The sequence below is a fragment of the Sphingomonas gei genome, assembly GCF_004792685.1.
In the GTDB taxonomy this organism is placed as follows: Bacteria; Pseudomonadota; Alphaproteobacteria; order Sphingomonadales; family Sphingomonadaceae; genus Sphingomonas; species Sphingomonas gei.
Window position 1 is genome coordinate 54,301 of the sequence record NZ_SRXT01000006.1, and the last position, 219,914, is coordinate 274,214.

At 66.2% G+C, this 219,914-nt stretch carries 236 protein-coding genes, 4 tRNA genes, 2 other RNA genes and 1 pseudogene (2 of these 243 only partly in view); 151 read left to right on the forward strand and 92 right to left on the reverse strand.

The genetic code is table 11. The features are described 5' to 3' along the window. Positions 1-540 carry the 3' end of a 2-isopropylmalate synthase gene (gene leuA, locus E5A73_RS15175; RefSeq protein ID WP_135964692.1) on the forward strand. Its footprint begins 1,122 nt before the window's first position, so the window shows 540 of its 1,662 coding nt (coding positions 1,123-1,662); its start codon lies off the left edge, out of view; its stop codon occupies positions 538-540. A gap of 172 nt (positions 541-712) precedes the next feature. Here leuA and E5A73_RS15180 read toward each other — a convergent pair whose 3' ends face one another. The 5 genes from E5A73_RS15180 to folE form a co-directional block, all read right to left on the reverse strand. Further along, entirely contained in the window at positions 713-1,099 is a 387-nt protein-coding gene (locus E5A73_RS15180) for a PRC-barrel domain-containing protein (protein WP_135964693.1), read from the reverse strand. 77 nt (positions 1,100-1,176) lie between these two features. After that, on the reverse strand, positions 1,177-2,304 hold the full coding sequence (locus tag E5A73_RS15185) for a zinc-binding dehydrogenase (protein ID WP_135964694.1): 1,128 nt from the start codon (positions 2,302-2,304) through the stop codon (positions 1,177-1,179). A 12-nt stretch (positions 2,305-2,316) separates the two neighbouring features. Next, a complete protein-coding gene (locus E5A73_RS15190) occupies positions 2,317-2,667 on the reverse strand; it encodes a dihydroneopterin aldolase (RefSeq protein WP_135964695.1) in 351 nt (116 codons plus the stop codon). Next, positions 2,660-3,424 carry an SDR family oxidoreductase gene (locus E5A73_RS15195; protein ID WP_135964696.1) on the reverse strand — a complete coding sequence of 255 codons (765 nt, stop codon included), beginning with the start codon at positions 3,422-3,424 and terminating at the stop codon, positions 2,660-2,662. Before E5A73_RS15195 ends, E5A73_RS15190 begins: the two co-directional genes overlap by 8 nt. After that, positions 3,424-4,044, reverse strand: coding sequence for a GTP cyclohydrolase I FolE (folE, locus tag E5A73_RS15200; protein WP_135964697.1), 621 nt, complete (start codon positions 4,042-4,044; stop codon positions 3,424-3,426). Before folE ends, E5A73_RS15195 begins: the two co-directional genes overlap by 1 nt. 228 nt (positions 4,045-4,272) lie before the next feature. Here folE and E5A73_RS15205 point away from each other — a divergent pair, with 228 nt between their 5' ends. Continuing rightward, positions 4,273-6,948: a TonB-dependent receptor gene (locus tag E5A73_RS15205; RefSeq protein WP_135964698.1), complete on the forward strand. Its 2,676-nt coding sequence runs from the start codon at positions 4,273-4,275 to the stop codon at positions 6,946-6,948. A gap of 271 nt (positions 6,949-7,219) precedes the next feature. Here E5A73_RS15205 and E5A73_RS15210 read toward each other — a convergent pair whose 3' ends face one another. The 6 genes from E5A73_RS15210 to miaA all read right to left on the reverse strand — a co-directional run bounded on the left by E5A73_RS15210 (position 7,220) and on the right by miaA (position 13,116). Next, a complete protein-coding gene (locus tag E5A73_RS15210; protein WP_135964699.1) occupies positions 7,220-7,822 on the reverse strand; it encodes a TMEM175 family protein in 603 nt (200 codons plus the stop codon). Positions 7,823-7,930: 108 nt separating this feature from the next. After that, positions 7,931-8,572, reverse strand: coding sequence for a YceI family protein (locus E5A73_RS15215; RefSeq protein WP_135964700.1), 642 nt, complete (start codon positions 8,570-8,572; stop codon positions 7,931-7,933). A 130-nt stretch (positions 8,573-8,702) separates the two neighbouring features. Beyond that, positions 8,703-9,722: a ketol-acid reductoisomerase gene (ilvC, locus tag E5A73_RS15220; RefSeq protein ID WP_135964701.1), complete on the reverse strand. Its 1,020-nt coding sequence runs from the start codon at positions 9,720-9,722 to the stop codon at positions 8,703-8,705. A gap of 114 nt (positions 9,723-9,836) precedes the next feature. Next, positions 9,837-10,352: an acetolactate synthase small subunit gene (gene ilvN / locus E5A73_RS15225; protein ID WP_135964702.1), complete on the reverse strand. Its 516-nt coding sequence runs from the start codon at positions 10,350-10,352 to the stop codon at positions 9,837-9,839. Between the two features lie 4 nt (positions 10,353-10,356). Then, complete coding sequence (locus E5A73_RS15230) at positions 10,357-12,114, reverse strand: acetolactate synthase 3 large subunit (protein WP_135964703.1); 1,758 nt, start codon at positions 12,112-12,114, stop codon at positions 10,357-10,359. 78 nt (positions 12,115-12,192) lie between these two features. Beyond that, on the reverse strand, positions 12,193-13,116 hold the full coding sequence (gene miaA / locus E5A73_RS15235; protein WP_240700217.1) for a tRNA (adenosine(37)-N6)-dimethylallyltransferase MiaA: 924 nt from the start codon (positions 13,114-13,116) through the stop codon (positions 12,193-12,195). A 132-nt stretch (positions 13,117-13,248) separates the two neighbouring features. On the opposite strand from miaA, the gene serB reads away from it, so the two are divergent. Next, positions 13,249-14,145, forward strand: coding sequence for a phosphoserine phosphatase SerB (serB, locus tag E5A73_RS15240; RefSeq protein WP_240700232.1), 897 nt, complete (start codon positions 13,249-13,251; stop codon positions 14,143-14,145). Between the two features lie 171 nt (positions 14,146-14,316). Here serB and E5A73_RS15245 read toward each other — a convergent pair whose 3' ends face one another. The 3 genes from E5A73_RS15245 to E5A73_RS15255 are packed head-to-tail and all read right to left on the reverse strand — an operon-like array spanning position 14,317 to position 16,583. Further along, positions 14,317-14,721: a hypothetical protein gene (locus tag E5A73_RS15245; RefSeq protein ID WP_135964705.1), complete on the reverse strand. Its 405-nt coding sequence runs from the start codon at positions 14,719-14,721 to the stop codon at positions 14,317-14,319. 47 nt (positions 14,722-14,768) lie between these two features. After that, complete coding sequence (locus E5A73_RS15250) at positions 14,769-15,563, reverse strand: MipA/OmpV family protein (RefSeq protein ID WP_135964706.1); 795 nt, start codon at positions 15,561-15,563, stop codon at positions 14,769-14,771. Between the two features lie 57 nt (positions 15,564-15,620). After that, the gene (locus tag E5A73_RS15255) at positions 15,621-16,583 is read right to left on the reverse strand and encodes an SPOR domain-containing protein (protein WP_135964707.1); all 963 of its coding nucleotides are present in this window, start codon (positions 16,581-16,583) and stop codon (positions 15,621-15,623) included. Positions 16,584-16,760: 177 nt separating this feature from the next. Here E5A73_RS15255 and E5A73_RS15260 point away from each other — a divergent pair, with 177 nt between their 5' ends. From E5A73_RS15260 to E5A73_RS15270, 3 genes are read left to right on the forward strand one after another with little or no spacing between them, the layout of a single operon-like run. Beyond that, positions 16,761-17,474, forward strand: a complete 714-nt coding sequence (locus E5A73_RS15260) for a ParA family protein (protein ID WP_135964708.1) — start codon at positions 16,761-16,763, stop codon at positions 17,472-17,474. A gap of 10 nt (positions 17,475-17,484) precedes the next feature. Beyond that, positions 17,485-18,087 carry a hypothetical protein gene (locus tag E5A73_RS15265; RefSeq protein WP_135964709.1) on the forward strand — a complete coding sequence of 201 codons (603 nt, stop codon included), beginning with the start codon at positions 17,485-17,487 and terminating at the stop codon, positions 18,085-18,087. Between the two features lie 11 nt (positions 18,088-18,098). Further along, the gene (locus tag E5A73_RS15270) at positions 18,099-19,469 is read left to right on the forward strand and encodes an SPOR domain-containing protein (protein WP_135964710.1); all 1,371 of its coding nucleotides are present in this window, start codon (positions 18,099-18,101) and stop codon (positions 19,467-19,469) included. 350 nt (positions 19,470-19,819) lie between these two features. Here E5A73_RS15270 and E5A73_RS15275 read toward each other — a convergent pair whose 3' ends face one another. Together E5A73_RS15275 and E5A73_RS15280 are read right to left on the reverse strand one after the other, a co-directional pair. Beyond that, positions 19,820-21,040: a dihydroorotase gene (locus tag E5A73_RS15275; RefSeq protein ID WP_135964711.1), complete on the reverse strand. Its 1,221-nt coding sequence runs from the start codon at positions 21,038-21,040 to the stop codon at positions 19,820-19,822. Beyond that, a complete protein-coding gene (locus E5A73_RS15280; protein ID WP_135964712.1) occupies positions 21,037-22,026 on the reverse strand; it encodes an aspartate carbamoyltransferase catalytic subunit in 990 nt (329 codons plus the stop codon). The genes E5A73_RS15275 and E5A73_RS15280 overlap by 4 nt, the downstream gene beginning before the upstream one ends. 129 nt (positions 22,027-22,155) lie before the next feature. Between E5A73_RS15280 and E5A73_RS15285 the strand changes: the two genes are divergently transcribed. Beyond that, entirely contained in the window at positions 22,156-24,339 is a 2,184-nt protein-coding gene (locus tag E5A73_RS15285) for a M48 family metallopeptidase (RefSeq protein WP_135964713.1), read from the forward strand. A gap of 46 nt (positions 24,340-24,385) precedes the next feature. On the opposite strand, the gene ruvX is transcribed toward E5A73_RS15285, so the two are convergent. Together ruvX and E5A73_RS15295 are read right to left on the reverse strand one after the other, a co-directional pair. Then, on the reverse strand, positions 24,386-24,847 hold the full coding sequence (gene ruvX, locus E5A73_RS15290; RefSeq protein WP_135964714.1) for a Holliday junction resolvase RuvX: 462 nt from the start codon (positions 24,845-24,847) through the stop codon (positions 24,386-24,388). Beyond that, positions 24,844-25,947 carry a DUF3089 domain-containing protein gene (locus E5A73_RS15295; protein ID WP_135964715.1) on the reverse strand — a complete coding sequence of 368 codons (1,104 nt, stop codon included), beginning with the start codon at positions 25,945-25,947 and terminating at the stop codon, positions 24,844-24,846. Before E5A73_RS15295 ends, ruvX begins: the two co-directional genes overlap by 4 nt. Positions 25,948-26,109: 162 nt before the next feature. Here E5A73_RS15295 and gatC point away from each other — a divergent pair, with 162 nt between their 5' ends. After that, entirely contained in the window at positions 26,110-26,397 is a 288-nt protein-coding gene (gene gatC, locus E5A73_RS15300) for an Asp-tRNA(Asn)/Glu-tRNA(Gln) amidotransferase subunit GatC (RefSeq protein WP_135964716.1), read from the forward strand. Between the two features lie 112 nt (positions 26,398-26,509). Further along, complete coding sequence (gene gatA / locus E5A73_RS15305; RefSeq protein ID WP_135964717.1) at positions 26,510-27,991, forward strand: Asp-tRNA(Asn)/Glu-tRNA(Gln) amidotransferase subunit GatA; 1,482 nt, start codon at positions 26,510-26,512, stop codon at positions 27,989-27,991. Here the strand turns inward: gatA and E5A73_RS15310 are convergent. Next, positions 27,963-29,054, reverse strand: a complete 1,092-nt coding sequence (locus E5A73_RS15310) for an acyltransferase family protein (RefSeq protein WP_135964718.1) — start codon at positions 29,052-29,054, stop codon at positions 27,963-27,965. The two genes, gatA and E5A73_RS15310, sit on opposite strands and share 29 nt — an antisense overlap. Before the next feature lie 86 nt (positions 29,055-29,140). Between E5A73_RS15310 and gatB the strand changes: the two genes are divergently transcribed. Then, positions 29,141-30,646, forward strand: a complete 1,506-nt coding sequence (gatB, locus tag E5A73_RS15315) for an Asp-tRNA(Asn)/Glu-tRNA(Gln) amidotransferase subunit GatB (protein WP_135964719.1) — start codon at positions 29,141-29,143, stop codon at positions 30,644-30,646. 1,462 nt (positions 30,647-32,108) lie between these two features. After that, positions 32,109-32,714 carry a peptidylprolyl isomerase gene (locus E5A73_RS15320; protein ID WP_168355947.1) on the forward strand — a complete coding sequence of 202 codons (606 nt, stop codon included), beginning with the start codon at positions 32,109-32,111 and terminating at the stop codon, positions 32,712-32,714. Here the strand turns inward: E5A73_RS15320 and E5A73_RS15325 are convergent. The 3 genes from E5A73_RS15325 to E5A73_RS15335 are packed head-to-tail and all read right to left on the reverse strand — an operon-like array spanning position 32,711 to position 33,940. Next, positions 32,711-33,430, reverse strand: a complete 720-nt coding sequence (locus E5A73_RS15325; RefSeq protein WP_135964720.1) for a Crp/Fnr family transcriptional regulator — start codon at positions 33,428-33,430, stop codon at positions 32,711-32,713. The two genes, E5A73_RS15320 and E5A73_RS15325, sit on opposite strands and share 4 nt — an antisense overlap. Then, entirely contained in the window at positions 33,427-33,696 is a 270-nt protein-coding gene (locus E5A73_RS15330; protein ID WP_135964721.1) for a DUF6894 family protein, read from the reverse strand. Before E5A73_RS15330 ends, E5A73_RS15325 begins: the two co-directional genes overlap by 4 nt. A 58-nt stretch (positions 33,697-33,754) precedes the next feature. After that, entirely contained in the window at positions 33,755-33,940 is a 186-nt protein-coding gene (locus E5A73_RS15335; RefSeq protein ID WP_135964722.1) for a hypothetical protein, read from the reverse strand. 109 nt (positions 33,941-34,049) lie between these two features. On the opposite strand from E5A73_RS15335, the gene E5A73_RS15340 reads away from it, so the two are divergent. The 3 genes from E5A73_RS15340 to E5A73_RS15350 all read left to right on the forward strand — a co-directional run bounded on the left by E5A73_RS15340 (position 34,050) and on the right by E5A73_RS15350 (position 36,914). After that, positions 34,050-34,134 (forward strand) — tRNA-Leu (locus E5A73_RS15340). A gap of 62 nt (positions 34,135-34,196) precedes the next feature. Continuing rightward, a complete protein-coding gene (gene tig, locus E5A73_RS15345; RefSeq protein ID WP_135964723.1) occupies positions 34,197-35,867 on the forward strand; it encodes a trigger factor in 1,671 nt (556 codons plus the stop codon). 111 nt (positions 35,868-35,978) lie between these two features. After that, on the forward strand, positions 35,979-36,914 hold the full coding sequence (locus tag E5A73_RS15350; protein WP_135964724.1) for a glycosyltransferase family 2 protein: 936 nt from the start codon (positions 35,979-35,981) through the stop codon (positions 36,912-36,914). Here E5A73_RS15350 and E5A73_RS15355 read toward each other — a convergent pair. Both E5A73_RS15355 and E5A73_RS15360 read right to left on the reverse strand, forming a co-directional pair. Then, a complete protein-coding gene (locus tag E5A73_RS15355; protein ID WP_135964725.1) occupies positions 36,904-38,202 on the reverse strand; it encodes a hypothetical protein in 1,299 nt (432 codons plus the stop codon). The two genes, E5A73_RS15350 and E5A73_RS15355, sit on opposite strands and share 11 nt — an antisense overlap. Before the next feature lie 284 nt (positions 38,203-38,486). After that, positions 38,487-39,509 carry an SDR family oxidoreductase gene (locus E5A73_RS15360; protein WP_135964726.1) on the reverse strand — a complete coding sequence of 341 codons (1,023 nt, stop codon included), beginning with the start codon at positions 39,507-39,509 and terminating at the stop codon, positions 38,487-38,489. Positions 39,510-39,659: 150 nt separating this feature from the next. On the opposite strand from E5A73_RS15360, the gene E5A73_RS15365 reads away from it, so the two are divergent. From E5A73_RS15365 to E5A73_RS15375, 3 genes are all read left to right on the forward strand, one after another. Then, a complete protein-coding gene (locus E5A73_RS15365) occupies positions 39,660-40,313 on the forward strand; it encodes an ATP-dependent Clp protease proteolytic subunit (RefSeq protein ID WP_135964727.1) in 654 nt (217 codons plus the stop codon). 144 nt (positions 40,314-40,457) lie between these two features. Further along, positions 40,458-41,723, forward strand: a complete 1,266-nt coding sequence (gene clpX, locus E5A73_RS15370; RefSeq protein ID WP_135964728.1) for an ATP-dependent Clp protease ATP-binding subunit ClpX — start codon at positions 40,458-40,460, stop codon at positions 41,721-41,723. A gap of 122 nt (positions 41,724-41,845) precedes the next feature. Continuing rightward, positions 41,846-42,445, forward strand: coding sequence for a hypothetical protein (locus E5A73_RS15375; protein ID WP_135964729.1), 600 nt, complete (start codon positions 41,846-41,848; stop codon positions 42,443-42,445). A 141-nt stretch (positions 42,446-42,586) separates the two neighbouring features. Here the strand turns inward: E5A73_RS15375 and E5A73_RS15380 are convergent, their stop codons facing one another. Together E5A73_RS15380 and E5A73_RS15385 are read right to left on the reverse strand one after the other, a co-directional pair. After that, positions 42,587-43,663: a hypothetical protein gene (locus E5A73_RS15380; RefSeq protein WP_135964730.1), complete on the reverse strand. Its 1,077-nt coding sequence runs from the start codon at positions 43,661-43,663 to the stop codon at positions 42,587-42,589. Further along, entirely contained in the window at positions 43,660-45,387 is a 1,728-nt protein-coding gene (locus E5A73_RS15385) for a M1 family metallopeptidase (protein ID WP_135964731.1), read from the reverse strand. Before E5A73_RS15385 ends, E5A73_RS15380 begins: the two co-directional genes overlap by 4 nt. Before the next feature lie 135 nt (positions 45,388-45,522). On the opposite strand from E5A73_RS15385, the gene lon reads away from it, so the two are divergent. The 6 genes from lon to E5A73_RS15415 all read left to right on the forward strand — a co-directional run bounded on the left by lon (position 45,523) and on the right by E5A73_RS15415 (position 54,124). Continuing rightward, positions 45,523-47,979 carry an endopeptidase La gene (gene lon / locus E5A73_RS15390; protein WP_135964732.1) on the forward strand — a complete coding sequence of 819 codons (2,457 nt, stop codon included), beginning with the start codon at positions 45,523-45,525 and terminating at the stop codon, positions 47,977-47,979. A 130-nt stretch (positions 47,980-48,109) separates the two neighbouring features. Next, positions 48,110-48,382 (forward strand): HU family DNA-binding protein, encoded by a 273-nt coding sequence (locus tag E5A73_RS15395; protein ID WP_077511876.1) that lies wholly within the window; start codon positions 48,110-48,112, stop codon positions 48,380-48,382. Between the two features lie 85 nt (positions 48,383-48,467). Then, positions 48,468-48,542, forward strand: a tRNA-Val gene (locus tag E5A73_RS15400). 146 nt (positions 48,543-48,688) lie between these two features. Next, entirely contained in the window at positions 48,689-49,573 is an 885-nt protein-coding gene (locus E5A73_RS15405) for a DMT family transporter (protein ID WP_135964733.1), read from the forward strand. Between the two features lie 197 nt (positions 49,574-49,770). Then, entirely contained in the window at positions 49,771-51,354 is a 1,584-nt protein-coding gene (locus E5A73_RS15410; protein ID WP_135964734.1) for a hypothetical protein, read from the forward strand. A 79-nt stretch (positions 51,355-51,433) separates the two neighbouring features. After that, positions 51,434-54,124, forward strand: coding sequence for a TonB-dependent receptor domain-containing protein (locus E5A73_RS15415; protein ID WP_135964735.1), 2,691 nt, complete (start codon positions 51,434-51,436; stop codon positions 54,122-54,124). A gap of 57 nt (positions 54,125-54,181) precedes the next feature. Here E5A73_RS15415 and E5A73_RS15420 read toward each other — a convergent pair whose 3' ends face one another. Then, a complete protein-coding gene (locus tag E5A73_RS15420; RefSeq protein ID WP_135964736.1) occupies positions 54,182-54,862 on the reverse strand; it encodes a prolyl hydroxylase family protein in 681 nt (226 codons plus the stop codon). Between the two features lie 109 nt (positions 54,863-54,971). On the opposite strand from E5A73_RS15420, the gene E5A73_RS15425 reads away from it, so the two are divergent. The 5 genes from E5A73_RS15425 (at position 54,972) to E5A73_RS15445 (ending at position 58,288) form a co-directional block, all read left to right on the forward strand. Then, positions 54,972-55,682 carry an ATPase, T2SS/T4P/T4SS family gene (locus E5A73_RS15425; protein ID WP_135964737.1) on the forward strand — a complete coding sequence of 237 codons (711 nt, stop codon included), beginning with the start codon at positions 54,972-54,974 and terminating at the stop codon, positions 55,680-55,682. Positions 55,683-55,699: 17 nt separating this feature from the next. Then, a tRNA-His gene (locus E5A73_RS15430) sits at positions 55,700-55,776 on the forward strand. A 24-nt stretch (positions 55,777-55,800) separates the two neighbouring features. Next, positions 55,801-56,853 carry a Glu/Leu/Phe/Val family dehydrogenase gene (locus tag E5A73_RS15435; protein WP_135964738.1) on the forward strand — a complete coding sequence of 351 codons (1,053 nt, stop codon included), beginning with the start codon at positions 55,801-55,803 and terminating at the stop codon, positions 56,851-56,853. Positions 56,854-56,972: 119 nt separating this feature from the next. Next, complete coding sequence (locus tag E5A73_RS21800; RefSeq protein WP_135964739.1) at positions 56,973-57,437, forward strand: carboxymuconolactone decarboxylase family protein; 465 nt, start codon at positions 56,973-56,975, stop codon at positions 57,435-57,437. Then, positions 57,434-58,288, forward strand: a complete 855-nt coding sequence (locus tag E5A73_RS15445; RefSeq protein ID WP_240700218.1) for a sigma-70 family RNA polymerase sigma factor — start codon at positions 57,434-57,436, stop codon at positions 58,286-58,288. Before E5A73_RS21800 ends, E5A73_RS15445 begins: the two co-directional genes overlap by 4 nt. 31 nt (positions 58,289-58,319) lie before the next feature. On the opposite strand, the gene E5A73_RS21440 is transcribed toward E5A73_RS15445, so the two are convergent. Beyond that, positions 58,320-58,496: a hypothetical protein gene (locus tag E5A73_RS21440; protein ID WP_168355949.1), complete on the reverse strand. Its 177-nt coding sequence runs from the start codon at positions 58,494-58,496 to the stop codon at positions 58,320-58,322. 164 nt (positions 58,497-58,660) lie between these two features. Between E5A73_RS21440 and E5A73_RS15450 the strand changes: the two genes are divergently transcribed. From E5A73_RS15450 to E5A73_RS15470, 5 genes are read left to right on the forward strand one after another with little or no spacing between them, the layout of a single operon-like run. After that, complete coding sequence (locus tag E5A73_RS15450; protein WP_240700219.1) at positions 58,661-58,987, forward strand: ArsR/SmtB family transcription factor; 327 nt, start codon at positions 58,661-58,663, stop codon at positions 58,985-58,987. Then, positions 58,984-59,415 carry an SRPBCC family protein gene (locus E5A73_RS15455; RefSeq protein WP_135964742.1) on the forward strand — a complete coding sequence of 144 codons (432 nt, stop codon included), beginning with the start codon at positions 58,984-58,986 and terminating at the stop codon, positions 59,413-59,415. Before E5A73_RS15450 ends, E5A73_RS15455 begins: the two co-directional genes overlap by 4 nt. Before the next feature lie 31 nt (positions 59,416-59,446). Further along, positions 59,447-59,656, forward strand: coding sequence for a hypothetical protein (locus E5A73_RS15460; RefSeq protein ID WP_135964743.1), 210 nt, complete (start codon positions 59,447-59,449; stop codon positions 59,654-59,656). Next, the gene (locus E5A73_RS15465) at positions 59,656-60,063 is read left to right on the forward strand and encodes a DUF1801 domain-containing protein (protein ID WP_135964744.1); all 408 of its coding nucleotides are present in this window, start codon (positions 59,656-59,658) and stop codon (positions 60,061-60,063) included. Before E5A73_RS15460 ends, E5A73_RS15465 begins: the two co-directional genes overlap by 1 nt. A 17-nt stretch (positions 60,064-60,080) precedes the next feature. Next, positions 60,081-60,452 (forward strand): DUF1801 domain-containing protein, encoded by a 372-nt coding sequence (locus E5A73_RS15470; protein WP_135964745.1) that lies wholly within the window; start codon positions 60,081-60,083, stop codon positions 60,450-60,452. A gap of 152 nt (positions 60,453-60,604) precedes the next feature. Here E5A73_RS15470 and E5A73_RS15475 read toward each other — a convergent pair whose 3' ends face one another. Further along, entirely contained in the window at positions 60,605-61,435 is an 831-nt protein-coding gene (locus E5A73_RS15475; RefSeq protein WP_135964746.1) for an alpha/beta fold hydrolase, read from the reverse strand. Between the two features lie 217 nt (positions 61,436-61,652). On the opposite strand from E5A73_RS15475, the gene ccmC reads away from it, so the two are divergent. Genes ccmC through E5A73_RS15510 form a run of 7 tightly spaced genes read left to right on the forward strand, consistent with a single transcriptional unit; the run spans position 61,653 to position 66,522 of the window. Continuing rightward, positions 61,653-62,372, forward strand: a complete 720-nt coding sequence (gene ccmC / locus E5A73_RS15480; protein WP_240700220.1) for a heme ABC transporter permease CcmC — start codon at positions 61,653-61,655, stop codon at positions 62,370-62,372. Further along, on the forward strand, positions 62,369-62,500 hold the full coding sequence (locus tag E5A73_RS15485; RefSeq protein WP_135964748.1) for a heme exporter protein CcmD: 132 nt from the start codon (positions 62,369-62,371) through the stop codon (positions 62,498-62,500). Before ccmC ends, E5A73_RS15485 begins: the two co-directional genes overlap by 4 nt. Continuing rightward, positions 62,497-62,931, forward strand: a complete 435-nt coding sequence (gene ccmE, locus E5A73_RS15490; protein ID WP_135964749.1) for a cytochrome c maturation protein CcmE — start codon at positions 62,497-62,499, stop codon at positions 62,929-62,931. Before E5A73_RS15485 ends, ccmE begins: the two co-directional genes overlap by 4 nt. After that, positions 62,928-64,943, forward strand: a complete 2,016-nt coding sequence (locus tag E5A73_RS15495; RefSeq protein ID WP_135964750.1) for a heme lyase CcmF/NrfE family subunit — start codon at positions 62,928-62,930, stop codon at positions 64,941-64,943. The genes ccmE and E5A73_RS15495 overlap by 4 nt, the downstream gene beginning before the upstream one ends. Then, positions 64,940-65,464, forward strand: a complete 525-nt coding sequence (locus tag E5A73_RS15500; RefSeq protein WP_135964751.1) for a redoxin family protein — start codon at positions 64,940-64,942, stop codon at positions 65,462-65,464. Before E5A73_RS15495 ends, E5A73_RS15500 begins: the two co-directional genes overlap by 4 nt. A 6-nt stretch (positions 65,465-65,470) precedes the next feature. After that, positions 65,471-65,884 carry a cytochrome c-type biogenesis protein gene (locus tag E5A73_RS15505; RefSeq protein WP_168355950.1) on the forward strand — a complete coding sequence of 138 codons (414 nt, stop codon included), beginning with the start codon at positions 65,471-65,473 and terminating at the stop codon, positions 65,882-65,884. Beyond that, positions 65,881-66,522, forward strand: coding sequence for a tetratricopeptide repeat protein (locus E5A73_RS15510; protein ID WP_135964752.1), 642 nt, complete (start codon positions 65,881-65,883; stop codon positions 66,520-66,522). Before E5A73_RS15505 ends, E5A73_RS15510 begins: the two co-directional genes overlap by 4 nt. A 34-nt stretch (positions 66,523-66,556) precedes the next feature. Here the strand turns inward: E5A73_RS15510 and E5A73_RS15515 are convergent, their stop codons facing one another. Together E5A73_RS15515 and ald are read right to left on the reverse strand one after the other, a co-directional pair. Next, the gene (locus E5A73_RS15515) at positions 66,557-66,775 is read right to left on the reverse strand and encodes a DUF3072 domain-containing protein (protein ID WP_135964753.1); all 219 of its coding nucleotides are present in this window, start codon (positions 66,773-66,775) and stop codon (positions 66,557-66,559) included. A gap of 169 nt (positions 66,776-66,944) precedes the next feature. Continuing rightward, positions 66,945-68,051 (reverse strand): alanine dehydrogenase, encoded by a 1,107-nt coding sequence (ald, locus tag E5A73_RS15520; RefSeq protein ID WP_135964754.1) that lies wholly within the window; start codon positions 68,049-68,051, stop codon positions 66,945-66,947. A gap of 139 nt (positions 68,052-68,190) precedes the next feature. On the opposite strand from ald, the gene E5A73_RS15525 reads away from it, so the two are divergent. The 4 genes from E5A73_RS15525 to E5A73_RS15540 all read left to right on the forward strand — a co-directional run bounded on the left by E5A73_RS15525 (position 68,191) and on the right by E5A73_RS15540 (position 71,392). Next, positions 68,191-68,658 (forward strand): Lrp/AsnC family transcriptional regulator, encoded by a 468-nt coding sequence (locus E5A73_RS15525; protein WP_135964755.1) that lies wholly within the window; start codon positions 68,191-68,193, stop codon positions 68,656-68,658. A 194-nt stretch (positions 68,659-68,852) separates the two neighbouring features. Next, positions 68,853-70,754: a potassium transporter Kup gene (locus tag E5A73_RS15530; protein WP_135964756.1), complete on the forward strand. Its 1,902-nt coding sequence runs from the start codon at positions 68,853-68,855 to the stop codon at positions 70,752-70,754. Further along, positions 70,751-71,260 (forward strand): 2'-5' RNA ligase family protein, encoded by a 510-nt coding sequence (locus tag E5A73_RS15535; protein ID WP_135964757.1) that lies wholly within the window; start codon positions 70,751-70,753, stop codon positions 71,258-71,260. Before E5A73_RS15530 ends, E5A73_RS15535 begins: the two co-directional genes overlap by 4 nt. A 55-nt stretch (positions 71,261-71,315) precedes the next feature. Then, positions 71,316-71,392, forward strand: a tRNA-Met gene (locus E5A73_RS15540). Positions 71,393-71,494: 102 nt separating this feature from the next. Here E5A73_RS15540 and E5A73_RS15545 read toward each other — a convergent pair. The 4 genes from E5A73_RS15545 to E5A73_RS15555 all read right to left on the reverse strand — a co-directional run bounded on the left by E5A73_RS15545 (position 71,495) and on the right by E5A73_RS15555 (position 74,593). Then, complete coding sequence (locus E5A73_RS15545) at positions 71,495-72,994, reverse strand: PQQ-dependent sugar dehydrogenase (protein WP_135964758.1); 1,500 nt, start codon at positions 72,992-72,994, stop codon at positions 71,495-71,497. A 148-nt stretch (positions 72,995-73,142) separates the two neighbouring features. Next, positions 73,143-73,268, reverse strand: a complete 126-nt coding sequence (locus E5A73_RS21915) for a hypothetical protein (RefSeq protein ID WP_276605814.1) — start codon at positions 73,266-73,268, stop codon at positions 73,143-73,145. Between the two features lie 264 nt (positions 73,269-73,532). Next, positions 73,533-73,847 carry a DMT family transporter gene (locus E5A73_RS15550; protein WP_135964759.1) on the reverse strand — a complete coding sequence of 105 codons (315 nt, stop codon included), beginning with the start codon at positions 73,845-73,847 and terminating at the stop codon, positions 73,533-73,535. An 8-nt stretch (positions 73,848-73,855) separates the two neighbouring features. Continuing rightward, on the reverse strand, positions 73,856-74,593 hold the full coding sequence (locus E5A73_RS15555) for an FMN-dependent NADH-azoreductase (RefSeq protein ID WP_206366512.1): 738 nt from the start codon (positions 74,591-74,593) through the stop codon (positions 73,856-73,858). Here E5A73_RS15555 and E5A73_RS15560 point away from each other — a divergent pair. From E5A73_RS15560 to E5A73_RS15570, 3 genes are all read left to right on the forward strand, one after another. After that, positions 74,592-75,044: a MarR family winged helix-turn-helix transcriptional regulator gene (locus E5A73_RS15560; protein ID WP_135964760.1), complete on the forward strand. Its 453-nt coding sequence runs from the start codon at positions 74,592-74,594 to the stop codon at positions 75,042-75,044. The genes E5A73_RS15555 and E5A73_RS15560 overlap by 2 nt on opposite strands. A gap of 85 nt (positions 75,045-75,129) precedes the next feature. Beyond that, complete coding sequence (locus E5A73_RS15565) at positions 75,130-75,762, forward strand: hypothetical protein (RefSeq protein WP_135964761.1); 633 nt, start codon at positions 75,130-75,132, stop codon at positions 75,760-75,762. Positions 75,763-76,030: 268 nt separating this feature from the next. Further along, positions 76,031-76,378, forward strand: coding sequence for a hypothetical protein (locus E5A73_RS15570; protein ID WP_135964762.1), 348 nt, complete (start codon positions 76,031-76,033; stop codon positions 76,376-76,378). On the opposite strand, the gene E5A73_RS15575 is transcribed toward E5A73_RS15570, so the two are convergent. The 5 genes from E5A73_RS15575 to E5A73_RS15595 form a co-directional block, all read right to left on the reverse strand. Next, entirely contained in the window at positions 76,372-76,728 is a 357-nt protein-coding gene (locus tag E5A73_RS15575) for an SH3 domain-containing protein (protein ID WP_135964763.1), read from the reverse strand. The two genes, E5A73_RS15570 and E5A73_RS15575, sit on opposite strands and share 7 nt — an antisense overlap. A 38-nt stretch (positions 76,729-76,766) precedes the next feature. After that, positions 76,767-78,104, reverse strand: coding sequence for a phage tail tip lysozyme (locus E5A73_RS15580; RefSeq protein ID WP_135964764.1), 1,338 nt, complete (start codon positions 78,102-78,104; stop codon positions 76,767-76,769). Positions 78,105-78,180: 76 nt separating this feature from the next. Further along, positions 78,181-79,032 carry a hypothetical protein gene (locus E5A73_RS15585; protein WP_135964765.1) on the reverse strand — a complete coding sequence of 284 codons (852 nt, stop codon included), beginning with the start codon at positions 79,030-79,032 and terminating at the stop codon, positions 78,181-78,183. A gap of 65 nt (positions 79,033-79,097) precedes the next feature. Next, on the reverse strand, positions 79,098-79,610 hold the full coding sequence (locus E5A73_RS15590) for a hypothetical protein (RefSeq protein ID WP_135964766.1): 513 nt from the start codon (positions 79,608-79,610) through the stop codon (positions 79,098-79,100). Between the two features lie 124 nt (positions 79,611-79,734). Further along, positions 79,735-79,980 (reverse strand): hypothetical protein, encoded by a 246-nt coding sequence (locus E5A73_RS15595; RefSeq protein ID WP_135964767.1) that lies wholly within the window; start codon positions 79,978-79,980, stop codon positions 79,735-79,737. Positions 79,981-80,224: 244 nt separating this feature from the next. Between E5A73_RS15595 and E5A73_RS15600 the strand changes: the two genes are divergently transcribed. Together E5A73_RS15600 and E5A73_RS15605 are read left to right on the forward strand one after the other, a co-directional pair. Continuing rightward, the gene (locus E5A73_RS15600) at positions 80,225-80,857 is read left to right on the forward strand and encodes a hypothetical protein (RefSeq protein ID WP_135964768.1); all 633 of its coding nucleotides are present in this window, start codon (positions 80,225-80,227) and stop codon (positions 80,855-80,857) included. 98 nt (positions 80,858-80,955) lie between these two features. Continuing rightward, positions 80,956-81,681, forward strand: coding sequence for a DUF6683 family protein (locus tag E5A73_RS15605; protein WP_135964769.1), 726 nt, complete (start codon positions 80,956-80,958; stop codon positions 81,679-81,681). Positions 81,682-81,685: 4 nt separating this feature from the next. Here the strand turns inward: E5A73_RS15605 and E5A73_RS15610 are convergent, their stop codons facing one another. The 7 genes from E5A73_RS15610 to E5A73_RS15640 are packed head-to-tail and all read right to left on the reverse strand — an operon-like array spanning position 81,686 to position 86,245. Next, positions 81,686-82,024 carry a LuxR C-terminal-related transcriptional regulator gene (locus tag E5A73_RS15610; protein WP_135965018.1) on the reverse strand — a complete coding sequence of 113 codons (339 nt, stop codon included), beginning with the start codon at positions 82,022-82,024 and terminating at the stop codon, positions 81,686-81,688. 26 nt (positions 82,025-82,050) lie between these two features. After that, positions 82,051-82,806, reverse strand: coding sequence for a type III secretion system export apparatus subunit SctT (sctT, locus tag E5A73_RS15615; RefSeq protein WP_135964770.1), 756 nt, complete (start codon positions 82,804-82,806; stop codon positions 82,051-82,053). Between the two features lie 17 nt (positions 82,807-82,823). After that, the gene (gene sctS, locus E5A73_RS15620) at positions 82,824-83,093 is read right to left on the reverse strand and encodes a type III secretion system export apparatus subunit SctS (RefSeq protein ID WP_100281683.1); all 270 of its coding nucleotides are present in this window, start codon (positions 83,091-83,093) and stop codon (positions 82,824-82,826) included. A gap of 12 nt (positions 83,094-83,105) precedes the next feature. Beyond that, on the reverse strand, positions 83,106-83,768 hold the full coding sequence (sctR, locus tag E5A73_RS15625; RefSeq protein WP_135964771.1) for a type III secretion system export apparatus subunit SctR: 663 nt from the start codon (positions 83,766-83,768) through the stop codon (positions 83,106-83,108). Next, a complete protein-coding gene (locus E5A73_RS15630; RefSeq protein WP_135964772.1) occupies positions 83,768-84,757 on the reverse strand; it encodes a FliM/FliN family flagellar motor switch protein in 990 nt (329 codons plus the stop codon). The genes sctR and E5A73_RS15630 overlap by 1 nt, the downstream gene beginning before the upstream one ends. Further along, positions 84,754-85,086: a flagellar biosynthetic protein FliO gene (gene fliO / locus E5A73_RS15635; protein ID WP_135964773.1), complete on the reverse strand. Its 333-nt coding sequence runs from the start codon at positions 85,084-85,086 to the stop codon at positions 84,754-84,756. The genes E5A73_RS15630 and fliO overlap by 4 nt, the downstream gene beginning before the upstream one ends. Positions 85,087-85,099: 13 nt before the next feature. Further along, entirely contained in the window at positions 85,100-86,245 is a 1,146-nt protein-coding gene (locus E5A73_RS15640; protein WP_135964774.1) for an EscU/YscU/HrcU family type III secretion system export apparatus switch protein, read from the reverse strand. Between the two features lie 487 nt (positions 86,246-86,732). On the opposite strand from E5A73_RS15640, the gene E5A73_RS15645 reads away from it, so the two are divergent. The 12 genes from E5A73_RS15645 to E5A73_RS15700 are packed head-to-tail and all read left to right on the forward strand — an operon-like array spanning position 86,733 to position 97,454. After that, a complete protein-coding gene (locus E5A73_RS15645; protein ID WP_135964775.1) occupies positions 86,733-87,425 on the forward strand; it encodes a lytic transglycosylase domain-containing protein in 693 nt (230 codons plus the stop codon). A gap of 7 nt (positions 87,426-87,432) precedes the next feature. Further along, entirely contained in the window at positions 87,433-89,421 is a 1,989-nt protein-coding gene (locus E5A73_RS15650; protein WP_135964776.1) for a flagellar biosynthesis protein FlhA, read from the forward strand. Positions 89,422-89,455: 34 nt separating this feature from the next. Beyond that, a complete protein-coding gene (sctC, locus tag E5A73_RS15655) occupies positions 89,456-91,285 on the forward strand; it encodes a type III secretion system outer membrane ring subunit SctC (RefSeq protein WP_168355951.1) in 1,830 nt (609 codons plus the stop codon). Next, positions 91,282-92,400 carry a SctD/MshK family protein gene (locus E5A73_RS15660; RefSeq protein WP_135964778.1) on the forward strand — a complete coding sequence of 373 codons (1,119 nt, stop codon included), beginning with the start codon at positions 91,282-91,284 and terminating at the stop codon, positions 92,398-92,400. Before sctC ends, E5A73_RS15660 begins: the two co-directional genes overlap by 4 nt. A 27-nt stretch (positions 92,401-92,427) precedes the next feature. Then, positions 92,428-92,739, forward strand: coding sequence for a hypothetical protein (locus E5A73_RS15665; protein WP_135964779.1), 312 nt, complete (start codon positions 92,428-92,430; stop codon positions 92,737-92,739). A gap of 10 nt (positions 92,740-92,749) precedes the next feature. Then, positions 92,750-93,142 carry a hypothetical protein gene (locus tag E5A73_RS15670; protein ID WP_135964780.1) on the forward strand — a complete coding sequence of 131 codons (393 nt, stop codon included), beginning with the start codon at positions 92,750-92,752 and terminating at the stop codon, positions 93,140-93,142. A gap of 34 nt (positions 93,143-93,176) precedes the next feature. Beyond that, positions 93,177-93,926, forward strand: a complete 750-nt coding sequence (gene sctJ / locus E5A73_RS15675) for a type III secretion system inner membrane ring lipoprotein SctJ (RefSeq protein WP_135964781.1) — start codon at positions 93,177-93,179, stop codon at positions 93,924-93,926. Further along, complete coding sequence (locus E5A73_RS15680) at positions 93,923-94,444, forward strand: hypothetical protein (protein ID WP_135964782.1); 522 nt, start codon at positions 93,923-93,925, stop codon at positions 94,442-94,444. Before sctJ ends, E5A73_RS15680 begins: the two co-directional genes overlap by 4 nt. Further along, positions 94,441-95,049: a FliH/SctL family protein gene (locus E5A73_RS15685; RefSeq protein WP_135964783.1), complete on the forward strand. Its 609-nt coding sequence runs from the start codon at positions 94,441-94,443 to the stop codon at positions 95,047-95,049. Before E5A73_RS15680 ends, E5A73_RS15685 begins: the two co-directional genes overlap by 4 nt. Continuing rightward, entirely contained in the window at positions 95,042-96,367 is a 1,326-nt protein-coding gene (locus E5A73_RS15690; RefSeq protein WP_135964784.1) for a FliI/YscN family ATPase, read from the forward strand. The genes E5A73_RS15685 and E5A73_RS15690 overlap by 8 nt, the downstream gene beginning before the upstream one ends. Next, positions 96,367-96,825 carry a hypothetical protein gene (locus E5A73_RS15695; protein WP_135964785.1) on the forward strand — a complete coding sequence of 153 codons (459 nt, stop codon included), beginning with the start codon at positions 96,367-96,369 and terminating at the stop codon, positions 96,823-96,825. The genes E5A73_RS15690 and E5A73_RS15695 overlap by 1 nt, the downstream gene beginning before the upstream one ends. Further along, positions 96,822-97,454, forward strand: a complete 633-nt coding sequence (locus E5A73_RS15700; RefSeq protein WP_135964786.1) for a hypothetical protein — start codon at positions 96,822-96,824, stop codon at positions 97,452-97,454. The genes E5A73_RS15695 and E5A73_RS15700 overlap by 4 nt, the downstream gene beginning before the upstream one ends. Before the next feature lie 133 nt (positions 97,455-97,587). On the opposite strand, the gene E5A73_RS15705 is transcribed toward E5A73_RS15700, so the two are convergent. Next, positions 97,588-98,472 (reverse strand): ankyrin repeat domain-containing protein, encoded by an 885-nt coding sequence (locus tag E5A73_RS15705; RefSeq protein WP_135964787.1) that lies wholly within the window; start codon positions 98,470-98,472, stop codon positions 97,588-97,590. A gap of 41 nt (positions 98,473-98,513) precedes the next feature. Next, positions 98,514-99,614 (reverse strand): Tle-like phospholipase domain-containing protein, encoded by a 1,101-nt coding sequence (locus tag E5A73_RS15710; RefSeq protein ID WP_168355952.1) that lies wholly within the window; start codon positions 99,612-99,614, stop codon positions 98,514-98,516. A gap of 125 nt (positions 99,615-99,739) precedes the next feature. On the opposite strand from E5A73_RS15710, the gene E5A73_RS15715 reads away from it, so the two are divergent. Together E5A73_RS15715 and E5A73_RS15720 are read left to right on the forward strand one after the other, a co-directional pair. Continuing rightward, a complete protein-coding gene (locus E5A73_RS15715) occupies positions 99,740-100,675 on the forward strand; it encodes a C2 family cysteine protease (protein WP_135964789.1) in 936 nt (311 codons plus the stop codon). A 3-nt stretch (positions 100,676-100,678) separates the two neighbouring features. After that, positions 100,679-101,134 carry a hypothetical protein gene (locus E5A73_RS15720; protein WP_168355953.1) on the forward strand — a complete coding sequence of 152 codons (456 nt, stop codon included), beginning with the start codon at positions 100,679-100,681 and terminating at the stop codon, positions 101,132-101,134. 67 nt (positions 101,135-101,201) lie between these two features. Here the strand turns inward: E5A73_RS15720 and E5A73_RS15725 are convergent, their stop codons facing one another. The 3 genes from E5A73_RS15725 to E5A73_RS21620 form a co-directional block, all read right to left on the reverse strand. Continuing rightward, positions 101,202-101,870 carry a siderophore-interacting protein gene (locus E5A73_RS15725; protein ID WP_206366513.1) on the reverse strand — a complete coding sequence of 223 codons (669 nt, stop codon included), beginning with the start codon at positions 101,868-101,870 and terminating at the stop codon, positions 101,202-101,204. A 68-nt stretch (positions 101,871-101,938) separates the two neighbouring features. Next, a complete protein-coding gene (locus tag E5A73_RS15730) occupies positions 101,939-102,631 on the reverse strand; it encodes an O-methyltransferase (protein WP_135964792.1) in 693 nt (230 codons plus the stop codon). A gap of 8 nt (positions 102,632-102,639) precedes the next feature. Beyond that, complete coding sequence (locus E5A73_RS21620; RefSeq protein ID WP_206366526.1) at positions 102,640-102,897, reverse strand: hypothetical protein; 258 nt, start codon at positions 102,895-102,897, stop codon at positions 102,640-102,642. An 18-nt stretch (positions 102,898-102,915) separates the two neighbouring features. Between E5A73_RS21620 and E5A73_RS15735 the strand changes: the two genes are divergently transcribed. Both E5A73_RS15735 and E5A73_RS15740 read left to right on the forward strand, forming a co-directional pair. Continuing rightward, the gene (locus E5A73_RS15735; RefSeq protein WP_240700221.1) at positions 102,916-103,581 is read left to right on the forward strand and encodes an AraC family transcriptional regulator; all 666 of its coding nucleotides are present in this window, start codon (positions 102,916-102,918) and stop codon (positions 103,579-103,581) included. Between the two features lie 98 nt (positions 103,582-103,679). Beyond that, positions 103,680-104,030, forward strand: a complete 351-nt coding sequence (locus E5A73_RS15740; protein WP_135964794.1) for an ethanolamine utilization protein — start codon at positions 103,680-103,682, stop codon at positions 104,028-104,030. A 210-nt stretch (positions 104,031-104,240) separates the two neighbouring features. Here E5A73_RS15740 and E5A73_RS15745 read toward each other — a convergent pair whose 3' ends face one another. Next, on the reverse strand, positions 104,241-105,278 hold the full coding sequence (locus E5A73_RS15745; RefSeq protein ID WP_135964795.1) for a pyridoxal-phosphate dependent enzyme: 1,038 nt from the start codon (positions 105,276-105,278) through the stop codon (positions 104,241-104,243). Between the two features lie 101 nt (positions 105,279-105,379). Continuing rightward, a complete protein-coding gene (locus E5A73_RS15750; RefSeq protein WP_135964796.1) occupies positions 105,380-105,856 on the reverse strand; it encodes an Lrp/AsnC family transcriptional regulator in 477 nt (158 codons plus the stop codon). Positions 105,857-106,102: 246 nt separating this feature from the next. Here E5A73_RS15750 and E5A73_RS15755 point away from each other — a divergent pair, with 246 nt between their 5' ends. After that, the gene (locus E5A73_RS15755; RefSeq protein WP_206366514.1) at positions 106,103-106,780 is read left to right on the forward strand and encodes a glutathione S-transferase family protein; all 678 of its coding nucleotides are present in this window, start codon (positions 106,103-106,105) and stop codon (positions 106,778-106,780) included. A 39-nt stretch (positions 106,781-106,819) separates the two neighbouring features. On the opposite strand, the gene uxuA is transcribed toward E5A73_RS15755, so the two are convergent. Both uxuA and E5A73_RS15765 read right to left on the reverse strand, forming a co-directional pair. After that, positions 106,820-108,004, reverse strand: a complete 1,185-nt coding sequence (uxuA, locus tag E5A73_RS15760) for a mannonate dehydratase (RefSeq protein WP_206366515.1) — start codon at positions 108,002-108,004, stop codon at positions 106,820-106,822. Between the two features lie 20 nt (positions 108,005-108,024). After that, the gene (locus E5A73_RS15765; protein WP_135964798.1) at positions 108,025-111,039 is read right to left on the reverse strand and encodes a TonB-dependent receptor; all 3,015 of its coding nucleotides are present in this window, start codon (positions 111,037-111,039) and stop codon (positions 108,025-108,027) included. A 428-nt stretch (positions 111,040-111,467) separates the two neighbouring features. Here E5A73_RS15765 and E5A73_RS15770 point away from each other — a divergent pair, with 428 nt between their 5' ends. From E5A73_RS15770 to E5A73_RS15790, 5 genes are read left to right on the forward strand one after another with little or no spacing between them, the layout of a single operon-like run. Next, positions 111,468-112,793, forward strand: coding sequence for a 3-keto-disaccharide hydrolase (locus tag E5A73_RS15770; RefSeq protein WP_135965020.1), 1,326 nt, complete (start codon positions 111,468-111,470; stop codon positions 112,791-112,793). A gap of 10 nt (positions 112,794-112,803) precedes the next feature. After that, entirely contained in the window at positions 112,804-114,117 is a 1,314-nt protein-coding gene (locus tag E5A73_RS15775) for a Gfo/Idh/MocA family protein (protein ID WP_135964799.1), read from the forward strand. Positions 114,118-114,134: 17 nt separating this feature from the next. After that, positions 114,135-114,941: an FAD:protein FMN transferase gene (locus E5A73_RS15780; RefSeq protein WP_135964800.1), complete on the forward strand. Its 807-nt coding sequence runs from the start codon at positions 114,135-114,137 to the stop codon at positions 114,939-114,941. A gap of 46 nt (positions 114,942-114,987) precedes the next feature. Next, positions 114,988-116,196: a Gfo/Idh/MocA family protein gene (locus E5A73_RS15785; protein WP_240700222.1), complete on the forward strand. Its 1,209-nt coding sequence runs from the start codon at positions 114,988-114,990 to the stop codon at positions 116,194-116,196. Between the two features lie 13 nt (positions 116,197-116,209). Beyond that, on the forward strand, positions 116,210-117,379 hold the full coding sequence (locus E5A73_RS15790; RefSeq protein WP_135964802.1) for a Gfo/Idh/MocA family protein: 1,170 nt from the start codon (positions 116,210-116,212) through the stop codon (positions 117,377-117,379). Positions 117,380-117,399: 20 nt separating this feature from the next. Here E5A73_RS15790 and E5A73_RS15795 read toward each other — a convergent pair whose 3' ends face one another. Further along, on the reverse strand, positions 117,400-118,293 hold the full coding sequence (locus E5A73_RS15795) for a LysR family transcriptional regulator (protein ID WP_135964803.1): 894 nt from the start codon (positions 118,291-118,293) through the stop codon (positions 117,400-117,402). A 105-nt stretch (positions 118,294-118,398) separates the two neighbouring features. Here E5A73_RS15795 and E5A73_RS15800 point away from each other — a divergent pair, with 105 nt between their 5' ends. Further along, on the forward strand, positions 118,399-119,262 hold the full coding sequence (locus E5A73_RS15800) for an SDR family oxidoreductase (RefSeq protein WP_135964804.1): 864 nt from the start codon (positions 118,399-118,401) through the stop codon (positions 119,260-119,262). A 113-nt stretch (positions 119,263-119,375) separates the two neighbouring features. Here E5A73_RS15800 and E5A73_RS15805 read toward each other — a convergent pair whose 3' ends face one another. Next, positions 119,376-120,224, reverse strand: coding sequence for a DUF6454 family protein (locus E5A73_RS15805; protein ID WP_135964805.1), 849 nt, complete (start codon positions 120,222-120,224; stop codon positions 119,376-119,378). Between the two features lie 170 nt (positions 120,225-120,394). On the opposite strand from E5A73_RS15805, the gene E5A73_RS15810 reads away from it, so the two are divergent. Beyond that, on the forward strand, positions 120,395-121,738 hold the full coding sequence (locus E5A73_RS15810; RefSeq protein WP_135964806.1) for an MFS transporter: 1,344 nt from the start codon (positions 120,395-120,397) through the stop codon (positions 121,736-121,738). Here the strand turns inward: E5A73_RS15810 and E5A73_RS15815 are convergent. Together E5A73_RS15815 and E5A73_RS15820 are read right to left on the reverse strand one after the other, a co-directional pair. After that, positions 121,711-122,466, reverse strand: a complete 756-nt coding sequence (locus E5A73_RS15815) for a DeoR/GlpR family DNA-binding transcription regulator (protein WP_240700223.1) — start codon at positions 122,464-122,466, stop codon at positions 121,711-121,713. The two genes, E5A73_RS15810 and E5A73_RS15815, sit on opposite strands and share 28 nt — an antisense overlap. Before the next feature lie 134 nt (positions 122,467-122,600). Next, positions 122,601-125,624 (reverse strand): TonB-dependent receptor, encoded by a 3,024-nt coding sequence (locus E5A73_RS15820; RefSeq protein WP_135964808.1) that lies wholly within the window; start codon positions 125,622-125,624, stop codon positions 122,601-122,603. Between the two features lie 408 nt (positions 125,625-126,032). Between E5A73_RS15820 and E5A73_RS15825 the strand changes: the two genes are divergently transcribed. After that, the gene (locus tag E5A73_RS15825) at positions 126,033-128,039 is read left to right on the forward strand and encodes a calcineurin-like phosphoesterase C-terminal domain-containing protein (protein ID WP_135964809.1); all 2,007 of its coding nucleotides are present in this window, start codon (positions 126,033-126,035) and stop codon (positions 128,037-128,039) included. A gap of 135 nt (positions 128,040-128,174) precedes the next feature. Here the strand turns inward: E5A73_RS15825 and E5A73_RS15830 are convergent, their stop codons facing one another. Further along, positions 128,175-129,716, reverse strand: coding sequence for a glycosyl hydrolase family 28-related protein (locus tag E5A73_RS15830; protein ID WP_168355955.1), 1,542 nt, complete (start codon positions 129,714-129,716; stop codon positions 128,175-128,177). Between the two features lie 203 nt (positions 129,717-129,919). On the opposite strand from E5A73_RS15830, the gene trxB reads away from it, so the two are divergent. Continuing rightward, positions 129,920-130,891 (forward strand): thioredoxin-disulfide reductase, encoded by a 972-nt coding sequence (trxB, locus tag E5A73_RS15835; protein WP_135964811.1) that lies wholly within the window; start codon positions 129,920-129,922, stop codon positions 130,889-130,891. Between the two features lie 235 nt (positions 130,892-131,126). Here trxB and E5A73_RS15840 read toward each other — a convergent pair whose 3' ends face one another. The 3 genes from E5A73_RS15840 to E5A73_RS15850 are packed head-to-tail and all read right to left on the reverse strand — an operon-like array spanning position 131,127 to position 132,777. After that, a complete protein-coding gene (locus E5A73_RS15840) occupies positions 131,127-131,915 on the reverse strand; it encodes a hydrolase 1, exosortase A system-associated (RefSeq protein ID WP_135964812.1) in 789 nt (262 codons plus the stop codon). After that, the gene (locus tag E5A73_RS15845) at positions 131,903-132,544 is read right to left on the reverse strand and encodes a hypothetical protein (RefSeq protein WP_168355956.1); all 642 of its coding nucleotides are present in this window, start codon (positions 132,542-132,544) and stop codon (positions 131,903-131,905) included. Before E5A73_RS15845 ends, E5A73_RS15840 begins: the two co-directional genes overlap by 13 nt. After that, positions 132,541-132,777: a phosphopantetheine-binding protein gene (locus E5A73_RS15850; RefSeq protein ID WP_420822581.1), complete on the reverse strand. Its 237-nt coding sequence runs from the start codon at positions 132,775-132,777 to the stop codon at positions 132,541-132,543. The genes E5A73_RS15845 and E5A73_RS15850 overlap by 4 nt, the downstream gene beginning before the upstream one ends. Positions 132,778-132,887: 110 nt before the next feature. Here E5A73_RS15850 and E5A73_RS15855 point away from each other — a divergent pair, with 110 nt between their 5' ends. The 14 genes from E5A73_RS15855 to E5A73_RS21445 all read left to right on the forward strand — a co-directional run bounded on the left by E5A73_RS15855 (position 132,888) and on the right by E5A73_RS21445 (position 149,531). Continuing rightward, on the forward strand, positions 132,888-134,489 hold the full coding sequence (locus tag E5A73_RS15855) for an acyl-CoA ligase (AMP-forming), exosortase A system-associated (RefSeq protein WP_206366516.1): 1,602 nt from the start codon (positions 132,888-132,890) through the stop codon (positions 134,487-134,489). Beyond that, entirely contained in the window at positions 134,486-135,685 is a 1,200-nt protein-coding gene (locus tag E5A73_RS15860; protein WP_135964814.1) for a pyridoxal-dependent decarboxylase, exosortase A system-associated, read from the forward strand. The genes E5A73_RS15855 and E5A73_RS15860 overlap by 4 nt, the downstream gene beginning before the upstream one ends. A gap of 144 nt (positions 135,686-135,829) precedes the next feature. Continuing rightward, positions 135,830-136,426 (forward strand): XrtA/PEP-CTERM system exopolysaccharide export protein, encoded by a 597-nt coding sequence (locus tag E5A73_RS15865; RefSeq protein WP_240700224.1) that lies wholly within the window; start codon positions 135,830-135,832, stop codon positions 136,424-136,426. A 10-nt stretch (positions 136,427-136,436) separates the two neighbouring features. After that, a complete protein-coding gene (locus tag E5A73_RS15870) occupies positions 136,437-137,948 on the forward strand; it encodes an XrtA system polysaccharide chain length determinant (protein ID WP_135964816.1) in 1,512 nt (503 codons plus the stop codon). A 1-nt stretch (position 137,949) separates the two neighbouring features. Further along, a complete protein-coding gene (locus tag E5A73_RS15875) occupies positions 137,950-138,939 on the forward strand; it encodes an AAA family ATPase (RefSeq protein WP_135964817.1) in 990 nt (329 codons plus the stop codon). Next, complete coding sequence (locus E5A73_RS15880) at positions 138,936-140,534, forward strand: hypothetical protein (protein ID WP_135964818.1); 1,599 nt, start codon at positions 138,936-138,938, stop codon at positions 140,532-140,534. Before E5A73_RS15875 ends, E5A73_RS15880 begins: the two co-directional genes overlap by 4 nt. 13 nt (positions 140,535-140,547) lie before the next feature. Beyond that, positions 140,548-141,696: an ExeA family protein gene (locus E5A73_RS15885; protein WP_135964819.1), complete on the forward strand. Its 1,149-nt coding sequence runs from the start codon at positions 140,548-140,550 to the stop codon at positions 141,694-141,696. Positions 141,697-141,700: 4 nt separating this feature from the next. Further along, positions 141,701-142,543: an XrtA system polysaccharide deacetylase gene (locus E5A73_RS15890; RefSeq protein WP_135964820.1), complete on the forward strand. Its 843-nt coding sequence runs from the start codon at positions 141,701-141,703 to the stop codon at positions 142,541-142,543. Further along, complete coding sequence (locus tag E5A73_RS15895; RefSeq protein ID WP_135964821.1) at positions 142,540-143,607, forward strand: FemAB family XrtA/PEP-CTERM system-associated protein; 1,068 nt, start codon at positions 142,540-142,542, stop codon at positions 143,605-143,607. The genes E5A73_RS15890 and E5A73_RS15895 overlap by 4 nt, the downstream gene beginning before the upstream one ends. After that, entirely contained in the window at positions 143,607-144,803 is a 1,197-nt protein-coding gene (locus E5A73_RS15900) for a TIGR03087 family PEP-CTERM/XrtA system glycosyltransferase (protein ID WP_135964822.1), read from the forward strand. Before E5A73_RS15895 ends, E5A73_RS15900 begins: the two co-directional genes overlap by 1 nt. Beyond that, complete coding sequence (xrtA, locus tag E5A73_RS15905) at positions 144,800-146,332, forward strand: exosortase A (RefSeq protein ID WP_135964823.1); 1,533 nt, start codon at positions 144,800-144,802, stop codon at positions 146,330-146,332. Before E5A73_RS15900 ends, xrtA begins: the two co-directional genes overlap by 4 nt. Position 146,333: 1 nt before the next feature. Further along, entirely contained in the window at positions 146,334-148,226 is a 1,893-nt protein-coding gene (locus tag E5A73_RS15910; RefSeq protein WP_135964824.1) for an XrtA/PEP-CTERM system amidotransferase, read from the forward strand. A 56-nt stretch (positions 148,227-148,282) separates the two neighbouring features. Further along, a complete protein-coding gene (locus E5A73_RS15915; RefSeq protein ID WP_135964825.1) occupies positions 148,283-149,122 on the forward strand; it encodes a TIGR02587 family membrane protein in 840 nt (279 codons plus the stop codon). A 10-nt stretch (positions 149,123-149,132) separates the two neighbouring features. Beyond that, on the forward strand, positions 149,133-149,531 hold the full coding sequence (locus tag E5A73_RS21445; protein ID WP_168355957.1) for a hypothetical protein: 399 nt from the start codon (positions 149,133-149,135) through the stop codon (positions 149,529-149,531). A gap of 37 nt (positions 149,532-149,568) precedes the next feature. On the opposite strand, the gene E5A73_RS15925 is transcribed toward E5A73_RS21445, so the two are convergent. The 3 genes from E5A73_RS15925 to E5A73_RS15935 all read right to left on the reverse strand — a co-directional run bounded on the left by E5A73_RS15925 (position 149,569) and on the right by E5A73_RS15935 (position 151,510). Next, the gene (locus E5A73_RS15925; RefSeq protein ID WP_135964826.1) at positions 149,569-149,997 is read right to left on the reverse strand and encodes an MAPEG family protein; all 429 of its coding nucleotides are present in this window, start codon (positions 149,995-149,997) and stop codon (positions 149,569-149,571) included. A gap of 61 nt (positions 149,998-150,058) precedes the next feature. Next, entirely contained in the window at positions 150,059-151,042 is a 984-nt protein-coding gene (locus E5A73_RS15930; RefSeq protein ID WP_135964827.1) for an alpha/beta hydrolase, read from the reverse strand. A 57-nt stretch (positions 151,043-151,099) separates the two neighbouring features. Further along, positions 151,100-151,510 (reverse strand): winged helix-turn-helix transcriptional regulator, encoded by a 411-nt coding sequence (locus E5A73_RS15935; protein ID WP_240700225.1) that lies wholly within the window; start codon positions 151,508-151,510, stop codon positions 151,100-151,102. A 101-nt stretch (positions 151,511-151,611) separates the two neighbouring features. Here E5A73_RS15935 and E5A73_RS15940 point away from each other — a divergent pair, with 101 nt between their 5' ends. Both E5A73_RS15940 and E5A73_RS15945 read left to right on the forward strand, forming a co-directional pair. Beyond that, positions 151,612-152,379, forward strand: coding sequence for an SDR family oxidoreductase (locus tag E5A73_RS15940; protein WP_135964828.1), 768 nt, complete (start codon positions 151,612-151,614; stop codon positions 152,377-152,379). A gap of 10 nt (positions 152,380-152,389) precedes the next feature. Then, positions 152,390-152,602: a tautomerase family protein gene (locus E5A73_RS15945; RefSeq protein WP_135964829.1), complete on the forward strand. Its 213-nt coding sequence runs from the start codon at positions 152,390-152,392 to the stop codon at positions 152,600-152,602. A gap of 73 nt (positions 152,603-152,675) precedes the next feature. Here E5A73_RS15945 and E5A73_RS15950 read toward each other — a convergent pair whose 3' ends face one another. Beyond that, positions 152,676-153,755 (reverse strand): 1,9-bis(guanidino)-5-aza-nonane synthase, encoded by a 1,080-nt coding sequence (locus E5A73_RS15950; RefSeq protein ID WP_135964830.1) that lies wholly within the window; start codon positions 153,753-153,755, stop codon positions 152,676-152,678. A 154-nt stretch (positions 153,756-153,909) separates the two neighbouring features. Next, positions 153,910-155,133 (reverse strand): type III PLP-dependent enzyme, encoded by a 1,224-nt coding sequence (locus E5A73_RS15955; protein ID WP_135964831.1) that lies wholly within the window; start codon positions 155,131-155,133, stop codon positions 153,910-153,912. Positions 155,134-155,285: 152 nt separating this feature from the next. On the opposite strand from E5A73_RS15955, the gene E5A73_RS15960 reads away from it, so the two are divergent. From E5A73_RS15960 to E5A73_RS21450, 3 genes are read left to right on the forward strand one after another with little or no spacing between them, the layout of a single operon-like run. After that, entirely contained in the window at positions 155,286-156,254 is a 969-nt protein-coding gene (locus E5A73_RS15960; RefSeq protein ID WP_206366517.1) for a threonine ammonia-lyase, read from the forward strand. Next, complete coding sequence (locus E5A73_RS15965; protein WP_135964832.1) at positions 156,254-156,433, forward strand: hypothetical protein; 180 nt, start codon at positions 156,254-156,256, stop codon at positions 156,431-156,433. The genes E5A73_RS15960 and E5A73_RS15965 overlap by 1 nt, the downstream gene beginning before the upstream one ends. After that, positions 156,433-156,600 carry a hypothetical protein gene (locus tag E5A73_RS21450; protein ID WP_206366518.1) on the forward strand — a complete coding sequence of 56 codons (168 nt, stop codon included), beginning with the start codon at positions 156,433-156,435 and terminating at the stop codon, positions 156,598-156,600. The genes E5A73_RS15965 and E5A73_RS21450 overlap by 1 nt, the downstream gene beginning before the upstream one ends. 159 nt (positions 156,601-156,759) lie before the next feature. On the opposite strand, the gene E5A73_RS15970 is transcribed toward E5A73_RS21450, so the two are convergent. Next, complete coding sequence (locus E5A73_RS15970; protein ID WP_135964833.1) at positions 156,760-157,416, reverse strand: alpha/beta hydrolase; 657 nt, start codon at positions 157,414-157,416, stop codon at positions 156,760-156,762. 92 nt (positions 157,417-157,508) lie between these two features. Between E5A73_RS15970 and E5A73_RS15975 the strand changes: the two genes are divergently transcribed. The 9 genes from E5A73_RS15975 to E5A73_RS16015 all read left to right on the forward strand — a co-directional run bounded on the left by E5A73_RS15975 (position 157,509) and on the right by E5A73_RS16015 (position 163,561). Then, positions 157,509-158,585 carry a cysteine desulfurase family protein gene (locus E5A73_RS15975; RefSeq protein ID WP_135964834.1) on the forward strand — a complete coding sequence of 359 codons (1,077 nt, stop codon included), beginning with the start codon at positions 157,509-157,511 and terminating at the stop codon, positions 158,583-158,585. Then, positions 158,582-159,673: a cysteine desulfurase family protein gene (locus tag E5A73_RS15980; RefSeq protein ID WP_135964835.1), complete on the forward strand. Its 1,092-nt coding sequence runs from the start codon at positions 158,582-158,584 to the stop codon at positions 159,671-159,673. Before E5A73_RS15975 ends, E5A73_RS15980 begins: the two co-directional genes overlap by 4 nt. Further along, positions 159,670-160,005, forward strand: a complete 336-nt coding sequence (locus E5A73_RS15985; protein ID WP_135964836.1) for a 2Fe-2S iron-sulfur cluster-binding protein — start codon at positions 159,670-159,672, stop codon at positions 160,003-160,005. Before E5A73_RS15980 ends, E5A73_RS15985 begins: the two co-directional genes overlap by 4 nt. A 104-nt stretch (positions 160,006-160,109) precedes the next feature. Next, entirely contained in the window at positions 160,110-160,394 is a 285-nt protein-coding gene (locus tag E5A73_RS15990; RefSeq protein WP_135964837.1) for a hypothetical protein, read from the forward strand. 70 nt (positions 160,395-160,464) lie between these two features. Then, an RNA gene (gene ffs, locus E5A73_RS15995) (signal recognition particle sRNA small type) lies at positions 160,465-160,562 on the forward strand. Positions 160,563-160,611: 49 nt separating this feature from the next. Beyond that, positions 160,612-161,247 carry a hypothetical protein gene (locus E5A73_RS16000; RefSeq protein WP_135964838.1) on the forward strand — a complete coding sequence of 212 codons (636 nt, stop codon included), beginning with the start codon at positions 160,612-160,614 and terminating at the stop codon, positions 161,245-161,247. Positions 161,248-161,255: 8 nt separating this feature from the next. Next, positions 161,256-162,878 carry a DNA polymerase III subunit gamma/tau gene (locus tag E5A73_RS16005; RefSeq protein ID WP_135964839.1) on the forward strand — a complete coding sequence of 541 codons (1,623 nt, stop codon included), beginning with the start codon at positions 161,256-161,258 and terminating at the stop codon, positions 162,876-162,878. Then, positions 162,875-163,198, forward strand: a complete 324-nt coding sequence (locus tag E5A73_RS16010; protein ID WP_135964840.1) for a YbaB/EbfC family nucleoid-associated protein — start codon at positions 162,875-162,877, stop codon at positions 163,196-163,198. The genes E5A73_RS16005 and E5A73_RS16010 overlap by 4 nt, the downstream gene beginning before the upstream one ends. 75 nt (positions 163,199-163,273) lie before the next feature. Then, positions 163,274-163,561 carry a hypothetical protein gene (locus E5A73_RS16015; RefSeq protein WP_135964841.1) on the forward strand — a complete coding sequence of 96 codons (288 nt, stop codon included), beginning with the start codon at positions 163,274-163,276 and terminating at the stop codon, positions 163,559-163,561. On the opposite strand, the gene mtgA is transcribed toward E5A73_RS16015, so the two are convergent. From mtgA to E5A73_RS16030, 3 genes are read right to left on the reverse strand one after another with little or no spacing between them, the layout of a single operon-like run. After that, on the reverse strand, positions 163,562-164,323 hold the full coding sequence (gene mtgA / locus E5A73_RS16020; RefSeq protein WP_135964842.1) for a monofunctional biosynthetic peptidoglycan transglycosylase: 762 nt from the start codon (positions 164,321-164,323) through the stop codon (positions 163,562-163,564). 44 nt (positions 164,324-164,367) lie between these two features. Then, positions 164,368-165,273, reverse strand: coding sequence for an RNA polymerase sigma factor RpoH (rpoH, locus tag E5A73_RS16025; RefSeq protein WP_135964843.1), 906 nt, complete (start codon positions 165,271-165,273; stop codon positions 164,368-164,370). 51 nt (positions 165,274-165,324) lie between these two features. Beyond that, positions 165,325-166,278, reverse strand: a complete 954-nt coding sequence (locus E5A73_RS16030) for an RluA family pseudouridine synthase (protein WP_135964844.1) — start codon at positions 166,276-166,278, stop codon at positions 165,325-165,327. A gap of 12 nt (positions 166,279-166,290) precedes the next feature. Here E5A73_RS16030 and E5A73_RS16035 point away from each other — a divergent pair, with 12 nt between their 5' ends. Further along, a complete protein-coding gene (locus E5A73_RS16035; protein WP_338112873.1) occupies positions 166,291-166,725 on the forward strand; it encodes a M67 family metallopeptidase in 435 nt (144 codons plus the stop codon). Positions 166,726-166,744: 19 nt separating this feature from the next. Here E5A73_RS16035 and E5A73_RS16040 read toward each other — a convergent pair whose 3' ends face one another. After that, the gene (locus E5A73_RS16040; protein WP_135964846.1) at positions 166,745-167,251 is read right to left on the reverse strand and encodes a hypothetical protein; all 507 of its coding nucleotides are present in this window, start codon (positions 167,249-167,251) and stop codon (positions 166,745-166,747) included. Further along, entirely contained in the window at positions 167,251-167,508 is a 258-nt protein-coding gene (locus E5A73_RS16045; protein ID WP_135964847.1) for a helix-turn-helix transcriptional regulator, read from the reverse strand. Before E5A73_RS16045 ends, E5A73_RS16040 begins: the two co-directional genes overlap by 1 nt. 220 nt (positions 167,509-167,728) lie before the next feature. On the opposite strand from E5A73_RS16045, the pseudogene E5A73_RS16050 reads away from it, so the two are divergent. Both E5A73_RS16050 and E5A73_RS16055 read left to right on the forward strand, forming a co-directional pair. After that, positions 167,729-168,076, forward strand: a pseudogene (locus E5A73_RS16050) (YciI family protein); the annotation flags it as partial. A gap of 129 nt (positions 168,077-168,205) precedes the next feature. After that, the gene (locus E5A73_RS16055) at positions 168,206-169,465 is read left to right on the forward strand and encodes an RNA polymerase sigma factor (RefSeq protein WP_135964849.1); all 1,260 of its coding nucleotides are present in this window, start codon (positions 168,206-168,208) and stop codon (positions 169,463-169,465) included. A gap of 76 nt (positions 169,466-169,541) precedes the next feature. Here the strand turns inward: E5A73_RS16055 and E5A73_RS16060 are convergent, their stop codons facing one another. Next, on the reverse strand, positions 169,542-170,261 hold the full coding sequence (locus E5A73_RS16060; RefSeq protein ID WP_135964850.1) for a DUF6683 family protein: 720 nt from the start codon (positions 170,259-170,261) through the stop codon (positions 169,542-169,544). Positions 170,262-170,455: 194 nt separating this feature from the next. Here E5A73_RS16060 and E5A73_RS16065 point away from each other — a divergent pair, with 194 nt between their 5' ends. The 12 genes from E5A73_RS16065 (at position 170,456) to E5A73_RS16120 (ending at position 179,079) form a co-directional block, all read left to right on the forward strand. Next, complete coding sequence (locus tag E5A73_RS16065; protein ID WP_135964851.1) at positions 170,456-170,602, forward strand: lmo0937 family membrane protein; 147 nt, start codon at positions 170,456-170,458, stop codon at positions 170,600-170,602. 75 nt (positions 170,603-170,677) lie between these two features. Beyond that, positions 170,678-171,322 carry a histidine phosphotransferase family protein gene (locus tag E5A73_RS16070; RefSeq protein WP_135964852.1) on the forward strand — a complete coding sequence of 215 codons (645 nt, stop codon included), beginning with the start codon at positions 170,678-170,680 and terminating at the stop codon, positions 171,320-171,322. A 90-nt stretch (positions 171,323-171,412) separates the two neighbouring features. After that, on the forward strand, positions 171,413-173,728 hold the full coding sequence (locus E5A73_RS16075; protein ID WP_135964853.1) for a chemotaxis protein CheA: 2,316 nt from the start codon (positions 171,413-171,415) through the stop codon (positions 173,726-173,728). Further along, positions 173,728-174,156 (forward strand): chemotaxis protein CheW, encoded by a 429-nt coding sequence (locus E5A73_RS16080; protein ID WP_135964854.1) that lies wholly within the window; start codon positions 173,728-173,730, stop codon positions 174,154-174,156. The genes E5A73_RS16075 and E5A73_RS16080 overlap by 1 nt, the downstream gene beginning before the upstream one ends. A 79-nt stretch (positions 174,157-174,235) precedes the next feature. Next, positions 174,236-174,601: a response regulator gene (locus E5A73_RS16085; RefSeq protein WP_135964855.1), complete on the forward strand. Its 366-nt coding sequence runs from the start codon at positions 174,236-174,238 to the stop codon at positions 174,599-174,601. A 60-nt stretch (positions 174,602-174,661) separates the two neighbouring features. Beyond that, positions 174,662-175,687 carry a chemotaxis protein CheB gene (locus E5A73_RS16090; protein WP_135964856.1) on the forward strand — a complete coding sequence of 342 codons (1,026 nt, stop codon included), beginning with the start codon at positions 174,662-174,664 and terminating at the stop codon, positions 175,685-175,687. Beyond that, positions 175,687-176,550 (forward strand): CheR family methyltransferase, encoded by an 864-nt coding sequence (locus E5A73_RS16095; RefSeq protein WP_240700226.1) that lies wholly within the window; start codon positions 175,687-175,689, stop codon positions 176,548-176,550. The genes E5A73_RS16090 and E5A73_RS16095 overlap by 1 nt, the downstream gene beginning before the upstream one ends. Before the next feature lie 45 nt (positions 176,551-176,595). Continuing rightward, the gene (locus E5A73_RS16100) at positions 176,596-177,294 is read left to right on the forward strand and encodes an N-acetylmuramoyl-L-alanine amidase (RefSeq protein WP_135964857.1); all 699 of its coding nucleotides are present in this window, start codon (positions 176,596-176,598) and stop codon (positions 177,292-177,294) included. A 100-nt stretch (positions 177,295-177,394) separates the two neighbouring features. Next, on the forward strand, positions 177,395-177,727 hold the full coding sequence (locus E5A73_RS16105) for a hypothetical protein (RefSeq protein ID WP_135964858.1): 333 nt from the start codon (positions 177,395-177,397) through the stop codon (positions 177,725-177,727). Between the two features lie 38 nt (positions 177,728-177,765). Beyond that, positions 177,766-178,153: RNase P RNA component class A (rnpB, locus tag E5A73_RS16110), an RNA gene on the forward strand. Positions 178,154-178,243: 90 nt separating this feature from the next. Continuing rightward, positions 178,244-178,780 carry a J domain-containing protein gene (locus E5A73_RS16115; RefSeq protein WP_135964859.1) on the forward strand — a complete coding sequence of 179 codons (537 nt, stop codon included), beginning with the start codon at positions 178,244-178,246 and terminating at the stop codon, positions 178,778-178,780. After that, positions 178,777-179,079, forward strand: coding sequence for an NADH-quinone oxidoreductase subunit NuoE family protein (locus tag E5A73_RS16120; RefSeq protein WP_135964860.1), 303 nt, complete (start codon positions 178,777-178,779; stop codon positions 179,077-179,079). Before E5A73_RS16115 ends, E5A73_RS16120 begins: the two co-directional genes overlap by 4 nt. A 108-nt stretch (positions 179,080-179,187) precedes the next feature. Here the strand turns inward: E5A73_RS16120 and E5A73_RS16125 are convergent, their stop codons facing one another. From E5A73_RS16125 to pspA, 9 genes are read right to left on the reverse strand one after another with little or no spacing between them, the layout of a single operon-like run. Beyond that, positions 179,188-179,595: a SufE family protein gene (locus tag E5A73_RS16125; protein ID WP_135964861.1), complete on the reverse strand. Its 408-nt coding sequence runs from the start codon at positions 179,593-179,595 to the stop codon at positions 179,188-179,190. A 24-nt stretch (positions 179,596-179,619) separates the two neighbouring features. Continuing rightward, the gene (locus E5A73_RS16130; protein WP_135964862.1) at positions 179,620-179,871 is read right to left on the reverse strand and encodes a hypothetical protein; all 252 of its coding nucleotides are present in this window, start codon (positions 179,869-179,871) and stop codon (positions 179,620-179,622) included. Positions 179,872-179,905: 34 nt separating this feature from the next. Continuing rightward, the gene (locus E5A73_RS21920) at positions 179,906-180,031 is read right to left on the reverse strand and encodes a hypothetical protein (protein ID WP_276605815.1); all 126 of its coding nucleotides are present in this window, start codon (positions 180,029-180,031) and stop codon (positions 179,906-179,908) included. 43 nt (positions 180,032-180,074) lie between these two features. Beyond that, on the reverse strand, positions 180,075-180,347 hold the full coding sequence (locus E5A73_RS16135) for a hypothetical protein (RefSeq protein WP_135964863.1): 273 nt from the start codon (positions 180,345-180,347) through the stop codon (positions 180,075-180,077). 12 nt (positions 180,348-180,359) lie between these two features. Continuing rightward, positions 180,360-180,686 carry a hypothetical protein gene (locus E5A73_RS16140; protein WP_135964864.1) on the reverse strand — a complete coding sequence of 109 codons (327 nt, stop codon included), beginning with the start codon at positions 180,684-180,686 and terminating at the stop codon, positions 180,360-180,362. 23 nt (positions 180,687-180,709) lie between these two features. Then, entirely contained in the window at positions 180,710-180,997 is a 288-nt protein-coding gene (locus E5A73_RS16145; RefSeq protein ID WP_420822585.1) for a hypothetical protein, read from the reverse strand. Positions 180,998-181,035: 38 nt separating this feature from the next. Next, the gene (pspC, locus tag E5A73_RS16150) at positions 181,036-181,410 is read right to left on the reverse strand and encodes an envelope stress response membrane protein PspC (RefSeq protein ID WP_135964866.1); all 375 of its coding nucleotides are present in this window, start codon (positions 181,408-181,410) and stop codon (positions 181,036-181,038) included. Between the two features lies 1 nt (position 181,411). Beyond that, on the reverse strand, positions 181,412-181,684 hold the full coding sequence (pspB, locus tag E5A73_RS16155) for an envelope stress response membrane protein PspB (RefSeq protein ID WP_135964867.1): 273 nt from the start codon (positions 181,682-181,684) through the stop codon (positions 181,412-181,414). Positions 181,685-181,687: 3 nt separating this feature from the next. Next, positions 181,688-182,356: a phage shock protein PspA gene (pspA, locus tag E5A73_RS16160; RefSeq protein WP_135964868.1), complete on the reverse strand. Its 669-nt coding sequence runs from the start codon at positions 182,354-182,356 to the stop codon at positions 181,688-181,690. A gap of 393 nt (positions 182,357-182,749) precedes the next feature. Between pspA and pspF the strand changes: the two genes are divergently transcribed. Together pspF and E5A73_RS16170 are read left to right on the forward strand one after the other, a co-directional pair. Beyond that, the gene (gene pspF, locus E5A73_RS16165; protein WP_135964869.1) at positions 182,750-183,784 is read left to right on the forward strand and encodes a phage shock protein operon transcriptional activator; all 1,035 of its coding nucleotides are present in this window, start codon (positions 182,750-182,752) and stop codon (positions 183,782-183,784) included. A 159-nt stretch (positions 183,785-183,943) separates the two neighbouring features. Continuing rightward, positions 183,944-184,561 carry a superoxide dismutase gene (locus tag E5A73_RS16170; protein ID WP_135964870.1) on the forward strand — a complete coding sequence of 206 codons (618 nt, stop codon included), beginning with the start codon at positions 183,944-183,946 and terminating at the stop codon, positions 184,559-184,561. 127 nt (positions 184,562-184,688) lie between these two features. Here the strand turns inward: E5A73_RS16170 and ispZ are convergent, their stop codons facing one another. The 3 genes from ispZ to mtaB form a co-directional block, all read right to left on the reverse strand. Beyond that, a complete protein-coding gene (ispZ, locus tag E5A73_RS16175) occupies positions 184,689-185,306 on the reverse strand; it encodes a septation protein IspZ (protein WP_135964871.1) in 618 nt (205 codons plus the stop codon). 79 nt (positions 185,307-185,385) lie between these two features. Continuing rightward, entirely contained in the window at positions 185,386-186,333 is a 948-nt protein-coding gene (gene ftsY / locus E5A73_RS16180) for a signal recognition particle-docking protein FtsY (RefSeq protein ID WP_135964872.1), read from the reverse strand. Further along, positions 186,330-187,523 (reverse strand): tRNA (N(6)-L-threonylcarbamoyladenosine(37)-C(2))-methylthiotransferase MtaB, encoded by a 1,194-nt coding sequence (gene mtaB, locus E5A73_RS16185; protein ID WP_420822582.1) that lies wholly within the window; start codon positions 187,521-187,523, stop codon positions 186,330-186,332. Before mtaB ends, ftsY begins: the two co-directional genes overlap by 4 nt. Positions 187,524-187,552: 29 nt before the next feature. Between mtaB and E5A73_RS16190 the strand changes: the two genes are divergently transcribed. Then, positions 187,553-188,128: a DUF924 family protein gene (locus E5A73_RS16190; protein ID WP_135964874.1), complete on the forward strand. Its 576-nt coding sequence runs from the start codon at positions 187,553-187,555 to the stop codon at positions 188,126-188,128. A 117-nt stretch (positions 188,129-188,245) separates the two neighbouring features. Here the strand turns inward: E5A73_RS16190 and E5A73_RS16195 are convergent, their stop codons facing one another. Beyond that, positions 188,246-189,868: a putative bifunctional diguanylate cyclase/phosphodiesterase gene (locus E5A73_RS16195; protein WP_135964875.1), complete on the reverse strand. Its 1,623-nt coding sequence runs from the start codon at positions 189,866-189,868 to the stop codon at positions 188,246-188,248. Between the two features lie 268 nt (positions 189,869-190,136). On the opposite strand from E5A73_RS16195, the gene ffh reads away from it, so the two are divergent. The 7 genes from ffh to E5A73_RS16225 all read left to right on the forward strand — a co-directional run bounded on the left by ffh (position 190,137) and on the right by E5A73_RS16225 (position 195,272). Beyond that, the gene (gene ffh / locus E5A73_RS16200; protein ID WP_135964876.1) at positions 190,137-191,621 is read left to right on the forward strand and encodes a signal recognition particle protein; all 1,485 of its coding nucleotides are present in this window, start codon (positions 190,137-190,139) and stop codon (positions 191,619-191,621) included. Positions 191,622-191,720: 99 nt separating this feature from the next. Next, positions 191,721-192,296: a 30S ribosomal protein S16 gene (gene rpsP, locus E5A73_RS16205; RefSeq protein WP_135964877.1), complete on the forward strand. Its 576-nt coding sequence runs from the start codon at positions 191,721-191,723 to the stop codon at positions 192,294-192,296. Positions 192,297-192,353: 57 nt separating this feature from the next. Then, a complete protein-coding gene (locus E5A73_RS21455; protein WP_168355958.1) occupies positions 192,354-192,503 on the forward strand; it encodes a hypothetical protein in 150 nt (49 codons plus the stop codon). A 90-nt stretch (positions 192,504-192,593) separates the two neighbouring features. Then, positions 192,594-193,067, forward strand: coding sequence for a ribosome maturation factor RimM (gene rimM, locus E5A73_RS16210; RefSeq protein WP_135964878.1), 474 nt, complete (start codon positions 192,594-192,596; stop codon positions 193,065-193,067). Further along, positions 193,064-193,786 (forward strand): metallophosphoesterase family protein, encoded by a 723-nt coding sequence (locus tag E5A73_RS16215; RefSeq protein WP_135964879.1) that lies wholly within the window; start codon positions 193,064-193,066, stop codon positions 193,784-193,786. The genes rimM and E5A73_RS16215 overlap by 4 nt, the downstream gene beginning before the upstream one ends. A 76-nt stretch (positions 193,787-193,862) precedes the next feature. Beyond that, complete coding sequence (locus E5A73_RS16220) at positions 193,863-194,438, forward strand: glycine-rich domain-containing protein (RefSeq protein ID WP_135964880.1); 576 nt, start codon at positions 193,863-193,865, stop codon at positions 194,436-194,438. Between the two features lie 6 nt (positions 194,439-194,444). Further along, on the forward strand, positions 194,445-195,272 hold the full coding sequence (locus E5A73_RS16225) for a TIGR04222 domain-containing membrane protein (RefSeq protein WP_135964881.1): 828 nt from the start codon (positions 194,445-194,447) through the stop codon (positions 195,270-195,272). Here the strand turns inward: E5A73_RS16225 and E5A73_RS16230 are convergent. Continuing rightward, positions 195,269-196,171: an NAD(P)/FAD-dependent oxidoreductase gene (locus E5A73_RS16230; protein WP_135964882.1), complete on the reverse strand. Its 903-nt coding sequence runs from the start codon at positions 196,169-196,171 to the stop codon at positions 195,269-195,271. The genes E5A73_RS16225 and E5A73_RS16230 overlap by 4 nt on opposite strands. An 84-nt stretch (positions 196,172-196,255) precedes the next feature. Between E5A73_RS16230 and E5A73_RS16235 the strand changes: the two genes are divergently transcribed. The 4 genes from E5A73_RS16235 to rplS are packed head-to-tail and all read left to right on the forward strand — an operon-like array spanning position 196,256 to position 198,000. Then, on the forward strand, positions 196,256-196,510 hold the full coding sequence (locus E5A73_RS16235) for an AbrB/MazE/SpoVT family DNA-binding domain-containing protein (RefSeq protein WP_135964883.1): 255 nt from the start codon (positions 196,256-196,258) through the stop codon (positions 196,508-196,510). Further along, complete coding sequence (locus tag E5A73_RS16240) at positions 196,503-196,880, forward strand: type II toxin-antitoxin system VapC family toxin (protein WP_240700227.1); 378 nt, start codon at positions 196,503-196,505, stop codon at positions 196,878-196,880. The genes E5A73_RS16235 and E5A73_RS16240 overlap by 8 nt, the downstream gene beginning before the upstream one ends. Next, a complete protein-coding gene (trmD, locus tag E5A73_RS16245; RefSeq protein ID WP_135964885.1) occupies positions 196,877-197,614 on the forward strand; it encodes a tRNA (guanosine(37)-N1)-methyltransferase TrmD in 738 nt (245 codons plus the stop codon). The genes E5A73_RS16240 and trmD overlap by 4 nt, the downstream gene beginning before the upstream one ends. Beyond that, positions 197,611-198,000, forward strand: a complete 390-nt coding sequence (gene rplS, locus E5A73_RS16250) for a 50S ribosomal protein L19 (RefSeq protein WP_135964886.1) — start codon at positions 197,611-197,613, stop codon at positions 197,998-198,000. Before trmD ends, rplS begins: the two co-directional genes overlap by 4 nt. Before the next feature lie 75 nt (positions 198,001-198,075). Here the strand turns inward: rplS and E5A73_RS16255 are convergent, their stop codons facing one another. Next, the gene (locus E5A73_RS16255) at positions 198,076-198,528 is read right to left on the reverse strand and encodes a PA2169 family four-helix-bundle protein (protein ID WP_135964887.1); all 453 of its coding nucleotides are present in this window, start codon (positions 198,526-198,528) and stop codon (positions 198,076-198,078) included. Between the two features lie 83 nt (positions 198,529-198,611). Further along, a complete protein-coding gene (locus E5A73_RS16260; protein ID WP_135964888.1) occupies positions 198,612-198,989 on the reverse strand; it encodes a VOC family protein in 378 nt (125 codons plus the stop codon). 85 nt (positions 198,990-199,074) lie between these two features. On the opposite strand from E5A73_RS16260, the gene soxR reads away from it, so the two are divergent. The 19 genes from soxR to E5A73_RS16355 form a co-directional block, all read left to right on the forward strand. Next, positions 199,075-199,548, forward strand: a complete 474-nt coding sequence (gene soxR, locus E5A73_RS16265; RefSeq protein WP_135964889.1) for a redox-sensitive transcriptional activator SoxR — start codon at positions 199,075-199,077, stop codon at positions 199,546-199,548. A 76-nt stretch (positions 199,549-199,624) separates the two neighbouring features. Beyond that, entirely contained in the window at positions 199,625-201,856 is a 2,232-nt protein-coding gene (locus E5A73_RS16270) for a S9 family peptidase (RefSeq protein WP_135964890.1), read from the forward strand. Positions 201,857-202,531: 675 nt separating this feature from the next. Further along, positions 202,532-204,427 (forward strand): phage tail sheath family protein, encoded by a 1,896-nt coding sequence (locus tag E5A73_RS16275; protein WP_135964891.1) that lies wholly within the window; start codon positions 202,532-202,534, stop codon positions 204,425-204,427. 11 nt (positions 204,428-204,438) lie between these two features. After that, positions 204,439-204,951 carry a phage tail protein gene (locus E5A73_RS16280; RefSeq protein WP_135964892.1) on the forward strand — a complete coding sequence of 171 codons (513 nt, stop codon included), beginning with the start codon at positions 204,439-204,441 and terminating at the stop codon, positions 204,949-204,951. 22 nt (positions 204,952-204,973) lie between these two features. Beyond that, entirely contained in the window at positions 204,974-205,717 is a 744-nt protein-coding gene (locus tag E5A73_RS16285) for a hypothetical protein (RefSeq protein ID WP_135964893.1), read from the forward strand. Further along, on the forward strand, positions 205,714-206,748 hold the full coding sequence (locus E5A73_RS16290) for a hypothetical protein (protein WP_135964894.1): 1,035 nt from the start codon (positions 205,714-205,716) through the stop codon (positions 206,746-206,748). Before E5A73_RS16285 ends, E5A73_RS16290 begins: the two co-directional genes overlap by 4 nt. Beyond that, positions 206,745-208,010, forward strand: a complete 1,266-nt coding sequence (locus E5A73_RS16295; protein WP_135964895.1) for a Pvc16 family protein — start codon at positions 206,745-206,747, stop codon at positions 208,008-208,010. The genes E5A73_RS16290 and E5A73_RS16295 overlap by 4 nt, the downstream gene beginning before the upstream one ends. Further along, the gene (locus E5A73_RS16300) at positions 208,007-210,127 is read left to right on the forward strand and encodes an ATP-binding protein (RefSeq protein ID WP_135964896.1); all 2,121 of its coding nucleotides are present in this window, start codon (positions 208,007-208,009) and stop codon (positions 210,125-210,127) included. Before E5A73_RS16295 ends, E5A73_RS16300 begins: the two co-directional genes overlap by 4 nt. Then, positions 210,124-210,384: a hypothetical protein gene (locus tag E5A73_RS16305; protein ID WP_135964897.1), complete on the forward strand. Its 261-nt coding sequence runs from the start codon at positions 210,124-210,126 to the stop codon at positions 210,382-210,384. Before E5A73_RS16300 ends, E5A73_RS16305 begins: the two co-directional genes overlap by 4 nt. Beyond that, the gene (locus tag E5A73_RS16310; RefSeq protein WP_135964898.1) at positions 210,372-211,169 is read left to right on the forward strand and encodes a hypothetical protein; all 798 of its coding nucleotides are present in this window, start codon (positions 210,372-210,374) and stop codon (positions 211,167-211,169) included. Before E5A73_RS16305 ends, E5A73_RS16310 begins: the two co-directional genes overlap by 13 nt. A 38-nt stretch (positions 211,170-211,207) precedes the next feature. Further along, the gene (locus tag E5A73_RS16315; RefSeq protein ID WP_135964899.1) at positions 211,208-211,552 is read left to right on the forward strand and encodes a hypothetical protein; all 345 of its coding nucleotides are present in this window, start codon (positions 211,208-211,210) and stop codon (positions 211,550-211,552) included. After that, a complete protein-coding gene (locus E5A73_RS16320; RefSeq protein ID WP_135964900.1) occupies positions 211,549-212,196 on the forward strand; it encodes a hypothetical protein in 648 nt (215 codons plus the stop codon). Before E5A73_RS16315 ends, E5A73_RS16320 begins: the two co-directional genes overlap by 4 nt. Next, positions 212,193-212,519 carry a LysM domain-containing protein gene (locus E5A73_RS16325; RefSeq protein WP_135964901.1) on the forward strand — a complete coding sequence of 109 codons (327 nt, stop codon included), beginning with the start codon at positions 212,193-212,195 and terminating at the stop codon, positions 212,517-212,519. The genes E5A73_RS16320 and E5A73_RS16325 overlap by 4 nt, the downstream gene beginning before the upstream one ends. 19 nt (positions 212,520-212,538) lie before the next feature. Continuing rightward, positions 212,539-213,639, forward strand: a complete 1,101-nt coding sequence (locus E5A73_RS16330) for a phage late control D family protein (RefSeq protein WP_206366519.1) — start codon at positions 212,539-212,541, stop codon at positions 213,637-213,639. Continuing rightward, the gene (locus E5A73_RS16335) at positions 213,636-214,157 is read left to right on the forward strand and encodes a phage baseplate assembly protein V (protein WP_135964903.1); all 522 of its coding nucleotides are present in this window, start codon (positions 213,636-213,638) and stop codon (positions 214,155-214,157) included. Before E5A73_RS16330 ends, E5A73_RS16335 begins: the two co-directional genes overlap by 4 nt. 12 nt (positions 214,158-214,169) lie before the next feature. Then, entirely contained in the window at positions 214,170-214,493 is a 324-nt protein-coding gene (locus tag E5A73_RS16340) for a hypothetical protein (protein ID WP_135964904.1), read from the forward strand. Next, positions 214,490-214,864: a GPW/gp25 family protein gene (locus tag E5A73_RS16345; RefSeq protein WP_135964905.1), complete on the forward strand. Its 375-nt coding sequence runs from the start codon at positions 214,490-214,492 to the stop codon at positions 214,862-214,864. Before E5A73_RS16340 ends, E5A73_RS16345 begins: the two co-directional genes overlap by 4 nt. After that, entirely contained in the window at positions 214,861-217,611 is a 2,751-nt protein-coding gene (locus E5A73_RS16350) for a putative baseplate assembly protein (protein WP_135964906.1), read from the forward strand. Before E5A73_RS16345 ends, E5A73_RS16350 begins: the two co-directional genes overlap by 4 nt. Then, positions 217,608-219,914: the 5' portion of a putative baseplate assembly protein gene (locus E5A73_RS16355; RefSeq protein WP_135964907.1), read on the forward strand. It continues 1,077 nt past the right edge of the window; only the first 2,307 of its 3,384 coding nucleotides appear in the window; it begins with the start codon at positions 217,608-217,610; its stop codon lies beyond the right edge, outside the window. Before E5A73_RS16350 ends, E5A73_RS16355 begins: the two co-directional genes overlap by 4 nt.

The following is a 219,914-nucleotide window of genomic DNA, read 5'->3' on the forward strand; positions in this document are numbered from 1 at the left end:
GCGGTGATCCGGGTGAACTCGCAATCGGGCAAGGGCGGGGTCGCCTGGGTGCTCGAGCAGGATCGCGGGCTCAAGCTGCCCAAGCGGATGCAAGCGGACTTTTCGCGGCACGTACAGGCGCTGGCCGACGAGACCAGCCGTGAGCTCAACGCCGCGGATATCCGGGCGAAATTCGAGGCGGTGTATCTGCCCGGCGAGGGCGACCGGATCGCCTTGGTCGATTACGAAGAGACCGGCGCGGCGGGGCAAAGGGTGTTCGTCGGGCGGATCGCAGTGGACGGAGTCGAGCAAAGCATCTCGGGGCGCGGCAATGGCTTGATCTCGGGGGTTATCGACGCGCTTGCGGGGACGACGGGGCCGTCGCTCGACGTGGTCGATTATAGCGAGCACGCGATCGGGCACGGCGCCGATGCGCAGGCGGCGGCCTATGTCGAATGCCGGACCGCGGATGGCCGGACGGTGTTCGGCGTGGGGATCGATGCGGACATCGCCACGGCTTCGGTGCGCGCGGTGCTGAGCGCGGCGAACAGGGTGGGTTGAGAGGCCGGGGCTTGGTGAGGGGTAGTGCGGAGCGAAGCTCCGCGCGGCTGCTGCGCAGCCGCACCCCCTCACCCAGCTCCGACTAAGGCTTTGCTTCGCAAAACTTAAGTCTGCGCAACCCTCTCCCCCTTGCAGGGGGCGAGGGAGGCACGGCTGAATGTCTAGGTTGCGCTCAGTTGTAGTTCAGGCCGTAATAGCCATAGACGCGCTCGCCATAGGCTTCGTCATAAGCAGGCTGCGCGTCGGCGGCGTAGCGCGGCGCGCCTTCCAGCGTTTCCTTGTCGATATCGACGACATAGCCGCCCCGCTCGGTGTCGTAGGTCAGCATGTCCCAGGGCAGCGGATAATAGTCGCTGCCGATCCCGAAGATACCGCCGAACTGGAGCACGGCATATTCGGCCTGGCCGGAGACCTTGTCGACCATGAAATTGTAGATCGATCCGAGCTTCTCGCCGTCGTCGTTGTAGACGGCGGTGCCTTCGACCTTGTTGGAGGCGATCAGCGTCGCGGTCTCGTCGGTCGCGATTTCGGCGTCGTTGGCGATTTCCGTATCGGTCATAGCGCGTCTCCTGGACTCAGCCCCCGCCGGCCCAGCCAGGATGCGCCGGACCGGTGACGCGACGATGACAGCCGGGTTCAGCGGCTGGGATCGATCAGATATTTCGCACCGGTCGCCTTCTTTGCATACGCTGCGACCACCGCCGGATCGAGGACGTCGGCCAGCGAGATCGTCGCGGTGTAGTGGCTGGCGAACGTGGTGGTCAGCTCGGCGGCGACGCGGGCGCGCAGCCGCATATTGCCCTCCATGCCGAGCTTGATCAGGAACGGCGTCAGCAGGAAGCCGCTGACGCCCCAGGCGAAGCCATAGCCGCGGTCGAGCTCGGTCGGGCCGGTGTCGAGCATGCCGTAGATATAGACTTGCTTGAAGGTCGACGAGCCGTAGCGGCTATACTCGGTCGCGTTGCGGCTGGCCGCGGCTTCCATCGCGTGGAGGATCGCGTTGGCGAGCTTGCCGCCGCCGATCGCGTCGAAGGCGAGGGTGGCGCCGGTTTCGGCGATCGCGTCGGTGAGCTTTTCGCGGAAATCCCCGGCGCTGCTGTCGACGATGTATTTCGCGCCGATCTCCCGGAGGATCGCGGCCTGCGCCTCGCTGCGGACGATGTTGACCAAGGGCACGCCGTCGGCGAGGCAGATACGGTTGAGCATCTGGCCGAGGTTCGATGCGGCGGCGGTATGGACCAGAGCCTTGTGCCCTTCGGCTCGCAGCGTTTCGACAAAGGCGAGCGCGGTGAGCGGATTGACGAACATCGAGGCGCCGTCGGCGGCGCTGGCGCCCTCGGGGAGCGGGATGCAGTCGCGCGCGGCGATTTTCCGGTACTGTGCGTACATCGCGCCGCCGATCATCCCGACCTTCCTGCCGAGCAGCGCGGCCACATTGTCTCCGGCCTGGACGACGGTGCCGGCGGCTTCGTTGCCGACCGGCAGCGACTGGTCGAGGCGCGCCTTCATCGCCGCCATCCGCGCCTGCGGGATCGCGGCGGTGAGGGTGGGGCGGTCGGCGGTGCCGCCGGGCTGGAGCGTCGCCACGTCGGCGGGGCCGAGCAGCAGGCCGAGGTCGGACGGGTTGATCGGCGAGGCTTCGACGCGGACCACGACTTCGTCGGGGCCGGGCGGGGTCAGCGTGACGGGCTCGAGGGTCAGCGTGAGCCGGGCGTCGCCCGATATCGTGGAGCGCAGTTCGAGGCCGGTCAGCGGATCGGGCATGATGTTCTCCTGTCAGTCGCGGCGGCGGGTGATCTCGCAGCCGATGCGGGCGTCGGGATAGACGTCGAGCTTGGTCGAGCGCACGCGGACTTCGCGGACGCGCGGGTCGCGCAATGCGAGCGCGGCCACTTGATCGCATAGCACTTCCTGCAGCGCGAAATGGCGCGCGGTGGCGAGCGCATGGATTTCGCGGCGGAGGAAGTCGTAATCGACGACGGCGTCGATCCGGTCCGCGGGCGGCGCGGGGTAGCGGCAGGTCATCGCGACGCTGAGCACCACGCGTTGCGGTGCCTGTTCGTGCGGATGGATGCCGAGCCCCATGACGATTTCGAGCTCGTCGAGCAGGATAGTATAGTCAGGCATCGGGGCGCGTCCGTCCTTCGAACATCACGTCGCCGTCGCGCGGCAGGAAGCGCTGGCCGCAATCGACGAAGATGTTCTGCCCGGTGATGCTGCGGGTGAGCAGCAGATGCTCGACCGTCGCGGCCACGTCGTCGAGCGCGACGGGCTGCTGGAGGAGGTTCTGGCGGGCATGTTCGGAGAATTCGTCCGCGGTCTGGTCGAGGCTGGGCAGCGTGAGCCCCGGGGAGACCGCGTTGACGCGGATGCGCGGGGCGAGCGCGCGCGCCAGCATCTCGGTCGCGGCGGCGAGCGCGGCCTTGCTGCAGGTGTAGGTGAAGAAGTCGGGGTTGAGGTTGGCGACCTTCTGGTCGAGCAGATTGACCACTGCGCCGGAATCGAGATCGGCCTGCTCGGCCAGGGCAGAGGCCAGCGCGACCGGCGCGCCGAGATTCACCCGCATATGCTGGTCGAGCAAGGCGAAATCGGTGATCGGCAGCGCGTCGAAGGCGAATTGCGAGGCGTTGTTGACGAGGCCGTCGATTGGCCCGCCAAGCCCTTCGCGGGCCGCCGCGATCAGCGCGGGCGCGGTAGCGGGATCGGCGAGTTCGCCGCAGACGATGCAGGCATGGCCGCCTGCAGCCGCGATCGCGCTGCGCAGTGCCTCGGCGTCTTCGGGCGCATGATGGTGGTGGATCGCCACGCCGTGACCGCGCAACGCGAGCCGGCGCGCGATTCCCGCGCCGATCCGCTTTGCGCCGCCGGTGACGAGCACGCGCATCAATAGCCCATCAGCTTGAGCACTTCCTGGCGGCTGCGCTCGTCGTCGCGGAAGACCCCCATCATCCGGCTGGTGACCATGCCGACGCCGGGGGTGCGCACGCCGCGCGCGGTCATGCAGGCGTGGCTCGCCTCGATCACCACGGCGACGCCGATCGGCTTAAGGCCGTTCCAGATGCAGTCGGCGACTTCGGCGGTGAGGCGTTCCTGGACCTGAAGCCGGCGGGCAAAGGCATTGAGCACGCGCGCGAGCTTCGAGATGCCGACGACATGATCCTTGGGCAGATAGGCGATCGACGCCTTGCCGATGATCGGCGCCATGTGATGCTCGCAATGCGACTGGAACGGGATGTCCTTGAGCAGGACGATCTCGTCATAGCCGCCGACTTCCTCGAACACGCGGGCGAGATGGTATGCGGGGTCTTCGCCATAGCCCTGGCAATATTCCTTCCAGGCGCGCGCGACGCGCTGCGGCGTGTCGATCAGGCCCTCGCGCGCGGGATCGTCGCCGGCCCAGCGGATCAAGGTGCGGATCGCCTCGGCGACGTCCTCGGGCACGGCGATCTTGGGGGGCGGCGCGATCAGATCGCCATCCTCCGCAGGATCATGCACTTCCGCCATCCGCCCGTCCTTCCTCGCCTGGATTCACGTTTACGCTACGGCATGCGGGTTTTGCCCGCGATACCTGTTGCCCTAGCGTACCGCCCTCGGGAAAAACGGCGGGAAACCGCGGAGTTCCGCCCCGCATCCCGTTGACGGCTTCGAAAATGCAGCGTTAGTTGCACGCGTAATAAAAGCAACGCCGACACCGGATATCCGGGCGGCGAACAGGAGAGGGGCACTCATCCTATGAAGAAACTCGATTTGCTCGCGGCGACGGCACTTGCGTTGCTGATGGCGACGCCCGCGTTCGCGCAGGATGCGGCTCCGGCCGCCGACCAGGCCCAGACCGACGATTATGAGGGCGCCAACGACATAGTCGTCACGGCGACGCGGCGCAACGAGACCGTGCAGGACGTGCCGATCGCGATCACCGCGATCGGGCCCGAGCTGCTCCAGAATGCCGGCGTCGACAATGTCCGCGACCTCGAGCAGCTGGCGCCGTCGCTGCAGAGCTCGACCGGCCAGTCCTCGGCGACGGGCACGACGATCTATCTGCGCGGCATCACCACCGGCGGCGACAATCCCGGCTTCGAGCCCGCGGTCGGCGTGTTCATCGACGGCGTGTTCCGCGCCCGCGCCGGCGTGGCGATCTCCGAGCTTCCCGAGCTCGAGCGCGTCGAAGTGCTGCGCGGGCCGCAGGGCACCTTGTTCGGCCGCAACACGTCGGCCGGCGCGCTCAGCATCTTCACCGCGCTGCCGCAGTTCGAGACGCATGCCTATGTCGAGGGCATGGCCGGCAATTACGGCGCGTACGGCGTCAAGGGCGCGATCACCGGGCCGGTGAGCAGCTCGCTCGCGCTGCGGCTGGACGGCGGCTATCGCAAGCGCGACGGCTATATCCGCGACGCAAACAGCGACCGTTCGATCAACGATATCGACCGCTGGAACGTCCGCGGTCAGGCGCTGCTCGACACCGGCGACATCACCTTCCGGCTGATCGGCGACTATTACAAGACCGACGAGCAATGCTGCGGCGCGGTCTCGGTAGTGCGCGGTGCGCTCGCGCCGGCGCTCCAGAGCATCGCCGCGGCGCAGGGGCTGGTCGGCCTCTACACCGGGCCGGGGAGCGATCGCATTCAGGCGATGTCGCCGAACCGCGACTATGCCGAGAAGGTCAAGGACTGGGGCGTTTCGGGCGAGCTCAACTGGGACCTCGGCGGCACCAAGCTGACGTCGATCACGGCCTATCGCAACTGGCAGGTGGTGCGGAACCAGGACATCGACTTTTCGGGCGTCGATCGTGCCTATCGCAACGGCTATCGCAACGAACTCATCGACTTCACCCAGGAGCTGCGGCTGCAGGGTTCGGCGTTCGGCGGCAAGCTCGACTGGCTGATCGGCGGCTTCTACCTCAACGAGACCAACAAGCTGCGCGACGTGGTGCAGATCGGCAATGACGGCAATCGCTATGTCGATACGGTGTTCGCCGGCCAGCTTCGCGCCGGGTTCGGGACGCCGTTGCAATTCTTCGGCTCGCTCGGCCCGACGGTACCGACGCTCGGGGGCGCGCTGCTCAATCCGGCGGTTCCCAACACGCTGCCGGCGCTGACCGCCGCTTATGGCGCGCTCGCGCCGCTGGTCGGCTGCTTCCGGGCACAGGCGGGCACTGCGCCTGCGGCCGCCTGCGTGATCCCGAATTATCCGCGGACGCCGATCCCCGGCCTCGCGGCGCTCGCGGCGAGCCCGTTCCCGGGCGCAGTGGCGGGGCAGGGCAACAGCCCCGACGATTTCCGCGTCAAGACCAATGCCTTCGCCTTGTTCACCCACAACATCATCAACGTGACCGACGCGGTATCGGTGACGCTGGGTGCGCGCTGGAACCACGAGAGCAAGGACATGACTGCTTCGATCAACAACAATCTGGGCAGCTGCACCTTCTTCAACCAGGTTCGCGCGGGCAATGCCGCGGCGACGGCCTATGCCAATGTGCTGCGCCAGATCCCCGGACTGTTCAACAATCTGTTCCTGCTGAGCTGCAACCCGGCGGTGAACACCGAGTTCAACGGCAATTACCAGGACGATTTCACCGACGACGAAATCACCGGCACCGCCAAATTGGCGTTCAAGGTCTCGGACAAGCTGCTGGCTTATGCGGGCTATGATCACGGCTACAAATCGGGCGGCTATAATCTCGACCAGGCGACGTTCGATTCGGTGCTGCTCGGCGGCAACGGCCCGCAGGGTTCGGACCTGCAGTTCGGCGCCGAGACCAACGACGCGTACGAGATCGGCTTCAAGGCGAGCCCAAGCCGCGCCTTCTCGCTCAACGTCGCGGCATTCTACATGAACTTCTACAACCTCCAGTCGCTGGTGTTCTCGGGCAACAATTTCGTCGTCCAGAATGTCGACAAGAGCATCAGCAAGGGGCTCGAGATCGAGTCGACGATCCGCCCGACGCGCAACCTGACCTTCCAGCTCGGCTATAGCTGGATCAGCGCCAAATACGACAAGTCGAACAACTTCACCGGCACGCCGCTGCAGGGCCAGGAAGGTCAACAATTCAACAACCAGCCCGAGCATACCGTGACGGTCGCAACCACCTGGACGCCGAAGCTGAGCGACGGGATCAACGGCCTGATCCATGTCGACATGCGCTACAACAGCGAAGTGACGGTTCCGTCGAGCAATCCCAACCCGGTGACCGGGCGGACCGCGATCTACAACGAAGGCTATCCGCTGGTGAACGCGGCGATCGGCGTGACCTCGGCGAACGGGAAGTGGCGGGGCGAGTTCTTCGTCGAGAATCTCACCAACCAATTCTATTACATCACCGGCTTCGCGGTGCCCGAGCAGACCGGCAATTATGCCGGCTATCCGGGGTATCCGCGCTTCTTTGGCGGGCGGGTTCGCGTCGGGTTCTGAGGTTAGATCGGCGAGACGGAGCGAGCTTACGGCGTATCGACACTCAAAATCCTCCTCCCTGATAGGGAGGGGTTAGGGGTGGGTTAGGAAAGGCCGGGCTCGATGCCCGGCCTTTGCTTTATTCCGAGCAGTTCGTTGGGCTCGCCTTCGGCTCGCACCCACCCCCGACCCCTCCCTTGCAGGGAGGGGAGGCCCTCGGGCGAATGTCGATACCAGCCTGGAGCCGCTTCACCACTGATCCAGGAGCACTGGCCGTTTCAACTCGAGTGGGTCAGCGCTCGAACAGATGATCGAGCGCGCTGGCGGGCAGGCACCAGAACAACGCGACCAACGCCGCGCAGGCGAGGCCGAGCGCGGGCGAGACGAAGGTGAACGCGATCCCCGAGGCATAGAGCGCGCTGGCCGCCATGCCCTTGCGGAGCGCGAGGCGGTGATAGGCGCGCGACTCTTCGGACTGGCTGCCGGTGCGCCGGATCGTGCGCTGCAGCCACCCGTAAGTGAACGACGGCAGCAGCATGATGCCCATATAAACGAGCGTCGCGTCGCGGCTGAAGATCTGCTCGCCGAGATAGGCGGTGCCGAACGGGATCAGCGACAGCGTGAAGATCAATGCGATGTTCGACCAGAGCAGCCCGTTGGTCACGCGCGTGGCGTGGTGGAACAGCCGGTGGTGGTTGACCCAGTAGATCGAGACATAGGCGAAGCTGAGCGCATAGGCGACGAACACCGGCCAGAGATGGAGCAAAGGGCCCCAGCCCGGCGCCTCGGGCGCGTGCATCTCGAGCACCATGATCGTGACGACGATCGCGATGACGGCGTCGGAATAGGCTTCGACGCGGGTTACGCCGGCGCGGCCTTCGGTTTCTTCTGGCATGGGGTCCCCCTGCGATTGCACGGGAGAGCCTAGCCGAAATGGCGAGGGGTGCCAGTTTGAAGTCCAGCGCTCCCTCTCCCCGCGAGCGGGGAGAGGGAGCAGAGTAGATCAGTCCTTCGTAAAGGCCGCGGCGATCTTGAGTTTCACTTCGTCCGAGACCATCGGGACGCCGAAGCCGATGCCGAACTCGGTCCGCTTGATCGTGGCGAGCGCCTCGAAGCCGAGATTGTCCTTGCCGCCCATCTGCGCGGGCGACTTGCCGGCGCCGTAGAAGGAGACGTCGAGCGTCACCGGCTTGGTCACGCCGTTGAGCGTGAGATTGCCGGTGACCTTGGCGGTCTGGCCGCTCGCGACGACTTTGGTCGAGACGAATCGCGCGTCCGCCGGCGTCGGGCCGAAGAAGTCGGGCTTGCTGGCGGCTTCCTTGGGCGCGCGCAGCAGATGGCCGGTGAGGCCGGCGCTGGCGGTGACGACCTTGGACACCGGAATGGTGATGTCGACCTTGGCGGCGGAGGGATTCTTGGGATCGAGCGTGAGATTGCCGCTGATCTCGCCGAACAATCCGAAATAGGGCGTGAAGCCGAGGTGATCGACTTGCCATTCGATCAGCGTGTGGCCGGGATCGGCAGTGTAGCTGCCGGCAGTGACGAGCGCCGGATTCTTCGAGCCGGGAACCTGCATCGCCTGCTGCGCGACGAGCGGGGTGGCGACGAGCAATGTGGCGGCAAGGGCGATAGTGCGGATGCGCATAGGGAAGCCTCCTGTTGACACTTGCCCATGTCCGACGATTCTCGCGGAGCGTCAAACGACAAGATGGAAACCGATGTTTTCCGTAAAGCAGAACGGGCCGCGGGGTGCCCCGCGGCCCGGTCGGCGTGCGTCAGTTCTTGTCCTTGTCGACCAGCTTGTTGGCGCTGATCCACGGCATCATCGCGCGCAGCTCGGCGCCGACCTGCTCGATCGGGTGCGCCGCGGCGGCCTTGCGGCTTGCCTTTAGCTCGGGCTGGCCGGCGCGGTTGTCGAGGACGAAATCCTTGACGAAGCGGCCCGACTGGATGTCGGCGAGGACACGCTTCATCTCGGCCTTGGTCTCGTCGGTGATGATCCGCGGGCCGGTCTTGATGTCGCCATACTCGGCGGTGTTCGAGATCGAATAGCGCATGTTGGCGATGCCGCCCTCATAGAGCAGGTCGACGATCAATTTGGTCTCGTGGAGGCATTCGAAATAGGCCATCTCCGGCGCATATCCGGCCTCGGTCAGCGTCTCGAAGCCCGCCTGGATGAGGTGGGTGATGCCGCCGCAGAGCACGGCCTGCTCGCCGAACAGATCGGTCTCGCATTCCTCGCGGAAATTGGTCTCGATGATGCCCGAGCGGCCGCCGCCGATCCCGGAGGCATAAGCGAGCGCCACGTCGTGCGCGTTCCCCGATGCGTCCTGGTGGATCGCGATCAGGCAGGGGACGCCGCCGCCGCGCTTATATTCGCTGCGCACGGTGTGGCCGGGGCCTTTGGGGGCGATCATGATCACGTCGATATCCGCCGGCGGGTCGATCAGCCCGAAATGCACGTTGAGGCCGTGCGCGAAGGCCAAAGCCGCGCCAGGCTTCATATTGCCCTTGAGGTCCGCGTCCCAGATCCCGGCCTGATGCTCGTCGGGAGCGAGGATCATCAATATGTCGGCCCAGCCGGCGGCGTCCTTGTTGCTCATCACCGTGAAGCCGGCATCCTCGGCCTTGACCGCCGAGGGCGAGCCGGGGCGGAGCGCGATCGCGACTTCCTTGACGCCCGAATCGCGGAGGTTCTGTGCATGGGCGTGGCCCTGGCTGCCATAACCGAGGATGGCGATCTTCTTGCCGGTGATCAGGTTCAGATCGGCGTCGCGATCGTAATAGACTTTCATGTTCTTCCTTTCTGAACGTCATCCCCGCAAAAGCCGGGATCCAGAGCCGCATGGTCATCGCCCGTGACCCTGGGCCCCAGCTTTCGCCGGGGTGACGTTTTGCTTGCGGTGAGACTAAGCGGCTTCCTTGCCGCGCGAAATTGCGACGATGCCGGTGCGGGCGACCTCGACGAGGCCGAGCTCGCGCATCAGCTCGAGGAACTTGTCGATCTTGTCCGACCCGCCGGTGACTTCGAACACGAAGCTCGAGATCGTCGCGTCGACGACGCGGGCGCGGTAGACCTCGGCGAGGCGCAGCGCCTCGATCCGATGATCGCCGGTGCCGGCGACCTTGACCAACGCCAGCTCGCGCTCGACATGCGGGCCGAAGGCAGTGAGGTCGGTGACCTTGTGCACCGGCACGAGACGCTCGAGCTGGGCGATGATCTGCTCCATCACCGCGGCCGAGGCCGAGGTGACGATGGTGATCCGGCTGATCCGGTTGTCCTCGGTGATCTCGGAGACGGTCAGGCTCTCGATATTATAGCCCCGCGCGGTGAACAGCCCGGCGATCCGGGCGAGGATGCCCGGCTCGTTGTCGACGATCACGGCGAGCGTGTGCCGTTCCTTGGTTTCTTCCTTGATGTGCATGCGATCAAACCAGTGCCTTGGCTTCGTCGTCCATTTCGCCGGAGACTTCGGCGGCCTGGAGCATCATTTCGGTATGGGCGGCGCCCGACGGGATCATCGGGAAACAATTGGCGAGCTTGGCTACGCGGCAGTCGACGAGGACGGGGCCGTCATAGGCCAGCATCTCGGCGATGCCGGGCTCGAGTTCCTGCCGGCCCTCGATCTTGATGCCCTTCCAGCCATAGGCCTCGGCCAGCTTGACGAAATCGGGGAGGGTGTCGCTGTAGCTCTCCGAATAACGCGACTGATAGGTCAGCTCCTGCCACTGGCGGACCATCCCCATATATTCGTTGTTGAGGATGAAGATCTTGACCGGCAGGCGATATTGCATCGCGGTCGCCAGCTCCTGGATGTTCATCTGGATCGAGGCCTCGCCGGCGATGTCGATCACCAAGGCATCGGGATGGCCGAGCTGTGCGCCGATCGCGGCGGGCAGGCCATAGCCCATCGTGCCGAGGCCGCCGCTGGTCAGCCATTTGTTGGGCGCCTCGAAGCCGAAATGCTGCGCGGCCCACATTTGGTGCTGGCCGACTTCGGTGGAGATGATCGGGGCGCGGTGCCTGGTCGCCTCGTACAGCGCACGGATCGCGCGCTGGGGCATGATCGCGTCGCCTTTCTCCTCGAAATCGAGGCATTTGGCCTGGCGCCAGCCGTTGATCCGGTTCCACCATTCGGTGAGATCGGGCTTGGGATGTTGGCGCGCCTTCCAGCAGTCGATCATCTCGCGCAGCGCAATGCCGACATCGCCGATGATCGGCAGGTCGACGCGGACATTCTTGTTCACGCTCGACCGGTCGATATCGATGTGGACCTTGCGCGAATTGGGCGCGAAGGCGTCGAGCCGGCCGGTGACGCGGTCGTCGAAGCGCGCGCCGAAGGCGATGATCAGATCGGCCTTGTTCATCGCCCAATTGGCTTCGTAGGTGCCGTGCATGCCGAGCATGCCGAGCCACTTGTCGTCCGAGGCGGGGAGGGCGCCGAGGCCCATCAGGGTCGAAGTGACCGGGGCGCCGGTCATCGCGGCGAGTTCGCGCAGGAGCTTCGATGCCTCGGGCCCCGAATTGATGATGCCGCCGCCGGTGTAGAACACCGGCCGCTCGGCCGCGGCGAGCATGTCGACCGCTTCCTGGATCTTGGCGGCGTCAGGCTGGGTCTGAGGGCGATAGGTCTTGTGCGTGATCGGGCCGGGCGATTCGTAGCGCGCGGTGGCGACCTGGACGTCCTTGGGGATGTCGACGACGACCGGACCGGGGCGCCCCGACGTGGCGATGTGGAACGCCTCGTGGATGATGCTGCCGAGCGTCTCGGGCGCCTTCACCAGATAATTATGCTTGGTGCAGTGGCGGGTGATGCCGACCGTATCGGCTTCCTGGAAGGCATCGGTGCCGATCAATGCGGTCGGGACCTGGCCGGTGATCACCACCATCGGGATCGAATCCATCAGCGCATCGGTGATCCCGGTGACGGCATTGGTCGCGCCCGGACCCGAAGTGACGAGGACGACACCGGGCTTGCCGGTCGAGCGGGCATAGCCCTCGGCGGCATGCGTTGCGGCCTGTTCGTGGCGGACGAGGATGTGCTTGATCGCGTTGGGCTTGTCGGCCTGCTTGAAGATCGCGTCGTAGATCGGAAGCACTGCGCCGCCCGGATAGCCGAAGATGACTTCCACACCGAGATCGCTCAGCGCCTCGATCAGGATGTCTGCTCCGCTCTTCTCGGTCACGTCTGCCTCCTATGCTGCGATGCGCCATAGCACCGCCGGAGGGGCGCTGCTAACCGCAAGAAAATGGCTCGTCAAGCATTATATATGAAATTTAGTTTCAATTATAGCCAGTCTTACGTTCGTTTCTATCTGTTCCACGCGCTCCCAATCCTGCGGCGGCTGCCGTTTGAACCAAGTATATTGCCGTTTGGCGTATTGCCGGGTGGCGAGCGCGCCGGCGGCGGCAGCTTGCACGACATCGCTCTCGCCCGCAAACAATGCGCGCAATTCGGGGACGCCGATCGCGCGCAATATCGGTGCGTCGGCGGGAATATCGGTGCGCGCGAGCAATGCGCGGGCCTCGTCGCGACCCAGTTCGAGCATTTCAGCGAAGCGGCGGTCGATGCGTGCGCCGAGCCACTCGCGATCGGGGAGGAGGATCAGCGGCACGAGGCGAATCTCGTCGGCAATTCCGCCGACCCGCTGGCGATGCCAATGCGACAGCGGCGTTCCGGTCGAGCGCACCACTTCGAGCGCGCGGGCGACCCGGCTGGTATCGGCGGGAGCCAGCCGCGCTGCGCCCTCCGGATCGGCGGCAGCGAGCTCGGCGTGCGCCTGGGCGACATCGAGCAGGCGGACGGCGCTGCGTATCGCCGGGTCGATCTCGGGTACCGGGGCGATCCCCTCCAGCAGCGTGCGCAGATACATGCCGGTGCCGCCGACGAGGATCGGCAGCCGGCCGTCCAGATGCGCCTCGGCGATCGCGGCGCGCGCCTCGATCGCCCAGCGCGCGGCGGAATAGCCGTCGGCGCCGTCGATATGGCCGAACAGCCGATGCGGCACGCGGGTCTCCTCGTCCTGCGTCGGGCGCGCGGTGAGGATGCGCAGATCGGCATAGACCTGCATCGAATCGGCGTTGATCACGGTGCCGCAGTGCTTTTCGGCCAGCGCCAGCGCGAGCGCGGACTTGCCGCTCGCGGTCGGCCCTGCGATGAGCGCCACGGTTGGGAGGGATGCGCTCACCGGTCTCTCCCCGTTCGTGCTGAGCTTGTCGAAGCACCGGTCTGTTCTTCGCCCTCGGGCAGAAGCAAGAACGGCCCTTCGACAAGCTCAGGGCGAACGGAGGTTCTGGTTCCGTTCGAGAAGGGTATGCCGTTGTTCATTGCGACGCTTGTAGCAGATGGCTTGAAGGAGGAGCAGGTCGAGCGAGCAGTCGACCTGCTAGACCTTGAAACTGCATGCGGTGTTCGCAGATCGGGCCATGCCGGGTGGCGGTGGATCGATGAGGGCAGAGCGGCAGACATCGACTTTTCCAACGATCCGGTAAGCGCACGCGGCGTGCTGGAGGCCGACTTTCCCGGTATAGACATCATCGTTCAGCCAGAATCTGGTCGCGAGAAGAAGCTGCTGGTCGCCGATATGGATTCGACGATGATCACCGTCGAATGCATCGACGAGCTCGCCGATTATGCCGGGATAAAGCCGCAGATCGCCGATGTCACCGAGCGCGCGATGCGGGGGGAGCTCGATTTCGCCGCGGCGCTCGACGCACGGGTGGCGCTGCTGAAGGGCTTGGAGGAAAGCGCGATCGAGCGTTGCCTGGCCGAGCGCGTGAAGCTGACGCCCGGTGCGAAGACTCTGGTTCAGACGATGCGCGCACGGGGCGCGACGACGATTCTCGTCTCTGGCGGGTTCACGCGCTTCGCCGAGCCGGTGGGGGCCGAGATCGGGTTCGACCGGGTGATCGCCAACGTGCTCGAGATCGAAGATGCGCGGCTGACGGGAAGCGTCAGAAGGCCGATCGTCGACAGCGCGACCAAGGAGACGACGTTGCTCGGGGCGCTGGCCGAATTGGGGCTGCCGGCGGAAGGGTCGATGGCGGTCGGCGACGGAGCCAACGATCTGGCGATGATCCGCCAGGCGGGGCTGGGTGTGGCCTATCGCGCCAAGCCGATCGTCGCCGCCGCGGCGCGCGCGCGGGTGGATCACGGGGATCTGACGGTGCTGCTTTATGCGCAGGGGATCGCGCGGCACGATTGGGTCGTTGCCTGAAGGCTGATGCCCGCCTCTGTTCCCCGGCGAAGGCTGGGGCCCAGTTGCGATGCTGTTCGAGAGTTTAATCTCTGCTCGGCTGGCTCACCAAAGCTGGGCCCCGGCCTTCGCCGGGGAGCAGGGTGTTTCAGGCAGCTGGATCAACTTCAGCTGCACGCTTCGTGCACAGGCTCAGCGCGCGGCCGGCTTGACCTTGGTCCAAGGCACGAACTTATCGAGGATGACGAATCCACGCGGGAACTGGCTCGATCGATCGACAAGATTGATCGTGTCGATGCTGCACAATTGCGAGCCGAACACCTTGGTCACCAGGATGTCGTCGTCGTTTAGCGACTCGGCGCCCGAGCGTGGCTCGTTGACGTAGAGCTTGCTGCCGACGCGGTAGACGATCGCCTTGCCCTTGATGATCTGGCTCGTGTTGGACGTCGCCAGCGAAATGCAGTTCACCGGGGCGCCCGGCGTTCGGCCCTCGAGCAGCTTTGCGAGCTGCTGCTCAGGCGTGTCGCGCGGCGCGGCAAAGGCGGGCGCTGCGATCAATGCAGCGCCGGCGAGTAGGGCTTTGAAGATGCTGGTCATGCGCGCTTCATAGCACAGCCCGGCTGAACCTGTCGTGAAGGAACCGCTCAGCGACCCCCACCGAACGTGAAGGTCAAAGCGGCACCGCCGGAGAACTGGTTGCGCGAGCCGATCGTGCGCACGATCGGCGAGTCCGCCGCGTCGCTCACCAGCCGGTCGTACTTCGCATAGCCGTAAATGCCCCAGCTGCGATCGATCTGGAAGATCGTGGTGGCGCCGGCGCCGACCGCGTGGACGCCGCCGCCGGGATTGTACGGGGCAAGGCCGGTGCGCAAGGCCGCAGCGGGGTTCACGCCGAAATAGGCGTCCTGATATTTATTGTCGGACAGCGACACGCGCGGACCCACCGAGAACAGCCATTTGTCGCCGTCGCGCGCGACATAATCGAGCATGATATTGCCGACCAACCCCTTGTGCCCGCTCACGCCCTTACGGAGTTCGCCGCGGGCGCGGATCGACGAGCCGAGCCAGAATTGCGCGAAGCCACCTACCTCAGCCGAGACCCCGACCTCGTCGACCGGCAGATCGGTCTCGTCGCGGCGGCGGCTGCCTTCCAGATTGAATGCCGGGCCGAACGCGAAGCCGCCAGTGTCGACCAGGTCGATCGAAGCGCTCTGGTCGGCGGCGCTGAAGTCGAACGGCGTGTCACCCCGTGCTGTCGAGAGATTGAACAGCGGCGATACGCTCACCTTGTCGCTGCCTGGATGGTCCGGCGTCACCTGCGGGCCGACGCCGACGCGGAAGCGGCGGGGCTCCTTGGGCGCGTCGTTATCCTGGGCCGCGGCCCCGGTTGCAAACAGAAGGGCGGGGAGGGCGGCAGCGGCCAGCATTGCTTTGATCATGGCCGCGAAACGCGCGCTTTGGAATTTTGTTGCATGTGCGAAGCGATTTTTTCGTGCCTAACGTCCGACGGGCACGCAGGGCCGGACGCTGCCACAGGCGCCGGCCGCCGCGGCGCGAGAGGCATAGGGGCCGACGAGCAGCCTGGTGAGTGCTCCCGTCTTGACGAAATAAGGCTGGCGGCCGGGGAAGCGGCCGCCGACCTGCGCCCAGAGTTTGCGGGCATTGCCGGGATCGCCGAACGCGCCGAGCTGGACGCGCCAGCCGCCGTCGCGCACGGGCGCGGGCGCCGCAGCTACGGGCGCAGGCGCAGGCTGGACGGGGCGCGGCTTCGGTCGCGGCGCAGACTCCGCCGGACGCGTCATCGGAGGGGGCGAAGGGCGATTAATCTCCGCGACTTCGACCGGCGGCAGCGGCCGTCCGCCGTTGCGAAACTCTTCCTCATATTTGCGCGAGAGGGCCAAGCCCTTCTGGCGATCGTCGAGCGGCATGAATTGGTCCATCTGCGCGCGCGCCTTGACTGCGGGATCGAGCCCCGCGGCCGAGGCACGGACCATCAATGCATAGGCGCGCGGCCAATCCTTCTGCACGCCGTCGCCGTTGAACAGCATGATGCCGAGGATATATTGCGCGCGGGCATCGTCGCGGCTCACCGCGCGCTGGAGCCACTGCACTGCCTCGGTGCGCTTGCCGTTTTCGAACAGGGTCACGCCATAATAGCCCTCGGCCTGTTCGTGGCCCTGGAGCACTGCCTTGCGATACCAGGCTTCGGCCTGCTTTGAATCGGCGGCAACGCCGCGGCCCAGCTTATAGGCCTGGCCCATGTTGAACTGCGCATCGGCATTGCCGCGCTCGGCCTCGGGGCGCCATTTGTCGATCGCGGTGCGATAGTCGCCGCGGTCGTAGGCGTCGACGCCGGCCTTGACGGGATCTTCCTGCGCGGCAGGCGCCGGGCGCCGCTGGGCGGCGGCGGGCGCCACGAGCAGCACGCTTGCCAGGCCGGCGATCCACAAAGACTTCATTCTCACCACGCTCCAGCCCCTCGCGACAACAGGACATGCCACTTAACCGGGCAGTGGCAAACATATCCTTACTGCGGCGGAAACCAAAACCCGTCCCGCGGCGAAACGCGTTAACCCCTTCTTATCTACCCCCATGGCATCAGCGACGCTGCACTTATCGACGTACCGAGGGGGTTCATGCGCGTTCTGGCGATGGCATCGCAGAAGGGGGGGTCTGGAAAGACCACGCTGTCCGGTCACCTAGCGGTGCAGGCACAGCTGGCTGGCCACGGGCCCGTCGTTCTCATCGATATCGACCCGCAGGGGTCGCTCTCCGACTGGTGGAACGAGCGCGACACCGAATTTCCGGCGTTCGCGCAGACCACGGTCGCGCGGCTCCAGGCGGACCTCGAGGTTTTGCGTCAGCAGGGCTTTCGCCTCGCGGTGATCGACACGCCCCCCGCCATCACGATGGCGATCCAGAGCGTGATCCAGGTCGCCGAGCTGATCGTCATCCCGACGCGCCCCAGCCCGCACGATCTGCGCGCCGTCGGCGCCACGGTCGACCTGTGCGAGCGCGCCGGCAAGCCGCTGATCTTCGTGGTCAATGCCGCGACGCCCAAGGCGCGGATCACGTCCGAAGCCGCGGTCGCATTGTCGCAGCACGGCACCGTCGCGCCGATCACGCTGCATCACCGCACCGATTTCGCTTCGTCGATGATCGACGGCCGCACCGTCATGGAAACCGATCCCCGTGGCAAGTCTGCCGGCGAAGTGGCCGGGCTATGGGCCTATATCTACGATCGGCTCGAGAAGAATTTCCGCCGCACCGTGTTCGCGGCACCATCGCAGCCCAGCCAGTTTGGTCAGGCGCCGCGCGCGGGTGGCTTCGGCCGCCGCGTGGTCGGCTGAGGCGCGCGCGATGTTCAGCAACCCCAAGCCGACCGCTTCGCTCTCCTCGAGCCTGCTCGCCCGCAAGGGCCAGGCGCGTCCGGCAATGCGTCCGCAGGGATTTCTGCAGATGAACACCGGTCCGCAGGAAGATCTCGGCTGGAACGACATGGGCGAGGAATTCCATCCCGCGCCGGTTGCGGCACCCTATGTCGCGCCGGTCGAGCACGCATATGATGCGCCCAAGCCCGAAGTGCTCCGCCAGATCGAAGCGCTCGACGAGCAGCTCGCGGCGCCTGCGCCTGACGCGGCCGACGCGCCTGAGGTCGCCGAGCCAGAGCCTCCGCTGGTGCTCGCCCGTCCGATGAAGCGCGAGCCGGTGCTCAAGCTCGAGCCCGCGGTTTCGGAAGTCACGCTTGCCAAGGTGGTGCGCGAAGTCGCCGCCAAGAAGGCCAAGGCTGCGTTCACGCTGCGCCTCGACCAGCAGCGCCATTTGCGGCTGCGTCTCGCCTCGGCCGTGACCGGCCGTTCGGCGCAGCATCTCGTAACCGAAGCCCTCGATCAGTTCCTCGAAACGCTGGGGGGTATCGACGCGCTGGCCAGCCAGATCGACTCCGCCGGGCTCCCGGGGTGAAGGACATGACGATGAACAGCCGCAAGATGATCAAGTTCGGCCTCTCGGCACTCGTGCTGGGCGGCGTTGCCGTGACCGGGGTCGCGACGCAGGGCTTCACCAGCGCCGCGTTCGCGAGCGACGGCGCCAACGCCAAGAAGGCCGCTTCGGAGGCTAAGGACGCGCGCAAGGCGATCTTCAAGCGCAAGGCCGGCGAAGCGGTGCAGCATGCCGAGGCCGCGGTTGCCAACGATCCCGCCAGCGCCGAATATCGCGCGCTGCTGGGCCAGGCCTATCTGCTTGCCGGCCGTTTCACTTCGGCGTCGCAGGCGCTGAACGACGCACTGACGTTGAATCCGCAGGACGGGCGTGTCGCGCTCAACCTCGCGCTCGCCAAGATCGCGCAGGGCGATTGGGCCGGCGCGCGCACGACGCTCCAGGCGAATGCCGCGACGATCCCGGCGAGCGATCGCGGGCTTGCCTTCGCGCTCGCGGGCGATCCGGTGACTGCGATCGACATTCTGAACCCCGCTGCGCGCGATGCCTCGGCAACGGCCAAGACTCGCCAGAACCTCGCGCTGAGCCTCGCGCTCGCCGGGCGCTGGGCGGAAGCCAGCCAGCTTGCCTCGATGGACGTTTCGCCCGACCAGCTTCAGGCGCGGCTCACCCAATGGGCGAGCTTCGCGCGGCCGACCAATGCCTATGACCAGGTCGCGTCGCTGCTCGGCGTGGAGGCCGTGCAGGACGGCGGCCAGCCGGTCGGGCTGGCGCTGGCGCAGCAGCCGAACGTCGCTGTCGCGGCAGTCGCGCCGGCCGCCGATCCGGTCGATAGCTTCATGCCGGGCGTGCCGCAGGGTGCAGCGCAGGTCGCCAGCGATGCGGCTGTCGCAGTTGCTGCCGCACCGCAGGCGGATGCCCAGCCCGAGCTGCAGCAAGTGGCCGGCACAGGTCCGCAGATCGTGTTCGGCCCGCGCGCCGAAGTCGTCCAGCAGGTCCCGGCGGGACGAGTCGTTTCGACGCGCGTCGCCGCTCCGAAGGCGTCGGTGCGCGTCGCCAAGGCAGAGGCAGCCCCGGCTCCGGTCGTGGCATCGAAGGCCAAGCCCGGAACCTATTACGTCCAGCTCGGCGCCTATGAGAGCGCCGCCGTCGCGCGCGACGCCTGGGCGCGCCACACGCGCCGCGTTCCGGCGCTGCAGGTCGAGACGCCGCTCGGAGTCAATTTCTCGACCGGAGCGGGCAATTTCTATCGCCTATCGGTCGGCGGGTTCGCGCGGGGCGACGCCGCCTCGCTGTGCCAGCAGGTCCGCACTAGCGGCGGCGCGTGCTTCGTGCGCGCTGCTGCGGGCGACAGCGTCGCTGCCTGGGTCAAGGGCGGGAGCCGCGCGCAGGTGGCCGCGCGCTAAGCCCATCGATTTCGTCACGGAAAGGCCGGGGCTCGCGCTCCGGCCTTTTTCGTTTGAGGTCTGAATGGAAAAGCCGAAATATGAGCCCGCACTCTCTGTTCCCCGGTGAAGGCCGGGGCACAGTTGCGGGCGCTCGGGATTGCGGTATCCCACCGCGACTCCGCCGAACCTGGGCCCCGGCCTTCGCCGGGGAACAGGGTGGTTCCGACCAGCTGGGTCAAATTAAGCGCGGGTCGCCCAGAATACGATGAGCGCGACTATCAGGGCGAAGCTGGCCAGCAAGGCGAGCTGCACCTTGACGGGCAGCGTATCGAACAGCGTCTCGAAGATGAACCCCCACATACGCGCTCCTAGTCGATCAGCGTGCCGCCCTTGTAGAGCGCCAGCACCTTGCCCTGGACCGGCAGGCGGTCGAACGGCGTGTTGCCGGCGCGCGCGACCATGCGCTCGGCTTCGATCTGCCACGGCGCGCCGGGATCGAGGACGATCAGGTCGGCGGGGCTGCCGGGGGCGAGCGTTCCGGAGGCGAGGCCGAGGACCTTCGCCGGGTTTGCCGCAAGCAGCGCGAACAGCCGTTCGATCGGGATCAGCCTGTCGCGCACCAGCCCGAGCGACAGCGCGAGCAAGGTCTCGGCGCCCGACATGCCGGGCTCGGCATCGGTGAACGGCAGGCGCTTGGCTTCGGGGCCGCGCGGATCGTGGCCCGAGGCGATGACGTCGATCGTGCCGTCCTTGACCGCGGCGAGCGCCGCCTGGCGATCGCCTTCGTCGCGGAGCGGCGGGGAAAGCCGCGCGTAGGTGCGGAAATCGCTGATCGCGATGTCCGACAGCAAGAGATGCGCCGGGGTGATCCCGCAGGTGACCGCGACGCCGCGGCGCTTCGCGGCGCGGATCAGGTCGAAGGCGGCGGCAGTGGTGACCTGGCGGAAATGGATCCGCGCCTGCGTCTCTTCGGCGAGCATCAGGTCGCGCGCGACGGCGAGGGCTTCGGCGATGGCGGGGGCAGCGGGGAGGCCGTGGCGGGTGGCGGTCTCGCCTTCGGTCGCGACCGCGCCCTCGGTCAGTCCGCTGTCTTCGGGGTGGACGACCACGACCAGCGCGCAATCGCGCGCATAGGCGAGCAACTTGCGCATCGTGCCCGAGGACGCGATCCAGCGGCGCCCGGTGGCCACCGCGCGCGCGCCGGCCGAGGCATTGATCGCCATCTCGCCGAGGTCGTTCCCCTCCAGCCCGCGCGTGGCGGCGGCGAGCGGGTGGACCCAGAGCGCGGGCTTGCCCGACAAGGCGGCGCGGCGGACGATGCCGGGATCGTCGAGCACCGGCGACTGATCGGGCATCAGCCCGACCCGCGCGATCCCGCCGGCGCGGCAGGCGGCCTTGTCGACCGAGAACACGCCGAGGTCGATCAGCGCGGGGGCGAGGGTCTTGCCGGCGAGATCGATGCGCTGGGCATCGGCGGGGATCTCGAAATCGCCGGTTGCGGCGATGGTCTCGCCGTCGACCAGGAGATTGCCGGCGGTCGCGCCGACGACCGGGCAGACGAGCTGCGCGTTGAGGAAAGCGGTTTTCATGCCCAGCCCTCGACGCCGCGCTCGGCGCGGGTGAGCACGTCAAGGCACGCCATGCGCACCGCGACGCCCATTTCGACCTGCTCGGTGATCGCGCTGCGGGTCGGGTGATCGGCGACCGAGGATTCGATCTCGACTCCCCTGTTCATCGGCCCGGGATGCATCACCAGCGCATCGGGCCGGGCGCGGGCCAGCCGCTCGGGGGTGAGGCCGTAGCGCATGTGGAATTCGCGGGTGGAGGGGATGTAGCCGCCCGCCATCCGCTCGTTCTGGACGCGCAGCATCATCACCACGTCGGCGCCTTCGAGCGCGGCGTCGAAATCGGTGAAGGGCTGGACATACATCCGCTCGATCGCGGCGGGCATCAGCGTCGACGGGGCGACGACGCGGACCTCGGCGGCAAGCGCAGTCAGCGCCAGCATGTTCGAGCGCGCGACGCGGCTGTGAAGGATGTCGCCGCAGATCACTACGCGCTGGCCGGCGACGCTGCCGCGGCGGCGGCGGATGGTGAGCGCGTCGAGCAGCGCCTGGGTAGGGTGTTCGTGCCAGCCGTCGCCGGCGTTGAGCACCGGGCAATCGACTTTCTGCGCGATCAGGTCGACCGCGCCCGAGCTCATATGGCGGATGACGATGACGTCGGCGCGCATCGCGTTGAGCGTCACCGCGGTGTCGATCAGCGTCTCGCCCTTCTTCACGCTCGACTGCGCGGCGTGCATGTTGACGACGTCGGCGCCGAGGCGCTTGCCGGCGATCTCGAACGACAGCAAAGTCCGTGTCGAATTCTCGAAGAACGCGTTGATCTGGGTGAGGCCTTCGAGGCGCTTGTCGCTCTTGGCGCGGCTGCGGTTGACTTCGACCCATTGCTCGGCTTCGTCGAGCAGGAAGACGATTTCGTGCGGCTGGAGCCCGGCGATTCCGGTCAGATGCCGGTGCGGGAAGGCGGCGCGGCCGGGTAGCTGCGCCGCGGGGCTGTGATCGGAGGCATGCATTAAAGCTGCGGCGTAGCGACGCGGCGGCGAGGGGGCAAGACCCGCAGATATCCGGCCGGCGTCACATGGTTGTCGGGAGGCTCGGGCATCCGCTACGCAGAGATCGGATTCGCCGAAGAGGGGGCAGATGTGTCGAGCCGGATTCGTGAAACGCTGATTCTCGTCCTGACGACGTTGATCCTGCCGCTGGCGGTATTGGGGCTGGGGATCTGGGAGCAGCAGCGCGCACCCGCGCAGCTGGCCGAGAACGCGGCCAGGCGCGCCGAGGTCGCGGCAGCGCTCGCCGACCTCGAGGCGGCGACGCGCGCGGCGAGCGCCGAAGGGAAGATCGCGTTCGATGCGCAAATCCGGATGGACGGCCGCGTCTATGTCGGCGAAGCGGCGGTGGGCCTCGCCCGAGAAGAATTGAGCCGGCTCGATCGTGCGACCTTCGTCGAGAATATCCGCAACACTCTGCCGCCGGTGGTGATCGTCTGCGCGGCCTTGGTCTTCGCGATTTCGCTGCTGTTGCTGCTCGGCTCGATGGCGTTGGGCTGGGCCGGCCGCCAGTCGCGCGACGCGCTGGAGCGCGGCTTCGGCCTCGTCCGGCGCGCGCTGCCGCCAGTGCTCGGCCTGCAGGTCGTGCTGACCGCCGTCGGCGTCGTCGCCGCTGTCGCCTTCGAAGCCGCGCCGCTGGCCGAGCTCGACAATCCCGGCACCGGCGACATGAAGCTGATGCTGATCGCGGTCGTCGTGATGGGATTCTCGCTGTGGACTGCGGGCAAGGCAGTGTTCAATCTGCGCCACACGCTGGCGCTGTTCGAGCCCGATCCGCTCGAGATCGACGGCCGCAGCGTCTCGCGCAGTGAAGCGCCGGGGCTGTGGCAATGGATCGACGGACTGGCCGATCGGCTGCGCGCGCTGCTCCCGGACCAGATCGTCGTCGGGTTGACGCGCGGCTTCTTCGTCACCTCTGGCCCCAAATTGCTGTCGCCGGGCGGCGAGCGGTTCGAAGGCCGCACGCTCTATCTGCCGCTGCCTTATCTGCCGCTGCTCCGCCAGGACGAGGCCGAGGCGATCATCGGCCACGAGCTCGGCCATTTCACCGGCGGCGACACCGAATACAGCCTGCGCTTCGTCCCGATCTATGCCGGGGTGAACCGCTCGCTCGCAGCGATGGTCCTCGCCGGACGGGGCGCGGATGGTTCGGACGGATTGATCACGCGTCCCGCGGTCGAACTCGGGCTGTTCGTGATGGAGCGGTTCGATCGCGCAGTGCTGCACTGGAGCCGGCTGCGCGAATTCGCCGCGGACGAGGCCGGCGCCCGCATCACCTCGCCCGAAGCGCAGGCGCGCGCGCTATTGCGGACCGACGCCGTCGAGGGCCGCATCGCCGAGACGCTGGGCGACGCATTCCACCATCCCGAGACGGCACCGGCCGATCTGGTCGCGGCGACGCTCGATCGGGCGTGGGAACATGGTCTCGACGATCCGTCAGGAATCGAGGAGCCGCCCCAGGCGCACCCGACCGACACGCATCCGCCCCGGCACCAGCGCCTCGCCGCTTTGGGGGTGACACCGTGTCCGGCGCTGCTCGCCGAAGTCACCGCGCCGCCCGCCGCGGACGCGATGGCACGGGTCCGGGCGCTGTTCGCCGCGCCGGACCAATTGTTCGGCGATCTGACCGCCGACTTCACCGGCGGCGCGCGCGAGGCGCACCGCGCGCATCGCGAATCGCTGGAAACCGCGGCAGCTGCGGTCGACGCCGAGGCCATGCTGGTCTGCGACAGCACCAAGGCCGGAGGATGGGCGCTTACCGTCGGCGGCGTGATCTTCGCGGCGATGGCGATCGGGGTGAAGCTCCAGGAGGCGCAATTCCCCGAGGGCGCCAATCTGATCGCCGGGGGCGCCGGCCTGGTTGCGCTGGTCTTCCTCGTCGTCGGGGCAAAGTTGCTGATTCGCGGCGAGAAGCCCTTCGTCACGCTTCACCCGGATACGCTGGTGCTCGACGGAGTCGATCGGCCGCTGTCGTGGCGCGAAATCGAACAGGTCGGCTATCAAGTGGTCGGCGGCGCCGCCAACAGCAACGGGTTGCGGTTCAGCGTGTTCCTGACCTCCGACGCGGCGCTGCCTGGGCGCGCCAAGGGGTTTCGGCGCGCCAAGATCAGCCGCAAGCAGCACAAGGTCGAGATCGCCTCCCGGCGCTTGCGCAACAAGATGACCGCGCAGGCCTTTGCCGAGCTGATCGAGCGGTATCGGATGGCCGACCATGCGCGCTGGGTTCTGGAGCAGCAGGACGCGGGCGCGGCGCATATCGACACTCAGCCGGGCTGAACGCCCCTCCCTTGCAGGGAGGGGCGTTCGATAGCACAACGCCCCCTCAAACGTTGACGAGCCCGTCAATCGCGCCCTGGAGGATGTGCGCCGCGGCCATGTTGTCGATCATGTCGGCACGGCGGGCGCGGCTGAAATCCTGTTCGATCAGCGTGCGCTCGACCGCCACGGTCGACCAACGCTCGTCGGAGAGCAGGATCGGCAGGCCGATATCGTCGAGGTTGCGGGCAAAGGCGCGAGTCGACTGGGTGCGTGGACTGTCGGTGCCGTCGAGATTGAGCGGCAGGCCGATGACGAGGCCCTTCACCTGCTGCCTGGTGATCAGCTCGGCCAGCGCTGCCTTGTCCTTGGTGAATTTGGTGCGGCGAATCAGCAGGGCTGGGCTGGCGAAGCTCCAGCCGGCGTCGCACAAGGCCGTGCCGATCGTCTTGGTGCCGACATCGAGCCCGAGCAGGCGCCCGCCCGAAGGCAGCGCGGCGCGGAAGTCGGCGGGGAGGGTGGTAATCACTTGCCGTACGCCGCCAGCCGCCGCTCGGCATCCTGGCGCACGTTCGCCCAGAACAGGCTGTAGTCGAACACATGGTAATTGTTGCCCGGCAGGACATATTGGCCGAAATCGGGCGGGTCGTTCCCGATCGTGAGGAAGCCGCGGCCCTCGCAGCGGGCGGGTACTCGGCCGGCCACCAGCTGCGCCGACTGGAAGTTCGCGTCGGGGATCAGCGTGCCGAGATTGGCCTCGGCGGGGGCGGCGTCGCCCGGCTGACCGGTAATCGGATTGGTGCAGACCATCGGCGTGCCTGCGCGCGGCTTGCCGGTGAAGCCGGTGGTCGCGTCGAACGTGTCGACGATCAGCGATGGATCGGCGGGCTCGGAGAAGCTCTGCCAGGACAGAATGCACCCCGCCTGGTCGGCGCGTGCGCAGGCAGGGAGGCCCATTTTGGGGAGATCTGCGGAGATCGAGACCGGCCAGCCGACGACATAGGCAGCGACGATGCGCTTCGCGATCGGCTTTCCGGCGATCCGATCGACGAGCAGGCGCGACAGATGAAGCGCGCCCTGGCTGTGGCCGGCGAGGATGATCGGCCGCTCGCCCGCCTCGGTGACGAACTGGTCGAAGGCAGTCAGGACGTCGCGATAGGCGAAATCGAGTGCCTGCCGCGCGCTCGCCTTGCTGGTGAGGAAGGCGCCGAAGGTGGCCTGACGATAGCGCGGCGCCCAGATCGCGCCGATCGAATTGAACGCACTCGCCTGGCCGCGCAAGAACAAGGCGGCGCGGTTGTTGGCATCCTGATTGTCGAGCGGGGCGTTCCACGTCGTCGTGTCGACGAACGACGTCGGATGGACGAAAAACACCGCGGCGGGCGGTTTGGTGGCGGGGGCATAGCCCTGCGGCGTCCACGAAGCCGGGTTGCCCGGCTTGTCGGGCCGCGCGATCCACATGTCGGCATGGGCATAGGCACCGCGTTCGGGCGGGGCGAGCGCCACCACCTCGCCCGAAGGCACCATGGTCCGCCGCATTATCTCCACGCCGTAAAAACGATAGGCAAAGAGCGCGGCGAGCGCGAGCACGACGAGGACGACGACGAGATAGAGGAACTTACGGGCCAAGCACGCTCTCCGTTGTGCGAGCGGCATCGGGGTGAGGTCGCTGCAACCCGCGTTCCTGTCGCGCACGCCTGTCGCGGATGCAACTGCGTTGACACGCCGGCGGGCGACGCATTCGAACAGCAATGCTTGAAGGCCGGGGGCGCGGCTGATAGTCGCGCCGTCATGTCCGTAGATACTGCAACCGTAAAGAAAGTGGCTAGCCTCGCCCGGATCGCGATCAGCGATTCGGATGCCGAGCGCCTTGCGCCCGAGCTCAACAACATCCTTGGCTGGATCGAGCAATTAAGTGAGGTCGACACGTCGAGTGTCGAGCCGACCACGGCGGTGATCCCCAACACGCTGCGCCTGCGCGAGGACGTGGTGACCGAGGGCAAGCAGCGCGACGCCATTCTCCAGAACGCGCCGCAGGGCGAACACGGCTTCTTCACCGTGCCGAAGGTGGTCGAATGATGACCACAAACTCCACCGTTCGCCCTGAGCTTGTCGAAGGGCAGCTCTCCACCAGCGTTACCGCGCGCGGCACCCCGTGCTTCGACAAGCTCAGCACGAACGGGGAAGTTAAGTGACCGACGTAACCGATCTCGGCATTGCGCAGCTGCGCGACGGCATCCGCCTGGGGACCTTCTCGGCGCGCGAAGTCGCCGACGCGTTCGTGGTCAAGGTGAGCAAGGCGAAGGCGCTCAATGCGTTCATCGTCGAGACCCCCGACCATGCCCTCGCCGCAGCCAAGGAGGCGGACGCCGCGCGCGCCGCGGGCGAGACGCTCAAGCCGCTCGCCGGTGTGCCGATCGGCATGAAGGATCTGTTCGCCACCAAGGGCTTCCAGACCACCGCCGCTAGCCACATCCTCGAGGGCTTCAAGCCGGTCTACGAATCGACTGTGTCGCAGCGGCTGTGGGATGCCGGCGCGGGGATGCTCGGCAAGCTCAACATGGACCAGTTCGCGATGGGCTCGTCGAACGAGACCAGCTATTTCGGGAACGTGATCTCGCCGTGGCGGCGCGGCGGCGGCGACAATGCCCCGCTGGCACCCGGCGGCTCGTCGGGCGGCTCCTCGGCGGCGATCGCGGCGCGGATCGTCCCCGGCGCGACCGGCACCGATACTGGCGGCTCGATCCGCCAGCCCGCGGCGTTCACCGGCATTTCGGGGATCAAGCCGACCTATGGCCGCTGCTCGCGCTGGGGCGTGGTGGCGTTCGCCTCGTCGCTCGACCAGGCCGGGCCGATGGCGCGTTCGGTCCAGGATTGCGCGATCCTGCTCGAGAACATGGCCGGGTTCGATCCCAAGGATTCGACGTCGCTCGAGCTGGCGGTGCCCAAATGGGAAGCCAGCCTGTCGGGCAGCCTGCGCGGCAAGAAGATCGGCATTCCCAAGGAATATCGTGTCGACGGCATGCCCGCCGAGATCGAGGCCTTGTGGCAGCAGGGCGTGGACTGGTTGAAGGACGCTGGCGCTGAGGTTGTGGAAGTGTCGCTTCCGCACACCAAATATGCGCTGCCGGCGTATTACATCATCGCGCCGGCCGAGGCTTCGTCCAACCTCGCGCGCTATGACGGCGTGCGCTACGGACTGCGCGAACTGGCGGAGGGCCAGAACTTGCAGGACATGTACGCCGCCACCCGCGCCGCCGGCTTCGGCGAGGAGGTCAAGCGGCGGATCCTGATCGGCACCTATGTGCTCTCGGCAGGGTTCTACGACGCTTATTACACCCAGGCGCAGAAGGTGCGGACGCTGATCGCGCGCGATTTCGAGAATGCCTGGACCTATTGCGACTTGCTGCTCACCCCGACCGCGCCGAGCGCCGCGTTCGCGCTGGGCGACAAGGGCGATCCGCTGGCGATGTACCTGAACGACGTCTTCACCGTGCCGAGCTCGCTCGCGGGGCTGCCGGCGATGTCGGTGCCCGGCGGGCTCGACAAGGGTGGCCTGCCGCTCGGGCTGCAGATCATCGGCAAGCCGCTCGACGAGCAGGGCGTGCTCGACGCCGGGCTGGCGATCGAGGAGCGCGCGGGCTTTACGGCGCGGCCGCAGAGCTGGTGGTGACGATCGGCGCAGCGCTGCTCCGCTGAGCGCGGAGCCGTCGGCGAGTCCAGCATCGCACCGGCGTGTCGATCCAGCGCGTCGCTGCCCATGAGACCGCGAGCGTGACGAGGACGAGCGCGGCGAGACCGATGACGCCCGACGCGCCGATTTGCTCGGTGGGAAGCAGCATCGTCGCGAACTGCACCACGGGCTGGTGGAGGACGTAGAGTCCGTAGGAGAGGCCGCCCAGCCCCGCGCCGATGCGTCGGGACAGCGGCGTCGTGTGCGCATTTGCGCCGAGCAGCACGAGCAAGGGGAAGAACAGGGTGGCGGCGATGAAGTCGTAGGCGGCGCCGAACGCCCATTCTGTCGCCGGCGCGAATATTGCGAGCAAGGCCAGGCCGATGAGCCAGTCGGGCAATGCGGCGATTCGCGTCGGGAAGCGGGAATGCAGCCAGCACAGCGCCACGCCGGCGAAGAAGCCATAGAGCACGCGAAAGCCGCCGCCAACGAAATCGCTCCACCGCGGCCCCGCGTCGAGCGATCCGAGCTGCTGCGCCGTAGTCGCCAGCAGCAGCGCGCCGGTCAGCAGCATGGCCGGCAGCAGCGGGCCCCGCAGCCGGAAAGCGACGAGCGCGAGTACCAGGTTTGCGAGCAACTCCCACAGCAGCGACCATGCCGGATAGACGAACGGGAAAAGGTTTATGCCCGTTGCCGGATCGGGCGGGGCGGGGAGGAACAGCAGGTTCGCGCCCAGCGCGATCGCCCAGGTGCCCACAGGCGTGCCGTTTGCCAGCGCGATCGCCGCGGCGAGCAACGTAGCCAGCAGATAGAGCGGATAGAGCCGGATCAGCCGATCGAGCAGGAAGCGTGCTTGTCCCTCGCCTTGCGACAGCCGCGGCCACCAGGCCCGCGCCAGCACGAATCCACTGAGCACGAAGAACAGGTCGACTGCGAGATAGTCGCGCGGCAGGAAGCCGACTTCGTCGCCCGGCCACGGAAAATGCCGCGTGACGATCGCCAGCGCCGCCAATCCGCGCAGGAGATCGAGTGCGATTAGGCGGTCGGTCTGCGGCGCGTCCATCGCTCGCCCGATTGCCACAAAGTCAGTTAACAAAGCGGTGCCGAGGGTGCTGGCGGCGAAGGGCCGGCTCGTGCTAGCGGGGCCACATGAACGATTCCAGCTACCGCATCCACGGCGACACCGGCGAATGGGAGGTCGTGATCGGCCTCGAGGTGCACGCGCAGGTCACCTCCAACGCCAAGCTCTTTTCGGGCGCGTCGACCGAATTCGGTGCCGAGCCCAACAGCCAGGTTTCGCTGATCGACGCGGCGATGCCCGGCATGCTGCCGACGCCGAATAAGGAATGCATCCGCCAGGCAGTGCGCACCGGAATGGCGCTGGGCGCGGTGATCAACAAATATTCGCGGTTCGACCGGAAGAATTATTTCTACGCCGATTTGCCGCAGGGCTATCAGATCAGCCAGCTCTACCACCCGATCGTCGGCGAGGGGCGGCTCGAGATCAGCCTCGACGAGAAGGACCCCGAGGCCTTCACCAAGGAAATCGGGATCGAGCGCATCCATATCGAGCAGGATGCCGGCAAGCTGATGCACGACCAGCATCCGACGCGGAGCTATGTCGATCTCAATCGCGCGGGCGTCGCGCTGATGGAGATCGTCAGCCGGCCGGACATGGCTTCGCCCGCCGAGGCAGGGGCGTATGTCAAGAAGCTGCGCTCGATCCTGCGCTATGTCGGCAGTTGCGACGGCAACATGGAAGAAGGCTCGATGCGCGCCGACGTCAATGTCAGCGTGCGCAAGCCGGGCGACGAACTCGGCACGCGTACCGAGACCAAGAACGTCAATTCGGTGCGCTTCGTGATGGCGGCGATCGAATATGAGGCGCGGCGCCAGGTCGAGGTTCTGGAGAGCGGCGGGCGGATCGTCCAGGAGACGCGGCTGTTCGACCCCGATCGCGGCGAGACGCGGTCGATGCGCTCGAAGGAGGACGCACACGATTATCGCTATTTCCCCGATCCCGACCTGCTGCCTCTGGTGCTCGACGACGCGTTCCTCGACGCGTGCCAGGCGAGCCTGCCCGAACTGCCCGACGCCAAGCGCCGCCGCTACGAAAGCGATCTCGGGCTGAGCGCGTACAATGCCGCGGTGCTCACTGCCGATGCCGAGACCGCGCGCTGGTTCGAGGCGCTGCTGGCCGAATCGGCGCGGGTGCAGGCCAAAGGCGAGCAGGAAGTCGCGCGGCCGGCGGCGAACTGGCTGATCTCGGACCTGTACGGCGCGCTCAACCGGCTCAGCAAGGATCTGGACGAGAGCCCGGTGAGCCCGGTGCAGGGCGCCGAATTGCTGGCCTTGGTCGCCGATGGGACAATCTCGGGACCGCTGGCCAAGCAGGTGTTCGAGATCATGCTCGACACCGGCGACGGCGCTGGCAAGATCGTCGAGGATCGCGGGCTCAAGCAGACCAGCGACACCGGCGCGATCGAGGCGGTCATCGCCGAGGTGCTCGCGAAGAACCCGAACCAGCTCGAGCAGTATCGCGGCGGCAAGGAGGCGTTGTTCGGCTTCTTCGTCGGCCAGACGATGAAGGCGATGGCGGGGAAGGCCAATCCCGCGGTGGTCAACGAGTTGTTGAAGAAGGCGTTGGCGGGGTAGGGGAAGGCAGCTTGCGCCCCAGTCGCAGACGTTCAGGTTGATCACCTAGCTTCCCAAATCAGCCGTTCGGAAAACGCAAGGTTTCGGCTCAAATTAGGTCGAATGCTGAGTAACATTATTGAGATTGCAGCGGAAGCGCAGGCCTTCTTTCTAATAACATTAGCCACGACTGCACTCTGGGTGTAAACTTTGTGGTATTCTGGAGGTTAAGCGATATGCAGTTCGAACGCTGTGTAGGGGCTGCGTCAGCTCACATTAGATTGCCTGATGTTAGTCAAACTATTGATCAGAAAGACGACTTTTTGATCGATGCGGTTTCGAAAGGTCTTTGTGCGATTGCGTCGTCTGGACTACCGACTCAGCTGGCCGTGACTCTGTTACACACTCATTTCGCGCTCTCCGACTCGGAAATCTTGGTCGAGTTCGCGACGGAAACTGGTTTCGTCATTAGACCAGTCCCGCTCGGTCCAATGACTTCCGCTATGCAGCTTGCTCCTTGCGCGTGGCGGGTTCATTCTACTTACGAACTAATCCCGCTCGTTTGGCGGCCTGCTTGTGAGATCCAGGTGCCGCTTACCAAGCTTGTCGATGCTCTGCGCAGGGTAATGCTAGCCCTAGCTCCTTTCCGCGATGTTGTTGGCGTTTCCCTTAGACGCCACGATTGGGATAGCGATACGATCGCTCTAGAGAAGACGGATCTGTCGCGACGTGAGTTTGTGTCTTCGTATGTTAAGGAATTACACGGTCCCCGGATGAACCTAACAACAGCATGGTTTCTCGATGATCCAGCCGATTACCCGCTGGTAGCAGGTAAATACTTCTGCCAAGTACGAAGTCTAAGTGCTTGCGAGCTTGAGGAGCAAGGTGGGGAGTACGGCGGATATTACCATGTCCAGGTAGACAAGGGTTCGGAACACGTCTCGGTCTATATACCGGGCTAAACAGAATTTAGCGCGATGAACTTGCAATCGGCTGGTTTCTGTATTCAGTTGACCAAGACTTGTTACATCTCGTTCCCGGCACCTTGTAGCGTCATCTCGGTTGTACGCCTGATCCGATCCTGCCGGGCACCTCCGTTGGACCATTGTCAGCAACTGGGGACAGCGCAGTCGCTACGCTCGGATGGACGAACGTTCGCTTATGGACGTTCGCTTCGACAAAGCGGACCGATAGCAAACCACCCCATTCTCGGACATGCTTGTAATGTAGGATTTCGCGTGACAGCATCGTCAAGTTCTTTGACATCGTAATGCCCATTCTCATCGTGCTCGTGCGAAAGCAGGAGTATGGCTGCTTGGTTTGACATCATCCTGAATTCTGCCAGGGCCCGAAAAGCGGCCGTCAGGACCATGCGCATAGCGTGACCTTAGTGTGACCTTCGGCAGCGCTCCACGCGAATCCGGACATTCCCACGCCGCGCTCGATGGCCTAGGATCGGTGTGCCCATAATCGCGAGGATCCCATGCGCCGCCTGCTGTTTATGTTGCTGAGCGTGCTATCGGCGCCCTCCTTGGCGCAGACGACCCCCGCCGCGCCCGCCAATCCCCGCGTCGCCTTCGAAACCAGCGCCGGACGCTTCGTCGTCGAAGTCGAGGCGGCCAAGGCCCCGATCACCGCGCGTAATTTCCTGCGCTATGTCGATCAGAAGCGGCTCGACGGGATCGTCTTCTACCGCACCGTGAAGGTCCAGGACCGTTTCGGCTTCGTCCAGTTCGGCGTGCAGAATGCACCGGCGAAGATGCTTCCGCCGATCAAGCACGAGCCGACCAGCCAGACCGGCGTCATCCATGTCGACGGCGCGATCTCGATGCCGCGGCTGGCGCCGGGGAGCGCGCGCGGCGAGTTCACGATCAGCGTGGGCGCGCAGCCTTCGTTCGACGCCGATCCGACCAAGCCCGGCGACAATCTCGGCTATGCCGCATTCGGCCGCGTCGTCGAGGGAATGGGCGTGGTGCTGAAAATCTTCGACGCGCCGACCTCCCCCACAAAAACGTTGCAGGGCAGCTTCAAGGGCGAGGTTCCGTTGGCGCCGGTGAAGGTGCTGAGCGTGCGGCGGGCGGCTGCCTAGCGCGGGCGCCGGTCGAGGTAGAGAAAGGCGGGGTCGAATTCGGCGATGCTCCGCAACCCGGCAAGGTCGGCGATCTTCACGCGGGCGCTGCGGAACTCGACCAGCCTTCGCTCGCGCAGCTCCTTGAGCACGCGGTTCACGTGGACCGAAGTGAGGCCGAGGCACTCGGCGAGCTGGACCTGGGTGAGCGGCAGCCGATATTCGGCTTCGGTGGCGAGGCCGACGATGCCGAGGCGGACCTGAAGCTCGCAGAACAGATGCGCGGTGCGCTGGAGTGCGTTGCGGCGGCCGAGCGAAACCTCCCATTCGCGGTGAATCGCGGCGTCGAGATTGGTCGAGAACCACAGGACGCGCGCGAGATGCGGGTGCTGCTCGGTGATCCGCTTGAGTTTCTCGTGCGGCACCTGCACGATTTTCGCGGGGGTCAGCGTCATGACGTTGTGGTCGAGATGCTTGAGCGTGAAGCTGTGCAGATCGGCGAAGTCGCCGGCGACATGGAGTTCGGTGATCTGCCGCTCGCCGTCGCTCAGATCCTTGTAACGGCCGAGAATGCCTTCGAGCAGCAGCGTCGAGCAATTGAGTTCGTCGCCCGCCGTGATGAAAGTGTGATCGGCGGGATAGTCGATCACCTGGCCCTGCGCGTCGTGCAGCGCCTGCTCCTCTTCCGGGCTGATGTCGTCGCGGACGCGCAGCTTCATCAGTTGCTTGTCGATCATGCGTCCTCCCAGCCGGACGAATCGTCCAACCTGAGCTCTACCGCCTCTCGGAACGGCAGCGTTAGGACAATCGATCCCTGCTGGTCGGCGATTTCGATCCGGCCCTTGAGATCGATCAGCCCGGCGGACTTGAGCTCGTCGCTGAGGATCGATCGCACGCTTTCCGTGGCTTTGCGGCGTGCCGCGGCGAGGTCGGGGAATTCCTCGCCTTCATGATCCCCGACGAAGCCGGTGCCGTTGATGATGTTCAGATAATAATGCGTCATCGCAGGCGTGATTCCCCCATGCTGCGTCCCATTTCTTTTCGGCGCCGGCAGCGCGGCTTCAGGCGGTGGGCTGCCCCGGGCTGGTGGCCGGATCGCCGCCCGGCTGCGGCGCGGGCACGTCGATGTCGGGGGCGGGCGGGGTGTATTCGGGTTGCGGCGTGGTCGGCTGGGCCGGTTGCGGCGTGCCTGGATTCTCGGAAGGGGTGGGCTCGGGGGCGGCGGGGATCGGGGGTTCGACGGGCATGATGGGTCTCCTTCTCCCCTTCTGAACGCCGCGCGGTGCCTGCAAGTTGCTTCGCGACTTGCCCCGCCACCCATGACTGCTATAGAGCCCGCCGACCGGCGGTGCCCCTGCGGGCGTGGCGGAACTGGTAGACGCGCCAGATTTAGGTTCTGGTATCGAAAGGTGTGGGGGTTCGAGTCCCTTCGCCCGCACCAGCACCGCCGCTCTTGATCAGCGTTTCGGCGCCGCGATCCCATTCTAGTTGGAAGCCTGAAGAATGCAGACTGTCGAGACGTTGAACGAAGGCCTGAAGCGGGCCTACACGCTCAAGATCACCGCCAAGGACATCGACTCGAAGGTCGACGCCGAAGTGAAGCGGGTTGCCCCGCAGGTCCGCATGCCCGGCTTCCGCCCCGGCAAGGTTCCCGCCAATCTCGTGCGCAAGATGCATGGCGAGGCGATGGCGCAGGACGCACTCAACAATTCGATCCAAGAAGGCGTGCAGAAGCTGCTCGTCGAGCACAAGCTCCGCCCGGCGATGCAGCCTTCGGTCAGCCTCGAGGGCGATTACGCCCCCGGCGCCGATGCCGAAGTCAAGGTCGAGCTCGAAGTGCTCCCCGACGTGCCGACGCCGTCGATCGAGGGACTCAAGCTCGAGCGCCTCACCGTTCCCGCCGATGACGCCGCGGTCGACGAGCAGCTTCAGCAGCTCGCCAGCAACCAGAAGGGCTGGGACGACGCCGCCGAGGGTTATGAAGCCGCGACCGGCGACCAGGTTACCATGGACTTCGTCGGCAAGACCGCCGACGGCGTCGCGTTCGAAGGCGGCACCGGCGAGGGCATGGCGGTCGAGATCGGCTCGGGCCGCCTGATCCCGGGCTTCGAGGACCAGCTGGTCGGCGTCAAGGTCGGCGACGAGAAGCAGATCAACGTGACCTTCCCGGCGGATTACGGCTCGAAGGATCTCGCCGGCAAGCCCGCGACCTTCGATCTCAAGATCACTGCAGTGAAGACCGCCGGCGAGACCAAGATCGACGACGATTTCGCCAAGCAGCTCGGCCTGCAGGACCTCGAGCAGCTCAAGGGCCTGCTCAAGGGTCAGATCGAGCAGCAGCTCAATGGCCTCACCCGCACCTATATGAAGCGCAAGCTGCTCGACCAGCTCGCCGCGGGGCATGACTTCCCGGTGCCGCCGTCGATGGTCGAGGCCGAGTTCGACCAGATCTGGCACCAGCTGATGCACGAGACCGAGCACGAGGCCGATCCCGAGGCGGCGAAGGCCGAGCTCGAGGCCGAGCGCGACGATTATTTCAAGATCGCCGAGCGCCGCGTGCGCCTGGGCCTGTTGCTCTCCGAGATCGGCACTGCCAATGGCGTCGAAGTCTCGCAGCAGGAGATGAGCCGGCTGGTGGCGCAGGCCGCGCAGCAATACGGCCCCGAGGATCGCCAGCGCTTCATGCAGTACGTCCAGCAGGAGCCGATGGCGGCCGCCCAGCTGCGTGCGCCTCTGTTCGAGGACAAGGTCGTCGACTATCTGTTCGACAAGGCCGAGATCAGCGACCGCGAAGTGACCCGCGAGGAGCTCGAAGCCGCGATCGAGAGCGACGAGGGCTTCGACACCGGCACGCACAGCCACGATCACGACAATCACAAGCCCAAGGCCAAGAAGGCTTCGAAGAAGTCCGCCGCGGCCGAGCCTGTCGAGGGCGAAGCTGCTCCGGCTGAGGCCGCTGCGCCGGCCAAGAAGGCGGCCAAGCCGAAGAAGGTCGAAGCCGCCGATATCGAGCCCGCCGCACCCGGCGACGAGCTGGTCCAGGCCGAGCCGGTGAAGAAGGCGGCGACCAAGAAGGCGCCGGCTGCCAAGGCTGAAGCGGTGGACGCTGTGGCGGATGAAGCTCCGGCCAAGCCCGCCAAGAAGGCCCCGGCGAAGAAGAAGACCGAGGGCTGAACCACTTTCCGTTCGCCCTGAGCTTGTCGAGGGGCCGTTCTTTCTCTCTAACGTCGGTTGAAGAGGAAGGGCGGGGCTTCGACAGGCTCAGCCCGAACGGGGTGGGGGAATATGGCCGGCTCTAGCCCGCGCATCGCAGTGCTGCTGCCCTGCTACAACGAGGAAGCGGCGATCGCGCAGACGGTCGCCGGCTTCCGCGCGGCATTCCCGACGGCCGCGATCCACGTCTACGACAATAACAGCCGCGACCGCACGATCGAAGTCGCGCGCGCCGCGGGCGCGATCGTCCGCAGCGAGCGGATGCAGGGCAAGGGCAATGTCGTGCGGCGGATGTTCGCCGATATCGACGCCGACATCTATGTGATGGCCGATGGCGACGCGACCTATGATGCCAGCGTCGCGCCGGCGATGGTCGAGCGGCTGATCGGCGAGGGGCTCGACATGATCGTCGGCACGCGCGTCCACGAGGCGGCGGAGGCCTATCGGCGCGGGCATGTCCTGGGCAATCGCGCGATGACCGGCCTGCTCGCGCGATTGTTCGGGCGCAGCTTCACCGACATCTTCTCGGGCTACCGCGTGTTCTCGCGGCGCTTCGTCAAGAGCTTCCCGGTGCTCTCCTCGGGGTTCGAGATCGAGACCGAGATCAGCGTCCACGCGCTCGAGCTCAAGATGCCGGTGGGTGAGGCCGAGACTCGCTATTTCGCCCGGCTCGAAGGCTCGGCATCGAAGCTCAACACCTATCGCGACGGCTTCCGCATCGCGAAGACGATCGCGGTGCTGTATCGGATCGAGCGGCCGATGCTGTTCTTCGGTTTCATCGCGATGGTGTTCGCGATGATGGCAGTGCTCCTCTCGATCCCGCTGGGCATCACCTATCTGAAGACCGGGCTGGTGCCGCGCTTCCCGACCGCGATCCTCGCCACCGGGCTGATGATCCTCGCCTTCCTCAACCTGTTCACCGGGCTGATCCTCGACACCGTGGTGCGCGGACGGCAGGAGATGCGGCGGCTTGCCTATCTGGCGCAGCCGGGGCCGTTCAGCGACTGACCGCCGCGGCTCCGCGTAACCGCTGCCGCGCGCGGACCACCGCCTCGGCGGCGAGGAAGACGAGCAGCGGCCAGACGATATAGCTGTAGCGCGGCACCGGCTGGACGATCGCATAGGGCGACGCCGCCAGCGCGACATAGGTCGCCAACAACCAATAGCCGCGGCGCCTGCGCGCAAGGCCGAATGCGAGTCCGGCGAGCCCGACGATGCTCGCCAGCCCGATGATCAAAGCGCGGAGATGGCGCGCTTCGTTTCCACTGCTGAAATGGAATTGCCAGGGGCGTGGCACGAAGAACTCGCTGAGGTGCGTGGCGCTGAGTTGCACGAACGCGAGCGGGTGCGCGGCGATCCATGCGCGCGCCTCGGCGCCGAGCGCGGCCGAATAAGCGCTTTCGCCGCCGGCGGCGCGCAGCGCGATGCGTGCGGCGGGGCTGTGATAGGGATGCACTTGCAGCAGGCGCTGCGCGAAGGTCTCGTCCGGATGTGCACTATTCACTGCGGCGGGATGGTTGGCGATCGCGAGTTCGAGGCCGAAATTGCTGCGCAGCGGAATGGGAGTGCCCATCACTGCGGCGTTGCGCAGCATCCAGGGCGCAACCAGCAGCGCCAGTGCAGCTGCCGAAGCCGCGCCTAGCCCGAGGGCCCGGTTCCATCCGAGCCGGACTAGCGCGACGAGCGCCCAACAGGCATAGGTGCCGAGCCCGGCGGCGGGGCTGAGGAAGAAAGTGAGCGCGGAGAGCGCTGCGGCGGCGAGGATGAGCGGAGCCCCTGCTTTCTGGGCGGCATCGACGTGCAGGATCAGCAAGAGGTTGAGCGCCGCGAGCGCCAGTGCCGATGCGCCTTCCCAATAGCGGAAGTCGATCGTTTCCTGCGGCGCGAACACCGGCAGCAGGCAGAGCAAGGCGGTTCCGCAGCGGACGGCAAGGGGATCCATGTCGAGCGTGATCGCCAGCCGGCGGAGCAGCAGATAGGCGGCGAAGGTCTGCGCTAACGACCAGGCGAGGAGCGCGAGATTGGCGGGGATGCTGCCCGCGCCGAACAGCCAGAACAGCGCGCCGGCGGTGCCGGGACTGATCGGCAGCAGATGCGCGGTCGGGCCGTAGCCCTGGTAATAGGCGTCGGCGAAGCTGCCGGTGCGGGCGAGCGCCAACGCGACTCGCGTCGCCTCGCCGGCGCCATAGAAGCCGCTCAGCCCGTCGTCGCGCGCGGCGAGCAGAAGGAGGCGCAGCAGCAGGCCGGCGCCGAACACCAGCAGCAGGAAACGGCGTTCGGTTAGGCGGGACCCCATCCTGCATCGCTAGCGCAACTTGGTGGGTATTTCCTTAGCGACGCGCGAACGCCCTTCGCCGAGCCGTAAGCAAGTGCAGTGCTCCTGCGAAAGCAGGAGCCCAGGCGTAGTTGCGTACTCCGCCATCCTGGGCTCCTGCTTTCGCAGGAGCACTGAGTTGAAGTTCAGTCGACTCCCCGCCGTCACCCCGGCGCAGGCCGGGGCCCAGAGTCAGAACCGTGTCGCCCGGGGCTCTGGATCCCGGCCTTCGCCGGGATGACGAAATAGAGGAGGAGGGCGAGTCCTCAACCCAGCCGAATCAAGCTCTCGGCGCTCGCGACGATCGCATCTTCGTTCGATCGCGGCGCCCAGCCGAGCACCCGGCGGGCCTTTTCGTTGCTCGCACGCGCCTTGATCCCGAGCCGCGGCACTGCCTCGCGTGCCAGCGGGTTGAAGAGTGCGAGCAGCCGGATCAGCCAATCGGGCAGTTCGTGCTTGGGCACCTTGGCCGCGGCAGCCCCGAGCCGCGTCCGCAGCACCATCGCCATGTCGTGAAACGACATCGCATCGCCGGCCACTGCGAGGAAGCGCTCCCCCGCCGCGGCGGGATCGGTCATCGCGCGCAGGTGTAGATCGGCGACGTCGCGCACGTCGACCGCGCCGAGATAGAGCCGCGGGGTGCCCGGCATCCGGCCTTCGAGCATCGTCTTGACGAGGAAGACCGAGGTGGAGAGGTCGCCGTTCAGCGCCGGACCAAAGATGCCGACCGGATTGACCACGGCCAGTTCCATGCCTTCTCCCTCGCGCGCGACGAACTCCCATGCGGCGCGCTCGGCGAGGGTCTTGGACTTCATATAGGGCTGGACCGCGGGACCGTCGGGATCGGTCCAGTCTTCTTCGGTGTAGGGCGTGTCGCTCTGGCCATGACCATAGCCGATCGCTGCGAAGGACGATGTGACGACGACTCGCTTGACCCAGGCATCGCGCGCCGCGCGCAACACCCGCAAGGTGCCTTCGCGCGCGGGGCGGATCAGTTCGTTCGCGTCCTTGGGCTGCGCCGGCGGGAAGGGGGAGGCGACGTGGTGGACATAGTCGCAGCCCGCCACTGCCTCGGCCCAGCCCATGTCCTTCTCCAGATCGGCCGCGAAGAAGGAGAGGCGGTCGCCAGCGTCCGCGCCGGCCCGGGCGAGCGTCGCGCGTACGTCGGGCTCTCGTGACATGTTGCGGACAGTAGTGCGCACGCGATGCCCCGCCGCCAGCAGCTGGAGGATGACATGGCTTCCGACGAAGCCCGAGCCGCCTGTCACCAGGACCGTATATGTCGCCATCGTAACGATGTGGGAATTCGGCGCGGCGCGTGCAATGCTGGTTCGACCGGTGGGCCGCTGCCGGAGGTTTACCGCGTTCCCCCCTTGCGCGGTGTTGCCCGAGCGCCGATGTAACGGAACGGGCAAAACAGACACAAGAGACATCCCAGCATGCATCCGCTTTCCGGTCAGATGACCATTGATCCCGTTACCGGCGGTCTCGTTCCGATCGTCATCGAACAGTCCAGCCGCGGCGAGCGCAGCTTCGACATCTATTCGCGGCTGCTGCGCGAGCGCATCATCTTCGTAACCGGCGGAGTCGAGGACCATATGGCCTCGGTGATCACCGCCCAATTGCTCTTCCTCGAGTCCGAGAACCCGAAGAAGGACATCTGGATGTACATCAATTCGCCGGGTGGCGTGGTCACCGCCGGCATGGCGATCCACGACACGATGCAATATATCCGTCCGCGCGTCGGCACGGTGTGCATCGGCCAGGCGGCGTCGATGGGCAGCTTCCTGCTCGCATCGGGCGAGCCGGGCCTGCGCGTGGCGCTGACCAATTCGCGCATCATGCTGCATCAGCCCTCGGGCGGTGCGCAGGGCATGGCCTCGGACATCGAGATCCAGGCTAAGGAGATTCTCCGTATTCGCGCGCGGATGAATGCGCTTTATGCCAAATATACCGGCCAGCCGCTCGAGCGGATCGAGCAGGTCATGGACCGCGACAGCTTCTTCGAAGCCGACGAGGCCAAGGCTTTCGGCGTGGTGGACGAGGTGTACGACAAGCGGCCGCAGCCGACCGAAGACGCAGCAGCTGCTTAAGATTATTGGATTATAGCCGTCCGTGGGGCGTTCCCCGGACGGCACAAACCGCTTGCTGCGGGCGGATTATGGATTGCCGGACGGGAACCCGCGTGTAGGATGGCGGGTAGTGGCTACGCGTCCGGCGCGTAAAGGATGGATTTAATGACCAAGCTCAGCGGTGGCGACTCCAAGAGCACGCTCTATTGCTCGTTCTGCGGCAAGTCGCAGCACGAGGTGCGCAAGCTCATTGCCGGACCGACCGTGTTCATCTGCGACGAGTGCGTCGAGCTCTGCAACGACATCATCCGCGAAGAGACCAAGTCGGCACTCGTCAGCAAGAAGGACGGCGGCGTCCCCACGCCGCAGGAAATCTGCGACGTGCTCGACGATTACGTGATCGGCCAGAAGCAGGCCAAGCGCGTGCTCTCGGTGGCGGTGCACAACCATTACAAGCGGCTCAACCACGGCGCCAAGGGTGCCGATGTCGAACTCGCCAAGTCGAACATCCTGCTCGTCGGCCCGACCGGTTGCGGCAAGACCCTGCTCGCGCAGACCTTGGCGCGGATCCTCGACGTGCCGTTCACCATGGCCGATGCGACGACGCTCACCGAAGCCGGCTATGTCGGCGAGGATGTCGAGAACATCATCCTCAAGCTGCTCCAGGCCAGCGACTATAATGTCGAGCGGGCGCAGCGCGGAATCGTCTATATCGACGAGATCGACAAGATCAGCCGCAAGGCCGAGAACCCGTCGATCACCCGCGACGTTTCGGGCGAGGGCGTCCAGCAGGCTTTGCTCAAGCTGATGGAAGGTACCACAGCGTCGGTGCCTCCGCAGGGCGGGCGCAAGCATCCGCAGCAGGAATTCCTCCAGGTCGACACGACCAACATCCTGTTCATCTGCGGCGGTGCGTTCAGCGGGCTCGAGAAGATCATCGGCGATCGTCTGCAGGGCAAGTCGATCGGTTTCGGCGCCTATGTCGCCGCGCCCGAGGAACGCCGTACCGGCGAAGTGCTGCGCTCGACCGAGCCCGAGGATCTGCTCAAGTTCGGGCTGATCCCCGAATTCGTCGGCCGTCTGCCGGTGATCGCGACGCTCGAGGATCTCGACGTCGACGCGCTGATCAAGATCCTGACCGAGCCGAAGAACGCTTTGGTCAAGCAGTATCAGAAGCTGTTCGAGATGGAGGGCGTCAAGCTCAGCTTCAACGACGACGCGCTGATCGCGATCTCGAAGAAGGCGATCGAGCGCAAGACCGGCGCGCGCGGGCTGCGCTCGATCCTGGAGGCGATCCTGCTCGACACGATGTTCGACCTGCCCGGCATGGACGGCGTCGACGAAGTGATGATCGACAAGGACGTGGTCGAGGGCCGCAAGGACCCGGTCCGCGTCTTCGCCAAGAAGGAAAAGACCGGCAGCGCCGCCTGATCCTGTTGCCGAAACACTGCATGCGCGGCCGGAAAGGGTTCTTTCCGGCCGTTTTTGTTTGGACCGACTCGGCCATGAGGCGCACTCTCCTTCTCAGTAAAGACGAGATGGAGAGGTGACGTATGTCCGATTTTGCCATCCTCGACGACGACGAGCGTGAGTATCACTCGCCGTTCGACCTGGCGCTCAACCCTGCTGCCCTCGAGACCTTCAAATGGCTGGTACTTGGCCACGTCTTGTACGTGGTCGGGCTGGCGGTGGTGCTCTACTTCCACATCGAAGGCGGTGCGGTGTGGATTACGCCGCTGTTCGGCCTGCCATTCGTCTGGCACGAGCGGTATCACCGGGGCGCGGTAAAGGCGCTGGTGTTCTTCGGCGGCTTCACGCTGATGCACTATGTCGCGCTGATGACGGTGAGCGGCATCCCCGGCGACGAGATCGGCTTCCTGCGCGGCTTCGTCGGCGGGGCGATCGGCGGGGGCGGCTGCCTGTTGCTCGCCGCGATCTTCGGGCTACTGCGCAAGGGATCGAGCTTGACCTTCGAGGCATTCGGCACGGTGCTGCTCGGCGCGGTCGGCAGCTTCTGCGTCTATATGTATCTGACGACGGGAGCCGCCGGCGACTCGTTCGCGAGCGACCTCGTCCAGCCGCTCAAGATCTACACGCCGTGGCAGATCGCCTTTGCCTATGTGCTGGCGCGGGTGCTGCGGCCGCTGAGCTGATCGGCCAGATAGGAGCGCCGATACTCTATCTGATCCCCGGCGAAGGCCGGGGCCCAGATTCGATGCGGCCGCGAGTTTGGGACCTCTCGAACTTCTCGCAACTGGCCCCGCCTTCGCCGGGGAACGGCCATCGCGACGAACCTAGCGACTCTGCCTGCTCCGCGCTGCCGGGCCGTTGAGCGCCTTCCACGGGATCACTGCCCAGTCGGGCGCGTCGCAGGCGCGGTTGGCGCGGGGGAAATAGGCGGCGACGAATAGCCCGTCCGCGGTGAGATAGGCCGAGGGGAAGCTCCACACGTCGGTATCGTCATAGCTGCAGCCCTCGGCCTCATCGGCGGCCATTTCGTCGGGGTGATGCCGTTTGAGCAGCGCGACCAGTCCCGGGGCAAAGGCTTCGCCGCGATATTTGTACCAGGCGTCCGAGCGCTCGGCCGGGGGCGGTGCTTTGCCGAAGCGGAGCACGTCGTCGAGCTTGAATTCAGCACCGGTGCGCGCGTCGTAGATCAGGCCTTCCAATCCGAAATCGGGATGCGCCGCGCCGGCGCAGTCCCAACCCGTCTGCCAGGCATAGCTGACATAGAAAGCGTCGAGATAAATCGAGCCCGCCTGGTCCAGATCGATCCCTGCGCCGCCCCCTTGGGCCGGGCAGCCGAACCAGTTGCGGACATGCTCCCACTGCGTGCTGGTCAAGGCGGCATTGATCCTGCCCAGCGCGGCGGGAGCATAGCCGGCTTCGATGCGGAATGAGCGGGTTCCGGTCAGCCGTTCGGTATACCAGCGGATCGTGCGCGATCCGATCCGCTCGGCCGCGCCCGGGTCGAGGCGAAGCCCGGCAAGCTGCATCCGTTCATAACCGCCAAGACCCGCGGGGGCGCCCGCGGGCGCGGCGGGAGGGGCGGCAACCGCAAGTGCGACGGGAAACGTCTTGCCCTTGGCGGTGGTCAGTGTTCCGGCCCAGCCGGTGCCGACGCGCTTCAGCGCCAGATTGTCGTCGGTCGAGCGCGCGTGCAGCGTGATCCCCTCCGCGGCGCGTTCGCCTTCCAAGGCGATATCCAGCCGGGTGCTGCGGTAGAAATAGCGGCCGCTCGGCGCGCCGTCGCCTGGGTCGAGCTCGAAAACGATCGGGGCAGTACCGACCTTACCCTCATAGAGTTGCGCCGAGGCGATGCTCGGGAGCATCGAAAGCGCGAAGGCGGCGGGAATCCAGCACTTCGTCATTGTTCTGCGTGACGCGGGTCGCGCTGCGCCGCTTCGACTGCATCGGAGCGCTTGAGGATGCGCGACGCCGGATCGACGACGACATGCGCGTCGGCCGGCGCGGCGATGCTTCCGGTGCCGCCGGTCATCGCCACCGTCTCGACCTTGCCGTCGACCTGTACCTCGACCGGAAGCGGGAAGGGCTTGTCCTTGGGGGTCTTCCACTTGAGCGTCAGCCGCCCGCCTTCGCGCGTCTGGAGCAATTCGGGGAGCGCCGCCTCGCGCAGATAGACGTCGAAGAACCAGGTCATGTCCTTGCCCGTCACCTGATTGACGATCCCGACATATTCGGGCGTGGTCGCGAAGCGCGGCTGGAAATTGCCCGGCTTGGGGTCCGGACGGCCATAGACCAGCCGGCGGGTGACGTCCCAGAATGCCTTGTCGCCGATCAGGTTCCTGAGGGTGTGGAGCACCCACGCGCCCTTGACGTAGATGTCGCCGCCGGGACCGCCCTTATCCGCCTCATAGACCTCTTCCTCGGTCATGATCCGGCCGGAGACGATCGGTGCCTTGTTGGCGATCTCGTTGCGGAATTTCTCCATCATTACCGCGTAGCGCGCCTCGCCCTCGCGCCAGCGGCCGTAGAGCGGCTGCATATACTGGCCATAGCCCTCATGGAGCCAGTAATCGTCCCAATTGGCCGCCGACATCTGGTTGCCGAACCATTCGTGCGCGAGCTCGTGCTGGAACAGCCAGTCGAACCCGGTGGCATCCTTGGCGTAGTTGTTGCCATAGGCGTTGATCGTCTGGTGCTCCATGCCGAGATGCGGCGTCTCGACTACGCCGAGCTTCTCGTCGGACCAGGGATAGGGACCGACATTGGCTTCGAAGAAATCGAGCGTCGGGGCGAATTCCGCGAACAGGCCCTTCGCGCCCGCCTCGCGGCCGGGCAGATGCCAATAGTGCAGCGGGATCGTCCCGCCGAAGCGGCTGGCATAGCTGCCCTTGATCTCGACATAGGGCGCGATGTTGAGCGCCACCGAATAGGGGTTCGGGCTACGCGCGCGCCAGTTCCAGGTCGTGCGGCCGTCGGGCAGGGTGTCGACCTTTTGCAGCACGCCGTTGGAAGGCGCCGACAGGCCCTTGGGCACGGTGATGTGCAGATCGACCCTGGCCGGCTCGCCCGAGGGGAAATCGAGGCATGGCCAGAACAGGTCGCAGCCATAGCCTTCGGCGGTAGTGGCGATCCACGGCTTCCCCTCGGGAGTCTTGCTCCAGACGATGCCGTCGTCCCACGGCGCGCGCACCGCGACGTGGGGGGTGCCGCCATACGCGATCCGCACTGCCGCATGGCCGCCAGCGGCCAGCGGCGCGGGCAGGGTGATCGCCAGCCGTCCCTCGGGGTTGGACCAGCTGGTACGCGGCAGAGGCGTACCGTCGAGGCTGATCGCGGTGACCGGCAGGTTCTTGTCGAGGTCGATCAGCAGCCGCCGCTGCGGAGCGGAGGTGGCGAGCGTAAGCGTGGCGACCGCGGCGAGCTTCTGCATCTCGGGAAACACTTCGATCGCGAGATCGACATGGTCGAGCCGCAGCGCCGCGCGTTCCGGGTCGATCGGGCCGCCGGATGCCTGGGTGATCGCCGTGATCGGCGGCTCGCCCGGCCTGATCTGGGCGAGGGCAGGGGAAGTCCCCAGCGCAAGAATCGAGGCGGCGAGCAGCAATCGGGCGGTGATAGGAACCTCCATCGGACGGGCGATCCTCAATGGCGCGATCGCGTGGCCGGCGCCAGTCCGCAGCCAATCAATCGGCAGCGATTGATGCGGCTGGCGCGCGCACCATATATAGTGAAAGGTAAGGGCCGCTCGGGCCCAGGAGTATCCATGAAGCAGTCCTATCCCGTCCTGCCGCTTCGCGACATCGTCGTCTTCCCACACATGATCGTGCCGCTGTTCGTCGGCCGCGACAAGTCGGTCGCCGCGCTCGAGGCGGCCATGGCAGACGACAAGGAGATCTTCCTCGTCGCCCAGCTCGATCCTGCCGAGGACGATCCCGGCCGCGAGGATCTGTACGACACCGGCGTCTCGGCCGAAGTGCTCCAATTGCTCAAACTGCCCGACGGTACCGTCCGCGTGCTGGTGGCCGGCAAAGAGCGCGGCGTGCTCGAGGCCGTCGATGAATCGGGCGCGTTCCTCACGGCCACGGTGAGTCCGGTCGACGAAGGCGACGAGCGGCTGGAGAGCGCCAGCGCCGCACTGGGCGAGAAGGTGAGCAAGATCACCCCCGACAGTTTGAGCCCCGAGCTCCAGGCGCTGATGCGCTCGGTGGTTGATCAGTTCGAGAATTACGCCAAGCTCAACCGCAAGCTGCCCGCCGAGACCGCGGTCCAGCTCGCCGAGCTCGACGATCCCTCGCGTCTGGCCGATGCGGTGGCCGCGAACATCGCAGTCAAAGTTTCCGACAAGCAGTCGCTGCTGGTCGAGAAGGACCCGCGCAAGCGGCTCGAGATGGTGTTCGCCTTCATGGAAGGCGAGCTCGGCGTGCTCCAGGTCGAGAAGAAGATCCGTAGCCGCGTCAAGCGCCAGATGGAGAAGACCCAGCGCGAATATTACCTCAACGAGCAGTTGAAGGCGATCCAGCGCGAGCTCGGTAACGAGGGGGACGAGGGTGATGGCGACGAAGTCGCCGAGCTGACCCAGAAGATCGCGACGCTCAAGCTGAGCAAGGAAGCGCGGACCAAGGCGACGTCGGAGCTCAAGAAGCTCAAGACGATGGCGCCGATGTCGGCCGAGGCCACGGTGGTGCGCAACTATCTAGACGTGCTGCTCGGCCTGCCCTGGGGCAAGAAGTCCAAGCTTAAAAAGGATATCGCCGAGGCGCAGGGCGTCCTCGACGAGGACCATTATGCGCTTGAGAAGGTCAAGGACCGGATCGTCGAATATCTCGCGGTCCAGGCGCGTACCAACAAGTTGAAGGGGCCGATCCTCTGCCTCGTCGGCCCGCCCGGCGTCGGCAAGACCAGCCTCGGCAAGAGCATCGCCAAGGCGACGGGGCGCGAATTCATTCGTCAATCGCTTGGCGGCGTGCGCGACGAGGCCGAGATTCGGGGCCACCGGCGTACCTATATCGGCTCGCTGCCCGGCAAGATCGTCACCAATCTGCGCAAGGCGGGGGCGAGCAATCCGCTGTTCCTGCTCGACGAGATCGACAAGCTCGGCCAGGATTTCCGCGGCGACCCGGCATCGGCCTTGCTCGAAGTGCTAGACCCCGAGCAGAACAACAAGTTCAACGATCATTATCTGGAGATCGACATCGATCTCTCGGACGTGATGTTCGTGTGCACGGCGAACTCGCTCAACCTTCCGCAGCCGTTGCTCGACCGCATGGAGATCATCCGGCTCGAAGGCTATACCGAGGACGAGAAGCTCGAGATCGCCCAGCGCCATCTGATCGAGAAGCAGATCGAGGCACACGGCCTCAAGGAAGGCGAGTTCACTCTCACCACCGAGGGCCTGCGCGCGCTGATCCAGAAATATACCCGCGAGGCGGGCGTCCGTACGCTCGAACGCGAAATCGCCAAGCTCGCGCGCAAGGCGCTTCGGAAAATCCTCGAGGGCAAGGAGACCAGCGTCACGATCACGCCGGAGAACCTCCACGAATATGCCGGGGTGCAGAAATATCGCCATGGCCTGGGCGAGGAGGAGAACCAGATCGGTGCGGTCACCGGGCTGGCCTGGACCGAGGTCGGCGGCGAATTGCTGACGATCGAGAGCGTCACCGTGCAGGGCAAGGGCGCGATCAAGACCACCGGCAAGCTCGGCGACGTGATGAAGGAATCGGTCGAGACCGCGTTCAGCTTCGTCAAGGCGCGCGCACCGACCTATGGCATCAAGCCGAGCCTGTTCCAGCGCAAGGACGTGCATGTCCATCTTCCCGAGGGCGCGGTGCCCAAGGACGGACCGTCTGCGGGCGTCGGGCTGGTGACGGCGATCGTCTCGACGATGACCGGGGTTCCCATTCGCCGCGACATCGCAATGACCGGCGAAGTCACGCTGCGGGGCAGGGTGCTGCCGATCGGTGGGCTGAAGGAGAAACTGCTCGCGGCGCTGCGCGGGGGCATCAAGATGGTGCTGATCCCGCAGGAGAATGAGAAGGATCTCGCCGAGATCCCCGCCAACATCCGCGAGGGCCTCGAGATCATTCCCGTCAGCCATGTCGACGAAGTGCTGCAGCTCGCGCTCACCGAGCCGCTCACGTCGATCGACTGGACCGATGCCGACGAGCTTGCGGCGCAGCCGCCGGTGCACGTGCCGGGGATCGGCGACGCCGTTCATCATTGAGGAAGCGTGACTTTTGCGGCTAAATCCGCCGCAGAGGGTTTGACAGCGGAGGCGGTCGCGTGCTGACTGGCACGCTCGGCCTGCCGCCGACTCAATTTTCGACGCACTCACTCAGGGGGAATCCACCAGCATGAACAAGCAAGAGCTGATCGGGACGGTCGCGGATACGTCCGGCCTCGGCAAGGGTGACGCTACCAAGGCAGTCGAAGCTGTGTTCGATGCGATCTCGACCGCGCTCAAAAAGGGCGATGAAGTTCGCCTGGTCGGCTTCGGCACGTTCTCGGTCAGCAAGCGCAAGGCTTCGACCGGCCGCAATCCCCGCACCGGCGAGGAAATGACGATCAAGGCGTCGAACCAGCCCAAGTTCAAGGCGGGCAAGGGCCTGAAGGATTCGGTCAACTGATCGGACCGGAAGCCGGGCCTGGGGGCTGGACAAGCGCACCCCGCACCGCCTAAAGGCCCGCTTCCATTTTGGCCTCCGGGCCGATGGGCGCGTAGCTCAGTGGTAGAGCACTGTGTTCACACCGCAGGGGTCGCTGGTTCAATCCCAGCCGCGCCCACCATGTAGAGAAGCCCGCCGGTCAGCTGATCGGCGGGCTTTTTCATTGCTTCACTTCGCGCCCGCGCCGGTGTCGATCAGTGCTGCTCGGGAAGTTGATGCTGCGGTGCGGCGCACTTAAGGGCGAGCTGCAATATCGGAAGGACGAGCATGCTCTGGGTAGGCGCGACGATCGCGGCGGCGGCTTTTCAGGTCGGCCGCAATGCGCTCCAGCGGGGCATGATGTCGCGCACCGGGCCGTGGGGCGCGACCCTGGTGCGCTTCCTCTTCGGTCTGCCTTTCTCGCTTGTTTTCGTCGGCGTGGCCTGGGCCTTCGCCCCGGATGCGGCGCTGCAGTTCGGATCTGCGTTCTGGTGGCCGGCGCTGACGGGCGCGCTGGCGCAGGTGGTCGCGACCGCAGCGTTGCTTCTCGCGATGCATTATGCCGGCTTCGCGATCGGCACGGCGCTCCAGCAGAGCTCGGTGCCGCTTGCTGCGATCGCGGGGCTGCTGGTGTTCGGCGACAATCTCTCGGCGCTCGGCTGGTCCGGAGTGGCGCTCACCACGCTCGGGCTGGCGATCCTGGTATGGCCGCGCCGCACGGGCGGCGAGGAAAAGCCAGTGCTGGGGGTGGCGCTCGGAATTGCGTCCGGGCTGCTCTTCGGCTTCGCGCTCAATGCGTTCCGCCATGCAGGACTACGGCTCGAGCCGCATCATCCCTTCTTTGCCGCGGTGGCGAGTGTGGCGATCGTTCAGGCGGTCCAGGCCGGCGTGCTGATCCTCTACCTGTCGTGGCGCGATCGGCCCGCATTGATCGCCGTGATCAAGGGCTGGCGGGAGTCGCTCGGCGCAGGATTGTTCGGCGCATTGGCTTCATCGGGCTGGTTCTTCGCGCTGAACCTTGCTCCGGCTGCGGCGGTGCGCGCGCTGGGCGTGATCGAGATGCCGATCGCTGCATTTGCGGGGCACCGGCTGTTCCGCGAGGGACTGAGCGTTCGACAGGTGCTCGGCGTGATCGTCGTAACGATCGGCGTGGCAATGACGGCGGGCCTCTGAGGCAGCCTTCGCTCGTTGCGTGACCGCAACAGCGTAACCAGACTGTAATGTCAGTGTCTTCGATTGGTCCCTGAACTCACGCGGACATGTCACGCGAGCCGCCTAGCGCAACGTTCGTGATCGGCAGGGGGAACCGAGTCGATCCCGTCCATTCGCCCACCCGCGCACACCGGCATTCCGCCCGGAACGGAGATTTTATGGCCAGCTTCCATCGCCTCAGCCTTATCCTTATGACCAGCTGCGCGGGGCTCGCCCTGACGGCCTGCGACGGCGCCAACGACATCGCGTCGCCAGGCACCGGCGGCGACGTCATCATCAACAACCCGGCGCCCACCCCGGTTCCAAGCCCGACCCCGACCCCCGTCGCCACGCTGGTGACGCCGGCTACGGGTTGCCCGACCATTTCGGATCCGCAGGGCCTGACCGATTCGGGCACGATAACCGGCCCGACCGGCACCTGGCGCGTCTGCACGCTGCCGGCGCGGATCAACGCCAGCGTGAACCTGCCCAAGGTCGCCGGCCTGCTCTATCGGCTTGGCGGCCGCGTCGACGTCGGCACCGACCTCGGTGCCGCAGCAGTCGCCGGTGAGCGCAGCGTAACGCTGAGCATCGAGCCGGGCGCGATCGTGTTCGGCGGCACCGGCGTATCGTGGCTCGCAGTCAACCGCGGCAACAAGATCAACGCCGTCGGCACCGCTACCGCGCCGATCATCTTCACCAGCCGCGACAACATCCTCGGCCTCAACACCGACAGCTCGTCGGGCCAGTGGGGCGGCGTGGTTCTGATGGGTCGCGCGCAGATCACCGACTGCGCCGCACCGGGCGCTACTCCGGGCACCATCGGCTGCGAGCGCCAGACCGAAGGCGCTGTCGACCCGGCACTCTATGGCGGCGCGACCAACACCGACAATAGCGGTCGCTTCAGCTATGTGCAGATCCGCTACTCGGGCTACGTCCTGTCGGCCGATGCCGAGCTTCAGTCGCTGACCACCGAGGGCGTCGGCACCGGCACCCAGCTCGACCACATCATGTCGTTCAACAGCTCGGACGATGGCGCGGAGTTCTTCGGCGGCAACGTCAATCTGAAGTACTTCATCTCGGTCGGCGCCGAGGACGACAATCTCGACTCCGACACCGGCGTCAAGCTGAACGCGCAATATGTCATTGCCGCGCAGCGTCCGGGCACCGGCGACGCGATGATCGAAGCCGATACCGACAACGCGTTCGATGCGCAGAACCCGCGCCAGAACACGCGCGTCTCGAACGCCACCTTCATCCAGCGCTCGACCGTCGGCGCCGATCTGGCGGCGATCCTGCTGCGTGGCGGTACCGATTATACGCTGGTCAACGCGGTGGTGGTGAGCCCCGACCTGCCGTGCCTGCGGATCAGCCGCGCCAACACGATCCAGGCGGCTAACCCCGCCGCCGACGAAGCCGGCCCGCCGGTCTTCCGTTCGGTGGTGATGCAGTGCTCGGCAACCAAGTATATCGGCTCGAACACGGTAACCGCCGCCGACGTGCAGGGTGTCTTCGGCAGCGGTGCCAACGGCAACAACGACGCCTTCACGCCGACGCTCACCGGTGGCTTCCTGAACGGCGCCAACGAGACTGCAGTGGCAGCGTTCAACGCGAGCACGCTCAACGCGTTCTTCGACGCGACGACGTTCATCGGTGCGGCGCGGTCGACCGACACGTGGTTCCAGGGCTGGACCTGCAACAGCGTCACGCTGTCGTTCGGCACGGGCAACACCGGCAGCTGCACCTCGATCCCGACCACCTGATGCACGCGTAGCCTGATTGGGCGGGACCTGGCTCCGGCTGGTGTCCCGCCCTTTTCCGATATGAAATGGGGATATTGCAATGATGAAGCCGCTTCGGCTCGCCCGGCTGCTGGTTCTCTCGACGGCGCTTGTCGCGCCGGCTGTCGCACGCGCGCAATCGACACCGGCAGACGCGTCGGGGGGTACCGGTGCCCAGAATGTGGGCGATGCCGGCGTCGCCTCCGATCCTCAATCCGCGACTACGACAGACGAGCCGCAGGTCGAGGAGGCGACCGATATCTCGGTTCCCGGCGATGAAATCGTCGTCACCGGCCGCCACCGTGCCAATATCCAGCAATCGGCTACGCAAGTCGTGTCGGTGCTTTCGACTGCGGATATCGCGCGGACCGGCGAAGGCGACATCGCGGGCGCGCTGAGCCGCGTGACCGGTCTCAGCGTCGTCGGCAACGGTTTCGTCTATGTTCGCGGGCTCGGCGACCGTTACTCGATGGCGCTGCTCAACGGTTCGCCGCTGCCTAGTCCCGAGCCGCTGCGCCGCGTGGTGCCGCTCGACATTTTCCCGACCAACGTGATTGCCTCCGCGCTCGTCCAGAAGAGCTATTCGGCGAACTTCCCCGGCGAGTTCGGCGGCGGCGTCATCAACCTGACGACGCGCGCGGTGCCGACCGAGAGCTTCCTCAACATCAGCGGCGGGGTGGGCGGCGACACGCGCACCACCGGGCAGCTCGGCTATGTCTATTCAGGCGGCGGCCGGGACTGGACCGGCTTTGACGACGGCACGCGGCGGACGCCGCCCGCGCTCGCGTCATTCCTCGCCAGCGGCAGCCGCATCAGCGACCTGACGCTAGCGCAGCGCCAGGACGTTGCGGCGCAGTTGGTCAACGCCAACACCGCATTGCTCCAGAGCAACGACAAGATTCCGGTCAACTGGTCGGCCGGGATCACCGGCGGCACTGCCTTCGATCTCGGCGGTGCGCGGCTGGGCGTGATCGCCACCGGCGCTTATTCAAGCAAGTGGCGCACCCGCGACACGACGCAGCAGGCAACCGATTCGAGCGATCTTTCGACCAAGCGCTTCGACTATGAGCGGGTGATCACCGACAACCGCGTCGTGGTGAACGGGTTGCTCGGCCTCGGTCTCGAATTCGGCGAGCAGACGCTGCGCTGGACCAACCTCTACATCCGCGACACCCTCAAGCAGGCGCGGCTGGCGAACGGCATCGACTTCACTTCGGGTGAGCGCCGGCGCATGATCCAGGACACCGCCTGGTACGAGCGTCAGCTGGTCGACAGCCAATTCGTCGGCGAGTTCAAGGTCGGCGACATGTCGATCGACACGCGGCTCGCTTACGCCAATTCGAAGCGACGCGCGCCGAACGAGACGTCGATCGGCTATGTGCTGCGCGAAACCGGACCCTATGCCGGAAACTACCTCAATCGCCTGAACGCCGGCTTGGGCTCCGCCGACGTCACTTTCTCGCGGCTCAACGAGAATCTCTGGTCGGGTGGAATCGATTTCTCGTACCGCGCTTCGCCCAATCTGACGGTGACCGGCGGCTATGCCTATTCGGACACCGACCGGACTTCATCGCGCCGCGAGTTCCAGTTCCTCGCCCCCAGCACCTTGCCCGAAGGCGTCAGCATGTTGCGGCCGGACAATCTGCTCGGCGGCGCGATCATCCGCAATTTCGGTGTCGATCTGATCGAGACCACCGAAGGGGACCCGGCCTTCAAGGCGAGCCTGACCAGCCACGCTTATTACCTCAAGGGACGGACCCAATTCCTCGACAGCCTCACGCTCGAACTGGGTGCGCGCTTCGAGACTGCCAAGCAGACCGTTGCGCCATTGCAGGTGTTCGACACGCTGAGCAATTCGGGCGCTTCGAACAAGATCGACCGCGATTACTGGCTGCCGGCGGCGACTCTGACCTGGGAAGTCCAGCCGCAGATGCAGGTTCGGCTGAGCGCATCCAAGACGATCGCGCGGCCGCAGTTCCGCGAGCTGCTGTTCCAGCAATATTATGATCCGGAGAGCAACCGCCTGTTCCGCGGCAACCCTTCGCTGCAGGACAGCCAACTCTACAATCTCGAGGCGCGGTACGAATGGTATTTCGCACGGGATCAGCGGATCGCAGTGGCCGGGTTCTTCAAGCGGATCGACAAGCCAATCGAGGCCTATGGCAGCTTCATCGCCGAAGACCCGATCACGAGCTACGCCAATGCGCCGCGCGCCAACTTATACGGCGGCGAAGTGGAGGCTCAGAAATACTTCGACGTCTGGGGTTCGCGCCGCGCCGTCCTGATCGCCAACTATACCTATTCGAAATCTGACGTGCAGGTGAGCCCAGGCGACACGACGACAATCTACACGGGCAATGCTGCGAGCAACGTCCAGCCGGCGTCGAACTACTTCCTCGACGGCCGCCCGCTTACCGGCCAGTCTGACCATATCGCCAATTTCGAGGTCGGGCTGGAGGATCAGGACCGGCTGTCGCAGCAGACCTTCCTGCTCACTTATGCCAGCAAGCGGCTCACCAGCCGCGGCCCGGGTCTGCTGCCGGACATCTACGAGTATCCCGGCCTGCACCTCGACTTCGTCGCACGGCAGGGAATCAAGCTGGCCGGGGTGAACATGGAAGCCAAACTGGAGCTCCGCAACATCACCGGCACCAAGTATCAAGAATATCAGGAGAGCGGCGACAACCGCATCTACTACAACCTGTACGACGTCGGCACGAGCGGCACGCTGGGCCTCAGCGTCAACTTCTGAGGGTTGGAACGAAGAACGGGCTCCGGCCGGGCACCGCCCGCCGGGGCCCTTTCTGCGTCACCAGCCCCAGGGCCGCTCGCGGAACCATTGGGTGATGACGTATTTCGCGCCAGCGCGGACCTTCATCGCGTGGTGGATGGTCGACGGATTGGGCGTGCCATTGGCGCGCAGATTGTTCCAGGCGAGCACCTTGCCCACCTCGGGCTCGACCATCTTTTCGATCGCCTTGAAGCGCGTCACCCCGCCGGCCTCGACCTGGTTGAGGTAGAGCATCACCGTCCAGGTGCGCTGGCCCGAGACGCTGCAATATTTGTCGTAATCGGCACCGGTCGGCTCGAAATAGTCGGTGTGCGCCTTGAACTCCTGGCCGACGTCGTAGCGCTGGCCCTGCATCGGCTCGGCGTGCGCAGGGTCGAGGCCGGTCAATGCGATGATCCGGCGTTTCAATTCGATCGTGATCGCGTCGTCAGAATCGAGGTCGCAGGTCTCGCTGGTGCGGAAGGCATAATCGCCATTGGCGTCGGCGATCGTCGACGGGCGGCGCTTGGAGTCGATCTGGAGCATCAGCAGCTGGCAGAGTTCGGGTTCGAGGAACTTCTTGCCGATGAACATCGCCACTTTGAGGTTGGGCACCCGCTGGATTCCCGGCTGGCGGAGGATGTGCTCGATCACGGGTTCGGAAGGGTGGCCGCCGCCGAGATTCGGCGCCGCGGTCTGTGGGGCGGTGATGGTGTGCATCGTGCCGTTTCTGCCAAATTCCGCAGCTTTTCGCCAGCGCGACGTTTTGAACATGCAGGCGTAACAAAAGCGCAAGCAAGTCGTCACATTGTACGGGCAGTCGAGGCGCATGGCCGTCGACATCCAGCTCGAAGCCGAAGTACCGCTCGACGCGCTCGGCGTGCCCGCGCGGCTGGGGTCGGCGCTCGAGCTGGCGTCTGAAAGGCTGATCGGGCTGATCGCGATCGCCGGGCCGGGCGCGGAGGAGACCGCGGTCGCGCTGCACCGAGCCTATGGCATTGCCCTTGGCGGTGTGATCGCGGACCGGATCACCGCCAACCGGGTGGTCGAGGCGGCCGATCGCGGGCTGGTGCTCGCCTGGTTCGACAGCGGAGACGCCGTCGGCACGATCCTCAATTTGCGGCGGCTGACGAACGACCGGTTCGCGCTGGCTGCCGCGCTGCGGCTGGTGATCGCGCAGCGGGTCGTGTCCGGGCTGTGCCGCGACTGCCGCGAGCCGGTCCAGGCATTCGGATCGCGCGCCGCCCTGCTCGGGCTCGATCCGGGCGCGATCCTGTGGTCGGCGCCGGGCTGCGAGCTCTGCGGCGGGAGCGGCGAGAGCGGACCCGTGCGGATCTTCGAGGGGTTCGAGATCGATCCGGCGATGCGCCGGCTGATCTACGACGGTGCCGACGCGCCTTTGCTCGCGCGGCATGCCTTTCTGTCGGCCGCGAATTTCGCCTCGGCGGCGCGTGCGCTGGCGCGCGAAGGCGTGATCGGGCCCGAGGCGGCGGTCTGCGCATCGCGCAATGATCTTGCGCTTCGCGAAAGCCCCCGCTAAGCGCGCACTCGTTCGTGGCGATCGTAGTTCAATTGGTTAGAGCGTCGGCTTGTGATGCCGGATGTTGCGGGTTCAAGTCCCGTCGGTCGCCCCACCCCCCCGATAGCGGATGTTGCGTGTGACCACCGACTGGGGCTTCCCCGATTTCGACGAGCATGAGGGTCTCCACCTCTTCACCGACCATGCCTCCGGGTTGAGCGCGATCATCGCGATTCACTCGACGGCGCTCGGACCGGCAGCGGGCGGCGTCCGCTTCTGGCATTATGCGGACCACCGCTCCGCGATCACCGATGCGCTGCGGCTGTCGCGCGGGATGAGCTACAAGAACGCGATGGCGAATCTGCCGATGGGCGGAGGCAAGGGAGTGATCCTCGCTGCCGAGCCCGGCGCGACGGTGGCCACGGCGCAGCTCGAGGCATTTGGCCGAGCGGTCGAATCGCTCCAGGGCAAATATGTCACGGCTGAAGATGTCGGCATGTCGGAGGCGCGGATGAAGATCGTCGCGACTCAGACCAAGCATGTCTCCGGCCTGCCAGTCGCGGCGGGCAGCGCCGGCGGCGATCCGGGCCCGGTGACGGCGCGCGGCGTCTATCTGGGGGTCAAGGCGGCGGCGAAGCGTGGGCTTGGTGCCGATTCGGTGGCCGGGGTGCGCGTCGCGATCCAGGGTGTCGGCTCGGTCGGTGGCGGGCTCGCCCGCCTGCTGGCAAAGGACGGCGCCAGGCTGGTGCTCGCCGATGTCGATGCCGAACGCGCCAAGGCGCTCGCGGCGGAGCTCGGCGCCGAGGCAGTCGACGCAGCCGCGATCCTGACGCACGACAGCGATTTGTTCAGCCCCAATGCGCTCGGCGCGATCCTGACCGAGCAGTCGATCCCGCAGATCAAGGCAAAGGTGATCGCCGGCGGTGCGAACAACCAGCTCGCCACCCGCGAAGACGGCCACCGGCTGCACGAGCGCGGGATCCTCTATGCGCCCGATTACGTGATCAATGCGGGCGGGATCATCAATGTCGGGCTCGAATATCTCGGCCAGGGCAACATGGCCGAGGTCCAGTCGCGCGTCGACAAGATCCCCACGCGGCTGATCGAAGTGTGGGACGAGAGCGACCGCACCGGCGATCCCGAGAGCGAAGTCGCCGATCGGATTGCGCAGCGATTGATCCGGCGCGGGTGATGCGGGTGGCCTCGTAACCCTGGCCGATCTTCCCCTGCTCGGGGAAGAAAGTTTCGCCAATCCATGTCACATCGGCGCGCGCTGCCTCGTCATGTCTCCGTAAACCAAGGAGACTGATCATGACCCAACGCCTCGATCCGTTCGCCGCCGCGCCTGTCCAGATGCAGGCCTGGCTCGACATGTCGCTCAAGATCGCGCCCGCGATCGAGCCCGACCTGCTCGAACTGGTCAAGATCCGCGCCTCGCAGATCAACGGCTGCGCCAATTGCCTCAACATGCACACCGCCGACGCGCGCAAGGCCGGCGAGACCGAGCAGCGCATCTATCTGCTGAGCGCTTGGCACGATGCGCCGGTCTATTCGGCGCGCGAGCGCGCGGCGCTGGCATGGACGGACGCAATGACTCTGGTGTCCACCATGCGGGCGCCGCAGGATGTATATGCGGCGCTCGCTGCGGAATTCACCCAGGAGGAGCAGGTGCAGCTGACATTGATGATCAACGTGATCAACGGGTGGAACCGGCTCGCGGTCGGTTGCGGCCTATTCTACGACGGCAAGCCGGCAACGGCGCGGCAGACGGCGTGATCGCGGACGCCGCAGCGGCGTTCGATCCGCTGCGTCCGCGGCTGACTCGCATCGCTTATCGCATGCTGGGTTCGGTCGCGGATGCGGAGGACGTGGTGCAGGACGCCTTCCTGCGCTGGATGGGCGCGGATCGCGATGCGATCCGCGAGCCAGAAGCGTTCCTGCGCCGCGTGGTGACACGGCTTTGCCTGGATCAGCTCAAATCGGCGCGGGCGCGGCGCGAGACCTATGTCGGGCCGTGGCTGCCCGAGCCTGTGGTCGAAGACGAAGAGGCCGACGACGTCACTTTGCCGTTGATGCTGGCGCTCGATCGGCTCAGCCCGCTCGAGCGCGCGGCGTTTCTCCTCCACGACGTGTTCGGAGTGCCGTTCGACGAGATTGCCGAGACGATCGGCCGCGACACCGCAGCAGCGCGCCAACTCGCCAGCCGCGCCCGGACGCACGTGCGCGCGGCGCGGCCGCGGTTCGCAATGCCGAAAGAGCGGGGGCTCGAGATCGCCGAGGCATTCTTCCATGCCTCGCGGAGCGGTGACATGGGCGCACTGCGTGGGCTGCTTGCCGACGATGTATCGGTCTATTCGGACGGCGGCGGCAAGGTCCATGCCGGGCTGCGGCCGATCCTGGGCGTCGAGGACGTAATGAAGCTGCACGGTTCGCTGGCGCGCTTCTTCGCCAAGGAGATGTCGCGGGTGGAGCGCTGGGGAACGATCAACGGGCTTCCTGGGTTCGTGACACGCGAATCCGGCGGCGTGCTGCAGACCACCGCACTCGCGATCGACGACGGCAAGGTGGTCGCGATCTACATCATGCGCAATCCGGACAAGTTACGGCATCTGGCGGCGCACGGATGAGCGCGCGGCCCGCCTGATTTTGCCGGCGGCCTTATTGCGGCGAGCCAGCCCGTGCGGCCTCCGCGGCGTCGAGTTGCGCGCAGATCAGCTCGGCCTGGACCCGCTGAAGCTGGGCGCGCACCTGATCGATCGTGGCGAGCAGCTCGGCAAGGTCGAGCGACATCGCCGTGATCGCCGCCGCGGCGCGCGGGTCCTGGCCCTGGATCATGTCGCGATACTCCTTGCGTGTCGCGGGTACAACGCGCCGGCCGCCACGCTGGATGCATGCAATCGCGCTGTCCAGCCGCGTCTGGCGGTTAACTCTCTTCTCGTGCGCTTGACTCACACATAACTCGCCGGTTATGAGAAAAACATAGCCAGCGAGTTATGTGTGTGACACCACTTGGTCCCGATCTGCTGTTCAAGACGCTTGCCGATCCGACGCGGCGTGCGCTGTTCGAGCGGCTTTGCCGCGAGGGCGAACAGACCGTGGGCGCGCTCACGGCGCGGGCCGGGGTCTCCCAGCCGGCGGTATCCAAGCATCTCGGAGTGCTGCGCGATGCCGGGTTGGTGTCGGACCGGCATGCTGGCCGGCAGACGCATTACCGCGCACTGCCAGGCGCACTGGCGCCGCTGGTCGACTGGACCAGCCAGATGGCCGGGTTCTGGGAGCGGCGGTTCGACGATCTCGAGGATCTGCTCAAGAGGATGGACCAGTGACCGAACCCGATACCGAGAAGCGCACCGTCGTCGTCGAGCGCGAGATCGCGCATCCGCCCGAGCGATTGTGGCGCGCGCTCACCCAGCCGCACCTGATCGAAGAATGGCTGATGAAGAACGACTTCGCGCCGACGGTCGGGCATCGCTTCAAGCTGACCGGCGAATGGGGCGGGGTGCTCGATTGCGAAGTACTCGAAATCGAGCCGCAGCGGACGCTGTCCTACACCTGGGACTTCGCGAGCGACGATCCGGCTTTCGCGCTGGAGAGCGTGGTGACCTTCACGCTGACGCCGACCGCTTCGGGCACGCATCTGCGGATGGAGCAGGCCGGGTTCGGGCCGAGCCAGAAACAGGCTTATGGCGGCGCGCACGCCGGGTGGAAGGCGTTCTTCGACAAGCTGGAGCAAGTGTCGGCGCGGATCGATTGAGCGGCAATGGCGGCATTTTGAGGGGAATGAGATGAGCGGGAATTCGTGGGTGCGACAAGTGCATCGCTGGCTGTCGATCGCGTTTACGCTGGGTGTGGTCACCTACATCGTCGCGATGAGCCGAGGCGGACAGCCGCCGATGTGGCTGGGGCTGCTGGCGCTGGTGCCGCTGATCCTGTTGCTGGGCACCGGGCTGTATCTGTTCGCGCTGCCCTATTTCTGCAAGCGGGCGCGCGCGTGATGGCGGGGCCGGTGCTGCTGGCGGGTGGCAACCCGCAGATCCCCAAGGGCGACGGCGACGCGCCGGTGCAGGCCTATATCGCGGCGATGCCGGGGTGGAAAAGCGCGGTCGGGCGGCAGCTGGACGCGCTGATCGAGCGCTCGCTTCCAGGGGTGCGCAAGGCAGTGAAGTGGAATTCGCCGCTGTACGGAGTGGACGGCACGAGCTGGTTCCTGAGCCTTCGCTGCTTCGATCGCTATATCAAGCTGGCCTTCTTCAACGGCCGAGGGCTGGATCCGGTGCCGCCGGTGGAGTCGAAGGTCCCGAATACCCGCTATCTGCACATCCATGAGGACGAGGCGCTGGACGAGGCGCAGCTTGTCGACTGGGTTCGGCAGGCAGCGGCATTGCCGGGCTGGATACCGTAACGAGGGAGGAGAGGCGCATGCGCGAGAAATCGCCGTCCGAACTGATCGACGCGCGGATCGAGGAATTGGGCGACTGGCGCGGCGAGACGCTCGCCCGCCTCCGCGCGCTGATCAAGGAAGCCGACCCCGAAGTAACCGAGGAATGGAAGTGGCGCGGGGTGCCGACCTGGTATCATGCCGGCATGTTGTTCACGGGTGAGACCTACAAGAAGTCGGTCAAGATGACCTTCGCCAAGGGTGCGGCGCTCGACGATCCGAAGGGACTGTTCACGTCGAGCCTCGACGGCAATGTCCGGCGGGCGATCGATTTTCACGAAGGCGGGGCGATCGACGAGGCGGGGCTGAAGGATTTGATCCGGGCGGCGGTGGCGCTCAATGTGTCGGGTTAGGACCCGTACCCTGTTTCGTCATCCCGGCGAAAGCCGGGACCAGAGCACAATCGACGACCCTGAGTGGGTCCCGGCTTTCGCCGGGATGACGATAAAGTAGAGTGTATCCTCGATTATCCCCCTCCCGGCGAACCGGGAGGGGAAGCGTTGGCTTAGCTCTTGATGAAGGCGAGCAGGTCGGCGTTGATCACGTCGGCATGGGTGGTCGCCATGCCGTGCGGGAAGCCCGGATAGGTCTTGATCGTGCCGTGCTTGAGCAGCTTGATCCCGAGCAGCGCCGAATCGGCGATCGGGACGATCTGGTCGTCCTCGCCGTGGAGGAGCAGCACGGGGACGTCGATCTGCTTGAGATCTTCGGTGAAGTCGGTTTCGGAGAACGCCTTGACGCAATCGTAATGCGCCTTGACGCCGCCGGCCATGCCCTGCCGCCACCAATTGTCGATCACGCCCTGCTTCACTTCGGCGCCTTCGCGATTGAAGCCGTAGAAGGGGCCGCTCGCGACATCGAGGAAGAATTGCGCGCGGTTGGTCGCGGTCTGCGAACGGAAGCTGTCGAACACTTCGAGCGGTAGGCCGCCGGGGTTCGCTTCGGACTTGACCATGATCGGCGGGACCGCGCCGATCAGCACTGCCTTGGCGACGCGGCCGGCTTCGGCGCGCGCGACATAATGCGCGACTTCGCCGCCGCCGGTGGAGTGACCGATATGGACCGCGTCCTTGAGATCGAGCGCCGCGGCGAGTTCGATCACATCGGCGGCATAGGTGTCCATCTCGTTGCCGGTGTCGGTCTGAGTCGAGCGGCCGTGCCCGCGGCGGTCATGCGCAATCACGCGATAGCCTTCGCCGAGGAAGAACATCAGCTGCGCGTCCCAATCGTCCGACGAGAGCGGCCAGCCGTGATGGAAGACGATCGGCTGCGCGGTCTTGGGACCCCAGTCCTTGTAGAAGATCTCGGTGCCGTCTGCGGTGGTGATGAAAGGCATGGCTTAGGTCCTTGATTTTGCTTCTCCGGGCGGAAGGCCGGCGGATCCGCGTGCGCGTCTCTCCCGGATGCGGCCGCGCCATGTCCTTACGATCCCGAGACGAAAGGTTTATGACAGCGGTGACGGGGCGCAAGTGCGAAGATCACAGGCTGGCGCTGCCCGCGAACAACCCGGCGTAGATTCCCTCGGCGAAGGCGGCTATTGGCTGGGAGACATCGTGATCCATGCACTCGCCAACCCGACCCGCTTTCTAAAGCTCGCGCGCCCGCTGACTCCGGTCCTGTTCTGGGCGGGCGTCGCGCTGGCGCTGTTCGGCGCGTGGGGCGGGCTCACCCAGACCCCGGGGGATTATCTCCAGAAGGAGAGCGTGCGGATCCTCTATATCCATGTCCCCGCCGCCTGGCTCGGGATGGGGGGCTGGACCGGCGTTGCGGGGGCAAGCCTCGGCTATCTAATCTGGCGGCATCCGCTCGCGCACATCGCCGCGCGGGCGATCGCCCCGGCGGGCGCGGTGTTTGCCGCGCTGTGCCTGATCACCGGTGCGATCTGGGGGCGGCCGACCTGGGGCACCTGGTGGGAATGGGACGGGCGGCTGACCAGCATGCTGCTGCTGTTCTTCGTCTACATCGCCTATATCGCGCTCGCCCGCGCCGACGCCGATCGCGGCGGCGACGGGCGCGTGCCGGCCCTGTTCGGGGTCGCGGGATCGGTGCTGCTGCCGATCGTGCGCTATTCGGTGGTGTGGTGGAACACGCTGCACCAGGGACAGAGCATCGGGCTGACCAGTTCCTCGATCGATTCCTCGATGCTGTGGCCGTTGTTCTTTACGATCGGCGGCTTCACTTTGCTGTTCGCCGGCGTGGTACTGATGCGGATGCGGGCGATGCTTGCCATCCAGAGGGTCGAAGCGCGGATGCGGCGGATGGCGGCACAATGAATCATTGGGCGTTCGTGACCGCGGCCTATGCCGTGACCTTGCTCGGCACCGGCGGGCTCGCGGCTTGGGCGTGGCTGTCGATGCGGCGTGCCGAGGCAGCGGCGGAATCGCTGAGGCGCGACAAATGAAGCCCAAGCATCAGCGGCTCGTGCTCGGCCTGCTCGCGCTGGGTGCGGTTGCGGGCGCGGCGGGGCTGGCGCTGTCGGCGCTGCAGGACCAGGCGGCATTCTTCTATGCACCGGGCGACGTGGCGGGCAAGCCGCTGCCGCTGGGCAAGGCAGTGCGGCTCGGCGGGATGGTCGAGGCGGGGTCGCTCGTCCACAAGCCCGACGGCATCTCGATGGCCTTCGTGGTGACCGACGGCAAGGCCAAGGTGCCGGTGGCGTTCCGCGGCGTCGCGCCCGATCTGTTCAAGGAAGGTTCGGGCGTGGTCGCCGAAGGCAAGTTCAACCGAGACGGCAGCTTCACCGCGGACAATCTGCTGGCCAAGCACGACGAGCGCTACATGCCGCCGCAAGTCGCCGGCAAGATGCACAAGACCGAGACGCTCGACAAATGATCGCCGAGGCGGGGCTTGCGGCCTTGTGGCTCGCGGCGGCGTTCGCGCTCGTCCAGCTGGTGCTGGCGTGGGGCGCCGCGCGGGCCGGAACCTCCGCTCGCTCTGAGCACGACGAAAGGCAGTCCTTTTCTTCCGAAGAAGAGAAGAACGGTGCTTCGACAAGCTCAGCACGAACGACCAGCGGGGGCGCGGCGCCAATGACGGCGCTGCGCCGGATTGCGCTGGTGCAAGGGCTTCTGGCGCTGCTGTCGTTCGTGCTGTTGATCGCGTTGTTCGTGCGCAGCGACATGTCGGTGGTGCTGGTGGCGGAAAACAGCCATTCGCTGAAGCCGATGATCTACAAGGTAGCGGGCGCGTGGGGCAACCATGAGGGCTCGATGCTGCTCTGGGTGACGGTTCTCGCGGCCGCCGGCGCGGGGGTGGCGATGTTCGAGCGGCGATTGGCGGTGGGAACGCTCGCCGCGACGCTCGGCGCGCAGGCGGCGATCGGGCTGGGTTTCTATGCTTTCCTCGCCTTCGCTTCGAACCCGTTCGTTCGGCTCGACCCCGCCGCACCGGACGGGCGGGGGCTGAATCCTCTGCTCCAGGACCCCGGTTTGGCGTTCCACCCGCCGACCTTGTATCTCGGCTATGTCGGGCTGTCGGTGGCGTTCAGCTTCGCGGTCGGCGCGCTGCTGATGCGCGACGTCGGCCCGGCGTTTGCCAAAGCGATGCGGCCCTGGGTGCTGGCCGCGTGGATCTTCCTGACGATCGGGATCACCGCAGGGTCCTATTGGGCCTATTACGAGCTCGGCTGGGGCGGCTGGTGGTTCTGGGATCCGGTCGAGAACGCCTCGCTGATGCCGTGGCTGGCGGCGACGGCGTTGCTCCATTCGGTGACGGTGCTGGCGACGCGCGACGGGTTGCGCGCCTGGACGCTGATGCTCGCATTGGTGGCGTTTGCGATGTCGATGATCGGGACGTTCCTGGTGCGATCGGGGATCCTGGTCAGCGTCCACGCCTTCGCCGTCGATCCGACTCGCGGGACCTTTATCCTCGCGCTGCTCGGCATCTATATCGGCGGCGCGCTGGCGCTGTTCGGCGCGCGGGTGGGCACGATCACCCAGGGCTCGACTTTCCAGCTGGTGAGCCGCGAAGGCGCGCTGGTGCTCAATAATCTGCTGCTGTCGGTGATCCTCGGCGTGGTGTTCATCGGCACGCTGTATCCGCTTGCGGCCCAGGCGGCGGGGGTGCAGCTGTCGATCGGCGCGCCGTTCTTCAACAAGGCGCTGGTGCCCGTGGCGCTGGCGCTGGCGGTGGCGACCGCGGCGGGGCCGTTGCTGCGCTGGCGGCGTGACAACATGAACGCGCTGGCGAAGCGCGCGCTGGTCCCCGCCGCGGCGGCGGGCGGTGCATTCGCGGTGATTTTCGCGTTGGTCGGCGGAGCGCATTTCGTCTCCGTGCTCGCGATCGCGCTTGCCGTGGGGCTCGGCGTGGCGAGCGTGGTACCGGTGGTGCGCCGCAATCTGCGCCGGACGCCGCTGCATGTCTGGGGAATGGTGATCGCACATCTCGGCGTCGCGGTCAGCATCGCCGGGATGGCAGCGGACAGCGCGTTCAAGACCGAGCGGCTAGCGGCGATTTCGGTCGGGCAGAACGTCACCGTCGGGCCATTCCGGGTAACCCTGGCCGATGTGCATCCGGCGATCGGGCCCAATTGGTCGGCGCTCGAGGCGCGGCTGCAGGTGCGGCGCGGCGACGGCGAGATGTTCGAACTGTTCCCGCAGCAGCGCTTCTTCAGCACCCCGCCGACCAATACCAACGAGGCGGCGATCACCACTTTGCTCGACGGCCAGCTCTACACCGTGCTGGGCCAGGGCGATGCGCAGGGGCGCTGGCAGATCCGCTTGTGGTGGAAGCCGTTCGTGACGTTGATCTGGCTCGGCGGTGGGCTGATCGCGCTGGGAGGACTGCTCGCTTTGATCGGACGCGTGCGGCGCGAGCGGCGCGCCGATGCGGAGGCCGAGGAATGAGGCGGGTGCTGCTCTGGGCGCCATTGGTGCTGTTCGCGCTGGTGTTCGCTCTGGTCGCGAGCGGGCTGCTCAGGCCGGCCGATCGGACGGTGCATTCGGCGATGGTAGGCAAGCCGCTTCCGGCGCTGGCATTGCCGGCGTTGCTGCCGGGCAAGCCGGGGATCGCCTCGGCCGAACTTAAGGGCAAGCCGCGATTGCTCAATGTCTTCGCGAGCTGGTGCATTCCGTGCATCGCCGAGGCGCCGCAGCTGATGAAGCTCAAACAGGCCGGCGTCGAGATCGACGCGATCGCGATCCGCGACACGCCCGAGGCGGTGCAGGCGTTCCTTGCGAGCAACGGCGATCCCTATGCGCGGATCGGCGACGACAAAGCGAGCCGGGCGCAATTGGCGCTCGGGTCTTCGGGCGTGCCCGAGACCTTCGTGATCGATGCCGCGGGGCGGATCGCGTATCAGCATATCGGCGATGTGCGCGCGGACGATGTTCCGATGCTGCTGGCGCAGCTGGAGAAGGCGAAGTGACCGGCGTTGCTCGTCACCCCGGCCCTCGCCGGGGTGACGTTGATCTTCGCAGCGCCGTCCTTCGCAGACTCCAAACTCCCCCCCGCCGAACTCGCTTACACCCAGCTTCCCGATCCTGCGCAGGAGGCGAAGGCCAAGGCGCTGATGGACACGCTCAGGTGCCTGGTCTGTCAGGGCCAGTCGATCGCCGACAGCGATGCCGACATGGCGGGGGACATGCGCGCATTGGTGCGGCAGCGGATCGCGGCGGGGGAGCGGCCGGGCGACGTGCGCACATGGCTGGTCCAGCGTTATGGCGATTATGTCACCTATGATCCGCCGTTCAGCTGGGTCACCGCGCCTTTGTGGCTCGCGCCGCTGGTGCTGCTCGGGCTGGGCGTGCTGATCGCGCGCCGCAACTTCGCGAAGCGCCGGTCGTGACGGGCTGGCTGATCCTCGCCTTGATTGCGCTCGGCGTGGCGCTTTTGCTGTGGCTGACCGGCTTCCCGCGGAAATTGTGGACCGTCGCGGCGACTGCGCTGATGCTGGGCGCGGCGGGCTATGCGTGGCAGGGGCGGCCCGGCCTGGCCGGGCAGCCGGTTTCGGCGGTCGCGAAAAAGGGCGAACTCGATAGCGAAGTGCTCGAACTGCGCGACGCGATGTATGGTCGGTTCAACTTCACCTGGGGTTCGTTCGTGCGCGCCGACGCGATGACGCGCGCCGGCGCGCCGGACACGGCGGTTCGCGCGATGATCCTGACGACGCGGCAGGCGCAGCTCGACGCCGGCGCGTGGATGTGGCTCGGGATCAAGCTCGCCGAAAATGACGGCGATCAGGTGTCTCCGGCGTCGAAATTCGCGTTCGATCGGGCAATGGCGCTGGCGCCGCAGCATCCTGGGCCGCCCTTCTTCTACGGCCTGGCGCTGATCCGCGAAGGCAAGTTCGCCGAGGCGCGGCCGTTCTGGGCGAAGGCAGTGGAAGTTGCGCCGGCCAAGGCGGGATACCGCGGCCAGCTGGTGGTGCGGCTGTTCCTGCTCGATCGGTTTCTCGAAGCACAGGCGACGCAAGCGAAGCGATGACGGCTTCCCTTCCTGAAAAGGAGGGAAGCCGCATTTACTGCCCGCGGCCGGTCTCTTCCTGGAAAGCGTCAATGCGTTTCGAGGCTTCGGCCTTGGTGAGGTCATCCTCGAATTCGGCATGCGCTTCCTCGGACAGCGTCTTGAGATAGCTCGCCTGCGCGGCAGTCATCGGCTCGTCACCGGTGACCCAGTCGTCGGGGTTCTTCTCGGCGTTGCCGACGGGTTCGGACTTGGGATTTGGATGGTCGGTCATGGCGTTTCCTTTCCGGGTTTCGCCATGATCAATCCATATGTTCTCAATATGTTCCAAAGAGCCGGGAATCGTCATTCCGTTGGAAGCCGGGATCTGAGGCGAGGGCGGCCACAATTGCACGAGATCCCGGCCTTCGCCGGGATGACGGTAGGTAGAGAGGACGCGCGCCCTAAGCGGCCCATGCCTCGAACGGCAAATCGAGCGCCTCGGCGACCGCCTGGTGGCGGATCTTGCCGCCCGACACGTTGAGACCTATCGCCAAATGCCGGTCCGCCTGCATTGCTGCTTCGGCACCGTGATTGGCAATGCGGAGCACGAACGGCAGCGTCGCGTTGTTGAGCGCGAAGGCCGAAGTGCGCGCGACCGCGCCGGGCATGTTGGCGACGCAATAATGGATCACGCCATCGACTTCGTAGACGGGGTCGTCGTGAGTGGTGGCGTGGCTGGTTTCGAAGCAGCCGCCCTGATCGATCGCAATGTCGACGAGGACCGATCCGCGCATCATCGTCTTGAGCATGTCGCGCGTGACCAGCTTGGGCGCCGCTGCGCCGGGGACGAGAACCGCGCCGATCACCAACTGCGAGCGGGTGACCGCCTCGGCGATCGCCGCCTTGCTGGCATAAGCGGTCTTGATCTGGCTGCCGAAGTGCAAGTCGAGCTCGGCGAGGCGCTCGTTCGAAATGTCGTAGATCGTCACGTCGGCGCGCTGGCCGACCGCCATCTGTGCGGCGTTGATCCCGGCGACGCCGCCGCCGAGGATCGCGACCTTGCACGGCGCGACGCCCGGGACGCCGCCGAGCAATTCGCCGCGGCCGCCTTGCTCCTTTTCGAGATAATGCGCGCCGACCTGGATCGACATGCGCCCGGCGACTTCGGACATCGGCTTGAGCAGGGGGAGGGCGCCCGAATTGGACGTGACCGTCTCATAGGCGATGCAGGTCGCGCCGGACTGGATCAGCCCGTCGGCCTGCGGCTTGTCGGCGGCGAGGTGGAGATAGGTGAACAGCGTGTGGCGCGGCTCGAGCAGCGCGATTTCCTGCGGCTGGGGCTCCTTGACCTTCACGATCATGTCGGCGCCGGCGAATACCGCGGCGGCATCGGGCGCGATCTTCGCGCCGACCCTGGTATAGGCCTCGTCAGCGAAGTCGATACCGGTGCCCGCGCGAGTCTCGACCACCACTTCATGGCCGGCGGCGACGAGTTCGGCGACCGAAGCGGGGGTCAAGCCGACGCGATATTCGTGGTTCTTGATTTCCTTGGGCACACCAATGCGCATGGCATCTCTCCAGTGAGTCGGAATGTGGCGCGATAGTATCGCAAGTCACTACTGCGAATCTCTGCAAAATTCTGGTGCAGACTTGGCGATCACGCATAATTCTTGCGTAGGAAAGCCGCCGACGGGAGTTATATGCGCGATGGACCGGATCGACACTGCAATCCTGAAGTTGCTGGCCGCGGACGCGCGTGCGGCGGTGAGCTATCTCGCCAGCCAGGTCGGGCTCTCCCAATCGGCCTGCACGCGGCGGATCCAGGCGCTCGAAGCCTCGGGGCATATCACCGGCTATGGTGCCAGGCTGGGACATAGGCGGCTGGGCTTCCGCATCACCGCGCTCGTCGACATCACCCTCGGCACGCAGGTCGAGGAGGATCTGGCGCGATTCGAACGGGCGGTGTCGGAGATCGATGGCGTCGTCGAGTGCGCGTTGGTCTCGGGCGGACAGGACTATCGGCTCAAGATCCTCGCGCAGGATCTCGATGATTATGAACGGCTTCACCGCGAGCATCTGGGGCGGCTGCCGGGCGTAGTGACGATCAACTCGAGCTTCGTACTGCGCGCAGTACCGACTCGTAGCGAGGCCGACGCATTGTTCGCCGGCGGCTGACGGAACCCGCGAGGCCCCTTGCGCGTCTCGCCGGGCGTAACCATCTGTGCGGGTCGGGCCGTTGCCACCCCATGTTGCACATGCTAACGGCCCCGCACTTTTCCAGACGAGAACACAGGTCGCATGACCAGGTCCGTTTCCTTTTCCGCGCGATCAACGCGACAGTGAACATTTCCGCAAGCGGGCAAGCCGAAATGGCCCCGCAGACAGACGAGCCGCACGGGACGCACGGCCACGCCGTGGACGCCACGTGGAAGCTTGCGATCGGCGCCATTGGCATCGTCTTCGGCGACATCGGCACCAGCCCGCTTTACGCTTTCCGCGAGACCTTTGCCGGGCACCACAAGCTGACGCTCGACACCGTGCACATCATGGGCGTGATCAGCCTGATGTTCTGGTCGATGATGATCGTGGTGACGCTCAAATACGTCACCGTGATCATGCGCGCCGACAATAAGGGCGAGGGCGGCAGCCTGGCGCTGCTCGCGCTGATCTCGCGCAGCGCCAACCAGAAGCGCTGGACGCAGGGGATCGTGCTGCTCGGCGTGTTCGCGACCGCATTGTTCTACGGCGATTCGATGATCACCCCGGCGGTGTCTGTGCTGTCAGCGGTCGAAGGCATCGCGATCGCAGCGCCCGGCTTTGCGGGCCTGGTGATCCCGATCGCGGTGGTGATCCTGGTTCTGCTGTTCTCGATCCAGCGCACCGGGACGGCTCGGGTGGGGACCTTCTTCGGCCCGATCATGTTGCTGTACTTCCTCGTCATTTCGACGCTGGGGGTATTGAGCTTCGTGCGGACCCCGGAGGTCCTGTGGGCTCTGCTGCCGACGCACGCAGTCCAGTTCTTCGCAGTCGACCCGCTTGCCGCTTTCCTTGCGCTGGGTTCGGTGGTGCTCGCGGTGACCGGTGCGGAGGCGCTCTACGCCGATATGGGGCATTTCGGGCGCAAGCCGATCCGGGTGTCGTGGCTGTGGTTCGTGCTCCCGGCGCTGATCCTCAATTATATGGGGCAGGGCGCATTGCTGATGCGCGAGGGCACCGCGGCGCTACGCAGCCCGTTCTACATGCTGGCACCCGACGCGCTCCAGCTGCCGCTGGTGGTGCTGGCGACGCTGGCGGCGATCATCGCGTCTCAGGCGGTGATCTCGGGGGCTTTCTCGGTTACCCAGCAGGCGATCCAGCTCGGCTTCGTGCCGCGGCTCAAGATTGAGCACACCAGCGCGTCGACCGCGGGGCAGATCTACATCCCGACGATCAACTGGGCGCTGATGGCGATGGTCATCCTGCTGGTGCTGTCGTTCAAGACCTCGTCGAACCTGACCGCGGCCTATGGCATCGCCGTGACCGGCGCGATGCTGATCGACAATTGCCTGCTTGCGGTGGTGTTGTTCTCGTTGTGGCAATGGAAGAAGCGCTACGCCCTGCCGCTGCTTGCGCTCTTCTTCACCGTCGACCTTGCCTATTTCGCGGCGAATCTGACCAAGGTGCCCGATGGCGGCTGGTTCCCGTTGCTGGTCGGCTTCATCGTGTTCACCTTGCTGACGACCTGGTCGAAGGGGCGCAAGCTGATGATCGAGCGGCTGCGCGAGAGCGCGATGCCGATCAAGATTTTCATCGAATCGGCGGCGATCGCCGCGGCGCGGGTCCCGGGCACCGCGGTGTTCATGACGTCGACTCCCGACGGCGTACCGCACGCGCTGCTGCATAATCTCAAGCACAACAAGGTGCTCCACGAGCGGGTGATCCTGCTCACCGTCAAGATCGCCGACGTGCCCTATGTGCCCGACGAGAAGCGCATGAAGATCGACGATCTCGGCAAGGGCTTCCACCGCATGATCCTGTTCTACGGCTTCATGCAGGAGGCCGACGTGCCGGCGGCGTTGAAGCAGGTCAGCGCGTGCGGCGCCGAATTCAAGATGATGGACACCAGCTTCTTCCTGGCTCGCCAGACGCTGCTGCCGTCGTCGCGGCCGGGGATGATGATCTGGCGCGAGAAACTGTTCGCCTGGATGCTGCGCAACGCCGAAAGCGCGATGGAATTCTTCCGGCTGCCGACCAATCGCGTGGTCGAGCTGGGGAGCCAGGTAGAGATTTGACCGGTGCCGCGCCGCTCATCGTGACGGCGTTGTTCGGGCGGCAGGACCAAGCGTGGTTCGATGTCCTGCGGCGCGAATATTATCCCCCCGAGCGCAACCTGCTCGATGCGCACCTGACGCTGTTCCACCATCTGCCGCCCAGCGCCGCGGAGGAGTTGAAACAGCGGCTGTCGAGTGAGACCTGCGGCGTGCGCGCGCCGCGCGCGAGCGTGACCGGACTGATGTCGCTCGGCGGAGGCGTGGCCTATCGGATCGAGGCCCCCGAGCTCACTGCCATTCGCGAGCGTCTGTCCGAAGCCTTTGCCGGGATGCTGATGCCGCAGGACGCGGGGCGCTGGCGGCCGCACGTCACTGTCCAGAACAAGGTGACGCCGTCGCTCGCCAAGGTGGTGCTGGGGGCATTGTCGCGCGATTTCCGGCCACGCGAAGTGGAGATCGCCGGGCTCGCGAGCTGGTGGTATCGCGGTGGCCCATGGGAGCCGCATTCGCGGCACATGTTCGCTTGACCGGCGCGCAGGCCCGACTTATGTCGCGCCCTCGCCTCAAGGGGCGGCCCGGTAGGGCGGAGTAGCTCAGTTGGTTAGAGCACGGGAATCATAATCCTGGGGTCGGGGGTTCAAGTCCCTCCTCCGCTACCACTAATCCCCCCGACACTCGGCGGGAAGGGATGGGTCCTGGTGCTGGCAGGGACTTGAGGCGCCGCGTCGCCCTCTGCTGCGGTACCGGTCGGAAGGCGATGGTCACGCGCCTTCGAGGATGAAGACCTGTCCGGCGTTGGTCACCACATAGAGATTCCGGCTCTGGTCCTCACCCCATGCGTTGATTACCTCCTGGACGTTCGCGAACGACGAACCGGCGGGAAACGGAAGACTGGCCTGGGCAGCCAAATTGAAGCTCGCGATGCCAACGGAACCGAAACGGTATCCCCAGAAGTACGTCCCCTGCAGCGCCTCGACAGGCCCCCGGTATACGTGGCCACCGGTTGAGCCAATCGCGCCGAGAGGTGACGCGCATAAGGTATAGTCGCGTCTCCACCGGATGGTGCCGACGGGCTGGGGCATCATTGAATCGGTCATTTGACAAAAGCTGCCAGGCTCCGCTGTCTTTCCTTTGTCGCCGGGAGCTACGCGGTAATAAGTCGGCGCCCGAATGGTTTGGTCAGCGATCCAGAGAGTGTTGGTGATCGGATCGACGCTCGCTCCGCGCACATTCCAGATGTTGTGCACCCATGCCTCGGGCGTCACACCGGCAGGTTCAGGGTTGTCTGCAGGGATCGTGTAATCTCGATCCGGATTGCCGGGGAACGCGTCTCCGGCGGGGTTGATGCGCAGGATCTTGCCGTCGAGCGGTTGTCCGCCGAGGAGAGGATTCGCCACAAACAGCATGCCGTTGTTGTCGAAGCCGATCCACGTGCCGGGGAATCCATCGGCGGCATGCGGCAACAACATGATCGTGTCCGCGGTGGTGGGGTCGGCCTGATCGCGATTGCCCGGCAGCGTCTGGTATCGCCTGACCTCTACTGCATTCGCGCTGTTGAAGAACGCGATGTAGAAGGTTCCGGAGGTGGCGAAGTCCGGAGCCAGGGCGAAACCCTGCAGTCCGCGATCCGTCGCGCTGGCAAGGCTGGCCGATACGTCGAGGAACGGCGTCGCCGCGATCGCGCCCGAGATCGGATTGAGAAGCCGGACCAGGCCGCCGCGCTCGACAACAAACAGGCGGCGCCCGGAACTGTCGGGAACCGCATTAATCTGGCGCACGTCGGTGAACCCGCTGCCCACCTGCCGCGCGCGCACGGCGCTGCCCCGGTCGTCGGTCACCGTCACCGACAGAACAAACGGCGCGCTAGTCAGCGCGCCGTCCGATGCCGAGAGATGAACAACGTAGATGTTGTTGCCGTCGGCATCCGCCGGCGCCTCGAAATTGGGCGCTGCATTGAAACTGAGCGCCCCACTCGTGGCATTGATCGAGAAGCGCGCCGAGTCTGCACCACCACTGATCGAATAAGAGACGGCCGTGCCCTGCGGACCGACCGCTACGACGTTATAGAATGGTGCGGTCTGGCCCTCGGGCACATTGCTCGTCGCTGCCGAGGTGAATTCTGGCGCCATGTTGACGGGAGAAGGACTTGGAGTGGGTGTCGGCATTGATCCGCCATCGCCGTCACACGCGCTCAGCATCACGAGCGAAACGAATACCGGCAACAGGCGCGAATTGACGGAACGAAGACATTGGGAATTCATGTCTCTTCCCCTTTTTGCTCGGCGCAGAATCTGCAAACCAGCAAAGAATACTTTGCTCCGAGCAAAAGCCGGGCGCAACTAGTTTGCCTCGTGAAGCTGGAGCCCCGGAACTACGAGCGTTCCTTCATCTCCTACTTGCGAACGCAGATTAGGCGCATCCGGTCTCCAGCACTTCATAAGCAGGCGTGGGCCAGATGTCGTGGCCGACGAGATCGACGCACGGGTGCGCGCTCACCTCGAAGAGCGTGGTGCCGGCCGTGATGATAAAGGGCAAGTGCGATCCCAATGCGGGCGCTTTCCCCCCGCCGCGCCCGCCCGCTTTTCGCGACGCTGGCGGTCGCCCGGGAGAAATGGAAATCAGGCGGCTGAGACCACGTTATTCTTGCTGAGCATCGAGCTCTGGAAGCTAAAGCGAGTGGAGGCCGGTTTTCGGCCGGGCTGTTCATCGAACTACCTGCCGCCGCGCCGCTGTCGCCCCCAGGCCGGTCCCGCCACCCAGGATCCGGCCCTAATTTCGCTAATCTCCCTCCTAGCCTTGCTAGGTTGTCAACTGCAGGCCGATCGTTCCACCGACGATGACGACCATGCATGCCAGCCGATCTGCCGCTGCTGGTTCATTGAACAAGACAATCCCTAGAATTGCGGTGCCCGCTGCGCCGATGCCCGTCCATACGGCATAGGCTGATCCGACGGGCAATACGGCGAGTGCTCGGGTGAGAAGATAGACGAACGCCGCGAGCAACAGCAGCGACAACGCGGTCCATTCAGGATTTCGAAAACCGTCTGCCTTCTTCATCGATAGTGCCCAGGCCACGTCGACAAAGCCTGAAGTCACCAGGTAGAGCCAAGCCATGCCTTGGCTCACGATGCCTGCCCCAGAAACTCCGCGGCGCACGTTTTGAGGCGGGCGATTGCCAGTGCGTTCGCGCTACTCGTCACCTCTGGTGGGCCTGCGGTCGGTCCGATCTTTTCGATGGAGATCGGCCCAAGGCCCAGGAACGGGAGAGCCGCTTCAAGGTAGGGCGTAGCGAGATCGGGGCGCCCAAAACTCGGACCTTTGCTGTAATCGCCAGCGCTGGACATGATCACGAAAGCCGGTCGCGGCCGAATGATCGGCGAATAGCCCGTATCGGGATCGAAAGCGAAGGTGAGCCCGGGCTGCGTAATCAGGTCGATCCATTGCTTCAGCTTATAGGGGATACCGAAATTCCACATCGGAGTGGCGACGACGACGGCATCGGCCGCAGCGAACCGCGACACGAGCGTACGCATCTGCTGCCAAGCGCCGGCTTCCGCCCCACTCGGCTCCCGCCCGGCGAGTTTCGCATATTTCGCTGCGATCCGCGCACCGTCGAATTCCGGCAAATGGGCGCGCCACAGATCAAGTTCGTCGACCAAAATCTCGCCGCCGGTCTCTTCGAGCGCGGCGAAAAAGATATCGGCTGCGGCGATAGACGCAGAGGCCGCCTTGCGGGGTGAGGCGCTGACATAAAGCAATCTGACCATAGTCCAATCTCCATGCGATCGCATGAATATATATGCGAGCGCATTGATCGTCAACGTTGATGCGTTCGCATGGATGTGCAAATTGTAGGTCATGGTCATCCCCAGCAAGCAGATTACAGATGCCTGGATCAGTCTGATGCGTGCGCAACAGGTGGCGCTTCGCCAAGCCGAGCGCGCGTTGCGCCACGCCGGCTTGCCGCCATACGGTTGGTACGACGCGCTTTGGGAACTCGAGAAAGCAGGTGAGATCGGACTGAGGATCCATCAGATCGAGCGGCAGATACTGATCGCCCAGTCGAATGTTTCCCGACTGATCGATCGGCTCGAGGCAGCGGGATGCGTCGAGCGCAAACCTTCCCCGGACGATGGCCGCGGGCAGGTTATTTTCATAACCGATCAGGGCCGCACCACACGTGCAGCGATGTGGCCGATATATGCCGCCGCCATTCAGGAGGCGGTTGGCGCACATCTCACCGACGGCAACGCCACAATTCTCGCAGGCCTGCTTCGGCCAATAATCGAGAATCGCGAAACAGGGCTTTGAGTTTCAAATCCCCGACTCAGGATTCAATCACGCGATCCCGTCGAAGTGGGTAGCCGCTCGGCAAGCCTTGACCTAGAGCCCGACCATGCGACCGAAGCTTCTCACTGCAGTGCTGCTTGCAACTGCGCTCTCCATGCCCGCCAATGCGGCCGACGAGTCCTCCGATCCCAGCGCCGTCAAACTTGAAGACGCCATCGAGTGTCGGCTCGCTGCGAGCACGTACAACGGGTTTGCCCTAGCTCTGAATGGCGAGGAGAGGATCGCAAGCAAGCGTCATTGGGTCCCGGCCGACAGCAGGAACACCCTCATGAACGAATATGATCTGCCGACTGCAATTACGGTGGCAGGCCATTATAGCACCCGCCGCATCGCCTTCACCGCCAATGGTGTTCTGGCTGTTCTCGATCTCTCCGATCCTACGACGATCGCGCGCGAACAAAAGATCGAAAACAGTGTGGATGCGTCTCCCCTGATCGAGGCCATGACCGCTTCTGGAAGGGCGACGCGTGCGGAGATCGAGGCGGCCACTAAATCTCGGAAATTTCTGGGCGCGAAGGTTCTTACCGATCGGACTGAACTTCCGGAAGCGGGAGGTGTCTTCGGCACACACACGATCATCAGCCGCAACATCTCGAATGTCTCGACCCATCCAGGCAAGACCTTTTATGGCTGTTCGTATCGGATCGACGTCATCGGGAAGGACGGAAAGCCGCTCTGAGCAGCCCAATGCAGCTCAATCAACGGTGATATGATCGCGACGGGCGCGCAACTCGGGACGGGAATAACTCTACCGTCTGCAACAATAAGCATGGGTATTACCCGCAGACTGTGTCGGGGGTAGTCCGCACGCCGCCATACTTGAAGCGACTATGCAAGCACTGGAACCGCGCGGTTCTGGCTCCGTTTTGCTGTTGGCGAGGGGAGTAGTGGATATGTTGAATTCGATCCTCATCGCGGCAGCGATCGGAATTACGGGGACCCCTGGGATGCGCGATCAAGATGCACGCGCGGCGTTGCTCGACGCGGCGCGGATGCCGGTTCAGGCCGAGCTCGGCCGAACGCCGAAATTTCGCGTCCACCAGCTCCACCGCGACGGTGACTGGGCATTCCTGCTAGCGACGATGCAGGCTGCCGATGGCAAACCCTTCGACTTTACCGGAACCCCTCTCGCGGAAGCGGCGCAACAGGGAGTCGTCTCGCGGACCTATGCCGCTTTGCTGCGCCACAAGTCGGGCCATTGGGAAGTCGTCGCCAAGGCGATCGGGCCGAGCGACGTGGCCTGGGAGGACTGGTCGAAGCGCTATGGCGCGCCGGCGAAACTCTTCGCTCAATAGCTCCCGTGCGCATTTGACGGGTACCACCAGGCGAAGCGCGTGCCGAGATCGGCGGTGCTGAATACCGTATTGCCGCGATTGCGCTCGAAACCCATTGCCGTCTTGCCATTGAGCTGACCCGACCACCAGCCGCTGTTCGCGCGGCCGACAAAGATCACGCGTATGCCCGGGCCGGTGAAGGTCATGCGGTGTGCGCCGTTGCGGCCCGCCTGATCGGTGAAGAGGCAAGCACGCTCGGGGCCGTCGTTCAACGAGCAGCGCACCGTCTCCCGCGCCGAATTACCCTGCGCCACGACGGAGGCGGGAATCAGAGCGGCAACCGCGAGCGCGACGAAGAGCGTGATTCGCATGGGCCCTCGAACGCCGGGCGTTGCGGACCGTTCCACGATCAGCGCGCCATCGAGGCGGCACGGTCGCCGCGGCGGGCCGCCTCACCCGCGGTATCGGCCGGGCGTTCGTAGAGCCGCGTGACGATCTCGGCGGCGGAGCGCGCATCGGTCGCGCCGCGCAGCGCGCGGCCGGCGCCGGCCTCGCTGTGCGTCAGCTCATGCTGCACGAAGCGGAGCTGCTCGGCGAAGGACGAGCCGTGGATGTCGTGACCGGCCCATGCGGCGAAGTCGCGCTGACGGGGGCCTTCCCATTGCGCGAGGCCATAGCCGGGGCCGCCGCCGATCTGGCGAATCCCCGCTTCCATATTGCTCTCGGCATCAAGGTTGGCGACGATGCCGATCGCCTGCGCGCGACTCCAGCCCTGGCTCTCGAAATAGACGATCGCCTGATCGATCCGCCCCTGCTGGCCGCCCTGGCCGGTGGGGACGACCGAACCGGTGCCTTGCGTCCCGGTTGCCGAGCCGCCGTCGTTGCCGCCGGGTGCGCGGAGGATCACACCGCCATGGCTAAGCGCCCAGCCGAGATTGTTGTGCGAGATGCGCTGCGTGCCATCGGCGTTGACGTTGTTCGAGCCGATCATCTGGTTGGGCCCCGAGACGATCTCGGTGTGTGAGACGCCGCCGCCCTGGATGATCACCACGTCGCCCGGCTTGGCGTCGGAGGCGGGGACCGCGGTCCAGCCGCGGCTGCGCAAGGTGGTGTTGAGCTGGGCGACCGAATCGGTGTGGAGGTTGGCAGGCAGTTTGCCGGCCTCGGTCAGCACCGCGGAGACGAAGTTGGCGCAGCACACGTTCGACGGCACGCCGGCGTTCATCGGCAGCGAATCACTGCGGTTGCTCCTGAGCGACGAGGCATTCTGCCCGAGATATTTCTCGGCGATCCGCGCGACATCGCTCGATCCGCCGCCGGTGCCGCCGACCGGCGTATTGCCCGCTACCGCGCCGCTGCCGCCGGTCCCGCCGCCGCCGGCCGGGATGGTCAGCGACCGGCCTGGGAAGATCAGGTTGGGATTGGCGATGTTGTTGGCCTGCGCCAACGCCTGCCAGCTCGTGCCGAAGCGGTCGGCGATGGCGGAGAGCGTGTCGCCGGCCCGGATGGTATATTCGCGCGGCGGCTCGCCGGCGCTCCCGCCGGCCGGAACGTTCAGATGCTGGCCGGGGCGGATCAGATCGGGGTGGAGGATCTGCGGATTGGCGCGCTCGAGCGCTGCGAGCGAGACGCCATGGTCGCGCGCAATGGCGCTCAGCGAGTCGCCGCTCTTGACGATATAGCCGCGGTCACCGCCGCCGCTGGAAACATTGGTCTGAGACTGTTGAACCGAAGAGACGCCCGTCATGGCCTTTACTCCGCCGGAAGCGATTGTGCTGCAGCCTGATAGCCGAGCAGTCGCGGCGGGTCGCTAATCGGAACGCTTAGAGGGGAGGGTCGAGCGCGATGCGGTACCGCATCTCGGCGGAGAAGCTGCGCGCGACGGCCTTGAGATTGGCCTCGGTATCGGGATCGCGCTGAATCGATTCGAGCGCGGCGAAGGCCGCTTCGCGATGACGCTGGCTGCGGAACAAGGGCGTCGCCAGTTCGGGCACCCGGCGCTCGCCGATCGGCCAGCTCGACATGCAGGCGAGATCGGTCACCAGACGGCGCATTTCGCTCTGGCCGAGCTGGACGCGCTTGAGCGTTCCCGCACGTCGATATGCTTTGGGCCAGTCGCGTTCGAACGTGTCGAGCGCCTGCGCCTGATCCGCCGGATCGATGGCGTTGGCCGACCTGCACACCGAGGCCAAGGGCGCGGCGGCGCCGATCGTGCCTGCGCCCTGGGTGAGCGCGGCCGCGGGCGCGTGCATGCGGCCGTTGGCATAGTGATATCGGACAAGAGGACCGCCAGTTGCCGTGGCGGGCATCGCAACGGTAAAGACGCCGCGGCGCAATTGCGGGCGGGCGGCGGCGCTGCACGTGCCGAACGATTCGGTAACGACCGGCTCCTGGCCGGGGCGCGCCACGATGACCGCGTAGCGCGCGGGGCATTCCACGCCACTTTTGCCGCGGATCAGGTGCAGCCGGGCGTCGCGCAGCGTGTAGCTGCCGACCACCGACAGATGGTCGACCAGTTCGGCCCCGAACGGACGCGAGATCACCGTCTTGCCCAGCTTGATCGCTTGCTCGCTGCCGGCCGAAACCACCGTAACCTTCTGGTCGGCGGCAAGCGCCGCGCCGCCCGCTGACAGCAACAGGGGAGCGGCGAGCAGCAGCGTCAACGGCCTTGGCATCGAGGACCTCTCAGGAGCGGAGCGTGGAAGGTGCTAGCACGCGCGAAACCGCGTCGGGTTCCGGCTCAGCCGCGATTTTGGTCGGAAAGATCGGCGGTTGCGGCCTCGAAGCGGGCGATGACGCCGTCGAGTCCGGTGGGCGCTTCCGCTTGCGAAGCCTCGTCGAGCGCGGCACGGACCCCGCCGACCTGGCGATCGCCGCTTGCACCCGACAACCCGGCGATCTGGATCACCGCCTGACGCGTGAAATCGTCGAGCGCGCGGCGCAGTTCGCCTTCCTGCGCGGGGCTGGCGCCGAACCGTGCCGAGAGTTCGCTGGTGAGATCGCCGAGACCATAAACGTCGCCGCGCCGCGCGAGTTCGCCCATGTCCGGAGCGAAGTCGCTGCTATTGCCCGCGGTCCGGCTCCATGCCTGCGCGCCATTGCCATTGCCGCGGCTGGCGGCGTCGACCCAGGCAAGCACGCGATGCCCGATCTCACCCATCGTCTCGATCGCCGCGCCGCGCGCGTCGTTCGACCCGGCAGGGCCGGCGGATGAGAGGGGCGGGAGCCCGGAGATGCGGTCGATACTGGTCATGTGCCTGATCCGTTCATCCTGTCATGTGCTCCCCGTCTCTCGGACGAGGCGCGCACCAACTTGCCTGTTAAATGGCTCGGCTCGGGCGAAATCGCCATAGTCGCAATGACTACGAGCCCAATGGCTACGGCGCCTTCGTAAGTCGATCGAGCGCACTCGGCTGCTGGATCAGCCGATCGAGCGCACCGTCCCTGCCCAAGTCTGCCGCGCTGCCCTGATGGCGTGCCAGACCCTGGGACAGACTTTCCGTCGCGCCATCCTGTGCCGCGCAGGCTTCATCCGTACGCCGCTCGCCGGGTGTGGCGATGTCGACTCCAATTGCTCGCGCCTTGGCGCCGGGAACCGATGCTCCGATTATTGCCGTGACCATGGTCTTCTCCGAATCTCAGGCCCCTCCATCGCGCACCTATCCACGCACGGGGCGGCAGGTTCCATAATCCGATCGACTAGCAGCCGGGAGACCGGTCCGTTTGGCTAGTCCTTTTGACTAGCCAACTAGTCGAAACGCGGAGAGCGGCGCGATCGCGACTGTGCTTGAAAGGGGGCGACGGTGGCCGGGTGGCCGACCGGCACGTGATCCGAGCTCGAGGGCTCATGAACCAGGAGACAAGACAATGTCGATTCTTAGTTCGCTCGGCGGCATCGCCACCAACCCGCTGTCGCTTGCACAGCTCGCCATGGGGCCTGCAGGCTGGGCTTCGCTGGCAGCACGCACCCTGATGTCCGCAGTCGGCCAGCAGGTCATCCAGCAGCTCGGCGAGAAGCTCGGGCTTCCGCAGTCGACGATCGATATCGCGCAGGGTGCTTTCTGTGCATCGATGGGCGACAAGGCCGGCGTCCGCCAGAATGTCCAGGAAGCTATCGGCAACTTCGCCGAGGGCTTCAACGCGTCGCCGGCCGAGCAGGGCGAAGCCAACCGCGAAGTCGATGACGCGATCAACCGCATGGTCTCGCAGATGGCCGACGGCGAAGATGCCAAGGCGGCGCGCGCCGGCGGCAAGGGCGGCAAGGCTGGCGGCGCGAGCGGCCAGAGCTGGCTGATGGCGCTCGCCGAGGCGCTGGGCGAGAAACTCGACAAGATGGCCGGCGAAATGTCGACGATGGCGGACCAGATCACGGACAAGAGCCCGTCGCTCACGGCGAAGTTCGGCGCCAAGTCGCAGGAATTCGGCATCCTGATGAACGCCGCGACCAACGCCATCAAGACGGTCGGCGAAGGCTTGTCCACCTCGGCGCGCAAGGGCTGACCTCTTTCCCGACACGCTTCAAAGCAAAGGGGCTGGCTCCCGCCGGCCCCTTTGTGCGTTGCATCCGTCGAGGTTTCGAAATCAACCGGAGTATTGTCATGCGAAAGGTGTTGTTTCGACTATTGTTCTGCCTTCCCGCCGCCGCCTTGCTCGTGCCCGGCCAGGCTTCGGCGCAGGGCGCCTTCAACATGGGAATGCTCACCAACACCCTTTCGCAGGGCGGAAGCACCCAGTCCGAAGGCGTTCGCGCGAGGACCAGCAGCGTGTTTCGCTCGATGGCGCGCGCGCCGCGCTCAGGCGCGGTCAATCGCGCGGCAATCACGTACCGGCCGAGCACCGCCGTGCGCCAGCGCAACATGCAGCAGTTCGTCGCCCGGCTGAGGCGCGTGGACCCGACGAGTGCGGCGGACTTGCAACGGACCTTCGCGCGCCGCGATGTCGTGGCGGAAGTCGGGGGAGCGATGCGGCCCGTCGGGCTCAACCCAAACAATGTCGCCGATGCGATGGCGATGTACCTGGTCGCCGCCTATTACGGCGTACGCGGCTCGGTCGACAGCAAGCCGTCCGATTATAAGGCGGTAAGCGCGCAGCTGGCCCGTGCGGTCAGCGCGGCCCCCGGATTCGCCAGCGCCAGCGATGCGCTCAAGCAGGAAATCGCCGAGTCGATGCTCGTTCAGGCGGTGCTTGTCGATCAGGCCATTCAGGCGGCGCAGAAGCAGCCTTCCGCGATGCCAGCAGTGAAGGCGGCAATCGCCAAGGGGGCGCGTGCGGCGTTCGGCTTCGACGTGACTCGGATGCAGCTGGGCCCGAACGGGCTTAGCTGAAGCCTTAGTCCGAAGGGTAGAAAAGCAGCCCCGCCAGCGCCGCAAGCTCGCGCATCCCATCGAGCTCGAGCTTGCGCGCTACGTTGGACAAATGCACCCGCACGGTATTCTCGGCCATCAGCAACAGGGTGGCGATGTCGCCGTTCGAGCGGCCCCAGCCGAGGAAGCGGATGCAGGTGAGTTCGGTGGGGGTGAGCCGCAATAGCGCCTCGCGGTGGCGCTTGGGCACGCGCGCGGCCTCGATCATGTGCTCGCCCAATGCGACGCGCTCGGGCGCCCCGGGCATCGCGTCGGCCTTGCGCAGCAGCTCGGCGATCGCGGCGAGGCGTTCGTCTTCGGTCATCGCCGAGGGGGCGGGCGCGACGACGGTCAATGGATCAGCCCGCGCAGGATGCCCAGGATCACTTCGGGTCGGCTGAGTATGTCGCGGGTGATCGCCTCGATGAACGAGCCGACCAGAAGCAGGATCAGCGCCGTGGCGGCGAACGCCTTGATCGACATCGACAGCGTGAAGACGTTGAGCTGCTGGGCGAAGCGGTTGATCAGGCCGAGGCCCAGATCGATCAGGAACAGCACGGTGAGCACCGGCGCCGCGAACAACGTGGCGAGCACCATCAGCCGGCCGAACTCGGCTTCGAACAGCCCGAGACCGCGCGCGTCGAGCGTCGGCATCGGCGCGGCGACCGGCCACAATGCATAGCTCTCCATCAGGACATGGACGAGCAGCGAGAGCCCGCCGGAGAAGATGAACACGATCCCCGCCAGCCGCCCCAGGAACGCGCCGTTGAGCGAGGTCTGGTGTCCGGAGAGCGGATCGACGATCTGCGCCATCGTCGCGCCGACCTTGGTATCGATGATCTGCCCCGCCGCCTCGAGCGCCCACAGCACCGAGCCGAAGAAGAAGCCGATGACCAGCCCGACGAACACTTCCTTGGCGAACATCGCGACCCATTGGCCGGGGCCGAGCATCGAGACGTCGAGCGTCGGCTGAAGCATGAGTGAGATGATCCCCAGCGAGACGAGGATCGAATTGCGCACCATCGCCGGGATCAGATCGGGCGAGAAGATCGGCATCAGCATGAACGCGACGGCGATCCGCGCAGTCGCGACGCCGAGCAGGAGCATGGGGTCGCTCCAGCCGGTCACCGCCGGATCATCGCCGGGAATTCGCTGAAGATGCGATCGGTGTAGCGATAGAGCGAGGCACCGATCAGCGATGCGGTGACGAACAAAGTCAGCACGATCGCGAAGAATTTCGCGGTATATTGCAGCGTCTGTTCCTGGATCTGCGTCGCCGCCTGGACGATCGCGACCAGCAAGCCCGCCACCGACGCGACGATGATCGGCGGCGCCGACAGGATCAGCACGAGCCAGAGCGCGTCGTTGGTGAGGCTGATGAAGTCGCCGTTCATAAGGCCGTCTCCTCAGGCATAGGACAGCACCAGCCCGTGACTGAGCTTCACCCAGCCGTCGACCAGCACGAACAGCAAGAGCTTGAACGGCAAGGATATCGTGGTGGGCGACAGCATCATCATCCCCATCGCGAGCAGGATGTTCGAGATGACGAGATCGATGACCAGGAAGGGCAGGAATATCAGGAAGCCGATCTGGAAGGCGAGGCTGAGTTCCTTCACCACGAAGGCCGGGATGATGATGATCAGGTCGCGGTCGGTCATTTCCTTGGCATGTTCGGGATTGCCGACGCGCTGCGCGGTGCGCAGGAAGAAGGCGCGCTCGTTGGGATCGCTGTGCTTGATCAGGAATTCTCGGAGCGGCTCCTTGCCGACATCGATCGCCGTGCTGATCGAGGCGGTGGACTGCATCATGCTGCCTTCGATCTGTCGCGCCGCGATCGCGTCCTGCATCTGCTGGCCGACCGGATACATGACGTAGATCGTCAGGATCAGCGACAGGCCGTTGAGCACGATGTTGGGCGGCACCTGCTGGAGCCCGAGCGCGTTGCGCAGCAGGCTCAAGGTGACGACGATCTTGGTGAACGACGTGACCATCACTGCGACGAACGGCGCCAGCGCCAGCGCGACGACGACGATCAGCGCCGAGCCGGGCGTGAAGCTCGACAATTCCATCACGCCTCTCCGTCGGCAGAAACCCCGGTGATCAGCACGCCATAGCCGTCGCCGACCGCGACGAGCTCGCCCTCGGCGACGCATTGCTCGCCGGCGATGACCCGCACCGGAAGCGTTCCGCCGGTAGCTGGGAGCGGAAGCACGCTGCCCTTGCCTAGTGTGGCCAGCTCGGCGGCGGTCATCCCCGAGCCGATGATCTCGATCGTCGTGGGCAGCCGGACTTCACTCCACCCGGTCTCGCCCTCGAGGGTGGCCGCGGACGGCACCTGCGATCCGTCGGCTACGGCATCATCCTGCAAAACGAGCACCCCATCGTTAAACGCGATTCGCGCACGCGGCGCATCGTTGCGACCCGGCAATGACAACTTCGCGACCGGCGAACCGGTTCCCAGCAACAGCAAGTCGCCGCGCGCGATCCCGGCAATGCTGGCCGCCCTTACGGCCGGGCCGTCGAACCGCGCTGTCCAGCGCAGCCGCAGCCCGCCGATCGCGGTAGCGGCGAGTTCGATCTCGGCGAGGGGCTCGACTGCCATGTCCGCCGGGATCGCGAGCAGCAGCCGGTGCTGGATGACGCCGTTGGCGGTGGTCGCGTCGAGCCGCAGCAGCACCGGATCGCCGGCATAGCTCTTGTTCAGTCCCGCCGGCTGGAGCTCGCAGCCGAGCACCAGCTCGAGCGCCCCGACCAGCGGCTCGATGCGCCCGAGCGTTGCCGCGGCGGCGGCGGCATCGACGCTGCCTTGCGCGCCGGACACACGGGCGAGGGTGCCATCGACCAGCAAGGGCGCGATCTGGACGAGATGCCCGCCGCTGCGGAACTGGATCCAGGCGATCGCCGCGCGCCGATCGCGCTCGGTGGCGAGCCGTACGCCGGTCTGCAAATCGTCGATCAGCCGCCGATTGAGCGCGCCGATCAGCGTCGTCTGCAGCAGCGCGCGGTTCTGATCGATCGCCGGCAGGTTGGTTCGGAGCGGTTGGGAACGCGCATTCACTGGATCGTCTCCGTCGTCGCCACGGTTTCTGTCGGGGCCGCACCGGCACCGCTGCCCCAGTTGCGCAGCAGCGAGATCGATCCCGGCGTGACCCCGACGAGCATCAATTCGCCTTCGGCCTCGACCAGCACCAGCCGCTCGCGCTGGCCGACGGGAAGCGCACGGACGAAGCGGATCTGGCGTTCGACCGCGCCGTCGCGTCCCCCGAGGCCACGGTCCTGCCAGCGTCGCAATGCGCGCAGGCTGACCCAGGCGAGCCCGAGCACCACCGCGAGCGCGATGATCGTCCCGAGCAGCCCGGAAAGCGCAGCGCCAATCGTCGAATCCATCAATGGGGCCCCATCATGTTGTGTGCGTGAGTTCTGGTTCGGTGAGATCGGGCGCCGGCTGACCCTCGCGGACGCGCTTCGCCCAGAGGATGATCTGGGCAATCGCATCGAACATATCGCGCGGGATGAGTTCGTCGGGTGCGCCGTCCTCGTAGAGTTTGCGCGCGACCTGGACGTGGCGGATGATCGGGATGCCTGCCTCTTCGGCGGCGGCGCGCATCGCGGCGGCGAGCGGGCCTTCGCCCTTGGCCGTCATCATCGGAACCGGGCAGCTTTCCTGATCATAAGCGATCGCGATCGCGATGTGAGTCGGGTTGACGACCAGCACATTGGCGTCGCGCGTCGCGCCGACGGCATTCTGGTTCGCCCATTCCTCGTGGAGTTGGCGGCGGCTGGACTTGATGAGGGGATTGCCCTCATTCTCCTTCGACTCCTCGCGGATGTCGCGCATGCTCATCCGCAATTTCTTGGTATAGCTGTGCTTCTGCCACGCCATGTCGAGCACCGCGACGAGCAGGAAGACGCCGAAGGTCCACAGCAAGGCCGTGCGGACGAGCGACCCGGTGTAGAGCAGGATCGAAGCGGCAGCGGAGCGGCCGTCGGTCTCGGCGACGGGCAGGAGCACCGGCCCGGTGCGCTCGATGATCTCGGCGAGCGAGCCGCGCAGCACCAGCCAGACGACGAAGACGATCAGCGTCGCCTTGCCGAGCGTCTTGGCGAGCTCGACCAAATTGTCGACGCTGAACATTCGTTTGAAGCCCTCGACCGGATTGAGCTTGTCGAGCGTGGGCTTCATCTTCTCGGTGGTGAACACGCCGCCGGCCTGGAGGAATTCGGAGGCGACGCCCGTGATCGCCGCAGGGAGCAGCGCAACCGCCGTGATGCCGAGCAGCGCCCACAGCGCGCTCCAGCCGAGCTGCGACAGCGCCGTGTGGAACGGCACATTGCCGCCGATCAGCACGAAACCGTCGTCGAACAGTGCGATGACCTGATTGCCCGCATAGCCGGCGCCGAACATTAGGACCAACATCCAGACGAATAGAGTCGCAGTGGCCGTGATGTCGCGGGACTTGGCGACGTCGCCTTTCTTGCGCGCATCCGCCAGCCGCTTGGGTGTCGGCTTTTCGGTCTTGTCGCCGCCGTCATTCTTCTCGGCCAATCGCGCCTCCAGCATACTCGAGCCTCGCCCGAACCAGGGACGAGAGGAGAGCGCCGGATAGGTCTGCCAATCGCGGCCCCAGCGAGGCGCGACAACAAGCTTTCAAGGTTGGAGCGCAGGACCCTATTGCGTACCAAACAAGCCTATTTTCTCAAAAGGCATTGCGCGGGTCAACTCATGCGAGTTGTATGGAATCGTCACTAAAGTGAAGTAATTTGGTAATTAAACCCCGGAGAATCACTTGAATCCGCACGGCAAACTGCGGGCCGTTTCGTCAGCGATACGAAGTGGGCGTTAACGACGAAGTGTCAATTGGGCGGGATAAATCGGGCAAAATCCACGACGACTTGACTAAATCGGGGGGTAGTCTGCGACGTGCGATGGGGCTAACTTTTATTGGCCGGATCAAAGTCCGGATCGCAGGACCCAATGCGAACCAAACGATCGTCAGCAAAGCCCACCCACGGGCTTGCAGGGAGATCGTTATATGCGCTTTTCAGGCACTGTACCATCGCTCGGCTTCGCATTGAGGCTGGTTGCGTTCGGCGCGGTAGTTGCGACAAATCCGGCGCAAGCGGGAAATTGCGACGCTGCGGCGATCGGCTCGCGCTATGTCGAGGCGTTGCGATTCTGCGGTCCGCAGACCTCCGAACCCCGCATCCAGCCGGACCCCGTCGTTCTGCCCGAGCGCGGTTTGGTGAGCGTGAGCATGCCGGGTTTTCAGAAGCGGCTCGCTTTGGCGACTCGTGCGGTGCGTGCGCGCGGCGGCGGCGCCAATGACGCGCTGATCACCTCGGTCGCGTATCGCTATCGCATCAATCCGCATCTGCTCGCGTCGATGGTCAACGCCGAATCCGCCGGCCGCCAGCGCGCGGTGTCGAACAAGGGCGCGTTGGGGCTGATGCAAGTCATGCCGGCGACGGCGCGCGGCCTGGGCGTGCGCAACCCGAGCGCGCTGCTCGACGATCCGGTGCTCGCGATGCACACCGGCGCCAGATATCTCAAGCAGCTGCAGGGCCAGCTCGGCAACAACGTGCCCCTGGTGGTCGCCGCCTATAATGCCGGCCCCGGCGCCGTGATGAAGGCCGGCCGCAGGGTGCCGCGCTACCGTGAGACGCAGGCCTATGTCCGCAAGGTCGTCGGCCGCTATCAGGCCGCGCAAAGCGGCCGGGCGCGCTGAGGCCGCGATGAGCGTCGAGCGCTACCTCGCCAGCAGCAATGCAGCCAAGCCGCTGCCGCTAGCGGCGCGCATCGCGGACCTGTTCCTCGTCGCGGGCGTGATCGCGATCGTCGGGTTGATGATCCTGCCGCTGCCGACGCTGATCATCGACATGCTGGTGGGCGTCAACATCACCTTCGGCGTGATGCTGCTGTTGACGACGCTTTATATCCGCGGGCCGCTCGACTTCTCGTCCTTCCCCTCGATCCTGCTGATCTCGACATTGTTCCGGCTGGCGCTGTCGATCGCCACCACCCGGATGATCCTGGTGGAAGGGCATGCCGGGCATATCATCCAGACTTTCGGCACGATGGTCGCCGGCGGCAATATCGTCGTCGGGCTGGTGGTGTTCCTGATCATTACGATCGTCCAGTTCATCGTCATCGCCAAGGGCGCCGAGCGCGTCGCCGAAGTCGCCGCGCGGTTCAGCCTGGATTCGATGCCGGGCAAGCAATTGTCGATCGACAGCGACCTGCGTTCGGGGCTGATCGACAAGGACGAGGCGCGCCGCCGTCGCCGCACGCTCGAGCTCGAGAGCAAACTCCACGGCAGCCTCGACGGCGCGATGAAGTTCGTGAAGGGCGATGCGATCGCCTCGGTCGTCATCGTCATCGTCAATCTGATCGGCGGCCTCGCCATCGGCGTGATGCAGCAGGGCATGGAGATCGGCGCGGCCACCTCCAAATATTCGATCCTGACGATCGGCGAAGGCCTGGTCGCGCAGATCCCGGCATTGCTCGGCGCGATGGCCGCGGGGCTGATGGTCACCCGCTCGACCGACGAAGAGACCGACACCAATCTCGGCCAGGCGATGCACCGCCAATTGGTCGCTAATCCGCGAGTGCTGCTCGCGGTCGGCGGGATCGCCTTCCTGATGGCGCTGATCCCCGGCTTCCCTGCCGCGGTGTTCATCGTGCTCGGTTTCGTATCGATGTTCTCGGGCGCAGCGATGCATCCGCGGCTCCGGCCGCACATGGTTCGCCACGCAGGGCCGATGCGCAAATTGCTCAGCGGCGGGCGCGAGGCACCGCGTCCGGTGACCTTGCTCGCGCAACCCGAAGCACCGAAAGCGGTGGTGCCGCTGCTGCTCCAGATTTCCGGGCCGCAGCCGCCGGTCGACGAAGAGGCGGCGCTCTCCGCGGGCCTCACCGCGATGCTCGAGCGGCTGCAATATCGCAGCGGCGTGCCCTTGCCGCGGCTGGCGATCCATTTCCTCGCGCCCGAAGCCCCGCGCGCTTGGCGGCTGCTCGCCTTCGAGCTTTCGGTCGGCGCAGGCGAGGGCAGCGATGCAGAGACGGTAATTGCCGGGGTCGAGGCACTGATCCGCCGCAACCTGCCGCGCTTCCTCGGCGTCCAGGAAGCGGTTGGACTGCTCAACCGAGTCGGCGACGAATATCCCGAGGTCGTCAAGGAAGCCGTGCGCGCGGTCCCCGCCGCGCGCATCGCCGACGTGCTGCGCCGGCTGGCCGAGGAAGAGGTGCCGCTGCGCAACATGCGCGACGTGCTCGAAGGGCTCACCGAGGCGGCCAACCAGGAACGCGAAATCGCGCGGATCGCCGATCTCACCCGCATCTCGCTCAAGCGCTATCTGCTCGATTCGGTCGGGCAGGGGGCGGGCATTCGTGCGCTGGTGGTGACGCCCGAGCTCGAAACTCTGGTGCGCGAGGCGACTCGCCTCGTCGACGGAGTCGAGCGGCTTGCAGTGAAGCCCGAAGTGGCCCGCGAGCTGGTGGCGACGATCGGTCGCATTGCGGCGGAAACCGGCGCCAATGCGCTGGTCACCTCCTTCGAAGTGCGCCGCTCGGTGCGCAAGCTGATCGAACCCGATCTGTTCGAGCTGCCCGTGCTCGCCTTCAACGAACTCTCGCCGACCACGCCTGTCGAAATGGTGGGTCAGATCGGTCTTCCGCCAGGGGCTTTGACGGAAGAATCGCACGCCGCGCTCGCGGCCGAATAATCAACGGAGGGCTGGTTTGAAGCTGAACAAGAACATGTCGATGCTGTTGGCCTTTGCCGCCGCGCTGCCGATGCCGCTCGCTGCCGGTGCGCAGACGCCGCCGCCGGCGCAGACCGGCAACCAGGTCTCGATCGTCGCGCGTGACCAGCCGATCGCGGCGTTCCTGCGCGATCTGTTCGGCAAGGTGGGGCGCCCGGTGGTGCCGAGCGCGAAGCTGACCGGCACGGTAAACGGCGTTTTCCAGGGAAGCGTGGAGAAGATCTACGGCGACATCGCCAAGGCCTTCAACCTGGTATCCTATTATGACGGCGCGGCGGTCTATGTATACGCGCCCAACGAGCTTGGCGTGCAGACGCTCCAGCTCGACCGCGCCGGCGCCGAGCGCGTCGCGCGCCAGGCGCGGGCGCAGCGGCTGCCCGACCGGCGCAATTTGCTGCGCGTCACCACCGACGGCCTCGTCGTCAGCGGAACGCCGCGCTTCATCGAGCAAGTCACGGGAATGGCGCGCGGCGAGGGTCTGGCCGATGGCGCACCGGCGGCGCCGGGCGGCGCACCCGGTGGCGGGCGCGGCGGCGGCTATTACGATGCGCCGCGCATTCCGGCGAGCCAGCCGGTCGAGTTCCGGGTCTTCTACCTGCGCTATGCGCGCGCCGAGGATACCGTGGTCACTGCTGGCGGCCGCGAGACTCGGGTTCCCGGGCTCGCGTCGATCCTGCAGAATCTCGTGCTCGACCAGAAGCCCGGCGGCAGCGCGGTCACGCCTTCGCTCGGCGCGCGGCTGGTGCGGCAGAGCCAGCCGCGGCTGAAGGGGCAGGGGCTCGACGCGGTACCGGCCGATACTTCGCAGGCCGGCAATTACGCCGCGACCGACGTGCTCGGCGGTGGCGACATGGGGCTGGCCGCGCCGCTGACCGCCGACATCGTCCGGATCGAGCCGAGCGCATATCTCAACGCGATCATCGTGCGCGACGTGCCCGAGCGCATGGCTGCCTATGACTCGCTGATCCGCGCGCTCGACGTCGAGCCGCAGATCGTTGAGATCGAGGCGACGATCATCGATATCAATGTCGACCGGCTGCAGAAGCTGGGGATCAACTGGCGCTTCGGCAGCGGCGGCTTCGGCGCGCTGTTCGGCAACGGCACGTCCGATGACACCCGACTGCTCCCGATCCCGGGAACCAGCCGCCGCGACAATGTCAGCAACATTACCCCTTCGGGCGCTGGCGGCACGATCTCGACGATCATCGGCAGCCAGCGCGAGTTTCTCGGCCGGGTGACTGCGCTCGAGAACAAGGGCGCTGCGCGGATCGTGTCGCGGCCGCAGATCATGACCTTGTCCAATGTCGAGGCAGTGTTCGATCGGACGCGCACCTTCTACGTCCGCGTTGCGGGACGCGAGGAAGTCGATCTGTTCAACGTAACCGCGGGCACCGTGATGCGCGTCAATCCGCACGTCTTTCGCGATCACGATCAGACGCGGATCCGCGTGCTGGTCAACATCGAGGACGGCAGCATCAGCCCCAATTCGGCGGTGGAGAACATCCCGATCGTCGACCGCGCCAGCGTGGCGACGCAGGGGATGGTGCTCGACGGCGAGAGCCTGCTGCTCGGCGGCATGACGATCGACGCCGACAGCAACGACGAGACCAAGGTGCCGTTGCTCGGCGACATCCCGCTGCTCGGCGAATTGTTCAAGTTCCGCACCAAGCAGCGCGGCCATACCGAGCGGCTGTTCCTGATCACTCCGCGGCTCGTCCCGCTCGCTTCGCGCGCCACCGCGATGGCGCCGGGTGCGCCGGTGCCCGCGGCCAACCAGCCCCCCGCCAAGATCCCCGTTCCGGCCAGCGGGAACCCGACGCAATGACTTCGCCGTCCGTTCTTCGTGTGCTCAACGGCCGGCTCGCCGGCACCGAGAAGCAATTGCCGACGAGCGGAACCGTGTCGATCGGTCATCAGTTTTGGCAGGATGTCGTCATCCGCGACCCTGCTACCAAAGGCATCGCTGTCGATCTGCTGGTCGACGGCGAGGTCGGGGCGCAGATCACCGTGCTGACCGGGGAGGCGCTGTTGCTCGGCTCGCATGTGGGCGAAGGGCAGACCGCGATCCTCCCGGCCTATGTTCCCTTCTCGATCGGCGGGGTGGCGCTCGCGTGGGGCGACCCGGAGAGCGCGCGTTGGACCGAGGCGAGCGACATCGCCGGCACCGCGCCCTCCCCGTCGTTGCCACCGCCTTCGCCGCAGGACGAGGCGATTGCCCTGCTGGGCAAGGCAGGCGAGCAAGTCAGCGGCTGGGTCACGCGCAAGCGCGCGATTGCGGTCGGCGCGATCGCCATGCTGGTGGCGGGCGCGGCGCTGGCCGTGCCGACGATGGATGCGCTCGGCCTGCGTGGCGATTCGGCGCAGCGGGCCGATCACGTCCTAGACACTGCCGGCCTCGCGCCGCTGACCACCGCCAATGACACGACCACCGGCGGCGTGATGGTGAGCGGCGTCGTGGCGAACGATGCCGAGCGGCTGAAGGCGCAGGAAACGCTGCGCGATCACGGGATCGACGCGACGGTCAACGTTCAGACCAGCGCCGAGCTCGCCCAGTCCGCCGCCGAAGTCGCGCGTATCCACGGGCTCCAGGCGATCGGCCGCCCGATCTCGCGCACCGGCGTCGAGCTCCGCGTGACGCGGATGACCGACGACGAGCGCGGCAAGCTCGCCCAGGCGATCCGCACCGACGTCAAGCAATTGGGCCGGCTGGTGTTCCGCGACGATCTGCCGCCCAAGGACGACACGCCGATCCGCACCGTCGCCGACGCGACCAAGAAGATCTCGACCGTGGTCGCGGGCGACCCGGCCTATATCCAGACCGTCGACGGCGCGCGCTATTTCGCCGGGGCGATCATGCCCAGCGGGCACCGCCTCATCGCCATCCAGGGAGACACGGTGTTCTTCGAGAAGAACGGCCGCGAGACGCAATTGAAGTTCTGACCATCTGTAGCGTGAAGGAGCATAGACATGTCGAATACCATCACCACCGGACTTACCAACATCTCGCTTTCGCCGCTGACCGGCAACAAGATGAACAAGGGCTCGGCGCCCGGCACCTGGTTCGAGGCGCTGGCGGATTCGTGGGGCCAGACGCTCGACAAGCAGGCGACCCGCATCGAGGCGATGTCGAACGAAGTCGGCAATGGCGGCAGCGACAATCCCTCGCAGATCACCAAGCTGACTGCCGAATCGATGCGGATGTCGTTCATGGCGAACAGCTCGTCGAGCTCGATCGACAGCGTCGGCAAGGCGCTCGAGACGATGGCCCGCAAGAACTGAGGAGGCGATCATGTCGATCGAAGCCATTGCGGGGGCCGCCGCCAGCGCCGCCTCCGCCCCGATGCCACCCGACATCGTCCAGGCGGGCCCCAACGCGTCGGTCTCCGACATCACCAGCTTCCAGGGCTCGCTCTCGGCGGCAGGATCGACGGGGGTGGGCAGCGACGCGCTCGGCCCGGCGATGCAGGCGATGTTCTCGCAGATCGAACGCGTCAACGGCGAGGCCAAGAGCGTGTCCGAATATGCCAAGGCGGCGCAGGCCAGCGGCTCGGAAATGACTCCCGGCGAAGTCGTGGATCTGACGATGAAGTGCCACGAGTTCATGTTCCACTGCCAGCTGACCTCGAACATCGCCAACCGCACGTCGGACGGCATCCAGCAGCTGTTCCGGCAGCAATCGTGAGGTCCGCTCTGTCCGGATCGCAGGAGAACTAGGGATGGGCCCGCTTGCCAGAAAGGCGCGCCCGGCGCTGCTTGGGCTTTGCCTGCTGCTCGCGGCCTGCGGCGAGGAAGAGCTCTATTCGAAGCTCACCGAGACGCAGGTCAACGAGATGATCGCGGTGCTGCAGAGCGCCGGGATCGGCGCGACCAAGAAGGAGAATGGCGAAGCGGGCTGGACACTGCTCACCGAAAAGGCCGATTTCGGCCGCGCGGTCGAGGTGCTTCACAGCCAGGGCTATCCCCGCGAGGAGTTCGCCTCGCTGGGGACGGTGTTCAAGCGCGAGGGCCTGGTCTCCTCGCCCACCGAGGAGAAAGCGCGGCTGGTCTATGGCATGAGCCAGGAGCTGTCGCACACCATCTCCGAGATCGACGGAGTGGTGCAGGCGCGGGTCCATCTGGTGTTGCCCGAAACCCAGCCGTTGGCGGAGACCGGCCAGCCGGCCTCGGCATCGGTGTTCATCAAATACCGCCCCGGCACCAATATCGAGACGCAGATCGGCAAGGTGAAGGCGCTGATCGTCAATTCGGTGCAGGGACTCAAATATGAGAATGTCTCGGTCGAGACCTTCCCGGCCCAGCCACTGCCGACCGTCGCGGCCAAAAGCGGCGAGAACGGGCTCAACGGCAATCTGATCGGCGTCGCGATAGCCGGGTTGCTGCTGCTCGTCGCGGCACTCGGCTATCCGAGCCTGCGGCGTCGACAGCAGCGGCGCGCCGCGGTGGCGCGGCGCGAGGGCAGCATATGAGGGCCGCGGAGCAGCGCGCGACGCTCGCCGCGATCGGCAACGATCTCGTCGCGGTCGACGGTGGCCCCGGATATCGCCGTGCCGCCTTGCTGCTCAAACATCTGAACGGGTGCGACGAACCGGTAGCGCGCTTTGCCGATCTGCCGAGTGCCCCGGCCTGGCTGCGGCTGCCGGCGGCAGCGCAGCACAAGCTCGCGCTGCGCGTCGCCTTGTTGTGGATGGGGGATTCGCTGGCGGGATCGATCGACGGTGCGTGGCTCGGCGCGCTCGCCGAAGTCGCCGGCGAGGATCTGCTCGACTGGGCGATCGAAACCATCCCGACGATGCCGGCGGTCGCCGCACGCGCGCTCCAGCCCGACGAGCTCGAGATTTACGGATTCTCGCTGCTGCGCGAGCAATTGCCGACGCCGTTGCGCGGCTATTTGCCGTGGCGCGCCGATCTTCCGGGGCTGTCGTGCCCGGGCGAAGTGCTCGACGCCTTTGTGGCTGCGGCAGTCGCGGCGGCGGCGCGGACATGAGTTACCTCGTCCTTCACGCCGATCGGCTGGCGACGGCGCTCGCCGACGACCCGCTGGTGCCCGCAGCCGATGTCAGCCGGGTGCAGGATGCGCTCGCCTTGCTCGCCGAGGCTGGCGCGTTGCGGCGCGGCGCGGCGGAAACGACCGACGCGGCTCGCGAAGTCGCGCGGGCGGAGGGCTATGCTGAAGGGCGCGCCGAGGGCCTTGCCGCCGCCGAGAGCGAGCGGCAGGCCGAGCTCTTCCGCATCGCGCTGCGCGACGGCGAACTCCAGCGCGCGCGCCAGAAGGACATTGCGCGGCTGGCGCTGGAAGTGGTGCGGCGGATTGCCGGCGAGCTGGACGATCAGACGATGGTGGCGGCGATCGCGGAACGTGCCGCGGCGCAGCTCGCACCGGACAGTGCCGCAATCGTTCGCGTGGCACCCCCCGCCCTCGATGCGGTACGCGCACGTCTCGACGGACGCGCCGGGATCAGCGTCGAGACAGATCCGCTGCTCGAAGGGCAGGATTGCGTGATCGAAACCGCGCTGGGACGCACCCATGCCGGGCTCGATACCCAGCTCGCGCAGATCGAGCGGATCTGGGGCGAGACGCTGCATGGCTGAGGGGCCCGCCAGCACGATCGACCAGTTGCTGGCCGGACTCCAGCGCAGCCCGACGGTCGAGCGGCGCGGGCGGCTGGTCGAGATCCTCGGCACTACGCTCAAGGTGACCGGGATCGCGCCGCGCATCGGCGATGCCTGCGAAGTGATCGAGCCTTCGACCGGGCGGGTCGTGCCGGTCGAAGTCGTCGGAATCGCCGGGCAGGCAACGATCCTCACCCCGCTCGCCGATGTCCGCGGGCTCTCGGTCGACGCCGAAGTGATTGTGCGCAGCGGCGAGGAATCGGTGCCGTGGGGCGAGGGGCTGCTCGGCCGGGTGCTGGACGGGCGCGGCCGGCCGATCGACGGCAAGGGCGAGCTCCCGTCCGATCTCGCGCGCCGGCCGCTGCATGCGCCGGCACCGCAGCCGATGGAGCGCGCGCTGATCGATGCGCCGCTGCCGACCGGGGTGCGGGCGATCGATACGCTGCTGACCCTGGGCCGGGGCCAGCGCCTCGGCGTGTTCGCCGCGGCGGGCGGCGGCAAATCGACTCTGCTCGGCATGCTCGCCCGCTTTGCCCAGGCCGACGTCATCGTCATCGCATTGATCGGCGAACGCGGCCGGGAAGTCCGCGAGTTCATCGAGGATTCGCTAGGCGAGGCGGGATTGGCGCGCGCCGTGATCGTCTGCGCGACTTCCGACCGCGCAGCGATGGAACGCGTCCGCGCCGCGCATCATGCCACTGCGATCGCCGAAGGTTTCCGCAGCGAAGGGCGCAACGTGCTGCTGCTGATGGATTCGGTGACGCGCTTCGCCCGTGCGCTTCGCGAGATCGGGCTGGCGGCGGGCGAGCCGCCGGTGCGCCGCGGCTTCCCGCCCTCGGTCTTCGCCGAATTGCCGCGATTGTTCGAGCGGGCAGGCAATGATGCAGTCGGGTCGATAACCGCGATCTACACCGTTCTGGTGGAGGACGAGGAGGGCGACGATCCGATCGGCGAGGAAGTCCGCTCGATCCTCGACGGGCATGTCATTCTGTCGCGCAAGCTCGGCGCCGCCGGCCACTATCCCGCGATCGACGTGCTGGCGAGCCTGAGCCGTCTGTTCCCGCGGCTTGCCACGCCGGCGCACCGCGACGCGGCGACGCGGGTGCGCGCGTTGCTCGCAAAGCATGCCGAGATCGAGTTCCTCGTCCAGGTCGGCGAATATCGCGCCGGTGCCGATCCGCTCGCAGATCGCGCGATTGCGGCAAAGCCCGAAATCGACACGTTGCTGCGGCAGGACACCAACCGGCCCGAGGACTTCCAGACCTCGCTGATGCTGCTGCGCGGAGTTGCGGGTTGATGCGCGGCAGCGATCAGCGGCGCCAGGCCCAGGCCCTCGTCCGGCTGCGCGAGGTGCGGATGCAGAGTACGGCGGCCGCGCTCGCCGAGGCACGCGCCGCAACCGCCGCCGCCGAACGCGAGCGCGCCGAAGCCGATGCCGCAGCCGATACAGCGGACGCGGGAATGAAGGAGGCGCACGCCGATCTTGCCACCGATCCGGCCGAGGCCGAGCGGTTGTTGGCGCTTGTCGATCGCAGCCATTTCCGCCGCTCGGTGGCGCGCAGCGCGCTCAACGATGCGCGCGAGGCCGAACGGCTGTGCGGCGAGGCCGAGGGCGAACGGCGCAAGGCGATGATCCTTGCCCGTGCCCGCCACGACCGGCTTGCCGAGCATGCCGGACAAGCGGTGCGGCGCTGGGAGCGGAGACTGGAAGAGCGCACTGCGCTCGACAATTTGGAAGCACGGAGGCGATCATGACCCGCGTCAGTTCCCCCAATGTACAACCAGCGCGCGCGCCGGCGCCGAGCCCGGTGCAGGCTCGCGCGCAGCCCGCGCCCGCCGACATCCGGGCGATGAACGAGGCGTTCGCCAAAGCACGGCTGCAGGGCAAGGAACAGCCCGGCCAGCCGATCCAGCAGAAGGGCGCCAAGGGTCTGGTGCAGGCGGATCGCCGCGGCGAGGTTCCGGTCCAGCAGCGCGAGGCCTTCGGCGATTCGCGCGACACTGCGTTGCGCCAGGAGCGCGAAGCGCGTGAGCGGCAGGACGGCCTGTTCGGCTTCGGGGGAAACGCCCAGCCGCAGCCGACGGCGATGCCGACGATGCCAGCGGCGCATGTCGATCCGGGGGCGTTCGCGCAGATGCTCGCCGATCTGTGGACCCGCGAGAACGGGAAGGGGACCAAGGAAGTCACGGTGACCTTCGGCGACCGCGCCTGGCCCGCAACCAGCGCGCGGCTGGTGCGCAACGCCGCAGGGACGCTCGACGTGGCGCTGCTACTCGGAGATGGTGCGCCGCCTTATGACGGCGTGTTGGGAGAACTCGAGGCGCAGCTGGAAGGCGCGGGGGTTGCGTTGGGCAGCCTCTCGACCGAAGCGGCGTTTGGCTGAAGGCAGAAACGCTAACTTTCGTCATCCCCGCGAAAGCGGGGATCCATCTCCGGTGATCGCCGATCACACAACGACTGCGTTGCCACTGCCCACGCAGGAGATGGGCCCCCGCTTTCGCGGGGGTGACGATGACTTAGCGCGTCGACTGCAGATTGGCCCTGATGAGGGTCAGTACCGATGGCGGCACTGGTTTAGCTCCCGCCGCGCGTGCCGCCATGGGCGGCCAGTTGCCACTCGCCGCCGCCGCACGCACTTCGCGTGGCGAGGGCGCGGGCTCGGGCCAACCCAGCTTCTTTAGCCGCTCGGCAAGCCGGCGCTGCGCCTCGGCTTCCTCCGCCGACTCGGTCAGCATCTTCGTCGTCGCCGCGGTGCCGAGATTGGCGCCGCCGCTGTCGATCGCCCACGCATCGGCACTGCGGTCGAGCAGCAGCTCGGCGATTCGGAAATGCTCCATGTCGAGCGCAGTGTGGAGCGGGCGGTTGCCGGTCGCTTCCATCACGTTCGAGTCGGCGCGGAAATCGAGCAGCATGCGCACTGCCCCGAGCGAGTTGAGCGTGATCGCAGTGCGCAGCGGGCCGCTCGGATTCCCCGCAGGATTGGGGCTGGCGCCGGCGGCGAGCAGGCGATGCGCGAACGCCGGGTCCTTCGCCCGCAACGCGAGCCGCAGCGGCAGCCCCTTGTCCTCGACACCGTCGAGCGGGGCGCCACCACGTATCACCAGGTCGACGGCATCGATGCGGCAAGTCGCGAGCGCGACCGACAGCATGTCGTAATGCGTCCCTACCCTCCGGCGCGCCAGCCCGGGATCGCCGCGCAGCAACTGGCCGGCACGCTCGAGATTGCCGTCGAACAATGCCTCGGCGAAATCGCGCGCGGCGGCACCGAGCCTCTGGTCGGTCAGCGTCTCGCGGCGGGTCGGCAGTTCGGTGCCCTGCGCGAAGCAATCGGCCCGCGCAGCGCTGTCGCAGCCCATCGTCATGAGCACGAGGCCCAGGTTGAACGGAAGGAATCTGCGCACACGCCGCACCCTCAGCTTATTGCGAGCGGTGCGTCAACGGCTCAGCGGCCGGCTTGTGCCGCGGTTCCGGCGAGCACCCAGTCCATGCTGTGGCGATCGACCGGGTTGATCGAATCCCACCAATGCGCGCCTTCGGGGCGGACATTGGGCAAGTCGTGCTGCGCGCCATAGGCTTCGGGCAAATCGCTCACCGCCGCGCCGACGATGGCGCCGCCGCCGCTGATCAGGCTGCCGAGCCCCGCACCGATCGCGCGGTCGCCGCCTTCCTGGAGCGTGGTGAGGATCTCGCCCGGCACCCGATAATTGTTGATCGACGAGGCACCGCGATCGTTCGCCTGCGCGACTGCCTGAGCCTTGTCGATCGTGTTCTGATGCAGCCCGGCGGCGTTGAAGGTGTCAGCGGGGCGGCCCGCGGCAATCGCCGCCTCGGCCGCGAGTCCGCCGCCAAGCGAATGTCCGACCAGAGTCACGTCTGCGTCGGTACGCGCGAGCTTCTTTCCGATCTCGAGCGCATTGGCATAATGCTCCGAGTTGAAGCCGAGCCCTTGCTGCGCGTTGCTCTTCCAGTCGTCGCCGGACTGGCTGCCGCGGAAGACGACAGTGTAATGCTCCTGCCCGGCCTCGCCGCTGACATAGACGCGGGCGCGGAAGCTGCTTTCGCCGGGCTGTTCGAGCATCTCGGAAGTGAGGCCGAGGCGGGCAAGATCGGCGTCGCTCGCCGCGCGATAGCCGGCGGGCGGGCTGGGTACGTCGTTATAGACGTCCTTGGCGAGCAACGCGTTGGTGTGGACCTGGCGGAGATCAGGCGCATCGTTGGCCGCCAGGTGCGCCTGCGCCGATGCCGAGGGAGCGACGACCGGGGAGATCGCGGCGAGATGCACCGGCTGCGCACCGAGCGCATTGCGCGCCTCCGGAGCGAAGGGGACGACCGTGGCAGTCCGATCGTTCGCGGCGCGCTGCTGGAGGGTGTCGGCGCCATCGGCTCGGGGGGAAAAGGAAGTCGATGGCGCCGAGTGCAGCGCCGGCGTGACACGCGACGGCTGCCAGTCCGACCGATACGCCTCAGCGCCTCGGGACGGCGCGGCAGGCGGAGTCGATGGGGGTGTCGACGCCGGAGAAGCTGTGGCCCTGTTTACCTGCATCACGCATCCTTCGATCGGATGCGGACAAGATGCGGCGGCCGAGCGCGGCGCGCCATAATCGATCCGATTATCGCGGCGCTCGCGCGGGGCGCGCATAGCTCCTGTGAAAGAATGGGAGACTCGGCATGATCGAGGCCGCAGGCGTTGCAACTCGCTTCAATCTGGACTCGCTGCTGGCGGGCACATCGGTCACCACCCCGGGGTTCCGCATTCCGATCGACGGCGGCGGGGCAGCGAAGCCCGCCGAGGTCCGCTTCGACGCCGCCGATTTGTATGGCGCCAAGGGCCCGCAGGCGGCGGACATACGCCAGGATGCGCTGGGCGACTGCTATTTCGTCGCGACCCTCGGCGCGCTCGCGCAGCAGCGGCCCGATGCGGTTCGGGGCATGATCAGCTTTGATGCGCGGACCGGCAATTTCACTGTCCGGCTCCACGATGGCGACGGCAATCCTCAGTTGGTGCAGGTGACGCAGGCCGAGCTCGAAGACAATCTCGCGCGGCAAGGCGGCTCGACCGCCGACAACACCGGACTCGACGGGCCGATCTGGCCCGCCGTCGCCGAGACCGCCTATGCCAAGATGCACGACAGCAATCCCGCCGACGGGCTGACCGAAGGCTATAACGCAATCGCCAATGGTGGCTGGCCGCAGGACGCGATGCAGGCGATCACCGGCGATCGCGGCGACGAGATCCGCTATTCCGAGGGCTTTTTCGAAAGCGAGAATTCGGCGCTCGACCGGATGGCGGGGCAGGTCGACGCGGCGCTATCGAACGGGCGCCCGGTGACTTTGTGGACCGTGCCCGAAAATCGCAGCCTGTGGGACAGGATCCGTGGCAACGAAGGCACGCAGGACGGCCTGGTCGACAACCATGTCTATACCGTCCAGGACGTGCACAAGAATGCCGATGGCGAGTGGATGGTGACGGTGCGAAATCCGTGGAGCACCAATATGAATGTCGGCGAGGGCCACGACACGGCCTCGGCGACGATGGAAGTCCCGCTGCGCACTCTCGCCGACACCGGCGGTGCCGAAGCCTTCACCGCGGGCCCAGCCCGCTAGGGGTTGAGCCGTGCGCGCAATGCGGGCACGTTGCGCTCCGAGGAAAAACCTTTGCTGAAAGCAATGCTCTTGAGCCTCTTCGCCTTTCTGGGCCTCGTCCGCGGGTTCGATATCGCGTCGCTGCCCGCGCCGGCTGGCGCACGCGCGGGCGCGGGCGCGGCCGAGCAGCAGGCGTTGCGCGCCCTGGTACAGGATGTCGGCAAAGGCACCGTCACCATCGAAGGCGCGCGCCTGTTTCAGGTGGGCAAGGACGTTCCCTGGGTCGCTGTCGCGAAACGCATCGACAATCTGGCACGCCAGCGTGGCGCCACTTCCGTGGCGTTGCCCGGTGCCGATCCTGGCAAGAACCTCGCGCAAGCGTGGCGCGGCCGTGACGGACGCGGCGTGCTAGTCGCGATGCTGAACTCGTCGACCGGCGGAACAGTCGCGTATTTCGCGGTGCGTTTTAAGGACGGTTGACCGCAAGCCGCCAATCGACCGATCGCCAACCGACGCAAGCCGGCATTGCTGCCAGCCCGCACCAAGGTCAGTCCAGGCCGGCCTTGCCGGGCGTCCAATACGCCTTGGTGACGAGCCGCGTCGCCGGAACCGATTGCTGTCTCAGGCTCTGTCGAAGCCTTTGTATCGTTGCGGCCTTTCCGGTGAGCACGAAGGAAGCCCCGGCGGCAACTCCGTCCGAAAGGGATGCGTCCAACGCGGGGAGGTGCGCATTGTCGGCGCGCCGCGCGACCAGCGAGACGCCCTGGAGACCGAGGCTGGCAATCACCCGTTGAGCGGTATCGCCGCCTTCCACTTCGAAACAGGATGTTACGAGGCGCGCCCGATCCTGATGGGTCGCCGCATAGGCAAGGCCGATCGACGTTTCGTCGCCGAGGATGACGAGGGGCCCCGGCAGACTGCCGATGTCCAGCGATGCGCGCGGGCCGAAGATGTCGCATCCGGCACCCGGCGCCACGGTGCGTACCCAGGTGCTTCCCGGCCCTTCGCCGTGGGCATAGCCCAGAATGCACATGCGCCCGGCCGACGGATTCCATTCGATCGGCGTGTAGGTCCGTGTCACGAAGGCCGAACCCATTGCGATCTGCACTTTCTGTCCTGGCCGCCACGTCACGCCCTCGAGTGCGTCGCCCTCCACGGTGATCAGATGAAAGCGATCGGCCACTTGCTCGTTGGCGGTGACGGTCGCGGGCTTCATCCACAGGCGCGCCACTACCCTGCTCAGCCGACCTTGTTCTCTTATGTGGGGCATATCCGTGGCAGACATTATGACAGCTTCACCGAGAATACATTGCCGCGACCTTCGTCCGGTAAAGGCAGCGAAATGTAACCATTTGCGGGATTGCGGACATACGCCAGATATTCCGGCTCGAAGGCATTTTCGCCCAGGATCACGGCGCCCGGCTTCAAGCGTGGCTCGACCAGCTTGAGCACCGGTAGGTATAGCGAGAACGCCCCGTCGACCAGCAGGAGGTCGACGTCTCCGCCGACGTCCTCGAGCGTTTCGAGCCCATCGCCGGCTCGGATATCGACGAGATCGCCTAGTCCGGCTGCATCGAGATTGGCACGCGCGCGCGACACCTTGCCGGCTTCCATCTCGCTGCCCACCAGATGACCTCCGCCATTGTCGCGAAGCGCGGCGGCGAGATAGATCGTCGAAATCCCCATCGATGTCCCGAACTCGACGATCCGGGTCGCTTTGGCGGCGCGCGCGACCGCATAGAGGAACCGGCCATAATCGGGCGAGACGGCCAGGAAATTGTCGGCGCGATCGCGATAGACCGCGTGATAGTCGGCGCGTTCATGCGCGAGCAAATCCGCGACGAGGGCCTCGATGGATGCGCCGGGCGCCGCAATCTTGGCCTGCATTGCCTCGAAATGCTCCCGGTCACTCGCTTCGGCGTCGCGGTGAAGCGCTTCCAGGAGATCGGCGACGCGGCTGCTGTTCAGCGTGTTCATGTTGGTCCTTACCCATGCCCAAGGCCGGAGTGGCTCGACGGGACGATGGCGATGCGATAGCGGAGCGTCATGCTGGCGTCATTCCGAAGGCCTGACAGAATGTTATCCAATATCGCCACCACGCGTCCTTTGCCTGAACGGCGCCCATGCCGATCCTGAACGCGTTGCAGGAAATCGAATGGGTCGACCCCGATGACGTCCCGCGCCCGATCGTCGCGTTCGGCGCGGAGATGTCCGATGTCGGCGGGTTCGAGCTCGATCGACATCGCCACAAGAAGGGCCAGATGCTGCTCGTCCAGCGCGGCGCCCTTAGTTGCGAGGTCGAGGGCGGGCTGTGGATCGTGCCGCCGCGCAGTGCAATCTGGATACCCGGCGGTGCGTTGCACGCCATCAAGGCCACGGGCGCGCTTGCGGGGTATAATGCTTTCGTCGATCCCGCGGTCGACAAGCATTTGCCAAAAGCCTGTTGTGCGGTCTCGGTGACACCGTTGCTGCGCGAGCTTCTGACACGCGCGGCGCATTTGCCGTATCTCTATGAGGAAGGCGGCGCGAATACACGGCTGGTCGCGGTGCTGCTCGACGAACTCGCAGTGGCGCAGATCGAGGATCTGCATCTGCCGATGCCGACCGACCCGCGGCTGCGCAGGATCGTCGACGAAATGATGGCGTCGCCGGCGAACCGGGGGACTCTGGCAAGCTGGGCGCGACACGCCGGGATGAGCGAACGTACGCTGCTACGCCTTATCGGGCGGGAAACAGGCATGACTTTCGGTCGCTGGCGCCAACAGCTCGGCGTCGTGTTGGCCGTCAAGTGGCTGGCCGGCGGCGCCTCGATCCAGCAGGTGACCACCGACCTGGGGTATGAGAGCGTGCCCAGCTTCGTGACGATGTTTCGCAAGGCGCTCGGCACCTCGCCAGGACGATATATGGCAGAGCGCTACTCCGGCTGACCGGCTGTGCCGATGAGGTCCGCTCGTGACTTGGCCGCACTGATGACTACATCGTCGCCGACCCTGTCCAACTTTCACTTTAACACGGAGTGATTTCCATGCTCGTTCGCAAATTCTCTCTCGCCGATGCCGATTTCGAGCGTTCCCCAGGACAGGATGGGGAAGTCTTCGCAGCAAATGTCGTCGACCAGCGCGACGGCGCGCCGATCACAATTGGTTACGGACGCTACGGACCCGATCAAAGCATCGATGAGACGCTAGCCGTCGACGACGTCATGGTCGTCCTGGAGGGCCGATTGTCGGTTTCGTCTGAAGCCGGCACAGTCACCGCCGGGCCCGGCGAAATCGTCCATATGCCCAAAGGCGTCAAGGTCACCATCCGCTCGCACGAGCAAGGGGCGGTCACCGCTTATGTCACCTACCCGCACTGGCAGGAGGCGCACGCCTAGCGCCGGCAGCTCTCAAGCCTGCTCGCTGGTTGCGACGGCGACCGTGCATGGGTGCGAGACACTTGGCGTTCCTGAGATCTCCTGCAGCGGGACACGCACGCCGCATCGCGTATCGGGTGTCCGTCATGCGTTGCTCTTACGCTGCCGGCGGGCATGGCCATCGCCTTCTCTTGATTGACGAAGTCAGGAGCCGAGGGACTGATCTTGCGTCTAAGGGCGGCGCTCGGAGATGACGAGCAGGACCCGGCTCGCGTCGGACAGACCCAGGCGCTTTCTTTCGATCGGGTCCGTCGCCGCAATCAGCAGGCCGGCGAGGCCTGCTGCGCCCGAGGCTGTGCTGTCGATCGCCGAGGCTGTGAGCGCGGCCTCGGCGCGCAGTAGGTCCGCCTCGTCGACGAGCAGCGACCGAGCGTGGTGGTGAATTAGGCGGCGTAGGGCAGGCACTGAGGCGAGGCCGCATGACAGCATCTCCGCGGAGGTCTCCAGTCCGCCATCGATCCGTTCGGCGCGCCCGAGGATAAGGGCATGCGCAACACAGGCCGCAGTGCTCGGTTCGACGACCACGATCCGCGGTCCGCCCGAGCGACCGGAGCCAAGGCCGTCGGCCATGGCCGACGCCAGACCGCCGACGCCGGCCTGGATGAACTGATGGGTAGGCAGGGGTTGGGAGCGCCGCCGAAGTTCGCTGCGGATCTCGCGGGCGATCACCTGGTAGCCCGCCATCACGTCCGCCACCACCGGGTGATTGGGATCTTGCGTCGTGTCCGGGATCAAGAGACCCGCTCCGGCCGCCGCGGCCGTGGCCGCAATGGAGACCGCATCGTCATAGGTGCCCGGCACTCGGACGACCTCCGCCCCAAGCGCCTCGATACGATCCGCACGGTCGTCGCGGACGGCGGCGGGGAGATAGATGCGGGCGCTGGCCCCGGCCCGGTGGGCGGCCGCGGCCACGGATAGACCATGGTTTCCATCACTGGCGCATAGCAGGGTGGGGCAGGGGCCGTACCTGCCGGGATTGGCCAGCAACTGCACAATATCCAGCGCGCCGACTGCACGGGCGATTGCCCTCAGGCCCGCGATCGTGCCGCCGAGGGCTTTGAAATTGCCGAACGGACGCCTGGTTTCGAGCTTTAGCAGAAGCTGACCGATGCCGGCCTTTGATGCGAGAGCCGGAGCTTCGGCCAGGGGTGTGGGGGCATGATCGGGCCAGATGGCGAGGAGGTCTGAGTCGGTAAGGGTGTTGTGCATCAGACCATCATGCCGGGAATCGCCGCCGTCAGACGGCGACGTCGAGGAGGGGGGGCGGCTATTCCGCAATCATCGCGCTCTGGGCGCGGTTTCGGAGCGCGTCAGGCGTCGGGACGCTCCGGGATCGGGATGGTCAGCCCGCGCTTGATAATGCCTAAAGCAACGTTGGTGGTGAAGCGTTTGACATTGACGTTTTCGGTGACCAGCCGGGCCATCAACCCGTCATAGGCCTCCGTGTCCGGCGCCGTGATAACGAGGACGAAATCCGCCTCACCGGTCACATAGAATGCCTGCTGGATGTGCGGTTCGGCTGCCAGCCACCGGCGCAGTTCGGCGAGCAGTTTCGGCTGTTCGCGCTCGACATGAAGACCGACAATGAAGAAGGTTGGCCGGCCGGCCTTGCGCGGGTCCACGACGGCAATGTCGCGCGTGATCACGCCCTCTTCGCGAAGGCGGCGCAGCCTACGCTGGATGGCAGACGGCGATAGGGCAACGCGCTCAGCCAGCTGCTCGGCGGTTCGGCTGCAATCTTCCTGAACGAGGTTCAGCAGAGTTCTGTCAAAGGCATCAAGCTGCATTTGGTCAGTATACCCCCGAACTGCGCAGAATTCCTGCGCTATTGGGCCAAAACTTGCCGCTCGGCGGCGGGCGTGAGGTTTAGAAAGACCTGATCCCCCCGGTGAGGCGCCCAATGAACCTCTGCAAGACTCCAGACCTCCTTCACCTCTCTACGATCTTGAGGGTTGCCGCCGTGCTGGCTCAGGTGCTGCATGACGCCCATCGCAACACTGTCACTATCTGAGCCTCTGGGTCGGGAACCCGCCATGTCGATGACTCTCCTGTACCAAACGCATTCCCCCTTTGCCCGAAAGGCGCTGGTGTTCGCCCACGAGGTCGGGCTGGCTGATCAGTTGAACGTCGTTCACCACGAAACTAGCCCAACGGTTCGCAACGACGTTGTCTTCACGGAGAATCCGCTCGGCAAAGTCCCCGTCCTGCTCCGCCAGGGGCTCGCGCCAATTTTCGATTCCGACGTCATATGCGCTTATCTCGATACCCTGCACGAGCGGGAACCTCTCATTCCAGCCGCGAGCGAGCGCCGTTGGCAGGCACTCCAAGTCCAGGCCGTCGCTCAAGGCATCGCAGAAGCAGGAATCGCGGTGCGTTGGGAGACTGTCCGACGACCAGAGACCTTGCGCTACCCCGCGCTTGCCGAGGGCTATGAGGCCAAGCTCGTCGCCAGTTACGACTGGCTGGAAGTGTCGCTCGACACGGGCGCCGACTTGCACGTCGGCCATATCGGCTTGGCGACCGCTTTGGCTTGGCTACAGTTCCGCGACTTGCCGTCGTTCCGGTCCGGCCGCCCACGTCTGTCCGAGTGGTTCGACGCTTTTGCGCAGCGCCCTTCAATGCTGGCGACTCCTCTCTTCGGAGACACGCACGACATCCGAATCCAGGTGCCCGAAACCCGGCGGGACAGGGCGAATTTCCCATCGAGGTAGGCGGCCACGGCAATCGGAGCGAGCCGGCCGTGCAGCCCTTCAGGCAGCGGTAGCGCTTTTGCCCGCCGCATGCGCGATACCGCGCTCTAGGCCGCGCAACTCGGCAAGCCCGCGCATCCGCCCGAGCAAGGAATAGCCGGGCAGCATCTGCTTCGCCAGATCGTCGAGCATTTGGTGGCCATGATCGGGGCGCATCGGTATCGAACGACCCTCGCGCTGCTGCAAGTCGTGGATCGCGCCGACCAAAACCGCCATCTGCGCGTCGCCTTCGAGATGCGCGGCTTCGTGGAAGCTGCCCTCTCCCTCGCGCTGGACCGAGCGAAGATGCAGAAAACCGATGCGATCGCCCAGCCGCTCGATCATGCCGGGCAGGTCGTTGTCGGCGCGGACGCCGAACGATCCTGCGCAGAAGCACAGGCCGTTGGAGCGATTGGGAACCCGCTGGAACAACGCCGCGACGTCCTGCTCGGTGCTGACCACCCGCGGCAGCCCGAACAGCGCGAACGGCGGATCGTCGGGATGGACGACGAGGCGCAGATCGTGTTCATCGGCGACGGGGCACACCGCCTCGAGGAACGCGATATGATTGCCGCGCAGCGTATCGGCGTCGATCCTGTCATATTGCGCGAGCGCATCGCGGAACTGCGCGATGGTGAAAGTCTCTTCGCTCCCTGGCAGGCCGGCGAGGATGGTACGCTCGAGCCGCTGGCATGCGGCATCGTCCATCGCCTGGAAGCGGCGCTCGGCGCGGGCGCGCAGCTCGGGAGGATAGTCGCGTTCGGCATTGGGGCGGCGCAGCATGTACAGGTCGAACACCGCCGCCGCCTCGAGCTCGAAGCGCAGCGCGAGCGCACCATCAGGCATCGCCCAAGCCAGGTCGGTACGCGTCCAGTCGAGCACCGGCATGAAATTATAGGTGACGGTGCGAATGCCCTCGGCTGCCAGATTGGCGAGGCTGACGCGGTAGGCATGGATCAGCGCGTCCCATCCGGCCCTCCGCGTCTTGATCGCCTCGTGGACCGGCAGGCTCTCGACCACCGTCCAGCCAAGCCCCGCCGCCTCGATCACTGCCTTGCGTGCGCGGATCGCCCCGCGCGGCCAGATCTCCCCGTTGGGGATCTCGTGCAGCGCGGTGACGACCTCGGATGCGCCTGCCTGGCGGATGTCGCTTAACGAGACCGGATCCGATGGGCCGAACCAGCGCATCGTCTCGGTCATCAACATCAATCGCTCCTCCTGGGCGGTCAGAACTGGAAGTTGAGCGCCAGCGCATAGGTCCGCCCGAAATACGCGGTGTACAGCGGGTCCTGCCGCACCGTGTCGACGGTCAGGCGATTGGTCTCGTTGGTGATGTTCGAGACTTCGGCGATCAGCTTGATATTGTCGTTGATGTTGTACGACGCCGAGGCGTCGACGAAGATCGAGCTCGCATTCGACGTCGAATCGGCGTCGACTGAGCCGCTCGGCACCGCGGTGAGGAACGCCGCGCGATAGTTTACTGTCGAGCGGATGCTGAACTTCTTGTCTTCATAGTACAGCGTCCCGCTCGCGGTCTCCGGCGACAGGCCGACCAGTGGCGCCGTGCGCGAGAGCGTCGGCGAGATGACATAGTTGATGTTCGAGCGAACGCGCGTGTAGTTGCCGAGCGCGCCGAAATTGCTCAGCGCTCCCGGCAGGAAGCGGAACGGCAGTTGCACGTTCAGCTCGAAACCGCGCAGCGGGCCGCCCGGGGTGTTATTGCTGCGCTGGACGGTGAACTGGTCGGTCGGGCGTAGCTGCGTGCCGTCGAGCAAGGTCAAAGGCAGGCCGATGTCCTGGAAGGCGACCTGCTGACTCGTCGTCTGGATGTAGGTCTCGATGTTTTTGTAGAAATAAGCGACCGAGATCAGCGAGCCGGGGGCGAAATACCATTCGAGCGCCGCGTCGAAGGTGTTGGCGCGGATCGGCTCGAGGAAGGGATTGCTGAACGATGCGGTTTGGATGACCAGATTGGCCGAGCCTGCCGGGATCAGCTGCCCGTACGCCGGCCGCGACATCACGCGAGCGGCGGACGCGCGTGCGATGAGGTTGGACGTGAGGTCCAGCGCGAGATTGGCGGAGGGCAGCCAGTCCTCGTAGCTGCGGCCGACCTCCGAAATGACGAAGCGGGACGGGTAGGTCGAGCCGGCCGGCGCGGCGGTGGTGATCGGACCATAGGTGTCCAGCCGGGTATGGACGTAGCGCACGCCGGCGTCGCCGCGCAGCGAGAAGGGCAAGGTCTCCGCGGTGTTGAACTTGACCATCCAATAGCCCGACCAGTATTTTTCCTCGACGCCGCCAAAGGTGCCCTTTGCGCATTCGACGCTGCAATAGACGTAGCTGTCGAGATCGACGGCGCTGCGGAACTTGTCGGGGTCGACCGAGACGAAATCCTGCAGCTGCCCGTCGAGATTCTTGCCCACTCCGCTGGTCACCGAGGTGAAGCTCGACAGAGAGACGCCCGCCGGTAGCGCAAGCGGCGTTCCGGTGGCGAGCTGGCGCTCGCGCGCGGTGTATTTGTTGGTGCGATACTGGCCGCCGGTCTGGACCGTGAAGCCGGGCGCCGCCTTCCATTCGGTGTTCAGCTCGAACGTCTTGCTGGTGATCGTGTTGCGGCGGATGAAGTTCGACAGCTGGCCGCGCTGGTCGCCGTTTGCGAGCGGCGGACCGTATTGGAACAGCGCAGCGTTGGTGGTGTCGATGCCATAGCCGATCTTCGGGATATCGGGGTTGTCGCGGAAATCGATCGAAAAGTTGCGACTGTCGTTAGAATCGATCGCCACCTGGAGGCGGTTCACGTCCAATTTGGACTCGTTGATGCCGGCGAGGCCGAACACGCGGAAGCTGTCAGAGAAGCGGTGATCCAGGTTGAGATTCACCTGCCGGTAGGTCGAGGTGAACCTTTCGTCCTGCATTTCCGAACGCAGATCGACGCCGTCGAACAGGCCGTGGATCAGCGATCCGTTGTCGTCGACTTCGATTTCGCGGACCGAGGTCAGCGGCTGGCCGTTGTTCGAAATCGCGCGGCCGAACGAACGCGCGTCGAACATCTGATCGAGCCGGTTGACCTTGAAGCGCGAATAGAGCCCGTCGATCGAGATGTCGGTGTCTTCGCTCGGCTTCCATTGCAGCGTCAGCGTGCCGGCGATGCGCTCCTGATCCTGCGTGCTCTTCACCGGTCGTGGAAGGCGCGGCAGGTACACGCCGCCGCCCGGACGTCCGTTCACCCCGGTGCGGCTCATGACATAGTCATAGGCCGCTTGGGTGCTGGTGCGCGGGTTGCCGGTGCTGCAGTTATTGGCGTCCGAGCCAAGCGGAGTGCCGTTCGGCTGAGTGTAGCCTGGGACGGGGCTCGACACCGGTGCGCCCTTGTAGACATAGCCGACCGGAGTGCAGAACGGGAAAATCACCCCGGCATTCGCCGTGCCCGCCGGCTGCGCCAGACCATAGACCGTGGTCGGCACGACATCGACCGCGGAATAGGCATATTCCTCGATATGGCGCTTCGAATAGGCGATGCTGCCAAGTACGCCGAACGTGTCGCCGAACTTCTTCGAGATCAGCGCCGACAGCCGCGGGTCGGCCTTCTTGCTGATGTCGTTATAGATTCCGCGCGCGGTGCCGGTGAGGACAAAGTCCTGGCGCTGGTCGAACGGCTTGGGCGCGCGCAGGTCGACCGTCGCGCCTAGCGAACCCTCCTCGACATCGGCCGACAAAGTCTTGCGGACCGACAGCGACGAGAAGATCTCGGTGGGGAAGGTCACGAAGTCGAACGAGCGTCCGGTGGCGACACCGCCCCGGATGTCGCTGCCGCTGACCTGCGACACGCCTTCCATGCCGTTGATGCGCACGCGGGTAAATTGCGAGCCAAGGCCGCGGACCGATATGTTGCGGCCCTCGCCGCCGTCGCCGCGCGACAGCGCGACTCCGGGGATGCGCTGCATCGATTCGGCGAGGTTCGAATCGGGGAATTTGCCGATGTCCTCGGAGACGATCGAATCGACCGCGGCGGTTTCCTGGCGCTTGATGTTGAGCGCGTTGTTCAGCGAGGCGCGAAAGCCGGTGATGACGATGTCATCGGCCTGCGGGGGCGGCGCATCCGCGGTATCGACGGGCGCCGGGTCGGTCGCCTGATCGCTCGGCGGCGGTGCAGTCTGAGCGACCGCCGGCAAAGCGATCAGAAGTGCGACGATGTTGGTCGATGCAAGCAATGCGTGCTTGCCACGGCTCTTCGGGTGCATTCCCCTCTCCCCTGTTTTGGCCAGTCGAAGTCGTCTGGCCGGCGCCTTTCCGGCAATTGGCGACTGAGCTAACATCGCGTTGACGTTATGACAACCTCGTCTGACAAATCGTCTGATGTGGTATGACCAGATTGCGCCGAAGCGTTGCGAAGGGGAGGTCGGCTTCTTGGCGGATGCTCAGGGAACGCAGGTGTGACAATCGCCGCACCCGGTGGTGGGGCGACCAATTAAATGTCTGACCTGTCTATTGCATGTGGCCCGACCACTTAGTAGTCCTCGGACCGGAGAGGCCGTGCGATCGGCATAGCGAAAGGGCCAAGATGCCATCAGAATATGCCAAGCGTGCGTCCTTTCTGCCAGCGGCAAGAGCGGGCAGCGGAATTGCGATCCTGGCGGCGCTTGCCGTCGTCTCGCTGTCTCCGGCGACAATGGCGGGTCCGGCTTCGCGCGCGCAGGCCGAATCCGCCTGGCGCGATGTGACTCCCCGCGCCGGGCTCGCCGGCTGGCATCCGACCGGCGGCAAGGCGACCTATGAAGTGGTGAATGGCGAGGTCATCGGCCGGGCCGCGCCGGGGTCGACCAACAGCTGGCTCGTCTCCGACGCGCTCTATGGCGATTTCATCCTCGAATATGACGCCAAGACCGATCCTGCGCTCAATTCGGGCATGATGATTCGCGGCCAGAGCAGGCCGGATTATCGGAACGGCGCCGTCCATGGCTATCAGGCCGAGATCGACCCATCGGTGCGCGGCTGGAGCGGCGGCCTTTATGACGAGCAGCGCCGGCAATGGCTCTACACACTCGGCCGCAACGATGCCGCACGACGCACTTTCCGGCAGGGCGACTGGAACCACTACCGAGTCGAGGCGATCGGCAATCGGCTGCGCACGTGGATCAACGGCGTCCCTGCCGCGGATGTGGTCGACGACACCGATGCGCGCGGCTTCATCGCCTTTCAGGTGCACGCGATTTCCGACGCCGAGGCAAGCCGCAAGCCCGAGGTGCGCTTCCGCAAGATCCGCGTGATCACCGATTCGCCGGCGCGCTTCGTCTCGCCCCCGACCGGGCTCGAGCAGCAGGGCTGGCTTTCGAATCGATTGTCGGACGTCGAGCGGCGCGCCGGGTGGAAATTGCTCTGGGACGGCACGACGGCGAATGGCTGGCGCGGCATCAAGCGCAAGGGCTTTCCGCAAAAGGGCTGGACGATCCGCGACGGAATTCTCTCGGTCGAAGGCAGCGGCGGCGGCGATATCGTCACTGCGGGCGCCTATCGCAATTTCGAGCTTTCGGTCGATTTCCGGCTGAGCCGCGGCGCGAACAGCGGGATCAAATATCTGCTCGATGCCCAGCAATTGGCAAAGGGCGAAGGCCTGGGCCTAGAATATCAATTGATCGACGACGAGCGGCATATCGACGCCAAATTGGGCCGCGACGGCAACCGCAGCCTTGCCTCGCTCTACGACCTGATCCCGGCAAGCAACCTGCTGGACCCCACCCATCCAGGCAAGCGGATCAACCCGCCGGGCGAATGGAACCGGGCAGTGATCGTGGTGCGCGGCAACCATGTCGAGCATTGGCTCAACGGCTTCAAGATGGTCGAATATGAGCGCGGCTCGCCGGAATTCCGCGCGCTGGTCGCGCAGAGCAAGTTCGCCGGTAAATCGAACTTCGGCGAGGCAAAGGAGGCGCCGATCCTGCTCCAGGATCATGGCGACAAGGTCGATTTCCGATCGATCAAGCTACGCGCGTTTTGAGGAGATGACGATGATCGACCGCCGAACCGCGATAAAGGGTGCAGGCGCCGTGCTGGGAACGGCGATGAGCGCGCGAAGCTATGCGAAGATCATGGGCGCCAACGATCGGCTGCGAGTCGCGATCGTCGGTGTGAACGGCCGCGGGCAGGCGCATATGAGTGCCTTTACGAAGCTGCCGAACGTCGAGATCACCCATTTCGTTGATGTCGATTCCGACGTGCTGGCGAAGCGCGCGGCGCAGTTCGCGGCCAGGGGGCACAAGGCGCCGCAGACCGAACGCGACTACCGCCGGCTGCTCGACAGCAAGGAGGCGGATGTCGTCACCGTTGCCACTCCCGATCACTCGCACGCCAAGATCGCGATCGACGCGATGGATGCCAACCGCCACGTCTATTGCGAAAAGCCGATCGGATTGGCGCCGGCCGAGGGCGAGGCGATGATCGCGCATCAGGCGCGCACCAAACGGTACCTCCAGGTCGGCAACCAGCAGCGCTCGAGTGCCGAAACGCAGCAGCTTGCCGCATTGATCAAGGGCGGCGCGCTGGGCGACGTGTATGAGGCGCAGACCTGGTACGCCAATAATCGCGTCTCGATCGGGCGCGGGCACGAGACCGCGCCGCCGCCGAACCTCGATTGGGATCTGTGGCAGGGGCCGCGCCCGCGCGGGCCGTATCGTTCGAATCTCGTGCCCTATAACTGGCACTGGTTCTGGAAATACGGCACCGGCGAGACCTGCAACAATGCGATGCACGAACTCGACGTCGCGCGCTGGATGATGGGGCTAGGTTTCCCCGAAAAGGTTACAGCGCGCGGATCGCGCCAGTTCTTCCGCGGCGACGATTGGGAGATGTACGACACGCTGTCGCTCGATCTCGCCTATCCGGGCGGGCGCACGATCCGCTGGGACGGCAATAGCTGCAACGGCATGTTGCGCTATGGTCGCGGACGCGGCGTGCTGCTGCTCGGGACCAAGGGCTCGGCGGTGGTCGACCGCAACGGCTTCGAACTGTTCGATCTGGCGGGCAAGATGACCCGCGAGGTCAAGGCGCCGGCAACATCGGAAACCACCGGGACCGTCGGAGAGGGTGCGCTCGACGTGTATCACGCCGGCAATCTGGTCGACGTGATCCGCGGGCGCGCATCGGCGCTGGCCTCGCCGATCCGCGAGGGGCACATCAGCACCACGCTTTGCCATCTCGGCAACATCGCCTATCGGACCAACCAGATCCTGACGCTCGACACCAAGACCGGCATGCCGTCGACCCCGGAGGCGCGGAAGCTCTGGGCCGTGGACTATCAGCCGGGCTGGGAGGTCAAGGCCTGACCGCTTCCGCGCCTTCGATGCATGTCGAGCGGTTCGCGGCGATGGGGACGCGAGTCGAGCTACATCTGTTCGGCACGGGTGACGCCGACGCGCTGCTGTGGGCGCGGCGGGCGATCGAGGCTGTCGACGATGCGCTGACGATCCATCGCCCCTCGGCCACGACTGCGCTCAACGCGCGGCTGCTGGCGGGGCTGCCCGCTTTTGTCGACGATCGGGTACTGCTCGATGCGCTGATCGAGATCGACGCGGTGCATGCGCTGACGCGCGGCCTGTTCGATCCCGTGGCCGACGTATTGCGCCCGGGGGCGGGATGGGGGGCGGTTCGTTTTGATCCGCACAATGCGCGGATCGAGGCTTCGCAGCCACTGGCGCTCGATTTTGGCGGGTTCGGCAAGGGCTTCGCGCTGGATCGGGCGGGCGACGCGCTTAGAAGGGCGGGGGTTACCTCGGCCTTTCTCTGCGCCGGCGAGAGCTCGATCGCCGTCGTCGGCGAACACCCGCTGGGCGGCGGCTGGCCGGTCGCGATACCGCATCCGCTCGAGCCTGGCCGGTTCCTGGTGGAACTCGAACTGCGCGACGAGGCGCTGTCGATATCGTCGACCGTGGGCGGGGGGGGCGATGCGCCCGACCGCGCGCCGATGATCCGTCCTAGCGACTGCGCGCTCGTCACTGCTGCGCGCACTGCGATCGCGGTTGACCATCGCGGTGCGCTTGCCGAAGCGGTCAGCACCGCGCTGATCGTCGCGGCCGACACTCACCTGCTCGACGCGCCCGGCGCGCGGCGTTTTCTGTTCTCTCATGCTGGAATGTTGGTTGATGCGTAACGATGCGTTCGATTTGTCACGCCGTTCTTTTCTCGATCGCGTGCTGATGGCCACCGCTGGCGCCGGAGTCGCCGCGGCCGCGCCCTGGGCGGCGCAGGCCGCCGGCCGTGATCCGCTGGCGGGGCCGCGCGTGCGGATCGGAGTGATCGGCACGGGCGATCGCGGCCGCACCTTGATCCGCAACATCCTCAAGACGCGCAATTGCACCGTCGCCGCGGTGTGTGACAATTTCGCGCTGAATCTGGAGAAGGGGCGGGCGCTGGTCGGGGCGAACACGCCGGCCTTTGCCGATCACCGCGCGATGCTCGACGCTGGCGGGCTCGATGCGGTGGTCATCGCGACTCCGCTCGACCTGCACGCACGCCAAACGCTCGATGTGTTCGGTGCCGGACTTCACGTGTGGTGCGAGAAGGCGATGGCGCGCACGATCAAGGATTGCAGCGCGATGGTGAAGGCGTCGCAGGACCGCGGCAAGGTGCTCCAGATCGGGCACCAGCGGATGTTCCATCCGACCTATCTCAACGCGCTGCGCCGCGCCAAGGCGGGCGAGATCGGCCCGATCACCCAGATCCGCGCGAGCTGGCATCGCAACACCAGCTGGCGTCGCCCGATCCCCGAGGGGAGCACCGACCGCAAGATCAACTGGCGGCTGTATCGCGAGAGCTCGGCCGGTCTGATGACCGAATTGGCGACGCACCAGCTGCAGATCGGCAACTGGTTCCTCGAGGATATTCCGACGCGGGTGATCGGATCGGGCAGCATCTGCTTCTGGAAGGATGGGCGCGAGGTCTATGATCAGGTGGCGCTGATCTACGAATATTCGGGCGGGCGGAAACTCGTCTACACGTCGCTGCTCAACAATGCGCGCTACGGCTGCGAGGAGCAGATCCAGGGCAGCAAAGGCACGATCGAGCCCGAGCTCGGCCGGATCTATCAGGAAGTGCCGCCCAAGGTGCTCGCGCTCCAGCGAATGCAGGAAGACGTCAAGCGCGGCCACAAGCGCGTCGTGCCGATCGGCGGCGCCACCTGGTTCCCCGAGCTTCCGGTGACTACGCCCGGCGAGTCACTTGGCTGGGGCGAATATGACGAGACGATGCTCCAGTTCGAGGGGTTCGGCGAGGCGGTGCGCGCGGGCAAGCCGCTGCCCGGGCTGCTTGCCCAGGCCTATGCCGCGAGCGTCGCGTCGCTGCTCGGCGAACAGGCGATGGATCGCGGCGAGGCGATGACCTGGCCGACCGATCTCGTCAAATTGTGAAGGGGAAGCAGCCGTGACCGATTCCAGCCGCCGCCAGCTTCTCGGCCTGCTTTCCGCAGGCGTGGCCGCGGGCTTCACTGCCGACGCGCTTGCCCAATCGGCGACGCGCGGCGACGCCCCGACCGAAGGCGCGCAGGCGCGGCCGGCGCCCGAAGCGAAATACCGCGTGCCGTTCGCAGTGATCGGGCTCGATCATAACCATATCTACGGGATCACCGATGCGGTGATCCGCGGCGGCGGGGTGCTGATCAGCTTCCACGCCACCGATCCCAGGCAGATCGCGACGTTCCAGAAGCGCTACCCCGGGGTGAAGCTTGCGCGGTCGCAGGACGAGATCCTCGAGGATCGCAACATCAAGCTGGTGTGCAGCGCGGCGATACCCGCGCTGCGGGCACCGCTCGGCATCCGGGTGATGCGCGCGGGCAAGGACTATCTGAGCGACAAGGCCGCCGTCACTACGCTCCGGCAACTCGCCGAGGTGCGGCGCGCGATCCGGGAGACCGGCCGCAAGTTCGCGATCATGTATTCGGAGCGGCTCGAAGTGCCCGCGGCGGTGATGGCGGGGCAGCTCGTCCATGACGGCGCGATCGGCAAGGTCATCCAGACCGTCAATCTCGCGCCGCACCGGCTCGCGGCGCCGACCCGCCCAGAATGGTTTTGGGACCCGGCGCGCAACGGTGGGATCCTCACCGATGTCGGCAGCCACCAGGCCGACCAGTTCGTCTATCTGACGGGCAGCAAGCAGGCGCAGGTCGTTGCGGCGCAGACCGGCAATTTCGGCAACCCCGAGCATCCGAAGTTCGAGGATTTCGGCGATATGATGCTGCGCGGCGACGGTGGCATGGGTTACGTCCGAGTGGATTGGTTCACGCCCGACGGTTTGCCCACCTGGGGCGACGGGCGGCTCTTCATCCTTGGCACCGAGGGCTATATCGAGCTGCGGAAATATGTCGATGTCGCCGGACGGTCGGGCGGGAACCATCTGTTCATCGCGGACCGCAAGGGCGCGCGCTATCTCGACTGTTCGAAGGTGCCGTTGCCGTTCGGGCCGCAGTTCGTGACGGACCTGGTGGAAGGCACGTCGGTCGCGCAGGATCAGCAAGGCGCCCTGCTTGCGGCCGAATTGGTCCTCACCGCCGAGAAGTTGGCCACGCGGGCGCGGCGGGATGGCCCGGGGGCGTAATCAACCTGTCGGGGGCTGTCTCATTTCCCGATAAAGGCGGCCAGTTCGTCCGGGGCTCCTGTTGGAAACATGGATTTGAGGAAGTCGAGAAACGCGGATACTCGCGCGCTCAGCAGGCGGCGTGATGGATAGAGCGCCCATAATGCGATGTCCGGCCCGTCGATATCGCCCCAGTGCGCCAGCGTGCCCGCCGCAAGATCATGGCTGACCAGCGATATCGGAAGGCGCGCGGCGCCGCCGCCGGCGCGGATCGCATCGCGGACCATGATCATCGATGAGAGACTGAGGACCGGGTCGACCGCAATGCGCACCTCGCCATCCGAGGTCCGCATCGTCCATTGACCGCGCTGGCCGACGGGTCCCCGGACGACCACTGGCACCGCTGTCCCGTCCGTCGGCCGCGCAAGCGGCGGACTGGCCACTACCACCAGCCGATCGCGCAGGAAGGCGCGCCCCACCAGGCTCTCGTCCGGATCGGGATCGACGCGGATCACGAGGTCATAGCCTTCCTCGATCATGTCGACAGCGCGATCTTCGGTGGTCACTTCGAGGCGAACCTCGGGAAATCTGGCGGTGAACTCCGCGGCGAGCTTTCCCATCGCGATCTGCGAGAACAGCAATGGCGCGCTGATCCGCAATCGCCCCCGCGGCGTGTTTCCACCCGAAGCGATCGCAGCCGCCGTCTCGTCGAGTTCGGTGAGAAGCGCGCCGGTGCGCTGGTAGAGCGCGCGCCCCTCCTCGGTCAGCTTGAGCATGCGCGAACCGCGCTCGAACAACCGCAGGTCCAGTTGAGCCTCGAGTTCCGAGACCCGCCGCGACAGCGTCGCCTTGGGGCGACCGGTGGCGCGGGCAGCGCGACCAAATCCTCCGTGGCGCGCGACGAGATTGAAATCGGCGAGAGCGAGCAGGTCCATTGTGTTCCACCAGCGAGACGACCCGTCCAGATATAGCGGCTATTGGATCACATGTGGATCGTTAATTTGCGGAATGCCAGTTCGGCATCAACCAGGAGACACCGAATGACCATCCTCGTAACCGGCGCCACCGGCCGCATCGGCCGCCATGTGATCGACCAGCTCATCGCCCGCGGTGCCGATGTCCGCGCGCTCGTCCGCGATCCTGCGACCGCCAACCTTCCGACGGGTGTCGGAATTGCCCAAGGCGATCTCTTCGACATCGACTCGCTGCGCGGGGCGTTTTCAGGTGTCTCGACGCTGTTTCTGCTGAACGCAGTAGCGGCGGACGAATTCACCCAGGCGCTGGTCGCGCTCAATGTAGCGCGCGAGGCCGGCATCGAGCGGATCGTGTACCTGTCGGTGATCCACAGCGATCTCTACGTCAACGTGCCGCACTTCGCGGTCAAGTTCGCGGTAGAGCGCATGATCGAGCAGATGGGCATGTCGGCCACAATCCTGCGCCCGACTTATTTCATCAACAACGACGTCAGCATCAAGGAGGTGGTGACCGGCCACGGCGTATATCCGATGCCGATCGGCAGCAAGGGGCTGGCGATGATCGACGCCCGCGATATCGGCGAGATCGCCGCGATCGAGCTCCTGCGCCGTGAGCAGTCCAGCACGCCGCTTCCGCTCGACCACATCACGCTCGTCGGGCCCGATACCCTGACTGGCGCGGACGTCGCCGGCATCTGGAGCGAAGTGCTCGGCCGCCCGATAGCTTATGGCGGCGACGACACTGCCGGGTTCGAACGGAACTTCCGCCAATTCTCGCCGAACTGGATGGCGTTCGACATGCGGCTGATGGCCGAGCGCTTCCAGAGCGAGGGCATGATCCCCGCGGCCGGCGACGTCGAGCGGCTCACCGCGCTGCTGGGTCGTCCGCTGCGCTCCTATCGCGACTTCGCAACCGAGATCGCCGCGTAGACGGAGTAAATTTCTGAGCCAACATCCCACTGACCCGTGCCTGGGCACGGGTCAGTCGGTCGGTCTATATTCTGCTGCTCTGATATTCGGTCCGCGAACCTCGGTGGCGCGGTTCACGACCGATCGCCATAGGGGAACGGCGGGGTCTCGCCACGATCGTCGAGCCTGAAGTGAAACAGGCGACTGGGGCCGTCTTCCGGGATGACGTATAGTTCGCGGCCCTCGATCGCCATTCCTTCGCCCGTATAGGGCCCGCCGCGGCCCCAAGGCCTGACCGGGCCGATCGCTCCGGCTCGTAGCGTCCGCTTGAGCTTCATCGACGGCCAGTCGATCCAGTCGACGGCGCCGCTCCACAAGCTCAAGGATCCGCCCGCCACGAGTTGTCCGTCGACGAACTTCATGTCCTGGTAGCGGGTCGGGGAAGGGTTCGGAATCGTCCGCGCCCGCGCATTGTCGCTCAGATCGAATATGTAGAGCAATGCGCTGTCCCAATTGCCCGCGACGAGGGTACGGCCCGACGCGGCCACACATCCGAGATGGTCGGCAACGTGGATCTTCCGGCGTATCTGCAGGCTGTCGGCGTCGACTTCGACGAGCACCGCCGAACTGTTCGGCTTCAACTCCGCGACCGGAACCCAGATCGAACGGCCGGAAATCGATATTCCGCCGGGATGATATCTTGGCCCGTCGGTCAGCTCCAATCGCCGCAGGAGCTTGCCAGTGCGGCGGTCGAACTCGTGGATGTAGCCCTTGCGGTTGTTCGGGTCGACCGAGGTGACCCAGATGCGCTGGCTATCGAGTTCGAGGCCCTGAACATGGAACAACTCACCTTCGAGGTTGAGAGCGTCAAGGAGATGCGCGTGTTCGATCGCGCCGTCGAATGCCTCCGGCGAGGCCATTGCGAGGCTCGACACCACCAGGAAGAGTCCAGTCAAACCGGATCGAATGGCCTTGCGGATCATCTGACTTTCCCCCTGGACCTTGCGGTGTCTGCTCCATGGCAAAGTCGTGTGTCAGAAACACTGCACCGTCCGTGGTCGCGTCCGCGGCGATAGGCGAGCGTCAGTTCGGGCCACTGTCATTACCCTGTTAACAATCGCCCCGATGACGGCGCCCGGAGGTAGGGCGGTAAATGCAACGCGCGATGAGGCTGAAATGGCGGCCATCGAGGCTCCCGGAGGGATTCCTCGGGCTTGCCGTAACCGAATATTGGGAGCGTTTCGCGCTCGCGGGGATCAAGTCGCTGCTCACCCTGGTGCTGATCGACCATATCCTTGCCGGCGATCGTAGCGGCGTCCTGGGCGCCGCTGCGGCCCAGGCCGCGCTCGAGCCGCTGGTCGGCGCCTTGTCGACTGCGGGGCTTGCGTCGCAGATCTATGGGCTCGCCAACGCGTTGCTGTATCTCTCGGTCCCGATCGGCGGGCTGATCGGCGACCGCCTCTCCGGACGGCGTGGCGCGGTCTATATCGGCGGGCTGGCGATGATCGCCGGGCTGGCGCTGATGCTCGGCAGGCCGACCTTCCTCCCGGGCCTCGCGCTTTTCGCGATGGGAGCGGGCACGCTGAAGGGCAATCTGTCGGCGGTGGTGGGCGCACTGTTTGCCGATGAGGGCGAACGCAGGCGCGGTTTCGCACTCTATCTCGGCTTTCTAAACGCCGGCGTGATGTGCGGCCCGCTAATATGCGGGGCACTGGCCGTGCTGGTCGGATGGCAATGGGGAGTCGCCGCCGCCGCGGCGGCAATCGCGACGGGGCTCGTCGGATATCACCGAGCCGTTCGATCGCATCCGCGGCGCGAATTCGAGGTGCCGGACAAACCGTCGGCCGGCGCGAACGGCAAGGGCGATATCCCGCTGCTCGCGGCCGTACTTCTCGCGGTCTATCTTTGCTTCGGGGCCTATGAGCAAGTCGGCAACATGTTCCTGGTCTGGGCACGCGCCGAAGCCGATCTCGGTCGGTTGCCGGTGCCGTGGCTGTTCGCGCTCGATGGCCTGTTCACGCTGGCCCTCATCCCCCTGGCGCAGATCGGCCTGCGCGCTCTGGCGCAGCGCGGCATTGCGGTGGGTGCGCTTGCCCAGATCGCACTTGGCTGCTGCGCTTGCGCGATCGGCAACCTGATACTGGCGATGGCGGAATGGGGCGGCGAGGGGCCCGTCCCGCTTGCCGCGCCGATCGGCTATCTGCTGTTTCTCGATCTTGCGATCGTGCTGGTCTGGCCGGCGGGGATCAGCCTCGTCACGGCGAACGCCCCGGCCCGGCAGATCGGCCTGTGGGTGGGATTTTTCTATTTGCACGGCCTGTTCGCCAATTTGTGGGTCGGCTTCGGCGGGGCCTGGTACGAACGCATGGCGCATGCCAATTTCTGGCTGCTCCATGCCGCGATCGCAGGTGCGGGTGCGGGCATTGCGCTCCTCGCCGGCCTGGCACGTCGCCGCGCCAGATGGCGGGACTACGGTGCGATCACCACCTCGGCGTGAGCGAAGGCCCGGGCATATTCCTCGCCGAGCGGCTTATCGGTGACCAGGATATCGACATCGCGCACCGCCGCGGTCTGCATCAGGCCCTGGCGGCCGAATTTCGACGAATCGGCGCCGAGCAACACGCGCTCCGCGGTGGCATAGGCGATCCGGCTCATCGCGGCTTCGCCCGGATGATAGTCCATCAGCCCCCGGTCCACCCGGATCGCGCCGACCGACAGGATTGCAAGATGCGGGGTGAAGCCCGCGACATAGGCCTGCGCGCTATGATCGGAAAAGGCGCGATAGTCGTAATCGACCTGCCCGCCGGCGAGGAACAATTTGTTGTGGTTGATCCCGCCGAGATCGTTGGCGACTTGCAAGGAATTGGTGATCACCGTCAGCGCCCGGCGCTCGACGAGCTGCTTGGCGACGAAGCACGATGTCGTCCCCGAATCGATGAAAACGATCGCGCCGTCATCGACGAACTCCGCCGCGACGCGCGCGATGCGCAGTTTCGCCTCTGCATTCTCCTCCATCCGTTGCATCAACGGACCTTCGAACATCGGCGCGGCAAGCCGGGCACCGCCATGTTCGCGAATGATCGCGCCCTGCTCCTCCAGGGTACGCAGCTCGCGCCGGATCGTTTCGTCGGAGACGTCGAGATCCACGGCGAGCCCAGTCACCGACAGGGTCATGCCGCTGCGCAACCGCGCGACGATCTCGCGCTGGCGCTCGGAACGTTTCAATATGGCCTTTCCTCCCCTGATCGTCGCGACGGCATAGAGTGCCGCCGCCCACGGAACCGGTCAATCGCCGGGCATTTTCTGTGAAGAAAATGAGGGCCAGCCGCGAACGGCCGGCCCTCATGAAGGTGTAATCCTCAGAAGCCTAGGCGGACCTGCACCCGCGCATAGCGTGGCGACTGATACGAGACCGGGGTCCGGAAATTGGGGTTGGCGGCGCCGTTCCCCAGTTCGCCGAACTCGTTGTACGAGGTGACGGCCTTCGAGTTCAGCACGTTGAACACGTCGAAGCGGATCGAGGCGTCGAGCCCCAGCGTCTTCGGCGCGTTCAAGGTTGCGCTGACGTCGACCTTGGTCAGCCAGTCCCCGGTGAAGGCAGTGCCGCGCGTGACGACCTTGCCGCCGCAATAATAGCTGTAGCCATGATAGCCATAGGCCGTCGGATCGACTGCGAAGGGCACGGTGCCGATGCAGCTATAATGCTGGGGCGACTGGACAATCATATTGGCGCCGAGATCGAGGAACGCGGCCGGACGATAGCTGCCATAGGCCTTCAGCGTATGGCGGCGGTCGTTCGGCAGATAGCCATAGGCGCCGTTGAGAAATCCGGGCGAGTCGAAGTCCGCCGAGCGGTTGACGCCGAGCTGACCGTTCTCCGAGCGCACGCCACCCTCGTAATTGCCCTTGTCCATCGCCCAGGTATAATTGGCCGAAATACCCCAGACGCCGTCGAATGCGCGATCGAAGGTGAGCGTGACGGCGTTGTAATTCCGCTGGGGCTTGGGATAGCGAAGGTCCTTCGCGAGCAGCGTGGCGACTTGGCTCTTGCCGTCGGGCAGGGTGATCTGGATCACCAGGTCGCGGCCCGGATTGGCGATCGGCCAGATCGTCCCGCCCGGGAACTTGGCGGTGCAGGCGGCGTCGGTGAAGCCGGCGCGGACGCAATAAGCGCGCGCGCCGTAATCGGCCGAAATGTCCTCGATCGCATTGGTGAGTTCGCGGTGGGTGAAATAGGCGCCCACCTTCATGCCGCTGCCGAGCTGATGCTCGCCACCCAGCACGAATTCGCTCACCGATTGCGGCTTGAGCTTTTGGTCGAGCGCGCTGGAATAGTCCGACACGCTGCCGTCGCGGCTGACTTCGCAGTTGACGATGCCGGTATCGGGGCAGGCTGCGAACCCGGCGCCGCCAAGGATGGCAGCACCGGCGATCGGCGTGCCGTCGCTATTGAGGCCGTTGAACACATTGTAGCGCGTGTAGGTGACGACCCCGCCCGCCACGTTCAGGTTGAGATCGCCCGCCATCGGCAGGAAATATTTGCCGAAATAGCCGTACACCTTGGTGCTGCGATCGCCGAACACGTCGAACGATGCGCCGAGGCGCGGCGCCCATAGGTTGCCCGATTCGTAATAGGATTTGCCGTCGACGCCCTGATTGCTGAAGCGATCGTTGCGCAGGCCGAGCTGCAGCGTCAGGCGGTCGCTGAACAGGGACCAGTCGTCTTCGGCATAAAAGGCTTCGTTCTTGACGGTGGTCTCGCCGTTGTTGGCGTACACCCGCGTGGTATAATAATTGCTGCCAACGGGCACGCCATAGTCGGTGGCGTTCTGCGCGGTTGCCTTGAAGATCTTGTAGAAGCCGTCGCCGATCGTCTGGTAAACTTGGTTCGACTGGTCGGTCTCGTGATCATAGCCGACCCGCAAATGGTGCGATCCGAACAGCGCGAAGTTGAAATCCACGTCGGCACGATAGAATTCGCGCTCGTCGTCGGTCAGGCCATAGGCATCGTTGAGTTTGTTGAGGCCGATGTCCTCGCCCGACGAATTGGTGCGATAATCCAGCACGCGCTCGTTAGTGATGTCGAGCGGCAGCGAGCCGTCGCGCAGCTTGTTCTTGCCATAAGCGGCGGACAGGGTGAGCCAGGGGGCGAAGGTTCCGGTATAGCGTCCGACGAAGTTCTTGCCGCCCGAGCGGCTGTTGGTGCCGCCGGTCTCGGCGCCGATCCGATCATTGGCGCGATCATAGACGACGCTGCGCGAATGGGTGTCGTTCGAACTGTCGAGATACGTGAATTCGAGATGCTGGTCGTCGGTGATGTAGCCATCGACCTTGACCCCCCAAAACGGACTGTTGTTGCGCACGCGGGTGCCGTTGTCCTGGTCCGAATCGGGGGTGAAGCTCTCGAACTTGCGGAAATCGTAGAGACCATAGACGAACAGATGATCGCGGATGACCGGTCCGCTTGCCTGGAGCACCAGCTCGCGGCTCGAACGCGTGGCGTTGCGATTGTCCGAAGTGACGGTGTCGGGCGACGTCGAGCGCAGGCCCTCGGGTTCGATCGTGCCCATCACGCTGGCGTGGAACTCGTTCGAGCCCGACTTGGTCACCGCGTTGATTACGCCGCCGGTCGCGCGCCCGAACTCTGCCGGCATGCCGCCGGTCTTCACTTCCACCGTCTTGTAGAAATCATAGGGGACTTCGACGGGCGAGAGCCCCATGCGGAAATTGGTGATGTTGAGGCCGTTCACGAAATAGGCGTTCTCGGTGAATGCCGCGCCGCTGATCGTGATCTGGTTGGCGAAGGTGCCGTTGGCGCCCGACGCGCCGCGGGTGACGCCCGGCGACAGCAAGGCGACTTCCTGCAGCGAGCGCGCGACGGGTACGCGCCGGTCGATCTCGGCTAGGTCGATCACCGAGCCGGTGGTGGTGTCGTTGAAATCGGCGGTGACGACGCGCGCGCCGCGCACTACGATCTCTTCGCCGGCATCGGCGGCAGTGGCGTCACCCGGCACCAGGCGGAAGCTGTTGCCGCCACCGTTAGCGGCGGTGAGCTGGACCCGCGTCTCGGAATATGGCGCATAGCCTGCGGCGGCGACCGCGAAGTCATAGGCGCCTGGAGTGAGCTGGGCGAAGCTGTAGACGCCCGATTCATTGGTTTCGGCCGAGCGCGCGACGCCGCGATCCGACGATTTGATCGTCACCGTTGCACCGGCGATCGGCGCGCCGTCCGCTTTGGTCACGCGGCCCGAGGCAGTAATGTTGGTATAATCCTGCGCTTGGGCAGCGCTTGCAACGATCGCCGTTGCCGGGATCGCTGCTCCGAGCAGCAGCGCAGCACGGATGAGCGCGGCAGGCCGCGCGCTTCGCGAAAAACACGTCACGATAAATCCCCCTGAATCTGAATTGAGCCTCAATTGGCTAGGCGGGTGCTGGTATCGAGCTGCCTTGGCCCTGCCCGCCGCCTAGGAGCGTTGCGTGGAACTTTTGTGACAAACGGGCATAAAAACAACAAATATCAGGCAATGCGCTTCGGAATGACGAACTGTCACCAGACTGAAACATGCGTCAATATCGTGCGGGCACCACGTCGATTGGCCCAGCGCGGCACAGTAAAGTATTTAAATCAGATACTTATTGGGCAACGTGCCGACTCGTGGCATCATGATTGGTCGCGTTACCGGCTGTGAGCTTTCGTTGGATTTATGTGTATTTGATGTTGAGTCCCGTGATCGCCGCAGATAGAGGGCATCGCCGAAGCTATAGGCATCCGGGCGGCGCAGGGGACATCGATGACGAGCATTTCACGAAAAGTTCTGATCGCGTCTGCAGGCTGTGCGGCGATGGTTGGCGGCGGCGCGCAGGCGCAACGCCCGACCGCCGCCGACACGCCCTGGTTCGCCTCGATCGACGTCGCGCGCTCCGGTGATAGCGACCCGCAGACGATGCGCGGCGCAGTGTTCGATGATACGAACCGCAATGGCCGGCTCGACGCCGGCGAGCGCGGGCTGCCCGGCGTGAAGGTGTCGAACGGCCGCGAAGTCGTGAAGACGCGCGCCGACGGGCGTTATGCGCTGCCGGTGCGCGACGATATGAGCGTGTTCGTGATCCAGCCGAGCGGCTGGCGGGTACCCACCGACCGCAATTTCGTTCCGCAATTCGCCTATGAGTACAAGCCGGGCGGCTCGCCCAAGAAGCTGCGCTTCGGCGGGCTGCCCGCCACCGGGCCGCTTCCCGGAGCGATCAACTTTCCGCTGGCGCGCAGCATTGTCGGCCGCGATTTCAACTGCGCGGTGCTGGGCGATGTCCAGGTCTATTCGGGGGACGAGATCGGCTATGCGCGCGATTCGATCGTGCGCGAACTGGCCGATCGCAAGGGGCCCCCGCCGGCCTGCCTCTTCGCGCTCGGCGATCTCGTCGGCGACGATCAGGGCCTGATTCCGCGGCTCGCGGAAGTGCTCGGCGCGCTGCGCGTTCCGCAATGGTGGGTGCAGGGCAATCACGACTATGATTCGGATGCGGATCGCGATGCCGACAGCTCGGACAGCTGGCGCCGCGAATACGGCCCCGCCACTTATGCGTTCGAAATCGGCGACACCTTGTTCATCGGGCTCGACAATGTCGTCTATCCCTGCGGCGCGGCCGACAATCGCCGCGGCACGCGCCCGTTCTGCACCGAGGATCCCCGCAAGACCTATAATGGCCGTTTCACCGACGATCAGATGGCGTTCCTCGCCAATCTGATCGCCCATACCGATCCCGCCAAGCTGATCGTGCTCGGGCACCACATCCCGCTGGTCGGCTTCGACAATCGCAAGGAATGGGCGCACCAGACCGACAATGCGCCCGAGCTCTATGCGCTGCTCGAGGGCAGGCGGGCGCTCGACCTGTCGGGCCACAGCCATACGCTCGAGAATCTGGCGCCGGGCGATTCCTATGAAGGCTGGAAGAAGATGGTGGGAGTCACCACCTTGCCTTTCCGCCATGTCGTCGCGGGCGCGGTGGCGGGGGACTGGTGGGGTGGCGACTATGCCGTCGACGGCATCCCGATGAGCCTGCAGGGCGACGGATCGCCGCGCGGCTATCTCGACATGCGGGTGCGCGGCACCGACTATCAGCTCGATTATCGCGCGACCGGTGAGCCGCAGGACAAGGCGATGTGGCTCGCAGTCAATACGCCCGCGTTTCGCGACTGGGCCGCGACGCTGCTCGCGTGGCGCGACGCCGATCGCGATGCGCGCAATCCGGTGCCGCCGCTCAGCGTGCAGGATCTTCCGGACGAAAAGCTGCTCACCCCTGCCGACCTTGCTGCCGGAAGCTGGCTGACCGCCAATATCTGGCTCGGCGACAGCGCCACCGAAGCCACCGTCTCGATCGACGGCGGCGCGCCGCTGGCGATGGCGCATACCCAGCAAGCGCGCGGCGAGGATGGCCGCAGCGGGCCTGAATATGCCGATCCGTTCGCGCTGCAACGTCAGCTGACCGTGGCGCGCACCGCGATCGAGAGCCGTTCGGGCGTTCCCGAGAATCAGGGATTCATCCAGGGCCGCCAGACGCGCTACCCGCCGGCGGCGCCGCAGCCGCAGGGCTCGGTGGCGGATCACAGCTCGCATCTCTGGCGCTTCCGCTTGCCCGCGCTGACGCCCGGGGTCCACACCGCCACGGTCAGTGTGCGCCGGCCACAGGGAGCGCCCGCCCGCGAGAGCCTGATATTCGAAGTGCGCCCGCAGCGCCCGCCGCGCACTTTCCGCTTCGATGTGTGGAATGCAGCCAAGGACGGGCCTCGCATCCCGGATTGATAACGCCGCGCCACCTCCGGCGCTTTTGAAGCCTTCGCGGCGTGACCATCTTCGGCGGCGTGGGCGTGGCAATGGTGCCTTGTCGCGACCAGAACGGGGGAAGGGCGTAGCCCCTCCCCCGATATGGACCGGCGGCTAGGCTGCGATCGGTCCGTAGCTTTTCCACGTGCCCGGTGAGCCGGAGGCGACACAGACCCAGCCGGCATTCCCGCCGGCCGCCGGCGCGCCGTTCTCGATCACGTCGCCTTGCAGCCACGCTCCCGTCGTTGGGGCGGCCGAGCCGATGGCGCGGAAGACCCCACCGAGAAAATGGCCGTTCGGGAAGTCGGCCGCGAACTTGCGTGGATTGGCGAGCGAGGCACCGGTCGGAAAGCGCAGCACCGTGAACGGAGCGCCGCCGCCCTGATATTGGAAGTCCCACCATTTGGAGGTGGTGTTGTACTGGATCTGCCAGTCGGCCTGATTGGCCGCGCCGATCGTGTCGTTACTCGATCCCCAGCCGATCGCGCCGTAATTGGGTTGCAGCGACCCGACGATGCCGATTACACTGGGCGAGGCGCGCCGATTCAAGTGCCGATACGGCGCAGCCACCGACAGGCCTGCAGTCATCACGAAGGCGCGGCTCGTCGGTGAATTCGAGGCGCTCTGCCCGGCAATATCGCCGATGACCGTGGTGCCGTTGCCGAAATCGGCATTGTCGCCGGTGGTTTCCATTTCGATATAGTCGCCGATGACCGTGTTCGGCGCGGTATCGATCGTCTTGAACGCGCCGAGCGCGTTGCCCGCCTGGTGGCAGGCGACGTAGGTATTTCCGATCAGGCTTTCGTCCAGGACGCCCCACCCACCGTTCAAGGTGCAGTCGACTCGCGTGGCGACGCCGGCATTGGCGTCATTGCTTTTGACATGCAGGCCATGGCCGCCGTTCGCGATCAGGTTCACATTGGTCAGCATCCAGAGATTGGCGTTGCCCTTGACCGGATTGCTCGACGAGGCGGACGCTTCGATCCGCAAGCCGCGGCCGGAGAAACCGCGGATCGTGACGTTCTCGAGCGTCGATGTCGCCCGCATCCACACGCCGTCGACATTGGCTCCGCCTCCGTTCGAACGGATATACAAATCGCGAAGCCCGGACCCTGCGCCATTCGGATAGGTGCCGTCGGGCGCGGTTCCCGAGCCGTCGGTATTGGAGGCGTTGATGATGAACGCTGGGACGCCGGCGTCGACCAGAAGAACCGATCCCTGGGCATTGGTGGTGAAGCTTCCGATCGTCCGATCGGAGACGGCTGCGCTGTTACCCTCACCCTGCCAGATGATAGCACAATGCTGATTGATCGCGCTGGAAAGGCGATAGAATCCCTTGGGAATGACGATCGTGCCGCCCTCGGGCATGAGCGAATCGTGTGCGGCCATGAAAGCTGCATGATCATTCGTGACGCCGTCGCCCACCGCACCGAACCACTGGACGTTGAGGGGCAGGGATTTGATGCGGAGCCAGCGGCCACCGCCCGTCGCAGGGAATATCGTTCCGTCGTTCACGGTCGCAGTGGAGCCCGATGCCCAGCGAAACACGCCGCCACGCTTGAGGTCGCTTACGTTTGCGGCTTGCCCGTCCGTGAGCCCGGAGGTGGCGAAAGACGTCATGTCGGGAATGGTGGCGAAACTCAGAGAATCAACCATGTGGCGTTTTCCTATATTGTCTGGATGCCCGATTCTCATCGGGAACAAATATAGAACGAACGAAATCCTACATTGCAAGCGAAGCGCGAGGTCGGGCTATTTGCGGCCATTGCGCACAGCATTGTTCACCCGCCATGCGCGTTCATGTTGATGCGGGAACGCTGTCCACCTAGATGCGGTGTTCAGCTACTCCGGAAGACACAATGACTGCCACGCACTCGACTCGCATGCTCATCCTCGGTTCGGGACCCGCCGGGCTCTCCGCCGCGATCTATGGCGCGCGCGCCGGGCTCGCGCCGATCGTGGTGCAGGGCATCCAGCCGGGGGGCCAGCTGATGACAACGACCGATGTCGAGAATTATCCCGGCTTTCGCGAAGTGATCCAGGGCCCGTGGCTGATGCAGGAGATGCAGGCGCAGGCCGAGCATGTCGGCGCGCAGATGCTGTGGGACACGATCGTCGAAGTCGACGTATCGCAGCGCCCGTTCCGCATGGTCGGGGACAGCGGCACCGTCTATGTCGGCGACACATTGGTGATCGCCACCGGGGCGCAGGCGCGCTGGCTGGGGCTCGATTCGGAAGAGCTGCTCAAGGGCAAGGGCGTCAGTGCCTGTGCCACTTGCGACGGCTTCTTCTTCCGCGGCAAGAAGGTGGCGGTGATCGGCGGCGGCAACACCGCGGTCGAGGAGGCGCTCTACCTCACCAACCACAGCCATGACGTGACCCTGATCCACCGCCGCGACTCCTTGCGTGCCGAGAAGATCCTGCAACAGCGGCTGCTCGCCAACGACAAGATCTCGACCTTGTGGAACAAGAAGGTCGAGCGCTTCCTCGATGGCGGCGGCGTCGCCGGGCTGGTCGGCATCGAGTTGAAGGACATGGTGACCGGCGAGCTTTCGACGCTCGAAGTCGATGGCGGCTTCGTCGCGATCGGGCATCATCCGGCGACCGAATTGTTCCGCGGGCACATCGCGCTCGACGACGACAATTACATCACCGTCGAAAAGGGCACGACGCGGACCAGCGTGCCCGGCGTGTTCGCGTGCGGCGACGTGATGGACAAGCATTACCGCCAGGCGATCACCGCGGCGGGGACAGGCTGCATGGCGGCGCTGGATGCGGAGCGGTTTTTGGCCGAAGCGGATTTCGAGCAGGTCGCCGAAGCGGCGGAATAGCCCGCGCCGCCGCGCGCATCTTGCGAAGCGAAGGTCACACCAGGGTCACACTGTCGCGCATGTTCCAGCGGCGAACGAGCCGTGCCGGAGTCCAGGAAGGTGCGGCCCAGACTCGCCTTACGTTCCGGTCGAGATCCCTATTGTCAAAGAGCGGCGGCCGAGCGGTAGCGCATCGATCTGAGCAAACGAAATCCAACATTGCAAGGGGCTGTCCGACTCGACTGATGCATGATCCTCAGAGGCGCGCGCGGACTTCCTTGAACAGCCAATCCTTGTCGGATTGCGACGCGAAGCTGTGGCTGGCGCTGTCGAGCTCGACAAGGCTTGCCTTGGTGCGGGCGGCGGCGAAGGCCGGGCCGGCATAAGCGTCGGCGAAGGCGATCGCCGTGTTGTCGCCGTTGGCGAGCAGGATGGTGACCGGGACCTGCGTCTGCCCGAGCGCGTCGGCCAAGCGGGCAGGCAAGCCGCCCTCCCGTTGAGGTTGGCTGCGAGATAGCTTTAACAACCCGCTGATCAACTTACGAATATTCACTCCGCCACGCACCAGCCGCAGCCATTCGCCAGGATCTCGCAGGCGCTCGGCGTAACGCGCGCGGATCGCGGCAACGGGCGGCAGATCGTCGGTCGGCTCGATCACCCAAGGGTTGGCGAGGACGAGCGCGTCAATGTTGGCCGGGGCATGGAAGAAGGCAAGCGCGGTGGCAGCGTCGCAATTGCCGTAGGCGACGATCCGGGTGACTCCGGTTGCGGCGCGGAAGGTCGCGGCAGCGGCGGCGATGTCGTCGGCGCTGCTATCATAGCCGCGATTATCGCCGCTCGAATCGCCGATGCCGCGGCGATCGAAGCGGAACACCGGGTGGCCGGCCTCGGCGATGCGCAGCGCGAGCAGTGCCATGCCGCGATGCGCGCCGATGCGGATCTCGTTACCGCCAGAGACGATCAGCAGGCCGATAGCGCCGGGTGCCTCGTCGAGTGTGCCGAGCAGCGTCTCGCCGGCGCAGGGAAATTCGATCAGCTTTCGCACGCGCGGACCCATGCGGCGATGTCTTCGGCGAGCGATGCCGCGAGCGCGGGATTATTGTCGGGCTCGCTGCGGCGCCAAAGCGGCGCGCCGGGGACGTGGCGGTCGGCGGGGCGGGCGTCGCTCTCGAGATAGATCGTGCGGCTTAGTGCTGCGATGCCGGCCGTCGGGAGTTCGCCCAGCAGCACCGGCGATAGGTGGTTCCCGCCATATGCATCGCCGCCGCCGGCTTGGCGCAGGCGTTCGAGTTCACGGAGGAGATCGGCGCCGGTGCTCGGCGTGAAATGCCAGCGTCCGCCGAGCGTGGCGGTGGCGTCGAGCAACGCACCGCTGCGGATGCCGAGCGCATAAGCAGGGCCGCCCACGTGGCGTGTCGCAGCGGCAAAAGCGTCGCGCAGGTGCGCCAGACGCACCGTATCGGTGGGCGCGAGGCTTTCGCCCTGTCCGGGCAGATCCGGCAGGGCGCCGGCGATGCCGCGTTCGGCAAGCGCGCGCAAAATCGTCACGACGAACGCACGGGTGCGATTGGCTTCCTCGAACAGCGGCAGCGCCGCGACTACGACCGGGCAGGTATCGGGGCCGAAGCGAAGCATCGCTTCGCGGCCGCCGGCCCAGTCGTAATGGTCGATCAAGCCAGCGCCTTGGCGGCGGCAAAGCGCGTGAGGGCGCCGAAGCTCTCGAGCATCTCGCCATCGACCTCGTCATCCTCGATCAGGATGCCGAGCCGATCCTCGATTTCGGTGAGCACGCCCGCGACCGCGAGCGAATCGAGCTCGGGCAGCGCTCCGAACAGCGGCGTGTCCTCATGGAACGCCGCAGCGCGCTCCGTGCTCAATCCCAGCACGTCGCGGAGCACCCCGCGCACCGTTTCTTCAACCTTTGCGAACCCTTCGCGCTGCAATGCTTATCCCCCGCCAGCGATTTTTCGCTTCCGTAAGGGTTGGCGGGTGCGCTGCCAAGGCTAAGGTCGGCGCGATGATTGCCCTCGATCCCGTTCCGAAACCCATCGATACGCTGACGCTGCGCGGCGCGGCCAATGCCGTGGCGCTGGAGGACCGTGCCGGAACGCTCAGTTTTGGCGAGCTGGAGGCGGGCGTCGGCGGCATCGCGCACTGGCTTTCGGAGCAAGGATTGGGCGCGGGCGAGCGCGTGGCGACGTGGCTGCCCAAGACGCGGACGGCATGCCTGATGCCGCTGGCAGTGCCGCGCGCGGGGCTCGTCCATGTCCCGATCAACCCGGTGCTCAAGCGCGCGCAGGTGGCGCATATCCTCGCCGACAGTGGCGCGCGGGTGCTGGTGACGCAGGCGGCGCGCATCGCGGCGCTCGAGCCGGGGGACGTGCCTGCCGATTGCCAGATGGTGACCGAGGAGGAGCTTGGATCGAGCGATGGGCTGCCGCCCTCGGCCGCCGATCCCGACGCGCTCGCCGCGATCCTCTACACTTCGGGCTCGACCGGGCGGCCGAAGGGCGTGATGCTCAGCCACGCCAATTTATGGCTCGGGGCCATCAGCGTGGCGCATTATCTTGATATTGGCTCTGAGGATCGCGTGCTCGGGGTGCTGCCGCTGAGCTTCGATTACGGGCAGAACCAGTTGTTCTCCACCTGGGCGGCCGGCGGGCGGGTGATCCCGCTCGATTATCTGACCGCGCGTGACGTGGTGAAGGCGGTGGGGCGTCATGACGTCACCAGCCTGGCCGGGGTGCCGCCGCTGTGGGTGCAATTGCTCGAGGCCGAATGGCCGGCGGAGACGGCGGCGCGGTTGAAGCGGCTGACCAATTCGGGCGGCGCACTGACGCCGCGGCTGGTGCGCAGGCTTCGCGAACGCTTTCCGCAGGCCGATCTGTATCCGATGTACGGGCTGACCGAAGCGTTCCGTTCGACCTATCTCGAGCCGTCGCTGGTCGATGCACATCCCGATTCGATCGGACGCGCCATCCCCTTCGCCGAGATCATGGTGGTGCGCCCCGACGGCGGCCGCGCGGCGCCGGGCGAGGCCGGCGAACTGGTCCATGCCGGGCCATTGGTGGCGCAGGGCTATTGGCGGGATGCCGAGCGCACCGCGCAGCGCTTCCGTCCGGCGCCCGAATTCGCCACAAGCAAGGGCATGGCGGTGTGGTCGGGGGATACGGTTGTCAAGGATGCGGACGGGCTGCTCCGCTTCGTCGGGCGTGACGACGAGATGATCAAGAGCGCCGGCAACCGGATCAGCCCGACCGAGATCGAGGACGCGGTGCTGAGCGGCGGCGAAGTTTCCGAAGCCGCGGCGTTCGGAGTGTCGGACGAAAGGCTGGGGCAGGCGATCGTGGTGGTGGCACGGGGGGATGGCTCGGGGGAGCCGGATTTGCGCGAACGGCTGCGGCGGGAATTGCCGAGCTTCATGCAGCCGGCGCGATACGACTGGCGCTCGGAGCTGCCGCGGAATGCCAATGGGAAGCTGGATCGGACGGCGTTGAAGGCTTCGCTCTCCACCGTTCGCGCTGAGCTTGTCGAAGCGCCGTCTTCCGCCTTCGCCGCAGTCTCAGAAGAAGAACGGGCCTTCGACAAGCTCAGGCCGAACGGGGAGGGGTTGGCATGAACCCCAAAGCTTTCGGGCCGATCCCGCCCGAGTTCCGGGATCTCGCCGCGCTGCCGTGGCTCGGCGAGGCAACGCCGGCCTATGTCTACGATTTCGGCATCGTCGCCGCGCGGATCGCGCGGTTGCGGGCTGCGTTGCCGCGCCGGGTCGCGGTGCATTATGCGATCAAGGCCAATCCGTTGCCGGCTTTGCTCAAGGCGATCGCGCCGCTGGTCGACGGGCTCGACGTGGCTTCCGCAGGCGAGATGGACAAGGCGCTCGACGTCATGGCGGCAGGGGCGATCAGCTTTGCCGGGCCGGGCAAGCGCGATGCCGAGATCGAACTGGCGATCCGCGCCGGGGTGACGCTCAACGTCGAGTCGGAAAGCGAGGGGCAGCGCGCACTGGCGATCGGCGGAATGCTGGGGATGCGGCCGAAGCTCGCGGTGCGGGTGAACCCCGATTTCGAATTGCGCGGATCGGGGATGAAGATGGGCGGGCGCGCCTCCCCGTTCGGAGTCGAGGCACAGCATGTCGCGGGGCTCGTCAAACGGCTGATCATCGGGGGCGCCGAGTGGCGCGGGCTGCACATCTTCGCCGGATCGCAGTCGCTCGACACCCAGGCGGTGATCGAGACGCAGGCCGCGACGGTGGCGCTGGCCGTGCGGATCGCCCAAGAGGCACACCGTGCGCCGCCTTTGGTCAATCTGGGCGGCGGGTTCGGCGTTCCCTATTTCCCGGGCGATGTGGCGCTCGATGTCGAGGCGATCGGCGCGGCGTTGGCGGGCGAGCTCGACACGCTGGACACGCATTATGCCGTGGAGTTGGGGCGCTGGCTGGTCGGCGAGGCGGGCGTGTACCTCGCCCGCGTGATCGACCGGAAAGTGAGCCAGGGGGAGACTTTCCTGATCCTCGACGGGGGGCTCAACCATCATCTTGCCGCCACCGGCAATTTCGGGACGGTGGTGCGGCGCAACTATCCGGTCGCGGTGGCGCATCGGATGCAGGATCCGGCCGAGGAAGTCGTGACGATCGTCGGGCCGCTCTGCACGCCGCTCGACCGACTGGCCGATCGCGTCGCGCTCCCCAAGGCCAATGTGGGTGACGTCATCGCGGTGTTCGCCTCGGGAGCATATGGCGCCAGTGCGAGTCCCTCGGCATTTCTCGGCCATCCGCCGGCGCGCGAACTGCTGATCGGCGGCTCCAACCACGCCTAACGCTATCTTTACCTCTGAAGACCATAGCTGACCCCGATCCAGTGGGGGAGCGGCCGAGACGTTGGCCGCGCTCGACTCCGCCGGGGAGGGAGCTCGAACATGGTTTTGAAGTCGTTTGGCAGGGTTTTGGCGGGGGCTGGCGTCATGGCCGCTTTGCTGTCCGGATGCTCCGGGGGAAGCCGGCCCGAACTGCCGCCCGCAGGCGGCATCGCGACGCGCGAGGCGCCGAGCGACGAATATGTCATCGGCCCGATGGACCAGCTCAACATCTTCGTGTGGCGCAATCCCGAGCTGTCGGCCAAGGTGCAGGTGCGCCCCGACGGGCGGATCACGACGCCGCTGATCAGCGACATGCCGGCGGTGGGCAAGACCCCCGCAATGCTCGCGGACGATCTCAAATACGCGCTCGGCGAATATATCAAGGATCCGATCGTCTCGGTGATCGTCGAGAATTTCTCGGGCACCTACAGCCAGCAGATCCGTGTCGTCGGCGCGACCGAGAAGCCGGCCTCGATCCCGTACCGCGCCAACATGACCGCGCTCGACGCGATGATCGCAGTGGGCGGGCTCAGCGAATTCGCCTCGGGCAATCGCGCGCGGCTGGTCCGCTACGACAAGGCGACCGGCAAGCAGCGCGAATATAAGGTCCGCCTCGGCGACTTGCTCAAGAGCGGCGATATCTCGGCGAACGTCCGCCTCGAACCGGGTGATGTACTTATCATCCCCGAGAGCATGTTCTGAGGCGCGGCGGATGGGTAGTCTTTTCGATGAAGCACGCGCGGCGCTGCACGCGATCTGGATGCGGCGCTGGATCGCGCTCGCCGTAGCCTGGGGGCTGTGCCTCGCGGGCTGGCTGGTGGTCTCGCAGATGCCGAACAGCTATGAATCGCGCGCACGGATATTCGTGCAGTTGCGCCAGATCCTGCCGACCGACGGCGCCGCCTCGGCCGCGCAGCAGCAGCGCGACATCGATCGGGTGCGCCAGACGCTGACCTCGGCGGTCAATCTGGAGAAAGTGGTGCGCGGCACCGACATGGCGAAGACCGTGTCGACCGACCGCGATGTCGCCGACCGGATCGCCGGACTGCAAACCGCGATCAAGCTCACTGCGCAGCAGGACAATCTGTTCGAGATCACGGTGACCGCGCCGAGCGGCAAGATGGCGCAGCAGATCGCACAGAAACTGATCGACATCTTCGTCGAGGAGAATCTCGCCGACGGTCGCGACGCCAGCGGGCAATCCCTGCGCTTCCTCGACCAGCAGCTCGAAGTGCGCCAGAAGGCGCTGCAGGAAGCCGAGGCCAAAAAGGCGGACTTCCAGGCGCGCTATCTCGGTTCGCTGCCGGGCACCGGTTCGCTCAACGACCGCATCGGCGCGGCACGCAGCCAGCTGGCCCAGGTCCAGTCGGACCTCGCGGCGGCGCAGAGCGGACTGAGCGCCGTCAACGGCCAGATGGCGGGGACCCCGGCGAACGTGGCAGGGCAGGGCGGCGCGGTCACCGGACCGGCGCGTGCACGGCTCGCGGCGATCCAGGGACAGCTCGCCGAAGGGCGCAGCCGCGGCTGGACCGACAGCCATCCCGACATGATCGCGCTGCGCAGCCAGCTCGCCGCGGCGCAGTCCGCCGCGCGTGCCGAGCCGGTGGCGAGCGGGGCGGCAGGGGCCAGCAACCCGCTTTATCTGAGCCTTCAGTCGATGCGCGCCGACAAGGCCTCGACCGTCGCGGCGCTGACCCAACGCAAGGACCAGATCGAAGACGATCTCGCCCAGTTCGAGGGGAAGATGGCGCAGGCGCCCGGTCTCGCCGCCGAGCAGGGCCAGATCGACCGCGAATATCAGGTCCTCAAGGACCAATATGACAAATTGCTCTCGGATCGCGAGCAGGTCCGCATCCGCAGCCAGGCGCAGACGGAGACCGACGCGGTCAAGTTCAACGTCGTCGATCCGCCGACGCTGCCGCGCGCGCCGACCAAGCCAAACCGGCCGCTGCTGCTGATCGCGGTGCTGATCGCCGGGATCGGCGCGGGCGTCGCTGCGGCTTTCGGCCTCGACAAGCTGACCACGACCTTCCCCACCGCGGCGCGGCTGGAGAAGGCCAGCGGGATGCCGGTGATCGGTTCGATCAGCGAAGTGCTGAGCGCGGCGCAGATCGAGCTGCGGCGGCGCAAGCTGCGGCTGTTCGCGGGGGCCGCGGCAGGTCTGGCAGTGGCGTTCGTCGGGCTGCTCGGGCTCGAGTTCGTCCAGCGCGGAATGGGTGCCTGACATGAACGACGAAACCCCGCGCCGCTATCGTGGTTCGCTGCTCGAACGGGCGGCCGAGCAATATGGCTATCTGCGCCCGCCCGCGGCCGCGCCCGAGCCGCTCATGACGCCCGAGGAAGAGCCGCTGACGCTGACCGTCCGCGCTCCCGCCGAGCATGTCGCCGTGCCCGAGCCGGTAACCGTCGAACCGCCCGCGCCGCAGCCGGCATTCCGCCCAGAGCCGCAGGCCGCGCCGCGTTCCGACCGGCGCCAGGCGTCGATCGACCGGATCGCGCTGCGCGAGGCCGGCATGCTCGTCCCCGGCGCGCAGATCACGGCGATGGCGGAGGAATTCCGCATGGTGAAGCGCCAGCTTCTGCTGACTGCGCGCACCGTGGCGGCGAAGGACGGCGCCAAGGCCGCCGATCATGCCCGAATGATCCTCGTCTGCTCGGCCCACCCCGACGAGGGCAAGACCTTCTGCGCGATCAACCTCGCGCTTTCGCTGGCGGCCGAGAAGGACATGGAGATTCTCCTCGTCGACGCCGATTTTGCCAAGCCGGACGTGCTGGAGCGGCTCGGGCTGCCTGAGGGGCCGGGGCTGCTCGACGCGCTTGCCGGTGCGGTGACCGATGTCGAAGCGTGCATCATCGAAACCGACGTGCCGCAGCTCTCGGTGCTGCCGGCGGGCACCCGCACCAACGGCGACACCGAATTGTTGGCGAGCGACCGCGCGCGCAATATTCTGGACGGCCTCGCCAAGGCCAATCCGCGCCGCATCGTGATCATGGATTCGCCGCCAGCGCTCGCGGCTTCGCCCGCGGCGGTGCTGGCGACGCATGCCGGGCAAGTGATGCTCGTGGTTCGCGCCGACCGCACCAGCGAAAGCGACCTGCGCGAGGCAGTCGCCGTGCTCGACGGATGCGAGCACATCCAGCTGCTGCTCAATTCGGTTTCGTTCCAGCCCGGCGGTCGCCGGTTCGGAAGCTATTATGGGGAGGCGGGCGAATGACCCGGCTTTTTGTAGCGGCGTGCGTCGCCATGGCCTGCGCCGCACCGGCGCACGCCCAGCGCACCCGCGTGACGCCGTATATCGAAGCGAGCCAGGTGCTCGTATCGGACCTCAGCAACGGCGGCGACCTGCTGACCTATTCGACGCTCGGCGCCGGCGTGGACGCGCAGATCACCAGCCGCCGCGTCGAGGTGCAGGTCAGCTATCAATACGAGCACCGCTTCTCGTACGACAAGGATCTCGCCGACGATTCGATGCACAGCGGCCTGGTCCAGGCACGCGCCCGGATCACCCCCGAGCTGACGATCGAAGGCGGCGCCATCGCCGCGCGCAGTCGTGCCGACATCCGCGGCGATGCGCTGGGCACGTCTCAGGGCAATGTGCGCAACAGCAGCCAAGTCTATTCGGCCTATGCCGGGCCGAGCCTGGCCACGCACGCCGGCCCGGCGTTCGTCAACGCCGCCTATCGCTTCGGCTACACCAAGGTCGAGGCGCCGAATGGCGGGACCGGTGTTCCCGCGGGTGCGCCGGCGCTCGACCGCTATGACGATTCGACGGTCCATGTCGCGACGGCCAGCGTCGGGGTGAAATCGGGCAAGGGGCTGCCGGTCGGAGTCACCGCCAGCGGTTCGTTCACGCGCGAGGATGCCGGGCAGCTCGACCAGCGCTTCGAAGGCAAGTTCGCGCGTGGCGACGTGGTGGTCCCGGTCGGGCGCGGCGTCGCGCTGACCGCCGGCATCGGCTATGAGAAGATCCAGGTAAGCCAGCGCGACGCGCTGTTGAGCGGCGGCGCACCGGTGGTCGACGGCAATGGCCGCTTCGTCACCGATCCTTCTTCGCCGCGCCGCATCGCCTATAATTTCGACGGCACCTTCTGGGATGCCGGGGTGATCTGGCGCCCGAGCCGCCGCACCTTCCTCGAGGCGCGCGCGGGCCGGCGCTACGGCTCGATGAGCTATACCGGCTCGGCGAGCTACCAGATCGGCCCGGGCAGCGGCGTCCAGATCGGCGTCTATGACAGCGTCGAAACCTTCGGTCAGGAGCTGAACGGTCAGCTCACCAAGCTGCCGACCGCATTTCTCACCACTACCGACCCGTTCGGCAACCAGTTCGGCGGCTGCATCTATGGCACTACCGGTGCCGCAGCCGGCGGCTGCCTCAACCAAGTGTTCGCCTCGACCGTCACCTCGGCCTATCGCGCCCGCGGCGTGACCGGCGTGGCGGTGCTCAACCGCGGCGGGACGCGGATCGGCGTCGGCGGCGGCTATGCGCGGCGCACCTTCCTGACGCCGCAGAGCGTCGGCGGGGTCAGCATCGATGGCACGTCGGACGAGAGCGTCTATGCGCAGCTGTTCGCATCGAGCGATGTCGGCCGCAACGGATCGATCAGCACCAGCGTGTTCGGCAGCTATTATGACAGCGACCTCGCCAATGCCCAGGGCATCCTCGGCTACGGCGCGAACACGGCGTACACGCATGAGTTCGGACCGCTCAGCGCGACTGCGTCGCTGGGGCTGTTCGGCTTCGACAGGGAAGGCGATTCCAATGCCAGCGCGCAGGCGCAGGCGCTGGTCGGCCTTCGCTACGGATTCTGAGGGACGCAAGCAGATGCACGACGATCATTATGGACTGAGCGGGCGGCCGTTCCAGCTTACGCCGGACCCGCGCTTCTGGTTCGACACCGCGACGCACCGCAAGGCGATGGCCTATCTCGGCTACGGGCTGAGCCAGGGCGAAGGCTTCGTGGTGATCACCGGCGATCCCGGCGTGGGCAAGACCACGCTGATGGGGCATCTGCTCGGCGAGATCGACGAGCAGCGGCTCAACGTCATCAAGATCGTCTCGACCCAGCTGCGCCCCGAGGATCTGCTCCAGACGGTCTGCGCGGGTCTCGAGATCGACGCCACCGGCGCCAGCAAGTCCGCAATGCTCGCCGCGATCGAGCATGGGCTGCACGCCGTGGCGCGCGACGGCCGCCGCACCTTGCTGATCATCGACGAGGCGCAGGCGCTGCCGGCGGAGAGCCTGGAGGAGCTGCGCATGCTCTCCAATTTCCAGGCAGGCGGCTATCCGTTGCTCCAGATCTTCCTGCTCGGACAGCCCGAATTCCGGCTGACGCTGCAGGATGGCAAGCTCGAGCAGTTGCGCCAGCGGGTGATCGCGATGCACCATCTTGCTCCGATGGACGCCGCCGAACTCGAGCCCTATCTGCTGCACCGCCTGTCGCTGGTCGGCTGGCGCGGCAAGCCGCGCTTCACCAACGACGCGCTGGCTGCGATTCATCGCTGGTCGGGCGGGATCCCGCGCCGCGTGAACCAGCTCGCCGGCCGGGTGCTGTTGTTCGGCGCGATCGAACATCTCGATACGTTCGGGGCGCCCGAGGTTGCCGCGGTGATCGACGATCTCGACAATGATTCGGGACCTGTCGCGAAGCGCAGCCCCACGCTGGTCGAGCCGCTCGAACTGCGCGACGTCGCGCCGATGGCGATGGGCACGCCGACTCCATCGGTGCCCGTGGAGGCGCGGCCGCTTCGTGCCGAACCGTTCGAGAGCCCGGCTCCGTCCCCGACACTCGTCGAACCGCTTGCTCCGGTCGCCGAGGGGCCGATCGACCTGCGCATCGCCCAGCTCGAGAAGCAGTTGCAGGAGCAGGACGCGGCGCTGCGCCGGGTGCTGACCCTGCTGGTCGACTGGGTCGAGAGCGGCGACAGCGAGCGCCGGCCGGACCTGTCGAGCCTGCGCGGACACGCGGCCTGAGGGAATGCTGGTCAATGGCCTCTCGGTAGACGTCGAGGACTGGTTTCAGGTCGGCGCGTTCGAAAAGACGATCGCGCGCGATGACTGGGACCGGCTGGAGCATCGCGTCGAGGCCAATACCGATCGGGTGCTAGCGCTGTTCGACGGTGCCGGCGTGCGGGCGACATTCTTCACGCTAGGCTGGGTGGCGAAGCGCTATCCGGCGCTGATCCGCCGCATCGCCGAGGCGGGACACGAAGTCGCCAGCCACGGCTGGGCGCACCAGCGCGTGTTCACGATGGACGCGAAGGCGTTCCGCGCGGATCTCGCCGATGCGCGGGCGGCGCTGGAGGATGCCAGCGGCGCGAAGGTGACCGGGTATCGCGCACCGAGTTTCTCGATCGATAAGCGGACACCCTGGGCGCATGCCGAGCTCGCCGAGGCAGGGTATCTCTATTCGTCGAGCATCGCACCGATCCGGCATGATCATTATGGCTGGCCCGAGGCGCCGCGCGCCGCCTTTCGGCCGGTTGCTGATGCTGGATTGATCGAACTGCCGATCACTATCGCCAAAGTGGCCGGGCGTGAGATCACGGCGGGGGGCGGGTTCTTCCGACTGCTGCCGAACCGAATCACCGACCAAGCGGTGCGCCGCGCCAATGCGGAGGGAACGCCCGCGATCTTCTATTTCCATCCGTGGGAAGTCGACCCGGGCCAGCCACGGGTGGCGAACGCACCGCTCAAGTCGAAGCTTCGGCATTATGCCCGGCTGAGCGCAATGGCGGGCAAGCTCGAGCGGCTGATCGCGACCCACGCATGGGGCCGCATCGACGCGATCGCCGCGCACGAGGCGGAGCGGCTCGGATGAACGCGCCGCTGCTGGCGCGACCCGTCGGACTGCGCGTCGCCGATCTGGGAGATGCGCTTGAGCGGGCGCGGGTCGGCGCATGGGTGCACGATCATCCCGAGGGAACGCCCTTCCATCTGCCGGCATGGAGCGTGGCGGTGGCGCGTGGTTGCCGCCAGAAGAGCCACTATCTGGTCGCAGAGCGGGGCGATGGCGATATCGTCGGCGCGCTGCCGCTTACCGAAGTGCACTCGCCGCTGTTCGGGCGTGCATTGGTGTCTGCGGGGTTCGGCGTGGGGGGCGGGATCCTCGCCGACGATGCCGCGACAGCGGTCGGGTTAGGCGAAGCGGCGTGGACGCTGGCGGAACGGCTGAACTGCCCGACGGTCGAGCTCCGCGGCGGGGCGCGGCCGGGTCCGGCGTGGCAGGTCGATGGGACCAGCTATCTCGGCTTCGCGCGCGACTTGGCCGCGGACGATGAGGCCGAATTGCTGGCGATCCCGCGCAAGCAGCGCGCCGAGGTACGGCGTTCGCTGGGTAACGATCTGACGATAGAAGCCGGCAGCGCCGATGTGGCGGCGCATTATGCCGTCTATGCCGAGTCGGTGCGCAATCTTGGCACGCCGGTGTTTCCGCCCGCGTTGTTTGCCGAAGTGCTCTGCGAATTCGGCGACGCGGCCGATCTTCTGACTGCCCGGCATCATAGGATTGCAGTGGCTAGTGTCCTGAGCCTCTATTGGCGTGGCACGGTTTATCCCTATTGGGGTGGGGGGACCGATGCGGCTCGTGCGCTGCGGGCGAACGACGCGATGTATTTCGCGCTGATGCGCCATGCGCGCGAACGCGGCTGCACGCGCTTCGATTTTGGGCGGTCCAAGGCGGGGACAGGCGCGGCGGCGTTCAAGAAGAATTGGGGGTTCGAGCCGCAATGCTTGACCTATTTCACCCGCGCCCCCGAGGGCGTGGCGGCGCGCAAGATCAATCCGCTCGATCCCAAATACAGCCTGCAGGTGCGGGCGTGGAAGCGCATGCCGCTCTGGGCGGCCAACCGGCTGGGCCCCTGGATCGCGCGCGGGCTCGGCTGATGGGCGACCTGCTCTTCCTCGCGCACCGGGTGCCTTTTCCGCCGGATCGCGGCGACAAGATTCGCAGCTTTCACTTGCTGCGGCATCTCGCCGCGCATCGGCGTGTCCACCTTGCGGCCTTTGCCGATGAACTGCGCGACATGGACCGGCCCGAGCTTGCAGCGTTCACCGCCAGCCAGACCATTGTGCGGCGATCGAAATCGCAGCCAATGGCGGCACTCCAGGCGCTTGTTTCGAGGCGGCCGCTGTCGCTGACCGCGTTCGACGATGCGGCAATGCGGCGGTCGGTCGAGGACGTGCTAGCGCGCGAGAATGTCGATACGATCTTCGTCTTTTCGGGGCAGATGGCGCAGTATCTGCCAGTTGCACCGAGGCAGCGCGTGATCATGGATTTCGTCGACATGGATTCGGCCAAGTTCGCCGCTTATGCGGAAGCGGCGAAGGGGCCGATGCGCTGGATCTACGCGCGCGAGGCGCGGCTGCTGAAGGCTTTCGAGCGCGCGGTTGCGGAACGCGCAGATGCCAGCCTGTTCGTCAGCGAGGCGGAGGCGGCGCTGTTCCGGCGGGAAACCGGCGCCGCGCGGGTGCACGCGATCGAGAACGGAATCGACACGGCGTCTTTCGATCCGTCGGCACCATTCGAGCGCGTGCCAGAAGGCGGCGCGTTGATCGTGTTCACCGGGCAGATGGATTATCGGCCCAATGTCGAGGCAGTCACCTGGTTCGCCGAGGATATCCTGCCGCGGATTCGAGGCGCGTGTCCCCAGGCGCGGTTCGCGATCGTCGGCCGCGACCCGACCGACGCGGTCAAGGCGCTTGCCGGCGCGAGCGTGATCGTGACCGGCGAAGTCGCGGACGTGCGCGGCTGGCTCGCCGCGGCGGCGATCGTGGTCGCGCCGCTCAAGCTGGCGCGCGGCGTCCAGAACAAGGTGCTCGAGGCGATGGCGATGGCGCGGCCGGTGGTGGCATCCACGGCTGCGGCGGAAGGCATCGACCATGACGGGACGATCGCTGTCGGCGCGACCTCCGCAGAGATGGCGGAGGCGGTGAGGTTGTTGCTCTCCGACCCGCGCAAGGCGACGGCGCTGGGAGATGCGGCGCGGGCGCGGGTGATCGCGCGCTATGGCTGGGATGCACGGCTGGCGCAGCTCGATGCGCTGATCGGACTGCCGCTGGTGCTTGGAGAAGCAGCATGACCATCGCGGTGCCCCATCAGGATTTCGCGCGCTCGAAAGCGGCGTTCGACGCGCGCTGGCAGCGGCATGCCGCGATCCTCGCCGGTGTCTGGCTGGTGCTGCTCCTGCTCTTCCGCCGTGACGCGCTCGATCTGGCGACGATCTATTGGACCAACACGACCTTCGGGCATTGCCTGTTCATCGCGCCGGTGATCGGCTGGCTGGTCTGGCAGCGGCGGCAGGGGCTCGCGCTGGTGCTGCCGCAGGGCTGGTTGCCGGGGCTCGCATTGGTCGCGGCGGGCGGGCTCGGCTGGCTGCTCGGCGATGCGGCGGGTGTCGCATTGTTCCGCCACGCCGGGCTGGTTCTGATGCTGCAGGGCGCGGTGGTGAGCGTGCTCGGAGCCAATGTGAGCCGGGCCTTGCTGTTCCCGATCGCCTATATGGGGTTCCTCGTCCCGTTCGGCGATTTCCTCGAAGGGCCGCTGCAGACGATCACTGTCGCGATGGTGATGCCGCTGCTCCATCTTTTCGGCGTGCCGGCCTGGGTCGACGGGGTGCTGATCACGACGTCGAACGGCTATTTCGAAGTCGCCGAGGCCTGTTCGGGCGCCAAGTTCGTCATTGCGATGATTGCGTTCGGCGTGCTCGTCGCGAACGTCTGCTACGTCTCGTGGACGCGCCGCGCGGCGTTTCTGGCGATGGCGCTGGTCGTACCGGTGATCGCCAATGGCCTGCGCGCGTTCGGGACGATCTATGCGGCGTGGTGGACCTCGGTCGAGGCGGCGACCGGCATGGACCATATCGTCTATGGCTGGGTGTTCTTCGCGGCGGTAATGGCCGCGGTGCTGGCGATCGGCTGGAAATGGTTCGACCGCGATCCCGATGCCGATTGGTTCGATCCGTTGCAGCTGCAGGCGCCGGTGCATGGTCGTGCCGGGGGCGCGGTGACCGGGCTGCTGACGCTGACCCTCGCGAGCCTGTTCCTCGGCTGGTCGAGCTACATCGCCGCGCGCGCGGCGCCGCTTCCCGCCAGGGTCGAACTCCCTGAGGTGGCCGGCTGGCACTTGGCGGGGGCGAGTAGGGTCGCCTGGTCGCCCAATTTCCCCGGCGCGGACCATTTCGTGATCGGACATTATGCCGACGGGCAGGGCAGGGCCGTCGACCTCGCTATCGCTGTCTATGCCAGCCAGCGCGAAGGCAAGGAACTGGTCGGCTTCGGGATCGGCGCGGTCCGCGAGAACGACCGCTGGGTGCGCATCTCGGACTTGCCGGATATCTCGGGCGGCCACGCGTTGCGCATGACCGGTCCCGAGCGGGTGGAACGCGTGGCGGTTAGTTGGTACCGGGTCGGCGATATGCTGACCGGGAGCGACAAACGCGTGAAGTTCGAGACGTTGAAGACCAAGTTGCTCGGCGGGGATCAGGCGGCGGTGGCGGTCTTGCTGTCGGCCGAACAGGGAACGGACCAAGGCGCCCAGGCGGCGATCGCCGATTTCGGCCGCGCTTTGGGGCCAGTGGACGCGCTCGCCGACCGCCTGGCCGGCCGCTAACATGTGCGGCATTGCGGGGCTCTATTACCCCGCCATAGCGAAACCCGTCGATCCGGCGCGGATCGTCCAGATGCGCGACGCACTGGCGCATCGCGGGCCCGATGGCGCGGGGGTGTGGACTGCGCCGGGCGTCGGGCTCGGCCATCGCCGGCTGTCGATCATCGATCTGGAAGGGGGCGTGCAGCCGATGGCGACGCCCGACCAGAGCGTCGTCGTCACCTATAACGGCGAGATCTACAATTTCCGCGAGGTTCGCGCCGAGCTCGAGCTCAAGGGTGCGCGGTTCCATACCGAGAGCGATACCGAAGTGCTGCTCCATGGCTGGCGCGCCTGGGGCCCGGCGATGCTCGAAAAGCTCAACGGGATGTTCGCCTTCGCGCTCTACGATGCGGAGAAACAGTGCCTGTTCCTCGCGCGCGACCGCTTCGGGGTGAAGCCGCTGGTTTATACCAAGCTGGCCGATGGCGGGGTGGCGTTCGCATCGGAGATCAAGGGCTTGCTGGCCCACCCTCTGTTCCGGCGGCGACCCGATTTCCGCGCGGTCGAGGATTATATGGGACTCGGCTATGTGCCCGACGACGCCTCGCTGCTGGTGGGAGTCAAGAAATTGCCCGCGGGGCATTATCTGCTGCTCCAGCGCGGTAAGCGCATGCCCCAGCCGGTGCGCTGGTGGGATGTCGATTTCTCCAACCGCGCGACGGGCAAAATCCGCGATCTCGAAGCCGAGCTGATCGACCGGATGCGCGCCGCGGTGCGTGCGCGGATGATCGCCGACGTACCTCTGGGGGCATTTCTCTCAGGCGGAGTCGACAGCAGCGCCGTGGTCGCGCTGATGGCCGAGGCTAGCAAGACCGCGGTCAAGACCTGCACGATCGGCTTCGATGAGGCCGATCACGACGAGACCAACCATGCCGCGTTGATCGCGGAGCGCTTTGCGACTGCGCATAGCGCGCGGCGGGTGAGTGCCGACGATTTCGCGCTGATCGACACGCTGGTCACGGCGTTCGACGAGCCGTTCGCCGATGCATCTGCGCTGCCCACCTATCGGGTATGCGAGCTGGCGCGCGAGACGGTGACGGTGGCGCTGTCGGGTGACGGGGCCGACGAGGCGTTTGCGGGATATCGGCGTTACAAGTTCTTCGCCGCCGAGGAGCGGATGCGCGGGCTGCTGCCCGAGAAGTTTCGCGCGAACCTGTTCGGGACCTTGGGTCGCCTCTATCCCAAGGCCGACTGGGCACCGCGGGCGTTCCGGGCGAAGACGACGTTGCTGGCGCTCGCCGAGAATGGCGAGTTCGCCTATCCCAAGGCGGTTGGGGTCACAGCACCCGAACTGCGCGACCGGCTCTACACCGGCGCGGCCAGACACACGCTCGCGGGGCACACCGCCGAGCAGCGTTATGTCGATGCGATGCGGCGCGCACCGGCGCGCGACGGGCTCGACCGCGCGCAATATGCCGATATCCAGCATTGGCTGCCGGGCGACATCCTGACCAAGGTCGATCGCACCAGCATGGCGGTGAGCCTCGAAGCCCGCGAGCCTCTGCTCGACTATAAGCTCGTCGAATTCGCCGCGACCTTGCCGCCGGCGCTGCGGATCAAGGCCGGGCAGGGCAAATGGCTGATGAAGAAGGCGCTCGAGCCCTATCTGCCGAAGGAAATCCTGTACCGGCCCAAAATGGGGTTCGTGACTCCGATCAGCGCCTGGTTCCGGGGGGCGCTGGCCGACGAGGCGGCGGCGCTGGCGCGTTCGCGCGTGCTCGCCGGGACGGGCTGGTTCGAGCCGGCAGCAATCGAGAAGCTGGCGGCGGAGCACAAGGCGGGGCGGGCCGAGCATGGCCGGACGCTGTGGCAGCTGATGATGCTCGAGCGGAGCCTGGAAAAGCTGTTCGGCTGAGCGGCAGGGGTGCGGAGGGTTGTTGACGGCCTCCGGGCGTGGGAGGGTGATGGCCAATGACCGCGCTCCGCCCCAATCTCGATTTTGCCTATAGCTTGGCGCGGGCGTTCGGTGGCGCGATCATCTTCGGGCTTCCGCTGCTGATGACGATGGAGATGTGGTCGATCGGGCTCTACGTCCATCCGCTGCGGCTGCTTCTGTTCATCGCGGCCAATTTCGTGGTGCTGGTGTTCCTGTCGCGCTTCGGCGGGTTCGAGCGGACGGCCAATTTGCGCGAAGACATGCTCGACGCATTCGCCGCTTATGCCGTCGGCATGATCTCGTCGGTGGCGATCCTGTGCCTGTTCGGGCTGCTCTCGCGCGGGACGGCACTCGACGAGTTGGTCGGGATGGTCGCCATCCAGGCGGTGCCGGGAAGCTTCGGCGCGATGATCGCGCGCAAGCAACTGACCGGCGGCGATCCGGACGAAGGCGAAGACGAGGATGAGGCGAAGGCCGCCCGCTCCGCCGGCTATGCCGGTCAATTGTTCCTGATGCTCGCCGGAGCGCTGTTCCTTGCGTTCAATGTCGCGCCGACCGAGGAAATGATCCTGATCGCCTACAAGATGAATCCGTGGCAGATCTTGCTGCTGATGCTCGCGTCGATGTTGCTGTTGCACATTCTGGTGTTCGCGGTCGGCTTTGCCGGACAGGAAGAGCCCGAGGGCTTCGGCATTGTGCGGCGCTTCCTCCTGTTCACCGTGCCCGGCTATGCCATCGCGCTCGCGGTGAGCTTCTACGTGCTGTGGACCTTCGGCCGGGTCGACGGGAATGCCTTTGCCGTAATCGCGGAAACCATGGTGGTGCTGGGCTTCCCCGCCGCGATCGGCGCGGCGATAGCGCGGCTGGTGGTCTAGGGAGAGTCGGATGGCATCGGACAGGAAATCGCCGCCGACATCGGCGCTCGAATGGATTGCGGCGGGGCTGGGGCTGGCGGGGCTCCTGTTCGTCGTCGCGGTCATCGGTCGCGAGGCACTGACCGGGGAGACGGCGCAACTTCCGGTGCTGGAGGTGCGCGCCGAGCGGGTGCTGCCCAACGCCGCGGGATTCGTGGTCGAGTTCGAGGTGGTGAACCGGTCCAGCGGGACCGCGGCGGCGGTGGAGATCGAGGGACAGATCGGGCCCGAGGCAAATCCTGTCGAGACGAGCAGCGCGACGCTCGATTATGTCGCGGGCGACGCGAGCGCCAAGGGCGGGTTGTTCTTCAAGCACGATCCGCGGGGGCAGAGGCTGGCGCTGCGGGCGCTGGGATTCCAGACACCGTGAACCGGTCCTGCCTCGCCCGGCGAGGGAGGATTCGGGCTCAGTGCAGCAGCGCGATGCCGGCGTGGAGGGTGAGCGCGACCAGCGCGAACGTCGACAGCACGAACAGGCTGAAACGCACCGCGACCTTGTTGAAGGTTGCCTGGACGAGGCTGTGGGCAATGCGCAGCGCGACATAGGCCCAGGCTATCCACGCATTGATGCCGTCGCCCGCGCCGAGCAGCGCCAGCGCGAAGCTGACCGCGTAGAACAGGGTCGGCTGTTCCATCAGGTGGATGTAATTGTGCGCCGGCCATTGCGCGCGCTCCTCGACCATGCCGTCGAGGATGCCGGGGCGGCCGCCGCGCGCCCGCGCCATGTCTATCCCGGCGCGCTTGAGCGCGGGCATCCGCACCAGGAACATCCAGATGAGCATGACGAGCGACCAGGCGACGAGCGCCACGACGGGCGCGATGATCTGGCTGTGCATTTCGGGTCCCCTCCGATTTGTCGCGCGAAGCTGCCGCAATCGGTTCGGGAATGCAACGGAGCTAGCGTCTGGCGGTCCAGCGCGCGAAGATGTCGGTCCACAGGCGGCCCGGGGAATCGGCGGGGAGATGGAGCGCGCCGAAGCCATGGCCACCCTTTTCGAGGATATGCGCCTCGACCGGGACGTTCGCGGCGCGGCATTTTTCGATCGTCAGCAGGCTCTGCGCGACGGGCACGGTGCCGTCGTCGACAGCGTGGACGAGGAAGATCGGCGGAGTCTCAGCGGTGATCCGGTCGCTGGTCTCGTAGCGGGCGAGGAGCGCGGGGTCCTGGTTGTTGCCGAGCAGCATGCCGGCCGAGCGACTGTTGAGGCCCGCGGTGCTGAACGAGACGACCGGATAGACGAGCCCGGCGAAATCGGGGCGGGCGCTCTGCCGGTCGGCGGCATCGACCGGCGCATAGACTCGATCGGCATGCCCGACCGCAAGCGAAGCACCGAGATGGCCGCCGGCCGAGAAGCCGCATATGCCGAGCTTCGCCGGATCCACGCCGAACTTGCCGGCCTGTGCGCGGATCAGCCGCATCGCGCGCTGCGCATCCTGGAGTGGCACGTCGGCGCGATTCGCCCAGCCTTCGCCGGGCAGGCGATAGGCGAGGACGAAGACGGTGATGCCGTGCTGGGTCAGTGCCTTGGCGACATCCACGCCTTCATTCTCGACCGAGACGAAACCATAGCCGCCGCCGGGGATCGAGAGCACCGCCCGGCCATCGGGCTTTGCGGGGCGATAGACGCCGACCATCGGCTCGGAGACGCCGCGCAGCCACAGCTCCTTGAAGCTGCCGTTGACGGTGAAGTTGTTGGCGGGAAGCGGGCTCGGTGCACCGGGAGGCGAGCCGGGCCAGAGCTTGAAGTGCTCGCGCGGCGGCCAAGATGCGGTGCCGGTGCCGAGGACATAGGGCATGGAGGCATCCTGCGCGCGGGCGGCGGGAACGAGCGCGAGGCTCGCGGCGGCGCCTCCGATCAGCGTGCGGCGGTCGATCTGCATGACATCCTCCCCGTTTTCTAGTGCTGTCCTAGCGCGGTTTGCCGCCGGGCAGGAAGACTAGATCGCCGCGCGCGAATCGAAGGTGGCGCGCGCCGTCTCGATCCGCTCGAGATTGGCTTCGGCCCATAGCCAGACGCTGCAAAAGGCTGCGCCGAGGGTCTCGCCGAGATCGGTGAGGCGATAGTCAACCCGCGGCGGGATCACGGCGTGAACCGTGCGATCGACCAGGCCGTCGCGCTCCATCTGGCGGAGCGTCTGGGTGAGCATCTTCTGGCTGATCCCGGGCACCAGCTTGGCGATATGGGTGAAGCGCAGATGCTCGTGCTCGGCAAGCGCTTCGAGGATCAGCATCGTCCATTTGTCGGCGACGCGGCCGATCACGTCCGTCACCAGCGCGTCGACGCGGGGATCCCCGGCGTCGGGCCAGGGTTTCTGTCGCGTGGGAGGAAGCGGCACGGACTTGGCCAAAATACAGTCTCCAAAAGGTGCGTATAATTCTTTTCGGTGCCTTCTTACGGATGGAGAGTAGCGGTTTAGATTGGCGGCAGCAACGCAACAGGAGCATCGCAATGAAGACCAGCGGCAACACCATTTTGATCACCGGCGGCGGCTCGGGCATCGGCGCGGCACTCGCGCAGCGCTTCCATGCGCAGGGTAACCAGGTGATCATCGCAGGGCGGCGCCGCGAAGCGCTGGACGAAGTCGTCGACGGCCGCGACGGGATGTTCGCGATGACGCTCGATGTCGAAAGCGCCGACGCGATCGAGGATTTCGCGCTGCGCGTGATCGCCGAGCATCCGTCGCTCAACGTGCTGATCAACAATGCTGGGATCATGCGCTTCGAAGCGCTCGATACGCGGCGCGACCTCGCCGACGCGGAGACGACGATCACGACCAACCTGTTGGGTCCGATCCGGCTGACCAATGCGCTGATCGACCATCTGACCGCACGCGTCGACGCGGCGATCGTCAACCTCACCTCGGGCCTCGCCTTCGTGCCGCTGATCGATACGCCGACCTACAACGCCACCAAGGCAGCGATGCACAGCTACACGGTGTCGCTGCGCGAGACGCTGAGGGGCAGGGTGGAAGTGATCGAGCTGGCGCCGCCGGCGGTTCAGACCGGCCTGACGCCGGGGCAGGAGAACCGCCCAGGCTACCAGCCGCTCGCGGAGTTCATTGACGACGTGATGGCGCTGTTCGGCCAGCAGCCGACGCCGAGCGAACTCCTTGTCGAGCGAGTCAAGTTCCTGCGCAACGCCGAGGCCGAGGGGCGCTTCGATTCGACCTTGAAGCAGCTCAACGACACCGCGCGCGCGGCGCGAAACGCCCAATAGGAGGACGATCATGCCATTTGCCAATTTCAAGCTTCCGCAAGCCGCGCTTTCGCGCGCGCAGAAGGAAGAGCTGGTCCATCGCACCACTGCGATGCTCGTCGACTATTTCGGCGAAGGGGCGCGAGCGCACACCATGGTGCTGATCGAGGACGTGCCGGACGGCGGCTATGCCCGGGCGGACGAGGTGTTCGTGGTGCCCGAGGAATGGCGCGCCAGGGAATAGCTGGCGAAGTGCAGCGTTACAGAAAGGGCCGGGGATCGCTCCCCGGCCTTTTCGTTTTTCCGGTTTGCCAGGTTCAGGCGAAGAGCTTCGCCCAGCCGCGCTTGGCGCGATCCTTCCAGTGGCCGCGATGGTAGGCGTCCGAAGCGAGGAGCGGCATTACCGAACCCGCCTCGGCGAACACCATCTGCTCGATGCCGGTGTTGACCTTGCCCCAGCTCGCGGCTTCCTGCAGCGTCGAGGACGAGCAGGCCCCGTCGCGGACATCGGCGACGGTGATCTGCACCGCGTACTTATGTACCGCGACATCCTCATGCCCGAGGATCTCGGCGCAGACGACGGTGTCCTGGATGAAGTTCTTGGGCACGCCGCCGCCAATCATCAGCAGGCCGGTGGTGCCCGCCGCGATCTTGATCTCGGTGAGCTCGCGGAAGTCGGCGACTGCGTCGATCATCAGATAGGGGCGGCCTTCCTTGGCCGCATCGACCTGATGCTTGACCAGGCCGAAGCCTGCCGACGAGTCGACAAAGGCCGGGCAGAAGATCGGCACGTCATGCTCGTAAGCGAGCTTGACGAGGCTGTTCTCCTTCTTGCCGTGCTCGACGAGATACTTGCCCATCTCGCGGATGAACGCCCGGCTCGAATAGGCCTTGGGCTCGAGGCTCTCGGCAATCTCGAAGATCGTGTGGTCGACATTCTGGAGGTCGGTTTCGTCGATGTACGTGTCGTAGATGCGATCGATGTAGAGCGAGCGCAGCGTATCGTCGTCGGGGATCTCGAGCGCCTGATAATGCTTGTGGCCGAGGCCCTCGAAGAAATCCATGTCGACGATGGTGGCGCCGGTGGCGACGATGCCGTCGACCATGTTGTTGCGGACCAGCTCGGCATAGAGGTCCATGCAGCCGCCGGCCGAGGTCGAGCCTGCGATCACGAGGAAAATCGTGCAGTCCTTGTCGGCCAGCATCTGGTTGTAGATGTTGGTCGCGCGGCCGAGATCGCGGCTGGTGAAGCTCATATCGGCCATCGCATCGACGATCGGTCGCGCGTCGAAGCTGGTGATGTCGATATGCTTGACCTGCTTCGAGAGCAGCTCCGCCTTGCGGGTGTCGTTGATCGGCGGATTTGCCGATGCGGTCTTGGTGAGGGTGTCGGTCATGGGATTCCCATCTGCATGGCCGTCGTCATTCAAAGGGGACGCGGAAACCCGTTGGGCGGACCGAAGCCCGCCAAATAGCCGTCATCCCGGCGAACGCCGGGATCTCGTGCCAGAGGCCTGAGACCCCGGCTTTCGCCAGGGTGACGGGAAATGGTTACAGCTTGACGACGTTGTTCGCTACGGCGGGTTCTTCGACCTCGGTGTAGAGCGATACCATCGGCTCGTCGTCGACGATCACCGTTTGGTCCGATCCGAAGCCGTTGAACGCGGTGCGCATCGCCGAACCATAGGCGCCGAGCATGCCGATCTCGATATAGTCGCCGGCACGGATGTCGGCGGGCAGCAGGAACGGGCCCGCCATGTGGTCGAGATCGTCGCAGGTCGGACCGTAGAAGCTGAACTCCATATCCTTGGCGTTCGAATCCGGCTGCCTGAGCAGGCTGACCGGGAAGCGCCAGCCGACATGCGCGGCATCAAACAGCGCGCCATAAGCGCCGTCGTTGATATAGAGTTCGGCACCGCGGCGACGCTCGACGCGGACGATGAGCGAGCTATATTCCGCACAGAGCGCGCGGCCGGGCTCGCACCACAATTCGGACGAATAGCTGACCGGCAGCGATTCGAACGCGCGGTGGATCGTTGCGAAATAACGCTCGAGCGGCGGCGGCTCCATGCCGGGATAGGACGAGGGGAACCCGCCGCCGACATCGATCACGTCGACGGTGACCGCCGCCTCGACGATCGCTGCGCGGACGCGCTCCATCGCATTGGCATAGGCCTCGGGCGACATCGCCTGGCTGCCGACATGGAAGCAGATGCCCAGGGCATCGGCGACCTGACGGGTGGCCATGAGCAGTTCCTTGGACTCGCCGGGGCCCGCGCCGAACTTCGAGGCGAGGCTGAGCTTCGAATGATCCGACGAGACGCGCAGCCGCACGCAGAGCGTCAGATCCTCGGCGCCCTTGGTGGCGAAGACGATCTTGTCGAGTTCTTCAATCGAGTCGAGGCTGAACACGCGGACGCCGTGGACGAAATACGCCTCGGCGATCGCTTCCTCGGCCTTGACCGGGTGCATGAAGCACAAAGTCGCGCCCGACAGCGTCGATGCGACGAGACGCACCTCGGCGATCGAGGCGACATCGTAATGCGTGACGCCGCTATCCCACAGGATCTGCAGGAGATCCGGCGAGGGATTGGCCTTCACGGCATACATCGAGCGACCCGGAAACTTCTCGACGAAGAAGCGGGCGGCGCGCGATGCTGCGTGCGGACGAGTCAACGTTACCGGTTGAACCGGGCGCTGGGCGACAATGTCGATACCGCGAAGGGCGGTCGAACGGGGAGACGCTAACCCCAGCGCGCTATGATATTTGTGCAATTCAAGGGACCTCCAAATGCCTCGCGGCAATCATTGACGAAAAGCTGCCTTGCGGTTGGAAGTCCCATGGGGCAGCGGAAGGCGGCATTTAGGGACGAGGTCCCCCCATGTAAAGCGATTCGGTATCCGGAAATGTACGGCGGGGGTGAAGTGTGACGATTGTGCGACAGCCGACTCGGGCGGGAGTGCGGGATGCCGCGGCGAAGATCGCGGCGATCCTGCCGCAAACGCCTCTGCTGACAGTGGAAATTCGTGGGGTACCGGTGTGCTTCAAGGCGGAGTCGCTGCAGCCGATCGGCGCCTTCAAGATCCGCGGCGCGTGGCATCGGCTGACGGCGCTGGACTCCGCTGCGCGCGAACGGGGCGTCGTCGCTTTCTCGTCGGGGAATCATGCGCAGGGAATCGCGTGGGCTGCGAGGAAGCTCGGTATCCCGGCGGTGATCGTGATGCCGTCCGACGCCCCGAAGGTGAAGCTCGACGCGACGCTGGCGATGGGCGCCGAAGTGGTGAAATATGATCGCGCGAGGGAGAGCCGCGAAAAAATCGCCGCGCACCTTGCGCACGCACGAGGGGCTGCATTGGTGCCGAGCTTCGACGATCCGTGGATCATCGAGGGGCAGGGCAGCGCCGGGATCGAGGCGATGACCCAGATGGTCGAGAGGAAGCTTGCCGATCCCTCGAACGTCGTGGTGCCGTGCGGCGGCGGCGGGCTCGCCGCTGGACTGGCGTTGGCGCTGCCCGAGGCTGCGATCACCCTGGTCGAGCCCGAGGGCTGGGACGATATGCGCCGTAGCCTGGAGGCTGGCTGGATCGAGCCGGTGGGCGACAATCCGCCGCCGACGGCGTGCGATGCGCTGCAGACCAAGGAGGTCTCTCCGCTGACCTTCGACGTGCTCAGCCGGCGCGACGCCAGGGGCATCGCGGTGAGCGAGCGCGAGATTCGCGATGCCCAGCGCTGGGCGGCGGCGAAGCTGCGGCTGGTGTTAGAGCCGGGCGGTTCGGTCGCGCTCGCGGCTTTGCTCGCCGGCAAGGTCGACGTGACGCCGGGATTGCTCGTGGTGCTTTCGGGGGGCAATGCCGATCCGGACGCCTATGCGGCGGTGCTGGGATCGAGGGACTGATGAAGGAGACGCAGTTCGGCGCGGTGCTCGCCAACGTGCTCAGCGTGGCGACACGCGGGGTGGGGCTTTTCCTGTGGTATTTCCTACGGCTGATCTATCGCGGCGAGCCGAAGGTGGTCGCCGGTTTCGCCGGCGTTGGGCTGGCCATCGTCCTGCTGGTCTGGCTGATCGTGCGATGATGGATCCCGGGCTCAATCCGCTGTTGCTGAGCATCGCAGTGGTGGCGATGTTCGCGCTGGTCTGGGGCGGGGTGCGGACCTGGCGCGGCGGTGATCGAGTGAAGGGCGTGCTGATGGGGATCTGTGCGCTGGTGCTGCTGGGGAATTTGCTGATCTGGTCGGTGTGAAAGAGCGGCAGGGCAACTCTTTCCCTCTCCCTGTGGGAGCTAGGTGGGGGTGTTCGCACTCTCGATAGTCCGATTGCCCTCACCCAGCTCCGACTAGGACCCGCTGAAGAAGCGGGCCCAAGTCTGCGCAACCCCTCCCGATGGGAGAGGGTAGATAATTCACCGAATCGGCGAATTCGGATCCAGCCGCATGTCCAAATACTTGTCCACCGAGCCCATCAATTGCTCCATTTCGTCCTGGAAGAAATGGTTCGCCTGCGGGATCGTGTCGTGGTGGATGGTGATGTGCTTCTGGGTGCGCAATTTGTCGACGAGCTTCTGCGTCGCCGCCGGAGTCGCGACTTCGTCGCCCTCGCCCTGGATGATGATGCCCGAAGAGGGGCAGGGCGCGAGGAAGCTGAAATCATACATGTTGGCCGGGGGGGCGACCGAGATGAAGCCGCGAATCTCGGGGCGGCGCATCAGAAGCTGCATGCCGATCCAGGCGCCGAAGCTGACTCCGGCGATCCAGGTGGTCGAGGCCTCGGGGTGGAAGCTCTGCACCCAGTCGAGCGCCGACGCGGCATCCGAGAGCTCGCCGATGCCGTTGTCGAACGTGCCCTGGCTCTTGCCGACGCCGCGGAAATTGAAGCGCAGGGTGGCGAAGCCGCGGCGCTGGAAAGTCTTGTAGAGCTCCTGGACGATGCGGTTGTTCATCGTGCCGCCGGCATTGGGATGCGGGTGTAGGATCATCGCAACGGGCGCGCGGGGCTTGGGAGCGGGGGCGAAACGCCCTTCGAGACGGCCTTCGGGACCGGGGAAGATGACTTCGGGCAATGTAAGCCTGCCTTGAAAAGGGGACGCGCAGTGTAGCGCGGGGAATTGGGCGCTATATAGGCAGCGCCCGCTTTTGCGCAATTGGAACCAATTTGGCCGACCGTATCTATCTGGACCATGCCGCGACGACCCCGATGACAGACGCCGCCGTGGCCGCGGTTGTCGAGGGAATGGCGCATTGGGCAAATCCCTCCTCGCCGCACGCCGAAGGGCGCGCGGCGCGGGCGGCGCTGGAGAAGGCGCGCGCGGAGATCGCGTCTGCCTATGGCTGGGCGCACGAACTGGTGCTGACCTCGGGAGCGAGCGAATCGCTGCATCTCGCGCTGACGCGATCAATGGCGGCGCGGCGGCTGATCACGGCGGTGGAGCATGATTCGGTGCTGCGGCATTCGGAGGGGGCGAAGGTGCTGCCGGTGACGCACGACGGCGCCCTCGATCTCGATGCGCTGCGCGGCGCGCTGGCGGGGGAGGGCCGCAGCCTGCTCTGCGTGCAATGGGCGAACAGCGAGACCGGGGTGCGCCAGCCGATCGCGGCGATCGGCGAAATCGTCCATGCGGCGGGGGGCATCCTGCTGGTCGACGCGGCGCAGATGCCGGCGCGAGCCGACGACGCCGTGCTCCGGCATGCCGATCTGGTCGCGGTGTCTGCGCACAAGCGCGGCGGGCCGCCCGGGATCGGGGCGCTGCTGGTGCGCGATTTCGGCGTGCTGTTGCCGATGGGCGGGCAGGAGAAGGGCTATCGCGCCGGGACCGAGAATCTGCCGGGTGCGCTCGGCTATGCAGCGGCGATCGGCCAGCCCGAGGATATCGCGCGGATGGCGCAACTGCGAGGGGGATTGGAGATGGCGATACGCGGCGCCGGCGGCGAAGTGGTCGGCGAAGCCAGTCCGCGCAGCCCGATGATCGGGGCGTATCGGATGCCGGGCGTGTCGGCGGCGGCGCAGCTGATTCGCTTCGACCTGGGCGGCATCTCGGTGTCGGCGGGAAGCGCCTGCTCGTCGGGCAGCATGCGGCCGAGCCATGTGCTGGCGGCGATGGGCTGGCACGAGCCGGAGTTGCGCGAAGTGGTGCGGGTGAGCTTCGGGCGGACCACGACCGAGGGGGAGGTGGATCGCTTCGCCGAGCTCTGGCGCAGCACTGCCGACGCGGCACGGGCGCGCGCGGCATGACCTATCTCGATTATCAGGCGACGACGCCGCTCGCACCCGAAGCGCTGACCGCGATGCTGCCGTGGCTCGAGAGGCAGCACGCCAACCCGCACTCCGCCCATGCGGCTGGACGGGCCGCCAAGGCAGTGGTCGAGGTAGCGCGCGACGAGATTGCCGGGTTGATGCCTGAGGGCGGCGCGGTGAGCTTCACCAGCGGCGCGACCGAAGCGCTCAACTGGGCGATCAAGGGCATAACGGGCCCCATCGTCACGCTCGCGACCGAGCATGCCGCGGTGCTCGACACCGTTGCTGCCGAGGCGCGCAAGGGGCGCGACGTGACGGTGTTGCCCGTCGGCGAAGACGGGTTGGTCGATCTGGCGGCGGCGAAGGCGGCAATCCGGCCGGATACCGGGCTGGTCGCGGCGATGCTGGTCAACAACGAGATCGGCGTGATCCAGCCGGTCGAGCAATTGGCCGAGCTGGCCCGGGCGGCGGGCGCGCGGTTCCTGTGCGACGCGGTACAGGGCTATGGACGCGTGCTGACCCCGGAAGGGTGCGATCTGGTCGCGATATCGGCACACAAGATCCACGGCCCCAAGGGCGTCGGCGCCCTGTGGATCCGCGACGGCGTGATGCTCGAGCCGTTGCTCCATGGCGGCGGGCAGGAGCCGGGCGGGCGATCAGGGACCTTGTCGCCGGCACTGTGCGCGGGCTTCGGCGCGGCGGCGCGGCTCGCCAAGCAGCGCTTCGGCGCCGACCACGCGCATGGCGAGCAGCTGTTTCGTGCCGCGCTCGCGCATATCGGCTCGGACTGGACGCTCAATGGATCGCGCGACGAACGCTATCACGGCAATCTCAACCTGCGCCGTACCGGACTCGACGTGGCGCGGCTGATGTCGGACCTGCGCAACATCGCCTTCTCGGCGGGCTCGGCCTGCGCGAGCGGATCGGGGCGGCCGAGCCATGTGCTGCGCGCGATCGGGCTTAGCGATGCCGAGACGCGGTCGAGCATCCGGATCGGGTTCGGGCGCTACACCAGCGAGGAGGAGCTGATCGAAGCACTCGATCGCGTCGATGCCGCGGCGCGTGCGCAGAAGGCGGCGGCATGATCCGGGTCCGTTTCATCAGCGCCGATAAAGGCGAGACGCGCGACGTGGAAGCTGCCGAGGGCGCGATCTTGCTCGAAGTCGCGCAGAATGCCGGCCAGCCGCTGGAGGGCACGTGCGAGGGGCAGATGTCGTGCTCGACATGCCATGTCGTCGTCGATGCCGAGGATTTCGCGCGGCTGCCGCGTGCGAGCGAGGAAGAGGAAGACATGCTCGATCTCGCGGTGGGCGCGGTGCGGACCAGCCGGCTGGCCTGCCAGATCGTCCTCGACGCCAGCCTCGACGGGCTGACGGTGCGGATGCCCCCCGAGCATCGCGACATGCAGGGGCGCTAAGCGCGCGGTCACGCTCGTGCAAGCGGCGGCGGCACGGAACTAATGCGGTTGTTTCGGGATTGCACCGACGCAGGGGTTGATCCTGACATCGGGAGAGTAAGGCAATGAAGATTCTAACGCTTGTAGCAGCAGCCGCCGCGGCGATGCTTGCAGTGCCGGCCGCGTCCGCGGCGACGGTCGCCGCGCCGACGGCTATCACCGCCGCGGCTTTCGCGGCCAGTGCCACTGCGTTGCCCCAGGACGGACGCCGGTGGGAGCGCACCGAACGTCGTACCGAACGGCGCGTTCGTCGCTCGCATCGCCGGGCCCATACGCGGACGGTCTGCACGCGCAAATGGCGCAACGGCAATCGGGTCCGCATTTGCCGCAAGGTGCGTTCTTACCGCTGATCACTTGGGGGGGAGCGCCAATCGGGCGCTCCCGCCCCTTGCCTCGCCGCGGCACTTCGCCCATATGCGCCGCGGGAGTCGGGCGGACGGTACCGTCGCCAACCCGGTCAGATCCGGAAGGAAGCAGCCGTAACGATTTCGTGTCGGGTCGTTCCGGCTCCCACCATCTCTCTTCTCGAAACCCGCTGAAGCTGCCACATCCCGACCGGGGGTGGGCATGAGCGAATTCGAGTTCTTCTTCATTTTGGTCGGACTGCTGCTCGGCCTGGCACTGGCCGAGATCGCGCGCAGATTCGCCGATGCGATCGCGGCCCGCGATACGGTGAAGCTCGGCGTGCTGACGCCGATGCTCGCAGCGTTCGTGTTGCTCGATCTGGCCAGCTACTGGATGTGGACCTGGTCAATGCGCGACCTGATCCATATAGACTGGTCTACTCTGTTCGCGGGTCTGGTCGTCGCGCTCGCTTACTTCTTCGCCGCCGCCAGTGTGTTTCCGCGCCGCGAAGGCATGTGGCCGGCGCTCGACGACCATTATTTCAAGCAGAAGCGCCTGGTGATCGTCGGGGTGGCGCTGGCGAATATTCCAGGGCTCGCGCTGCAGCTCTCGATCCTGCTTCCCGCGGCTAACGACCTGTGGTTCTTCGTGTGGCAGGGAATGTATTGGACCCCGCTGCTGCTGTTGCTGTTCGTGCGATCGCGCCGTGCGAACATCGCGCTGCTCGCGATCCTGCTGCTGCAATATCTGCTCGTCGCGACCAACGCCTTGCCCAATTCGGAGTGGGCAAATTCGGTCGGGCTGAACAGCGAAGCCGCACGAGCGGCTTCGACAAAGGCCGTCGGGGCGCCTAGATAGTTCGCATAATGTCCGATTCCCTCCTTGGCCTCGACGAACCGCCCCAGCCCAAGCAGGAGGCGTATCGCGTCCTCGCGCGCAAATACCGGCCGCAGACCTTCTCCGAGCTGATCGGGCAGGATGCGATGGTCCAGACGCTCGGCAACGCGATCAAGCGCGACCGGCTGGCGCACGCCTTCCTGCTCACCGGGGTGCGCGGAGTCGGCAAGACCTCCACCGCGCGGCTGATCGCCAAGGCATTGAACTGCATCGGGCCGGACGGGCAGGGCGGACCGACGATCGATCCCTGCGGGGTGTGCGAGCCGTGCCGCGCGATCGCCGAAGGGCGCCATATCGACGTGATCGAAATGGACGCCGCGAGCCATACCGGCATCGACGACATCCGCGAGATCATCGAGGCGTCGCGCTATTCGGCGGTTTCGGCGCGCTACAAGATCTACATCATCGACGAAGTCCATATGTTGTCCAAGGCCGCGTTCAACGGCCTGCTCAAGACGCTCGAGGAGCCGCCGGCGCATGTGAAGTTCCTGTTCGCCACCACCGAGGTCAACAAGGTGCCGGTGACGGTGCTGTCGCGCTGCCAGCGCTTCGATTTGCGGCGAATCCCGGCGGAGATGCTCGCGGCGCATTTCGCGCGGGTGTCAGTGGCTGAAGGCGTCGAGGCAGAGTCCGAAGCATTGACGCTGATCGCACGCGCCGCCGAGGGTTCGGCGCGCGACGGGCTGTCGATCCTCGACCAGGCGATCGCGCATGCGGGCCTCGAAGGCGGCGGGGTACGGGCCGAGGCGGTGCGCCAGATGCTCGGCCTGTCCGACCGCGGGGCGATCCGCGCGCTGTTCGGGCTGTTGCTCGCAAGCGACGCATTGGGCGCGCTGGCGGCGCTGCGCGGGCAATATGATCTCGGCGTCGATCCGCAGGCGGTGCTGCGCACTTTGCTCGAGACCGTCCACGGCGTGACGCTGGCGAAGCTCGGCACCGACGCGACGTCCGGGCAATCGGCTGAGGAAATGAAGGCGCTGGAGGATTGGGCGGCCGGGCTGTCGTTCCCGGCGCTGCACCGGCTGTGGCAACTGCTGCTGCGCGGGCACGACGAAGTCGCCAAGGCGGCGCTGCCGATCGAGGCGTGCGAGATGGCATTGCTGCGGGTGATCCATGCCTCGCAATTGCCCGATCCGGGCGAACTCGCGCGCCAGCTGGCAAACGGCAGCCTGAGCGTTGCCGCGCCCACATCCGCACCGACGAGCAGCGCCCAGCCGGGGATGCCGACCAACATGGCCGAACTGGTCACCCATCTGGAGGCTCACAAGCGGTTCCAGCTCGCCCAGCAGGTGCGCGACTATCTGCGGCCGGTGCGATTCGAGGGTTCCGAATTCGAATTCGGCGCGGCGCGTGCGCTACCGCACGACTTCATTCGTGAACTCGGCACCGCCTTGCGCGAATCGACCGGGGTCAATTGGCGGCTCACCTGCGTTGAGCAGGCGGGCGCCCTTACGCTGCGCGAGCAGCAGGCGGCCAACCAAGCGGCCGAGCGCGAGGCGGTATTGGCATCGCCCGTGGTCGCCGCCGCGATCGAAGCTTTCCCCGATGCCGAACTGATCGGCTGGACCAATTCACGGAGTAATCAGGCATGAAGAGCCTCGAAGACATCATGGCCATGGCGCAGAACGTCCAGGCCGAGCTCACCAAGGCACAGGCGACGCTCGACACGATCGAAGTCGAGGGCGCGTCGGGCGGCGGGCTGGTCAAGGTCAAGGCGAGCGCCAAGGGTCGGGTGATCGGCATCGACATCGACGAATCGCTGCTCGCGCCGTCGGAGAAGGGCATGCTCGAGGATCTGGTGGCGGCGGCGTTCAACGACGCGCGCGCCAAGGCGGATGCGGCCTCCGCGACCGAGATGTCCAAGATGAGCAGCGGCTTGCCGCTGCCGCCGGGGTTCAAGCTGCCCTTCTAACCTGTATCAGGGTTAACGCCGGAACCATCCTGCCCGCTCCTCGGTTGCTGCCGCACATAACGAGGGAGTGAGTTCATGGCCGATCGAATCGTAGAGCGTACCGACGGTGTAACTGCCGAGCGCGTGACCGAGACCGACAGCGGTCCCAGCACGGTGGTGGTCGAGCGGCGCGGTAGCGGCGCGGGCCTACTGATCGGGCTGGCGGTGCTGATCCTCGTCGTCGTCGGCGGACTGTATCTGGTCAACCAGAACAGCCGCGAGAACATCAAGACCGACGCGATCACCAGCGCTGCAAAGGACGTCGGCGACGCGGCGAAGGATGTCGGCGGCGCCGCCCAGGACGCCACGAAGAAGGCGGACTAATCAGCGCAGGCAGGCGTCGAGCCCGCCGCCGCGGACGACGGTGATCCGTCGGTTGATCGAATTGCCATAGCGCCGCGTAAAGCCCCGAGGGTCGATCGCGGCGCGTTTTTTTGGCAGCGGCAGGACGGCGGCGATCAGCGCGGCTTCGCGTTGCGACAGGCGCGAGGCATCGTGCTTGAAATAGCGCATCGCGCCCGCGTTGACCCCGTAGGTGCCGATCCCGGTCTCGGCGACGTTGAGATAGACTTCCATGATCCGCCGCTTGCCCCAGATATTCTCGATGAGCAGGGTGAAATAGGCCTCGAGGCCCTTGCGGAAAAAGCCGCCGCCCTGCCACAGGAAGACGTTCTTGGCGGTCTGCTGGCTGATTGTCGAGCCGCCGCGGATGCGCTTCTTGCCGGTGGCGTTGCGCGCCGCGGCGGCAGCGATCGCTTTGTAATCAAAGCCATTATGCTCGCAGAAGCGGGCGTCTTCGGCGGCGATCGCGGCGCGGGCCATGCTCGGGTCGATGCGGCTCAGGCCCATCCAGTGCTTGGCGACGCCGTGGCCGCCGATGACATCGCCGATCATCGTGAAGGTGATCGGCGGGTTGATCAAGCGGAGCGCCGCGACCCAGAGCAGCGAGCCCAGAAAGAACACCAGGATCGCCGTGGCGATCCAGCCGAGGATGCGGCGGCGCAGCGGCTTGCGCCGCCGCGGTGCAGGCTCGGCCGCCTGCGGCGCTTGCGGTTGCGTCGGCTCGTCGTGTCGTTCATCACCCATGAGGGCAGGATTGACGGCGACGGCCGATCAACGCAACCGCTTCGTCAATAAGCGGCGAGCAGCCGCTTTTCGCCGGCGAGGCGCATCATCGCCTTTTGCAGCTTCTCGAAGGCGCGGACCTCGATCTGGCGGACGCGCTCGCGCGACACGCCATAGACCTGGCTGAGCTCCTCGAGCGTCTTGGGATCGTCGGTCAGCCGACGCTCGGTGAGGATGTGCTTCTCGCGCTCGTTGAGGTCGTCCATCGCGTCGACGAGCATCTCGTGACGGACATCGGCTTCCTGCGCTTCGGCAACCGCCTCGTCCTGGAGCTGGCTGTCGTCCTGCAGCCAATCCTGCCACTGGCCGTCGCCGTCCTCACGCATCGGCACGTTGAGCGAGGTATCGCCGCCCATCGCCATGCGGCGATTCATCGAGGTGACCTCGTCCTCGGTCACGCCGAGGTCGGTGGCGATCTTGGCGAGATGCTCGGGCGACAGGTCGCCATCCTCAAACGCGTCAAGTTTGGCCTTCATCCGCCTGAGATTGAAGAACAATTTCTTCTGGGCGGCGGTCGTGCCCATCTTCACCAGCGACCAACTGCGCAGGATGAATTCCTGGATCGAGGCGCGGATCCACCACATCGCATAGGTGGCGAGGCGGAAGCCGCGATCGGCCTCGAACTTCTTCACGCCCTGCATCAGGCCGATATTGCCCTCCGAGATCAGCTCGGACACGGGCAGGCCATAGCCGCGATAGCCCATGGCGATCTTGGCCACGAGCCGCAGATGCGACGTGACCAATTGCGCCGCCGCATCGGCGTCGCCATGCTCCTCGAAGCGCTTGGCGAGCATATATTCCTGCTCGGGCGCGAGGATCGGAAACTTCTTGATCTCGGACAGATAGCGGTTGAGGCTCGCCTCTCCGCCGAGCGCAGGAATCGTCGCGGGGACGTTGCTGCCGGTTGCCATGATCAATCTCCCTTCACTGGGCGCAATACCGCACGGTCAGCGCCACGAAAATCATACGATGAGCTTATTGAACAGTTCCTGCATATCCGCAGGCATTTCGCTATCGAATGCCAAAGCGCAGCTTTTCACGGGGTGAATGAACCCGAGATGCGCCGCATGCAAGGCCTGCCGCTGGAAATTCAGGGTTGCCAGAAGTGCACGATGCACCGGCCGCGTGCTACCATAGACCGGATCGCCCAGCAGAGGGTGGCCGATCGACGCCATGTGGACGCGGACCTGATGGGTGCGTCCGGTTTCGAGCCGGCATTCGACCAGACTGGCATCGCGAAGTTGACGAAGTTGACGCCAATGCGTGACTGCGTGCTTTCCCGAACCTTCGCGGACGATCGCCATTTTCTTCCGATTCGTGGAGGATCGCCCCAGCGACGCGGAAATTGTACCCGCCGAAGTTGACACTTTTCCGGCGACGATTGCACGATAGCGCCTGTCGATTGAATGCGCCTTGAACTGCTCGGCGAGGCCGATATGTGCACGATCACTCTTGGCGGCGACCATCAGGCCCGACGTGCCCTTGTCGATCCGGTGGACGATTCCGGGCCGGGCGACGCCGCCGATCCCCGAGAGCTGCCCCGCGCAATGATGGAGCAGCGCATTGACCAGGGTACCGTCGAGATTGCCCGCGGCGGGATGGACGACGAGCCCCGCGGGCTTGTCGATCACGATCAGATGCTCGTCCTCGAACGCGACGTTGAGCGCGATCTCCTGCGCCTCGTTTTGTGCCGGAGTGGGGACGGGCACGGCGATCTGGAACAGGGTGCCGCCGGGGGTCTTCTTCGACGGATCGGATGCGAGGCCGTCGGGGCCGGTCACCGCGCCGCTGGCGATCAGTGCCTTGAGGCGTTCGCGCGAGAGCGTCGGAAGCGCATCGGCCAACGCGCGATCGAGCCGCCAGCCGTTCGCGGCCTCGGCAATCCGCGCTTCGAGTGTAGTAACCCCCATTTCCATTCTGTAGCCTAGATGGGAATGACGACCTGCATTTCAAGATCTGTACTGATCGGTACGCGGCGGATTTCCGCCGATCTGGCGCCGCGCGAGGCATGCGGATTGCTGTTCGGCAGCGCCGACGCGATCACCGCGATGCAAGGCGTTGAGAATGTGGCCGAAGACCCCGAGCGGCGCTTCGAGATCGACCCGGCGGCGTTGTTCGCCGCGCTGCGAGCCGAGCGGGCGGGCGGGCCGAGGATCGCGGGATATTGGCATTCGCATCCCAGCGGCGATCCGACGCCCTCGGCGACCGACGCGGCAATGGCGGCGGCGGATGGCAAGCTGTGGCTGATCGTCGCGGGCGAAGCGGCGAGCTTGTGGCGGACGAGCGCGGCTGGGGCGCTGCACGGACGGTTCGATGCGGTGCCGGTGATTGTCGACGAGGAACCGGGCGCAAGCGAGTGGTAGCTGCGTCAGATTGCTGATGTCAGTCGTCGATGTCCGCCACCGGTCGCGATTCCAGCCAACTGGCGATCCAGGTGGGCAAGAGCGCGGCGATCCCTTGAATCCCGAAGCCGAGATTGAACCAGTCCATGAACTGCGGGTGCCAAAGCCATGGAACGCTTGCGCTGGCCATGTAGAAGCAGCCAAGTGAGAACATCACAGCAAGCACGACACCGGAGGCGGCGTGCGCGTGAGCCTTTAACATGAGTTCGCGCTCGTCCAGCGGTCGGTTCACGGTCGCAGTGAACCGCGGTCCCAAGGCGCGAAGAAAGCCAGCTAACAGGATCGCGCCATAGAAGATCAACCACCCGATCAAGAAATCGGTCGCAATCGCAGTTCCTGTTTTGGCCATCAGAACGAAGCCGAGGACCATGGCCGCGATTACCAGCAGCGGCGTCCAGCGAAAACTTCGCGGCGGCATTTTCATGAAGATGATTTTGTCGAGCCGCGTCGCATAAACGAGGCGGTCCATTTTCTCGAGCAGGGTCATCAGCGTTGGTCTCCAGCCGCGGCGGCGCGGCGCAACGTGTCTGCGACGGATTCAAAGGGGCGGAAGGAAAACAAAAGCTCGATCGGCACGCTGAAATAGGCGGCGATCTTCATCGCGAGTTCCAGGCTGGGCTTGTAGTCGCCCCGTTCAAGATAGCCGATTGTCTGGTTGTTCACGCCCACCGCTTCCGCAAGCTCGCGGCGGGACACGCCGCGTTCCGCTCGAAAGACAGCGATACGATTGTACAGGTTTTTCATAAGACCGTGGCGACTCGATAATGCTATGTTGTGTTTACATAACAATTCTAGGTCGGGTCAATATGGGTTGGACCCAGACTGGCGGACCCGGGACGATGGCTCGACTTGAGGCGCAGGAAGCGATCCGAAAATTTTTTCGCGCGTCTGTCGATTCCCCCGCAGCCGGTTCGTCGTCAGAATACGGGCCGGAAAATCCCGTCCGACCAAAAGGAGATGATCGATGCGCGTGGTGGTGTTCGTGAAAGCGACCGAGGATAGCGAGCAGGGGATCCTGCCGTCGACCGAATTGCTCGAGGCAATGGGCAAGTATAACGAGGAATTGGCCAATGCCGGCATCATGCTGGACGGCGATGGCCTGAAGCCGACGTCGCAGGCGAAGCGCGTGGCGTTCGATGGCGCTTCCCGCGCCGTGATCGACGGCCCCTTCGCCGAAACGCGCGAACTGGTCGCCGGGTTCTGGCTGTGGGAAGTCAAGGACATGGACGAGGCGGTCGCCTGGGTGAAGCGCTGCCCCAATCCGATGCCCGGGCCGAGCGAGATCGAGATCCGCCCGATCTACGAAATGGCCGATTTTGCCGAGAACTTGAGTCCGGCAGCGGCCGAAATCCACGACCGGACCCGCGACAAGCTGAGCGGCGCCTGACCAACGGGCTGTCGCCTGACCGCCTCTTTCGGGCATAAGGCCCGGGGAGGCGGCATGGCGACGACAGAGGTCCATCGGGCGATCGAGGCAGTGTTCCGGATCGAGCAAGCGCGGCTCATCGCGAGTCTCGCGCGGATGGTCCGCGACATCGACCGGGCGCAGGAGCTGGCGCAGGATGCGCTGCTGATCGCACTCGGCGAATGGCCCAGGACCGGCATCCCCGACCGGCCGGGCGCCTGGCTGATGGCCGCGGCGAAGCGGCGGGCGATCGACGGGCTGCGCCGCGACAAGATGCTGGCGCGCAAGCATGAGGTGTTCGCGCGCGAAAGCGAGGAAGCGAGCGATTCTGCGATTGCGGAGATCGAGGCAAGGATGGACGACGATGTCGGCGACGAACTGCTCGGGCTGGTCTTCACTGCTTGTCATCCGGTGCTGTCCGGCGAGGCGCGTGCCGCGCTGACTCTGCGGCTGATCGCCGGGCTGACCACCGAGGAGATTGCGCGCGCATTCCTGTCCAACGCAGTGACGATCGCCCAGCGGATCGTGCGCGCCAAGAAGACGATCGCCTGCGCCGGGCTCGCGTTCGAAGTGCCGCGCGGCGCCGAGCTTGAGGCGCGGCTCCGCTCGGTGCTCGAAGTGATCTATCTGATCTTCAACGAAGGCTATGCCGCGACCGCGGGTGAGGATCTGATCCGGCCGTCGCTGTGCGCCGAGGCGCAGCGGCTGGGGCGGATGCTGGCGGCGCGGATGCCGGAAGCGGCCGAATTGTTCGGGTTGCTCGGGCTGATGGAGATCCAGGCGTCGCGGCTGACCGCGCGGATCGCAGCCGATGGCAGCGCGATTTCGCTCACCGGGCAGAATCGCGCGCGCTGGGACCAGTCGGCGATCCGGCGCGGGCTGGCGGCGCTGGCGCGGGCCGAAGATCTGGGCGGGGCGGACGGCTTCTATGCGCTCCAGGCGGCGCTCGCCGCGTGCCATGCCCGCGCACGCAGCGTCGGGGATACCGACTGGCGGCGGATCGCGACGCTCTACGACCGGTTGCGCGCGGTGGCGCCTTCGCCGGTGATCGATCTCAACCGGGCAGTGGCGTACAGCATGGCCTATGGCCCCGAAGTGGGCCTGGCGTTGGTCGACGAAATCGCCGAGGCGGCGGCGCTGCGCAATTATGCGCCTTTGCCCGCGGCGCGCGGCGATTTCCTGTTCCGTGCGGGCCGGCTGGCCGAGGCGCGACGCCAGTTCGAGGCGGCCGCCGGGCTGAGCCAGAACGCCCGCGAGCGTGCCTTCCTGCTCGAGCGCGCCATCGCCTGCGGCTGACGCCGGCGGCAATCGGAGGCTGATCGCCGCGGGCCGGCTGAGGGTGCGGGGACTTCGCCGCCGCTTGGCCGGCCGATCAGCCGATTAGGCCGGCCTCGGTGAGGCGGAGCGCGCGCAGATCGAGGTTCATGTCCTTGCGGAAGCGCGCGGCCGCGGCATCGGAGAGGCGGCGCGTGGCGCCCGCGTCGCGGCGCGCCGCCGCATCGGAAAAGGCCGAGCCCTGCGCGATGAAATTGAGCATGAATGTCTCGGCCAGCTCCTGACGGGCCGCGTCGCCCAACCTGGCGAAACCAGGGCTGCCGGCGAGCGCGCCGGCCACCTGCGCGCGGACGGACTGGACCTGGGCGCGGCTGGCGAACGCCACCTTGTTGGCGATCTGCCAATTCTGCACCCAATAAGCGGTCATCGCATCCGCGACATCGCCGCGACGAAGCCCATCGCCCGCGACATGCTGCTCCCAGGCACCGAGCAAGTCGTTTTGCTGGACGAATTTGCGCAGGCCCTCGGAATGGGCGGGATCGGCCCGGGCGATGAAATCGGCGAATTGCGTGCGAACGCGGGCCGAGACCGTGGGGGAGGGGCGGTAGCGCGTGGTCGCCGCGGCGCGCGGAGAATCTACGCGATCGGAGCGTCGGTTTCGCACCGCCGCGCCCATCACGTTGTTCATCTGGCCGACCGCGGCCATCGACGCGCCGAAATCCACGTACTGACTGCCGATACTCGGAAAATCCTGAGCCGACGCCGGCGGGGCGGAGGTCAGCAGGACAAGGCACAAAGCAGTCAAGACGTGTCGCATGCCGGAACTCCGATCGCGGGGCAGACGCAGGCGATGATGCCGCGGCTCCGCGGCAGAGGCCAGAGGCGGCAAGCGGGGGCCGCCCGGGATGTGCACGAAGCGCGTCCGTCCGTTCTGCATCCTACACGAAATCAAGCGGAACGTTTCGCCCCCGCGCCACGTTTGCGCTCCATAACCAAAGGGAGTGCTTTCCGATGCTCTGGACCATCGCCGTTATTCTCGTCATCCTGTGGCTGCTGGGCTTCACCTTCCATATCGGTGCCGGCCTGATCCACATCCTGCTGGTCGTCGCGGTCATCGTCGGGCTGATCCAGCTGTTCTCGGGCCGCCGCGTCGTTTAGCTGCGGGGCAGGGCGCAGCTTGCAGCGGCAACGCGGCTGCGCCAAAGAGGCGCTGGGGAAACCGGAGCCATTTCTTTGAACATCAGCCCGACCGACTTTGCGAGCCTTTTGTGTTCAAGGCTTTGCCACGATTTATTGAGCCCGGTTGGCGCGCTCAACAATGGGCTCGAACTGCTCGCCGACGAGCATGATCCCGAGATGCGCGTGCGCGTTCTCGAGCTGCTCAGCGAAAGCGCCAAGGCGAGCGCCAACAAGCTGAAGTTCTTCCGTCTCGCCTTCGGCGCGGCGGGAGGCTTTGGCGAGACCGTAGACACTCGCGAGGCGCAGGCGGCGCTCCAAGGGCTGTTCGGCGATAATCACCGCGTCAAGATCGGCTGGATGGTCGAGGATCCGGTGCTGCCCAAGCATGCGATCAAGGTGTTGCTCAACCTCGCTTTGATCGGCGGCGACGCGCTGATCCGGGGCGGCCAGCTCGATATCGGCGCCGAGATCGTCGAGGGTTCGATCGAGATCGTGGTGCGCGCCGACGGACCCCGGATCGTGCTCGATTCCGAATTGCGGGCTGCGCTGGCGGGCGGGCAGGACGACATGCCGGTCACTCCGCGCGCGGCAGCGGCATTCCTCGCGCATGCGCTGGTGGCGCAGGGCGGGGGCACGTTGCAGGTGTCGCCTGCGGACTCCGAAGTGCTGCTGTTCGGGGCGAGTTTTCGGGTGGGGTGAGCGCCGGGCAAACGATTCCTGTCTTCTTCCCTAAACGCCCTTTTAACCACCGCTAGCCCAAGATGGCCCGGATATTTGCTCTGGGGCCCCATGGACGACCTGATTCAGGAATTCATCGCCGAAACGCGCGAGACTCTCGAGGCGCTCTCGGGCGAGATCGTCGCGTGGGAAGCGCAGCCCGACGATCGGGCGCGGCTCGATGCGATCTTCCGCTTCGTCCATACCGTCAAGGGGAGTTGCGGCTTTCTCGATCTGCCGCGGCTCGGACGGCTGAGCCATGCCGCCGAGGATGTGCTGGCACAGGTGCGCGAAGGCTTGCGCAGTCCCGATCGGCTGCTGGTCAACGCGGTTCTCGCGATCGTCGACCGGATCGGCGAACTGGTCGAGGCGATCGATTCGGGGACGAGCCTGCCCGACCAGGGCGACGAATTGCTGATCGGCGCACTGGCCGAAGGCGCCGCGGAAGTCGCGCAGGCAAACATCCCCGGGCTGCATCGCGCGCCGGCGCGCAGCGTACGGCTGAACGTCGACCTGCTCGACCGGATGATGTCGGGCATGTCGGACATGGTGCTGGCGCGCAACGAGCTGGCGCGGCGACTGCGCGGCGGCGACGTGGATCCGACGATCGAGGCGGCGCTCGAGCGGCTGTCGCTCACCGTCGGCGAGATGCGCGACACGGTGACGCGGACGCGGATGCAAAAGATCGATGCCTTGTTCTCGGCGTTGCCGAGGATGGTGCGCGATACCGCGGCGGGCCTTGGCAAGTCGGTGTTGCTCAACGTCGAGGGATCCGATGTCGAGCTCGACCGCGAAATGATCGAGATGATGCGCGATCCGCTGGTCCACATCATCCGCAATTCGATCGACCACGGGATCGAAGCGCCGGTCGAGCGCCGCGCCGCGGGCAAGCGCGAAAATGGCCGGCTGACCGTCTCGGCGCGCCAGTCGGGCAACCAGATCATCATCGAGATTTCCGACGACGGGCGTGGGATCGACACCGAGAAACTGATCCGCAAGCTGGTGGCGAACGGCCGCGACGAGGCCAAGCTGCGCGGACTTTCCGAGCGCGCCAAGCTCGAACTGGTGTTCGAGCCGGGACTGTCGAGCAAGGACGTGGTCAGCGAAGTCTCCGGCCGCGGCGTGGGGATGGACATCGTCCGCGCGTCGATCGAGCAAATCGGCGGGCGCGTCGACCTCGACAGCATTCCAGGCAAGGGCCTGAAGCTCGCGATCCATGTGCCGCTGACCCTGTCGATCATCTCGGCGATCGTCGTCGGCGCCGGGGGGCAGCGCTTCGCGATCTCGCGCCAGGCGATCGAGGAGATCGTCACCGATCAGGGCGAGGCGATCCGCATCGACACGATCGGCGGCGCGCAAGTGCTCAGCGTGCGCGGGCGGCGGATGCCGCTGCTCAATCTCTGCGAAGTGCTCGGCCTCACCCGCGCCGTGCATAACGGCCCGCGGATGATCTCGATCGTCAATATCGGCGAAGGCAGCTACGCGCTCGCCGCCGACATGGTGCTCGACAATGAGGAACTGGTGATCAAGCCGGCGTCGCCCGCGGTGATGTCGACTGGAGTCTATGCCGGGCAGACCCTGCCCGATTCGGGGCTGCCGATGCTGCTGCTCGACTGCGCTGGGATCGCCCATGTCGCCGGGCTCGATTTCAGCCGGGACGACGATCATGTCGAGGACGAGGCAATCGCCGAAGCCGAACTGGGGATGCCGGCGCTGTTGTTCATCGATCTCGACGGTGCCCGACGCGCGGTGCCGCTCGCCGCGGTCGACCGTGTCGAGCAAGTCGACGGAGACAGCGTGCGCTTCGCCGCAGGCCGCCGTCGCGTGACGATCGACGGGCGCATCCTGCCGCTCGCCGCGCAAGGCGACATCGCCGGGCGGGCGCGGCTCAACGTGCTGCGGCTCAAGGACGGCGCCAACGAAGTCAGCTACGCGATCGACGAGGCGCTCGACATCATCCTGCTTCCCGAGGAACTGGTGCCCGCGCGCGAGCCGGGGCCGATCGCGGGCGTCGCGCTGATCGACGGCGAGCAGGTCGAACTGCTCGATATCCTGTGGGTGTTCGACGAGCATGCCGATCGCGAGAGCGAGGAACATGCGCCGCTCTGCCTGATCGCCGGCGACAAGGACGGCTGGATGGCGTCGTTCGTGCGGCCGCTGCTCGAGACCGCGGGCTACCGCGTCGCGACGCAGCTGGCGCCCGGCGAGACGCCGGCAGTGGTGCTTTCGGCCGACGAGGTCCCCATCGCGCTCGCGCCCAAGGCGCCGGTGGTGCGGCTGCGCAATCGCCGCGCGGCGGCGGGTGCGAGCGACGACAGCGTTTATCGCTATGATCGTGCGGGGCTGCTCTCCGCACTCGAGGCCCGCATGGCCGGGAAGGGCCGCTGATGCCGCATCTGTATCTCATCGCCCAGCTTGCCGGCCGCACCGTCGCGATCGATTCCGACCAGGTCGAATCGGTGGTGGACATCGGCGAAGTCACGCAGGTGCCGCTCGCCTCGCAGCATGTCCGCGGGCTCGCCGCGCTACGCAGCCGGGTGGTGACCGTGGTCGATACGCACACCGCTCTAGGGCTCGACAGCTCGCGCGAGGCGCGGCGCGCAGTGATCACCCATGTCGAGGGGCATCACTACGCGTTGCTGGTCGATGCGCTCGACGATGTCGCGCCGTTCGAGCTGCTGCCGCTGGCCGGCGGCGTTGCGCTCGGCGCCGCGTGGCAGCGGGCGGGGCGGGGGATCGTCGAACGCGACGGCGAGCCGATCCTGGCGATCGATCTCGCCGCTTTGGTGCCCGGCCTCTCGGCGGGGCTGAACTGAATTTGGCCGGTTAACCGGGTCCTCACATCTCTGCCGCACTATGATGAAACAGACGCCTGGCTATCGGGGAACAGGGAAAATGAAGACTTGTCTCGTCGTCGACGACTCCAAGGTGATCCGCAAGGTCGCGCGGCACATCCTCGAGACGCTCGACTTTGAAGTGCGCGAGGCCGGCGATGGCCGCGAGGCGCTCGATTCATGCCTCGCCGAGGCGCCCGACGTGATCCTGCTCGACTGGAACATGCCGGTGATGAGCGGGATGGACTTCCTGCGTGCGCTCAAGGATTCTGGGATCGCACGGCGTCCCAAGGTGGTGTTCTGCACTACCGAGAATGGCATGGCCTATATCCGCGCCGCGATCGAAGCGGGCGCCGACGAATATGTCATGAAGCCGTTCGATCGCGAGACGCTCGAGAGCAAGCTGCAGATCGTCGGCGTCGCCTGAGCGCGGAGCCGGAACTTGTCCGTCGCACTGAGCTCCGTTCTTCCGGATTCGCGTAGCGCCATGCCCGCGGCCCGCGTGCTGATCGTCGACGATTCGGTCGTCGCGCGGTCGGTGCTCGGCCGGATGGTGGACGGGACGCGGCGCTTCCGTGTGGCGTCCGCGCTGAGCGATGTGCGCGCCGCGCTCGACTATCTCCAGACGCATCATGTCGACATCGTCCTGCTCGACATCGACATGCCCGGGATCGACGGCCTGACCGCGCTCCCCGACGTAGTCGCGGCGGGCAAGGGCGCCAAGATACTGATCGTCTCCTCTTCCGCCGACGAAGGCGCCGCAGTGACGGTGCAGGCGCTGGCACTCGGCGCCGCCGACACGCTGGTGAAGCCGGGAATCGGCACCTTTGGCGGCCGTTTCGCCGAAGTACTCGAGGACCGGCTGTCGAAATTGATCGACGGACATGCCGAGCCCCTGCCCCACGCCGCCGCCAGCGCGGGCCCAATAGCGGCGCCGCATGACTTCGACGTGGTCGCGATCGGCGCCTCGACCGGGGGGATCCATGCGTTGAGCCAGCTGCTGCGCGCGATCCCCGCCACTTTCCAGATCCCGATCCTCGTCACCCAGCATCTGCCGATCTCGTTCATGGGTTATTTCGCCGCGCAGCTCGCGGTGCTCGGCGGGCGGCCGTGCGAAGTCGCGACCGAGCGGATGCGGGTGCGGCCCGGCCGGATCATCGTTGCGCCGGGCGACGCGCACCTGCGCGTGGTCAAGATGTCCGAGGGCTGGTCGATCCGGCTGAGCGAGGAGAAATCGCTGAGTGGCTGCATGCCCTCGGTCGACCCGATGTTCGAATCGATCGCCGAAGTGTTCGGCAAGCGCGCGCTCGGCGTGGTGCTGAGCGGGATGGGCCGCGACGGCGCCGAGGGCGCGCGGCACCTCGTCGAAGCTGGCGGACGGATCCTCGTCCAGGACCGCGAGAGCTCGACGATCTGGGGAATGCCCGGCGCAGTGGCGAATGCCGGCCACGCCAGCGCGATCCTGCCGCCCGACGAGATCGGCCGGCTGGTCGCATGGCAGGGGAGGGCATGATGCACTTTCCGGGAACGACGCTGGCGGCTTCGTCGAGCGCGATGACCATTATTTCGGCGCTGCTCGAGCAGCGCACCGGGCAGCAGATCGCTGCCAACCGGGCGTGGCGGATCGAGACCGCGCTCAAGCCACTTCTGCGCGAAAAGGGACTCGCCTCGCTGGATCAGCTGGTTGCCCAGCTCGTCGTGACGCGGACTGGGGAATTGGGAGATCAGGTGGTGGACGCGCTGTTGAACCAGGAAACAAGCTTCTTCCGCGATTCCGCGGTGCTCGACATGATCGCCGACGCCACCAAAATGATCCAGGCCGAGGCGGCCGGCCGTAAGGTCCGCATCTGGTCTTCGGGCTGCTCGACCGGGCAGGAGCCGCTGAGCCTCGCGATGCTGTTCGACGAGCGCGGCATGGGCGAAGGCGCGAGCGCGCCCGAGATCGTCGCGACCGATGTGTCGCCCGCCGCACTGGCCCGCGCGCGCGCCGGGCACTTCTCGCAATTCGAGATCCAGCGCGGACTCCCGGTCCGGCGGATGATGACGTGGTTCGACGGCAATGGCGGCGACTGGGCCGCGAAGCCCGAATTGCTGCGCCGGATCCAATTCCGCCAGCACAACCTGACCGCCGATGCGCCGCCACCGGGCAAGTTCGATGTCGTATTGTGCCGCAACGTGATGCTCTATTTTTCGCCGGACGTTCGGCGCGACGTGTTCGCGATCCTCGCCGCGGCGATCCGGCCGAACGGGCTGCTGGTGCTGGGCGCCGGCGAGACGGTGATCGGGCTGACCGACCGTTTCCGCCCGTGCGACCAGTATCGCGGCGCGTATCGCGCAGTCGAGGCCGCACCGGCTAAACGCGCCGCTTTCGGCTGATCGGGCTCTTGCCGCGAGTGCGCCTGCGCTTCTAACGTCGCTGCGATGACCAGCCTTCCGATCACCGACGCGCCGTCGCCCAATTTCGACGCGCGCGAGCTGCCGATATCGATGATCGTGCTGCATTATACGGGCATGGCGAGCGCGCAGGCGGCGATCGACCGGCTGCGCGATCCCGAAGCCAAGGTATCGGCGCATTATCTGGTCGACGAGGATGGCAGCATCCTGCGGCTGGTCGACGAGCGCCATCGCGCGTGGCACGCGGGGCGCTCGCACTGGCGCGGCGTGACCGACGTCAACTCGGCGTCGATCGGGATCGAGATCGTCAATCCCGGGCACGAATTCGGCTATCGCCCCTTTACCGATGCACAGATGGGATCGCTGATTCCGCTGGTCGCCGAGATCAAGGAGCGCCACGGCGTCACCCGCGGCAATGTCGTCGGCCATTCGGACGTGGCGCCGGCGCGCAAGCAGGACCCGGGCGAATTGTTCAACTGGCACGCATTGGCCCGGCTGCGGCTGGCGCTGCCGCGGCCGACGAAGAATTTGGTCGATCCCGGCTGGCCCGATGCCGGGTTCATGCTCGCGCTCGAACGATTCGGCTATGACGTGACTGACCGCGAGGGCGCGGTGACGGCCTTCCAGCGGCGCTTCCGCCCCGAAATGGTCGATGGCGAGATCGATATGGAATGCCGCTGCATCCTGCTGGCGCTGCTGCTGCCCAAGCCGCAGGGCGAGGATTGAGATAGCTGCACGAAAAAGAAGGTTCGCGCGGCGTTCACCCTTTACGGCAATTTCGTAGCAGCCAAAGCCGCGCTATTTCGTCAGACTGGAGGCGAAAGCTATGCTCAGCGGTGGTGGGATGGCCCGGATGGGGCCGGTGCAGGTGCGGCTCAGCGGCGTGGTCAAGGTCGACGAGGAGGATCACGAAGTGCCGTCGGTCAACGCGCCGACGGTGGCCGAGGCGACGGCGTTGCTCGATCGCACGGCGCGGGTGAATGGCGCCGACGGGGTGATCCAGGTCGGCTCGGACTATCACCGCATCGCGATCGGGCGCGGGCCGCTTTCGACGCAGACGCTGATCGCGGTCCAGGCCTGGGGCACGGCTGTAAAGGCGGCCGAGGCTGCCGCGGACGAGCTCGAGGCTCCGGTCGAGGACGAGCCCGACGCGGCATAAGCCTTGCGCCCCGCCCGCGCGGCGCTAGAGCGGTCGGGCCAGAGGGTCGGGCGGCCGCGGGTGCGCAAGCACGCGAGGAAAGTCCGGGCTCCACGGAACCACGGTGCCGGGTAACGCCCGGCGGGCCAGCTTGCTGGTTCAGGGAAAGTGCCACAGAGAGCAGACCGCCCACTGACCCCGGACTAAATCCGGGGTTGAGGGCAAGGGTGAAAGGGTGCGGCAAGAGCGCACCGCGCGACGGGCAACCGAAGCGGCACGGCAAACCCCACCGGGAGCAAGACCGAATAGGGGCGGCATATGGGCCTGGTTCCGGCCCGTCGCCCGGGTTGGTTGCTTGAGCGGCGGAGCAATCCGTCGCCTAGAGGAATGGTCGCACATCGCGTTTCGGCGCGAGGACAGAACCCGGCTTATAGACCCTCTGGCAAATTCTTCGTGCGCAGTGCTCCTGCGAAAGCAGGAGCACTGCGCACTTTTGACGGGTAGCCTTTGCGGCCCGGCCACCCTATCTGCCCTTCCATGGCACGGGCAACGCGATCCTCCGATTGGGGCTTTCCCCGCTGGCGCGCTTATGGCGCCGAGCGCGAGGCGGTGAAGGTGCGGCTGTGCGACCGGCATGGCTGCGAGGCGCCGGGTGACCGGCCCGCGCCCAAATCGCCCAACAGCCCCGAGCGCTGGTATTTCTGCGAGACCCACGCGGGCGAATACAACCGTAACTGGAATTACTTCGAGGGGCTGACCGCCGAGGAAGCGGCGCAGCGCGAGGCCGACGAACGGCGTGACGCCGGCGATTTTTCCGAATCGAAGCATAATGGCTGGGCCGGGCCCGGAGATGGCAGTCGCTCACGCGACGAGATGCGCGCGCTCGAACTGCTCGATCTCGAAGTCGATTCGGATTTCGAAGCAGTGCGAATGGCGTGGCGGCGCCTTGCCAAGTCGAACCACCCCGACGTGAAGCCGGGCGACGCCGACGCGGCCAAGCGGTTTCAGGCGATCCAGGCGGCGTATGACGTGCTCAAGACCGCCGAGGAGCGGCGGACCTGGAAGCCCGATTGAGGGCTTCGGTCCGGTCCAACTGGTCGAACACCGTTCTGGTCTGCGCCAAATGCTCGAAGAAGCTGGGCGGCGGGTTCGGGCCCAAGGGCAAGGTGCCGCTCGCCAGGGCGTTGCGCAAACATCTCGGACTGAAGAAAGGCCGCAAGGGCGCGGCGGGGATCGTCGAGGTCAAATGCCTCGGGGTGTGCCCGCGCGGCGCGGTGACGGTGGTCAACGGCGCGGCGTCGCGCGAGTGGCTGCTGGTGCCCGAAGGCGCCGATCTCGATGCGGTTGCGGGGGAATTGGGGCTCACCCTATAAACTGTCATCCCGGCGAAAGCCGGGATCCAGAGCCAGAAGCGGTTCGGCGGAGCAACTCTGGGCCCCGGCCTTCGCCGGGGTGACGAAGAAGGAGAGCGACGGCCGCACTCAGCCGGCGTAGCGCGCCGCCGTCTCGCGGATCAGCGCGATCATGTTGGGGATGCCTTGCGTCCGGTTCGAGCTGAGCTGGTTGCGCAGGTCGAACGGCGCGAGCGCGGCGTCCATGTCGGTGGCGAGGATGTCGGCTGGGCTGCCGTCCTGTACGGTGAGCAGGACGAGCGCGATGATGCCCTTGGTGATCGCCGCGTTGGAATCGGCGAGGAAGTGGAGCGCGCCGTCGTCCTTGCGCGTGGGGTAGACCCACACCGAGGCGGAACAGCCGCGGACAAGCGTGGCGTCGGTCTTGAGTGGCTCGGGCATCGGCTCGAGCGTCCGGCCCAGGTCGATCAGCAGGCGGTAGCGATCGTCGGCATCGAGGAATGCATATTCGTCCTGGAGGTCGGCGAGGCTGGGCATGCCGACCCGCTAGCCGGGTGGACCCTAGAGGTCCACCCCGGCGGCGATCGCTTCGAGCTTGCGGATGCGTTCTTTCAGGTCAGCGACTTCGATGCGCGAGGCCGCGGAGGGCATGGCCGGCTCGAGCTGCGAAGTGCCGCTGTGGTGCTGGGCGAGTTCCTGGCGCTTGAGCGCCAGCCAGCCGCGCCAGCCCGAGAGCCCCGCAGCGGTCACCATCGCGAGGCCGGCCAGCCCCGAGACCGAGAGCGTGATGTAGAGATTGGGGTCGACGGTCATTGCTTGCCTCTCCCTGATCTGGTTTCGCGGCGCGTCAGGCGCCGAGTTGCTGCTGCCGGGCCAGCTTTTCCGCACGGCGAACGGGGCGGTCCCGGCTTTCGGCGAGGGCAATGGCTCCCCCGCACAGTGCTGCAAGCACTGCGAACACGACGATGATCATTTTAAGTAGTCCTTAGATCTGGCTGCGTTTCGCGCAGCGGGTGTCAGTTGAGCGGCGCGTCGCGCAGCTGTTCGATTTCATCCGCGACGGCGATGCCGCGGTCGGTGACGATCCGTTCGAGAACCCGGACCCTCTGCTCCAGCCGCTCAACATGTGCGGCATATTGCGCGGCCTGCTCGGCGGTCTGGGCGGCGATCACTTGAGTCATCGCCTCCTTGTGCTTGAGCCAGCGCTTGAACATGTCGTTGGCGATGCCGAACACGATCGCGACGATGCCGCAGGCGATGCCGAGAACGGGGATCAGGAGGGGGTTCATCGCAGGATCTCCTCAGTTGCTCTTGGTGCCGCGCAGCGATTCGATCTCGCGGTCGAGGCTGTGGGCGCTGTCGGTGACGATGCGCTCGACGTTCGCCAGCCGGTCCTTGATCGAGCCGAGCTCGGCGCGGAGCTGGGCGTTCTCCTGGCTCAGCAGCTTCACTCGCTCGATCGTCTCGTCATTCTGCTTCGGGTAGAGCGCCTGCCCCCAGCTGCCGTCGAGCGGATAGCCGTTCTTGATGCGCAGCCAGGTGGTGATCACCCATCCGCCGACCGCGACCGATACGACGATCGCTATCAGGGGAAAGATGGGCTGGAAGAGCATTACCTTGTCGGTCATTTCCCTGTTCCTTGTCTTCGCGGTCAGCGCAGGCTGTCGATTTCGCGGGCGACGCGCTCGGCAGGGTCGGTGGCGATCCGTTCGAGGACGGCGATCCGCTCCTCGAGCCGGCTGACCTGGCCCACCAGCCGCTCATTCTCGGTGGAGAGCAGGGCGATCTTCCGATCGGCGTCCAGATCGCCTGCCGGCTGGCCACGACGGTGGCGGCGGCTTTCCTCCATCGGGTAACCGTGCTTGGCGCGGACCCAGGTCTGGAAGGCCTTGGATGCCATGACCGCCGCAACGATCAGCACCGGCACCAGCCAACTCAATTCCCTCATCGTCTTCCCTCCCTGTTGACCGCCGCGCCTCAGCGCAGGCTGTCGATCTCGTCGGCGAGCCGGGTGTTGCGGCTCGTATAGTACATCTCGATGTCGGCGAGCCGGCGATCGATGTCGCGGAAGGTCGAGCGGACCTGCGCGGTCGAGCGGCTCGGGTTCGAGCGCACGCCTTGCCAGAACTTCTCTTCCTCGGGCCCCTGATAGAGGCCGGCCGGCTTGTTCGGCGCGAGCCAGGCGATCAGGAAGTAGATGAAGACCGACGTGCCGCTGGTCGCGAAGGCGAGGAAGACCATCCCCACCCGGAGCCAGATCGCCTCGATACCGGTATAATCGGCGAGGCCCGAGCAGACTCCGAGAACCTTGGCATTCTGCTTGTCGAGATAGAATTTGGTGCGGACGGACATCTCAGCTCCTCCTGGAGATATCGTAGGGGCTAGGTTCCTGGCGCGAGGCCGAGACCGGGCGGAAATCGGGGTTGTCGGCGGCGATGATGCGTTCGACGGTAAGCAGGCGCTCCTCGAGCTGGCGAGCCGTGAAATAGAGCTCGTCGAGAAGCTTCTCGTCCTCGCCGGTGATCGTCGCCGCGGTCTTCCACCGCGTGATATAGTGCATGATCACCCAGGGAAGGCCGACGAACAGGATCCCGACGATGGTGATGGGCAGGAAAACCTCTTCCATCGCTTACGCTCCCTTGTTCAATCGGGCCTTCAGCGCTTCGAGCTCGGCATCCACCTTCTCGGACGAGCGCAGCTCGGCGATCTCTTCCTCGAGGCTCTTGGGCGCGCCGCCCAGACCCGCCGCTTCTGCGCGGCCCTCGGCGAAGTCGACCCGGCGTTCGAGGACGTCGAAGCGCGAGAATGCGTCGGTCATCTTCGAGCCGTTGGTCATTTCGCGCAGGCGGGTGCGGTTGTTGGCGCTCTCCAGCCGGGCGACGATCGAGTTCTGGCGGGTGCGTGCCTCGCGCAGCTTGTTCTGGAGCTTGGTGATGTCCTCTTCCGAAGCCTTGAGCGTCTCGTCGAGCACGCCGATCTCGGTCGACAGCTGGTCGCACATGTCGGCGGCCTTCTGCTTTTCGACGAGTGCCGCCTTGGCGAGGTCCTCGCGGCCCTTGGAGAGCGCCAGCTCGGCCTTCTCGGTCCAGCTCTCCTGGAGCTTTTCGAGCTTGGCGATGTGGCGGCGCATTTCCTTCTGGTCGGCGATGGTGCGCGCGGCGGAGGCGCGAACCTCGACCAGAGTCTCCTCCATCTCGAGGATGATCATGCGGATCATCTTGGCGGGATCTTCCGCCTTGTCGAGCAGGTCGGTGACGTTGGCGGCGATGATATCGCGGGTTCGCGAGAAGATACCCATGCTGACACTCCTTCGTTCTTTTTTCGGGGTCCGCCGAGAGGATCTAGGGGGTGACCCTCCCGGCGGGTTTCCGCTCGCGGGGCGGCGAGCGGAGCGACCTTGGTATGCCTTTAGACGACCGCGGGGCCGACCGCACCGGCCATCAGGATGGCGCTGGCGAAGAAGGCGACGGTGACTGCGAAAAAGGCGTTGCGGACATTCTTGGCTTCGTAGGTCATGATTTCGTTCCCTGAACCTGGTGTTTGTGCGCCCGTTGGCGGGCCTGCCAAAAGCATTGCAGGAGGCGTGCCAAATCGCGCGGACGGCGGAAATCCGCCATTTTCGCTATTCATCTGGCATTCAGGCACCAGATAAGGCTTGCCAAGTATTGGGAAAATTCGCCAAAGGTTCGGCATGGAACGCGCTACCCAAGTCATTGGCCAGTCCGGGGCCTTTCTCGACGCGCTCGAGCGCGCCAGCCGCGCCGCGGCGCTGGACCGCCCGGTGCTCGTCATCGGCGAGCGGGGGACCGGCAAGGAGCTGGTCGCCGAGCGCCTCCACCGGCTGAGCCCGCGCTGGGACCAGCCGCTGATCATCATGAATTGCGCTGCCTTACCCGAGACGCTGATCGAAGCGGAGTTGTTCGGGCATGAGTCCGGCGCGTTCACCGGCGCGACCAAGGCGCGGGCAGGGCGGTTCGAGGAAGCGCATCGCGGCACCTTGTTCCTCGACGAGCTCGGGACGCTGTCGATGGCGGCGCAGGACCGGCTGCTGCGCGCAGTCGAATATGGCGAAGTCACGCGGATCGGCTCGTCGCGGCCGCTGCATGTCGACGTGCGCATCGTCGCGGCGACCAACGAGCATCTGCCCGACAAGGTCGACAAGGGCACGTTCCGCGCCGATCTGCTCGATCGGCTGTCGTTCGAAGTGGTGACCTTGCCGCCGCTGCGCGCGCGGCGGGGGGACATCGAAGTGCTCGCCGATTTCTTCGGGCGGCGGATGGCATCCGAGATCGGGCTGGCCGACTGGCCGGGCTGGGGCCCTAACGCGCTCGACGCGCTGATGACCTATGACTGGCCCGGCAATGTCCGCGAGCTGCGCAACGTCGTCGAGCGTGCGGTGTATCGCTGGGAGCGCGAAGGACCGGTCGATTCGATCGAGATCGATCCGTTCAAGTCGCCGTTCCGGCCGCGGACTGCGGTGCCGGCAAGTGCGGCACCGGTCGCCGCGACGCCGGCAGCGCCGGTGGTCGAGGAACCGGCTCCAGTGAGTTTCGACGGCGGGACCGACTTCAAGTCGCGGGTCTGCGCGTTCGAGAAGCAGCTGCTGTCGCGCGCACTGGCCGAGCATCGCTACAACCAGCGCTCGACCGCGGAAGCGCTGGGGCTCACCTATGACCAGTTGCGGCATGCGCTGAAGCGGCACGAATTGCTGGGGGCGGGGGGCTGACCCATTCCTCCCCGAACCTGTTCGGGAATTGGAGATCGCTTTCGTTTGTCCTCCGCAATGAAATTTGCGGGACAGGCGCGGTTCTTCGACGCTAAAGGGGGAGCGCAACCCGCCCCGGAACGTTGGGTGGGCGAACCATTTCCCGACGGAGTATGCCTCATGGCTTTCGAACTTCCCCCGCTGCCTTATGATCAGAGCGCCCTGGCGCCGCACATGTCCGCGGAAACGCTCGAGTTCCACCACGGCAAGCACCACAAGGCCTATGTCGACAACACCAACCGGATGATCGCCGAAAAGGGCCTCGATGGCGCCAAGCTCTCCGAAGTGGTGCTCGCGGCCAAGGAGCGCGGCGACAAGGGGCTGTTCAACAATTCGGGCCAGATCTGGAACCACAGCTTCTTCTGGCAGTGCCTTTCGCCCGAGAAGCAGGCGCCGACCGGCAAGCTCGCCGAGCTGATCAACGAAGGTTTCGGCAGCCACGAAGCGCTGATCGACAAACTCAAGACCGAGTCGGTCGGCCATTTCGCCAGCGGCTGGGGCTGGCTGATCCTCAACCAGGGCAAGCTCGAAGTGACGTCGCTCCACGACGGCGACTCGCCGATCGCGCACGGGATGACGCCGTTGCTGACGCTGGATGTGTGGGAGCATGCCTATTACATCGACTACCGCAACGCGCGGCCGGTGTTCGTCGACACCGTGCTCAACAACCTGATCAACTGGGAATTCGTGGCGCAGAACCTCGACGGCAATGGCGTGAGCCGCGCGGATCAGGGGTAAGGTAGTTCCCGCTCCCTTTGGGAGCGGGAAGGCCCGCTGCCGAAGGCAGTGGGAAGGGTGAGGGCAGTATCGACCTCACCCTTCGTCGCTTCGCGGCTCCCTCCCTCTCCCGATGGGAGAGGGACCTTCACCCCTCCGGTGGCAACGGCGTGTCTTCGGGCTTTTCCAGCTGCAGGCCGTGCTTGAGCAGCATCGGGATATTGAGCATCGCGAATACCAGAGTCATCGGGATCACTGCCCAGGTCTTGAAGGTAACCCACTGATCCCAGTTCAGTACATGGCGCATGGCTTCGTTGAGCACCGCCATCGCGACGAAGAAGCCGGTCCAGTTGATCGTCAGCAGCCGCCAGCCCTTGGCCGACAATCCCGGATAGGCGGCCTCGAGCAGCGCCTGGAGCAGGGGCTTTTTGGTGATGAGGCCGTAGCCGAGAATCACTGCGAACATCGTGTAGACGATCGTCGGCTTGATCTGGATGAAGGTCTGGTCGTGGAAATAGATGGTGAGCGCGCCGAAGGGCAGCACGAGCGCGGCGGTGATCCACAGCATTGGCGAGACGTGCTTCGCCTTCCACCACGACAGCAGCATCGCGGCAACCATCGCGACCATGAAGGCGGCGGTGGCGGCGACGATGCGCTGGATCTGGAGGCCGGGCGCGTAGCTGTTGACCAGGAAGAAGATCGCCAGCGGGCCGAAATCGATCAGCATGCGCAGGCCAGGAGAGAGCGGGGTACGGGTTTCGGCCATCATTGCTCCGTTCGCCCCGAGCTCGTCGAAGGGCGGCCTTGGCAGGCAGTTAGAAAGGAAAGGCGGCGCTTCGACACGCTCAGCGCGAACGGGGAGAGGCGAGGTCCTCTACCCCCGCGATGATACGGGCGACTTCATGCGCGTCGAACGGGCGAAGGTCGTCGACCTTCTCGCCGACGCCGATCGCGTGGATGGGGAGGCCGTATTTCTCGGCTGCGGCGACCAGGACGCCGCCGCGCGCGGTGCCGTCGAGCTTGGTCATGACGAGGCCGGTGACTCCGGCGACTTCCTTGAACACTTCGATCTGGCTGAGCGCGTTTTGGCCGGTGGTGGCGTCGAGGACGAGGACGACGTCGTGCGGGGCGGCAGGATTGAGCCGGCCGAGGACGCGGCGGATCTTGGCGAGCTCGTCCATCAGCTCACGCTTGTTCTGGAGCCTGCCGGCGGTGTCGACGATGAGCACGTCGATGCCCGTGGCGGTGGCCTGCTTGACCGCTTCGAAGACGATGCCGGCGGCGTCGCCGCCTTCGGGGCCGGTGACGATCGGCACGCCGATCCGCTCGGCCCAGGTCCTGAGCTGGCCGATCGCGGCGGCGCGGAACGTGTCGCCGGCGGCGAGCATCACGCCGTAATCCTGCTCGACAAGGCTGTTGGCCAGCTTGGCGATCGTCGTGGTCTTGCCGCTGCCGTTGACGCCGATGACGAGGATCACCTGCGGGCGCGGGAACGCCTCGATCTCGAGATGCCGGGCGACGGGAGTGAGTGCCTTCTCGATCTCCTCGGCGACGACGAGGCGGATGCCGAGTTCTTCCATGTTGCGCTCATATTGCCCTTCGGCAAGGCGCGCGCGGACCTTAGCGGCGGTGCCCGGGCCGAGGTCCGAGGCGATCAGCGCTTCTTCGATGTCGTCGAGCGTAGCGTCGTCGAGCCGCGCGCCGGAGAGTCCGGCGAGGTTGCCGAGCAGGCGATCGGAGGTTTTCTTGAAGCCGCCGAGCAGGCGATCGTGCCATGCGGGACTGGTGCTCATGCGATCAGCCTTCCGTCCTCGACGGCCTTGATGGTCACGGTCACGATGTCTCCAACTTGGACGGGGGCGAGTCGCACCTCGGCGAAATTGCCGGCATGGCCGCGGTCGCCGGGGCGCTCTACCAATATTTGCTGCGCGCTGCCTATCAGGCTTTGCAGCCAGCGCGAACGACGCGTTTCCGCCGCTTCGCGCAGGCGCGCGGCACGGGCCTTGACCAGCGCCGGCGCGACTTGCGGCATGCGGGCGGCGGGGGTGGCGGCGCGGGGGCTGTAGGGGAAGATATGCGCGTGGACGATTTCGCAATCGTCGAGAAGCGCGAGGGTATTGGCGAACATTGCGTCGGTTTCGGTGGGGAATCCGGCGATCAGATCGGCGCCGATCGCGATTTCGGGACGCGCGGCCTTGAGCCGCTGGACCAATCCGACGCTGTCGGCGCGGCTGTGGCGGCGCTTCATCCGCTTGAGCACCAGGTCGTCGCCGGCCTGGAGCGAGAGATGGACCTGCGGCTGGAGGCGGGTCTCCTGGGTCAGCAGCGCGAACAGGCGATCGTCGATCTCGATGCCGTCGAGCGAGGACAGGCGCAAGCGGCGGAGCCGGGGGACGTGGGTCAGGATGCGCTCGACCAGCTGGCCGAGGCTCGGGGCGCCGGGCAGGTCGGGGCCATAGCTGGTCAGGTCGACGCCGGTGAGGACGATCTCGGCATGGTTTTCGGCGAGCGCGGCGATCCGCTCGATCACGGCGCCCGCGGGCACCGAGCGGCTGTTGCCGCGGCCATAGGGGATCGCGCAGAAGGTGCAGCGATGGTCGCAGCCATTCTGGACCTCGACAAAGGCGCGGGCGTGTGTCGAAAAACTGGCGGCGAGATGCGGCGCCGTCTCGCGGACGGCCATGATGTCCTGGACGAGGACTGGCGCATCAGCCGTCCAAGCTGAATATGTGAGCTTCTCGGCATTGCCGATGACTCGATTCACTTCGGGCATCGCGGCGAAGCTGGCGGGATCGATCTGCGCTGCACAGCCGGTGACGACCAGTTCGGCATCGGGCCGCTCGCGGCGGGCGCGGCGGATTGCCTGGCGGGTTTGCTTGACGGCTTCGTTGGTGACGGCGCAGCTGTTCACCACGATCGTGTCGCGCCCCGTCAGCAGCGCACGGATCGTCTCACCCTCGGCAAGGTTGAGTCGGCACCCCATGTTGACGATCTGAGGAAAGGAGGTCGGCATTGGCGAGCGATCTAGGGACCGCGGGGTCGGAAGTCCACGCGAAGGCCGAGGAAGTGCTGGGCTTCTGGTTCGACGGGCTGATGCCCGAGCAGTGGTTCGCCAAGTCGGACGAGCTCGATCTGGAGATCGGCGCGCGGTTCGAGGCGCTGCGTCGGGCGGTGCTCGAAAGCGAGGCGGAGGGCTGGCGCGACGATCCGCGGAGCTTGCTCGCGGCAGTGATCCTGCTCGACCAGTTCAGCCGGAACGTGCATCGCGGTAGCGCGAAGGCGTTCGCCGCTGATCCGCTCGCGCAGCAGCTGGCGACGCTCGCGGTGGAGCGGGGCTGGGATCGCGCGATGACGCGCGAGCATCGCCAGTTCCTGTATCTCCCGTTCGAACATGCTGAGAGCCGCGATCTGCAGGCAGTGAGCCTGCGCTGCTTCGAGGCGCTGGGGGGCGAGCTGTTCGACTATGCGCGCCAGCATGCCGAGGTGATCGCGCGCTATGGGCGGTTTCCCAGCCGGAATGCGGCGCTCGGGCGGGCCTCGACGGCGGAAGAGGAAGAGTATCTGGCGCAGCCGGGGTCGGGGTGGTGACTTCCTTCCCAATCATCGTCATCCCGGCGAAAGCCGGGACCCAGAGCCGCGCGCGATTTCCTCTGGGACTCTGGCTCCGGCTTTCGCCGGGGTGACGATTTAACCATTACTTGCGGGTTAGCCCGCCAGGCGCTGGCTGGGGACTGCGGTGAGCCCTTCGAGCGCTGCGGCGTTGCGCAGCAGGCGGCGCTCGGCGAGCAGGCGACGGACGCCGGCGACGGTGAGCGGCTTGCTGTAATACCAGCCTTGCGCCTTGGCGCAGCCGAGTGCGCGCAGCCGCGCCTCGATCTCGGCGTCCTCGACGCCCTCGGCCGTGATCGGCAAGTTCAGGCTCTCGCCGAGGCTGATGATCGCGTTGACGATCGCGGCCGAATCGGCGCTCTCGTTAAGCGACATGATGAAGCTCTTGTCGATCTTGATCCGATCGAACGGCAAGGCGCGCAGATGCGCGAGCGACGAATAGCCGGTGCCGAAATCGTCGAGCGCGAGCTGGACGCCCTGATTCTTGAGGCTGCCGACGATCGATTGCGCCAGTGCCAGATTGTCGAACAAGGCGCTCTCGGTGATCTCGACTTCGAGGCGGTTGGCGGGGAAGCCGGTCTCGGTGAGCACCTTGATGATCTTCTGCGCAAGCCACGCATCGCGCAGCTGCCACGGCGAAATGTTGACCGAGATGCTGAGCGAAGGATCCCAATCGCGCGCGGCGAGCAATGCCTGGCGCATGATCGACAGCGAGAGATCGCCGATCATGCCGGTCTCCTCGGCGATCGGGATGAAGATCTCGGGGCTGATCATCCCGCGGATCGGATGCTCCCAGCGCGCGAGCACTTCGAAGCCGTGCAGGCGGCCGGTGGCGAGGTCGATCTGCTGTTCGAAATAGGGGACGATCTCCTGGCGCGGGATCGCCAGGCGCAGGCCGGTTTCGAGATCGTTGCGGTTCTGGAGATCGCGTTCCATCGACTGGTCGAACCAGGCGAAACGGTTGCGGCCGGATTTCTTGGCCTGATACATCGCGATGTCGGCAGCGCGCATCAGCCCGTCGATTCCCGCGCAGTCGAAGTCCGAGCGGGCGATGCCGAGCGAGCAGCTGATGTGGAGGCGAAGCCCTTCCGCCTCGAACGGCTGCGCCATGCGGCTGACCAGTTTCTCGGCAATGCGCTCGACCGTCGCGGGCTCGGCGGGATCGAACAGGAAGCCGCAGGCGAATTCGTCGCCGCCCAGCCGGGCAGTGAGCGCGATCGGCGGCATGAAATGCGCGATCTCGCTGGCGACTGCGCGGAGCAGTGCGTCGCCAACGGCGTGGCCGTGCATGTCGTTGATCGTCTTGAAATGATCCAGGTCGAGCATCACCAGCGCCATGCCCTTGCGGCGGCGCTGGGCGCGGACGAACATCGCGGCGCCTTCCTCGGCAAGGCTGCGGCGATTGAGGAAGCCGGTCAGCGGATCGCGGCTGGCGAGCTGCTGCGCGCGCTCCTCGGCGGCGGCGCGGATCTCGAGCTCGTGGCTGAGCGAGGCATGGCGCCGCCACCCGAGCAGGATCAGGGCGACGTTGAGCAGGAGCGCGATGACCAGCGGCTGGCTGGCGGGCTCGCCGCCCTGGAAGTAGAATTGCACCGATTTGGACAAGACCGCGCTGCCGATGCCGACGAAGAGCAGGATGGCGGCGACGCTGATCGCGCCGGTGAGCAGGCTCGGGCGCGAGGCCCGCTGCAGCGTGTCTTCTTCGAGATCCAGCGGCATTGCCGGCGTTCGCCCCTTGAACAATAAGGCGTGAACCTGTCATGACAGGGTGTAGATCGGGTTAAGTGGCAGGCTTTCCGAAGTGTTACCGATGCCGAAGGCGCAAGGTTGCGCCGACCGCCATCTGCCGCTATGGGCATCTTCGACCGTTCCCGTGGAACGCGAAATCTGCGCACCCCGAGGGGTGACGCCGGCCGACGAGGTTTCGTCCGCCGGCGTGTTTTGCGTTTGGCGAGTCGGTTCGTGAATTTGGAGTGATCTTGGTCCCATGTTCGACAGTCTGAGCGATCGGCTAGGCGGCGTTTTCGAGCGTCTGCGCGGGCGTGGTGCGCTGAGCGAGGCTGACGTCCGCACCGCGATGCGCGAAGTGCGGATCGCCTTGCTCGAGGCGGACGTCGCGCTTCCCGTGGCGCGCGATTTCGTCGAGAAGGTCACCGAACAGGCAGTTGGCCAGAACGTGCTGCGCTCGGTCACCCCGGGGCAGCAGGTCGTGAAGATCGTCCACGATGCGCTGATCGACATGCTCGGCAGCGACACCGCCGAGCTCGAGCTGGGAGTCACCCCACCTGCCGTCATCATGCTGGTCGGCCTGCAGGGCTCGGGCAAGACGACGACCACCGCCAAGCTGGCCAGGCTGCTCGCCAAGTCGCAGGGCAAGAAGGTGATGATGGCGTCGCTCGACGTCAATCGCCCGGCCGCGCAGGAACAACTCGCGGTACTCGGCACACAGACCGATACCGTGACCTTGCCGATCGTCGCGGGGCAGACTCCGGTCGAGATCGCCCGGCGCGCGCTGAGTTCGGCGAAGCTGCAGGGATTCGACGTGCTGATGCTCGATACCGCGGGCCGCCTCCACGTCGATCAGGCGCTGATGGACGAGATGAAGGCCGTGGCCGACATCGCGACGCCGGCCGAGATCCTGCTCGTCGTCGACAGCCTGACCGGGCAGGACGCAGTCAACGTCGCTTCGAGCTTCTCCGAGCAGGTGCCGCTGACCGGCGTGATCCTGACCCGGATGGATGGCGACGCCCGTGGCGGCGCGGCGCTGTCGATGCGCGCGGTCACCGGCAAGCCGATCAAGTTCGCCGGCATGGGCGAGAAGCTCGATGCGATCGAGCCGTTCCATCCCAAGCGCGTCGCCGGCCGCATCCTCGGCATGGGCGACGTGGTGTCGCTGGTCGAGCGCGCCGCCGAGTCGATCCAAGAGGAAGACGCCGAGCGGATGGCGAGCCGTCTCGCCAAGGGCCAGTTCGACATGAACGATCTGCGCAGCCAACTGGCGCAGATGCGCCGGATGGGCGGCATCGGCGCGCTGGCGGGGATGATCCCGGGCATGAAGAAGGCCCAGGCTGCCGCGGAAAATGCGGGCGGCGACAAGGTGCTGCTCCGCTTCGACGCGATGATCACGTCGATGACTCCCAAGGAGCGCGCCAAGCCCGAATTGCTCAACGCCAAGCGCAAGATCCGCGTCGCCAAGGGCAGCGGGACGACGGTGCAGGACGTCAACAAGCTGCTCAAGATGCATCAGGAAATGGCGACCGCGATGAAGCGGCTCCGGAAGATGGGCGGGCTGAAGGGCGTGCTCGGCATGCTCGGCAAAAGCGGGCCAGGCGGCGGCATGGAAGGCATCGGCAATGCGATCGGCGGCGCCGACATGGGCGAGATGATGGGCAAGATGGGCGGCGGGCTGCCCGGACTCCCGGGCGGCGCCAATCTGCCACCTGGCTTCCAGAATTTTTTGAAGAAGAAATAGCCGTCATCCCGGTGAACGCCGAGACCTCGGGCGGCGAGGATCAACAACTGAATGTTCCCGGCTTTCGCCGGGAGGACGAATTGGAAAGAAGGAAGTAAAATGGCACTCTCTATGCGTCTTTCGCGCGGTGGCTCGAAGAAGCGTCCCTATTACCGGATCGTGATCGCCGATGCGCGCTCGCCCCGCGACGGCAAGTTCATCGAGAAGATCGGCACCTACAACCCGCTGCTCGCCAAGGACGACGAGAAGCGCATCATCCTCGACGGCGATCGCGCCAAGCATTGGCTGAGCGTCGGCGCGCAGCCGACCGACCGGGTTGCCCGCTTCCTCGACGTCACCGGCGTCAAGGAGCGCACCGCCAAGAACAACCCGAACAAGGGCAAGCCGGGCGAGAAGGCCGTCGAGCGCGCCGAAGAGCGGGCCGAGAAGGCCAAGGCCGCTGAGGAAGCCGCTGCCGAGGCAGCAGCCGCTCCGGCGCCCGAGCCCGTCGCTGAGGAAGTTCCGGTCGAGGACAGCCAGGCCGAAGCCGAGGCAGTCGTCGCCGCCGAAGTCGAAGCTGCGACCGAAGAGCCTACCCCCGAAGCCGAGCAGGTCGCCGAGGCGGTTGCCGAGCAGACCCCCGCCGTCGAGGCTCCCGCTGCCGACGCCCCGGCCGAAGAAAAGTCGGAAGGCTGAGGCACTTGCCGGGCATCGCGCGTTATGCAGGACGAGATAGGTCCCAAGGAGCGCGTGATGGCCAGCAAACCCGAAACCGGCCCGGATACCGAGGATCGTGAGAACCCCGGCAGCACCCAGACCAACCCCGCAGGCGCATCCGCCGATGCGCCTGCGGAAGGTGGCGACGACGCGCCACCGGAGCAGCCGGGCTCGCCCAAGGGGTAAGGCCCGCCGTCACCCCGGCGAAAGCCGGGATCTCGTGCCATATGCGGTCCCGCTGCGGCCTGAGGTCGCGGCTTTCGCCGGGATGACGGGATGAGCGATCGTCCCGTCACCCTCGCCGCGATCATCGGGGCGCATGGCATCGCCGGCGAAGTCCGCCTCAAGGTCTTCGCCGACGATCTCGCCAGCTACACGAGCTTCAACGATGGCGCGCTGACGCTCAAGACCGCGCGCCCGGGCTCGAACGGCACGATCGCGCGCTTCGCCGAGGTCGCCGACCGCAACGCCGCCGAGGCGCTGCGTGGCACTCAGCTCACCGTTCCGCGTTCGGCGCTCCCGCCGCTCGAAGATGGCGAATATTACCATGTCGACCTGCTCGAGCTTCCCGCGGTCTCCGACACCGGCGACGCGCTGGGCAAGGTGATCGCGATCGACAATTACGGGGCGGGCGATGTGCTCGAGATCGAACGGCCCGACGGCAAGCGCTTCATGGTGCCGATGAAGCCTGAGGCAGTACCCGACTGGAATGACGAGCGTTTGGTGATCCACGCCGGCTATGTCGAATGAGCCGCATCGCGGTTGTTTCGGACATCCACGGCAATCTGCCGGCGCTTAAAGCCGTGGTCGCCGACGCCGAGGCGCGCGGCTGCACGCGCTTTCTCAACCTGGGCGATCTCCTGTCCGGCCCGTTATGGCCGGCCGAGACCGCCGACTTCCTGATGGCGCGCGACTGGCAGACGATCGTGGGGAATCACGAACGCCAGCTGCTGCAGTTGCCACTGGCGCGAATGAATGCGTCGGACGCGTTCACTCGGCCGTTGCTGTCGGACGCGCATCTCGGCTGGATGACGGCGCTGCCGGCGACGCTGGCGCTCGATGGCCTGTTCCTGTGCCATGGCACGCCGGCGAGCGACGTCGAGCATTTCCTCGAAACCGTCGAGCCTGCGGGGCTGCGCCGCGCCAGCGAGGCGGAAGTCGCGCAGCGGCTGGGGGATCGGTCCGAGAGGCTGACCTTGTGCGGCCACTCGCACATTCCCGGCGTGCAGCGGCTGGCGGACGGCCGCAGCGTGGCAAATCCCGGCAGCGCGGGATTACAGGCGTTCCATGACGATCAGCCTTGGCCGTACGCGGTCGAAGTGGGCGATCCGAATGCGCGGTACGCCATCGTCGATGGTGCCGAATTGGTTTTCCACGAAGTGCCCTATGACCATGCATCGGCCGCGGCCAAAGCCGAGCGCGAGGGGCGCGCCGATTGGGCGACGGCACTGGCCACCGGCAAGGTCTAAGGCGAGGGTGCGCTTTGCCCCTGCGCGCCAGCCGAAATCTTGACAGTTTAAGCCTATCGTGATAGTGGGATTATAGATGAGCACGGCCTCCGGTCTGTCTCGAACCCCTGCCGACCACCCGGTCTGGAACCGGCTTTCCCGTTACATCATCGGACCCGAGGACGCGGCCCTGCCCTTTGCCGATCGGCTGGCGCGCGACAATGGCTGGAGCAGAGCCGAGGCCGAGCGCGTGATCGAGGAATATAAGCGTTTCTGCTTCCTCGCGGTCACTGCCGGGCATCCGGTGACGCCTTCGGATCAGGTCGACCAGGCGTGGCACCTGCACCTTACCCATACCCGCGACTACTGGGAGCGCTTTTGCCCCGGGATACTCGGGCGCCCGCTGCACCACGGCCCGACCGCCGGGGGGAGCGACGAGCAGCATCGCTATTTCCTGCAATATGCCGAGACGCTGCGAAGTTACGAGCAGGTCTTCGGCTCCCCGCCCGCAGACCTGTGGCCCGATGCGGCGCGGCGGCTGAACGAGGACCACAAGGCGCGCCGCGTGCATCCGCGCGACGCGATCATCGTACCTCGAAGCGTTGTCCGGATCGCGCTGCTCATCGCAGTGTTGGCCGCGGTTGCGCTTGGGGTGCTCTTGCAGAGGAGCTAGGACTCTATGTCGCTCGGACCCTTCGACCTCACCGGCGGGCCGTTTCTCCAGCTTTACGGCGTGCTATTGGTGCTCGCGATCATCACAGGCTTTGTCATTCCGCGCCGGCTTCGGCCGGAGGGCAGGGCGCCGCGCACCACCGATACCGACCATCTCGCCTTTCTCGCCGGCGGTTCCTCCCGGCTCGCCGAAGCGGTGACCGCACGGCTGCTCGCCACGCGGCAGCTGGCGATCGACGGAAAGAAGTTCCTCGCGGGCAGTCTGGGCACCGGCACCCCGGTCGAACGCGGCGTGCTCGCGCTGCCCCAGCCGGCCAGTTGGGGCGCGATCTCGAATGCGGTCGGGCGCCACGCCGATCCGATCCGCGAACGGCTCGTAGAGAGCGGATTGCTGATGGGCGCGGGGACCGCGCTGCGGCTGCGCTTCTGGCAAACCTCGCCATACTTGCTGCTGTTCGCCTTCGGCTGGACCAAGCTCCTGATCGGCGAGGCGCGCGGGCGGCCGGTCGGATTTCTCACGATGCTGCTCGTGCTCACCGCCGTTCTCGCGCTGGTCCGCTTCGCCACGCTCGACCGACGGACGCGCGCGGGGCAGGAAATGCTCGCCGAGGCCCGCGAGCGCTCCGAACGGCTCCGCCGTGCCCCAGCGAGCGGCGAGACCGATCTGGCGGTGGCGCTGTTCGGCACCACGGTGCTGGTCGGTTCGGCATGGGGCGACTTTCACCGGATGCGGAGCGAGAGCAACTCGAGCGGCGGCGATGGGGGAAGCAGCAGCAGCGGCGACGGCGGCGGGAGCGGCTGTGGCGGCGGCGGTTGCGGCGGTTGCGGGAGCTAGCGGCGCAGCGGGTGCTGCTCTGCGAGCATGTTGCGGATCGTCGTCGCGGCGACCCCGGCCTCGCCCATTGCGTGGCTGATCTGGTCGAGTCCCTTGGCGACGTCGCCTGCGGCAAACAGCCCGGGGACCGAGGTGCGCTGGTGGTCATCGACTTCGAGGCAGCCATCTTCGGCGGCGCGCGCGCCGGCCTGGATGGCGAGACCCGAGCGGATACGCGAGCCGAGTGCCGGGTAGATGCTCTCGAAGGTCAGTCGGCCTTGGGCGGTGTCGAGCGCGATCGCGTCGCCTTCGATGGCATAGCCGCCACAGGGACCGTCGACGCGCCGGATCCCGGCTGCATCGAGCTCCGCGGCGCGTTCCTCGGGCAAGTCGTGGCTCTCCGGGGCGATCAGCGTCACGTCGCGGGTAAAGCCGCGCAGGAAGATCGCCTCGCGCGTGCCGTGATCGCCGGTGCCGATCACGCCGACTCTTTTGTCGGTGACTTCATAGCCGTCGCAGATCGGGCAATAGCGCAGCAGGCCGCGCTGGAGCGCTTCGGAATGGAGCGCGTCGTCCATGTCCGGGCGGTGATTGACCACGCCGGTGGCGAGCAGGATCGCGCGTGCTGGGTAATCGCGCTCGCCAACGCGCGCGACGAAGCCGGTCTCGGCCGTACGCAGCCCGGTTACTTCGGCGAGTTCGCGGACGGCGCCGTATTTTTCAGCCTGTTCGAGCATGCGCGCCAGCAGGTCCTTGCCCGAGATGCCGTCGGGATAGCCGGCATGATTGTGCGTGCACGGGATCAGCGACGCGCGGCTCGAGCCGCAGTCGAACAAGCGGATGCCGAGGTGGAAGCGCGCGAGGTAGATCGCGGCGGTGAGGCCCGCCGGCCCGGCGCCGATGATGATGCAATCGTCCATGGTGCGGCGAAGCGCGCGGGGAGAGCAGTAGTTCCTTGACCATAGCTTCGGAAGTATATACCTAATGTATATACGGAGGTCATGATGACCAAGGAATATCGCGCGAAGACGTTCAAGTCGGGCAATTCGCTTGCCTTGCGCTTGCCCAAGGGGCTCGGGATCCGGGAAGGTCAAGAAATGGTCTTGCGCGAGGATCGCGGCAAATTCGCATTCGAGCCAGCACCCAAGGAAGGGCGAAAGATCGATTTGACCGGCATTTATGGTTCGATGCCCAACCTGTCGCGAATGCCGGTGGACGAAGCCGATCGCGATTGGAGCAGTGATTCCCGTCGTGATTGATCCGCTCTATCTGATCGATACCAACCTTTGCATCGACTTGCTTGTCGGCCGGTCGCCGCGCGGTGCCGCGCGGGTGGAGCAGTGTCTCGACGGTGAATTGGTGACTTCGGCTATCGTCTATGCCGAAGTGATGATCGGTGCCGAGCAGCGCGGCCAAGCGGGACCGGCCGCAGCATTGTTCCGCCAAGTTCCAGTGTTGCCTTTCGACAGCCGATGCGGCGACGTCTATGCGACTCTGCCGTTCAAGCGAGGCAATTTTGACCGGCTGATCGCGGCGCATGCGCTGGCGCTCAATCTTACACTCGTCACCAACAATGAGGCCGATTTCTCCGAAACGCCCGGCTTGCGGGTTGAGAACTGGACCCAATGACCTTCGCCGCGACCGTCCTTACCCTCTACCCCGAGATGTTCCCAGGGCCGCTAGGCGCATCGCTCGCCGGGCGTGCGCTGCGCGAGGGGGTGTGGCGCCTCGACGCGGTGCAGATCCGCGACTTCGCGACCGACAAGCACCGTTCGGTCGATCACACCCCGGCCGGGGGCGGGGCGGGGATGGTGATGCGTGCGGATGTGCTTGCCGCCGCGCTCGACAGCGTCGCGCCGGGGCGGCCGGTGCTGGCGATGACCCCGCGCGGCGTGCCGCTCACCCAGGTGCGGGTGCGGGAGCTTGCCGCGGGTGAGGGCGTGACGATCCTGTGCGGGCGGTTCGAGGGGATCGACGAGCGTCTGTTCGAGGCGCGCGCCATCGAGCAGGTGTCGATCGGCGACTATATATTGTCAGGCGGCGAGATGGCCGCGCTCACCCTGCTCGACGCTTGCATTCGGCTGCTTCCCGGCGTAATGGGCGCGGCTTCCAGCGGCATGGACGAGAGCTTCGAAACGGGGCTGCTCGAATATCCGCAATATACCCGACCTGCGATTTGGGAAGGGCGCACGATCCCCGAAGTGCTGCGATCGGGGGATCATGCGAGGATCGAGGCTTGGCGAAATGCCCAGGCGGAGACCGATACACGGCTAAGGAGGCCGGACCTTTGGGAGCGCCATGAGGGCGCTCGGGTCCATCCTCCCTCTGGCGCGCAGCGACGAAACAGGAACGACAAGTCATGAACGTCATCCAGACGCTCGAAGCCGAGCAGATCGCCAAGTTCAACGAGACCAAGAAGATTCCGGAATTCCGCCCGGGCGACACCCTGCGCGTCGGCGTGAAGGTCGTCGAAGGCGAGCGTACCCGCGTGCAGAATTACGAAGGCGTGTGCATCGCTCGTGCCAATCGCGGCATGGGTTCGAGCTTCACCGTCCGCAAGATCAGCTTCGGTGAGGGCGTCGAGCGCGTCTTCCCGCTTTATTCGCCGAACATCGACGCGATCGAAGTCGTCCGCCGCGGCGTCGTGCGTCGTGCAAAGCTCTATTATCTGCGTGGCCGCACCGGCAAGTCGGCGCGTATCGCCGAGCGCCGCGACGTGCGCCCGAGCGAAGTCGCCGCAGCCGAATAAGGCTTTACGCCAGACAGCAAAAGGGGCGCGGTGGCCAAGGCTACCGCGCCCCTTTTTCGTTCGGCGGATCGCGGGTCAGCGCGCGCCGTGCAATGCGTCGCGCAATTCGCGCGCGCGATCATGGCCGCGGCGCACCGATTCATAGCATTGCTGGACCACGCCTTCGGCGCCCTCGGACATGCGATGGTCCTTCAGGACGCGGTCGAACTCCTCCTTCAGATAATCCTCGCCGCGCTCGATCTCGCTTAGGATCGCCTCGTCGCCGCCGCCGAGCAGGTGGCGCAGATCTTCCCAGCGGCGGTGCAGCGTCGCGGCAGCCGAACCGTGTTCGGCGGGGGTGCCGCCGAGTTCGCGGCTCTTGGCCGACAGTGCCTCGACCACGCGGGTGCGATCGGCCGCCATCTCACGGAAGAAGGCGGCGTAGCGTCCGGCCTCGGCATGCTCGGCCGAATGCTCATAGCCGCGGATGCTGTCGATCGTGGTGACGATCAGATCGTCGAGCTTCGAAACGTCATGGTTGGTGGACATGCTGGTCTCCTGTGAATGCGGGGAGACAACCAGCGGGACCCCCACGTGGCTCCGCGGAAAAAGCGGTAATGAAAGATTACCGGTCAGCCGTAGCTGACGATCTCGAACTCGGTGCCGTCATAATCGAGGAAATAGAAGCGGCGCCCGGGATCGTAATCGGCGTGGGCGAAGGGCACGAGCCCCGCGTCGATCACGCGACGCTCGATGGCGTCGAGATCGTCGACGAGAATGCCGACATGGTTGAGCGGGCGGCCCTTCGCAAAGGCATCGGCATCGGGGCCCTCGGGCGGCGTATAGACCGCTAGATAGGTGCGTTCGTCGCCGACATGGATGACGCGGCCATTATCACGCGCGGCGCCCTCCCAGCGGACGTGCCAGTCGAACAGGCGATTGAGCAACCCGGCCATGCGTTCGGGATCGCTGACGGTCAGGTTGACGTGCTCGATATAGGGCTGAGGCATGGGGTTCCTTTCGTATTTGGAGGCCATGCCGAGAGCAGGTACAACCTCAACCTAAGTTGAGGTCAAGCATAAAATCGGAGGGGGAATGAGTCGCGGAAACGAGCTGCTGACGATCGGCGAGCTGGCGGCGCGCACCGGGCTGTCGGTGTCGGCGGTACGTTTCTACGAGGGCAAGGGGTTGGTCCATCCGATCCGCACCGGCGGCAACCAGCGCCGCTTCCTGCGCGCCGACATCCGCCGCATCTCGTTCGCGCTGATCGCGCAGCAATTGGGGTTCACCTTGCCCCAGATCGCCGCCGAACTGGCGAAGCTGCCCGAAGGCAGCGCGCCGAGCGCAGCCGACTGGAAGCGGATCAGCCGCGGCTTCCGCCAGGTGATCGAGAGGCGCGTGGCGCAGCTTCAGCGCACGCTCGACGATCTCGATGGCTGTATCGGCTGCGGCTGTCTGAGCCTCAGGAAATGCGCGCTCTACAATCCCGACGACCGCGCCGCGGCGAACGGCGCCGGTCCGCGCTTCATCCTCGTCTCGCGCAAGGTGGCGATGGGGCTCGGCGACTAATCCTTTACCCGGGCGCCGGCCGCCGCGATAAAGCGCGTTCGTCCGCGCTCGCGGAGCGATCTCCGGAGAGACGGGAATGCGTAGATGGTTGCTGGGATTGGCTCTGGCCGCGCTGGGAGCACCGCTGATGACCGGTGAAGCGGCGGCGCAGGCCAGGGACCTGACGCTCGAGCGGCTGTTCGCCAGCCCCGACCTCGCGGGCGCCACGCCGCGCAAGCTGGCGCTGTCGCCCGACGGCAAGTTCGTGACTCTGCTGCGCAACCGCGCCGACGAGAAGGAGCGCTTCGACCTGTGGGCGATGGACACGCGCACCGGGCAGTGGCGGATGCTGGTCGATTCGAAGAAGCTGGGTAGCGGCGCCGCGCTTTCCGAGGCGGAGAAGATGCAGCGCGAGCGCGCGCGCATCGGTGGGACCAAGGGCATCGTCTCGTATGGCTGGTCCGCCGATTCGCAGTCGATCCTCGTGCCGCTCGAAGGCGAGCTCTATCTCGCCCGGCTCGACGGCCAGGTGCGGAAGCTCGCCGCCGCGGCGGGGCCGAAGCTCAACGCAGTGATAAGCCCGGCGGGCCGCTTCGCCTCCTATGTCCAGGACCAGAATCTGGTAGTGATGGACCTTGCCCGCGGTGCACCCAAGCGGGTGACCGAGGACGGCGCGAATACCGTCCATTGGGGCGAGGCCGAGTTCGTCGCGCAAGAGGAAATGGACCGCTCGACCGGCTATTGGTGGGCGCGCGACGACAGCCGCGTCGCAGTCGAGCGCTTCGACGAGGCGCCGGTCGGCGTCGTTACCCGCGCAGCGATCGGCGCCGAAGGGACCAGCATCTATCAGCAGCGTTATCCCAAGGCCGGCACGCCCAATGCGCTGGTCGAGCTGTATGTGATGGCGCCCGACGGCGGTGCCAGGGTCAAGGTCGACCTTGGTATCGAGACCGACATCTATCTCGCCCGCGTCGACTGGTCGCGCGACGGCAAGACGCTCTATGTCCAGCGCCAGAACCGCGATCAGACCCGGCTCGATATACTCGCGGTCGATCCGGCAACGGGCAAGTCGAGCGTGCTGTTCAGCGAGAAATCGGGCGCGAAGAGCTGGGTCAATCTGTCCAATGCGCTGACTCCGCTCGACGACGGCAGCCTGATCTGGTGGTCGGAGCGTGATGGTCACGGGCACCTCTATCGCTTCGCCAGGGGCAAATGGGCGCAGCTGACCAAGGGCGATTGGGAAGTCACCCCCGACGTGGTTGGAGTCGACCAGGCGGCGGGCCGGGTGTTCTTCCTCGGCAACAAGGACAATGTGCTCGAGCGGCACCTCTACGCGGTAAGCTATCGCAAGCCGGAGGCGGTGACGCGGCTGACCGAGGCCGGCTGGTGGAACGGCGCAGTGATGGACCCGGCGGGCACCCGCGCGATCGTCACGCGGTCGAACCCCGACCAGCCGTCGCAGGTCTATCTCGCCGACGCTTCGGGCAAGCGGATCGCGTGGGTGAACGAAAATGCCGTGACCGCTGCGGACCACCCTTATAATCCCTATCTCGCCAGCCACCGCGAGCGCAGCTTCGGCACGATCAAGGGCCCGGACGGTACCCTTCTCCACTGGGAAATGGTCACGCCCGCGCGCGAGCCCGGCAAGCGCTACCCGGTGCTCTTCCAGCATTATGGCGGGCCGCACTCGCAGACGGTGAGCAAGGCCTGGGGCGGGGCGCTCCAGCAATATATCGTCGACCGCGGCTATATCTGGTTCCAGATCGACAATCGCGGCTCGGCCAATCGCGGCAAGGCGTATGAGGACGCGATCTGGCACGCGATGGGCTCGGTCGAAGTCGAGGATCAGGTTGCCGGCGCGAGCTATCTCAAGACGCTCGATTTCGTCGATCCGGCGAAGATCGTCACCTATGGCTGGTCCTATGGCGGCTATATGACGCTCAAGCTGCTCGAAGCGGCGCCGGGGGTGTTCGCCGCGGGCGTGGCGGGCGCGCCGGTGAGCAAGTGGGAACTCTACGACACCCATTATACCGAGCGCTATATGGGCGACCCTACCAAGGTCGCCAAAGCATATGAACGCGCGGATACCATCACTAAAGCGGCGAAGATCAGCGATCCGCTGCTGATCATTCACGGCATGGCCGACGACAATGTCGTGCTCGAGCACAGCACTGCGATGACCGCGACGTTGCAGCAGCAAAAGGTGCCGTTCGAGATGATGCTCTATCCCGGCCAGACGCACCGCGTCGGCGGGCCGGGAATCAGCGAGCATCTGTGGAACACGATCCTCGGCTTCCTCGATCGACAGACCGGCACGCCGAAGCCCTGACGCGTGCATTCCCGCCTCTGTGAGGCGGGGGCTTGCGCATCTCTCGATGTGGGGTTGATCAGTTTCCTCGAAGCTGTTCCCCGGCGGAGGCCGGGGCCCAGCTACGATGATGTTGCGAGAATATCCCGGTTCGCAGGGTTCGCCGAAGCTGGGCCCCGGCCTTCGCCGGGGAGCAGAGCGGTTCAACCAGCTGGATCAGGCTCCAGATCGAGATGCGAAGCGCAATCAGCGTCGGCGCAGTCGCGAGTCGGGGGCAAGCAATCCGGCAGCAACGCGATGAACCGTTCGTCTATTTCCACTGGTCCCTCAAGGTCCACAGCGCCGAACTGCGCATGTCATCATGCGATCAATTTCAATAAGATAGAGGGTGGTATCGCAGCGTTTCTAGTATCGCCGAAGATGCGCATGAGTCCCGCTTGCGTAGTCATGCAATATATGAGAATGTGCGCAGATAGGGCCGACTCACAAAAAGAAACTGTGCTTCAGTTTTAAGATTGAGTTGTCTGGCCGCCAATCGAAGGCGACAGCTGGATATCAAACTTCGTCGGCATCGTGCCTTGGCGGAGCGGGCGAACGCGTCCGTCGCTTCCATGTGTCGATCCGTCAGGGTTCTTTAGCATGCTCGATACGCCAGTATTACTGGTGTTTCGGCAGGATCATGCATGGGAGGGGCGAATGCCGTCTGCATTGACCTATCCGGGGGTCTATATCGAGGAAGTCCCGAGCAACGTTCGAACGATCATTGGCGCGTCGACATCGATCGCGGCCTTTGTCGGGCGAACCCAACGCGGACCGGTCAACCTGCCGGTGGTGATCAACAGCTTCGCCGATTTCGAGCGCCGGTTCGGCGGGTTGTGGCTCAAGAGCCCGCTCAGCTTCGCGGTGCGCGACTTCTATCTGAACGGCGGCGGCCAGGCAGTGATCGTCCGGCTGTTCAAGCCGAACTTCGCCGACGAGACGGCGCGCCAGGCGGCGCTTGCTGCGGCGACTGCCGAGGCGCAGACCGCGGCCACCGCAGTCGCCGATGCGGCGACGGGCGCGGTTGCCGGTGCCGCCAATGCCGGCGAGGTCGCGACCGCGGCACAAGGCGCCGTCGCGGCAGCCTCGGCACCCGGCCCGGTAGCGGCATCGGCGGCCGAGGCAGTCGCTGCGGCTGTGGCTGAGGCGGCGAGCTCGGCCCCCGCCAACAAGGCCGCTGCCGGCGCGGCGGCGACGGCAGCGGTCGCGCCGGCGGTCACGGCGGCTGCCGACTCGGTGGCAGGTCCGGTTTCGGCGACGATCGACGCGGGAGGACTCGAACTGATTGCCGCCGCGCCGGGCAGCTGGGGCGATCGCCTGCGGGTGATCGTCGACCATGACGTCCGCCCCAAGCGAGACGACGAGACCCAGGCCGAGTATGACGCGCAGAAGCTGTTCAATCTCACCGTTCGAGACGGGGCGACGGCGGTTGTCGAGCGTCTGCTCAACCTGTCCCTCAACCCGGCAAATGCGCGCCGCGCCGATCATATCCTCGAGGGCGATTCGCAGCTGGTGCGCGTCGCCGGCACGCTGCCGAGCACGCTTCCGACCGTGAGCACCGCACCGCAACCGGGTGAGGATCCGTGGGGCACCAATACCCCGGCGACCAATTATTCGGTCGCCGCCGGCGATGAAGGGGCCGATGGCGATACGCTCACCGACGAGGATGCCAAGGGCTCGGCGGCGGCGAAGACCGGACTGTACGCGCTCGACAATGCCGAGGCGTTCAACCTGCTCGTCATCCCGCCGCACGAGCTGGAAGGCAGCATCGGCGCCGGACTGATCGATGCGGGCGTCGCTTATTGCACGCTGCGGCGCGCCGTGATGCTCATCGATCCGCCCGCCGATTGGGGCGAGAAGGCCGATGCGCTGGCGGGCATCGATGCCGATGTGGGCAGCACCAGCGCCAACGGCGTGCTCTATTTTCCGCGGATCCTGCAGCCCAACCCGCTGCGCGAGGGCCGCGAGGAGGCTTTCGTGCCGAGCGGCGCGATCGCCGGCCTCTATGCGCGGATCGACGCGCAGCGCGGCGTCTGGAAGGCGCCCGCCGGGCTCGAAGCCACTCTGGTCAACGCGCCGCGGCTTTCGGTGCCGCTGACCGATCCCGAGAATGGCGAGCTCAACGTCAAGGGCATCAATTGCCTGCGCGCGCTGCCGGGAGCGGGGCGCGTGGTCTGGGGCGCGCGGACGCGGCGCGGCGACGACCGGCTCGCCGACCAGTGGAAATACGTGCCGGTGCGGCGCACTGCCTTGTACATCGAGGAGAGCCTCTATCGGGGCACGCAATGGGTCGTCTTCGAACCCAATGACGAACCGCTTTGGGCATCGATACGACTCAATGTCGGCGCGTTCATGCACGGGCTGTTCCGCCAGGGCGCCTTTCAGGGCGCGACGCCGGCCGAAGCCTATTTCGTCAAGTGCGACAAGGACACCACGCCGCAAGCGGACATCGACAAGGGGATCGTCAACATCCTCGTCGGTTTCGCGCCGCTCAAGCCTGCTGAGTTCGTCGTGATCAAGCTTTCGCAGATCACGCATCTCGAGATCGCCTGAGGGAGGGGATAATGCCGCAATTTGCCGTCAATACCACGCGCCACGACCCCTATAAGAACTTCAAGTTCCGGGTCTCCTGGGATGGGCGCGACGTCGCCGGGATCTCCAAGGTGAGCGCGCTCAAGCGCACCACCGAAGTGGTCGAGCACCGCGAGGGTGGGGATCCGAGCAGCGGGCGCAAATCTCCCGGGCGCAACAAGTTCGAGGCGATCACGCTGGAGCGCGGAGTCACCCATGACGACGAGTTCGAACGCTGGGCAAACCGGATCTGGGACTTCAGTTCGGGCGCGGGGATGGAAGCCTCGCTCGCCAATTTCCGCAAGGACATCCTGATCACGGTGTTCAACGAGGCCGGGCAGAAAGTGATCGCCTACAAGGTGTTCCGCTGCTGGGTGTCCGAATATCAGGCGCAGGCCGACCTCGACGCCAATGCCAACGCGGTGCTGATCCAGAGCATCAAGCTCGAGAATGAGGGCTGGGAGCGCGACCCCGACGTGGTCGAGCCTTCCGAGCCCGGCTTTTGACCTCTGAGGATTCCGGACCGCCATGGCGCGAACGCAAACCCGGGCCAGGGCCGAGGAACTCGATGCCCTGATCCATATCTGGGAGTGCGGGGACGATCTGTCGCCGCCCCGGCGCGGGCTGTTGCTGCTCGGCGCGGCGCTTCCCGATACCGATCCCGCCGAACTCGCCGAATTGCCGATCGGGCGCCGCGACACGGCGCTGCTCGACCTTGGTGACCGGCTGTTCGGCGCGGATATCGCGTGTATTGCGGCGTGCCCGGCCTGCGGCGAGCGGATCGACCTCGCGTTCGCGAGCGATGCCATTCGTGCCGAAGCCGGGACGCCCGGAGCCATCGTGACTGCCGATGCCGAAGGCATGCGCTTCCGCGTCCGGCTTCCCACCAGCACCGACCTGATCGCGATCGAGACCGAGACCGATCTCGACCGCGCCGAGCATCGGCTTCTCGCGCGCTGCCTCGGCGACGAAGCGGCGGCCGGAGGCCTGTCCGATGCCGCGCGCGAGGCGATCGGCGAAGCGCTGAGCGCGGCGGATGCGCAGGCCGAGATCGTGCTCGATCTGGCGTGCCCGGGCTGCGCCGCACGGGCGCAGGTGCCGTTCGATGCGGTCTCCTATTTGTGGGGCCGGCTCGACCATTGGGCGAAGGCGATGCTCGCCGCGATCGATGCGATCGCGGGCCGCTACGGCTGGAGCGAGGACGCGATACTCGCGCTCTCGCCGCGGCGTCGACAATCCTATCTCGATCGTATCGCAGGCGTGGCGCGGTGAGCCTGCTAGGCCACCTTGTCCGCGCCACGCTCACCCCCGAGCAAGCGGCCCAGCCGGCATTGCCGCAGCAATTCGCCAATTGGCGCGCTGCCGACGCCGCCGACGCCGCCGACGATGTCGAATGGTGCGCGCCCGGCGTCAGTGAAGCATCTCCGCTTGCGCCGTATGCCGAACCAGTGCACGCCGATCCGCTTCCTGCGCGATCGCGCCCGACCGACCTGAAAGCGAGCGCCGAAATGCCGCGGCCGGCGGTGCGGGCGCTTCCTGAGCCGTCCCAGGCGGAGTTGGCGCCATTCGCACCGGCTCCGCCGCGGCGCGCCGCCGAGCCGATCGTCGAGGCCGCGCCGACGCCCAGTCCGGCAATCGCGAAAACACCGGCCGAAGCGACTGCTAGCCACCAATCCGCGCCGCGGCATTCGGAGACCGGCGTGGGCGAAACCCCGTCGCTCCCGAGTCGAGCCGAGCGAGCCGAGCCCGTCACGCCTCCTGCGCCCGAAAGCATTCCCGCCAAGGCCGCCGCCCAGCCTAGCTCGCGCGTAACCGATGCAGCCGCTGGGGCAGCATCCGTGGCGGGCGAATCGCCCCGCGCCGTCGCGCCCGAAATCGCGCGCGCGCTCGTTGCTGTCGTTCCGCGCCCGGCGCGGCATGATCCCGCCGCGCCCGCCAAGGCCGGAGCTTTGCCGTCCGCCCCCGAGCTGCCCCGCGATCCGCCCCGGCGTCAGCAGCCGCGCGGCGCGGCGCCGGTCACTCGTGAGGCAATGGCGGCCGCGTCGCCGCCTCCGGCAGCCGCGCCGGTCGCGCCCGACGCGCCGCCACCGTCCGCCGCCGCGCCCGTGCTCACGGTCCCGCAGGTGATGCCGCCCGAGCCCGTCGTGCAGCCACAGCTCCCCGATGTGCATATCAGCATCGGTCGCGTCGAGGTTCGCGCCGCCGGCGCACCCCCCGCACCGCCGCCGCGGGAGGCGGGCCGCAAGGCCGAGCCGCTTAGCCTCGATGCATATCTGAACCGCCGCAACGGCACGGCGCGATGAGCAACCATCTCGCCATCGCCACCGTCACCGCCGCATTGGGCCAGATCGCCCAAGCGGCCGCGGCGAGCGCGGTCCCCGGGGTGCAACTGCGTTTCGGCCGGCCTCCCGAAGAAGCGTCGAGCCGCCAGGTCAATATCTTCCTCTACCAGATCACGCCGCATGCCGGGCTGCGTAACGCCGATCTCGCGATGCGCGGCGCCGACGGCGCCTTGGTCAACCGTCCCCGCGCGGCGCTCAGCCTATATTATCTGGTCACCTTCTACGGCACCGATGGCGATTTGGAGCCCGATCGCATGGCCGCGGCGGTGGCGCGCGATCTCCATGCGCGCCCATTGCTCACCGGCCAGGTGATCGACGACGCGATCGCCAGCAACGCCGCGATCCTCGGCGATTCCGATCTCGGCGACGCATTCGAGCGCGTGGCCTTCACACCCAGTGCGGACTCGCTCGACGAGATGTCGCGGTTGTGGTCGGTAATGGTGCAGACGCCGTATGCGCTGTCGCTTCGCTACGAGGCGTCGGTGGTGCTGATCGACGCAGTCGAAAGCGCCGGACCGGCGCTGCCGGTGCTTAATCGCGGTCCCGAGGATCGCGGTCCCGAGGCACTGGCCGGCAGCGGGCCCGCGATAGAGGGGCTGTGGATCGGCCTCGCCGCGACCGACGACGGCGCGCCCGTCTTCCCGACGCTGCGCGCGGCGCATCTCGGTGCGAAGCTGCGCTTCACCGGTTCGGGGCTCAACGGCGACGCAGTGCGGCTCGAATTCCGCAACCTGAAGCGCGCGATCGGCGCCGACCTGGTGCCGGTGGCGGGCGGGCAGGGGGAATTGCGCGTGACCTTGCCCGACAGCGCGCCCGACCAGGCGCTGTGGGCGCCCGGCATCTACGGAGTCACTGCAGTGGTGACCCGTGGCGGGCGCGAGATCCGCTCGCCACTGTGGCCGATGCCGCTCGGGATGCGGGTCACTGGGATTGCGCCCGATCCGGTTGTGTCGGGAAGCGGCATCGTGACGCTGACCTTCACCTGCCGGCCGCACGTACTGCCCGATCAGGTCGCGACATTGCTGCTTTCCGGGCAGGAGATCCCAGCGCAGGCGCGCGGCGTGGCCAGCGCGACGCTCGAATTCCTCGTCGACAGCGACACGATCGCCGACGGCGACCTCGCGATCCTGCGCATCGACGGCGCCGACAGCCAGCCCTTCGTCATCGATCCGGTCAGCGGGCGGCTCGCCTTCGACGACGGCCAGCGGGTCAACGTCGTATGAGCGACGACATCGACGCCTGGCTGGAGCGCAACAATGCCTATCTCGCCGCGGCGCTGGCGCATCTGCGCGAGCTGCTGCGCGCGGCGATCGGTCCGGCCGCAGTGCCGTCCCAGACCATCGGCACCACTGCGCTGACCGAGCCGGCGCGGGTCGGCGACGCGGGGGCGGTGAACTGGGTCAATCGCAATCCCTTCCGTCGGCGCTCGCCCGCCAATGCAGTGCCGCAAGTGCTGTTGCTTCCTTCCGCAGAAAGCATGGATGCGACGGGAGTCGTCGCCGCGGCCGAGCGTCTCGCCGAAGCGAGCCAGGGCGATCCGCCGCCGGCGCTGCTGATGCTCGCCGAGCGGCTCGGCCTCTCGGCCTTCGAGCGCGACATCCTGCTGCTGTGCCTCGCCGCCGAACTCGATCCTGGCATCCAGGAGTCCTTCGCGGCGGTCCAGGGCAGCCAGGGCCGCACGAACCCCAGCTTCGCGCTGGCGATGACGTTGTTCGACCATGCCGCCTGGGACGCGCTCTCACCCGAGCGGCCGTTGCGCTATTGGCGGCTGGTTGACGTCAACCAGCCCGGGGCGACGCCACTCACCGGCGCTGCGCTGCGCATCGACGAGCGGATCGCCAATTTCGCCAAGGGGCTCAATCACCTCGACAGCCGTGTCGCGGCGCTGATCGAGCCGATGCCGGCCGAGAGCGCGACGCTTGCGCCGTCACACCTCTTGCGCGTCGCCGAGATCGAGCGTCTGGCGCTTGCGGCGGTGCCGGGGCGAATCGCGCTGGTCGGGCCCGATCGCGAGAGCAAGCGCCGACTCGCCGCGGCCGTCGCCGCCGCGCTCGGCCTGCCGTGCTACCGGCTGTCGGCGGAAGCGATTCCCACCGGCGCCGAACTCGACAGCTTCCTGCGGCTGTGGACGCGCGAATCGCTGCTGCTGCCCTTTGCGCTGCATATCGACGCGCACGATCTGCCGAGCGGGGCCGAGCAGGGTCTGCGGCGATTGGTGCGGCGTGCGGGCGGGCCCGTGTTCGTCGATCTGCGCGACGGCATATCGGGGCTCGAGATCGATGGCCGTGTCGATATCGCCAAGCCCAGCGCCGCCGAGCAGCGCGTCGAATGGGGCGCGCGGATCGGCGAGGTGAGCGACAAGGACGCCCTCGCCGCGCGGCTGTCGAGCCATTTCGATCTCAACTTCGCCGATATCGCCGCGGTGGCGCGCGAGGCAGGCGCCGGCGAGGAGAGCGAGCCGCTGGGCGAGCGGCTGTGGCGCGGCAGCATCACGCGCGCCCGCCCGTCGCTTGCGCAGCTCGCCCAGCGCATCGAAGTGAAGCCCAGCTGCCGCGACATCGTGCTGCCCGACGCCGAGATGGCGCTGCTCGACCAGATCGCCGGGCAGGTGCACGGGCGCGCGGTCGTCTATGACGATTGGGGTTTCCGCGCCTGCATGAACCGCGGTCTCGGCGTGAGCGCGCTGTTCGCGGGCGACAGCGGCACCGGCAAGACGATGGCGGCGGAGGCGCTCGCCGATCGGCTCGGCCTAGATCTCTACCGCATCGATCTGTCGGCGGTGGTCAGCAAATATATCGGCGAGACCGAGAAGAACCTGCGCGACGTGTTCGATGCCGCCGAAGCGGGTGGCGCAATCCTGTTCTTCGACGAAGCGGACGCGCTGTTCGGCAAGCGCAGCGACGTCAAGGACAGCCACGATCGCTACGCCAATATCGAAATCGACTATCTGCTCCAGCGGATGGAGGCATTCGCAGGCCTGGCGATCCTCGCGACCAACATGAAGAGCGCGCTCGATCCAGCCTTCGTCCGGCGGCTGCGCTTCATCGTCAATTTCCCCTATCCGGGCCAGCCCGAGCGGCGGCGCATCTGGGAGCATGCCTTCCCTTCGAAGGTCCCGCTGCGCGCAGTGGATTTCGACCGGCTGGCGCAGCTCGACCTGACCGGAGGCAATATTCACGGCGTGGCGATCAACGCTGCGTTCATGGCGGCGGCTGCGGGCACGCCGGTGACGATGGAGCTGCTGCTCGACGCCTGCCGCATCGAACTTCGCAAGCTCGACCGGCCGGTCAACGAGGCGGATTTCCGGCGCATCCGCGCGGTCCCGGGAGAGAGAAGATGACCGTGCGGCTGCATATCGAGCGGCTGATCGTCGAAGGCGTCGGAGTGGCCGAGCTGCCGCTGCTCCGCGAGACGCTCGCGCGCGAGCTTGGCCGTCAGTTGGCGGCGGAAGGTGCCACCTTTGCTGCATTGGGCAGCCGCGACGCCGTGCTGCGGCGTGCGCAGCAACCCGTGCCCGAAGCAGCGATCAACGGCGTGACGCTGGGAAATGCCACCGCGGTCGCGCTGCATCAGGAGTTGGTACGATGGGACGGCTAGCAACGCTCGAACGGCCCTCCGAACACTCGCCGCTTGCCCAGGCGGCGGCGATGCACACTGCCTGCCCGAAATGCGGCGGCGCCTCGACGGGCGGGACCTGTGCGGAATGCGATCAGGAGACAGCGACATTCGCTCCGCCCGGCGCGCGACCCGCAAATGATTTCAGTCAGGTTCCGCTCCACGGCGGTGGCCCGATGGCAGGCTACAATCCCGACGAAAGCCGCAGCGGCGAATTCGTCACGTTCGATGGGGGGCTGCTGCCCATGGGCCCCGCCGGGCCGGTGGCCACCAATCGCTGCTCGCCGACGGGCGCACAATTCACCAGCATTCCCAGCGGAACGCTCACGCCGGCATTGGTCGGCGGCGGGTTTCGGACGACCTTCCGCATGGAGGGCAATTTCAGCGCCGCGATACCGTGTACCTGTGCGCTCGGCGTGTATCGCCAGTATATCCGGGGCTACGCCAAGGTCGACGGAACCGCGGTGAACCATCCGCTTCTGCCGGGCACGACGCTGCACCCGACGACCTATCAGGAAGACGGCACCCCGGCCGGCGAGGCCTATGGCCATCGTGAGGCACCCGGCGTCTCCGGCAATCGCTATCGCGACGATCAGGCCGGAGGCTGCACATTCGAGGGACGCGATACGCCCGGTTTTCCCAACGTCGCGCCGGGCCACACGTTCGAGATCAATCTCGATTTCAGGGGTGAGCTCAAGGACACCACCAACGGTAACGTGTTCACTTCGAGCACATGGTCGGTGGTGGGCAGCGTCACCATTCCATGAGCGGCGGCACGGCCCCGCCAGGAGGATCACCGATCGTCATGGATTTCGTCATCACGCCGGCCCAGCTCGAGATCGAGAGCGTCATCGTATCGCTCGACCTAGCCGGTGGGCCGGGCCGCTGGATTCTGACCGTCATGCTTTCGCGCCGCGCCGGGTCGGCGCCGCTCCCGAGTACGGATGTCGCGGTCAGCGCGACCCGCGACGAAGGTCGCGAGATGCTGCCGCTCGAGCAGCCGCAGGCCGACCTGACCGAGTTCGGCGGGAGCCTCGGCACCACCGCCAGTGCGCGTTACGTCTTCGCCGGCGAAGCCTGGCCGCGCGCGGTGACGGTACGCATGGCGGATGGCGTCGCGGACTTCGCGGTCGCGGAGGCCGCGACATGACCGGGCTCACTTCGTCGCCACGGCTCATCAAGGGCGCGTTGATCGGAGTCGATCTGTTCAATCCGCTCGCGAGCATCGTGGTGTTCCAATATAATCCGGACACGATGACGCGCCGGCTCGAGCCGCGCGGCGGCGGCAGCGGCGGCGACAAGGGCGAAGCGTTCCGGCTGGCGGGGCCGCCGAAGGAAACCATCACCGTCTCGGTCGAGATCGACGCCGCCGACCAGCTCGAGGCGAACAACCCGCTGGCGATCGCCACCGGCATCACCCCCACGCTCGCCGCGCTCGAGATGCTGGTCTATCCCAAGACCGCGCTGGTGATCGCCAATTCGGTGCTCGGCGCCGCCGGCATCATCGAGATCCTGCCGACCGACGCGCCGATGACCCTGTTCGTCTGGGGGCCCACCCGCGTGCTGCCGGTGAAGGTGGGCGGGATCACGATCACCGAAGAAGCCTATGACCCGCTGCTCAACCCGATCCGCGCCAAGGTCGATCTGACGCTCAACGTGCTGAGCTACAACGATCTGTCGCTCGGCAGCGCGGGCAATGCGCTCTTCATGGTCCACCAGGTCACCAAGGAAGTGCTGGCGACGACCAACATCTTCGCGAGCATCCAGAACGTCGGAGCGGGGCTGAAGCTATGAGTACCACCACCGGCTTTCCGGCAAACAGCCGCTACCAGGGCGCCGAGGTGCTCAAATACGCCGCCGAGGACGGCACCGAGACCGCCTATCTCGCGCCGCGCGTCGTGCCCGATCCGTCGCGCTTCACTCCGATCGGCGAGCATCTGGTCAACGAAGGCGACCGGCTCGACAACATCGCGGCGCAGCGGCTGGGCGACGCTGAACTGGCCTGGCGGATCGCCGATGCCAACCGCGCGATGCGGCCGGGCGCGCTCACCGAGACAGTCGGCGCGCGGCTGGTGATCACGCTTCCCGAGGGACTGGGAGGACCGGCGGTTGCTTGACGCAGGCTATCTCTTGCTGATGATCGGCCCGCTTGCGGCACCGCTGCCCGCGCCCTTGCCGCTAACCGAGGCAGTCAAGTCGATCTCGGTCAATTCGGGCGGCACGCGCAGCGGCTTCCAGATCAGCTTCCACACCGGCAAGACCTCGCCGCTCAACCTGGCGATGCTGCCGCTCGGCTTCTTCGATCCGATGATCACGCGCGTCGTAATCACCATGGTCTATCGCGGCATTCCGCAAGTGCTGATGGACGGCGTGGTCACTCGGCAGGATATCGCGCCGAGCAACACGCCGGGCGAATCCACGCTGACGCTCACCGGCGAGGATCTGAGCGTGCTGATGGACGTGGTGCAGATCCGCTTGCCCTGGCCGGCGGTGCCCGAAGCGGGGCGGGTGGCGACGATCCTTGCCAAATATGCAGCGTTCGGGATCGTGCCGATGGTGATCCCGCCGATGATACCGAGCGTCGACAGCCCGACCAGCCGCTTCGACACGCAGGACGCCACCGACCGCGCCTATCTCAACCAGCTGGCGCAGGCGAACTCCTATGTTTTCTTCGTCGAGCCCGGGCCCGCGCCGCTCACCAGCATCGCCTATTTCGGCCCCGACGTCCGCATTCCGGTGCCGCAGCCGGCGCTCAACGTGAACATGGACGCGTTCACCAATGTCGAGAGCCTGAGCTTCAGTCTCGACGGGCTCGCCAAGAAGCAAGTGATCCTGATGACGCTGGACCCGGCGACGGGCAAGATCCCGATCCCGGTGCCGGTTCCCAATCTCAGCATCCTCCACCCGCCGCTGGGGCTGAGGCCGACGCCGCCGGCGCAGATCACCTTCGAAGGCTCCGCCGCGAGCCTGACCCCCGACCGCGCCGCCAAGCGCGCCATGGAGATCATGATGCAGTCGCGCGACGCGATCACCGGGCAGGGGTCGCTCGACGTCGCTGCGTATGGCGGCATCCTGCGCGCGCGAATGCTGGTCGGCGTGCGTGGGGCCGGGCTGGCCTATGACGGCATGTATTACGTCAACACCGTGTCGCACACGATCACGCGCGGCAGCTACAAACAGAGCTTCACGCTGTCGCGCGACGGGCTGATCGCGGCGGGTCCGGCGGTGCTGCCATGACCGAGGGGGCCTATTACGGCAAATACCGGGCGACCGTGCTCAACAATGTCGATCCGGAGTTCCGCGGCCGGATCCAGATGACGTGTCCCGACGTCGCCGGGCTGTTGCCGACCAGCTGGGCGGAGGCATGCGCGCCGCTTTCGGGTCTGCCGCCGATGGGCGTCTATCTGGTGCCGCCGATCGGCGCGGCGGTGTGGGCCGAATTCGAGAAGGGCGATATCGAGCGGCCGATATGGACCGGCTGCCGCTGGGCCAGCAAGAGCGACGTGCCGACCGACGCGACGATCGGGCTCCCGGTGTCGCCCAACATCGTCGTGCAGACGCTGGCGCAGCATGCGCTGATCCTGAGCGACATGCCGCCGACGCCGGTTACCGGCGGGATCATGCTGCGCAGCACGACCAAGGCGATGATCGTGGTCAACGACAGCGGCATCTACATCGACAACGGCAAAGGCGCCTCGATCCAGCTCGTCGGACCGAGCGTGATGATCAACAAGACCGCGCTGGTGGTGACATGAGGGAGGCTAGAAATGCCCGGCATGCTGGTTGAAGCGACCGCAAGCATCCTGTGCAGTCACGGCGGCAAGGCGACGCCGACCGCGGTCAATCCGCGCGTCACTCTGGGCGGCGTGCCGAGCATGACGATCGCGACGACGATGGCAGTCGCCGGCTGTGCCTTCCCGCCGCCACCCGCCGCCAACGGGCCGTGCGTCACTGGGCAATGGCTCACCGGCACCACGCGGGTGCTGTCGAACGGCCAGCCGCTGATCGTCCAATCGAGCAGCTCGCTATGTGCGCCCACCGGCACGCCGCTGGTGATCACGGTCCCCCAGGCAAGGGTCATGGCCCAATGAACGCGCGCGTCGAGATCGACTATCCCTTCGCAATCGATTCGCGCGGCCGCACCGCGACGACGGATCAGGCCGATCACGTCCGCGACATGATCGAGCAATTGCTGTTCACGCGCCCTGGCGAGCGGGTGAACCTGCCCGATTTCGGTGCCGGGGTGATGCACCAGGTGTTCGCCTTCGCCAGCCCCGAGGCGGCGACCGCGCTCGAATTCACCACGCGCGCGGCGCTCCACCGCTATCTCGGCGATGTCATCGAAGTGCAGAAGCTCGACGTGACGGCGATCGACGCTTCGCTGCAGGTCGAGATCCATTATTCGATCCGCGCCACCGGCGAGCGCCCCGTCCAGACCTTCGTCGTGGGAGGCCCGGCATGAGCAGCGCCCCGATTTATTGCGCCCATGACGACAAGCGCCGTGCGGCGGTCCGCGGCGCCGATCTCAACGGGATCGACTCGGTCGAAGTCGATTGCGCGCAGACCACGCTGATCGTCACTTTCCTCGGGCGCGCGCCAGAGTGGATCCAGCCGGAAAACCTCCGCATCGAAGGCGGTCGGCGCGAGCGCGACATCCAGGTGCTCGCGGTTTCGATCGAACGCGCCGACGACGATGGGCTCGACGATCGCATGTTCGTGACGGTCGCCCGTCCGGGCGATTTTTCCACCTATCGGCTGGTGATCGTCGCGCGTGACGAGAGCGGGCGACTGTCGCACGAGACGCCGAACGATTTCGACGCGCGCTACGCCTCCGCCGAGTTCAGCTTCAAGGCGGGATGCCCGCAGGATCAGGACCCTGCCGATTGCCCGCCCTGCGCGCCCGAGCCGGTGCCCGCGGTGGCGATCGACTATCTCGCGCGGGACTATCAGAGCTTCCGCCGGCTGATGCTCGACCGGCTGGCGCTGACCTTGCCCGATTGGAAAGAGCGGCATGCACCCGACATCGGCATCACGTTGGTCGAGCTGCTCGCTTATGCCGCCGACGATCTGAGCTATTATCAGGATGCTGTCGCGACCGAGACCTTCCTCGACAGCGCGCGGCTGCGCGAATCGGTGCGACGGCATTGCCGGCTGGTCGATTACCGGCTGCATCAGGGCGCCTCGGCACGGACCTGGGCCGCGTTCCAGCTCGAGGGCAAGGCGACGTTCGATATTGCGCCGGCCGACCTGATGCTCACCACCGCGCTCCCTGGCGAGCACGACCCGATGGTCCGCGCCGAAGACGCGGCCGGGATCGCGTGGAGCGACTATCTGGTGTTCGAAGCGCCCGCCGAGCTGCCCGCGCTCACGTTCCGCCGTTCGCGCAATCGCATCCAGTTCTACGACTGGGGCGGCAGCGCGTGCTGCCTGACGAAGGGTGCGACCTCGGCGACGTTGATCGAACCTAACGAGCCCGAGGAGCCGCCGGCCCCACCGGACGGCGAAGGCGAAGGCGGCGAAGGCGGTGCCTTCGACCCCAATCAGCCGGGCGCCTTGCCGCGTGCCGAGAACCGCCCGGAGAAGCAGCGCGTCGCGCTGGCGCAGCAGGAGCCGGTGACTCCGGGGGAGCGGCCCGGCCGGCTCGGGCTCGCGCCCGGTGACGTGCTCGTCTTGATGGAAGTGATCGGCCCGCGCACCGGACGGCACGGCGACGCCGACCCGACGCGCCGTCACGTGGTGCGGCTCACCGCGGTCGAGGAAGGCGTGGATTCGCTCACCGGCCAGCGCATCGTGGAAGTGCAATGGTGCCCCGAGGACGCACTGCCGTTCCCGTTCTGCCTCTCGGCGCGCAGCGAGGCGCCGAATTGCGAATGGCTGACCGGCATCAGCATCGCCTTGGGCAATGTCGTGCCGGTCGATCACGGCCGCAGCATCGAACAAGTGCTGAGCCCAGTAAGCGCCGGCCGCATCGATGCCGCTTGCGACGATCGCTGCACGCCGTCGGAGACGCGCATCGTCGCCAAGCGCTACCGCCCACGCCTCGAACGGGCCGACGTGACTTTCGTCGCGCCACCCGCCAGCGACGAGCAGAGCTGCGGCAGCTGCGGCGGCACCGCCGCGTCGGTTGCCGGTAAGCCCGATCTGATCGGCGCGCTCCCGGCGATCCGCCTCGCCAGCTTGCCGCCCGCGAACGCGGCACAGCCCGATCTTCAGGACGAGCTGCGCGCGGTTCGCGGGGCCGGCGCACGCACCATGGCGGGTGCCGTCAGCCTTTGGCGTCCCCGGCTCGACCTGCTCGATTCGGGCCCGCAGGATGCCCATTTCGTCGTCGAGGTGGCAGAGGACGGCAGCGCGGGGTTGCGTTTCGGCGACGGCAGGTCGGGCCGCGCGCCGGTGGCGGGGGAGCGCTTCGTCGCTTTCTACCGCGTTGGCAATGGACCTGCCGGCAATGTCGGCGCAGGCGCGCTGCGTCACCTCGTCTTCCGCAACAACTTTCCCGACGGCGTCACGCTCACCGTCACCAATCCGCTTCCGGCGCGGGGCGGCACTGCGCCCGAGCCGATGGCGGATGGCAAGCTCCGCGCGCCGCAGCTCTTCCGCACCCGGCTCGAGCGCGCCGTCGCTGCCGAGGATTACGCCGCGATCGCGATGCGCGACTTTCCGGCACTGGTGCAGCGCGCCGCCGCTGCACTCCGCGCCACCGGGGTGCGCAGCGAAGTGCAGGTCGCGATCGACTCGTACGGCACCTCGGATCCGCCCCAGTCCCTGCTCGATTGCATCGCCAGGCATCTCGAACGCTATCGCCGGATCGGCCATGACGTGCGGGTCGTTCCGGCGCGGAAGGTGCCGATCGACCTGGCATTGCGTGTCTGCGTGACGCCGGGGCATGTTGCCGAGCAGGTGCTGACCGAGCTGCGCGAAACGCTCGGGCCCCGGTTCGATCGCGTTAACCGCCCCGGTTTCTTCAATCCCGACGCGCTGAGTTTCGGCGAAGGCGTGATGACGAGCCGCATCCTCGCGGCCGCGCACCGCGTCCCCGGCGTCGCGCATGCCGAAGTGACCAAGCTCGAGCGGCTGTTCGAAGGGCCCGATGGCGAGCTCGAAGCGGGGATCTTGCGGCTGGGTCCGCTCGAGCTGGCGCGGCTCGATCAAGACCGCGATGCGCCCGAGAATGGACGGCTGTCGCTGACGATGGAGACGGGGCGATGAGCGATCCGGGCTGTTCCTGCCAGGCCTGCGTCTCGGGTGCCGGCGCCTGTGGCTGCTGCGAGGGTGTCGAGGCGATCACGCCGCGCCCCGTTGCCAACCGGCCCGGCCTGACCCGGCTCTCGGCACGGATCGGGACGCATGCCGATTTCCTCGAAACCATGCAGGCGCGGCTGTCGACGCATGCGCTGGCGGATGGCGCGCGCCCGCTTTCCGCGCTGCGCACGCGCGATCCCGCCGATGCTTCGATCGCTTTGCTGGATGCCTTTGCCGTCGCCGGCGATGTGCTGACTTTCTATCAGGAACGGATCGCCGGCGAAGGCTATCTGCGCACCGCGACGCAGGGCCGCTCGGTGCGCGAGCTGGCCCGGTTGATCGGATATGAGCCGAGCCCGGGTGTGTCGGCGAGTACCTATCTCGCCTTTACGCTCGACAGCGAGCCCGAGACGCCCGTCACGATCGCCGCCGGCACCGGCGCCAAGTCGCTGCCGCGCCAGAACGAGCTTCCCCAAATATTCGAGACTTCGCGCGACCTCGCCGCCCGCGCGCGCTGGAACCTGCTCGGCATCCGCACCAGCGAGCCCGAACGCGGGCAGAACCGCGACGAGGACGATAATACCAAGGACCTCTATTTCGCCGGCACCGATACCGGACTGAAACCGGGTGACGCCTTGCTCTTCCAATATGGCGAGTCGACTCCGGTGCCGATGCGAGTGCTCTCGGCGGTGGCGGATACCGCCGCCAAGCATACCTTTGTGGCGGTGGAGCCGTGGGAGCGCCTTCCGGTCGATACCGCGCAGAATGCCGTCACGATCACCGACGACGACCTCAAAGCGCTGATCCTGCTGCGCGACGAAGCGCCCGGCGGGACGATCGCGGCAAGCATCGTCGCCGGAATCAACCACCTCCAACAGGCCGCATCCGCAGAGCGCGAAAAGGCAAGGCTCGAACTCGTCGACGAAATGACGGCCGCGCGGGCGCGGATAGGCGGACTTCCGCAGGTGAAGCTGCGCGAATGGCTCGACAAGGTCGAGGCGCGCCTGCAGCCGGCCAGCTTCGCCGCCAACAGCTTCGACGGGCCCGTGCCGTTCGACGATAGCGGGCAGGGGTGCGACGACGAATTACCCCTCCGCCCGTCGTGGATCGAGAAGCTGGCGCTTCCCGCCTCGGTGCCGCCGCGCAGCGCGGAGAAGCTCGCGCTCAGCACCGGTACCAGTTTCGCCAAGGGCTCGGACGCGGCCTACAAGACACTGGCCGTCGCGGTGCCGGCGGTCGGCGCACAGCTCGGCGCGGCCTTGTCGGGGACGCGCGTGCTCGAAGGCGACCTCAAGGTCTTCGCCTTCCGCGTCCGTTCGGGGCTGTTCGGGCGCACGTTTCCGAAGCGCACCGGCGTTTCGAGCTCCGAAGGCAACACCGAAAGCTACGAGATCGGCGAATGGCCGATCGCCTCGCTGATCAATGACGGCCAGCAATTGTTCCTGCGCGAGGATGCCCAGACCCTCACGCTCGAATCGCCGCAGGACGGGATCCTCCCCGATTCCTGGGTGATGGTCGACATGCGTGCGATCGACGCGCCCGAAGAGAATTGCAACGGCGATAGCGACGGGCCCGTCACCGGTGCCAGCACCAACGGCAACGGCAAAAGCCAGGAGCGATGGCTGCTTGCGCCAACGCGTCCGCTCCTGCTCGCGCGCGCGGTCTCGGTCGATCAAAAGATCGCACGTGCCGATTATGGGGGCATCGGCGACAGCACTGCGATCCACCTGGGCGAAGCCGACAGGTGGTTCAAGGTGAATGACCCATATTATTATTACGTCAGCAATCAGGACATCATCGACCGCGATTATCAGCTGATCCGCCGCACCACCGTCTATGCGCGCTCCGAGCAATTGGCGCTCGCCGCGCGTCCCTTGGTGCAGGATTTCTGCGTCGAGCCCGATACGGGCGCGCCGCTGCCGTGGATCGAACTCGACGGCACCTATTCGGGGCTCGAGCCCGGCCGCTACGTCGCAGTGAGCGGCGAGCGCGCCGATATCGACGGCGTTTCCGGTGTCCTCTCCAGCGAAGTCGCGATGATCGCTGAGGTCGTCCACGGCGTGCGCGGCCCCGAGGGCGCGCCGATCACGCCGGGTGACAAGGACGCCGCGCTCGGCGACGCGGTCCACACCTTCCTGCGCTTCGCCAATGCGCTGTCTTATTGCTACGGCCGCGGCAACGTCACGCTGCAGGCCAATGTCGTCAAGGCGACGCACGGCGAGACTCAGCGCGAGACGCTCGGCAATGGCGATGCCGCAGGACCGCGCCAG

Coding starts and splice junctions, on each gene's coding strand:
- rplS (WP_135964886.1), top strand. CDS start 197,611: ATGAACGTCATCCAGACGCTCGAAGCCGAGCAGATCGCCAAGTTCAAC.
- E5A73_RS15770 (WP_135965020.1), top strand. CDS start 111,468: ATGGCGGGTCCGGCTTCGCGCGCGCAGGCCGAATCCGCCTGGCGCGAT.
- E5A73_RS16055 (WP_135964849.1), top strand. CDS start 168,206: ATGGCGACGACAGAGGTCCATCGGGCGATCGAGGCAGTGTTCCGGATC.
- E5A73_RS16330 (WP_206366519.1), top strand. CDS start 212,539: ATGATCGGCCCGCTTGCGGCACCGCTGCCCGCGCCCTTGCCGCTAACC.
- E5A73_RS15865 (WP_240700224.1), top strand. CDS start 135,830: ATGGCCGCTTTGCTGTCCGGATGCTCCGGGGGAAGCCGGCCCGAACTG.
- E5A73_RS15460 (WP_135964743.1), top strand. CDS start 59,447: ATGAGCGGGAATTCGTGGGTGCGACAAGTGCATCGCTGGCTGTCGATC.
- E5A73_RS15940 (WP_135964828.1), top strand. CDS start 151,612: ATGAAGACCAGCGGCAACACCATTTTGATCACCGGCGGCGGCTCGGGC.
- E5A73_RS15260 (WP_135964708.1), top strand. CDS start 16,761: ATGCGCGTTCTGGCGATGGCATCGCAGAAGGGGGGGTCTGGAAAGACC.
- sctT (WP_135964770.1), bottom strand. CDS start 82,806: ATGCTCCTGCTCGGCGTCGCGACTGCGCGGATCGCCGTCGCGTTCATG.
- E5A73_RS16125 (WP_135964861.1), bottom strand. CDS start 179,595: ATGCCCAGCCTCGCCGACCTCCAGGACGAATATGCATTCCTCGATGCC.
- E5A73_RS15590 (WP_135964766.1), bottom strand. CDS start 79,610: ATGACCAGTATCGACCGCATCTCCGGGCTCCCGCCCCTCTCATCCGCC.
- E5A73_RS15890 (WP_135964820.1), top strand. CDS start 141,701: ATGCTGGTCAATGGCCTCTCGGTAGACGTCGAGGACTGGTTTCAGGTC.
- E5A73_RS15740 (WP_135964794.1), top strand. CDS start 103,680: ATGCTCGTTCGCAAATTCTCTCTCGCCGATGCCGATTTCGAGCGTTCC.
- E5A73_RS15670 (WP_135964780.1), top strand. CDS start 92,750: ATGTCGATCGAAGCCATTGCGGGGGCCGCCGCCAGCGCCGCCTCCGCC.
- E5A73_RS15250 (WP_135964706.1), bottom strand. CDS start 15,563: ATGATCAAAGCAATGCTGGCCGCTGCCGCCCTCCCCGCCCTTCTGTTT.
- E5A73_RS16140 (WP_135964864.1), bottom strand. CDS start 180,686: ATGACCGACAAGGTAATGCTCTTCCAGCCCATCTTTCCCCTGATAGCG.
- uxuA (WP_206366515.1), bottom strand. CDS start 108,004: ATGTTGATGACCGAGACGATGCGCTGGTTCGGCCCATCGGATCCGGTC.
- E5A73_RS15785 (WP_240700222.1), top strand. CDS start 114,988: ATGGCCACCGCTGGCGCCGGAGTCGCCGCGGCCGCGCCCTGGGCGGCG.
- E5A73_RS16010 (WP_135964840.1), top strand. CDS start 162,875: ATGAAGAGCCTCGAAGACATCATGGCCATGGCGCAGAACGTCCAGGCC.
- E5A73_RS15875 (WP_135964817.1), top strand. CDS start 137,950: ATGAACGACGAAACCCCGCGCCGCTATCGTGGTTCGCTGCTCGAACGG.
- E5A73_RS15265 (WP_135964709.1), top strand. CDS start 17,485: ATGTTCAGCAACCCCAAGCCGACCGCTTCGCTCTCCTCGAGCCTGCTC.
- E5A73_RS15550 (WP_135964759.1), bottom strand. CDS start 73,847: ATGGCTTGGCTCTACCTGGTGACTTCAGGCTTTGTCGACGTGGCCTGG.
- E5A73_RS15810 (WP_135964806.1), top strand. CDS start 120,395: ATGCAACGCGCGATGAGGCTGAAATGGCGGCCATCGAGGCTCCCGGAG.
- E5A73_RS15805 (WP_135964805.1), bottom strand. CDS start 120,224: ATGATCCGCAAGGCCATTCGATCCGGTTTGACTGGACTCTTCCTGGTG.
- E5A73_RS15560 (WP_135964760.1), top strand. CDS start 74,592: ATGGTCATCCCCAGCAAGCAGATTACAGATGCCTGGATCAGTCTGATG.
- E5A73_RS15270 (WP_135964710.1), top strand. CDS start 18,099: ATGAACAGCCGCAAGATGATCAAGTTCGGCCTCTCGGCACTCGTGCTG.
- E5A73_RS16270 (WP_135964890.1), top strand. CDS start 199,625: ATGCGTAGATGGTTGCTGGGATTGGCTCTGGCCGCGCTGGGAGCACCG.
- ilvN (WP_135964702.1), bottom strand. CDS start 10,352: ATGCACATCAAGGAAGAAACCAAGGAACGGCACACGCTCGCCGTGATC.
- E5A73_RS16345 (WP_135964905.1), top strand. CDS start 214,490: ATGAACGCGCGCGTCGAGATCGACTATCCCTTCGCAATCGATTCGCGC.
- ispZ (WP_135964871.1), bottom strand. CDS start 185,306: ATGGCCGAAACCCGTACCCCGCTCTCTCCTGGCCTGCGCATGCTGATC.
- E5A73_RS16105 (WP_135964858.1), top strand. CDS start 177,395: ATGCTCAGCGGTGGTGGGATGGCCCGGATGGGGCCGGTGCAGGTGCGG.
- E5A73_RS16015 (WP_135964841.1), top strand. CDS start 163,274: ATGGCCGATCGAATCGTAGAGCGTACCGACGGTGTAACTGCCGAGCGC.
- E5A73_RS15855 (WP_206366516.1), top strand. CDS start 132,888: ATGATTGCCCTCGATCCCGTTCCGAAACCCATCGATACGCTGACGCTG.
- ccmE (WP_135964749.1), top strand. CDS start 62,497: ATGAAGCCCAAGCATCAGCGGCTCGTGCTCGGCCTGCTCGCGCTGGGT.
- trmD (WP_135964885.1), top strand. CDS start 196,877: ATGACCTTCGCCGCGACCGTCCTTACCCTCTACCCCGAGATGTTCCCA.
- E5A73_RS16255 (WP_135964887.1), bottom strand. CDS start 198,528: ATGTCCACCAACCATGACGTTTCGAAGCTCGACGATCTGATCGTCACC.
- E5A73_RS15990 (WP_135964837.1), top strand. CDS start 160,110: ATGAAGATTCTAACGCTTGTAGCAGCAGCCGCCGCGGCGATGCTTGCA.
- E5A73_RS15660 (WP_135964778.1), top strand. CDS start 91,282: ATGACTTCGCCGTCCGTTCTTCGTGTGCTCAACGGCCGGCTCGCCGGC.
- E5A73_RS15465 (WP_135964744.1), top strand. CDS start 59,656: ATGGCGGGGCCGGTGCTGCTGGCGGGTGGCAACCCGCAGATCCCCAAG.
- E5A73_RS15195 (WP_135964696.1), bottom strand. CDS start 3,424: ATGCGCGTGCTCGTCACCGGCGGCGCAAAGCGGATCGGCGCGGGAATC.
- E5A73_RS16285 (WP_135964893.1), top strand. CDS start 204,974: ATGGCGCGAACGCAAACCCGGGCCAGGGCCGAGGAACTCGATGCCCTG.
- E5A73_RS15700 (WP_135964786.1), top strand. CDS start 96,822: ATGACCCGCGTCAGTTCCCCCAATGTACAACCAGCGCGCGCGCCGGCG.
- E5A73_RS16100 (WP_135964857.1), top strand. CDS start 176,596: ATGACCAGCCTTCCGATCACCGACGCGCCGTCGCCCAATTTCGACGCG.
- E5A73_RS15530 (WP_135964756.1), top strand. CDS start 68,853: ATGGCCCCGCAGACAGACGAGCCGCACGGGACGCACGGCCACGCCGTG.
- E5A73_RS15765 (WP_135964798.1), bottom strand. CDS start 111,039: ATGCACCCGAAGAGCCGTGGCAAGCACGCATTGCTTGCATCGACCAAC.
- pspA (WP_135964868.1), bottom strand. CDS start 182,356: ATGGGTATCTTCTCGCGAACCCGCGATATCATCGCCGCCAACGTCACC.
- E5A73_RS16275 (WP_135964891.1), top strand. CDS start 202,532: ATGCCGTCTGCATTGACCTATCCGGGGGTCTATATCGAGGAAGTCCCG.
- E5A73_RS16235 (WP_135964883.1), top strand. CDS start 196,256: ATGACCAAGGAATATCGCGCGAAGACGTTCAAGTCGGGCAATTCGCTT.
- E5A73_RS16115 (WP_135964859.1), top strand. CDS start 178,244: ATGGCACGGGCAACGCGATCCTCCGATTGGGGCTTTCCCCGCTGGCGC.
- ilvC (WP_135964701.1), bottom strand. CDS start 9,722: ATGAAAGTCTATTACGATCGCGACGCCGATCTGAACCTGATCACCGGC.
- rimM (WP_135964878.1), top strand. CDS start 192,594: ATGAGCGATCGTCCCGTCACCCTCGCCGCGATCATCGGGGCGCATGGC.
- E5A73_RS15215 (WP_135964700.1), bottom strand. CDS start 8,572: ATGCGCATCCGCACTATCGCCCTTGCCGCCACATTGCTCGTCGCCACC.
- E5A73_RS15610 (WP_135965018.1), bottom strand. CDS start 82,024: ATGACCGAAGACGAACGCCTCGCCGCGATCGCCGAGCTGCTGCGCAAG.
- E5A73_RS15555 (WP_206366512.1), bottom strand. CDS start 74,593: ATGACCTACAATTTGCACATCCATGCGAACGCATCAACGTTGACGATC.
- E5A73_RS16315 (WP_135964899.1), top strand. CDS start 211,208: ATGGATTTCGTCATCACGCCGGCCCAGCTCGAGATCGAGAGCGTCATC.
- E5A73_RS15605 (WP_135964769.1), top strand. CDS start 80,956: ATGCGAAAGGTGTTGTTTCGACTATTGTTCTGCCTTCCCGCCGCCGCC.
- E5A73_RS16225 (WP_135964881.1), top strand. CDS start 194,445: ATGTCGCTCGGACCCTTCGACCTCACCGGCGGGCCGTTTCTCCAGCTT.
- E5A73_RS15950 (WP_135964830.1), bottom strand. CDS start 153,755: ATGACCGACACCCTCACCAAGACCGCATCGGCAAATCCGCCGATCAAC.
- E5A73_RS15280 (WP_135964712.1), bottom strand. CDS start 22,026: ATGCATGCCTCCGATCACAGCCCCGCGGCGCAGCTACCCGGCCGCGCC.
- E5A73_RS16030 (WP_135964844.1), bottom strand. CDS start 166,278: ATGGAAATGGGGGTTACTACACTCGAAGCGCGGATTGCCGAGGCCGCG.
- E5A73_RS16090 (WP_135964856.1), top strand. CDS start 174,662: ATGCCCGCGGCCCGCGTGCTGATCGTCGACGATTCGGTCGTCGCGCGG.
- tig (WP_135964723.1), top strand. CDS start 34,197: ATGCAGACTGTCGAGACGTTGAACGAAGGCCTGAAGCGGGCCTACACG.
- E5A73_RS15245 (WP_135964705.1), bottom strand. CDS start 14,721: ATGACCAGCATCTTCAAAGCCCTACTCGCCGGCGCTGCATTGATCGCA.
- E5A73_RS15385 (WP_135964731.1), bottom strand. CDS start 45,387: ATGGAGGTTCCTATCACCGCCCGATTGCTGCTCGCCGCCTCGATTCTT.
- E5A73_RS15420 (WP_135964736.1), bottom strand. CDS start 54,862: ATGCACACCATCACCGCCCCACAGACCGCGGCGCCGAATCTCGGCGGC.
- E5A73_RS15985 (WP_135964836.1), top strand. CDS start 159,670: ATGATCCGGGTCCGTTTCATCAGCGCCGATAAAGGCGAGACGCGCGAC.
- E5A73_RS15600 (WP_135964768.1), top strand. CDS start 80,225: ATGTCGATTCTTAGTTCGCTCGGCGGCATCGCCACCAACCCGCTGTCG.
- E5A73_RS15365 (WP_135964727.1), top strand. CDS start 39,660: ATGCATCCGCTTTCCGGTCAGATGACCATTGATCCCGTTACCGGCGGT.
- E5A73_RS15925 (WP_135964826.1), bottom strand. CDS start 149,997: ATGCACAGCCAGATCATCGCGCCCGTCGTGGCGCTCGTCGCCTGGTCG.
- gatB (WP_135964719.1), top strand. CDS start 29,141: ATGAACGATTCCAGCTACCGCATCCACGGCGACACCGGCGAATGGGAG.
- sctR (WP_135964771.1), bottom strand. CDS start 83,768: ATGGAATTGTCGAGCTTCACGCCCGGCTCGGCGCTGATCGTCGTCGTC.
- E5A73_RS15755 (WP_206366514.1), top strand. CDS start 106,103: ATGTCGATGACTCTCCTGTACCAAACGCATTCCCCCTTTGCCCGAAAG.
- E5A73_RS15525 (WP_135964755.1), top strand. CDS start 68,191: ATGGACCGGATCGACACTGCAATCCTGAAGTTGCTGGCCGCGGACGCG.
- E5A73_RS15350 (WP_135964724.1), top strand. CDS start 35,979: ATGGCCGGCTCTAGCCCGCGCATCGCAGTGCTGCTGCCCTGCTACAAC.
- E5A73_RS16085 (WP_135964855.1), top strand. CDS start 174,236: ATGAAGACTTGTCTCGTCGTCGACGACTCCAAGGTGATCCGCAAGGTC.
- E5A73_RS15860 (WP_135964814.1), top strand. CDS start 134,486: ATGAACCCCAAAGCTTTCGGGCCGATCCCGCCCGAGTTCCGGGATCTC.
- E5A73_RS16300 (WP_135964896.1), top strand. CDS start 208,007: ATGAGCGACGACATCGACGCCTGGCTGGAGCGCAACAATGCCTATCTC.
- E5A73_RS21920 (WP_276605815.1), bottom strand. CDS start 180,031: ATGATCATCGTCGTGTTCGCAGTGCTTGCAGCACTGTGCGGGGGAGCC.
- fliO (WP_135964773.1), bottom strand. CDS start 85,086: ATGGATTCGACGATTGGCGCTGCGCTTTCCGGGCTGCTCGGGACGATC.
- E5A73_RS15965 (WP_135964832.1), top strand. CDS start 156,254: ATGAAGGAGACGCAGTTCGGCGCGGTGCTCGCCAACGTGCTCAGCGTG.
- E5A73_RS16280 (WP_135964892.1), top strand. CDS start 204,439: ATGCCGCAATTTGCCGTCAATACCACGCGCCACGACCCCTATAAGAAC.
- E5A73_RS15665 (WP_135964779.1), top strand. CDS start 92,428: ATGTCGAATACCATCACCACCGGACTTACCAACATCTCGCTTTCGCCG.
- E5A73_RS16305 (WP_135964897.1), top strand. CDS start 210,124: ATGACCGTGCGGCTGCATATCGAGCGGCTGATCGTCGAAGGCGTCGGA.
- E5A73_RS16320 (WP_135964900.1), top strand. CDS start 211,549: ATGACCGGGCTCACTTCGTCGCCACGGCTCATCAAGGGCGCGTTGATC.
- folE (WP_135964697.1), bottom strand. CDS start 4,044: ATGGCGGAAGTGCATGATCCTGCGGAGGATGGCGATCTGATCGCGCCG.
- E5A73_RS15275 (WP_135964711.1), bottom strand. CDS start 21,040: ATGAAAACCGCTTTCCTCAACGCGCAGCTCGTCTGCCCGGTCGTCGGC.
- E5A73_RS16130 (WP_135964862.1), bottom strand. CDS start 179,871: ATGACCGTCGACCCCAATCTCTACATCACGCTCTCGGTCTCGGGGCTG.
- pspB (WP_135964867.1), bottom strand. CDS start 181,684: ATGGAAGAGGTTTTCCTGCCCATCACCATCGTCGGGATCCTGTTCGTC.
- E5A73_RS15795 (WP_135964803.1), bottom strand. CDS start 118,293: ATGGACCTGCTCGCTCTCGCCGATTTCAATCTCGTCGCGCGCCACGGA.
- E5A73_RS15475 (WP_135964746.1), bottom strand. CDS start 61,435: ATGCCTTTCATCACCACCGCAGACGGCACCGAGATCTTCTACAAGGAC.
- E5A73_RS15915 (WP_135964825.1), top strand. CDS start 148,283: ATGACCGCGCTCCGCCCCAATCTCGATTTTGCCTATAGCTTGGCGCGG.
- E5A73_RS16295 (WP_135964895.1), top strand. CDS start 206,745: ATGAGCAACCATCTCGCCATCGCCACCGTCACCGCCGCATTGGGCCAG.
- rpoH (WP_135964843.1), bottom strand. CDS start 165,273: ATGGCAACCGGCAGCAACGTCCCCGCGACGATTCCTGCGCTCGGCGGA.
- E5A73_RS16005 (WP_135964839.1), top strand. CDS start 161,256: ATGTCCGATTCCCTCCTTGGCCTCGACGAACCGCCCCAGCCCAAGCAG.
- E5A73_RS15255 (WP_135964707.1), bottom strand. CDS start 16,583: ATGAAGTCTTTGTGGATCGCCGGCCTGGCAAGCGTGCTGCTCGTGGCG.
- E5A73_RS15695 (WP_135964785.1), top strand. CDS start 96,367: ATGCGCGGCAGCGATCAGCGGCGCCAGGCCCAGGCCCTCGTCCGGCTG.
- E5A73_RS15830 (WP_168355955.1), bottom strand. CDS start 129,716: ATGGTTGATTCTCTGAGTTTCGCCACCATTCCCGACATGACGTCTTTC.
- E5A73_RS15355 (WP_135964725.1), bottom strand. CDS start 38,202: ATGGGGTCCCGCCTAACCGAACGCCGTTTCCTGCTGCTGGTGTTCGGC.
- E5A73_RS15930 (WP_135964827.1), bottom strand. CDS start 151,042: ATGCAGATCGACCGCCGCACGCTGATCGGAGGCGCCGCCGCGAGCCTC.
- E5A73_RS15750 (WP_135964796.1), bottom strand. CDS start 105,856: ATGCAGCTTGATGCCTTTGACAGAACTCTGCTGAACCTCGTTCAGGAA.
- E5A73_RS15495 (WP_135964750.1), top strand. CDS start 62,928: ATGATCGCCGAGGCGGGGCTTGCGGCCTTGTGGCTCGCGGCGGCGTTC.
- E5A73_RS16335 (WP_135964903.1), top strand. CDS start 213,636: ATGACCGAGGGGGCCTATTACGGCAAATACCGGGCGACCGTGCTCAAC.
- E5A73_RS15415 (WP_135964735.1), top strand. CDS start 51,434: ATGATGAAGCCGCTTCGGCTCGCCCGGCTGCTGGTTCTCTCGACGGCG.
- E5A73_RS21620 (WP_206366526.1), bottom strand. CDS start 102,897: ATGTCGATCGAGCTCGAACCCGCCGACATCGGACATCTCCGCGCCGAA.
- E5A73_RS16080 (WP_135964854.1), top strand. CDS start 173,728: ATGCCGCATCTGTATCTCATCGCCCAGCTTGCCGGCCGCACCGTCGCG.
- E5A73_RS16135 (WP_135964863.1), bottom strand. CDS start 180,347: ATGAACCCCCTCCTGATCCCCGTTCTCGGCATCGCCTGCGGCATCGTC.
- sctJ (WP_135964781.1), top strand. CDS start 93,177: ATGGGCCCGCTTGCCAGAAAGGCGCGCCCGGCGCTGCTTGGGCTTTGC.
- E5A73_RS15825 (WP_135964809.1), top strand. CDS start 126,033: ATGACGAGCATTTCACGAAAAGTTCTGATCGCGTCTGCAGGCTGTGCG.
- E5A73_RS21800 (WP_135964739.1), top strand. CDS start 56,973: ATGACCCAACGCCTCGATCCGTTCGCCGCCGCGCCTGTCCAGATGCAG.
- E5A73_RS16075 (WP_135964853.1), top strand. CDS start 171,413: ATGGACGACCTGATTCAGGAATTCATCGCCGAAACGCGCGAGACTCTC.
- pspF (WP_135964869.1), top strand. CDS start 182,750: ATGGAACGCGCTACCCAAGTCATTGGCCAGTCCGGGGCCTTTCTCGAC.
- E5A73_RS15500 (WP_135964751.1), top strand. CDS start 64,940: ATGAGGCGGGTGCTGCTCTGGGCGCCATTGGTGCTGTTCGCGCTGGTG.
- E5A73_RS15395 (WP_077511876.1), top strand. CDS start 48,110: ATGAACAAGCAAGAGCTGATCGGGACGGTCGCGGATACGTCCGGCCTC.
- E5A73_RS15360 (WP_135964726.1), bottom strand. CDS start 39,509: ATGGCGACATATACGGTCCTGGTGACAGGCGGCTCGGGCTTCGTCGGA.
- mtgA (WP_135964842.1), bottom strand. CDS start 164,323: ATGGGTGATGAACGACACGACGAGCCGACGCAACCGCAAGCGCCGCAG.
- ald (WP_135964754.1), bottom strand. CDS start 68,051: ATGCGCATTGGTGTGCCCAAGGAAATCAAGAACCACGAATATCGCGTC.
- E5A73_RS16065 (WP_135964851.1), top strand. CDS start 170,456: ATGCTCTGGACCATCGCCGTTATTCTCGTCATCCTGTGGCTGCTGGGC.
- E5A73_RS15715 (WP_135964789.1), top strand. CDS start 99,740: ATGATCGAGGCCGCAGGCGTTGCAACTCGCTTCAATCTGGACTCGCTG.
- E5A73_RS15595 (WP_135964767.1), bottom strand. CDS start 79,980: ATGGTCACGGCAATAATCGGAGCATCGGTTCCCGGCGCCAAGGCGCGA.
- E5A73_RS15515 (WP_135964753.1), bottom strand. CDS start 66,775: ATGACCGACCATCCAAATCCCAAGTCCGAACCCGTCGGCAACGCCGAG.
- E5A73_RS15775 (WP_135964799.1), top strand. CDS start 112,804: ATGATCGACCGCCGAACCGCGATAAAGGGTGCAGGCGCCGTGCTGGGA.
- E5A73_RS15575 (WP_135964763.1), bottom strand. CDS start 76,728: ATGCGAATCACGCTCTTCGTCGCGCTCGCGGTTGCCGCTCTGATTCCC.
- E5A73_RS15325 (WP_135964720.1), bottom strand. CDS start 33,430: ATGATCGACAAGCAACTGATGAAGCTGCGCGTCCGCGACGACATCAGC.
- E5A73_RS15735 (WP_240700221.1), top strand. CDS start 102,916: ATGCTGCTCGTCCAGCGCGGCGCCCTTAGTTGCGAGGTCGAGGGCGGG.
- E5A73_RS15375 (WP_135964729.1), top strand. CDS start 41,846: ATGTCCGATTTTGCCATCCTCGACGACGACGAGCGTGAGTATCACTCG.
- E5A73_RS15710 (WP_168355952.1), bottom strand. CDS start 99,614: ATGCAGGTAAACAGGGCCACAGCTTCTCCGGCGTCGACACCCCCATCG.
- E5A73_RS15745 (WP_135964795.1), bottom strand. CDS start 105,278: ATGCACAACACCCTTACCGACTCAGACCTCCTCGCCATCTGGCCCGAT.
- E5A73_RS15405 (WP_135964733.1), top strand. CDS start 48,689: ATGCTCTGGGTAGGCGCGACGATCGCGGCGGCGGCTTTTCAGGTCGGC.
- E5A73_RS16350 (WP_135964906.1), top strand. CDS start 214,861: ATGAGCAGCGCCCCGATTTATTGCGCCCATGACGACAAGCGCCGTGCG.
- xrtA (WP_135964823.1), top strand. CDS start 144,800: ATGACCATCGCGGTGCCCCATCAGGATTTCGCGCGCTCGAAAGCGGCG.
- E5A73_RS16095 (WP_240700226.1), top strand. CDS start 175,687: ATGCACTTTCCGGGAACGACGCTGGCGGCTTCGTCGAGCGCGATGACC.
- E5A73_RS15645 (WP_135964775.1), top strand. CDS start 86,733: ATGCGCTTTTCAGGCACTGTACCATCGCTCGGCTTCGCATTGAGGCTG.
- E5A73_RS16215 (WP_135964879.1), top strand. CDS start 193,064: ATGAGCCGCATCGCGGTTGTTTCGGACATCCACGGCAATCTGCCGGCG.
- E5A73_RS16220 (WP_135964880.1), top strand. CDS start 193,863: ATGAGCACGGCCTCCGGTCTGTCTCGAACCCCTGCCGACCACCCGGTC.
- E5A73_RS15570 (WP_135964762.1), top strand. CDS start 76,031: ATGCGCGATCAAGATGCACGCGCGGCGTTGCTCGACGCGGCGCGGATG.
- E5A73_RS16045 (WP_135964847.1), bottom strand. CDS start 167,508: ATGAAAAACCTGTACAATCGTATCGCTGTCTTTCGAGCGGAACGCGGC.
- E5A73_RS15585 (WP_135964765.1), bottom strand. CDS start 79,032: ATGCCAAGGCCGTTGACGCTGCTGCTCGCCGCTCCCCTGTTGCTGTCA.
- E5A73_RS21440 (WP_168355949.1), bottom strand. CDS start 58,496: ATGATCCAGGGCCAGGACCCGCGCGCCGCGGCGGCGATCACGGCGATG.
- E5A73_RS16060 (WP_135964850.1), bottom strand. CDS start 170,261: ATGCGACACGTCTTGACTGCTTTGTGCCTTGTCCTGCTGACCTCCGCC.
- E5A73_RS16000 (WP_135964838.1), top strand. CDS start 160,612: ATGAGCGAATTCGAGTTCTTCTTCATTTTGGTCGGACTGCTGCTCGGC.
- E5A73_RS21455 (WP_168355958.1), top strand. CDS start 192,354: ATGGCCAGCAAACCCGAAACCGGCCCGGATACCGAGGATCGTGAGAAC.
- E5A73_RS15185 (WP_135964694.1), bottom strand. CDS start 2,304: ATGCCCGATCCGCTGACCGGCCTCGAACTGCGCTCCACGATATCGGGC.
- E5A73_RS15330 (WP_135964721.1), bottom strand. CDS start 33,696: ATGACGCATTATTATCTGAACATCATCAACGGCACCGGCTTCGTCGGG.
- E5A73_RS16195 (WP_135964875.1), bottom strand. CDS start 189,868: ATGCCGCTGGATCTCGAAGAAGACACGCTGCAGCGGGCCTCGCGCCCG.
- trxB (WP_135964811.1), top strand. CDS start 129,920: ATGACTGCCACGCACTCGACTCGCATGCTCATCCTCGGTTCGGGACCC.
- E5A73_RS15800 (WP_135964804.1), top strand. CDS start 118,399: ATGACCATCCTCGTAACCGGCGCCACCGGCCGCATCGGCCGCCATGTG.
- E5A73_RS15180 (WP_135964693.1), bottom strand. CDS start 1,099: ATGACCGATACGGAAATCGCCAACGACGCCGAAATCGCGACCGACGAG.
- rpsP (WP_135964877.1), top strand. CDS start 191,721: ATGGCACTCTCTATGCGTCTTTCGCGCGGTGGCTCGAAGAAGCGTCCC.
- E5A73_RS21450 (WP_206366518.1), top strand. CDS start 156,433: ATGGATCCCGGGCTCAATCCGCTGTTGCTGAGCATCGCAGTGGTGGCG.
- soxR (WP_135964889.1), top strand. CDS start 199,075: ATGAGTCGCGGAAACGAGCTGCTGACGATCGGCGAGCTGGCGGCGCGC.
- E5A73_RS16040 (WP_135964846.1), bottom strand. CDS start 167,251: ATGACCCTGCTCGAGAAAATGGACCGCCTCGTTTATGCGACGCGGCTC.
- E5A73_RS15565 (WP_135964761.1), top strand. CDS start 75,130: ATGCGACCGAAGCTTCTCACTGCAGTGCTGCTTGCAACTGCGCTCTCC.
- clpX (WP_135964728.1), top strand. CDS start 40,458: ATGACCAAGCTCAGCGGTGGCGACTCCAAGAGCACGCTCTATTGCTCG.
- E5A73_RS16340 (WP_135964904.1), top strand. CDS start 214,170: ATGCCCGGCATGCTGGTTGAAGCGACCGCAAGCATCCTGTGCAGTCAC.
- ffh (WP_135964876.1), top strand. CDS start 190,137: ATGTTCGACAGTCTGAGCGATCGGCTAGGCGGCGTTTTCGAGCGTCTG.
- E5A73_RS15680 (WP_135964782.1), top strand. CDS start 93,923: ATGAGGGCCGCGGAGCAGCGCGCGACGCTCGCCGCGATCGGCAACGAT.
- E5A73_RS15205 (WP_135964698.1), top strand. CDS start 4,273: ATGAAGAAACTCGATTTGCTCGCGGCGACGGCACTTGCGTTGCTGATG.
- E5A73_RS15895 (WP_135964821.1), top strand. CDS start 142,540: ATGAACGCGCCGCTGCTGGCGCGACCCGTCGGACTGCGCGTCGCCGAT.
- E5A73_RS15580 (WP_135964764.1), bottom strand. CDS start 78,104: ATGACGGGCGTCTCTTCGGTTCAACAGTCTCAGACCAATGTTTCCAGC.
- ftsY (WP_135964872.1), bottom strand. CDS start 186,333: ATGAGCACCAGTCCCGCATGGCACGATCGCCTGCTCGGCGGCTTCAAG.
- sctS (WP_100281683.1), bottom strand. CDS start 83,093: ATGAACGGCGACTTCATCAGCCTCACCAACGACGCGCTCTGGCTCGTG.
- E5A73_RS15310 (WP_135964718.1), bottom strand. CDS start 29,054: ATGGACGCGCCGCAGACCGACCGCCTAATCGCACTCGATCTCCTGCGC.
- lon (WP_135964732.1), top strand. CDS start 45,523: ATGAAGCAGTCCTATCCCGTCCTGCCGCTTCGCGACATCGTCGTCTTC.
- E5A73_RS15410 (WP_135964734.1), top strand. CDS start 49,771: ATGGCCAGCTTCCATCGCCTCAGCCTTATCCTTATGACCAGCTGCGCG.
- E5A73_RS15730 (WP_135964792.1), bottom strand. CDS start 102,631: ATGAACACGCTGAACAGCAGCCGCGTCGCCGATCTCCTGGAAGCGCTT.
- E5A73_RS16035 (WP_338112873.1), top strand. CDS start 166,291: ATGGGAATGACGACCTGCATTTCAAGATCTGTACTGATCGGTACGCGG.
- E5A73_RS15425 (WP_135964737.1), top strand. CDS start 54,972: ATGGCCGTCGACATCCAGCTCGAAGCCGAAGTACCGCTCGACGCGCTC.
- E5A73_RS16260 (WP_135964888.1), bottom strand. CDS start 198,989: ATGCCTCAGCCCTATATCGAGCACGTCAACCTGACCGTCAGCGATCCC.
- mtaB (WP_420822582.1), bottom strand. CDS start 187,523: ATGGGGTGCCGACTCAACCTTGCCGAGGGTGAGACGATCCGTGCGCTG.
- E5A73_RS15380 (WP_135964730.1), bottom strand. CDS start 43,663: ATGACGAAGTGCTGGATTCCCGCCGCCTTCGCGCTTTCGATGCTCCCG.
- pspC (WP_135964866.1), bottom strand. CDS start 181,410: ATGTCCGTCCGCACCAAATTCTATCTCGACAAGCAGAATGCCAAGGTT.
- E5A73_RS15685 (WP_135964783.1), top strand. CDS start 94,441: ATGAGTTACCTCGTCCTTCACGCCGATCGGCTGGCGACGGCGCTCGCC.
- E5A73_RS15780 (WP_135964800.1), top strand. CDS start 114,135: ATGCATGTCGAGCGGTTCGCGGCGATGGGGACGCGAGTCGAGCTACAT.
- E5A73_RS15485 (WP_135964748.1), top strand. CDS start 62,369: ATGAATCATTGGGCGTTCGTGACCGCGGCCTATGCCGTGACCTTGCTC.
- E5A73_RS15880 (WP_135964818.1), top strand. CDS start 138,936: ATGACCCGGCTTTTTGTAGCGGCGTGCGTCGCCATGGCCTGCGCCGCA.
- E5A73_RS16170 (WP_135964870.1), top strand. CDS start 183,944: ATGGCTTTCGAACTTCCCCCGCTGCCTTATGATCAGAGCGCCCTGGCG.
- E5A73_RS15210 (WP_135964699.1), bottom strand. CDS start 7,822: ATGCCAGAAGAAACCGAAGGCCGCGCCGGCGTAACCCGCGTCGAAGCC.
- E5A73_RS15545 (WP_135964758.1), bottom strand. CDS start 72,994: ATGAATTCCCAATGTCTTCGTTCCGTCAATTCGCGCCTGTTGCCGGTA.
- E5A73_RS15650 (WP_135964776.1), top strand. CDS start 87,433: ATGAGCGTCGAGCGCTACCTCGCCAGCAGCAATGCAGCCAAGCCGCTG.
- E5A73_RS16325 (WP_135964901.1), top strand. CDS start 212,193: ATGAGTACCACCACCGGCTTTCCGGCAAACAGCCGCTACCAGGGCGCC.
- E5A73_RS16230 (WP_135964882.1), bottom strand. CDS start 196,171: ATGGACGATTGCATCATCATCGGCGCCGGGCCGGCGGGCCTCACCGCC.
- E5A73_RS15725 (WP_206366513.1), bottom strand. CDS start 101,870: ATGAAGCCCGCGACCGTCACCGCCAACGAGCAAGTGGCCGATCGCTTT.
- E5A73_RS15470 (WP_135964745.1), top strand. CDS start 60,081: ATGCGCGAGAAATCGCCGTCCGAACTGATCGACGCGCGGATCGAGGAA.
- sctC (WP_168355951.1), top strand. CDS start 89,456: ATGTCGATGCTGTTGGCCTTTGCCGCCGCGCTGCCGATGCCGCTCGCT.
- E5A73_RS15980 (WP_135964835.1), top strand. CDS start 158,582: ATGACCTATCTCGATTATCAGGCGACGACGCCGCTCGCACCCGAAGCG.
- E5A73_RS15320 (WP_168355947.1), top strand. CDS start 32,109: ATGCGCCGCCTGCTGTTTATGTTGCTGAGCGTGCTATCGGCGCCCTCC.
- E5A73_RS15910 (WP_135964824.1), top strand. CDS start 146,334: ATGTGCGGCATTGCGGGGCTCTATTACCCCGCCATAGCGAAACCCGTC.
- E5A73_RS21445 (WP_168355957.1), top strand. CDS start 149,133: ATGGCATCGGACAGGAAATCGCCGCCGACATCGGCGCTCGAATGGATT.
- gatC (WP_135964716.1), top strand. CDS start 26,110: ATGTCCGTAGATACTGCAACCGTAAAGAAAGTGGCTAGCCTCGCCCGG.
- E5A73_RS15190 (WP_135964695.1), bottom strand. CDS start 2,667: ATGCCTGACTATACTATCCTGCTCGACGAGCTCGAAATCGTCATGGGG.
- E5A73_RS15335 (WP_135964722.1), bottom strand. CDS start 33,940: ATGCCCGTCGAACCCCCGATCCCCGCCGCCCCCGAGCCCACCCCTTCC.
- E5A73_RS15885 (WP_135964819.1), top strand. CDS start 140,548: ATGCACGACGATCATTATGGACTGAGCGGGCGGCCGTTCCAGCTTACG.
- E5A73_RS15945 (WP_135964829.1), top strand. CDS start 152,390: ATGCCATTTGCCAATTTCAAGCTTCCGCAAGCCGCGCTTTCGCGCGCG.
- E5A73_RS16310 (WP_135964898.1), top strand. CDS start 210,372: ATGGGACGGCTAGCAACGCTCGAACGGCCCTCCGAACACTCGCCGCTT.
- E5A73_RS15870 (WP_135964816.1), top strand. CDS start 136,437: ATGGGTAGTCTTTTCGATGAAGCACGCGCGGCGCTGCACGCGATCTGG.
- E5A73_RS15900 (WP_135964822.1), top strand. CDS start 143,607: ATGGGCGACCTGCTCTTCCTCGCGCACCGGGTGCCTTTTCCGCCGGAT.
- E5A73_RS15690 (WP_135964784.1), top strand. CDS start 95,042: ATGGCTGAGGGGCCCGCCAGCACGATCGACCAGTTGCTGGCCGGACTC.